General features: G+C 60.9%; 235 protein-coding genes, 1 tRNA gene and 3 pseudogenes (1 of these 239 cut by a window edge). 149 read left to right on the top strand and 90 right to left on the bottom strand.

What is annotated here, in order from left to right; all coding sequences use genetic code 11:
• The 3 genes from FB009_RS01250 to FB009_RS01240 form a co-directional block, all read left to right on the top strand.
• Positions 1-652, top strand: the 3' portion of a protein-coding gene (locus tag FB009_RS01250) for a hypothetical protein (protein WP_012061285.1). 89 nt of this gene lie to the left of the window's left edge; only the last 652 of its 741 coding nucleotides appear in the window; its start codon lies beyond the left edge, outside the window; the stop codon is at positions 650-652.
• 23 nt (positions 653-675) lie between these two features.
• A complete protein-coding gene (locus tag FB009_RS01245; RefSeq protein WP_012061286.1) occupies positions 676-1,476 on the top strand; it encodes an EAL domain-containing protein in 801 nt (266 codons plus the stop codon).
• A 161-nt stretch (positions 1,477-1,637) separates the two neighbouring features.
• Positions 1,638-2,369 carry a L,D-transpeptidase gene (locus tag FB009_RS01240; RefSeq protein ID WP_012061287.1) on the top strand — a complete coding sequence of 244 codons (732 nt, stop codon included), beginning with the start codon at positions 1,638-1,640 and terminating at the stop codon, positions 2,367-2,369.
• Positions 2,370-2,371: 2 nt separating this feature from the next.
• Here the strand turns inward: FB009_RS01240 and FB009_RS01235 are convergent, their stop codons facing one another.
• Both FB009_RS01235 and FB009_RS01230 read right to left on the bottom strand, forming a co-directional pair.
• Entirely contained in the window at positions 2,372-3,487 is a 1,116-nt protein-coding gene (locus FB009_RS01235; protein WP_012061288.1) for a GNAT family protein, read from the bottom strand.
• Positions 3,484-4,212: a N5-glutamine methyltransferase family protein gene (locus FB009_RS01230; protein WP_024311180.1), complete on the bottom strand. Its 729-nt coding sequence runs from the start codon at positions 4,210-4,212 to the stop codon at positions 3,484-3,486. Before FB009_RS01230 ends, FB009_RS01235 begins: the two co-directional genes overlap by 4 nt.
• Before the next feature lie 263 nt (positions 4,213-4,475).
• Here FB009_RS01230 and FB009_RS01225 point away from each other — a divergent pair, with 263 nt between their 5' ends.
• The 10 genes from FB009_RS01225 (at position 4,476) to FB009_RS01180 (ending at position 17,059) form a co-directional block, all read left to right on the top strand.
• Positions 4,476-5,783, top strand: a complete 1,308-nt coding sequence (locus FB009_RS01225; RefSeq protein ID WP_012061290.1) for a lipopolysaccharide biosynthesis protein — start codon at positions 4,476-4,478, stop codon at positions 5,781-5,783.
• Positions 5,780-6,928, top strand: coding sequence for a hypothetical protein (locus FB009_RS01220; RefSeq protein WP_012061291.1), 1,149 nt, complete (start codon positions 5,780-5,782; stop codon positions 6,926-6,928). The genes FB009_RS01225 and FB009_RS01220 overlap by 4 nt, the downstream gene beginning before the upstream one ends.
• 282 nt (positions 6,929-7,210) lie before the next feature.
• Positions 7,211-8,824, top strand: coding sequence for a GumC family protein (locus tag FB009_RS01215; RefSeq protein WP_018209954.1), 1,614 nt, complete (start codon positions 7,211-7,213; stop codon positions 8,822-8,824).
• Between the two features lie 14 nt (positions 8,825-8,838).
• Positions 8,839-10,170 carry an O-antigen ligase family protein gene (locus FB009_RS01210; RefSeq protein WP_018209953.1) on the top strand — a complete coding sequence of 444 codons (1,332 nt, stop codon included), beginning with the start codon at positions 8,839-8,841 and terminating at the stop codon, positions 10,168-10,170.
• Entirely contained in the window at positions 10,163-10,918 is a 756-nt protein-coding gene (locus tag FB009_RS01205) for a polysaccharide deacetylase family protein (RefSeq protein ID WP_012061294.1), read from the top strand. The genes FB009_RS01210 and FB009_RS01205 overlap by 8 nt, the downstream gene beginning before the upstream one ends.
• Positions 10,919-10,928: 10 nt before the next feature.
• Positions 10,929-12,158, top strand: coding sequence for a glycosyltransferase family 4 protein (locus tag FB009_RS01200; protein WP_101804884.1), 1,230 nt, complete (start codon positions 10,929-10,931; stop codon positions 12,156-12,158).
• Positions 12,159-12,387: 229 nt separating this feature from the next.
• Complete coding sequence (locus tag FB009_RS01195; protein WP_225996815.1) at positions 12,388-13,485, top strand: glycosyltransferase family 4 protein; 1,098 nt, start codon at positions 12,388-12,390, stop codon at positions 13,483-13,485.
• Positions 13,482-13,871: a hypothetical protein gene (locus tag FB009_RS01190; RefSeq protein WP_012061297.1), complete on the top strand. Its 390-nt coding sequence runs from the start codon at positions 13,482-13,484 to the stop codon at positions 13,869-13,871. Before FB009_RS01195 ends, FB009_RS01190 begins: the two co-directional genes overlap by 4 nt.
• A 33-nt stretch (positions 13,872-13,904) precedes the next feature.
• Positions 13,905-14,903 (top strand): glycosyltransferase family 2 protein, encoded by a 999-nt coding sequence (locus FB009_RS01185; RefSeq protein WP_012061298.1) that lies wholly within the window; start codon positions 13,905-13,907, stop codon positions 14,901-14,903.
• A complete protein-coding gene (locus tag FB009_RS01180; RefSeq protein ID WP_018209952.1) occupies positions 14,900-17,059 on the top strand; it encodes a hypothetical protein in 2,160 nt (719 codons plus the stop codon). The genes FB009_RS01185 and FB009_RS01180 overlap by 4 nt, the downstream gene beginning before the upstream one ends.
• Positions 17,060-17,061: 2 nt before the next feature.
• Here the strand turns inward: FB009_RS01180 and FB009_RS01175 are convergent, their stop codons facing one another.
• The 4 genes and pseudogenes from FB009_RS01175 to FB009_RS01155 all read right to left on the bottom strand — a co-directional run bounded on the left by FB009_RS01175 (position 17,062) and on the right by FB009_RS01155 (position 23,174).
• A complete protein-coding gene (locus FB009_RS01175; protein ID WP_024311183.1) occupies positions 17,062-20,259 on the bottom strand; it encodes an efflux RND transporter permease subunit in 3,198 nt (1,065 codons plus the stop codon).
• Between the two features lie 2 nt (positions 20,260-20,261).
• Positions 20,262-21,383, bottom strand: coding sequence for an efflux RND transporter periplasmic adaptor subunit (locus FB009_RS01170; protein ID WP_012061301.1), 1,122 nt, complete (start codon positions 21,381-21,383; stop codon positions 20,262-20,264).
• A 264-nt stretch (positions 21,384-21,647) separates the two neighbouring features.
• Positions 21,648-22,082: pseudogene (locus FB009_RS01165) on the bottom strand (M10 family metallopeptidase C-terminal domain-containing protein); the annotation flags it as partial.
• 42 nt (positions 22,083-22,124) lie between these two features.
• Positions 22,125-23,174, bottom strand: coding sequence for an ornithine cyclodeaminase (locus tag FB009_RS01155; protein WP_018011949.1), 1,050 nt, complete (start codon positions 23,172-23,174; stop codon positions 22,125-22,127).
• A gap of 124 nt (positions 23,175-23,298) precedes the next feature.
• On the opposite strand from FB009_RS01155, the gene FB009_RS01150 reads away from it, so the two are divergent.
• From FB009_RS01150 to FB009_RS01140, 3 genes are all read left to right on the top strand, one after another.
• Positions 23,299-23,760 (top strand): Lrp/AsnC family transcriptional regulator, encoded by a 462-nt coding sequence (locus FB009_RS01150; protein ID WP_012061303.1) that lies wholly within the window; start codon positions 23,299-23,301, stop codon positions 23,758-23,760.
• Between the two features lie 69 nt (positions 23,761-23,829).
• The gene (locus tag FB009_RS01145) at positions 23,830-24,447 is read left to right on the top strand and encodes a DUF922 domain-containing Zn-dependent protease (RefSeq protein ID WP_026183621.1); all 618 of its coding nucleotides are present in this window, start codon (positions 23,830-23,832) and stop codon (positions 24,445-24,447) included.
• 235 nt (positions 24,448-24,682) lie between these two features.
• On the top strand, positions 24,683-25,213 hold the full coding sequence (locus FB009_RS01140) for a DUF992 domain-containing protein (protein ID WP_012061305.1): 531 nt from the start codon (positions 24,683-24,685) through the stop codon (positions 25,211-25,213).
• Between the two features lie 19 nt (positions 25,214-25,232).
• On the opposite strand, the gene FB009_RS01135 is transcribed toward FB009_RS01140, so the two are convergent.
• From FB009_RS01135 to cyoA, 5 genes are all read right to left on the bottom strand, one after another.
• Positions 25,233-25,988, bottom strand: a complete 756-nt coding sequence (locus tag FB009_RS01135) for an SURF1 family protein (RefSeq protein WP_012061306.1) — start codon at positions 25,986-25,988, stop codon at positions 25,233-25,235.
• A gap of 101 nt (positions 25,989-26,089) precedes the next feature.
• Positions 26,090-26,491, bottom strand: coding sequence for a cytochrome o ubiquinol oxidase subunit IV (cyoD, locus tag FB009_RS01130; RefSeq protein ID WP_012061307.1), 402 nt, complete (start codon positions 26,489-26,491; stop codon positions 26,090-26,092).
• Positions 26,488-27,120, bottom strand: coding sequence for a cytochrome o ubiquinol oxidase subunit III (cyoC, locus tag FB009_RS01125; RefSeq protein WP_012061308.1), 633 nt, complete (start codon positions 27,118-27,120; stop codon positions 26,488-26,490). Before cyoC ends, cyoD begins: the two co-directional genes overlap by 4 nt.
• Positions 27,117-29,126, bottom strand: coding sequence for a cytochrome o ubiquinol oxidase subunit I (gene cyoB / locus FB009_RS01120; RefSeq protein WP_012061309.1), 2,010 nt, complete (start codon positions 29,124-29,126; stop codon positions 27,117-27,119). Before cyoB ends, cyoC begins: the two co-directional genes overlap by 4 nt.
• 152 nt (positions 29,127-29,278) lie before the next feature.
• A complete protein-coding gene (gene cyoA, locus FB009_RS01115; protein ID WP_024311184.1) occupies positions 29,279-30,457 on the bottom strand; it encodes a ubiquinol oxidase subunit II in 1,179 nt (392 codons plus the stop codon).
• Positions 30,458-30,758: 301 nt separating this feature from the next.
• Here cyoA and FB009_RS01110 point away from each other — a divergent pair, with 301 nt between their 5' ends.
• The 3 genes from FB009_RS01110 (at position 30,759) to FB009_RS32605 (ending at position 32,883) form a co-directional block, all read left to right on the top strand.
• Positions 30,759-32,099, top strand: coding sequence for an MFS transporter (locus FB009_RS01110; RefSeq protein WP_012061311.1), 1,341 nt, complete (start codon positions 30,759-30,761; stop codon positions 32,097-32,099).
• 179 nt (positions 32,100-32,278) lie between these two features.
• On the top strand, positions 32,279-32,467 hold the full coding sequence (locus FB009_RS01105) for a DUF3008 family protein (RefSeq protein WP_012061312.1): 189 nt from the start codon (positions 32,279-32,281) through the stop codon (positions 32,465-32,467).
• A gap of 257 nt (positions 32,468-32,724) precedes the next feature.
• Positions 32,725-32,883, top strand: coding sequence for a hypothetical protein (locus FB009_RS32605; protein ID WP_018011955.1), 159 nt, complete (start codon positions 32,725-32,727; stop codon positions 32,881-32,883).
• Positions 32,884-32,907: 24 nt separating this feature from the next.
• Here FB009_RS32605 and FB009_RS01095 read toward each other — a convergent pair whose 3' ends face one another.
• Positions 32,908-33,429 carry a sigma-70 family RNA polymerase sigma factor gene (locus FB009_RS01095; protein ID WP_012061314.1) on the bottom strand — a complete coding sequence of 174 codons (522 nt, stop codon included), beginning with the start codon at positions 33,427-33,429 and terminating at the stop codon, positions 32,908-32,910.
• A gap of 243 nt (positions 33,430-33,672) precedes the next feature.
• Between FB009_RS01095 and FB009_RS01085 the strand changes: the two genes are divergently transcribed.
• From FB009_RS01085 to FB009_RS01065, 4 genes are all read left to right on the top strand, one after another.
• Positions 33,673-33,957, top strand: coding sequence for a DUF1236 domain-containing protein (locus FB009_RS01085; protein WP_012061315.1), 285 nt, complete (start codon positions 33,673-33,675; stop codon positions 33,955-33,957).
• 124 nt (positions 33,958-34,081) lie between these two features.
• Positions 34,082-34,345, top strand: coding sequence for a hypothetical protein (locus FB009_RS01080; protein ID WP_012061316.1), 264 nt, complete (start codon positions 34,082-34,084; stop codon positions 34,343-34,345).
• A gap of 301 nt (positions 34,346-34,646) precedes the next feature.
• Entirely contained in the window at positions 34,647-35,123 is a 477-nt protein-coding gene (locus FB009_RS01070) for a CBS domain-containing protein (RefSeq protein WP_012061317.1), read from the top strand.
• The gene (locus tag FB009_RS01065) at positions 35,117-35,377 is read left to right on the top strand and encodes a DUF982 domain-containing protein (RefSeq protein ID WP_012061318.1); all 261 of its coding nucleotides are present in this window, start codon (positions 35,117-35,119) and stop codon (positions 35,375-35,377) included. Before FB009_RS01070 ends, FB009_RS01065 begins: the two co-directional genes overlap by 7 nt.
• 48 nt (positions 35,378-35,425) lie before the next feature.
• On the opposite strand, the gene FB009_RS01060 is transcribed toward FB009_RS01065, so the two are convergent.
• The 7 genes from FB009_RS01060 to FB009_RS32600 all read right to left on the bottom strand — a co-directional run bounded on the left by FB009_RS01060 (position 35,426) and on the right by FB009_RS32600 (position 38,650).
• Positions 35,426-35,731 (bottom strand): DUF6074 family protein, encoded by a 306-nt coding sequence (locus tag FB009_RS01060; RefSeq protein ID WP_012061319.1) that lies wholly within the window; start codon positions 35,729-35,731, stop codon positions 35,426-35,428.
• 334 nt (positions 35,732-36,065) lie between these two features.
• A complete protein-coding gene (locus FB009_RS01055; protein ID WP_012061320.1) occupies positions 36,066-36,848 on the bottom strand; it encodes an SDR family oxidoreductase in 783 nt (260 codons plus the stop codon).
• On the bottom strand, positions 36,845-37,216 hold the full coding sequence (locus FB009_RS01050) for a hypothetical protein (protein WP_024311185.1): 372 nt from the start codon (positions 37,214-37,216) through the stop codon (positions 36,845-36,847). Before FB009_RS01050 ends, FB009_RS01055 begins: the two co-directional genes overlap by 4 nt.
• Positions 37,217-37,283: 67 nt before the next feature.
• The gene (locus tag FB009_RS01045) at positions 37,284-37,739 is read right to left on the bottom strand and encodes a low affinity iron permease family protein (RefSeq protein ID WP_012061322.1); all 456 of its coding nucleotides are present in this window, start codon (positions 37,737-37,739) and stop codon (positions 37,284-37,286) included.
• 100 nt (positions 37,740-37,839) lie between these two features.
• Entirely contained in the window at positions 37,840-38,088 is a 249-nt protein-coding gene (locus FB009_RS01040) for a DUF982 domain-containing protein (RefSeq protein ID WP_012061323.1), read from the bottom strand.
• Positions 38,066-38,347 (bottom strand): DUF982 domain-containing protein, encoded by a 282-nt coding sequence (locus FB009_RS01035; RefSeq protein ID WP_012061324.1) that lies wholly within the window; start codon positions 38,345-38,347, stop codon positions 38,066-38,068. The genes FB009_RS01040 and FB009_RS01035 overlap by 23 nt, the downstream gene beginning before the upstream one ends.
• A 51-nt stretch (positions 38,348-38,398) precedes the next feature.
• Positions 38,399-38,650, bottom strand: coding sequence for a DUF982 domain-containing protein (locus tag FB009_RS32600; protein ID WP_024311186.1), 252 nt, complete (start codon positions 38,648-38,650; stop codon positions 38,399-38,401).
• A 354-nt stretch (positions 38,651-39,004) separates the two neighbouring features.
• Between FB009_RS32600 and FB009_RS01025 the strand changes: the two genes are divergently transcribed.
• The 4 genes from FB009_RS01025 to FB009_RS01010 all read left to right on the top strand — a co-directional run bounded on the left by FB009_RS01025 (position 39,005) and on the right by FB009_RS01010 (position 43,956).
• The gene (locus tag FB009_RS01025) at positions 39,005-40,102 is read left to right on the top strand and encodes a DUF475 domain-containing protein (protein ID WP_012061326.1); all 1,098 of its coding nucleotides are present in this window, start codon (positions 39,005-39,007) and stop codon (positions 40,100-40,102) included.
• Positions 40,103-40,308: 206 nt separating this feature from the next.
• A complete protein-coding gene (locus FB009_RS01020; RefSeq protein WP_012061327.1) occupies positions 40,309-40,635 on the top strand; it encodes a hypothetical protein in 327 nt (108 codons plus the stop codon).
• A 259-nt stretch (positions 40,636-40,894) separates the two neighbouring features.
• Entirely contained in the window at positions 40,895-42,643 is a 1,749-nt protein-coding gene (locus FB009_RS01015) for a type I secretion system permease/ATPase (RefSeq protein ID WP_012061328.1), read from the top strand.
• Positions 42,640-43,956 carry an HlyD family type I secretion periplasmic adaptor subunit gene (locus FB009_RS01010; protein WP_018011961.1) on the top strand — a complete coding sequence of 439 codons (1,317 nt, stop codon included), beginning with the start codon at positions 42,640-42,642 and terminating at the stop codon, positions 43,954-43,956. The genes FB009_RS01015 and FB009_RS01010 overlap by 4 nt, the downstream gene beginning before the upstream one ends.
• Before the next feature lie 16 nt (positions 43,957-43,972).
• On the opposite strand, the gene FB009_RS01005 is transcribed toward FB009_RS01010, so the two are convergent.
• Complete coding sequence (locus tag FB009_RS01005; protein WP_012061330.1) at positions 43,973-44,746, bottom strand: GntR family transcriptional regulator; 774 nt, start codon at positions 44,744-44,746, stop codon at positions 43,973-43,975.
• A gap of 202 nt (positions 44,747-44,948) precedes the next feature.
• Between FB009_RS01005 and FB009_RS01000 the strand changes: the two genes are divergently transcribed.
• The 10 genes from FB009_RS01000 (at position 44,949) to FB009_RS00955 (ending at position 54,456) form a co-directional block, all read left to right on the top strand.
• Positions 44,949-46,334: a family 4 glycosyl hydrolase gene (locus FB009_RS01000; protein ID WP_024311187.1), complete on the top strand. Its 1,386-nt coding sequence runs from the start codon at positions 44,949-44,951 to the stop codon at positions 46,332-46,334.
• A complete protein-coding gene (locus tag FB009_RS00995) occupies positions 46,325-47,284 on the top strand; it encodes a carbohydrate kinase family protein (protein WP_024311188.1) in 960 nt (319 codons plus the stop codon). The genes FB009_RS01000 and FB009_RS00995 overlap by 10 nt, the downstream gene beginning before the upstream one ends.
• A gap of 10 nt (positions 47,285-47,294) precedes the next feature.
• The gene (locus FB009_RS00990) at positions 47,295-48,557 is read left to right on the top strand and encodes an ABC transporter substrate-binding protein (protein ID WP_024311189.1); all 1,263 of its coding nucleotides are present in this window, start codon (positions 47,295-47,297) and stop codon (positions 48,555-48,557) included.
• Between the two features lie 188 nt (positions 48,558-48,745).
• Complete coding sequence (locus FB009_RS00985) at positions 48,746-49,858, top strand: ABC transporter ATP-binding protein (protein ID WP_024311190.1); 1,113 nt, start codon at positions 48,746-48,748, stop codon at positions 49,856-49,858.
• A complete protein-coding gene (locus FB009_RS00980; RefSeq protein ID WP_101804886.1) occupies positions 49,855-50,748 on the top strand; it encodes a carbohydrate ABC transporter permease in 894 nt (297 codons plus the stop codon). The genes FB009_RS00985 and FB009_RS00980 overlap by 4 nt, the downstream gene beginning before the upstream one ends.
• 4 nt (positions 50,749-50,752) lie before the next feature.
• Entirely contained in the window at positions 50,753-51,631 is an 879-nt protein-coding gene (locus tag FB009_RS00975; protein ID WP_028053352.1) for a carbohydrate ABC transporter permease, read from the top strand.
• Positions 51,632-51,865: 234 nt separating this feature from the next.
• Positions 51,866-52,303: a hypothetical protein gene (locus FB009_RS00970; protein ID WP_012061337.1), complete on the top strand. Its 438-nt coding sequence runs from the start codon at positions 51,866-51,868 to the stop codon at positions 52,301-52,303.
• 261 nt (positions 52,304-52,564) lie between these two features.
• A complete protein-coding gene (locus FB009_RS00965) occupies positions 52,565-53,842 on the top strand; it encodes a DUF763 domain-containing protein (protein WP_012061338.1) in 1,278 nt (425 codons plus the stop codon).
• A gap of 113 nt (positions 53,843-53,955) precedes the next feature.
• Positions 53,956-54,225, top strand: a complete 270-nt coding sequence (locus FB009_RS00960; protein WP_028053353.1) for a hypothetical protein — start codon at positions 53,956-53,958, stop codon at positions 54,223-54,225.
• Positions 54,226-54,276: 51 nt separating this feature from the next.
• A complete protein-coding gene (locus FB009_RS00955; RefSeq protein ID WP_101804887.1) occupies positions 54,277-54,456 on the top strand; it encodes a hypothetical protein in 180 nt (59 codons plus the stop codon).
• A gap of 11 nt (positions 54,457-54,467) precedes the next feature.
• On the opposite strand, the gene FB009_RS00950 is transcribed toward FB009_RS00955, so the two are convergent.
• A complete protein-coding gene (locus FB009_RS00950; protein ID WP_101804888.1) occupies positions 54,468-54,812 on the bottom strand; it encodes a hypothetical protein in 345 nt (114 codons plus the stop codon).
• 140 nt (positions 54,813-54,952) lie between these two features.
• Between FB009_RS00950 and FB009_RS00945 the strand changes: the two genes are divergently transcribed.
• Positions 54,953-55,168, top strand: coding sequence for a hypothetical protein (locus FB009_RS00945; RefSeq protein WP_012061342.1), 216 nt, complete (start codon positions 54,953-54,955; stop codon positions 55,166-55,168).
• A gap of 38 nt (positions 55,169-55,206) precedes the next feature.
• Here FB009_RS00945 and FB009_RS00940 read toward each other — a convergent pair whose 3' ends face one another.
• Positions 55,207-55,722: a cupin domain-containing protein gene (locus tag FB009_RS00940; RefSeq protein ID WP_102045235.1), complete on the bottom strand. Its 516-nt coding sequence runs from the start codon at positions 55,720-55,722 to the stop codon at positions 55,207-55,209.
• Positions 55,723-55,867: 145 nt separating this feature from the next.
• On the opposite strand from FB009_RS00940, the gene FB009_RS00935 reads away from it, so the two are divergent.
• Positions 55,868-56,590 carry a glutathione S-transferase gene (locus FB009_RS00935; protein WP_101804898.1) on the top strand — a complete coding sequence of 241 codons (723 nt, stop codon included), beginning with the start codon at positions 55,868-55,870 and terminating at the stop codon, positions 56,588-56,590.
• Positions 56,591-56,593: 3 nt separating this feature from the next.
• Here FB009_RS00935 and FB009_RS00930 read toward each other — a convergent pair whose 3' ends face one another.
• Complete coding sequence (locus FB009_RS00930) at positions 56,594-57,268, bottom strand: UdgX family uracil-DNA binding protein (RefSeq protein WP_318898006.1); 675 nt, start codon at positions 57,266-57,268, stop codon at positions 56,594-56,596.
• A gap of 57 nt (positions 57,269-57,325) precedes the next feature.
• Positions 57,326-59,131 carry a malto-oligosyltrehalose trehalohydrolase gene (gene treZ, locus FB009_RS00925; RefSeq protein WP_101804890.1) on the bottom strand — a complete coding sequence of 602 codons (1,806 nt, stop codon included), beginning with the start codon at positions 59,129-59,131 and terminating at the stop codon, positions 57,326-57,328.
• A gap of 142 nt (positions 59,132-59,273) precedes the next feature.
• Between treZ and glgX the strand changes: the two genes are divergently transcribed.
• Positions 59,274-61,370 carry a glycogen debranching protein GlgX gene (gene glgX, locus FB009_RS00920; RefSeq protein ID WP_102029709.1) on the top strand — a complete coding sequence of 699 codons (2,097 nt, stop codon included), beginning with the start codon at positions 59,274-59,276 and terminating at the stop codon, positions 61,368-61,370.
• Positions 61,363-62,511, top strand: a complete 1,149-nt coding sequence (locus FB009_RS00915; protein WP_101795590.1) for a DNA topoisomerase IB — start codon at positions 61,363-61,365, stop codon at positions 62,509-62,511. Before glgX ends, FB009_RS00915 begins: the two co-directional genes overlap by 8 nt.
• Before the next feature lie 98 nt (positions 62,512-62,609).
• Here the strand turns inward: FB009_RS00915 and FB009_RS00910 are convergent, their stop codons facing one another.
• Complete coding sequence (locus tag FB009_RS00910; protein ID WP_101777204.1) at positions 62,610-63,347, bottom strand: BON domain-containing protein; 738 nt, start codon at positions 63,345-63,347, stop codon at positions 62,610-62,612.
• Between the two features lie 156 nt (positions 63,348-63,503).
• Here FB009_RS00910 and FB009_RS00905 point away from each other — a divergent pair, with 156 nt between their 5' ends.
• The 4 genes from FB009_RS00905 (at position 63,504) to FB009_RS00890 (ending at position 65,013) form a co-directional block, all read left to right on the top strand.
• Positions 63,504-63,677 (top strand): hypothetical protein, encoded by a 174-nt coding sequence (locus tag FB009_RS00905; RefSeq protein ID WP_164497640.1) that lies wholly within the window; start codon positions 63,504-63,506, stop codon positions 63,675-63,677.
• A 94-nt stretch (positions 63,678-63,771) separates the two neighbouring features.
• Entirely contained in the window at positions 63,772-64,071 is a 300-nt protein-coding gene (locus tag FB009_RS00900) for a DUF2934 domain-containing protein (RefSeq protein WP_162304035.1), read from the top strand.
• 58 nt (positions 64,072-64,129) lie between these two features.
• Entirely contained in the window at positions 64,130-64,570 is a 441-nt protein-coding gene (locus tag FB009_RS00895) for a CBS domain-containing protein (RefSeq protein WP_101795588.1), read from the top strand.
• Between the two features lie 83 nt (positions 64,571-64,653).
• A complete protein-coding gene (locus FB009_RS00890) occupies positions 64,654-65,013 on the top strand; it encodes a hypothetical protein (protein WP_101795587.1) in 360 nt (119 codons plus the stop codon).
• Between the two features lie 151 nt (positions 65,014-65,164).
• Here FB009_RS00890 and FB009_RS00885 read toward each other — a convergent pair whose 3' ends face one another.
• Together FB009_RS00885 and FB009_RS00880 are read right to left on the bottom strand one after the other, a co-directional pair.
• On the bottom strand, positions 65,165-65,596 hold the full coding sequence (locus FB009_RS00885; RefSeq protein ID WP_145161406.1) for a DUF4168 domain-containing protein: 432 nt from the start codon (positions 65,594-65,596) through the stop codon (positions 65,165-65,167).
• 404 nt (positions 65,597-66,000) lie between these two features.
• Positions 66,001-66,810, bottom strand: a complete 810-nt coding sequence (locus tag FB009_RS00880; protein WP_101795586.1) for a class I SAM-dependent methyltransferase — start codon at positions 66,808-66,810, stop codon at positions 66,001-66,003.
• Positions 66,811-66,915: 105 nt separating this feature from the next.
• Here FB009_RS00880 and FB009_RS00875 point away from each other — a divergent pair, with 105 nt between their 5' ends.
• The 3 genes from FB009_RS00875 to FB009_RS00865 all read left to right on the top strand — a co-directional run bounded on the left by FB009_RS00875 (position 66,916) and on the right by FB009_RS00865 (position 70,001).
• Positions 66,916-68,049, top strand: coding sequence for an ABC transporter substrate-binding protein (locus FB009_RS00875; protein WP_102045237.1), 1,134 nt, complete (start codon positions 66,916-66,918; stop codon positions 68,047-68,049).
• A 129-nt stretch (positions 68,050-68,178) separates the two neighbouring features.
• Positions 68,179-69,246: a FecCD family ABC transporter permease gene (locus tag FB009_RS00870; protein WP_101795584.1), complete on the top strand. Its 1,068-nt coding sequence runs from the start codon at positions 68,179-68,181 to the stop codon at positions 69,244-69,246.
• Positions 69,240-70,001, top strand: a complete 762-nt coding sequence (locus FB009_RS00865; RefSeq protein WP_145161403.1) for an ABC transporter ATP-binding protein — start codon at positions 69,240-69,242, stop codon at positions 69,999-70,001. The genes FB009_RS00870 and FB009_RS00865 overlap by 7 nt, the downstream gene beginning before the upstream one ends.
• 42 nt (positions 70,002-70,043) lie before the next feature.
• Here FB009_RS00865 and FB009_RS00860 read toward each other — a convergent pair.
• Positions 70,044-70,431, bottom strand: a pseudogene (locus FB009_RS00860) (hypothetical protein); the annotation flags it as partial.
• Between the two features lie 338 nt (positions 70,432-70,769).
• Between FB009_RS00860 and FB009_RS00855 the strand changes: the two are divergent.
• The 5 genes from FB009_RS00855 (at position 70,770) to FB009_RS00835 (ending at position 75,359) form a co-directional block, all read left to right on the top strand.
• Positions 70,770-72,209: an FAD-binding oxidoreductase gene (locus FB009_RS00855; RefSeq protein WP_012061359.1), complete on the top strand. Its 1,440-nt coding sequence runs from the start codon at positions 70,770-70,772 to the stop codon at positions 72,207-72,209.
• A 39-nt stretch (positions 72,210-72,248) separates the two neighbouring features.
• Positions 72,249-73,670: a pyridoxal phosphate-dependent decarboxylase family protein gene (locus FB009_RS00850; protein WP_101795582.1), complete on the top strand. Its 1,422-nt coding sequence runs from the start codon at positions 72,249-72,251 to the stop codon at positions 73,668-73,670.
• A 138-nt stretch (positions 73,671-73,808) separates the two neighbouring features.
• Positions 73,809-74,291 (top strand): EF-hand domain-containing protein, encoded by a 483-nt coding sequence (locus tag FB009_RS00845; RefSeq protein WP_012061361.1) that lies wholly within the window; start codon positions 73,809-73,811, stop codon positions 74,289-74,291.
• Positions 74,292-74,369: 78 nt separating this feature from the next.
• Entirely contained in the window at positions 74,370-74,741 is a 372-nt protein-coding gene (locus FB009_RS00840) for a DUF488 domain-containing protein (RefSeq protein ID WP_012061362.1), read from the top strand.
• A 342-nt stretch (positions 74,742-75,083) separates the two neighbouring features.
• Positions 75,084-75,359, top strand: coding sequence for a hypothetical protein (locus tag FB009_RS00835; RefSeq protein ID WP_012061363.1), 276 nt, complete (start codon positions 75,084-75,086; stop codon positions 75,357-75,359).
• Positions 75,360-75,370: 11 nt separating this feature from the next.
• Here the strand turns inward: FB009_RS00835 and FB009_RS00830 are convergent, their stop codons facing one another.
• Positions 75,371-76,192, bottom strand: coding sequence for a class I SAM-dependent methyltransferase (locus tag FB009_RS00830; protein WP_102045238.1), 822 nt, complete (start codon positions 76,190-76,192; stop codon positions 75,371-75,373).
• A gap of 685 nt (positions 76,193-76,877) precedes the next feature.
• Here FB009_RS00830 and FB009_RS33060 point away from each other — a divergent pair.
• From FB009_RS33060 to FB009_RS00805, 5 genes are all read left to right on the top strand, one after another.
• A complete protein-coding gene (locus FB009_RS33060) occupies positions 76,878-77,060 on the top strand; it encodes a hypothetical protein (RefSeq protein ID WP_225996806.1) in 183 nt (60 codons plus the stop codon).
• Between the two features lie 75 nt (positions 77,061-77,135).
• Positions 77,136-77,402, top strand: a complete 267-nt coding sequence (locus FB009_RS00820; RefSeq protein ID WP_101795580.1) for a hypothetical protein — start codon at positions 77,136-77,138, stop codon at positions 77,400-77,402.
• A gap of 71 nt (positions 77,403-77,473) precedes the next feature.
• Positions 77,474-77,656: a hypothetical protein gene (locus FB009_RS00815; protein ID WP_101795579.1), complete on the top strand. Its 183-nt coding sequence runs from the start codon at positions 77,474-77,476 to the stop codon at positions 77,654-77,656.
• Between the two features lie 26 nt (positions 77,657-77,682).
• Complete coding sequence (locus FB009_RS00810; protein ID WP_012061367.1) at positions 77,683-78,168, top strand: VOC family protein; 486 nt, start codon at positions 77,683-77,685, stop codon at positions 78,166-78,168.
• On the top strand, positions 78,165-78,386 hold the full coding sequence (locus FB009_RS00805) for a DUF4287 domain-containing protein (protein WP_018209908.1): 222 nt from the start codon (positions 78,165-78,167) through the stop codon (positions 78,384-78,386). The genes FB009_RS00810 and FB009_RS00805 overlap by 4 nt, the downstream gene beginning before the upstream one ends.
• Positions 78,387-78,555: 169 nt before the next feature.
• Here FB009_RS00805 and FB009_RS00800 read toward each other — a convergent pair whose 3' ends face one another.
• Complete coding sequence (locus FB009_RS00800) at positions 78,556-79,449, bottom strand: LysR family transcriptional regulator (RefSeq protein ID WP_024311199.1); 894 nt, start codon at positions 79,447-79,449, stop codon at positions 78,556-78,558.
• A 91-nt stretch (positions 79,450-79,540) separates the two neighbouring features.
• Between FB009_RS00800 and FB009_RS00795 the strand changes: the two genes are divergently transcribed.
• Complete coding sequence (locus tag FB009_RS00795) at positions 79,541-79,981, top strand: PACE efflux transporter (protein ID WP_012061370.1); 441 nt, start codon at positions 79,541-79,543, stop codon at positions 79,979-79,981.
• Between the two features lie 36 nt (positions 79,982-80,017).
• On the opposite strand, the gene FB009_RS00790 is transcribed toward FB009_RS00795, so the two are convergent.
• The 8 genes from FB009_RS00790 to FB009_RS00755 form a co-directional block, all read right to left on the bottom strand.
• Positions 80,018-80,944 carry a hypothetical protein gene (locus FB009_RS00790; RefSeq protein WP_162304036.1) on the bottom strand — a complete coding sequence of 309 codons (927 nt, stop codon included), beginning with the start codon at positions 80,942-80,944 and terminating at the stop codon, positions 80,018-80,020.
• A gap of 134 nt (positions 80,945-81,078) precedes the next feature.
• Complete coding sequence (locus tag FB009_RS00785; RefSeq protein ID WP_101795575.1) at positions 81,079-82,377, bottom strand: mechanosensitive ion channel family protein; 1,299 nt, start codon at positions 82,375-82,377, stop codon at positions 81,079-81,081.
• A 154-nt stretch (positions 82,378-82,531) separates the two neighbouring features.
• Positions 82,532-82,912 carry an ester cyclase gene (locus FB009_RS00780; RefSeq protein WP_012061373.1) on the bottom strand — a complete coding sequence of 127 codons (381 nt, stop codon included), beginning with the start codon at positions 82,910-82,912 and terminating at the stop codon, positions 82,532-82,534.
• Between the two features lie 499 nt (positions 82,913-83,411).
• A complete protein-coding gene (locus FB009_RS00775; protein ID WP_012061374.1) occupies positions 83,412-83,858 on the bottom strand; it encodes a hypothetical protein in 447 nt (148 codons plus the stop codon).
• Positions 83,859-83,869: 11 nt separating this feature from the next.
• Entirely contained in the window at positions 83,870-84,244 is a 375-nt protein-coding gene (locus FB009_RS32595; protein ID WP_162142231.1) for a hypothetical protein, read from the bottom strand.
• Positions 84,245-84,304: 60 nt separating this feature from the next.
• Positions 84,305-84,844: a hypothetical protein gene (locus FB009_RS00765; protein ID WP_012061376.1), complete on the bottom strand. Its 540-nt coding sequence runs from the start codon at positions 84,842-84,844 to the stop codon at positions 84,305-84,307.
• A 204-nt stretch (positions 84,845-85,048) separates the two neighbouring features.
• A complete protein-coding gene (locus FB009_RS00760; protein ID WP_102045239.1) occupies positions 85,049-85,780 on the bottom strand; it encodes a hypothetical protein in 732 nt (243 codons plus the stop codon).
• Positions 85,777-86,355: a TetR/AcrR family transcriptional regulator gene (locus FB009_RS00755; protein WP_012061378.1), complete on the bottom strand. Its 579-nt coding sequence runs from the start codon at positions 86,353-86,355 to the stop codon at positions 85,777-85,779. The genes FB009_RS00760 and FB009_RS00755 overlap by 4 nt, the downstream gene beginning before the upstream one ends.
• A 98-nt stretch (positions 86,356-86,453) precedes the next feature.
• On the opposite strand from FB009_RS00755, the gene FB009_RS00750 reads away from it, so the two are divergent.
• Entirely contained in the window at positions 86,454-86,852 is a 399-nt protein-coding gene (locus tag FB009_RS00750; protein ID WP_127580444.1) for a nuclear transport factor 2 family protein, read from the top strand.
• An 85-nt stretch (positions 86,853-86,937) separates the two neighbouring features.
• On the opposite strand, the gene FB009_RS00745 is transcribed toward FB009_RS00750, so the two are convergent.
• The 4 genes from FB009_RS00745 to FB009_RS00730 are packed head-to-tail and all read right to left on the bottom strand — an operon-like array spanning position 86,938 to position 88,728.
• The gene (locus FB009_RS00745; protein ID WP_102045240.1) at positions 86,938-87,447 is read right to left on the bottom strand and encodes a hypothetical protein; all 510 of its coding nucleotides are present in this window, start codon (positions 87,445-87,447) and stop codon (positions 86,938-86,940) included.
• Positions 87,444-87,932, bottom strand: coding sequence for a TspO/MBR family protein (locus FB009_RS00740; RefSeq protein WP_012061381.1), 489 nt, complete (start codon positions 87,930-87,932; stop codon positions 87,444-87,446). Before FB009_RS00740 ends, FB009_RS00745 begins: the two co-directional genes overlap by 4 nt.
• A 60-nt stretch (positions 87,933-87,992) precedes the next feature.
• Positions 87,993-88,217, bottom strand: coding sequence for a DUF378 domain-containing protein (locus tag FB009_RS00735; RefSeq protein ID WP_012061382.1), 225 nt, complete (start codon positions 88,215-88,217; stop codon positions 87,993-87,995).
• 28 nt (positions 88,218-88,245) lie between these two features.
• Positions 88,246-88,728 carry a fasciclin domain-containing protein gene (locus tag FB009_RS00730; RefSeq protein ID WP_012061383.1) on the bottom strand — a complete coding sequence of 161 codons (483 nt, stop codon included), beginning with the start codon at positions 88,726-88,728 and terminating at the stop codon, positions 88,246-88,248.
• Positions 88,729-88,889: 161 nt separating this feature from the next.
• Here FB009_RS00730 and FB009_RS00725 point away from each other — a divergent pair, with 161 nt between their 5' ends.
• Positions 88,890-89,471 carry a helix-turn-helix domain-containing protein gene (locus tag FB009_RS00725; protein ID WP_012061384.1) on the top strand — a complete coding sequence of 194 codons (582 nt, stop codon included), beginning with the start codon at positions 88,890-88,892 and terminating at the stop codon, positions 89,469-89,471.
• A gap of 102 nt (positions 89,472-89,573) precedes the next feature.
• Here FB009_RS00725 and FB009_RS00720 read toward each other — a convergent pair whose 3' ends face one another.
• Complete coding sequence (locus FB009_RS00720; RefSeq protein ID WP_018009788.1) at positions 89,574-90,197, bottom strand: hypothetical protein; 624 nt, start codon at positions 90,195-90,197, stop codon at positions 89,574-89,576.
• Between the two features lie 263 nt (positions 90,198-90,460).
• Positions 90,461-91,426, bottom strand: a complete 966-nt coding sequence (locus FB009_RS00715; protein ID WP_145161400.1) for a LysR family transcriptional regulator — start codon at positions 91,424-91,426, stop codon at positions 90,461-90,463.
• Between the two features lie 105 nt (positions 91,427-91,531).
• On the opposite strand from FB009_RS00715, the gene FB009_RS00710 reads away from it, so the two are divergent.
• From FB009_RS00710 to FB009_RS00635, 13 genes and pseudogenes are all read left to right on the top strand, one after another.
• A complete protein-coding gene (locus tag FB009_RS00710) occupies positions 91,532-92,740 on the top strand; it encodes an MFS transporter (RefSeq protein WP_080665757.1) in 1,209 nt (402 codons plus the stop codon).
• A gap of 91 nt (positions 92,741-92,831) precedes the next feature.
• On the top strand, positions 92,832-93,911 hold the full coding sequence (locus FB009_RS00705; RefSeq protein ID WP_101795570.1) for an alpha/beta hydrolase: 1,080 nt from the start codon (positions 92,832-92,834) through the stop codon (positions 93,909-93,911).
• A 196-nt stretch (positions 93,912-94,107) separates the two neighbouring features.
• On the top strand, positions 94,108-95,298 hold the full coding sequence (locus FB009_RS00700) for a (R)-mandelonitrile lyase (protein WP_101795569.1): 1,191 nt from the start codon (positions 94,108-94,110) through the stop codon (positions 95,296-95,298).
• 166 nt (positions 95,299-95,464) lie between these two features.
• Complete coding sequence (locus tag FB009_RS00695) at positions 95,465-95,818, top strand: cyclophilin-like fold protein (RefSeq protein ID WP_018009685.1); 354 nt, start codon at positions 95,465-95,467, stop codon at positions 95,816-95,818.
• A gap of 383 nt (positions 95,819-96,201) precedes the next feature.
• Positions 96,202-96,438, top strand: coding sequence for a hypothetical protein (locus FB009_RS00685; protein ID WP_012061391.1), 237 nt, complete (start codon positions 96,202-96,204; stop codon positions 96,436-96,438).
• A gap of 93 nt (positions 96,439-96,531) precedes the next feature.
• Entirely contained in the window at positions 96,532-96,891 is a 360-nt protein-coding gene (locus FB009_RS00680) for a VOC family protein (protein WP_012061392.1), read from the top strand.
• A 273-nt stretch (positions 96,892-97,164) separates the two neighbouring features.
• Positions 97,165-97,374 (top strand): cold-shock protein, encoded by a 210-nt coding sequence (locus tag FB009_RS00670; RefSeq protein ID WP_003532639.1) that lies wholly within the window; start codon positions 97,165-97,167, stop codon positions 97,372-97,374.
• A 129-nt stretch (positions 97,375-97,503) separates the two neighbouring features.
• Positions 97,504-97,728, top strand: a complete 225-nt coding sequence (locus FB009_RS33055) for a hypothetical protein (protein ID WP_015241478.1) — start codon at positions 97,504-97,506, stop codon at positions 97,726-97,728.
• A gap of 49 nt (positions 97,729-97,777) precedes the next feature.
• Positions 97,778-98,074: pseudogene (locus FB009_RS00660) on the top strand (hypothetical protein).
• Between the two features lie 551 nt (positions 98,075-98,625).
• Positions 98,626-99,066 carry a YybH family protein gene (locus FB009_RS00650; RefSeq protein ID WP_028053372.1) on the top strand — a complete coding sequence of 147 codons (441 nt, stop codon included), beginning with the start codon at positions 98,626-98,628 and terminating at the stop codon, positions 99,064-99,066.
• Between the two features lie 933 nt (positions 99,067-99,999).
• Positions 100,000-100,284 (top strand): helix-turn-helix transcriptional regulator, encoded by a 285-nt coding sequence (locus FB009_RS00645; RefSeq protein ID WP_024325607.1) that lies wholly within the window; start codon positions 100,000-100,002, stop codon positions 100,282-100,284.
• Positions 100,274-101,596 (top strand): type II toxin-antitoxin system HipA family toxin, encoded by a 1,323-nt coding sequence (locus FB009_RS00640; RefSeq protein ID WP_102045241.1) that lies wholly within the window; start codon positions 100,274-100,276, stop codon positions 101,594-101,596. The genes FB009_RS00645 and FB009_RS00640 overlap by 11 nt, the downstream gene beginning before the upstream one ends.
• Before the next feature lie 425 nt (positions 101,597-102,021).
• Positions 102,022-103,287 (top strand): tyrosine-type recombinase/integrase, encoded by a 1,266-nt coding sequence (locus tag FB009_RS00635; RefSeq protein ID WP_127625730.1) that lies wholly within the window; start codon positions 102,022-102,024, stop codon positions 103,285-103,287.
• Here the strand turns inward: FB009_RS00635 and FB009_RS00630 are convergent.
• Positions 103,284-103,763 carry an Arc family DNA-binding protein gene (locus tag FB009_RS00630; protein ID WP_127625731.1) on the bottom strand — a complete coding sequence of 160 codons (480 nt, stop codon included), beginning with the start codon at positions 103,761-103,763 and terminating at the stop codon, positions 103,284-103,286. The genes FB009_RS00635 and FB009_RS00630 overlap by 4 nt on opposite strands.
• A 120-nt stretch (positions 103,764-103,883) precedes the next feature.
• On the opposite strand from FB009_RS00630, the gene FB009_RS00625 reads away from it, so the two are divergent.
• The 6 genes from FB009_RS00625 to FB009_RS32590 all read left to right on the top strand — a co-directional run bounded on the left by FB009_RS00625 (position 103,884) and on the right by FB009_RS32590 (position 106,217).
• Complete coding sequence (locus FB009_RS00625) at positions 103,884-104,117, top strand: hypothetical protein (RefSeq protein WP_234843786.1); 234 nt, start codon at positions 103,884-103,886, stop codon at positions 104,115-104,117.
• 379 nt (positions 104,118-104,496) lie between these two features.
• Complete coding sequence (locus FB009_RS00620) at positions 104,497-104,736, top strand: hypothetical protein (RefSeq protein ID WP_127625732.1); 240 nt, start codon at positions 104,497-104,499, stop codon at positions 104,734-104,736.
• The gene (locus FB009_RS00615; RefSeq protein ID WP_234843787.1) at positions 104,733-105,041 is read left to right on the top strand and encodes a hypothetical protein; all 309 of its coding nucleotides are present in this window, start codon (positions 104,733-104,735) and stop codon (positions 105,039-105,041) included. Before FB009_RS00620 ends, FB009_RS00615 begins: the two co-directional genes overlap by 4 nt.
• Positions 105,038-105,235, top strand: a complete 198-nt coding sequence (locus FB009_RS00610; protein WP_127625733.1) for a hypothetical protein — start codon at positions 105,038-105,040, stop codon at positions 105,233-105,235. Before FB009_RS00615 ends, FB009_RS00610 begins: the two co-directional genes overlap by 4 nt.
• A complete protein-coding gene (locus tag FB009_RS00605; protein ID WP_127625734.1) occupies positions 105,232-106,047 on the top strand; it encodes a hypothetical protein in 816 nt (271 codons plus the stop codon). Before FB009_RS00610 ends, FB009_RS00605 begins: the two co-directional genes overlap by 4 nt.
• A complete protein-coding gene (locus tag FB009_RS32590; protein ID WP_153321061.1) occupies positions 106,044-106,217 on the top strand; it encodes a hypothetical protein in 174 nt (57 codons plus the stop codon). Before FB009_RS00605 ends, FB009_RS32590 begins: the two co-directional genes overlap by 4 nt.
• Before the next feature lie 228 nt (positions 106,218-106,445).
• On the opposite strand, the gene FB009_RS00595 is transcribed toward FB009_RS32590, so the two are convergent.
• Positions 106,446-106,727 carry a hypothetical protein gene (locus tag FB009_RS00595; protein ID WP_127625736.1) on the bottom strand — a complete coding sequence of 94 codons (282 nt, stop codon included), beginning with the start codon at positions 106,725-106,727 and terminating at the stop codon, positions 106,446-106,448.
• On the opposite strand from FB009_RS00595, the gene FB009_RS32585 reads away from it, so the two are divergent.
• The 14 genes from FB009_RS32585 (at position 106,726) to FB009_RS00520 (ending at position 118,160) form a co-directional block, all read left to right on the top strand.
• Positions 106,726-106,983: a hypothetical protein gene (locus FB009_RS32585; RefSeq protein ID WP_164855705.1), complete on the top strand. Its 258-nt coding sequence runs from the start codon at positions 106,726-106,728 to the stop codon at positions 106,981-106,983. The genes FB009_RS00595 and FB009_RS32585 overlap by 2 nt on opposite strands.
• Before the next feature lie 95 nt (positions 106,984-107,078).
• A complete protein-coding gene (gene tnpA / locus FB009_RS00585) occupies positions 107,079-107,453 on the top strand; it encodes an IS66-like element accessory protein TnpA (protein ID WP_164829051.1) in 375 nt (124 codons plus the stop codon).
• Entirely contained in the window at positions 107,450-107,797 is a 348-nt protein-coding gene (tnpB, locus tag FB009_RS00580; protein WP_102903080.1) for an IS66 family insertion sequence element accessory protein TnpB, read from the top strand. The genes tnpA and tnpB overlap by 4 nt, the downstream gene beginning before the upstream one ends.
• A 63-nt stretch (positions 107,798-107,860) precedes the next feature.
• Positions 107,861-109,483, top strand: coding sequence for an IS66 family transposase (tnpC, locus tag FB009_RS00575; protein ID WP_164855704.1), 1,623 nt, complete (start codon positions 107,861-107,863; stop codon positions 109,481-109,483).
• Positions 109,483-109,779: a hypothetical protein gene (locus FB009_RS00570; protein WP_145161397.1), complete on the top strand. Its 297-nt coding sequence runs from the start codon at positions 109,483-109,485 to the stop codon at positions 109,777-109,779. The genes tnpC and FB009_RS00570 overlap by 1 nt, the downstream gene beginning before the upstream one ends.
• A gap of 69 nt (positions 109,780-109,848) precedes the next feature.
• Complete coding sequence (locus FB009_RS00565; RefSeq protein ID WP_127625740.1) at positions 109,849-110,085, top strand: hypothetical protein; 237 nt, start codon at positions 109,849-109,851, stop codon at positions 110,083-110,085.
• A 3-nt stretch (positions 110,086-110,088) separates the two neighbouring features.
• Positions 110,089-110,508 (top strand): transposase, encoded by a 420-nt coding sequence (locus FB009_RS00560; RefSeq protein WP_127625741.1) that lies wholly within the window; start codon positions 110,089-110,091, stop codon positions 110,506-110,508.
• Positions 110,509-110,631: 123 nt separating this feature from the next.
• Positions 110,632-111,654, top strand: a complete 1,023-nt coding sequence (locus FB009_RS00555) for a peptidoglycan-binding domain-containing protein (RefSeq protein ID WP_127625742.1) — start codon at positions 110,632-110,634, stop codon at positions 111,652-111,654.
• A gap of 476 nt (positions 111,655-112,130) precedes the next feature.
• Positions 112,131-112,322, top strand: coding sequence for a hypothetical protein (locus FB009_RS00545; RefSeq protein ID WP_127625743.1), 192 nt, complete (start codon positions 112,131-112,133; stop codon positions 112,320-112,322).
• Positions 112,315-112,680 (top strand): HNH endonuclease, encoded by a 366-nt coding sequence (locus FB009_RS00540; RefSeq protein ID WP_127625744.1) that lies wholly within the window; start codon positions 112,315-112,317, stop codon positions 112,678-112,680. The genes FB009_RS00545 and FB009_RS00540 overlap by 8 nt, the downstream gene beginning before the upstream one ends.
• Complete coding sequence (locus FB009_RS00535; RefSeq protein WP_145161394.1) at positions 112,674-112,964, top strand: hypothetical protein; 291 nt, start codon at positions 112,674-112,676, stop codon at positions 112,962-112,964. Before FB009_RS00540 ends, FB009_RS00535 begins: the two co-directional genes overlap by 7 nt.
• 212 nt (positions 112,965-113,176) lie before the next feature.
• Positions 113,177-113,443 carry a hypothetical protein gene (locus FB009_RS00530; protein WP_145161391.1) on the top strand — a complete coding sequence of 89 codons (267 nt, stop codon included), beginning with the start codon at positions 113,177-113,179 and terminating at the stop codon, positions 113,441-113,443.
• A 66-nt stretch (positions 113,444-113,509) separates the two neighbouring features.
• On the top strand, positions 113,510-115,837 hold the full coding sequence (locus FB009_RS00525) for a hypothetical protein (protein ID WP_127677715.1): 2,328 nt from the start codon (positions 113,510-113,512) through the stop codon (positions 115,835-115,837).
• Between the two features lie 229 nt (positions 115,838-116,066).
• The gene (locus tag FB009_RS00520; RefSeq protein WP_127625751.1) at positions 116,067-118,160 is read left to right on the top strand and encodes a glycosyltransferase family 2 protein; all 2,094 of its coding nucleotides are present in this window, start codon (positions 116,067-116,069) and stop codon (positions 118,158-118,160) included.
• Positions 118,161-118,276: 116 nt separating this feature from the next.
• On the opposite strand, the gene FB009_RS00515 is transcribed toward FB009_RS00520, so the two are convergent.
• The 3 genes from FB009_RS00515 to FB009_RS00505 are packed head-to-tail and all read right to left on the bottom strand — an operon-like array spanning position 118,277 to position 121,533.
• A complete protein-coding gene (locus tag FB009_RS00515) occupies positions 118,277-120,244 on the bottom strand; it encodes a glycosyltransferase (RefSeq protein ID WP_145161388.1) in 1,968 nt (655 codons plus the stop codon).
• Between the two features lie 30 nt (positions 120,245-120,274).
• Positions 120,275-120,820: an FkbM family methyltransferase gene (locus FB009_RS00510; RefSeq protein ID WP_127625753.1), complete on the bottom strand. Its 546-nt coding sequence runs from the start codon at positions 120,818-120,820 to the stop codon at positions 120,275-120,277.
• 14 nt (positions 120,821-120,834) lie between these two features.
• Positions 120,835-121,533 (bottom strand): class I SAM-dependent methyltransferase, encoded by a 699-nt coding sequence (locus FB009_RS00505; RefSeq protein WP_127625754.1) that lies wholly within the window; start codon positions 121,531-121,533, stop codon positions 120,835-120,837.
• A 576-nt stretch (positions 121,534-122,109) separates the two neighbouring features.
• Here FB009_RS00505 and FB009_RS00500 point away from each other — a divergent pair.
• Positions 122,110-122,601, top strand: a complete 492-nt coding sequence (locus FB009_RS00500; protein WP_127625755.1) for a hypothetical protein — start codon at positions 122,110-122,112, stop codon at positions 122,599-122,601.
• A 453-nt stretch (positions 122,602-123,054) separates the two neighbouring features.
• Here FB009_RS00500 and FB009_RS00490 read toward each other — a convergent pair.
• The 4 genes from FB009_RS00490 to xylF all read right to left on the bottom strand — a co-directional run bounded on the left by FB009_RS00490 (position 123,055) and on the right by xylF (position 126,688).
• Positions 123,055-123,131: transfer RNA gene (locus tag FB009_RS00490), tRNA-Arg, on the bottom strand.
• A gap of 181 nt (positions 123,132-123,312) precedes the next feature.
• The gene (locus tag FB009_RS00485; RefSeq protein WP_012061398.1) at positions 123,313-124,098 is read right to left on the bottom strand and encodes an ATP-binding cassette domain-containing protein; all 786 of its coding nucleotides are present in this window, start codon (positions 124,096-124,098) and stop codon (positions 123,313-123,315) included.
• 14 nt (positions 124,099-124,112) lie between these two features.
• Positions 124,113-125,441 carry a sugar ABC transporter permease gene (locus FB009_RS00480; protein ID WP_024312497.1) on the bottom strand — a complete coding sequence of 443 codons (1,329 nt, stop codon included), beginning with the start codon at positions 125,439-125,441 and terminating at the stop codon, positions 124,113-124,115.
• 209 nt (positions 125,442-125,650) lie between these two features.
• Positions 125,651-126,688 carry a D-xylose ABC transporter substrate-binding protein gene (gene xylF, locus FB009_RS00475; RefSeq protein ID WP_018209898.1) on the bottom strand — a complete coding sequence of 346 codons (1,038 nt, stop codon included), beginning with the start codon at positions 126,686-126,688 and terminating at the stop codon, positions 125,651-125,653.
• A gap of 394 nt (positions 126,689-127,082) precedes the next feature.
• On the opposite strand from xylF, the gene FB009_RS00465 reads away from it, so the two are divergent.
• Positions 127,083-128,291, top strand: a complete 1,209-nt coding sequence (locus tag FB009_RS00465; RefSeq protein WP_186447658.1) for an ROK family transcriptional regulator — start codon at positions 127,083-127,085, stop codon at positions 128,289-128,291.
• 134 nt (positions 128,292-128,425) lie between these two features.
• Here FB009_RS00465 and iolG read toward each other — a convergent pair whose 3' ends face one another.
• Positions 128,426-129,418, bottom strand: coding sequence for an inositol 2-dehydrogenase (gene iolG, locus FB009_RS00460; protein ID WP_018209896.1), 993 nt, complete (start codon positions 129,416-129,418; stop codon positions 128,426-128,428).
• 291 nt (positions 129,419-129,709) lie between these two features.
• On the opposite strand from iolG, the gene FB009_RS00455 reads away from it, so the two are divergent.
• On the top strand, positions 129,710-129,964 hold the full coding sequence (locus tag FB009_RS00455) for a hypothetical protein (protein ID WP_012061403.1): 255 nt from the start codon (positions 129,710-129,712) through the stop codon (positions 129,962-129,964).
• 3 nt (positions 129,965-129,967) lie between these two features.
• Here the strand turns inward: FB009_RS00455 and FB009_RS33875 are convergent, their stop codons facing one another.
• Together FB009_RS33875 and FB009_RS00445 are read right to left on the bottom strand one after the other, a co-directional pair.
• A complete protein-coding gene (locus FB009_RS33875) occupies positions 129,968-130,255 on the bottom strand; it encodes a hypothetical protein (RefSeq protein WP_234824697.1) in 288 nt (95 codons plus the stop codon).
• 226 nt (positions 130,256-130,481) lie between these two features.
• Positions 130,482-131,462 carry a LysR family transcriptional regulator gene (locus tag FB009_RS00445; protein ID WP_028053375.1) on the bottom strand — a complete coding sequence of 327 codons (981 nt, stop codon included), beginning with the start codon at positions 131,460-131,462 and terminating at the stop codon, positions 130,482-130,484.
• A 273-nt stretch (positions 131,463-131,735) separates the two neighbouring features.
• On the opposite strand from FB009_RS00445, the gene chvE reads away from it, so the two are divergent.
• From chvE to FB009_RS00410, 7 genes are all read left to right on the top strand, one after another.
• A complete protein-coding gene (chvE, locus tag FB009_RS00440) occupies positions 131,736-132,803 on the top strand; it encodes a multiple monosaccharide ABC transporter substrate-binding protein (protein WP_012061406.1) in 1,068 nt (355 codons plus the stop codon).
• Between the two features lie 193 nt (positions 132,804-132,996).
• The gene (gene mmsA, locus FB009_RS00435; RefSeq protein ID WP_012061407.1) at positions 132,997-134,532 is read left to right on the top strand and encodes a multiple monosaccharide ABC transporter ATP-binding protein; all 1,536 of its coding nucleotides are present in this window, start codon (positions 132,997-132,999) and stop codon (positions 134,530-134,532) included.
• Entirely contained in the window at positions 134,532-135,746 is a 1,215-nt protein-coding gene (mmsB, locus tag FB009_RS00430) for a multiple monosaccharide ABC transporter permease (RefSeq protein ID WP_018010105.1), read from the top strand. Before mmsA ends, mmsB begins: the two co-directional genes overlap by 1 nt.
• Before the next feature lie 146 nt (positions 135,747-135,892).
• On the top strand, positions 135,893-136,888 hold the full coding sequence (gene araD1, locus FB009_RS00425; protein WP_012061409.1) for an AraD1 family protein: 996 nt from the start codon (positions 135,893-135,895) through the stop codon (positions 136,886-136,888).
• A gap of 73 nt (positions 136,889-136,961) precedes the next feature.
• Positions 136,962-138,395, top strand: coding sequence for an aldehyde dehydrogenase family protein (locus FB009_RS00420; protein WP_127580446.1), 1,434 nt, complete (start codon positions 136,962-136,964; stop codon positions 138,393-138,395).
• A 104-nt stretch (positions 138,396-138,499) separates the two neighbouring features.
• Complete coding sequence (gene araD / locus FB009_RS00415) at positions 138,500-140,245, top strand: L-arabinonate dehydratase (protein ID WP_012061411.1); 1,746 nt, start codon at positions 138,500-138,502, stop codon at positions 140,243-140,245.
• Positions 140,246-140,468: 223 nt separating this feature from the next.
• Entirely contained in the window at positions 140,469-141,155 is a 687-nt protein-coding gene (locus FB009_RS00410) for a hypothetical protein (protein WP_101795416.1), read from the top strand.
• Positions 141,156-141,298: 143 nt separating this feature from the next.
• Here FB009_RS00410 and FB009_RS00405 read toward each other — a convergent pair whose 3' ends face one another.
• The 3 genes from FB009_RS00405 to FB009_RS00395 form a co-directional block, all read right to left on the bottom strand.
• Complete coding sequence (locus FB009_RS00405) at positions 141,299-142,117, bottom strand: transglutaminase family protein (protein WP_012061413.1); 819 nt, start codon at positions 142,115-142,117, stop codon at positions 141,299-141,301.
• 64 nt (positions 142,118-142,181) lie between these two features.
• On the bottom strand, positions 142,182-143,123 hold the full coding sequence (locus FB009_RS00400) for an alpha-E domain-containing protein (protein WP_018209890.1): 942 nt from the start codon (positions 143,121-143,123) through the stop codon (positions 142,182-142,184).
• Positions 143,124-143,127: 4 nt separating this feature from the next.
• Positions 143,128-144,522 (bottom strand): circularly permuted type 2 ATP-grasp protein, encoded by a 1,395-nt coding sequence (locus tag FB009_RS00395; protein WP_186447657.1) that lies wholly within the window; start codon positions 144,520-144,522, stop codon positions 143,128-143,130.
• Between the two features lie 495 nt (positions 144,523-145,017).
• On the opposite strand from FB009_RS00395, the gene FB009_RS00390 reads away from it, so the two are divergent.
• Positions 145,018-145,935, top strand: coding sequence for a DMT family transporter (locus FB009_RS00390; protein WP_012061416.1), 918 nt, complete (start codon positions 145,018-145,020; stop codon positions 145,933-145,935).
• Positions 145,936-146,038: 103 nt separating this feature from the next.
• Here the strand turns inward: FB009_RS00390 and FB009_RS00385 are convergent, their stop codons facing one another.
• Positions 146,039-147,535 carry a DEAD/DEAH box helicase gene (locus FB009_RS00385; protein WP_012061417.1) on the bottom strand — a complete coding sequence of 499 codons (1,497 nt, stop codon included), beginning with the start codon at positions 147,533-147,535 and terminating at the stop codon, positions 146,039-146,041.
• A 622-nt stretch (positions 147,536-148,157) separates the two neighbouring features.
• Between FB009_RS00385 and FB009_RS00380 the strand changes: the two genes are divergently transcribed.
• A complete protein-coding gene (locus FB009_RS00380) occupies positions 148,158-148,610 on the top strand; it encodes a host attachment protein (protein ID WP_024312158.1) in 453 nt (150 codons plus the stop codon).
• A gap of 93 nt (positions 148,611-148,703) precedes the next feature.
• Here FB009_RS00380 and mnmD read toward each other — a convergent pair whose 3' ends face one another.
• Positions 148,704-149,429 carry a tRNA (5-methylaminomethyl-2-thiouridine)(34)-methyltransferase MnmD gene (gene mnmD / locus FB009_RS00375; RefSeq protein WP_018209888.1) on the bottom strand — a complete coding sequence of 242 codons (726 nt, stop codon included), beginning with the start codon at positions 149,427-149,429 and terminating at the stop codon, positions 148,704-148,706.
• A gap of 39 nt (positions 149,430-149,468) precedes the next feature.
• On the opposite strand from mnmD, the gene FB009_RS00370 reads away from it, so the two are divergent.
• The 6 genes from FB009_RS00370 (at position 149,469) to uraH (ending at position 154,290) form a co-directional block, all read left to right on the top strand.
• Complete coding sequence (locus tag FB009_RS00370; protein WP_012061420.1) at positions 149,469-150,599, top strand: NAD(P)/FAD-dependent oxidoreductase; 1,131 nt, start codon at positions 149,469-149,471, stop codon at positions 150,597-150,599.
• A 122-nt stretch (positions 150,600-150,721) separates the two neighbouring features.
• Positions 150,722-151,537 carry a DUF1045 domain-containing protein gene (locus tag FB009_RS00365; RefSeq protein WP_012061421.1) on the top strand — a complete coding sequence of 272 codons (816 nt, stop codon included), beginning with the start codon at positions 150,722-150,724 and terminating at the stop codon, positions 151,535-151,537.
• Between the two features lie 131 nt (positions 151,538-151,668).
• Positions 151,669-152,598: an allantoinase PuuE gene (gene puuE, locus FB009_RS00360; RefSeq protein ID WP_101795440.1), complete on the top strand. Its 930-nt coding sequence runs from the start codon at positions 151,669-151,671 to the stop codon at positions 152,596-152,598.
• Positions 152,598-153,101, top strand: a complete 504-nt coding sequence (uraD, locus tag FB009_RS00355; RefSeq protein WP_012061423.1) for a 2-oxo-4-hydroxy-4-carboxy-5-ureidoimidazoline decarboxylase — start codon at positions 152,598-152,600, stop codon at positions 153,099-153,101. The genes puuE and uraD overlap by 1 nt, the downstream gene beginning before the upstream one ends.
• A gap of 87 nt (positions 153,102-153,188) precedes the next feature.
• On the top strand, positions 153,189-153,695 hold the full coding sequence (locus tag FB009_RS00350) for an ureidoglycolate lyase (RefSeq protein ID WP_012061424.1): 507 nt from the start codon (positions 153,189-153,191) through the stop codon (positions 153,693-153,695).
• Between the two features lie 232 nt (positions 153,696-153,927).
• Positions 153,928-154,290, top strand: coding sequence for a hydroxyisourate hydrolase (gene uraH, locus FB009_RS00345; RefSeq protein ID WP_018012090.1), 363 nt, complete (start codon positions 153,928-153,930; stop codon positions 154,288-154,290).
• Positions 154,291-154,332: 42 nt separating this feature from the next.
• Here the strand turns inward: uraH and FB009_RS00340 are convergent, their stop codons facing one another.
• The 4 genes from FB009_RS00340 to FB009_RS00325 all read right to left on the bottom strand — a co-directional run bounded on the left by FB009_RS00340 (position 154,333) and on the right by FB009_RS00325 (position 159,158).
• Positions 154,333-155,469, bottom strand: a complete 1,137-nt coding sequence (locus FB009_RS00340) for an alpha-hydroxy acid oxidase (protein ID WP_012061426.1) — start codon at positions 155,467-155,469, stop codon at positions 154,333-154,335.
• A 121-nt stretch (positions 155,470-155,590) separates the two neighbouring features.
• Positions 155,591-156,898, bottom strand: coding sequence for a guanine deaminase (gene guaD, locus FB009_RS00335; RefSeq protein WP_101795418.1), 1,308 nt, complete (start codon positions 156,896-156,898; stop codon positions 155,591-155,593).
• On the bottom strand, positions 156,895-158,127 hold the full coding sequence (locus FB009_RS00330; protein WP_012061428.1) for a urate hydroxylase PuuD: 1,233 nt from the start codon (positions 158,125-158,127) through the stop codon (positions 156,895-156,897). Before FB009_RS00330 ends, guaD begins: the two co-directional genes overlap by 4 nt.
• 122 nt (positions 158,128-158,249) lie before the next feature.
• Positions 158,250-159,158 carry a LysR substrate-binding domain-containing protein gene (locus FB009_RS00325; protein WP_026161017.1) on the bottom strand — a complete coding sequence of 303 codons (909 nt, stop codon included), beginning with the start codon at positions 159,156-159,158 and terminating at the stop codon, positions 158,250-158,252.
• A 102-nt stretch (positions 159,159-159,260) separates the two neighbouring features.
• Here FB009_RS00325 and FB009_RS00320 point away from each other — a divergent pair, with 102 nt between their 5' ends.
• Complete coding sequence (locus FB009_RS00320; RefSeq protein ID WP_028053387.1) at positions 159,261-159,464, top strand: hypothetical protein; 204 nt, start codon at positions 159,261-159,263, stop codon at positions 159,462-159,464.
• Between the two features lie 7 nt (positions 159,465-159,471).
• Here FB009_RS00320 and xdhB read toward each other — a convergent pair whose 3' ends face one another.
• Genes xdhB through FB009_RS00305 form a run of 3 tightly spaced genes read right to left on the bottom strand, consistent with a single transcriptional unit; the run spans position 159,472 to position 164,119 of the window.
• Positions 159,472-161,811: a xanthine dehydrogenase molybdopterin binding subunit gene (gene xdhB / locus FB009_RS00315; protein ID WP_162304074.1), complete on the bottom strand. Its 2,340-nt coding sequence runs from the start codon at positions 161,809-161,811 to the stop codon at positions 159,472-159,474.
• A gap of 14 nt (positions 161,812-161,825) precedes the next feature.
• Positions 161,826-163,316 (bottom strand): xanthine dehydrogenase small subunit, encoded by a 1,491-nt coding sequence (xdhA, locus tag FB009_RS00310; RefSeq protein ID WP_012061432.1) that lies wholly within the window; start codon positions 163,314-163,316, stop codon positions 161,826-161,828.
• A gap of 26 nt (positions 163,317-163,342) precedes the next feature.
• Positions 163,343-164,119, bottom strand: coding sequence for a 3-hydroxybutyrate dehydrogenase (locus FB009_RS00305; RefSeq protein WP_012061433.1), 777 nt, complete (start codon positions 164,117-164,119; stop codon positions 163,343-163,345).
• A 244-nt stretch (positions 164,120-164,363) separates the two neighbouring features.
• Between FB009_RS00305 and glpK the strand changes: the two genes are divergently transcribed.
• From glpK to bacA, 10 genes are all read left to right on the top strand, one after another.
• Positions 164,364-165,857 (top strand): glycerol kinase GlpK, encoded by a 1,494-nt coding sequence (gene glpK / locus FB009_RS00300; protein WP_101795420.1) that lies wholly within the window; start codon positions 164,364-164,366, stop codon positions 165,855-165,857.
• Positions 165,858-166,028: 171 nt separating this feature from the next.
• The gene (locus tag FB009_RS00295; protein WP_012061435.1) at positions 166,029-166,352 is read left to right on the top strand and encodes an ArsR/SmtB family transcription factor; all 324 of its coding nucleotides are present in this window, start codon (positions 166,029-166,031) and stop codon (positions 166,350-166,352) included.
• Positions 166,349-166,780, top strand: coding sequence for an SRPBCC family protein (locus FB009_RS00290; protein ID WP_012061436.1), 432 nt, complete (start codon positions 166,349-166,351; stop codon positions 166,778-166,780). The genes FB009_RS00295 and FB009_RS00290 overlap by 4 nt, the downstream gene beginning before the upstream one ends.
• 63 nt (positions 166,781-166,843) lie before the next feature.
• Positions 166,844-167,062 (top strand): hypothetical protein, encoded by a 219-nt coding sequence (locus FB009_RS00285; protein ID WP_012061437.1) that lies wholly within the window; start codon positions 166,844-166,846, stop codon positions 167,060-167,062.
• A gap of 13 nt (positions 167,063-167,075) precedes the next feature.
• On the top strand, positions 167,076-167,534 hold the full coding sequence (locus FB009_RS00280; protein ID WP_012061438.1) for a DUF1801 domain-containing protein: 459 nt from the start codon (positions 167,076-167,078) through the stop codon (positions 167,532-167,534).
• Between the two features lie 33 nt (positions 167,535-167,567).
• Positions 167,568-168,005, top strand: coding sequence for a DUF1801 domain-containing protein (locus tag FB009_RS00275; protein ID WP_026183607.1), 438 nt, complete (start codon positions 167,568-167,570; stop codon positions 168,003-168,005).
• A 107-nt stretch (positions 168,006-168,112) separates the two neighbouring features.
• Positions 168,113-169,156, top strand: coding sequence for an LLM class flavin-dependent oxidoreductase (locus FB009_RS00270; RefSeq protein WP_012061440.1), 1,044 nt, complete (start codon positions 168,113-168,115; stop codon positions 169,154-169,156).
• A 72-nt stretch (positions 169,157-169,228) separates the two neighbouring features.
• Positions 169,229-169,978, top strand: a complete 750-nt coding sequence (gene map, locus FB009_RS00265; RefSeq protein ID WP_012061441.1) for a type I methionyl aminopeptidase — start codon at positions 169,229-169,231, stop codon at positions 169,976-169,978.
• Positions 169,979-170,076: 98 nt separating this feature from the next.
• Positions 170,077-171,312, top strand: coding sequence for an MFS transporter (locus tag FB009_RS00255; protein ID WP_186447656.1), 1,236 nt, complete (start codon positions 170,077-170,079; stop codon positions 171,310-171,312).
• Positions 171,313-171,465: 153 nt separating this feature from the next.
• The gene (bacA, locus tag FB009_RS00250) at positions 171,466-172,728 is read left to right on the top strand and encodes a bacteroid development protein BacA (protein WP_101795422.1); all 1,263 of its coding nucleotides are present in this window, start codon (positions 171,466-171,468) and stop codon (positions 172,726-172,728) included.
• Between the two features lie 9 nt (positions 172,729-172,737).
• Here bacA and FB009_RS00245 read toward each other — a convergent pair whose 3' ends face one another.
• Positions 172,738-173,736 (bottom strand): polysaccharide deacetylase family protein, encoded by a 999-nt coding sequence (locus tag FB009_RS00245; protein ID WP_012061444.1) that lies wholly within the window; start codon positions 173,734-173,736, stop codon positions 172,738-172,740.
• A 170-nt stretch (positions 173,737-173,906) separates the two neighbouring features.
• On the opposite strand from FB009_RS00245, the gene FB009_RS00240 reads away from it, so the two are divergent.
• From FB009_RS00240 to FB009_RS00225, 4 genes are all read left to right on the top strand, one after another.
• On the top strand, positions 173,907-174,494 hold the full coding sequence (locus tag FB009_RS00240) for an NnrU family protein (protein WP_028053394.1): 588 nt from the start codon (positions 173,907-173,909) through the stop codon (positions 174,492-174,494).
• 134 nt (positions 174,495-174,628) lie between these two features.
• A complete protein-coding gene (locus tag FB009_RS00235; protein ID WP_028053395.1) occupies positions 174,629-175,297 on the top strand; it encodes a tetratricopeptide repeat protein in 669 nt (222 codons plus the stop codon).
• 167 nt (positions 175,298-175,464) lie between these two features.
• A complete protein-coding gene (gene der / locus FB009_RS00230; protein ID WP_101795424.1) occupies positions 175,465-176,898 on the top strand; it encodes a ribosome biogenesis GTPase Der in 1,434 nt (477 codons plus the stop codon).
• Between the two features lie 314 nt (positions 176,899-177,212).
• Positions 177,213-177,677 carry an RrF2 family transcriptional regulator gene (locus FB009_RS00225; protein WP_033043239.1) on the top strand — a complete coding sequence of 155 codons (465 nt, stop codon included), beginning with the start codon at positions 177,213-177,215 and terminating at the stop codon, positions 177,675-177,677.
• A gap of 54 nt (positions 177,678-177,731) precedes the next feature.
• On the opposite strand, the gene FB009_RS00220 is transcribed toward FB009_RS00225, so the two are convergent.
• Positions 177,732-178,919: an SfnB family sulfur acquisition oxidoreductase gene (locus FB009_RS00220; RefSeq protein ID WP_024312171.1), complete on the bottom strand. Its 1,188-nt coding sequence runs from the start codon at positions 178,917-178,919 to the stop codon at positions 177,732-177,734.
• 556 nt (positions 178,920-179,475) lie between these two features.
• On the opposite strand from FB009_RS00220, the gene FB009_RS00215 reads away from it, so the two are divergent.
• The 5 genes from FB009_RS00215 to FB009_RS00195 all read left to right on the top strand — a co-directional run bounded on the left by FB009_RS00215 (position 179,476) and on the right by FB009_RS00195 (position 185,467).
• A complete protein-coding gene (locus tag FB009_RS00215) occupies positions 179,476-180,876 on the top strand; it encodes an FAD/NAD(P)-binding protein (protein ID WP_018012074.1) in 1,401 nt (466 codons plus the stop codon).
• Positions 180,877-180,995: 119 nt separating this feature from the next.
• Entirely contained in the window at positions 180,996-182,453 is a 1,458-nt protein-coding gene (locus FB009_RS00210; protein ID WP_018012073.1) for an FAD/NAD(P)-binding protein, read from the top strand.
• Positions 182,454-182,660: 207 nt separating this feature from the next.
• Positions 182,661-184,019, top strand: a complete 1,359-nt coding sequence (locus tag FB009_RS00205; protein WP_018012072.1) for an NfeD family protein — start codon at positions 182,661-182,663, stop codon at positions 184,017-184,019.
• A gap of 82 nt (positions 184,020-184,101) precedes the next feature.
• Positions 184,102-184,872, top strand: coding sequence for a slipin family protein (locus FB009_RS00200; protein ID WP_018012071.1), 771 nt, complete (start codon positions 184,102-184,104; stop codon positions 184,870-184,872).
• A 124-nt stretch (positions 184,873-184,996) separates the two neighbouring features.
• Complete coding sequence (locus tag FB009_RS00195; RefSeq protein WP_018012070.1) at positions 184,997-185,467, top strand: NUDIX domain-containing protein; 471 nt, start codon at positions 184,997-184,999, stop codon at positions 185,465-185,467.
• A gap of 38 nt (positions 185,468-185,505) precedes the next feature.
• Here the strand turns inward: FB009_RS00195 and FB009_RS00190 are convergent, their stop codons facing one another.
• The 8 genes from FB009_RS00190 to FB009_RS00150 all read right to left on the bottom strand — a co-directional run bounded on the left by FB009_RS00190 (position 185,506) and on the right by FB009_RS00150 (position 195,926).
• Positions 185,506-186,666: a siroheme synthase family protein gene (locus FB009_RS00190; protein WP_018012069.1), complete on the bottom strand. Its 1,161-nt coding sequence runs from the start codon at positions 186,664-186,666 to the stop codon at positions 185,506-185,508.
• Positions 186,638-189,295 (bottom strand): nitrate reductase, encoded by a 2,658-nt coding sequence (locus FB009_RS00185; RefSeq protein ID WP_101795427.1) that lies wholly within the window; start codon positions 189,293-189,295, stop codon positions 186,638-186,640. The genes FB009_RS00190 and FB009_RS00185 overlap by 29 nt, the downstream gene beginning before the upstream one ends.
• Before the next feature lie 2 nt (positions 189,296-189,297).
• Entirely contained in the window at positions 189,298-189,636 is a 339-nt protein-coding gene (gene nirD, locus FB009_RS00180) for a nitrite reductase small subunit NirD (RefSeq protein WP_024312173.1), read from the bottom strand.
• A 4-nt stretch (positions 189,637-189,640) separates the two neighbouring features.
• Entirely contained in the window at positions 189,641-192,103 is a 2,463-nt protein-coding gene (gene nirB, locus FB009_RS00175; RefSeq protein WP_018209867.1) for a nitrite reductase large subunit NirB, read from the bottom strand.
• A gap of 506 nt (positions 192,104-192,609) precedes the next feature.
• Positions 192,610-193,917 (bottom strand): CmpA/NrtA family ABC transporter substrate-binding protein, encoded by a 1,308-nt coding sequence (locus FB009_RS00165; RefSeq protein WP_024325270.1) that lies wholly within the window; start codon positions 193,915-193,917, stop codon positions 192,610-192,612.
• 27 nt (positions 193,918-193,944) lie between these two features.
• Positions 193,945-194,535, bottom strand: a complete 591-nt coding sequence (locus tag FB009_RS00160; RefSeq protein ID WP_012061461.1) for an ANTAR domain-containing response regulator — start codon at positions 194,533-194,535, stop codon at positions 193,945-193,947.
• Positions 194,536-194,646: 111 nt separating this feature from the next.
• Positions 194,647-195,375, bottom strand: coding sequence for a TfuA-like protein (locus FB009_RS00155; RefSeq protein WP_018012065.1), 729 nt, complete (start codon positions 195,373-195,375; stop codon positions 194,647-194,649).
• Positions 195,376-195,467: 92 nt separating this feature from the next.
• The gene (locus tag FB009_RS00150; protein WP_012061463.1) at positions 195,468-195,926 is read right to left on the bottom strand and encodes a helix-turn-helix domain-containing protein; all 459 of its coding nucleotides are present in this window, start codon (positions 195,924-195,926) and stop codon (positions 195,468-195,470) included.
• A 218-nt stretch (positions 195,927-196,144) separates the two neighbouring features.
• On the opposite strand from FB009_RS00150, the gene FB009_RS00145 reads away from it, so the two are divergent.
• From FB009_RS00145 to FB009_RS00105, 9 genes are all read left to right on the top strand, one after another.
• Positions 196,145-196,681, top strand: a complete 537-nt coding sequence (locus FB009_RS00145; RefSeq protein ID WP_024312175.1) for a gluconokinase — start codon at positions 196,145-196,147, stop codon at positions 196,679-196,681.
• A gap of 151 nt (positions 196,682-196,832) precedes the next feature.
• Positions 196,833-197,996 (top strand): isovaleryl-CoA dehydrogenase, encoded by a 1,164-nt coding sequence (locus FB009_RS00140; protein WP_024312176.1) that lies wholly within the window; start codon positions 196,833-196,835, stop codon positions 197,994-197,996.
• A 63-nt stretch (positions 197,997-198,059) separates the two neighbouring features.
• Positions 198,060-199,667 carry a carboxyl transferase domain-containing protein gene (locus FB009_RS00135; protein ID WP_018012063.1) on the top strand — a complete coding sequence of 536 codons (1,608 nt, stop codon included), beginning with the start codon at positions 198,060-198,062 and terminating at the stop codon, positions 199,665-199,667.
• 14 nt (positions 199,668-199,681) lie between these two features.
• Entirely contained in the window at positions 199,682-200,065 is a 384-nt protein-coding gene (locus tag FB009_RS00130) for a RidA family protein (RefSeq protein ID WP_018012062.1), read from the top strand.
• A gap of 16 nt (positions 200,066-200,081) precedes the next feature.
• Positions 200,082-202,070, top strand: coding sequence for an acetyl/propionyl/methylcrotonyl-CoA carboxylase subunit alpha (locus FB009_RS00125; protein WP_024312177.1), 1,989 nt, complete (start codon positions 200,082-200,084; stop codon positions 202,068-202,070).
• Positions 202,067-202,936 (top strand): hydroxymethylglutaryl-CoA lyase, encoded by an 870-nt coding sequence (locus tag FB009_RS00120; RefSeq protein WP_024312178.1) that lies wholly within the window; start codon positions 202,067-202,069, stop codon positions 202,934-202,936. Before FB009_RS00125 ends, FB009_RS00120 begins: the two co-directional genes overlap by 4 nt.
• Positions 202,933-203,718, top strand: a complete 786-nt coding sequence (locus FB009_RS00115) for a crotonase/enoyl-CoA hydratase family protein (protein ID WP_024312179.1) — start codon at positions 202,933-202,935, stop codon at positions 203,716-203,718. The genes FB009_RS00120 and FB009_RS00115 overlap by 4 nt, the downstream gene beginning before the upstream one ends.
• A gap of 74 nt (positions 203,719-203,792) precedes the next feature.
• Positions 203,793-204,164, top strand: a complete 372-nt coding sequence (locus FB009_RS00110; protein ID WP_018012058.1) for an antitoxin Xre/MbcA/ParS toxin-binding domain-containing protein — start codon at positions 203,793-203,795, stop codon at positions 204,162-204,164.
• Between the two features lie 5 nt (positions 204,165-204,169).
• On the top strand, positions 204,170-204,670 hold the full coding sequence (locus FB009_RS00105) for an RES family NAD+ phosphorylase (protein ID WP_012061472.1): 501 nt from the start codon (positions 204,170-204,172) through the stop codon (positions 204,668-204,670).
• 124 nt (positions 204,671-204,794) lie between these two features.
• On the opposite strand, the gene FB009_RS00100 is transcribed toward FB009_RS00105, so the two are convergent.
• From FB009_RS00100 to FB009_RS00075, 6 genes are all read right to left on the bottom strand, one after another.
• The gene (locus FB009_RS00100) at positions 204,795-206,165 is read right to left on the bottom strand and encodes an FAD-binding oxidoreductase (RefSeq protein ID WP_024325271.1); all 1,371 of its coding nucleotides are present in this window, start codon (positions 206,163-206,165) and stop codon (positions 204,795-204,797) included.
• A gap of 128 nt (positions 206,166-206,293) precedes the next feature.
• Positions 206,294-207,397, bottom strand: coding sequence for a sulfate/molybdate ABC transporter ATP-binding protein (locus FB009_RS00095; protein ID WP_145161379.1), 1,104 nt, complete (start codon positions 207,395-207,397; stop codon positions 206,294-206,296).
• A gap of 15 nt (positions 207,398-207,412) precedes the next feature.
• Positions 207,413-208,279, bottom strand: coding sequence for a sulfate ABC transporter permease subunit CysW (cysW, locus tag FB009_RS00090; RefSeq protein WP_024325272.1), 867 nt, complete (start codon positions 208,277-208,279; stop codon positions 207,413-207,415).
• Positions 208,269-209,135, bottom strand: coding sequence for a sulfate ABC transporter permease subunit CysT (gene cysT / locus FB009_RS00085; protein WP_018209856.1), 867 nt, complete (start codon positions 209,133-209,135; stop codon positions 208,269-208,271). Before cysT ends, cysW begins: the two co-directional genes overlap by 11 nt.
• On the bottom strand, positions 209,132-210,157 hold the full coding sequence (locus FB009_RS00080) for a sulfate ABC transporter substrate-binding protein (protein ID WP_024312182.1): 1,026 nt from the start codon (positions 210,155-210,157) through the stop codon (positions 209,132-209,134). The genes cysT and FB009_RS00080 overlap by 4 nt, the downstream gene beginning before the upstream one ends.
• 261 nt (positions 210,158-210,418) lie before the next feature.
• Positions 210,419-211,477 (bottom strand): D-TA family PLP-dependent enzyme, encoded by a 1,059-nt coding sequence (locus FB009_RS00075; RefSeq protein WP_024312183.1) that lies wholly within the window; start codon positions 211,475-211,477, stop codon positions 210,419-210,421.
• Positions 211,478-211,632: 155 nt separating this feature from the next.
• Between FB009_RS00075 and FB009_RS00070 the strand changes: the two genes are divergently transcribed.
• From FB009_RS00070 to FB009_RS00045, 6 genes are read left to right on the top strand one after another with little or no spacing between them, the layout of a single operon-like run.
• Entirely contained in the window at positions 211,633-212,475 is an 843-nt protein-coding gene (locus FB009_RS00070; protein ID WP_024312184.1) for a transporter substrate-binding domain-containing protein, read from the top strand.
• A gap of 60 nt (positions 212,476-212,535) precedes the next feature.
• Entirely contained in the window at positions 212,536-213,198 is a 663-nt protein-coding gene (locus tag FB009_RS00065; RefSeq protein ID WP_018012049.1) for an amino acid ABC transporter permease, read from the top strand.
• Between the two features lie 5 nt (positions 213,199-213,203).
• Positions 213,204-213,863 (top strand): amino acid ABC transporter permease, encoded by a 660-nt coding sequence (locus FB009_RS00060; protein ID WP_018012048.1) that lies wholly within the window; start codon positions 213,204-213,206, stop codon positions 213,861-213,863.
• A gap of 13 nt (positions 213,864-213,876) precedes the next feature.
• Positions 213,877-214,644 (top strand): amino acid ABC transporter ATP-binding protein, encoded by a 768-nt coding sequence (locus FB009_RS00055; RefSeq protein WP_012061482.1) that lies wholly within the window; start codon positions 213,877-213,879, stop codon positions 214,642-214,644.
• A gap of 34 nt (positions 214,645-214,678) precedes the next feature.
• On the top strand, positions 214,679-215,062 hold the full coding sequence (locus FB009_RS00050) for a RidA family protein (RefSeq protein ID WP_012061483.1): 384 nt from the start codon (positions 214,679-214,681) through the stop codon (positions 215,060-215,062).
• Complete coding sequence (locus FB009_RS00045) at positions 215,059-215,910, top strand: IclR family transcriptional regulator (protein WP_018012046.1); 852 nt, start codon at positions 215,059-215,061, stop codon at positions 215,908-215,910. The genes FB009_RS00050 and FB009_RS00045 overlap by 4 nt, the downstream gene beginning before the upstream one ends.
• Positions 215,911-215,922: 12 nt before the next feature.
• Here FB009_RS00045 and FB009_RS00040 read toward each other — a convergent pair whose 3' ends face one another.
• The 6 genes from FB009_RS00040 to FB009_RS00015 form a co-directional block, all read right to left on the bottom strand.
• A complete protein-coding gene (locus FB009_RS00040) occupies positions 215,923-217,005 on the bottom strand; it encodes an ABC transporter ATP-binding protein (protein WP_145161376.1) in 1,083 nt (360 codons plus the stop codon).
• Complete coding sequence (locus FB009_RS00035; RefSeq protein WP_024312187.1) at positions 217,002-217,937, bottom strand: PfkB family carbohydrate kinase; 936 nt, start codon at positions 217,935-217,937, stop codon at positions 217,002-217,004. The genes FB009_RS00040 and FB009_RS00035 overlap by 4 nt, the downstream gene beginning before the upstream one ends.
• Positions 217,938-217,939: 2 nt before the next feature.
• A complete protein-coding gene (locus FB009_RS00030) occupies positions 217,940-218,965 on the bottom strand; it encodes an SIS domain-containing protein (RefSeq protein ID WP_024312188.1) in 1,026 nt (341 codons plus the stop codon).
• On the bottom strand, positions 218,962-219,807 hold the full coding sequence (locus FB009_RS00025; RefSeq protein ID WP_018012043.1) for a carbohydrate ABC transporter permease: 846 nt from the start codon (positions 219,805-219,807) through the stop codon (positions 218,962-218,964). The genes FB009_RS00030 and FB009_RS00025 overlap by 4 nt, the downstream gene beginning before the upstream one ends.
• Positions 219,807-220,688 carry a carbohydrate ABC transporter permease gene (locus tag FB009_RS00020; protein WP_012061489.1) on the bottom strand — a complete coding sequence of 294 codons (882 nt, stop codon included), beginning with the start codon at positions 220,686-220,688 and terminating at the stop codon, positions 219,807-219,809. Before FB009_RS00020 ends, FB009_RS00025 begins: the two co-directional genes overlap by 1 nt.
• A gap of 128 nt (positions 220,689-220,816) precedes the next feature.
• Positions 220,817-222,055: an extracellular solute-binding protein gene (locus tag FB009_RS00015; protein ID WP_127580450.1), complete on the bottom strand. Its 1,239-nt coding sequence runs from the start codon at positions 222,053-222,055 to the stop codon at positions 220,817-220,819.
• Positions 222,056-222,279: 224 nt separating this feature from the next.
• Here FB009_RS00015 and FB009_RS00010 point away from each other — a divergent pair, with 224 nt between their 5' ends.
• Positions 222,280-223,509, top strand: a complete 1,230-nt coding sequence (locus FB009_RS00010; protein ID WP_024312190.1) for an ROK family transcriptional regulator — start codon at positions 222,280-222,282, stop codon at positions 223,507-223,509.
• A 209-nt stretch (positions 223,510-223,718) separates the two neighbouring features.
• Positions 223,719-223,909 (top strand): phosphoadenosine phosphosulfate reductase domain-containing protein (locus FB009_RS00005; protein ID WP_186447529.1); only part of this gene is annotated, 191 nt, incomplete at its 3' end.

Here is a 223,909-nt window from a genome sequence, read left to right as displayed (position 1 = left end):
CATCGCCTTTGCCAAAGGTGGCAATGGTAATGGTGGCGGCAATGGAGGTGGCGGAGGCAACGGCGGTGGCGGTGGCAATGGTGGCGGCCATGGCAAGAGCGGAAGCCAGGGGAGCCACGGCAAAAGCGGAAGCCACACAAAGGCCCGCGCGGATTCCGGCAAATCAGGCGGCGAACGCGCTGGCACGCCGCGTTTCCTCCAGGGGCTCTTCAAGCAGGGCAAGAAGGCCGAACGTCCGACGACCGGCAAGGCGGTTAAGGCGGCCAAGGCTAACGCTATCGCAAAGGCTGTTCCCACGCCGAAGCCCAAAAACCCTCAGGCCGAAATGGCAAAGCTGAGCTCTCTCGGCAGGAACTATCACGCTTACCTGAATTCGAACGATCCGCGGATGGCGGCGATCTCCGCCTATGCTATCGCCTATGCGGAGTTCGAGGCCGAATTCGGCTCCGATGTCATTCCGACCGATCCGGCGCTCAGCGACGAAGCGCTGCGCGAGGCCATCGCAAGCTTCACGAATGGCGGCGAGGTTACGGACGCCACTCTCGAGGACGTGAAGGAGACGCTCGGCGTTGGCTCATCTGTCGGAAAGATAGATCAGATCCGCGAACATCTCCTCGACACGACAGATGATGAAGTCATCATGACCGAATAACGCGGAACGGGGCACGTCACGGCATGGACCACCTGAGAAGATTCAACCACGTCGTCGGTGCCGTGACCCAGGCGATGCGGGAGGGCCGGCTGGGCTTTTCCCTACAGCAGGTCAATCCGATCGACGAGGCGGGGGCAGTGTTTTATTCGCAATGCCTCGGCCGCCTCGTGGAGCGCGACGGTGAGGTCAGGACAAGCGACGAGTTCACTGCGTTTCTCGAAGCGTCGGGGCGTGTCGCGTCATACGATCGCTACATGGTCGGCCTCGCGTTGGAATGGCTCGAGTGTAATCCGTCGCACGTCCTTGGCTGCAAAATTTCTACCGGAAACATCTTCGACGAGCACGCCTGGTCCGAGTTTCACGATCTGCTTTCGCGCAATCGCGAGATGGCTCCGCGCCTCGTCCTCGAGATATCGGAGAGCCTGCCATTGGCGACCTTGCCCACTGCAGTGGCGTTCTTGGAGGGCGTGCGCGCGCTGGGCTGCAAAATTGCCCTGGACAGTTTCGGAACGGGACACTCGACGCCAGAGTCGCTGCTGTCCTTTTCAGTCGATATCGTGAAACTGGACGCATTCTTCATCGGCCGCGGCGGGAAAGACTTCCTCCATCATCTGGTCGGGCTCGCTTCCTGCGTTGCGCCGATGGTGGTCGTGGAGGGTGTCGAGACCTACGCGCAATTCGAAGTCGCAAAAAGGGCGGGAGCAACGCATGTGCAGGGCTTCCTTCTGTCGGAGCCGACCTTGTATCCCGTCTATTGCGGCCAGCCGGCGCCGCCGCTGGCCGCCCTCCACAGCACCGCGGGATACCGTCAGTTGCATTCCTGACGAAGCGATCTGCGACCATTTCACCTTTGCATCTCCCACGATCCTCCGCTCGATGCCGCAGGTATCGAACATGTGATCGACGGTGAGTTTGGGAATCCGCGAGACTCAGCTAAACCGTCGGCAGGCGATTTTCGCTTTCTCATTCCACCTACCTGGCTGAGATGTTTAGCAAAATGCAATTACAAAGGCGCACGTTCCTTCTCGGAGCGATGTCCGCAACCGCAGCCCTTGCGGGATGTACCACGTCGATGCCCGCGACTGAGCGCGCTCCCGTGCCGCGTCTGGTGAGCCGCCCGCTGGGGTTGCCGGGCGATGCCGAACTGGAAGCCCGGTATGCAGCCGTGGAAGATGGCGGGCACCTGATCCCGGCCGTTCCCTACAGACAAATGGATCCGAAATATCTTCGCCAGCGTGTACCGGATCCGACCGGCGAACCGGCGGGAACCGTCGTGGTCGATACGCCCGGGCGCTATCTTTATCTTGTCGAGCCCGGCGGGACGGCGATGCGCTACGGAGTGGGAATTGGCCGGGAGGGATTTGCCTGGGAGGGCGATGGAATCATCCATTGGCGCCAAGCCTGGCCGCGCTGGAAGCCGCCGGCCGAGATGATCGCCCGCAGGCCGGAGCTTGCGGAATATTCGGTCGAGAACGGCGGCATGGCGCCGGGCATCAAGAACCCCTTGGGAGCGCGCGCGCTTTACATCTTTCAGAACGGGCGGGACACGCTCTATCGCCTGCACGGTACGCCTGAGTGGAACTCGATCGGCAAGGCGACATCGTCGGGATGCGTCCGCCTCGTCAATCAGGACGTCATCGATCTTTACAAGCGCGTGCCCTATCACGCGCGGATAGTTGTCTATCAGACGCCGCTGATTGCGCAGGGCCAGGCCTGAGTTCACTCGAACCGGCTGCCGATCAACCGGCTCCAGTGTTCCCCGGCCAGCCCGTTGATGAAGCCCTGTGCGTGGCGGAAGGCGTCGACGAGTTCTTCCTCGCGGGAGTGGACGACGGTCGAGGCGGCATGGACGAAGCCAATGCGGCGACCCATCATGGCCTCCAGCAGGGCCGGCTGGGTTCGGCCGCGAACTGCCGCAGCACCGCGGCCGGCCGCGTGCTCTATCAGGCAATCGAGCACCGGCCCCGCCTGTCCCGACAGAGCGAGGACCTGGAGCACGCGGGCTGTTCCGCCGGGCTGGAGATGGTAGAAAAACGCGCCGACGGGCGCACCGCTCCGGGTCTTCAGGGCCGCGAATACCGGCTCGCCGAATAACGGCTTCTTCTCAGCATCTTCGAGGATATGCTCGAGCTGGCTCTCGGCCCAGGCCGGCTGTATGGCAAACTGTCTGGTGAGCGGTGCAAAGAGCTCGGCAAAGCCATGTCGGTCAATCTCGGCGACCTGGAGCGATCCCTGGGTGGTTGCGGCCGCGGGCACGCCAGACCAGCGCAATTCGCCGCGCCCCATCTTGCCGCGATAGCGACGGTCGAATGCATGCGCCAAGGGCACGAGCGCGCGGACCGGGCGCAGCCTGCTCGCGACGAGGTCGAGGGCGAAGGATGCCGGGCGGATGACGCGCACCCAGTCCAGACTGTATTGTGGAAGCACGATACCCCGCAGCTTCGTCCACATCTGCGTCGAAACCTCGCTGGCGGTTTCGCTGAAGGAGAGGTCCTGCGGTCCGGCAAGGAAAGCTTTCAGCAGCCGCGCGCCGGCCATCGGGTCGCCTTCGCGGCCTTCGACCATCAGTGAGCCGCAGATAGCGGCGCGCAGCCGCCGGCCACGATAGGTCATCGGAAGAGTGTTCGCCCCGACGAATCCCGATACGCGGCCGTCGTCATTGACGTGCACGAGCGGGCGGATGTCCGGGTCGGTGCCGGGCGCATCGACATAGAGCCGCCGCAGGTAGGCGACGAACGCAGCCGGGGGCTCCTCTTCCCTGTTGCGAAAGACCTTCTGGAAGAGCCGCGCGACAGCCGGGATGTCCTCGGCTGCAAGCGAACGGATCTGGCTCATCTGATTTCCCAGTCCGCTGCGGCAGTCGGGCCGGCCAGCCTGCGTACCCGTGCCACGCGCGGCTTGCCGGCCGCATCCGTCGCGAAAGAAACCGCGTCATAGGCTTTCGTCCGCGCAAGCAGGGCGGCGGTCTGACGATCCTGTCCCTCTCCGAATTCGAAGAGGAGCCAACCGCCGGGCTTGAGAAAGGCGACGGCTTCGCGGATCAGCCGCTGATGGATGGATATGCCGTAGGGGCCGCCGTCGAAGGCCTCCCGCGGCTCGCTCGCGAGAAGATGCGCGCTGTCGCTCTCGAGGCGGGATGTCGAGATATAGGGCGGATTGCAGACGATCATGTCCACGGCTTCCTCGAGGCCCTCTCCTGCCAGGGCGGCGAAGAGGTCGCCCTGCCGGACGAAGACCCGATCGCCGAGCGCGAGGCGCTCGACATTGCGCCGTGCAAGCGCGACCGTGCTGTCCGTCAGATCGGCGCCCCAGACGCGTGCGAGCGGCACCTCCGCGGCAATGCCCAAAGCGAGATTCCCGGAACCGCAGCACATGTCGACCACGGTCGCCGGCCGGGCCGCCTCGCGCAGGATTGCTGCGGCGGTCCTCCCCAGCAGTTCCGTCTCCTCCCGTGGCACGAGCACGCCCGGTGCGAGTTCGAGGTCGATGTCCATGAAATGCACGAGCCGCGGTGCGCGACCCTCGGTCCGGCCGTCAAGATGATTGTCGCCCTGCAGCACGAAGGCTCCTTCGGTTGTCGGAGTGGGTGATCGTTCCGGGGCACAGTAGCGCGTCGAGGTAAACGGAAGCTGAAATGAAGGCGGCTCCCGGCGGCGGATCGAGGGGAGCAGCACTCCCGGCTGACGTTAACCGGCCAATCATTTCTGTGTGCTAGAGCGGTGCAATCGGCGAGGGCGCCTTCCAACAAGTTGAGACGCGGGACGGGGGCGGAAGACCGCGCGGACTTTTCCTCATCCCGCTCCAGGACAGTCAGGCAGATCGGATGGCCACGGACGGTGTAACGGAACAGCGCGGATACAAACCATTCCTGCCGATGCTCATGTCCTATGTCGCCTCCGGCGGCAGTCTGGTACTAGGCTCTGCGGCGCAGCTCCTCACCTTCGCTATCCTCGCACGTTGGCTCGGTGTCCACGAGTTCAGCGTCTTCGTCGCCATCACTGCCGTCGCCAACATTGCCGTCCATCTCTGCGGGCTGGGAGCAATGGAGTGCCTCGTGCGGCGCGTCGCACGCGACCGTGCGATCTATCCGCAAATGCTCGGACACAATATCATCCTGACGTCGGGGAGCGGGGCGGCTCTGGTGCTTCTGGGAGCGGTGGTCCTGCCGTTCTTCTTTACGCTTTCGCCAGATCGTATGACGAACGTCGCCGTGATCACGCTCATGCTGGTCACCAATATCCTTCTGGTCCGGGTTATTGTCCTTACGGAGCAGATATTTATCGCTCATACGGACTTTGCCTCTGCAAACAAGGTCGTCGTCGGTTTTGCGGCGGCCCGAACGGTCGCGGCGGCACTCGCCTGCATCGCCTTCGGTGCGACCACCGTCGCATCCTGGGCGGTCTGGCAGTTTCTCTGCCACGTCCTCGTGGCGGTCTGTTGCATGTGGTCCGTCCGGCTGCTCGGCGCGCCCAGCTACCGTCTCGTGCGGGAGGAACTCCCGCAGGGCCTCTATTTCAGCATTCCGTTTATCCTGCGTGCGTTGCGCCAGAATGCCGATCTGCTCGTGCTGAGTCTCGTCACCACGGCTGAGATCGTTGCGAGCTACAGTGTCGCCCGGCGCATATTGGAGAGCAGCTATCTTTCCGTGGAGGCGTTGAACCGGCTCATTTATCCGGGCTCTGCGCGGGCCACGGCGGCGGGACTTCACCACGCACTGCAGCGAGTGCGCAGGGTGCTCGCTGCAGCCACCGTGATCAGTCTCGCTGCGGCCGTCACGGTATTCGTTCTGGCGCCGATCCTGCCTTATCTCTTCGGCAAGGAGTATCTTTCGCTGGTGGGCTTTGCCAGAACACTCTGCTGGGTCGTGGTGCCGCTCGCCATGTGGTCGGTCGCGGTCGAGGCACTCGGCGCCTCCGGCGATCACGCCGCTCGCGCCGCCGTTATGGGCTTCGGCAGCATCGCAGGTACCGGCCTCGCCGCATGGGCGAGTTGGTACGCGCCGCCCGCCGGGACTTTCATATCCTTTTATGTCATCGAAATCGCGATGGTCGTCGCGTCATGGAGCGTGTTCCTGCATTTTGTGCGGCGCGACCGCCAGGCGGCAATCACCTTCGGGAGCGGCAGCGCATGACGATCGAGGTGGAGGAAATCCGCGCGTCGGAGAATATTCCGGCCGGTGCAGGGCCGCGCCGCAACATCCGCCCCATGACACCCGGCGATGTCCCTGCAGTTGGACGGCTGTTCAACAGAATTTTTCGAGGGCATGATCGCGCGCCCGGGGACGATCTTGGCCGGTATATAGAGACGGTCTTCTTCGGCAGCCCCCAATATCATCCCGACCTCGGCAGCGTCGTGCACGAGAATGCTGCCGGCGGCATAGACAGCGCCATTCTATCGGTGCCGATGGCCTTTATGGTCAATGGTCACCCGATCACGGCGCGTCTTCTCTGCGCCTTCATGGCGGAGAGCAAGGCGGGAGCCGTCGGAGCGGCTCGTCTTGCGCGCAGCATGCGGGCGGCTCGCCAGGACATGTGCTTCTCCGACAACGCGTCACCGGTAAGTGCCGACCATTGGGCGGCGGGAGGCGGTCTCGTTCTGCCGATCCAGAGCCTGGAATGGCAGCGTTCGTTTTTGCCCCTGACGGCCGCGGCGATACTTGCCAGCCGCCATCTCCCTGTCGTGGGCTCGCCTATTCTCCTCGGCATCCTTGGCCTGGTCGACCGCGCTCTGCGGCGGCTGCGGCCCTCGATGCGGCCGAAGGCCGAGGGCGCTTGCAGGATAGAGCCCGCCGGCGTCGAGGAGTTCCTGGAATGTGCGATGCCCATGCTGGAACGCTTCGCGATCCGGCCGGCCTGGTCGAAATCCGAATTCGATTGGCTCGTGCACATTGCATCGATGAACCGAAGCCTCGGGGCGCTAGAGTGCCGAAAGGTCGTTCTGGCGGACGGCCGCACGATCGGTGCATTTCTTTTTTTCCGCAAGCCGACGGGCATCGCCACGGTGCTCAATCTGGTCACGGAGGAGGGGCGTGAACGCGATGTCGCCGCGGCGATGTTCGCGCGGCTTGACGCGGAAGGCTATGCATTGGCTGTCGGCATGGCTCAGCCTTTCCTGATGAACGCGATATCGCGCCAGCGATGGTTGTCTTTCCGGCACCGGGGTTATTTCTGTTTGGTGACCCGTCATGCGGAACTCCGGCAGGCGGCAGAACGCAACGACATCTATATCGGCGGCCTCGCATCGGAGACCTGGAGCCGGCTGCTGACCGATTTTTAAGGCCGGTGGTCCCAGGATTGATGATGGTAACTCCGGTGTCGCCGAAATCAGCGACATCGCAACTTAATCGTTGATTGCAGCATCCGAACGCCGTTGCCGGCGAAGCCTGTCCGTTTTTTCAAGGGCCTTAAAACAGCGTGGCAGGAAGCCCTGCCCCAGAGGTTACCACCCGAAAACGCCGCTTAACCGAATATTCACCCTGCAAGCACTAAATCTGCGTGGGGCATTCTGCTTATGAAGCAATAAGCAGATGGGTGGCGACAAGGGTGTGGGGAAAAGCGGATGTATCGGCGCAGCGAGCCCGAGGGACAGGGATTACGCCATGGAAGGCCTTCTCAGCGCCTTCGCCCGGCTGGGGGTTCGTTGCTTGACTTCGTGCCGGCCTCGGCGGAAGAGACTGCTCCTCCCGAAGAGGCGCGCACTCTAGAGAAGGTTGGCGCCTCCGTCCGTGTCGTGGATCTGCCGGCTCCGAGCCATAACGCACGCGCTCCTGAGGAGCCGGCGTCCGCCGCCGATTTCTTCCCGCAACTCCACCTTTTAGGCAGCATCGGGATCAACGACATCATCGTCTGGCTTCGCGACGGGATCCGCTGGATCGTCATCGCGCTCCTCCTCTCCGGTGCCGCGGCTTTCGCTTATGCCGTGACGGCGACGCCGCGATACACCGTTTACACCGACCTCGTCGTGGACCCTTCCAATCTCAACGTCGTAAGCGACGACGTTTTCACGACCAATCCGCAGCGAGACGCGCAATTGCTGGAGGTCGAAAGCAAACTCCGGATCCTGACATCGCGCAATGTGCTCCAGCGCGTGATCGACGAGCTGCGGCTTTCCGAAGACCCGGAATTCGTCAAGCCGACCTTGCTGGACTGGCTGAAGGCGCTGCTTGCCCCGCGGGACGGTAAGACAGACAAGGAACTGGCGGCCATGCGCGTCCTGTCGGAGAGGGTCGAAGCGCGCCGGGAGGAGCGCTCTTTCGTCGTGGTCCTGAAGGTCTGGAGCGAGGAGCCTGCCAAAGCCATCGCCCTTTCGGACGCGATCGTCGAGGCGTTCGAGGCGGAACTGTTCCAGTCGTCCGCCGAGAGTGCCGGCCGGGTGGCGCAGAACCTGAACGCACGCCTCGATGAACTGCGCCGCAACGTCACCGAGGCGGAAAGGAGGGTTGAGGACTTCCGCCGCCAGAACGGTCTGCAATCCACCAATGGCGAGCTCGTCAGCAATCAGCTTTCGAGCGAGCTCAACACGCAGGTTCTGGACGGTCAGCAGCGCTTCATTCAGGCGGAAACGCGCTACAGGCAGATGAGCTCCGCCGTTGCCGGGGGCCGGACCGCCAGCGCTTCGGTGTTCGAGTCGGCCAACATGACCGATCTGCGCCAGCAGTATAATGCCTTGCAGCAGCAGATAGGATCAATGCAGCTTACCTATGGAGAGCGGCATCCGCGGCTCGTCGCCGCCCGCTCCGAGCGTGCGACGCTGGAAACCGCGATGAAGGATGAAGCCCGCCGCATTCTGGAGCGCGCAAAGGCCGATTTCGATCGGGAGCGAAAGGCGCTCGCTACGCTGCGCGGCAAGGCGGACAACGAAAAATCGAACGTCTTCACCGATAATCAAGCCCAGGTGCAGCTTCGCGACCTCGAGCGCGACGCGCGCAGCAAGGCGGCGATCTACGAAACGCACCTGGCACGCGCACAGCAGATCACCGAGCGCCAGCAGATCGACACAACCAATGTCCGCGTCATCTCGCGCGCCCTGCCGCCGAATGCGCGAAGCTGGCCGCCTCGTACCCTGGTTCTCCTGATCGGCGGCGCCTTTCTGGGTCTCGCCCTCGGAATTGCTACGGCCCTCGCCCTCGGCCTTTGGCGGTTCCTTCGCGGCAAAACGCGCGCGGCTGCCTGAGGGGCCCTGTCAGGATGGATCGCGGGAGCTACGCAAAGGCCGAGCGGACGAGTGGATCGACGGCACGTGTCGGGACCGCCCTCTTCATCGCGATTTTCCTGTTCTTCTGGATTTCCATCAACCCCTTCGTGGACTTGACCGGCGAGGCGGTGCTGGATCCTTCCGCCGGAAATTCCAACCGGCTGAACCAGATCATCTCGCTCCTGCTTTTCGCCGGCATGCTCTGTTACGGACTGATCCATCCCTTGCGGGAAACTATTCTGCGGCCCCGGTTGCTGCTGGCGATCCTCTATTGTTGGTTCATCGTCGTTTCGCTGATCTCGGCTCATCCGATGCTCGGCATCAAGGGCGTGATCCTTTCCGTAATGGTCACCGTCAATGCCAGCATCTACCTCTTGCTGCCCACTTCGGAACGCCACTTCGCCAGGATGCTCGGTATCGCCATCCTCGTCATGCTGAGCGTCGCCTATTACGGCATCGTCTTCAACCCGTCGCTCGCCATCCACCAAGCCACGGAACTGCGCGAACCGATGAATGCAGGTTTGTGGCGAGGTCACTTCCCTCACAAGAACAGCGCCGCGGCTGCGATGGTGATCGCAGCCTTCATCGGCCTCTTCGTCATGAACGCCTGGTCGCGCGTCGCCGGCATCGCCATCGTCGCGCTTTCCTTCGTCTTCCTCGTCAATACCGGGGGGAAAACGTCTACGGCAATGCTGCCGGCGATTCTGCTGGTCGCCTTCCTTTTCGAAAAGGTGCGCTTCCTTCGCATCCCGATTGCCGTTGGCGGCGTCGGCCTGTTCAATCTGTTCGCCGTCGGCTCGGCCGTCATTGTTCCCTTGGGTGAATTCATCAACGGTCTCGGCGTTGACGCAACCTTTACCAATCGCGCCGATATCTGGCGTTTCGCCTTCGGCGCGCTCGCCGAACAGCCCCTCACAGGATATGGCTTCAAGGCTTTCTGGCAGACGGAAGAACTCGTCTATAGCGGCGGCACGGTCGAGACCTGGGCCGTCGCGGCCGCCAACGGACATAACTCCTACCTCGATATCGCCCTGATGACGGGATTTCCCGGACTCGCCCTGACCCTGATCTGGATACTCTTCCTACCGCTCCGCAACATTGCGCGAATCGCTCCGGAGCGCGAACACACGCATCTGACGAGGCTCTTCGTTCGCATATGGCTCTACACGATCTTCAATGCCGGCCTCGAGAGCCTCTTCTTCGAGGGAGGAAGCCTTCTGTGGTTCACGTTCATGGTCGCGCTCTACGGACTTTCCCTGCAATCCAGCGCGGAACTCGCGGCCGTTCCGGCGCGCGCTCGTGAGGGGAGGCTCGTGCATGCTTGAGAGGCAAAGCAGGATCGGACCACTTGTCGACAGGCTTGCGAACCGGGCGATCTGGAAACTGGCGCGGTCGCGCCGGCTCTTGGAAACGGACGTTCCGCTCGTCTCCTTTACTTTCGACGATGTGCCCGACAGCGCGCTTGGCGCAGGCGCCGCCGTCCTGGAGAAATACGAAGCCCGAGGCACCTTCTATATTGCAGGGGGGCTTGCCGGGCAGGTGGAACCTGACCGACGGCTGATCACGCCCGAAGGATGCGGCGAGCTGCTCGCCCGCGGACACGAAATCGGCTGTCACACCTTTTCGCACCGCAGATTGCGCGATATTGCCGGCCTCGGTGCCGATCTCGACCGCAATGACGCCTACCTGAAGCGCGTCGGCGTCTCGCCCGGTGCCTCGAATTTTGCTTTCCCCTACAATGCCGCCTGGCCGTCCGCACGGGCCGAGCTCCGCCGCCGCTACCGGACCTGCCGGGCAGCGGGCGAGGCTATCAACCGTGGCGCCGTAGACCCGATGATGCTGAAGGGTGTCGAGATCCGCCAGCCGGAGCACGAGGCGCGCGCTTTGACAAGCTGGATAGACGATGTCGTCGAGCGTCCCGGCTGGCTGATCTTCTTCACCCACGACATCGCCATGCAGCCGACCAGTTACGGCTGCACTCCGGAAACCTTCGACCATCTGGTCCGTTACGCCGTCGAAAAAGGATGCTGCATCCTGAGAGTCGATAGCGCCGCTGACCGGATCGGCTGGTGAGGAGGTCCAGGTGACCCGAAAACGCCTCCTTGCGATCAACAACTATTTCTATCGCCGCGGCGGCGCGGAGGCAGTCTTCTTCGACCATATGAGCATGTTCGGCGAGATCGGCTGGGACATCGTCCCTTTCGCCATGCAGCACGATCTCAACGAGCCCTCGCCCTGGTCGGACTACTTTGTCTCGGAGATAGAATATGGCCGCCGGACCGGTCTCCTGCGGAAAGCCGTGCAGGCGGCGAGCGTCATCTATTCGCTGGAGGCGCAACGAAATCTCGGCCGGCTGATCGAGCGCGCTCGTCCTGCGGTAGCGCACGCACACAACGTCTACCACCATCTGTCGCCCGCCATCTTCTCCACTTTGAAGGCAGCCGGCATTCCCGTGGTAATGACGGTCCATGACCTGAAGCTTGCCTGCCCCTCCTATAAGATGCTTCGCGACGGCAAGGTGTGCGAGGACTGTCGCGGCGGCAGGGTCTACAACGTGCTGCGCCATCGCTGCGTGAAGGGATCGGCCCCGCTGAGCGCCGTCGTGCTCGCCGAAACGCTGCTGCACCGCTTGCTTGGACTCTATCGGGACAAAGTGGACCGGTTGGTCGTACCCAGCCGGTTTTATCTGGAGAAGCTCGCCGAATGGGGCTGGCCGCGCGAAAAGATGGTCCACATCGCTAATTTCGTCGACGTCACAAATCTTTCCGTTCATCGGCAGGAGAGTGATTATTTCGCCTTTGCCGGGCGCCTGGCACCGGAAAAGGGCCTCACGACCCTGATCAGGGCGGTTGCCCTGTCGAAACAGCGGCTCGTCATTGCCGGCAATGGACCGGAGGAGCAGGCCCTTCGCGGGCTAGCAGCCGAACTTGGGGCGGATGTGAGCTTTGCCGGCTATCTCTCGGGGGAGAGGCTGCACAGGCTGATCGGCGAGTCGCGCGCACTCGTCCTCCCGTCGGAATGGTACGAAAACGCTCCCATAAGCGTGCTCGAAACCTACGCGCTCGAGCGACCGGTGATAGGCGCAGCGATCGGTGGAATTCCCGAAATGGTGAAGGAGGGCGAAACCGGCCTGTTGGCCGCTCCGGGGAACGTCGAAGACCTTGCCAGAGCGCTACGCGAAATGGCGGCACTCTCGCCCGCGGCACGCGCGCGCATGGGGACCGCTGGCCGATCGTGGGTCGCGACCGAATTCTCCGCCGCCGCCTACCGGGAGAGGACACTCGATCTCTACGCGGGAATCGGTGTTGCCTGAGGGTGGAGCCGCCTTCCGTCTGATTATCGGTCAATTCGCTACGAATTTAACGACGATCTTACAGAGGTGGTAAGTCGCCCACTCGTAAAAGTGCGAAATGGGTCATCCCTGGGGCGGAACAACCATGAGCAGAAAATCGGAGACCTCCGGAGATCGTCGTCCGGCACAGGCGGATGCGTTGACTTTGACGGGTCGCCAGGCGGCGAGAGTCGCCAAGCGCCGGCGCGTGATGATGCTTGGGCTTCGCGGCATCCCGAATGTCCAGGGCGGCGTCGAAAAGCACGTGGAGATGCTTTCCTCCCGGCTGACAGGGCATGGCTGGGAGGTCGAGGTCGTCGGCCGACGGCGCTATCTGCCGGTCTCCGGGCCGCATCTCTGGAATGGCGTTCGCGTCTCGCCTCTCTGGGCTCCGCGCATGATGGCGCTCGAAGCCATTATTCATACCTTTCTCGGCATATGCTTCGCCGCCATGCGGCGTCCCGATGTCCTGCACATCCACGCCGTCGGTCCGGCACTCCTCGTGCCGCTTGCCCGGCTCATGCGGCTGAATGTCGTCGTGACCCACCACGGTTACGATTACGATCGGCAGAAATGGGGCGCCTTTGCCAAGAAGATGCTGCGGACAGGCGAACGGATGGGCATGCGCCTCGCCCATGGGCGCATTGCGATCTCAAGGGAAATCGCGGAGACGATGGGCGAACGCTATCGCGTGCCGGTTGCCTTCGTGCCGAATGGCGTTGCCGTTTCGCATTGCGACGTTGAAACCGGGGTTCTCGGCGAATTCGGGCTTACACGCCGTCGCTACATCCTGCTTGCAGCGCGGCTCGTGCCGGAGAAGCGGCAGATCGATCTCATCAAGGCCTATGCAAAACTGGGAAATACCGGATTCAATCTCGTGCTCGCGGGCGGTGCCGAATTCGAGAGCGCTTACGAAGACGAGGTAAGGGCGCTGGCCAGCCGCGTACCGGGCGTCGTTCTGACGGGGTTCCAAACCGGCGATCGTCTGGCGGAGCTCTTCGCCAACGCGGCGCTCTTCGTTCTGCCGTCCAGTCACGAAGGCATGCCGATCGCGCTTCTGGAGGCCATGGCTCACGGCCTCCCGGTTCTGGCAAGCGACATCGTCGCCAATCGCCAGCTCGACCTGCCCGCGGGCGACTACTTTCCGCTTGGCGATATCGATGCTCTTGCGTCCGCCATTTCTGAAAAGACTGCCACGTCCCTGGATGAACAAGAGGTGCTCGCGCAGACTGAACGCGTCGAGTCAGCCTATAGCTGGTCGAGCGTGGCCTTGAAGACGCTCGATGTCTACCGGGCGGTGACGAAATGAATCTCAGGCGGATTGCATCCCTTCTTGCGTGGTCTCTTCTTTGCGTCATCGCCTATTCGACCCTTTCGCCCCTCGACCTGCGCCCGCATATGGGCAGTTCGGTGCAGATCGAACGGTTCGGCGCATTCGGCCTGACGGGTCTCATGTTCGCGGTCGCCTATCCCAGGCGTTTGCCTTCCGTTCTGGCGATCGTACTGGCGGCTGCGGTCGGGCTTGAATTCATGCAGATGCTTGCTGCCGACCGTCATGCGCGGCTGATCGACCTTGCGGTCAAAGTGGCTGGTGGTGGCTGCGGCGTCGCTGCCGGCTGGCTGCTCGTTCGACAGTGGCAACGCTCTCGGCCTGAGATCACCGGAATAAACCGACACGCGAAATTGCGCGGATAGAACGTCGCCGCGACGCGCGATTTGGGGGCTCTCTTGAACGTATCCGTTATCATCAAGACATTGAATGAAGAAAAGCGAATTGCCGCGACTATCGAAAGCGCGCTTGCGGCGCTTGAAAGGACCAGCGGCGAGGTCGTCATCGCCGATAGCGGCTCCTCGGACCGCACGATCGAGATCGCCTCGCAATACCCGGTCGTGATCGCCCAGATCGTGCCTCCCGCGCGGCCGAGCTGCGGTATCGGCCCGCAGCTCGGTTTTCAGCACTCCCGCAAGGACTACATCTGTCTCATAGACGGCGATATGCTGCTGGACGAGACGTTCCTCGAAGACGCCATCCGATTCCTGGCCGAACACCCTGCAATTGCCGGCGTTACCGGACGTGTCGAGGAAATGCACATCTCGAATCTCGAATTCGCGCGCCGCGTCAGCCGCAATGCGCCTGAGAACCGGACGGGTGCGGTCGATCGCATGAACGGAGGCGGGCTCTACAGGCGGAGTGCCATCGAGAGCGTCGGCTACCTTTCGGATCGCAACCTTCACGGCTACGAGGAGTTCGATTTGGGCATCCGCCTCAGGAGCGCGGGTTGGGGGCTCTATCGCCTCGATCGCCGGTTCGTCAGGCACTTCGGCCATACGGTCAACTCTTACCGGCTGCTCGTGCGCCGCTGGAAAAGCAAGTACCTCTTCGGTATCGGCGAACTTCTGCGGGCATCGCTCGGCAAGCCCTATTTTTTTCAGCTCCTGCACGAGTTGCCGGAGTTGAAGCTCTGGGGGGGCGTTTATCTCTGGTGGCTAGCCTGCCTTGGCCTGATCCTGTTTCTGCCCGACACGCTCCTGGCAATGGCCGCCGTCTGCCTGAGTTTCGCGGGTGCGGTCCTGCTCGTTAGTTTCCGAAAGGGCGGTCTCAGCATGGGGCTGTATACGGTCGTCGCCTGGTTTTTCCATGCCGCCGCGCTTCCTATCGGTCTGCTGCGAAGGCGGCGGCAGCCGGCAGAGCCGATCGAAAGCAGAATTTTCGGAACGGCGACATGAGAAGATGTTTCCTGGTGGCGGCCCTGCTTTGCACGTGGTTCCCGGACGCGGGCGCCTCAGACCAGTGGGTGCCCGTCCGCGATGTCTCACTCGAACTTCGCACCGGCAGCCCCCTCGATTTTTCATCCTTGCTGCCGAATGCCGCGATCGTTGCGGATCGGCGAATCGTTGCTGGTCCGGGCGGCCGGCTGGCCTTTGCCGAGGCTCCGGAAAAGCCGGTCAGAATGCTGTGCGCTTCGCTCGCCTGGAGCCCCGCTTCCGGCGGTTTCCCGGATCACGAGGCCGCCGACCGCTACGCCCGCCAATTGGCGATGCACGGCTACAACATCGCCCGGCTGCATTTCGTCGATGCGAGCCTGATGTTCGGCCGGCAGAGGGACTTCGATTTCGATCCCGAGACGCTCGACCGCGTCCACTACCTGCTGGCGGCGTTGAAGCGCCACGGAATCTACTGGATTATCGACGGGCTGTCGTCGTCCCGCGGCGCCTATGGCGGCTATGACGACCGCTGGGACGCCCACGGAGATCTCAAGCTCGGGCTGCACCTGGACCGTGATGCAATTGCGCATTGGCGCGTTCTGCAAGAGAAGTTCCTGTCGCGCGTCAATCCCTATACCGGGACGGCAACCATCCGGGACGACGCGCTCGCGCTCGTGATCCTTGCCAATGAAAACGGCATCGAGTTCGACAGCGTCGTGCATGAGCGGCCCGAAAGGCCCGGCTATGATGAGGCACTGTCCGGACCTTTCAACCGTTGGCTTTTGTCGCGCTACGGGTCGACGGAGGCGCTCGCGCGCGTCTGGGGCGTTCTCGACGCCGGCGAGCGGCTCGAAACCGCATCGGTGAGGCTCCCCGCCAACCGCTATGCGGACGAACCACGGATGCGCGATCTGCAAGCCTTCTTTGTAGAGACGGAACGCGCCTCCACCCTGCGCATGAGCAAAGTCCTGCGCGATCTCGGCTATCGCGGCCTGATCAGCACCTACAACAACTGGCCGACGGTGCAGACGGCCCTCAGCCGCCGCGATCTCGATGCCGTCACGATGAACACCTATCACGACTGGGTCGGCGGCTATTCTCCCGGAAGCGCACAGACGCAGGACAGCTCGCTTGCCGGCGGCGCCAACTACATGCGCATGATCGCCGCGGCGCGATGGCTCGGCAAACCCTTTATCGTCAGCGAATACGACCATCTTTTCTGGAACCGCTATCGTTACGAGGCAGGACTGGCAATGCCGGCCTACGCTGCGCTCCAGGGGTGGGACGTGCTCTGCCGGCACGGCCACGGGCCGATCGCGCTCGCCTATGGCGAACCCTTTGCGCACAAGAGGGCGATGCTGCCCTATGCGATTGCTCTGGACCCGGTGGCGCGTGCCGGCGAGACGCTCAGCGCACTTTTGTTTCGCCGCGGAGACGTCGCGACCTCGGCGCTCACCATTCCCTTCGCCGTTCGGGGGGAGGAGGATCTCAGCGACGACATGCAGGCGCGTGAGCCGGAAAACCTGACGGATCTTGCGCTCGTCGGGCGCATCGGCCTGCTTCCGGTAAACGGTTTTGACCGCGAAACAGGCGTCTCGCAACCACGTGAGCAGGACGCCGGAACAATTCTCGCAGCGCTTCGCGACCATGCTGCGCTCGCGGCTGAAAACCGGACCGATGTCGCGAGCGGACTTTACGAAAGCGAAACGGGGCAGATCCTGCTCGACCGCCGGATCGGACAGCTCCGTGTCTCGGCTCCCGCAACGGAAGCTGCAGCCTTCTCCTCTTTGCGCGAGCCGATCGAGCTCGGTTTCATGCGCATCGCACAGGCGGACGGAAACGGGCTTGTGGCGATCTCGGCCATCGACGCCGAGCGCACTCTTTCGCAAAGCCGGCGTCTGCTGCTGATCTTTGCGACCGATGCCCAGAACAGCAACATGGTCTTTCGCGACAGTGATGAGAAGGTGATCGAGGACTTCGGCGAGTTGCCGGTAAGAATTCGAAAAAACTATGTCGACCTCGAATTGTCGCGGACCGCCGGCAAATGGAGCGTGTCACCGGTCGGCCTCGACGGCACCGTCTACCCGCCCGTGGACAGGGGCAGCGGGCGCGTCGCTTTCCGTCTCTCGAACGATACGCCCTACGGGCCGACCACCTATTTTCTCGTGGAGATGTAGGTTCAGTCTGCAACGTTCCGGTCGCGCTCGATGGATTCCTCCAGTTCGCCCTTGCGTGGAGCCTCGACCGCCGCGTGTGACGACAGGCCGGCAAGCTTATGCCCCCTTTCCCGCAGCCATTGGAACACGACATAGAGCGCCGGAATGATGAAAATCCCGAGGAGTGAAGCGGCGAGCATGCCGCCGGCGACGCCCGTGCCGACCGCACGGCGGCTGAGCATGCCGGCGCCTTCGGCCGTGACGAGCGGCACCAGTCCGACGATGAAGGCGAAGCTGGTCATCATCACGGCACGAAAACGGGTGCGCGCGCCTTCGACTGCGGCATCGACGATAGGCACGCCTTTCTCTCTTTGGAACTTTGCGAATTCGACTATCAGGATCGCGTTCTTGGAGGCGAGAGCGATCAACACGACGAGACCGATCTGTGCATAGATATCGAAGGAGAGCCCGGCGAGGAGCACTGCGACAAGAGCGCCGGCCACACCGACGGAAACCGAAAGCAGAACCGGAATTGGGATCGTCCAGCTTTCGTAAAGTGCCACAAGGAACAGATAGGCGAAGAAGACGGCGAGCGCCAGGATCACAGTTGTCTGGCCGGCGGCCTCCAGTTCCTGCAGCGCCGTCCCCGTCCACTCGAAACTGTAGCCCGGCGGCAGTGTGGCGGCGGAGATTTGTTCCATTGCCGCAAGAGCCTGCCCGGAGGACACGCCGGGTGCCGGTTGACCGTTGAGGGTGATCGAGCGGTAATTGTTGTACCGGACGATCGACTGCGGTCCGACGATATAGTTTACCCGGGCGACCGAGGCTACCGGCACCATGTCGCCTGCAGCGTTGCGCACATGCAGCCGGGAGATGTCTTCGACCGCATCGCGATCGGTCTCGGCCGCCTGCATCGTGACCTTCCAGCTCCGGCCGAAGAGGTTGAAGTCGTTGACGTAATAGGATCCGAGCGTCCCCTGTAGCGTAGCGAAGAGGTCACTTACGGAGACCCCGAGCGCCTGCAGGCGATCGCGGTCGAGATCGAGATAAAGCTGCGGCGAGCTCGCCGAATAGGTGCTGAAGGTCGGCCCGAGTTGCGGGTTCTGGTTGGCGGCCACCATCAATCCGCCGGCCGTCGCCGCAAGCTCGGCCGGTGATCGGCCCTGCAGGTCCAGCAATTGGTATTCGAAGCCGGAGCCGGTGCCGAGACCGATGATGGGTGGCAGGTTGAAGGCGAAGACCTGGGCGTTTCGGATTGCCGCGCCTTGCGCCATGACGGTGGCGATCGCCGCGTTGACCGAGGCGGTTTCGCTCTCTCGTTCCGCGAATGGCTTCATCGTCACGATCGCGAAAGCGCTGCTCGACTTGGCAATGCCGTCGAGGAAGCTATAGCCGGTGACGGTGGTAACGTTCGCCACCCCTTCGATGCTGCCGAGCAGGCTTTCGACCTGGCGCACGACGGCGTCCGTCCTGTTGAAGGATGCCCCCTCAGGGAGGCGGATTTCCGCGAAGAAAGCGCCCTGGTCCTCGCTCGGAAGAAAGCCGGTCGGAACGACCCGGAACAGCCAGCCGCTGGCGCCGATCGCGACCGCCAGCAGAACCAGGCCGAGGATGGCTCTGCGGGCAATGCCTCCGGCAAGATGGGCGTAGCCGTTACGAGTGCGGTCGATGCCGCGCGATATCCAGCCGAGAACGCCGCGTTTCGGTCCGTGATGCGGTTTCAGGAGAATTGCGCACAGCGCCGGACTCAGGGTCAATGCGTTGATGGCGGAGATGACCATCGAGACCGACACGGCGACGGCGAATTGCTGGAAAAGCTGGCCGCTCAGGCCCGGAATGAACGCGACCGGCACGAAGACCGAAAGCAGGACGAGCGTGATGGCAACGATCGCGCCGGTGATTTCGCCCATCGCAAGACGCGAGGCCTCCGCCGCACTCATGCCGGGGTTCTCTTCCATCACACGTTCGACGTTTTCCACGACCACGATCGCGTCATCGACGACGATGCCGATCGCGAGCACCAGAGCGAGAAGCGAGACCGTATTCAGCGAGAAGCCCATCGCCAGGATCACCGCAAAGGTACCGACGAGAGCCACCGGAACAGCGATGAGCGGGATCAATGTGGCGCGCCAATTGCCGAGAAAGAGGAAGACGACGATGATGACGAGGGCAAAAGCCTCGAGGAGTGTGTGCTCGACATTCTCGACGCTGGCCTGGACGAAGTCCGAGGTGTCGTAGGAGACGGTATAGGTGAGGCCCTCCGGGAATGCTGCGGAAAGGCGCTCCAGAGCCTGTTGCACGCCCTCCGTGGCGGCGAGCGCATTGGCGCCCGGTGCCTGATAGGTGCCGATCATCGCCACCGGTTTGCCGTTGATGCGGGCAGTGGAGTCTGAGCTCACCGACCCCAGCTCGACGTGTGCGACGTCGCGAATGCGGACGAAGGAACCATCCGCTCCGGCCCTCAGCACGACGTCTCCGAACTGGGCTGGATCGGTCAGCCGGCCCTGCGTCTGGATGTTCAGCTGGAACAGCGGGTCATCCGTCATCGGTTGGGCGCCGATGCGGCCGATCGCAGCCTGGACGTTCTGGGCCTTCAAGGCGTTGATGACGTCGGTCGGCGTCAATCCCAGATTAGTCAGCCGGTCGATGTCGAGGACGATCCGCATCGAATAGTCCTGAGCGCCGAAAAGCGTTGCGTCGCCGACGCCCGGTACGCGCTTGATCGTGTCGAGCACGTTGATCGTCGCGTAGTTCGAGAGAAACAGATTGTCGAATTCGTCATTCTCGCCGTGAATGGCGATCACCTGCATCAGCGAGGAGGATCTCTTCTGGACGCTGACGCCGCTCTGCTTGACTTCGGCCGGAAGCACCGGCTCGGCAAGTGCCACGCGGTTCTGCACATTGACCGTGGCGATGTCCGGATCGGTGCCGACGGCGAAGGTGACCGTCAACGAGTAGGTCCCGTCGGCGCCGCTCGTCGATTTCATGTAGAGCATGTCGTCGACGCCGACCACCTTGCTCTCGATAGGCTGAGCGACTGTGGCCTCGACCACGTCTGCGCCGGCGCCGGGATAGCTTGCCGTTATGCTGACCTGCGGCGGAACGATATCCGGAAACTGCGCGACAGGCAGTCTCGTCAGAGCAATCAGTCCGGCGAGGGTGAGCACGATGGAAATGACCGCGGCAAAGCGCGGGCGATCGATGAAGATTTCGGAAATCATGTTCAGCCGCCCGTCGTCGTGGCCGTGACGGCATCTACGGTAATCCCCGGTCGCACCTTGCCGACACCTTCCGTGATGACGTTCTCGCCCTCCTTCAACCCCTTGGCGACGACGGCCTGACCGCGGCTGGATCGACTGACCTCTACCCGGCGAAGCTCCACCTTGGAGTTGGCGTCGACCACCATGACGAATGCACCCTGCTGATCGCGCTGCACCGCCTGCTGCGGGACCGCGAGCACGTCCTGCCGGTCGGACTGCTCGAGAACGACCCTGACGAGTGTGCCGTCGAGGAGGACCCCGCCCGGATTGGGAAACTGGGCGCGCACGGTGACGGTGTCGGTGCCCTGGGAGACGGTGCTGGCGACGAAATCGATGGTGCCTTTTTGTGGGTACTCGGTGCCGTTAGGAAGGACGATGCTGACATTGGCGCCGCCGGAGATCTCACCTTTTTCCACGCGTTCCCGGTAGGAGAAGTAAAGCGAGGTCGCGACTGGAAATTCCGCATGGATCGGATCGAGGCGCGTCAACGTGACGAGAGTTCCGCTTTCGGGGGTAACGAGGGCGCCGACATCGACGGCGGTGAGGCCGACGACACCATCGAAAGGCGCGAGGATTTTGGTATAGGAAAGGTTGAGTTCGGCCGTCTGCTTGCTGCCCTTGAGACGCAATATATCGGCCTCGGCCTTTTTCAGCTGCGCGTTCGCCGTGTCGAGTGTCGCCTGAGCGACCGTGTTGGTTGCGATCAGCCGCTGTGCGCGGTCACGCTCGAGAATCGCAAGGTCCCTTTGGGCCTCCGCCGCCGCTATCGAACCCTCGATCTCCTGCAGGGCGGCGCGATAGGCGCCGTCCTCCACCTGGTAAAGCGCGGTTCCGGCGGAGACCTTCTGCCCATCCTCGAAGTTAACCTTTTCGATGAAGCCGGACACGCGGGCGCGCATGTCCACCTTCTGGATCGCCACGACCGTGCCGGTCAGATCGACGCTTTCGCGCAGGTCCATGACCGCGGCCGGCGCCACCGTGACGGCTGGAGGGGGCTGTTGCGCATCAGCGGTTCCCACGACGAAGTCGGCGGCCGCCAGTAGCCCGCATGAAAGGACTGCAGCCAATACCCTCGAAACGCGCATGCAACGCTCCCTGAAAAGCTGAAGTACGATCCCGTGAGTGGGTTACCGCCGATCACACCACTTCCGTTAATACAAGTCACGCAACTTGAACTTGCCGCTGTCCTGCATGCTAACCGTACGGTGGCGAATAGGAAAGGACTTAGATCACGATGATTTCAGGTTCGGATCGCAGCCGCGACGCGAAGATCAGTCCCCCCGCGCCCCCGTGGCTACAGCGGGCCGCCCGCAACAGCCGAGTGCCCGTAGGCTCCCGCTGCTGCAGCTTCATAACACGAAGTAGCCCTTCTGCAGGCTGACGGCGTCGTCCAGATGTATCGCGAAATCCGCTTTCCTGTCGCCGTTCACATCGCCGTAAATGTAGGTATCAGAGGCTTCCCTGATATAGCGGAGTTCGCCGTTCTTGCCGCCAAAGGCGGCAGTTCCAACGAAGTGAAATGCCTTGTTGCCGACGGCCGATATATCGGCGTCGATCACAGAAAGATCGAACCGGTCTGATTGTGCGGTGTAATCGTAAATCGTATCGCGGCCGGACCTGGAGACGGTCGAATCCGAGAGCGCCTTGAAAACGAAGCTATCGGCTCCGCTGCCGCCGTTCAAACGGTCCGCGCCCGCGCCGGCATAGAGCAGGTCGCTGCCGCTTTCGCCGAAGAGCTTGTCATGGCCTCTCCCGCCGTAAAGCTTGTCGGAACCGGGAGGCCCGCAAGGCGATACTGCGTCTGCAGGAGCGGTGAGTGAGCGGCGTTATTTCGCCCGCAGCAGCATCCCGAACAGGTCGCGGGGGTCGTCCGGATCGGCGATCATGTCGAGGTTCTGGTAAAAGTCGGTGCCGGGAAGGCGCTCGCGCACATAGCGGAGCGCGGAGAAGTCCTCGATGGCGAAGCCGACGCTGTCGAAGAGAGTTATCTGACGGGCGTCCCGCCGGCCCTGCATCTCGCCGGTAACGACCCTCCAGAGTTCGGTGACGGGAAAATCCGGTTCCATCTGCTGGATCTCACCTTCGATCCGGGTTTGGGGCGGATATTCGACGAACACGTCCGAGCGCTTCAGGATGTCCCGATGCAGTTCCGTCTTGCCGGGGCAATCGCCGCCAATTGCATTGATGTGGACGCCGGTGCCGACCATGTTGTCGGTCAGAATCGTGGCAAATTGCTTATCGGCCGTGCAGGTGGTGATGATCCCGGCGCCCTCGATCGCCTCCTGGGCGGACCTGCATGAAACGATCGTGAGACCGGCACCGTCCAGGTTGCGGGCGGCCTTCTGCGTTGCCCGTGGGTCGAGATCGTAAAGGCGGACGGTGTCGATGCCGCAGACGGACTTCATGGCCAGCGCCTGGAACTCGGCCTGAGCGCCATTGCCGATCATCGCCATTATGCGCGCGCCCTTCGGAGCCAGATGGCGGGCGGCCATTGCCGAGGTCGCGGCGGTTCGGAGCGCCGTCAGTATGGTCATTTCGGTGAGAAGTGCCGGGTAGCCGGTCGAAACCTCGGCAAGCAGCCCGAAGGCAGTTACCGTCTGGAGCCCCTCGGCGGTGTTCTTCGGGTGGCCATTGACATATTTGAAACTGTACACCCTGCCATCGGAGGTCGGCATCAGCTCGATGACCCCGTCGCGCGAATGGCTGGCGACGCGCGGGGTCTTGTCGAAGCTCTCCCAGCGGCGAAAGTCCGCTTCTATCGCATCCGTGAGCTCCGCCAGGACCGTCTCAATGCCAAGGTGATGCACGAGGCGCATCATGTTGTCGACGCTGACGAAGGGTACCATGGCCTTGGCAGACGGAAGCGGTGAGAGCATCGAGGTTTCCTCTTCACGGTGCTGGATTCCAGATAGGTTACCGATTGAGCCCGCTGTTCGAAAGCGCAAACATGTGCTATTTTAGGCACCCGTTTAAGCGATTTGTTCAATTGGATTGTGCAAGATGAGCAGAAGAGCAGTCAGGGACTCGGCCGTTGCGAAATACACGCCTGATGACCTGGATCGCCAGATAATTGCACATCTGCGCTCCGACGGGCGGGCCTCGCTTTCCAAGCTCTCCGATGCGTTGGGCGTGGCGCGGGGCACAGTCCAAAATCGGCTGGAACGCCTGCTCGAGACCGGAACCCTCCTCGGATTCACCGTCCGGGTCAGGGAAGACTACGACGTCAGCACGGTTCATGCGGTGATGATGATCGAAGTGGTGGGGAAATCCACGACGCAGGTCATCCGCAGGCTGCGCGGCTTGCCCGAGATCTATACGCTGCACACCACCAACGGCAACTGGGATCTGGTTGCCAACATCCGTGCGGCCAACCTCTCGGAGTTTGATCGCATATTGCGCGAGGTGCGGATGATCGATGGCGTCGCCAACAGTGAAACCAGTCTCTTGTTGAGCAGCGTATGATCTGCGGGCGCGCGAGCAGACCGGATGATTGAAAGCCGGACCTTTCCCCGTTAGGTTCCGCGCGCATTCATGATTTCCAAGGGGGCGGGCTTGGCGAGCCGTAAGATTTGTTTTCTGTTGGCCTGCCTAACCGTCATGCCGGCGACAGCACTGGCGGAGTGGCAGGCAGTCGAGAAGATCGAGACTTATTCCATCACCGGACAATCCGGGCCGGAACTCTACGCCGCGATCGGCGAACGGGGACCGCGGGTGGGGGGCCTCGGGCGCGCGATCGCTCATACGAGCTTCAAGCTCACCTGGAGGCGGAAATACGAGGAGCGAGACGGCGCCTGTGTCCTCGCCTCCGCGCTGCCGAAGCTGACCATCACCTACACGCTGCCGAAGCTTTCCGGCAAGCTGTCGGGCAATACCGAAGCGAACTGGGAAACTTTCATCGACGGCGTGAAAAGGCATGAACGGGTGCACGGCGATTTCATCAAGGAGATGGTGAGTGCGATCGAGGTCGCGACCGTGGGCCTCACTGTCGCCGACGATCCCAAGTGCCGCAAGATCAAATCCGAAATGACCAAGCGGCTCGGGGAACTCTCGCGCGCGCAACGGCAGAAAAGCCGCGACTTCGACAAGGCCGAACTCAGCGACGGTGGCAACATTCACCAACTGATCCTCAATCTCGTCAACGGCGGCTGATGCATCTGGCTCGATTGCCGACGGCTCGATCTTGGCCAAATGGCAACACCCCGCAGCAAAAAATAAGTCGTTGGCGGCCCTGCCTCTGAATTGTCTCAATGCAACGAAAGCGTGAGCCCGCCTGACAGGGCAGGCACGGGCGCACGAAATCTTACGCGCGCGCTGCCATTACTGAATTTGTTTCGGACCGCCGGCTGCAATTGCTGCCGGTGACGAGCCGACGAGGAGAAGATGCATGAAAAAGACTCTCGCCATGGCGTTCTCCGCGGTCACGATCGCGTTTACCGCTGCGGGCGCCAATGCCGCTGATCTGACCTATCAGGAACCGGCTCCGCCGCCCGCGGTTCAGGACGCGCGCGGCGGTGTGAAGATCGGATACTTGGAATGCGACATCGGAGGCGGTGCCGGTTATGTGCTCGGATCCTCCAAGGAGGTCGAGTGCTTTTTCCGGTCGTTGGGCGGCGATGTGATCGAGGATCGCTACACGGGTGAAATTCGCAAACTCGGCGTTGACGTCGGTTTCACCATGCGCAGCCGATTGATCTGGGCCGTATTCGCGCCTACGGCGGGTTACCACCATGGTTCCCTGAGCGGCATCTACAAGGGCGCGACGGCCGAAGCGACGCTCGGGGCGGGCGTGGGAGCGAATGTGCTCGTCGGCGGCACCTCAGGCTCAGTCCATCTCCAGACGGTCAGCGTCACGGGCCAGCTCGGCCTCAACGTCGCGGCCGCCGGCACGTCCATGACGCTCAACTCGGCGAACTGACCTTCCTCCGGCGCGGCCATCACGCCGCGCCGGAGTTCGATTTCCGCGCCGAGCGCCAGAAAATCACCAGCATTCCCGCCGTCATGGCTGCGAGACAATACCAGGTCAACGCGTAGACCAGGTGATTGTTGGGAAAGACGACGCGCGTCAGCCCGCCGACGGGAAGCGTCCCAGGAATGGAAGACGCGTCGGCATCGACGAAGTAGGGCGCAACGGGGGAAAGGCCCCGCGCTGCGGCTATGGCGCCGACGTCGCGCGAGTACCAACGGTCTTCGCGGGGTCTGTTCGACTGGAGCAGAGAACCTTTCGGCTCGTCCATGCGCATCAGCCCGGTGACCTTGACCTCGTCTTCGATCCGGCCCTGCTGACGCGCCTTAGGGTCGCGCCGCTCCATTGGCACGAAACCGCGGTTCACGAGTACGATCGTGCCATCGTGAAGCGCAAGCGGCGTCATGACCCAGTAGCCGGCACCGAGTTCGGTCGCGGCATAGACCAGCGTTTCCTCGTCGTTGAGAAAGCGGCCATGCAGCGCTACGTGCCGGTATTCGTCGCGTGCCGGGCTGACATTCGGCCAATCGCTTCTGGGCGGTGCAGGGACGGGGGGAGCACCGATGCGTTGTTCGACCCGCGCGATAAGATCGAGCTTCCAGAAGAGACGCTTGACCTGCCAGGTGCCGAGCGCGAGCAGGCCGGCGATCAACAGGAGACCGAGAATACTGACCACTGCCAGCCGCGAGCGCGGGCGAAAGGCGGTTTCGTTTTGCAAGTCGGTCATGATGCGGTTCAAACGCGAAGCGCGCTGTCTCAACAATTAAGCCTTAATCCGGCTGCCGCACGCCTTCACCCGATGGAGGGGAGGGTTGGCCAGTCCCACGGTCAGGGCATGTTCTTCATCATTTCCGGGCTCATCGGCATCATGTTGGTGTTCAGATGATGCATGACCCAGAGCGAGCCGGAAAGTGCAATGGCGACGAGGACGATGGTGAAGATCAGCGCCATCATCGTCCATCCGCCTTCCGAGCGTGTGTTCATATGCAGGAAGAAGATCATGTGGACGACGATCTGTATGGCGCCGAGCGCCATGATGATCGCGGCGGTGAGAATGGCGCTTTCGAGCACGTCGGCCATGACCAGCCAGAAGGGGATGGCAGTCAGGAGGACTGAGAGAATGAAGCCGGTCACGTAGCTCTTCAGCGTGCCGTGACCCGCGCCGTGACCATGGCTGTGACCGTGATGCGCCTCGAAAGCGTCCTCGTGCGAAGATGCATGTGTGCTCATCGAAGAACTCCCATCAGATAGACGAAGGAAAAGACGCCGATCCAGACGACGTCGAGGAAGTGCCAGAACATCGAAAGGCACATGAGGCGGCGCTTGTTCTCCGCGATCAGGCCGTGTTTTGCGACCTGCGCCATGAGCACGAACATCCAGATAATGCCGGAGCTCACATGCAGCCCGTGCGTGCCGACGAGCGTGAAGAACGACGAGAGAAAGGCGCTGCGCTGCGGCCCGGCACCCTCGTGAATAAGGTGCGCGAACTCATAGAGCTCGAGGCCGACGAAGACGATGCCGAAGAGGGCGGTGACCGCCATCCAGGCGAGCGTCGCCCGCAACCTTCCCTTTTCCATTTCCAGCATGGCAAAGCCGTAGGTGATCGAGGAGAAGAGCAGCATCGACGTGTTCAGTGCGATAAGCGGCAGGTCGAAGAGATCGGCGGGCGAGGGGCCCGCCGCGTAATTGCGGCCGAGAACCGCGTGGGTCGCAAAGAGTACGGCGAAGATCAGGCAGTCGCTCATCAGATAGAGCCAGAAACCGAGCATCGTGCTCCCTTCCGGATGATGCTCTTCCTTCAGATAGAATGCAGGCGCCTTGCCCTCGTGGAGGGCGTCAGAGGAGTGAAACTCGTTCATGCTTGCACCTCAGCGGCAAGCTCTTCGGCGCGCTTGCCCTCCGTGTCGGCGACGACATTTGCGGGAATGTAGAAGTCGCGGTCGTAGTTGAAGGTGTGACCGATGGCGATCACCACCATCGCGACAAAAGACAGGATCGCCAGCCACCACATGTACCAGACCATGGCAAAGGCGAAGACGACGCTGATTGCCCCGAGGATGACGCCGGTGCCGGTGTTTTTCGGCATATGGATCGGCTTGAAACCGGTAAGCGGACGCTCATAGCCGCGCTTCTTCATGTCCCACCAGGAGTCCTGATCGTGAACGAGCGGCGTGAAGGCGAAGTTGTAGTCCGGCGGCGGCGAGGCAATCGACCATTCGAGCGTGCGGCCGTCCCAGGGGTCACCGGTCATGTCGCGCAGCTTCTCGCGATTCATGAAACTGACGACCAGCTGGATCAGCATCGACAGGATACCAAGCGCGATCAGGAAGGCGCCGAATGCCGCGATGACGAACCAGATCTGCAGCGAAGGGTCCTCGAACTGGCTGACGCGGCGCGTAACCCCCATGAGGCCCAGCACGTAGAGCGGTATGAAGGCGAAGTAGAAGCCTATCAGCCAGAACCAGAAGGACATCTTGCCCCAGAACGGATCGAGCCTGAAGCCGAAGGCCTTTGGGAACCAGTAGACGACGCCGGCCATCAGCCCGAAGACCACGCCGCCGATGATGACGTTATGGAAATGGGCGATCAGGAACAGCGAATTGTGGAGCACGAAATCGGCTGGCGGCACCGCAAGGAGAACGCCGGTCATGCCGCCGAGTACGAAGGTCACCATGAAGCCGATCGTCCACAGCATCGGCACCTCGTAGCGGATGCGGCCGCGATACATGGTGAAGAGCCAGTTGAACATCTTCGCGCCGGTCGGGATCGAGATGATCATCGTGGTGATGCCGAAGAAGGCGTTCACGCTGGCGCCCGAGCCCATGGTGAAGAAGTGATGCAGCCAGACGATGTAGGAGAGAATGGTGATCACCACCGTCGCATAGACCATCGATGCGTAACCGAAGAGCCGCTTGCCACAGAAGGTCGCGACAACCTCCGAGAAGATGCCGAAGGCCGGGAGGATGAGAATGTAGACCTCCGGATGTCCCCAGATCCAGATGAGGTTGACATACATCATCGGATTGCCGCCGAGGTCGTTGGTGAAGAAGTTGGTGCCGGCGTAGCGGTCGAGCGTGAGCAGCGCCAGTGTTGCGGTCAGCACAGGGAAGGTCGCGACGATCAGCACATTGGTGCAGAGCGACGTCCAGGTGAAGACCGGCATCTTCATCATCGTCATGCCGGGGGCGCGCATCTTCACGATCGTGGCGATCAGGTTAATCCCCGACAGCGTCGTGCCGATGCCGGCTATCTGCAGGCCCCAGATGTAATAGTCGACGCCGACCCCCGGGCTGTAGTCCGCGCCCGAGAGCGGCGGATAGGCAAGCCAGCCGGTGCGCGCGAACTCGCCGACGAAGAGCGACAGCATGATGATGGCCGCGCCGGCCGCCGTCATCCAGAAGCTGAAATTGTTGAGAAAGGGGAAGGAAACGTCGCGGGCGCCGATCTGCAGCGGCACGACGAAGTTCATCAGCCCCGTCACGAAAGGCATCGCCATGAAGAAGATCATGATGACGCCGTGTGCGGTGAAGATCTGGTCATAGTGATGCGGCGGCAGGTAGCCTTCCGAACCGCCGAAGGCCATCGCCTGCTGCAGGCGCATCATGATCGCGTCTGAAAATCCGCGCAGCAGCATCACCAGCGCCAGGATGATGTACATGATGCCGATCTTCTTGTGGTCGACGCTCGTCAGCCAGTCGTGCCAGAGCGTGCCCCAGAAGCGGTAATAGGTGATGAGCCCCGTCAGCGCGATGCCGCCGAGCACGACTGCGGCAAAAGTCGCGACGAGGATCGGCTCGTGATAGGGGATGGCGTCGAGGGTCAGCCGGCCGAAGATGAGCTTCAGAAGATCTGGATCGGAGAACATGGGAAACCTGTTCATTTGCTTAGATCACGATGTTTTCGGGTTGGATCGACCTAAAAACATAAACGTGATTGATTCCAATAAGGTAGAGCGGGATGCGGGCGGAAAACCGCACCCGCTTTTCCTCATCCCGCTTCAGCGCGCAGCGCCCGTATTCAATGATTGAGCTGAGCCGGTGCCGGATCGTTTTCATGATCGCTCTCATGATTCATGCCTGGCATTGAGTGTCCCTGGTGTGCTCCCATGCCTGGCATAGGGTGCTGCATCGGCTGTTCGCCGCCGCCCGTGCCCTGCGGTTCCTGCTGGCTGCGCGCCGGCGTGCCCGTCGCGGGTTGCGTCGCGGCCGGCGCGCCTTCCGCTAGGGAATGCCTGTTGTCGTATTCCAGCTTCTCCCGGTTTCCGGCGCTCTCCTTGCCGGCACCGCCCATCATGTCGATGTGCATCATCTGCTGCATGCACATCTTGCCGGGTGTGACGCATAGATTGAGAATAGCCGTATACAACCCGTCCTCGACCCTGGCGAAATAGCGGACCGGCTCCCGCTGGCTCGGCTTTTCAAGCTTCAGATAGGTGTCGCGGTTCAGCGCGGTGCCTTGCGTCTTCACCCGCGACACCCATTCCTCAAAGCCCTGCCGGTCAAGCCCATGGAACTTGAAGCGCATATGCGAAAAGCCGTCGCCGCTGTAGTTGGCCGAGAAGCCCTCGTATTCGCCCTGCTTGTTGATCACCGCGTGCAGCTTCGTTTCCATGCCCGGCATCGCATAGATCTGACCGGCAAGCGCCGGGATATAGAAGGAGTTCATGACCGACGAGGCGGTTATTTTGAAGTGAATCGGGACGTCGACGGGAGCGGCGAGCTCGTTGACCGTCGCGACCCCGAGCTCGGGGTAGAAGAACAGCCACTTCCAGTCGAGTGCGACCACCTCCACGGTGAGCGGCTTGGCGTCCGCAGGTATCGCCCTTTCGGCATCCAGCCGGTCGAGCGGCCGATAGGGATCGAGTTTATGCGTGCTGATCCAGGTGATGGCGCCGAGCGCGATGATGATCGCGAGCGGCGCCGACCAGATCACCACTTCGAGCGCGGTCGAGTGATGCCATTCCGGATCGTAGGTGGCGCTGGTGTTCGAACGCCGGTACCGCCAGGCGAAGAAAAGCGTCAGGAAGACCACCGGAACGATGATCAGCAGCATGAGGATCGTCGAGATGACGATCAGGTCGCGTTGCTGCGCAGCGATATCGCCCGATGGCGACATCACCACCATGTCGCATCCCGCCATCAGAAGAAACAGCGGCAAAACGGCGAGGCGGCGGGAAAACTTCAACGGTTCTGGCACGGCTCGAAGCTCTATTTGTTTCGACGGCCCTGCGACTAAAGTAGAGTGGACCGGAAAGGTATGAGGTCGATAGTCGCACTGCAGCAATCCGCCGCAGCCGGTGATGCATCGCAGCATGTGAGGGCCGGGTCGCGATTGGCGTCCTGAAACGCGTTTTTTCCCGTATCGCCCCTTGATATGAGCCGTTGATTGGTCAAGATCCCCATTGAGAGAGCTTCGCGCTTTCTTCTGGAGAGTTCGAGCGAGATGCGGCGGAACATCGCATGTTCCAAGTCCCGGTCGACCGCGGGAGGCGTTTTCGATGAATGGTGCAATTCAACAATCCCTGGGACCGTCGTCCTCCTCGATGGAGCGCGATGCGCGGCGCATTCACGACGACAGGCCGGTATCTGCAGGCAACATAGCCATTGGCGTCGTGATCGGCCGCGCAGCGGAGTTCTTCGATTTCTTCGTTTTTGGCATCGCCTCCGTCGTCGTTTTTCCGCAGCTCTTCTTTCCCTTCGCGCCCGACCGGCTGACCGCTACGCTCTATTCCTTCGCCATCTTTGCACTCGCCTTCATGGCAAGGCCGGTGGGTTCGCTGGTCTTCATGGCCATCGACCGGACCTATGGCCGAGGCGTGAAACTAACGATTGCCCTTTTCCTCCTCGGCGGATCGACCGCCTCCATCGCCTTTCTGCCCGGCTACGCAACGCTCGGCGGCTGGTCCATCCTGCTGCTTGCCGTCTTCCGTCTCGGTCAGGGATTTGCGCTCGGCGGGGCCTGGGATGGGCTCGCCTCGCTTCTCGCCCTCAACGCGCCGCAGCATCACCGCGGCTGGTATGCGATGATCCCACAGCTAGGGGCGCCGCTCGGCTTCATGCTGGCGAGTGCGCTGTTTGCCTACTTCCTCGCTTCGCTCTCGCAAGCGGACTTTCTTGCCTGGGGCTGGCGCTATCCGTTCTTCGTCGCCTTTGCCATCAACGTCGTTGCATTATTCACGCGCCTGCGGCTCGTCATGACGAAGGAATTCGGAACCCTGCTCGATCTGCACGAGCTTCAGGCAAGCCGGGTCACGGAGGTGCTCAGAGTAAATGGTGGGCACGTTCTGGTCGGTGCGTTCGTGCCGCTTGCAAGCTTCGCTCTCTTCCATCTGGTGACAGTGTTCCCGCTGAGCTGGGTGGAAATATACACGGATCACGGCGCAAGCTCCTTCCTGATGGTACAGTTCCTTGGCGCGGTGTGCGGGATCGTCGCGATCGTTGCTTCCGGGCTCATTGCCGATCGCATCGGCCGGCGCAATCATCTTGGTATGTGCGCGGTGCTGATCGCGATTTTCAGCTTTGTAGCCCCAATGCTGCTTCAGTCGGGCGCGACCGGTCGCGAAATGTTCGTGATTGTCGGCTTCACAATCCTCGGCCTCTCCTTCGGGCAGGCCGCCGGGGCGGTCGCGTCGCGCTTCGGCAGGGCCTACCGCTATACGGGGGCGGCGCTGACCTCGGATCTGTCGTGGCTGATAGGGGCCGGGTTTGCACCGCTGGTGGCACTTGGGCTCACCAGTCGCTTCGGCCTCGCTTTCGCGGGATATTACCTTCTCTCGGGCGCGCTTTGCACGATACTGGCGCTTATCTTCAGCAAGACGCTCGAGATCAACAACGAATAGCCATGAATTCAATCATGGAGCCGCCGCTGCGTTCCCCCTCGATTGCGATCCCTTGTATGCGCCCAGCGGCTTATGCGTCTTAGGCAAAACCCAGCCCAGTAGCGCGGAACATAATCGGGTCTCGCCGGTTCCGGCAGCGACGCACATTCCGGTGCAGTCAAGCACGAAAGGAGGAAGCAGTGCCTGCGAAATCGAAGGCGCAGCAGATGGCCGCCGGCGCGGCGCTTGCTGCCAAGCGAGGCGAGAAGAAGAAGAGCGAACTCAAGGGCGCCTCTCGCAGCATGGAAGATTCCATGACCGAGAAGGAGCTTGAGGAAATGGCGTCGACCAAGCGCAAGGGAAAGAAGGAACACGTCTCGAAAAAGTGATGGCGCATCAATAGCGCCTCCGAAAAGGCCAGCGCGAACCTGCTGACCTTTGAGCCGGAAGGGATCTGCCGCTTGCAGAACTCGCCGGCACAAGGTATTCGGGCGGGCATAAAGTTCCCGGTTTCCCACTAGGGTCGGAAGAATGTTTCAGGTTGAGATGGCTGCAGCCCTTTCACACCCGCCGTTTTGATGATGTAAAGCGCGAAACAGGAACAATATTCTGTAGCGAGATCCGGGTCGTGACTAAGGACGGGCGAATGAACGATAGCAAGGTTTCCGCGGATGAGAACGCGGAAAAAACCGTTGACGAGCGGATTGCATCGCTCGTCGAGAAGATGCGCAAGGAAGCGGTGCCAGAGCGTCTTCTCGAACTGGCCCGGGAACTGCAAAAGGCCCTTGACGAGCGGAAGCGCTGATCAGATCTGCTCGCCCCTATACCGTCAGTTCAGCGGATTTCCGTGCATTTGCGCAGTCAGTTCATCACGGGCCCTGCTGAGCCGGCTTTTGATCGTGCCGATCGCGCAGTCGCATATGTCGGCGGCTTCCTTATAGCTCAGGCCGAATCCGGCAACGAGCACGAGAACTTCCCGGTGCTCCGGTGAAAGGGCGCCAAGCGCGTTGCGCAACTCGCCATTGAGGACCGACCACTCCTGCGAGGGCGCCGTCGGTATCGGCAATTCAGCGCAATTGGTGCTCCCAGGACTTTCGCGCGTGCGGATTTTGTATTGCGTGCGAAAGGCATTGCGCATGATCGTGAACAGCCAGGACTTGAGGCTCGTCCCGGGCTGAAACTGCTCGATGCTTCTCAGCGCCCGGAGCAACGTCTCCTGCACGAGGTCATCGGCCTCGAAGGACGCTGTCGTAAACGTACGAGCGAACGCCCGCAGAGCGGGGATCAGATCGACGACTTGCTCCTCAAGCAGCGGTGATTGTTGCGATGCGTGACCGCCGATAGCAGGCATGTCGAATATTGCCCTTCTGCTTATGAGATTTCTCTTGGTGACGTTACAAAATGCCTGTCCGGCTCTTTGGTTCCTGAAGGCGCGGGGATATTTCCTGCCCGCTTCATTCGGGCATCCCCCCGCAGGGCTGTGCCAGCGCGCAGATGCGGCCAGCTCCGCGCGTGCCGCGACGGGAACCAAAAAGGACATCACCAGTTTGAGTGGTCTAGGGACATCATCATGTTTGAGTGGAAGGAGAACGCCATGAATAGATTTGCCACTTTGACTGCTGCCCTGTTTCTGGGATTCGGCTCGGCGGCGATTGCGCAGACGACAGTGGTGCTGCCGGGCGAAGTAAGGACCTATGTGCTGGAGCAGAACACGCCTTCTGTCACCTACGAGGGTGAGATTGTCGTCGGCCAGCCGATTCCTGAAACGGTGGAGATCCACACCATTCCAGAGCAGCCCGATTTCGCCTATGCCGTCGTGAATGATCGGCGCGTTGTCGTGAATCCGAAGACACACACGGTCGTGGAAGTTCTGGAATAATGCCGGCATAGGGGCGCAGCACGCACGCGCGAGTCTGCTTTCTGCGCTTCATGTCCCCAGTATCACGAGCGTGGCGGCTCCGCCGCCACGCGACGGTCGGGAGCTGTCACGCCAGGGGCTGGACATGGAAAACAATAGCAGCGAGTTTCGACTGGCGGCACAGAGAGAAATTCTCGTGGCCGTCCTTTCCGCGCTTTACCGGCACAAGGATCTCTGGCGGGAGATCAAACGGGCCCTCGAAGAGGTCCCGATCGTTCAGGATCATGAAGAAGATCCCGGCATCGTACCGTCGGAGGCTTTTGCCAGGCAGAATGCGATGACCTCGGAAATTGCTTCCATCCTTGATGATGCACAGGCGCGATCGGATCTGGGTCCGGAGACGCGTTGAGACGTCAAGGTGAGTTGCGCGCCAGATCAAGATTCCGGAACCCCTTTCAGCTTCATGCGTTAACGGAAAGGCTGCGTTTTCAGCCCCGCATGTCCACGCAAGAGAAGGGAGCGTATCGTGCGCGTTCGACTGAGACAGAAGCGTCCGACATTTGCCCGGCCTCCGGAAAATCCGAACAAGCCCGGCCGCAACACGTGGCACCCACAGGTAATCGCCCCTCAGAGGGTCGACCTCATCCTGAGGAAGCCGAGAAGAGATGAGGTGGCGGTACCGGCCTCGATCAACGGGAGGAGCCTCATCGATGGCCGGCCATGACGATAGGATGGTCCGCGTCCGGGACGTGATGTCCCGGCAGGTTTTCACCGTGTCACCCACTGACAGCGCGCAATCCGTCGCCCGGCTGATGGCTGAGACGGGTGTTGGCGCGGTGCCCGTGGAGACGCCGGGTGTAGGAACGATCCTGGGAATCGTCACGGATCGGGACATAGTCACGTCCGTCGTCGCGAAAGGCCTTTCCAGTTCAACGGCCGTTTTCGAATTCATGACGGTGTCGGCAGAATCTTGCGAGGAGCACGACAGCCTCCTCCTTGCTGCTCAGAAGATGCACGATCTGCGTATTCGTCGTCTCGTCGTTGTCAATGAGAAGCGGCAGGCCGCCGGCATAGTGGCTCTCGCCGACATCAGCCGAGTCAACCCGGAACTCGGCGGCCTCGTTCTCGAGGGAATCAATCGGCCTGTGCCCGTTGAGTCACGTCTTGAAGGAATGTCAACATGCTGACGCAGGATCGTCTTTGGAGCGAAGCGGTGATCTTGGAGGGCGGGAAGAACCGAGTGCTCAGAGTACAAAGCACCCGCGACGCGTTTCTCTGCCTCAAGAATCATTGGCCGATCGCCGACGGAGACGCAAAGCGTGACGCCTTTGCAGCCTGTGAGCGGGTTATCGAGGGAAACGACGAGCCCGATATTGCACGCAGCGCCTTCATCAAGGCTGCCGAGGAAGCGAAGTTCAGCGTACATTCCTGGACCGGTTGACCGAGCCGTCTCAGCTCTGAACGGTTGGGCGGCTGCCAGACCGTAATTTCACCGCTGTCGAGGGCCGGAGCGGTTCCGGCTCGCCGGCTCGTTGTAACGCTCCGCCATTGCAGCCTGGACTTCCGCCTGAAAAGCGAGGACTTCCTCGCGAACGCCGGCCTCATCGACGCCGAGAATGGCAAGCTGTTCGGCGAGCCTGCGGCATTCGCCCTTCCAGTAATGGACGGCAGCGGCGCCATGTATCCTGTCGAGTTCGCGTGCGCAGCGTGCGACGTCGCCTGCACGGGCCGCCAAGGGAAATGCGATCACTTCGCCGCCCTGGACCATGGTTCCTTCGCCAAACTCAGCTGCCATCGAATCACCTTACATTCATCACCAGCCACGTCTATCGGCTAGATGGTTAATGATTCATTGGTCGCAACGGCTCGCAGTTCCGACGGATATCGCTCCGGGTGGCGAAATTCTCGCCGCGACGAACTTTACAGGGTGTCGGCGGGAACAAACGCTTCCCTGCACAGTTTGACTATCGGATCGCGTGGAACAAGTTCCCTCTCCGCAAAGCCCTACGGATCCGCGCGTTCTTAAAAACAACGAACAAAATAACGGGCTCCGCCGTCCCAGGCGGGGCCTTCCTTTTCGAAGGGCGACCGATTCACTGTATCAATCGGACGGCATCACTGTCGGGAGTTTATCGCAGGAGACCCTGGCCGCCGTCGATCCAGACTGGGCTTCCGGTCACGTGGCGAGCGCGGTCTGAGACCAGGAAACGGATGACCTCCGCCACGTCTTCGCTGCGCCCCGGCTGCCCGTCGGAGATAGGCACCTGTCCGTCCGGCCATTCAACGGGAATGGCCGTCTCTTCTTCGTGGCGCAGTTTCGTATTGTCGTCGATGTTCGTTTCGATCTCACCGGGACAGACAGCGTTGACGCGGATGTGGTGTTTGCCGAGCTCGAGCGCCAATTGCTGGACCATCGCAACCTGTGCTGCTTTGGTGGCGGTATAGGCTGTAGCGCCGGGCGTCGTAAAGGTCCTCGTGCCGTTGATCGAGGAAACAACCACGATGGACCCGCCGCCGCGCTGTTTCAGATGGGGGACGGTCAAGTGCAGGGTGAGAAAGGTGCCGCGCAGATTGACGGCGATCGTCTCGTCCCATTCGAACGGCTTCAGGTCGTCGATCGGAGCCCAGACTCCGTTAATACCGGCATTCGCGACAACGATGTCGAGATGACCGAACTTGCCGACGAGGCCGTTGACCGCATTGCGCATCTGCAGTTCGTCGGAAATGTCCGCCTCAAGCGCCATCGCCTCGCCGCCGGCCTTGGCGATTTCGCCGGCGACTGTCTCAACCTCCGATCCTGTGCGCCCCAGCGCTCCGATTTTCACGCCGTCCAAGGCGAGTGCCAGAGCAGTGGCTCGGCCGATGCCGGACCCGGCGCCGGTGACCAAGGCAACGGTGGATGTTCGGTTCATGGCTTACCGTTCTTAGCGCGGTCGGTCGGGATGGTGGAAACGGTGACCGAGACCGGATCACTGGCCGGGAATGTGTCCTCGAGGCCCTCGTCGAGCTGCCTTTCCATTTCGTCCGTGTCCTTGGCACCGCGGGCGCTGCGATGGAATTCCGGGCCGTTCTGGGACTCCTCGATCGCGTCGCAATCGGCGTCTGCGAGCTCGCGCATGACGGCTTGCGCCCTTTCGATGGCATTGAGCCGGTTGATGTTCGTGGCCGCATCATTGCGCATGGATACGGAGACGATCTCTCCTCCTTCGCCGACGAATTCCACCGTAAAGCCGGCTTTCCCGCCCTGTTCCGGGATGACCTGTGTACCAACGAGATGCATAAGGCGTCTCCTCTCACGATGCGCTGCAGCATTGCGCCGAATTGGCTCTGTGGTTGCCGTGGTTTCGTCAGGCAAACGGCTGCCGCGTGTTTTGGTTCCGATTAGCTCTTCCCAGACCCCGGCGTTCAGCGGCGCTGGATACCTTCTCCCGAAGTTCGTCGTCGTCCTGGTCGTGGGCGTGTTTCCGGAGGATCTCGGCCAGTCGTTTAAGCTCTTTTTCATCCAGCTTTTCGATTCCGACATAGCGGTTCTCCGCCGAGCTGGTGAGGATGAGTTCGTCGAGCTTTGCCTGAAGGGCCCGGCCGTCCCGGTTCTGCGTGTTCTGAAGGACGAAAACCATGAGAAAGGTGACGATCGTCGTGCCGGTATTGACGACGAGCTGCCACGTCTGGGAGAAACCGAAGATCGGACCTGTGACTGCCCAGGCGCCTATCAATGCAAGGGCAAGGACGAAAACGGCGGGGCGCCCGGCATATTCCGCCACCGCGCTGGCAAACCTGCTGAAACCATTGGCCTTTGGCATCGGGTACCCACGTTTGTTGATCCGCTGTTCAACACGCAAACCCTGCCAAGAGTTCCAATTCCTGCATCTTGAGTGAGTGCGGCCGCATGCGGTGCGGGGTTCAGGTCACGACATTGACCTGGGCCTCTTTCGCCGCCGCGACAAAGGCCGCCCTCGCCACATAGGCGGGGGAGTCGCGGTCGAGCACCGCCCGGCATATGTCGATTGCCGCCAGATAGGCCTGGCCATGGCTGGTCGGCCAGTGCTGCGTCAGTAGCTCGAATGCCTGACGGGTGTTGGATACCATGTGAATCTTTGAATTATCCGGCATCCGCACGGGTACACATTCATTCCAGGGGCCGGGGTCCATGACCACCCTCCTGCAGTGGCGCGACCGTCAGGAAGGCTTCACGTAAAGCGGCGATGAAGGCGGCGCGCGCGTCTTCAGGCCTCTTTCTACGCTTGAGTGCTGCGTTGCAGGCGCGTATTGCGCAACCGTAATAGGCACCGTCCCGCACCGGCCATTCGCTTTGAAGACAATGCATAGCGTCGAGCGGGCCGACAACGGTGCGGCATCTGCCGTCGAGCATGGTGATTTTGACGGGCCTGCTCCATGGAATCTCGTACATTTTTCTTCCTCGCCAGCCCGGAGCCGCCCAGCGCGCCTCCTCCATCCCGCTCTAATGGCTGCGGATCGATATATGTGCCTCTTCCGCTGCCTTTATGAAGGCCCTGCGGGCCTTCTCCGCTCCAACCTTGCCTTCGAGAGCCTGGAGACACACCCGCTTCGCCGCGGCCAGCGCGCGGCCGTCCCGCTGCGGCCAGCGCTGCGACAGGCATTCTACGGCCTCCCGCGTGCTTTTCACGTCGCGATATTTGCCTTCGGCTCCGAGTTCCAGTTCAACGCTCTTATCCCACCAGAAACAATGCATGACGCCAAGCCTCGCGGTTGTTGCCGGTCGGAAATAAAACTTGGGACATAGGCTTTTGGTTCCGCCGCAAGCGCGCGGCTGCCCCCTTGACGCACAGCGCGGCATCGCTAAGTAAGAAGCGTCCCGCTCTTGGACATCGGAATGCGGGATGAACATTGGTGCCGGGCCCCTCTGGCGAGAGTTTACGGCGCTCTCGTGATGTCGGTACCGCCAGCAAGTCACGCCGGCGGGTATAGCTACCATGAAAACTGATCTCATGCCTCACGCATGTGCCAATAGGCTTGTGCGCTTTTCCGCTTCCGGAAATTTCTCTTATGCGAACGCTTCCATGATGCGTGGCGGGGAGGTTCGCTCATGACCGGAGGCAGCACACAGACAAGCTCTCTCGGATACTTCAAATGGGCGTTCATCGTTACGGGTGCAGGGCTTCTGCTTGGCGCCTGGCTCGGCTGGCAGTCGACCGGGACCCTGGGCGGTATGATGACGGTGTTCTTCATCTGCACCGTGCTCGCGGTCCTCGAAATCTCGCTGTCCTTCGATAATGCCATCGTTAATGCCAACAAGCTCAAGGACATGACCCCGGTCTGGCAGCAGCGCTTCCTGACGTGGGGCATCCTCATCGCCGTTTTCGGCATGCGTATCGTGTTCCCTTTGTTGATCGTGGTCATCGCCGCGAGCATTGGTCCGATCGAGGCGGTCATTCTCGCTGCAACGCAGCCCGAGGAATATTCGCGCATCATGCACGAAGCGCATCTCCCGATCGCTGCCTTCGGCGGTACGTTCTTGATGATGGTCGGACTCACATACTTTTTCGACCATGAAAAGGACGTGCACTGGATTGCATGGCTGGAGAGCCGGATGGCGCGCTTTGCGACCATCAAGGGAGTCGAGATCGCCTTCGTTCTGGCGCTCATACTCGGCTTTTCGAAGCTGCTCGAAGCGGATGAAGCCGTCGTGTTCGTTCATGCCTGCGTCTACGGCCTCCTTACCTTCCTGGCCGTCGAAGTGGTCGGCGGCCTACTTGACGCTTCGCAGCAGACGATGAGCGCAGCGGCGAAGGGGGGATTTGGCGCTTTCCTCTATCTGGAAGTGCTCGACGCCAGCTTTTCCTTCGATGGGGTCATAGGCGCCTTCGCTTTGACCCAGAACCTTTTCATCATTGCCATCGGGCTCGGTATCGGCGCGATGTATGTCCGCTCCATGACGATCATGCTGGTCGAGAAGAAAACGCTCAGCGAATATCGTTATCTGGAACACGGCGCATTCTACGCCATCCTGATCCTTTCCGTGGTCATGTATTTCCAGACGCTGGTCCATATTCCAGAGGTCATTACTGGGCTCGGTGGGGCCGGCCTCATCGGCCTTTCCCTCTGGTCCTCGGTCCGACATAACCGGCGGGAAATGGAGCAGGTCGAGGACGACACGCGCGGACGGAGGCGCGTCGAGGCCTGAGCCACCGCGACCGCCTCGGCCTCGCAACGAGAGCAAAGACCCGGCGGGTTACGCCGGGTCTTTTTTTGCGAGCCCGCCGAGCATGCTGTCAGGCACATTTCTCCCGCCATGCCGGAAATGTGCCAAAATCTTCCGCAATTGGGGCGGTTCCCTGCAGCCGCGAGACGCTCGACGGCGGCGCTCAAGAAATGCCCGGAGGATTACCTTTGAACACCAGCCCCAACGATCTTGCGCTGATTGCGGTCATGCGCCGGTATTTCTCGCTGAAGGAGGAGGCGAGCGCATTGAAGGGGCGGCTTGAGGATGCGCGCAAGGCCGCCGGCGACGAGATCGACCCGTTCTATGATCCGCGTCGCAATGCGCCCCATGCCGAGGACATTCTGGTCTGGCACCGGCTCCGAAGGGAAATGGACGAACTGATGAGCCTCGCTGCGACCTGGGGACGGGGCGGCAGCATCGACGCATTTGCGCCGGCACCGGCGGCCGAGCCCGCATTTCCACCTGAGACCGGAGCGTCGATGGAGGAGTCATAGGACCCGGGGCGGGCGCCCTTGAGTCCTTAAACAGCCCGCTATGCAGCAGGCCACGCAGGGAACGATGGCCAAGGAGGCAAGTTTGGCGTACATCATTGTATCAGGAGGAACAACTCCTCATTGCGGAGCTCCGGAGTGTAGCGGACCCGATCAGGGACTGACAGGGGTCGTAGGATTGCCACTGCCTGGCAACCGGCGGCCGAGTGACGGAAAATGCGTTTGAAACCCGATTGCGAGATATCAGCCGGTGTCTGAGTTTATGGCTACATCCAACGGCAGGAATGCCGACCCAGCCTCTGCCTTGCGGGATTGCCGAACGGCTTTCATCGGTGTTGCCATCGCAAGCGCGCTCGTCAACGTTCTATACCTCACCGGGTCGTTCTTCATGCTCGAAGTCTACGATCGAATTCTGCCGAGCCGCAGCATTCCGTCCCTGGTTGCTCTCTCTCTTCTCGCGCTGCTGCTTTATGCCTTTCAGGGAGCCTTTGAGCTCGTTCGCGGGCGGATGCTGGTGCGCATCGCCGGTGCCCTCGACGAGAGCCTGAACGGTCGCATTTACCGCGCCATCGTGAAGGCGCCGCTGAAGCTCAGAATGCAGGGGGACGGTCTCCAGGCGCTGCGCGATTTCGATCAGGTTCGGTCGTTCCTGTCGGGTGCCGGCCCGGCCGCGCTCTTCGACCTGCCCTGGCTGCCCTTCTACATCGCGATCTGCTTTCTTTTCCACCCGGTCATCGGTTTGGTCGCGATCATCGGCGGCCTGGTCCTGATGTTGCTCACCTATCTCACCAACCGCGGCACCCAGGCGCCTGCCAGGAAAGCCTCGGAGGCCGGAGGGCTTCGCAACGCCTTCGCGCAGGCCTCCCAGCGCAATGCCGAGGTGGTTCATGCCATGGGAATGTCAGCGCGGCTGACGGCGATGTGGGAGAGGCGCAATACGGAGTTCCGCGATGAGAACCGCCGCACCTCCGATATCGGCAATGGCTACGGCGCGTTGTCGAAGGTCTTTCGCATGGCGCTGCAGTCCTGCGTTCTGGCGGCCGGCGCCGTTCTGGTGATACGAGGCGAAGCTTCGCCCGGGATCATCATTGCGGGCTCGATCCTGACAGCCCGGGCTCTTGCGCCCGTGGAACTTGCCATCGGCAACTGGCGCGGCCTCGTCGCAGCGCGCCAGAGCTGGCAACGCCTCAAGGAATTGCTCAAAGCCCTGCCGGAAGCCGATGCACCACTCCAGCTTCCGACCCCGCGCGATCGCCTCACCGTCGAAGGGCTGGCAAGCGGTCCGCCGGCGGCGCAGCGCCTCATCTTGTCGGATGTGAATTTCACGGTCGGTGCGGGCGGTGCCGTGGGAGTCATAGGACCGAGCGCTTCGGGAAAATCGTCTCTGGCGCGCGCGATCCTCGGTATATGGCCGGCCTATCGCGGCTCGGTTCGGCTGGACGGTGCAGCCCTCGATCAATGGGACAGCGATGAACTCGGGAAACACATCGGCTACCTGCCGCAGGACGTGGAACTGTTCGCCGGGACGATCGCGCAGAACATCTGCCGTTTTGCCGAAGACGCGACACCGGACGCGATCGTCGCCGCCGCAAAGGCGGCGCGCGTCAACGATCTGATCCTCCGGCTTCCGAACGGCTATGACACCGAGATCGGCGATGGCGGCATGACGCTCTCGGCCGGCCAGCGCCAACGGGTGGCTCTCGCGAGGGCCCTTTACGGCAATCCCTTTCTCGTCGTTCTCGACGAGCCCAATTCCAACCTCGACGCCGAGGGCGAGCAGGCGCTCAGCGAAGCGATCATGAGCGTGCGCAGCCGTGGCGGCATCGTCATCGTGGTCGCCCACCGGCCGAGCGCACTCGCAAGCGTCGATCTCGTGCTGATGATGAATGAAGGACGCATGCAGGCTTTCGGGCCCAAGGAGCAAGTCCTCGGTCAGGTACTTCGTCCGCAACAGGTGGAGCGACAGAATTCGCTGAAAATCGTTGCAGAAGGGCAGGAGGCGAAGCAATGAGGGGATGGCCCCAGGCGAAACCGACTGCACATCGGTCGCTCTCCCGGCATCTGATCGGCGTCTCGGTTCTTGCGCTCGCCCTCGTGGCGGGCGTCGGCGGCTGGGCCGCGACAACGGAACTGTCCAGCGCGATCGTCGCCGGCGGCGTCGTGGTCGTCGACGATAATGTCAAGAAAGTGCAGCATCTGACCGGCGGCATCGTCGGAGAGCTCCTGGTCAAGGAGGGCGATCGGGTTGAGGCCGGCCAGGTGCTGATCCGCCTCGACGGCACGACGGTACGCGCCAATCTCGCGATCATCGAAGGCACGCTGGCACAATTCTATGCCCGCCGTGCCCGGCTGCTGGCCGAACGGATCGGTGCCGCATCCTTCGAGATAGAAGAAGATCTCGCCGAGTTCATCTCCGGCACGGCGGCGGCGAAGCTCATCGACGGCGAACAGAGGCTCTTCGCGAACCGTCGCTCGGCCCTGTTGGGCATGAAGGGTCAGCTCGATTCGAGAAAGGCGCAGCTTGCCGACGAGACCGAGGGTCTGACGGTACAGTTGAACGCGATCGAGGACGCGCTGAAGCTGATCGCGGAGGAACTGACCGGGGTCGACTCGCTTTTCGGTCAGGGGCTCGTGCCGATGCAACGCGTTACGACGCTGAAGCGCCAGCGCGCGGAACTCGAGGGTGGGCGTGGCCGACATATCGCGGCCCGCGCCCAGGCGCGCGGCAAGTCGAGCGAGATCGACCTGCAGATCCTGCAGCTCGATGAGGACCGGCGCACCGAAATTTCCAAGGAACTGACCGACGTCGAAGCCAAGATCGCAGAATATGAGGAACGCCGCACGGCGGCCGCCGACCAGTTGCGCCGCCTCGACATCACCGCCCCGCTTTCCGGGCGCATCTACCAGCTGGCAATTCACACGGTCAATGGCGTCATCAATCCGGGTGAAACGCTGATGCTCGTCGTACCGGAGGTCGACGACCTGACCGTCGAGGCGAAGGTAGCGACCCATGACATCGACCAGATCCGTGTCGGCCAATCGGTTGAAATCCGCTTCAGTGCCTTCAATCAGCGCACCACCCCTGAAGTGGAGGCCGAAGTGGTGACGGTCGCGCCGGATCTCGTCACCGACGAGCGCACCGGAGCCAGCTACTATCCCCTGCGCATTCGCCCGAAGACGGAGAGCCTCGCCAAGCTGAAGGGGCTTTCGCTCTATCCGGGCATGCCGGCGGAAGTGTTCATCAAGATCGCCGACCGTACGGTGATCTCCTATTTGACTAAGCCGCTCACGGATCAGATGCGGCATGCCTTCCGGGAAGATTGAGTCGGCAGGTGCGATATCAGAAGCGTCGGTGCGACTGCGTCAGCGAGAGCGGATAGCGGGTCGGATGATAGGCCGCGGCGCTGATGTTTACGGTACGGTTGTGGCTGTCATAGGCAATCTGATCCAGCGTCAGCACGGCGGCCGGCCGATCGAGCTGGAGGAGGGAGGCCTCGAGGTCGGATGCAAGCCTCGCGCTCAGCGTCGATTGTCCGCGTGACGGAAGGATGCCGTAGCGATTCTCGAACTCATCGTAAAGCGACCTGTTTTCGACCGTCCAGTCGATGTCGAGGATGCCAGGAGTCAGCGAGGCGGAGAACCAATCCCTCTGCACGACCACCGGCACGCCATCGAGGAGGCGGAGTCTTTCCAGAAACACTACCTCTGCCCCGGTCGGGAGTGAAAGCGGTCTCGCAACTTCCGGGTCGGCCCGTGCGATCTCCGCCCTGAGAAGCCGCATGCCCGGCTTTCGGTTGTTGGCATGGGCCGTCTGGGTGAAGCTGCGAACCACCTCCAGTTCGTAGACCGGAGCGGGCTCGGTTACGTAGATACCCTTTCCGGGCCGCGTTTGCAGATAACCGAGGTTTTCGAGTTCCTTGATCGCCTGGCGCACGGTGATGCGGCTGACGCCGTAAACTGCCACGAGTTCCCGCTCCGACGGGAGCTTGTCGTTTACCGCCAATTCGCGACGCTCGATCATGCCTCTCAGAAGATTTCGCAGTTGCGCGTAAAGCGCATCCGGATGATTGCGGTCGATCGGCCTTTCGTCCGGGAGGTTTTCCTGTCGTGCCATGCTCTCTGGTTTCAGCGCGGGTTTCGGGATGATGAATTGCATTGCACCTGCCCGGGCCGAAGACAAGTGGTGAACAGCGTTCGCCAGCATGCCGATGCTCCGGCAACGGGCATGGCAAACGAAAGAAAACCAGCGCCGCCATGAATTGACATAACTGGTTATATCCAGTAGCGATACCACGAGCGGAACGGCGGAGTAAAGAATGAAACTGACCTTGATCGGCGGCGGCGGCGTCCGGGCGCCCCTTTTTGTCGGCTCGGCCCTCAGGCGCGCGGAAAGAAGCGACCTGACCGAGATCTGTCTGCAGGACATCAATGAACGGAAACTCGAACTCTTCGGGCGCATAAGTCAGGAACTGGCGCGTCGCATGCAGTCTCCCGTCCGGATCACAATGGCCGCCGACGCCGAGCGCGCGCTCGAAGGGGCGAGTTACGTCGTTACGACGGTTCGCCCGGGCGACGAGGATGGGCGCATCAAGGATGAGCGCATTGCGTTGGCCCATGGGGTGCTCGGCCAGGAAACGACCGGCCCCGGCGGCTTCGCCATGGCGCTACGCAGCATTCCGGTCATCCTGAAATATGCCGAGATCCTGAAGAACGTCAGTCCGGATGCGTGGCTGTTCAACTTCACCAATCCGGCGGGACTCGTGACCCAGGCGCTACAAGACGAAGGTTATCATCGCACCGTCGGCATTTGTGACGGGGCGAACGGGGCGCAGGAAGCGCTGGCGCGCTGGTACAAGGTGCCGCAGAACGACGTGCACTGCGAGGTTTATGGCCTGAACCATCTTTCCTTTACGCGACGCGCGACGATCGACGGCAGGGAAGTTCTTCAGCCGCTGCTCGATGACGACGGATTCATTCGCTCCACATCGCAGCGAATGTTCGATGCGGGCCTGATCAGAAGCCAGCGCAACTGGATCAACGAATATCTCTACTATTATTATTATGCGGAGAAGGCGGTCGAGGCGCTCAAGGCTGATGCGCGCACGCGCGGCGAGGAGGTCAAGGACCTGAACGCGGCACTGATCACCCGGCTCAGCGCCATGGATATGGATGCCGATGCCGAGGCGGCTCTTGCTGCTTACTACGCCTACGAGCGGCGGCGCAACGCCACCTACATGCATTACGCGCTGGCAGACGCCCCCAGCATGGAAGAGGCCGACAGGCTTGTCGAGGGCCTCGCCGCCGGGGAGACGGGTGAGGAGGGAGAGGGCTATGCCGGTGTCGCGCTCAACCTCGTCGATGCGCTGCAGACCGGAAAAGCGTGCTATAGCGGCCTGAACGTGCGCAACGAAGGTGCCATCGAAGGCTTGCGGGACGACGATGTCGTCGAGGTGAGCTGCGTGGTGGGCCAGGACGGCATTCGGCCGATGAAGATCGGTGCCATGCCGGAAGCGCAGGCGCAGCTCGTCCATAGTGTGAAGCGCTACGAGCGGCTGGCCGTGCGGGCGATCAGGCAACGCAGCCGCGATCTCGCCGTACAGGCGCTCATGGCTCATCCCCTGGTGCTTTCCTACTCGCGCGCGGTGCCTCTCGTCGATGAATATCTCGCGGCACATGCTGAATTCGCAGGGGAATGGTCGTGAACGACAACGGCGTCCGTTCCCGCTACGACGTTATGGTGGTCGGAGAGTACTACTTCGACCTTATCTTCCGCGGGCTCCCGGAAGTACCGAAGATCAGCGCCGATCTCTGGGCGGAGGAGTTCGAGTGGGTTCCCGGTGCCGCCTATTCGACGGCGCTGGGCTTTGCGCGGCTCGGAACGAGCGCCGGTTGGTGGTGTCAATTCGGCACCGATATCTTCAGCCGCATGATCGTCGATCAAGCCCGCAGCGAGAATATAGATGATCGCCTCTTCATCCATCTCGACAGGCCGCTGCGCCGCGTCAGTGCAGCTTTTTCCTTCGCGCACGACCGCGGATTCATCAGCTACGCCGAAGAGCCCGATCCCCTGCCGACGCCTGAGGATCTGGCGCGGATCAGGCCGCGCATATTGCTTCTTCAGGGCTTCTCGCTCGACGATGAACGGGGGCGGCTTATCGAGGCGGCGCGCAGCCTCGGTATCACCGTCTGCTCCGACTGTCAGCATGTCGACTATCGGCTGTCGACCCCCGGAATGGAGGAGATGCTGGGGCTGATCGACGTCTTTCTGCCGAACGCATCGGAAGCAAAGGCGCTGACGGGCGAAGACGACGTGGAGCGCGCGCTTTCATCGATCGCCCGCTTCTGTCCGACTGTCGTCATCAAGTGCGGAGCGGATGGAGCGATTGCCGCCTCCAAAGGGCGGACGACCCGAATGCCGGCGCTCGCCGTCGCCGTATTCGATACCACGGGCGCAGGCGACAGTTTCAACGCCGGCTTCGTTCACGGGCTATTGACCGAGCCTGATATCGAGGGCGCCATCGAGCTCGGTGTGATCTGCGGCTCGCTGGCAGTGACGGGATACGGCGGCCGCAACCTGCCTTTCAAAGAGGATCTGACGCAATATCGGCGGCGGGAGCCGCGATATAGCTTGCGTTCACAAGAGAACAAATGAGGGAACGAACATGAAGCATCTTTTGAAAACACTGGCAGGTATGACCGTCATTGCCGTCGTATCCGCCTTTCCCGCAAAGGCGGATACCGTTTCGATGTTTTGCTCGGCGACCGACTACGAGCTTTGCGAGAAGGCTGTCCAGAAATGGACGAAAGAAACCGGCCATGACGTGAAACTCAACCGGATGCCGCAGAACCTCGACGACGCCATTCCGATCTATCAGCAATTGTTCGCGGCCCAGTCGTCCGACATGGATGTCCTCTACATCGACGTCATCTGGCTGGGTATGTTCAAGGATCATCTCCTCGACCTGACGTCTCTCGTACCTGAGGAGGAGGTGAAGGCGCATTTCGCCTCTGCCGCGGATGCGGCGCGCCTCGACGGCAAGCTCCTGTCGATGCCTTTCTACATCGACACCGGCCTGATGTTCTATCGTAAGGACCTGCTGGAGAAGTACGGCAAGCAGCCTCCGAAGACCTGGGACGAACTGACGGCGACCGCCAAGGAGATTCAGGATGCGGAACGCAAGGTCGGCAGTCCGGATATATGGGGCTATGCCTGGCAGGGCCGGAGCTATGAGGGCCTGACCTGCGATGCGCTGGAGTGGATCGCTTCGGCCGGCGGCGGCACGATCCTTTCCGACGACGGAGAGGTGACAATCAACAATCCCAAGACGGAGGCGGCTTTGAGCCGTGCGCGCGGCTGGATCGGGACGATTTCGCCTGAGGGGGTTCTGAACTACGATGAGGAAAACTCGCGTGCCCTCTTCGAGAGCGGCAATGCCGTCTTTCACCGGAACTGGCCTTATGTGTGGGGAACGTCGCAGGCCGAAGGCGGCAAGCTCGTCGGCAAGGTCGGGGTGAGCGCGCTTCCGGTGGGTGCGGAAGGCCAGAAGTCGAGCGGTGCGCTCGGTACCGCCTATCTCGGCGTTTCCAAATATTCCAAGAATCCGGAGCTTGCAGCGGAGCTGCTGCGCTACATGGTAGGTGCGGAAGACCAGAAGATGCGTGCAATCGAAGGCGGCTACAATCCGACCGTGGAGGCGCTCTACGAAGACGCCGATGTGCTGGCGAAGATTCCGTTCCTCGGCATGGCGAAGACCGCGTTCGAAGAATCGGTCGCGCGTCCCTCGGCAGCCACGGGCAAGAACTATAATCGTGTTTCCCGTACCTTCTACCGGGCGGTTCACGACATCATCTCCGGCAAGGACGATGTCGCGAAGGAACTCGCCGATCTCGAGCGACGCCTCGAACGCGACGTTAAAGCGAAATGACGAGAGCGGCGCCCTCGGCCGGTCGGGGGCGCCGCATCGACACGGTGGCGCGGGCCGCGCTGCCGTGAAAGGCCTGAAGAACTGGCGGGACAATCGGAAACCGTCCCCGTCAGCAAGTGCGCAGTCGTAAAGCCTTGGATGGTTCGATGTTCGAATGGAACAGAAAACCGTTCTGGAAGGAAAATGGAATGGCTTCGGTCACCCTGAGGAATGTCAGCAAGACCTTCGGTACCTATGACGTGATCCGGTCCATCGACCTCGAGATCGAGGACGGCGAATTCGTCGTCTTCGTCGGTCCGTCCGGTTGCGGGAAGTCGACGCTTTTGCGATTGATTGCCGGTCTCGTCCCGGTTTCCGGCGGCGACGTATTTATCGGTGGCGACCAGGTGACGGATGTGCCCGCTTCGAAGCGAGGACTTGCCTTCGTCTTCCAGTCCTATGCGCTCTACCCCCATATGAACGTCGCGCGGAACATCGGCTTCGCGCTCGAAACGGCGCGGCTCGGCAAAGACGAGATGCGGCGCCGTGTCGCGAGGGTCGCCGACATGCTGAAGATCGGCCATCTGCTCGAGCGGCGGCCGCGCCAGCTTTCCGGCGGTCAGCGGCAGCGCGTCGCGATCGGTCGAGCGCTGGTCGGCCAGCCGGAGGTTTTCCTCTTCGATGAGCCGCTTTCCAATCTCGACGCGGACCTGCGCATGGAAATGCGCTTCGAGATCGCCAAGCTGCATGCCGACGTCAGGACGACGATGATCTATGTCACCCACGATCAGACGGAAGCGATGACGCTCGCCGACCGGATCGTGATCCTCAATCACGGGAAGATCGAGCAGGTGGGGCGGCCTCGCGCGCTGTACGACCGGCCGGCAAATCGCTTCGTTGCCGGGTTCCTCGGCAGTCCGAGGATGAATTTCGCCCCTTTGGAGACGGCCGGTGCGGCCGTTTCGATGCTCAGGGGTGCAGGCGGCTTCACCTATGCGGCCGATCTCGCTGCGGCAGAAGGAACGCCCGTCGAGCTCGGATTGCGGCCGGAAAGTCTGCAGCTCGTCGGTGCGGATGTGAAGGGCGCCATACGCGGAACCTTCGAGCGGATGGAGGATCTCGGCTACGAATATCTCTGCTATGTGCGTCTCACCGAAACGCTGGTCTGGACGATCCGTGCGACGGGGAGCCCGCCGCAAATCACGCCCGGCGAGCCCGTCGGCCTGACCTGGCAGCCGGAAAGCCTCTACCTCTTCGGAGAGGATGGCAGGCGCATCGACCACCGCACGAGCATTCCGCTGTCCCTTGGAGCGTCGTCGTGAACGCCGCCCGCCGGATGGAGCGCCAGCAGCACCGCACCGCATGGCTCTTCCTGCTTCCCTTGCTGCTGACGCTGGCCGCGGTAGCGATATGGCCGCTCGGCCGCAGCATTTTCTTCTCCTTCACCGACGCCTACCTCGATGCGCCCTCGGACTACGGATTTGTAGGTTTTGACAACTTCGTGGAGGTAGCCGACGATCCGGTGTTCTGGGGCGCCGTTACGAACACATTGGTTTTCACGCTCGTATCCGTCGCTCTGGAGACACTCCTTGGGCTTGCCATCGCCTTGCTCCTTCACCGTGCCTTTCTCGGCCGCGGCATCGTCAGGGCTGCGATCCTCATCCCCTGGGCGATGCCGATGGTCGTCTCGGCGCGCATTTGGGAATGGATGCTCAACGACCAGTTCGGCCTGATCAACAAGCTTCTCGTCGCACTGGGACTCGTTGAAAAGGGTATCGCCTGGACAGCCGACCCGTCCTTGATTCTTGGAACGGTGATCTTCATCGATGTCTGGGTGACGACGCCGTTCATGGTGCTTCTCATTCTGGCCGGCCTGCAACTGATCCCCGAGGAAATATACGAGGCGGCGGAGGTTTCCGGCGTGCCCCACTGGAAGCGCTTCTGGTCCATAACCCTGCCGCTCGCCATGCCGGCGATCGGCGTTGCCATCCTTTTCCGCTCGCTCGACGCGCTTCGCATGTTCGACTTGAGCTATGTGCTCGCGGCAAACAACGAAAACACCATGACGATGTCGATCTATGCGCGCGATCAACTTATCAGTTTTCAGGACCTCGGCCTTGGAGCCGCTGCATCCACATGGGTGTTCATGATCATCGGGATGATCGCTATCGTTATCGTCGGCCTCTTGCGCCTCGATCGGGCGGCGGGTTGAGAAGATGGCGATGACGGCGAGCACTGCTGGGAGACGCTATTCCAACGCAACCTATCGGGCCATGCGCCGCGTAAAGGCGGTCGGGCTTTATGCCGGCGTTGCGGCCGTCCTCGCCTACATGCTCTTTCCCTACTATTGGGCGATCGTCTCCTCGACAAAGACGGGGCAGGCGCTTTACCAGTTCACTCTGCTGCCCGCGTTGGATTTCAGCAACTACCGGCAATTGTTCAACAACCCCGTATTCATGGGCGCGCTCGTAAATTCCGGCGTGGTCGCCCTGGTCAGTACGGCGATTTCTCTCGTCATAGGCATTCTTGCCGCCTATGCGCTCGGGCGCCTGCGTTTCCCGCCCGGCCGTATGGTTCTGATCGCCGTACTCATGATCTCGGTCTTCCCGCAAGTGGTGGTGCTTTCGGGAATGTTTGAAGTGATCGGATGGCTCGGCCTCTATAACCGCCCGTCGGGGCTGATCGTCTCCTATCTCATCCTCACACTGCCGTTTACGACATGGATCCTCACGAGCTTCATCCGTGATCTGCCGAAAGAGCTCGAGGAGGCGGCACTCGTCGATGGCTGTTCACGCCTGCGTATCCTCACGCACGTATTGCTGCCTCTGATGGGGCCGGCGATTGCCAGTACCGGTCTGCTGTCGTTCATCCTTGCGTGGAACGAATTTCTCTTCGCTCTCACCTTCATACTGACGGACGAGAACAGGACGGTTCCCGTCGCGATCGGCCTCCTGACAGGAAGCAGCCGCTATGAATATCCGTTCGGGCAGATCATGGCCGCTTCCGTAACGGTCACGCTGCCGCTGCTCGCACTCGTGCTGGTCTTCCAGCGCAAGATCGTGGCCGGGTTGACGTCCGGCGCCGTGAAGGGGTGACACCGACCGCCGCCGCGCGGAACTCTATGTGCCAAAATTGGCATCATCTATTTTCGTGATTGGACTTCGGGATCAGTTGGAGTCACGCTTAATCGGCTGCAGCGCGGCGCGTCGTTGGACGCGCAGAGGTCGGTGCAGCGCTTCGATTTGTTGCGTGTCCCTGAACCTGATCGGCAGGCGGGTGCGCGGCAAGTGGAACTGGGGGACCAACTATCGTTAGAGTAGGAGGTCGCAATGAAGCACCAAGCAATCGAGCAGTTACAGGGCGTCGCCGAGGTCAAGCAGGACTTTCCGCGACGGACATTATCGCGCAAGGAGCGCCTTGAGCGTTGGGCGGAGCTCCTTGAGCGTGACCCTCACAGACGCCTCTCGACACTGCACGAGACAGAGTATCAGCCAGCGAGAGTCCGCGCGGCCATGCGCGGTGATGGTTCGCCGATCTCCGTTGCCTTCGAGGACCCGGTCTTCCGGGCCGCCGGAATGGAGAATGACAGCTACGGTGAAGCCAGGCGTTTCTTCGAGCTGAGCGACGAGCAATTGCATAAGGTCATCTGCTACTGCCATTTCGGTGCAACCGTCAGCGCATCGACGGCCTCGCGCCACATCCGCGCAATGCTTATCGAGAAACAGCCAGGTCTGTTCGCTCGGTTGCGCCAGATGTTCGCCGGCTGAAGCACGCGACCTGGTCAGAGGGCCGTTATCGAGCGGCCGCCGGACGAGGCGGGCCGCAGTGCGTGCGCTTGAAACGTGCACGCTCTGCGGTGCTCCCATCGCCTTGGCTGGCGGCTGCCTCCGAAGCGGTGTATGTTCCGTCACCATCAGGCCCGCACGGTCTTTTGGCCGAAATTCCATGCGATTTTCTCGAACCGCGTCGTTCAAGGATAAGCATTAGGAAGTAAGGGCTCGAGCGGTCGAGGAGCTGGCGGAAACACTATGGCTCAAAGGGCAGGTAATGCGGATCTCCCGCTGCATGGCGGCCGGGTGCCGCGGTGGCTCGGCGATCGCATGACGCGCTTGGGCGCGCTGGTCACCGAAGCGATCGTACATCACTATGGACGCGACGAGTTTTTGAGGCGCCTGGCGCATCCGTTCTGGTTCCAGTCCTTCGGTGCCGTAATGGGAATGGACTGGCATTCGTCCGGGATCACCACGAGCGTCATCGGGGCGCTGAAACGCGGCCTCACGCCCCTTGCCGGCGAGCTCGGCATCCATGTTTGCGGCGGCCGCGGCCAGCACTCCCGCAAGACGCCCGGCGAACTCGTCTCGATCGGCGATCGCATCGGTTTCGACGGCGGCGCAATGGCGGAGGCGAGCCGACTCGTAGCAAAAGTGGACAGTGCCGCCGTTCAGGACGGCTTCGACCTCTACCTGCATGGCTTCATCATCACGGACGATGCCAAATGGGTGGTCGTCCAACAGGGCATGAACGGCGACCGGCGCCAGGCGAGGCGCTATCACTGGCTTTCCGAAGGGTTGACGAGCTTCGTCGATGCGCCGCACAGCGCGATAGAGGGCAGAGGACAGGGCGAAATCTTCAATCTCGCAGACCGCCGGGCTGCCGCGTCGCGGAGTGCGCAGCTCGATCTCCTCCACTCACTCGGGCCCGACGGACTCTTGCGTGAGGTCGCCTCGATCGAGGCTCGCGCTGCTCCTCAGGCAGAGCCGGCACAGCCGCTGCTGCCGCATCTCTTCATGCCCGCCCATCACGAGGTTCGTGAATCCGACGTCAATCTCCGGCGCCTTCACGGCAGCTTCGCCGCGGCCGCCGAGCGCGGACCTGAAGACTTCAAGGACCTGCTCCTCGTGCCGGGGGTCGGGGCCCGGACGGTCAAAGCACTGGCGATGGTCGCGGAGGTCGTTCACGGAACGCCGTGCAGGTTCTCCGATCCCGCCCGCTTTTCGCTCGCCCATGGCGGCAAGGACCGTCATCCGTTTCCGGTTCCGTTGAAAGTTTATGACGAGACTATCGGCGTCATGAAGTCCGCGGTGAGTAAGGCCCGGCTCGGGCGCGAGGAGGAGCTTGCGGCGCTGAAGCGACTTGACGAGCAGTCGCGACGGCTGGAACGCTACGTCACCGGCCCTGACCTCAAGGAGATCGTCGCGGGCGAATTCAGGGACTCCGCGCGTTTCGGCGGGCGCAGCATCTTCGGCTGGGAACCGCCCGAGGAAGAAACGATCATTTCCGAGCCGGGCGACCGCGCGCGGCGTTGAAGCGGGAACAATCGGCGCAGCGATCGATTTAAGCAGCATGAGCGGGATTGCGCGGACGCGGTTTTACGCCGGTATCCCGCTCCCTGTTCAGCCGACCGTTCATGGAGTTTTCGATGACCGCTGCGATGACCACAACCAATCACGATACAATCCGCAAATGGATAGATGCCCGCGAGGGACAGCCGGCGCGCGTTAAGAATGCAACCGAGGGCGGCGGTGGCCTTCTTCGCGTTGATTTCGGCAAACCCGAAGATACGCTGGAGAAAATTTCCTGGGATGAGTTCTTCAAGATTTTCGATGAGGAGAAACTTGCGTTTCTGCACCAGGATATGACCGAAGACGGACAGACGAGCCGCTTCTGTAAATTCGTCAACCGAGACTGACCCCGGAAGGACATCGGAAAGAGACGGAAAGAGCATTTTGAGGCGACCCACGTGGGAAAGGATCTCGTGATGCTTGCCACCAGAAAGCCGGAGCCCGCCGCAGAACGCGAGGAGCGCCCCGTTCGACCCGCAGTGGACGACGAGCCGGCACCCGCGGCGATCAGGAGGGCCGCGACGGACGCTCGCGAAAGCCTTCATGAGCCGAACGCCCTTTTCTGGCGCGGCATCTAGATGACCCTGTTTTAGAGCCTTTCCTGTCCGGCGTCCCCGACGTTGCGCTCTATCTCTCCGAGCCGCGCCGTCAGGCGTTTGATCTCGTCGCGCTTCTCGGCAACAACATCTCTCGCCGCCTCGAGCCTGTCGCCTCCCGGCACCGTGCCGATGGCCGTGTGTGTCTCGGTCGCGATGGTGTCGATTTCGGCCTGCAGCCGGGCGATCCGCTCGCGCAGCCCGTCGAGTTCCCTGTCGATATCAGGTGCGCCCATCCGATCTCTTTCCCATGCATCGATCGGTTCGTCGACGCTCGGCGGATCCAGCGGACGAGCGTCACCACCCGGGCGCGGTTCTCCAGGCTTGTTTGTGCTCATGACTGATCTCCTGTAAGCGTCATCAACGCCGAACTGCCGCCTATGTTCCCTCGACGCCCTTTTCGCTGCAACATTCGATCGGGCCCTTGGAACTTCCCAATGCCGTCGCCGTTTTCCCTTCGCCACCTGGGAGGGACCCCATGCATTCAGAGGAATATCTAGAGCTTCACTATGATCTGTTGAGCCACCGGGCACTTTTGTCATGCGGCCGCAACGCTTATGTGTTGCCGGACATCTATGAGACCAAGGAAATGGCGCAGGTCGCCGCCCAGAAGTTCGCCTGGGAGACGCTCGGCCTGAAAGAGCGGGCGGCCGGGTGCCGCACTGCCGCCGACCTGCCGGTCTGGCTGCGCTGAAAATTGCGCCGATTGCGATCCGGAGACCTTGTCACCCGTCAGCTCCGTGCATGCATTGCGGAGTGCCAGACGATGACGGCTGGCCCCTCTGCGCCGAGAACCGGGTCGAAGCGAGGCAACGGCACCGCGTCGATCGCGATACGGTCATCCGCCGTCGCGGCGCCGCTTTTGATATCGGCGTGTTGCTCCGGCGGATAACCGCCGATAACGAGGAAGTCGGCGCTCGCCTCGTCGCGGCGGTGGCCGGTTCCCGCGGGAAGGAGAATGACGTCGCCGGCTGCGACCTCGACTTCCCGGCCACCCGGCCCGCCGATGAGGAGGCGCGCCCGGCCTTCAGCAATCCCGAGAACCTCGTGAGCACCGCAATGGTAGTGGTGACGGGCAAAGACGCCGTTGCGCCAGAGACCGAGCCAACCATTGGCCCGGAAGCGTTCTTCGATCCGTGTGGCTGCATTTTCGGTAACGTCGATCGCCTGGCGGTAGACCAGCACGGGCAAGCGCGGATTGTTGGGTACGCCGCCGCTTTCGGCGAATATGAACTCTTCGACCTTCATCAATTTCTCCTGCGCAGAGGGTATTCTGTTTCTCCGGAACGTTTTTTGCGGCTGCATGTTTCCTCAAATCGTACCCGTTCAAAAAGCAGGCTGGTGCATTGCAGCGGCAAACACGGCGGCGGAATCCGCGTATGAGGGATCTTCCATGTCATACAAACTCTATTACTGGGACGGTATTCCAGGCCGCGGTGAATTCGTGCGCCTTGCGCTGGAAGAGGGAGGAGCGGATTACGTCGATGCTGCCCGCGAGCCGGGGGGCACGGATGAAATGCTGAAGCTGATGAAGGCGCCTGGCGGGGCCGCTCCTCCCTTTGCTCCGCCGTTCCTCGTCGATGGCGATCTGCTTATCGCCCACGTCGCCAACATTCTATTCTATCTTGGGCCGAGGCTCGGCCTTGCACCCGAGGGCGAAGGGCTTCGCACTATTGCTAACGGTCTGCAGCTGACGATCACCGATTTTGTTGCGGAAATCCACGACACCCACCACCCGATCGGCGTATCGCACTATTACGAGAGCCAGAAGCCCGAAGCGCTGCGGCGCGCGGCCGATTTCCTATCCGAGCGCCTGCCGAAATTCCTCGGCTATTTCGAACGAGTCCTTTCGCAGAATCCGAGCGGGCCGAACCAGATGGTCGGCGACCGGCTGAGCTACGTCGATCTTTCGCTCTTCCAGGTGATCGAGGGACTTCGCTATGCCTTTCCAAGGGCGATGGACGCCTATGAGGCGAACATTCCCTGCTTGGTTGACGTGCATGATGCCGTGCGGGTCCGGCCGCGAATTTACAGCTATCTCGCCTCGGAGCGGCGGCTGGCCTTCAACGAGTCCTGTATCTTCCGCCACTATCCCGAACTCGACAGGCAGTCCTGACCGTCAACCAATTCGAACCGCTACTTTGGCGAGATCGTCGACGAAACGGGCGCGTTCCGCCTCGGGGTTGCCTCTGCCGCGGATTCTCAGCAGATAGGAGGGATGAATCGTGACGAGCACGGAGAACCCGCCGGGTGCTGGCACAAACTGTCCTCGGTTTTTTGTGACGCCGACGCCTCGACCGAGCAGCGACATCAGCGCCGTGGCCCCGAGCGCAACGACGATTTCGGGGCGGAGCTCATCGATTTCGGCCCCGAGCCACCAGGCACAGGCCTGGACCTCGCCCGCATTTGGCCGCGAATGCAGCCGGCGCTTGCCACGCGGTTCGAACTTGAAGTGTTTGACGGCATTGGTCAGATAGCATTCCGACCTATCGATGCCGGCTTCGTGCATGCACTCGTCCAGAAGCCGCCCGGCGGGCCCGACGAACGGGCGCCCCGCGAGATCCTCCCGGTCGCCGGGCTGTTCGCCGACAAGCACAACGCGGGCGTCGGTCGGGCCTTCGCCGAAGACCAGCTGCGTGGCATTCTTGTAGAGGTCACACCGCTCGCAGCCCTCGGCCTCCCGCCGTAAGGAGGCAATCGTCGGTGCCTCTGCATGTTCGCCCGCGAGCGCTGGGCCAAGTTTGGCGGATTCTCTTGGCATATCCGTGGAGGATCTCCTCGTGTTCCTTGTTATTGCTGCGGCCGATCTTCGGGCCTAACGGTGATGCAAGAGGCATGTTCCCTCGCGATCTCATCGTGCAATGGCGACCACGATGCCGAGGCCGGCCAGTTCGGTGACGTCGGGCGTCCTCTCGCCGGCCGCTTCGCTGGCGAAGATCGGCTGACCCCGGAACGGGGGGATGGCGCGCGTCTCCTGCGAAAGATTGACGCGCATTTCCAGGCAGGACTCCCCGAACTGCCAGTCGACGGCGATGACACCGTCCTCTGTCTCGAATACCCGGTGTTCCGGCATTGCGGTGCCGGCTATCATCGGCACGATATGCCTCTGCCGGATCGAAGCAAGGTCGCGCATATAGGCAAGACGCCGCTCGCCGGCCGGACTTGCCGCGCGGCTCCAGCGCAGCTTCGAGCCGGAAAAAACCTCCGGATCCAGCGGGTCGGGCAGATCCTCCACGGTCTTGCCATTTGGAAGCCCGCCGAAATTCTCGGCTTCGTCCCGGCGTCCCAGCCGGATCGCGTCGGCGATTTCTCCCTGATAGTCGGAGAAGAAGTAGAAGGGCTGTGTCTCGCCGTATTCCTCACCCATGAACAGAAGGGGAATTTGCGGCGCGAGCATGTGCATGGCCGTCAACACCCGCAGGCTATCCTCTCGAACCAGCGAGGCAAGGCGCTCGCCGAAAGCGCGGTTGCCGATTTGGTCGTGGTTCTGCAGGAAATTCACACGGCCCTGCGGCGGCACCCGGGCGCGGCTTCCTTCAGCGGAGAAGTTGTCCTCCTTTGCGGGCACGGCGAAACCTTCGGCCAGCGCGCTGCGGATCTTGCTCCACGGGGCCTCCGCGAAGGGGCGATAGTGGCCCCTGGTTTCGCCGGTCGCTACGACATGGAGCGCGTTGTGAAGGTCGTCGTTCCATGCCGCGTCGAAGAGCATGGGCGCGCCGTTGGCGTCACGCTCGAGCAGGCTTCTGCGGCGATTAGCGTCCTCCACCACCAGGTGGATTTGGCGGTCGGCGAAGCATTTGCGCACTTCGTGCTCCAGCGCGACGAGGAAATGCGGATTGCTCGTGTCACGAATCTGTTCAGTCGCATCGAGGCGCAAACCGTCGAAACGGAAATCGCCGAGCCAGTAAAGCGCATTCTCGATAAAATATCGCCGGACTGCTTCTTCCTCGAAGGCAATGGACGCACCCCAGGGTGTGGGGCGATCCTTGTTGAAGAAGCGGCTTGCGTACAGGGAAAGGTAATTCTGCTCGGGCCCAAAATGGTTGTAAACCACGTCGAGCAGGACCACGAGGCCGAGCGAATGCGCTGCATCCACGAGCCCCTTCAGGTCATCCGGCGTCCCATAGGCATTGTGCGGGGCATAATGCAGCACACCATCGTAGCCCCAGCCCCGCGCGCCGGGGAACTGTGCGACGGGCATGATTTCAATCGCGGTAATTCCGGCCGATGCCAGATACGGCAGGCGGTCGATCGCGGCGCGGAATGTGCCCTCGGGCGTGAAGCAGCCGATATGCAGCTCCGAGATGACCGCCTCCTCCCAGGGCCTGCCACGCCAGGAGGCGGCCCGCCATTCATAGGCCGCCTGGTCGATGACGAGCGACGCACCTTCCGCACCCCGCTCCTGTGCCGACGAAGCCGGATCCGCAACCTCGGTTCCGTCGGCCAATCGGAAGCAATAACGGTCTCCCGGCTTCGCCTCGACCGTGATTTCGAACCAGCCGCCATCGCTCTGCCGCATCTCGTGCGGGGTACCGTCGAGGACGAGATCGACACCCCGCTCGTCGGGAGCCCACAGCCGAAACCGGCAAGTGTCTTCGCCGACGAAATTGGGCCCCCAAGTTTTTCTGAAACGCGGAGGCGTTGAGCTTTCTCGCATCGGATATGTCCCTTGAGATGAAAGGCAAGGAACTGGCCTGGGGCGGGAAAGTTCCCCGACGGCCCATCGCGAAAGAGGAACAAATACCTGCCTGCTGCGTTGCATCAAAGCTGCTGGGCAAGGCGGTAGAGGGCGCGACTGAATGAATCTGGCTTTTTCCGAACTCGATTTCATGAAGCCCGAACTCGGTGCAGAATACACCGGGCAGGGGACGCATTTCGCCGTCTTCTCGGCGCATGCGGAGAAGATCGAGCTTTGTTTGTTTTCCGAAGACGGGCGCGAGGAAACGGCGCGCATGCCGCTGCCGAAGCGCGAGGGCGACGTCTGGTCCGGTTACATAGAGGGTATCGCTCCCGGCGCCCTCTACGGTTACCGCGCACACGGGCCGTATGATCCACATAAGGGCCATCGCTTCAATCCCAACAAGCTGTTGCTCGACCCCTATGCCAAACAGGTTGCGGGGGAACTCATCTGGGACGACGCGCTTTTCGGATACACGATCGGTAGCCCTGAAGGCGATCTTTCATTCGACGAGCGCGACAGCGCTCCCTTCATGGTGAAGGGCGTCGTTCAGGACCCGGCCTTCGATTGGGCAGGCGAGGAAGCGATCCGCCGCCCCTGGACGGAAACGGTCATCTATGAAGCGCATGTCCGCGGCATGACCATGACGCACCCCGCCGTACCGGACGAGCTGCGCGGCACATTCCTCGGCATGGCAAGCGATCCGATCATCGAGCACCTGGTGAAGCTCGGCGTTTCCGCCATCGAATTGATGCCGGTCCAGTATTTCCTCGACGACCGCTATTTGATCGAGCGTAATCTCAGCAACTACTGGGGCTATCAGACGCTCGGCTTCTTTGCTCCCCACAAGCGTTATCTGAAGGGCGACCGCATCACGGAATTCAAGACGATGGTGAAGCGGTTTCATGCCGTTGGCATCGAAGTCCTGATGGATGTCGTCTACAACCATACGGCCGAGGGCTCGGAACGGGGACCGACATTAAGCTTCCGTGGGCTAGACAATTTCAGCTACTACCGCCAGTCGCCCGACAAACCGCGTCATACCTACGACACGACCGGAACCGGCAACACCCTCAACGTTGCCCATCCGCTGGTGCTGCGTATGGTCCTCGACAGCCTGCGTTACTGGGTGGGAGTGATGCATATCGACGGCTTTCGCTTCGACCTCGCAAGCACGCTCGGCCGCGAATACATGGAGTTCGATCGCGAGGGCGGTTTCTTCGACGCGATCCGACAGGACCCGATCCTTGCGGGCGTGAAGCTCATCGCCGAACCGTGGGACGTGGGCCAGGGCGGTTACCAGCTTGGTGGTTTTCCGCCGCCGTTTCGCGAGTGGAACGACCAGTTCCGCGACGATGTCCGGCGGTTCTGGAGGGGAGACGCCGGCATGGTTCCGGTGCTTGCGGAGCGCATCGTCGGTTCGCCGGTACAGTTCAGGCATTCGGATCGTGCCGCAACGTCGTCTATCAATCTGGTGAGCGCCCATGATGGCTTCACACTGATGGACACGGTCTCCTATGGTGAAAAGCACAACGAGGCGAACGGTGAGGAGAACCGTGACGGCCATTCGGACAATCATTCCGACAATATGGGCGCTGAAGGTCCAACCGATAACGCAGAGGTTAACGAGGCACGCAGGCGGCGGCGCGCCGCCATGGTCGCTACGTTGATGGTCAGCCAGGGCGTGCCAATGGTGCTCGGCGGCGACGAGTTGGGCAACAGCCAGAGAGGCAACAACAATGCCTATTGCCAGGATAACGACGTCGGATGGCTCGACTGGCCCGGCGCGGACGAGGGCTTTCTGGACTTCTGCCGCAAGCTCGTCGCCTTTCGAAAACAGTCTCCTGTCCTGCGCCAGGAGCGGTTTCTCGACGGGGAGCCTGACGAGAATGGACGCGTCGAGATCGCCTGGTACAAGGCCGACGGCACCCCCATGGACGAAGATGCCTGGCACAATGGCGAACTCCGCCTGATCTGCGCCTATATCTGCAGGACCGGCCAGGATGAAGCGTCGCCGGTCGGCGAGATCGTCGTCGTGCTCAATGCTGGCGGGGGGTGCGAGATAGTCCTTCCGCACACAAATGGAACGAAGCACTGGCTGCGAGTACTCGACACGGCAGCCGAAGAGCCGTTCGGCATTCGCGCGAGTGCCGCCAGGGAGAGCATTCCGGCACAATGCCTCGTCGCCTACGTTCCGCAGGAGGGCTGGAATGGCTAGAGCAATGTCGGTCGACGTGCTGGAATGTCGACCTGCCGGGCTCGCCGATCTCCCGCAGCGGTTCGCGGCGATCGGGTCTGTGTCCGAGGAAACTGGGCTCGTCTACGTCAGCGACAGCGAGCCGGGGATTCGGCGCCAAAGACGTGGCAAAGGGTTTGCGTATCGCATGCCGGACGGATCGATCGTTACCGATCCGTCTATTAAAAGCCGCATAGCGGCACTGGGATTACCGCCTGCCTATGAGAACGTCTGGATCTGCCTTGACGAACGGGGCCACCTGCAGGCCACCGGGTATGATGCGCGCGGCCGAAAGCAGTATCGTTATCACAGCGAATGGCAGGCCCTCAGGAGCGCCGACAAATTTGCGCAACTGACGGAATTCGGCAAAGCCTTGCCTAAGATACGCCGCACCACACGGCGCCACATGCAGGGCGGCGTGGAAAACATGCAGACCGTGCTTGCGGCGCTCGTCGCCCTGCTGGACGAAGCGCATCTGCGCACCGGCAACCAGGCTTATGTGCAGGCCAACGGAAGTTATGGCGCAACCACTTTGCTGAAGCGGCATCTCAGACTTGGCGACGGTTTTATAGAATTAAAATTCACCGGAAAGGGTGGCAAGCGCGTTCAGCGGGTGCTCCGTCGCCCGAAGTTGCAGCGACTGCTCGAAGAAATAGCCGATCTCCCGGGCAGGCAGCTTTTCGTCTGGAAGGATGAAAACGACGCGCTTCGACCGGTGGATTCCGGCCGGCTCAACCGGTATCTTACGGACATGGCCGGCACAGCGATTTCGGCAAAGACATTCCGGACATGGGGCGGCACGCTCGCCGCTTTCACGGTCGCGCGGACCTCGATCGAGCGGGGTGAGTGGCCGACGATCAAACAGATGAGCGAGGCGGCTGCATCCGTGCTTCACAACACGCCAGCAATCAGCCGGAGCAGTTACATTCATCCGGATGTGCTCGCCCTTGCCGACAAGTCGGCCCCGGTCTCCGCGCGGCAGCTTCAGGCGCGTGGGCGTTCAGGAAGTGAATTGCGTGTGGAGGAACAGCGTTTGCTAGGCTTTCTTCAGCGCAGCGCGCGGAGGAAAAAGCGCCTGCCCGCCCGGGTGACAGAGTCACGGCCGGAGAGCGTTGTATTCTAACGTCCTGCGCTCCCCATAAGCGCGGGATGCGCGCCGTTCAAGGCATCGCATCCCCACGCTCAGTCGGTATTTAGCCCAGCTGGCCGCTCGGAGCGTTTTCAACTGAGATCGGTCAGATTGGGGTTCTGCTGCACGGTGCTCGTATCTGCCGGTTCTATGCGCAAGTTGTTTTGCACATTGGTGACCCCCGACACGTTTTCGGCGCAGTCCTCGGCGCGGCGTTTCGCCCATTTCGAACTGACCGTGCCGTTGAGTTGTACTTCGCCATTTGTCACGCTCACCTCGATGTTCGAGGCATCGAGAGCGCCGTCGTCGCTTAGACGATCGCTGACGTCTTCCTGGATGCGGCCGTCAGTCCGCCTGTAGCCTTTGGGGCCCTTGCCACGATGCCGGTCCATCTCGCGCCGGCGTTCGGCATCTTCGTCGCCGAACCATGAGGCCACCTCATCGCTCGCGCGGTCTAGGAAATCGCGGTCGCCACGGCGATAATCGCGCGTCTCGCCATAGCCTCCATAACCGCGGTAGCGGCCTTCGCTACGGTAGCCGTAGCCGGGGCCGTGATAGTCTCTGAAATACCGCTCGCGGCCCCGTCGATCGTCGTCGTCATCGCTCCAGCGTTCGCTTTCACCACGATAGCTTCCGGTGGGCCATGACATCGAGTTCTCGTAGTCTGCGCCGCGAGGCTCGACTTCTTCACCGAAACGGCCGCGTCCCCGGCCACGATTGCGCTCGGATCCATGGTAAGGGTCGCGTGAACGTTCATTCTCCCAATCGCGGCGGGCCCAATCGCGTCGGGTGTAGGGATCGTATCTGCCATAGTCCGGTTGTCTGGGCATGGGCTCTCTCCTGGCTTTTGCTGATGTGGGTCAAACCTGCGATCGGCCCAAAGGGTTCCCCACTGCGGACTTGTCCCGGCCAGTCAGCGGAACAATCGCGGTCGGTCGGGATTGTCCGATAGAGGGGTCCCGCCCCGCATGTCATGGGAGACGAAAATGCCGAACCCGAATCAGCCGGACCCAGTACCGGAGCCGCCGCCGAAGCAGGCGCCGGATTTACCGCCATGGTTTCCCGACGTGCCGATCGAGGAGCCCGAGCCGGACGTTCTTCCGGATGAAGTTCCGGTCCCTAATCCAGACGAAAATCCGGAGCCGCCACGGCATTTGTGAGGGTGTGTCCGCCATAAAGACCGGGCGGAACAAATAGTCGTCCGCGCCGTTTGAACCTCGCCATCAAATGGAGTCCAGCGGCGAGGTAAGGGACATGGACGATATGGACAATGTGGACAACCAAAGGGAAGAGCTCATCAGGCGCCGAGCCTACGTGATCTGGGAGCAGGAAGGCCGGCCGGACGGGCAGCACGAACGTCACTGGGAGCAGGCTGCCCGGGAAATGCAAGGATCAGAACCGCAAGGCTCGGAAGCGAATGGAAAAGCTGCGTCCGATAACGGGATACGAACCAACGGGAGCAGGCGGCGCGAAAAGCAAACCGTGGCCGAAACCGAGGCTCCTGCTCCGCCCGCTGAAGGAAGCGCGGCTCCTCGCTTGGACGCCGAGCGCTGAGCGCCGGCCCGGCAGCGATGCCGGTGAGGACCGCTCCACTAAAGTGAAGGAGAAGACAATGCGTGTATCAGAAATCATGACCCGGGACGTACATCTCGCAAGCCCCAATGATACCATCGCCGCTATTGCACGGGAAATGGCGGAAAACGACATTGGCTTCATGCCGGTCGGGGACAATGACCGCCTGATCGGCATGATAACGGACAGAGACATCGTCGTGCGCGGCGTTGCAGATGGGATGGACCCTCAGGCAAGGGTCGCCGAAATCATGACCACGGACGTGAAGTATTGCTTCGATGACGATGACGTGGACGATGTGGCAAGGAACATGGGCGACATCCAGGTTCGGCGGCTGCCTGTCGTGAACCATGACAAGCAACTCGTCGGTGTGGTTTCTCTTGCCGACGCAGCGCGTGAACAGCCACAGATGGCGGGCACTGGCCTAAAAGGTGTGACGGAGCCCGGTGGATCCCACAATCAGACCCATGGGAACGGTTGACCGTCACTTCGGCGAGAGAAGGGCAGTTCGAGAGAGGGGCGCAGTGGCGCCCCTTTCTCGTTCGGAACAAGGGAGGAAATACCATGGTGGTCAACCAGAATAGCCTACCGGACCGCGTCGGGCCGATCCCCGGCGATGCGGAGCCCGATGAACATGTTGCCGATGCCGGTGACGCTGGAGGAGTTACGCGGTATCTTGACCAGCCGGAGCACCCGGACCCGCCACAGCCAAAACCGCGCAATTTCAGCGCATTCAGTGAACGGCCCGCGCCGAGGCCCGCGTCCGAGTCGGCGGAGGAAGCCGTCGCAGCGAACGATGCCACCGGTGGCGAATATTGGAACCGGGTACTCGGCGACAATACCAACGCCGGCACGCTTCGGTTCCTTGCCGCCGTGGGGCTGTTCGTTTTGATCGCTGCCGCGCTGTTCTGGCTTGCCGGATGACGGTCGGCGAAGATTCAGGTCTGATCGAGCAAATCCTAAATGTGATCGACAGTTAGGGAGGGGTGCGGGCTGCCTCTAGACTATAGACTAAAACAATTCCGGGAAAAGCGTCACACGCTTTTCCCGGAAGGCCGTGAGTTCCGGGGGTTGGCTACTGTTGCTGCGGCTGCTGCGGCGCGGACGTCTGAAGCTTTTCCTGAACCTTCTGCGCAAGTGCCGGGTCGCTTTGGGCCGCTTTCAGGATCGTCGTATATTCCTCCACCGACATGTTCGGCGACGTTTCGACGGCCTTGACCATTTCCTGGCTGGCTTCGTTCTGGAGCTTTGTCTTCGCTGCCTCGTCAGTAGTAGCGCCAATTTTCGTGGAATATTCCTGCCTTACCTTGTCGACCTGAAGATAGGCGACGGCGAAGGCCTCGATCTTCTGTTCGCTGATTGGTGCGCTCGTGCCGCCGGCGTCGGGCTGCGCCTGAGCGGGCGCTTGTTGCGCCTGCGCGAGTTCGAGTGCCGAAGCGGGGTTGAGAAGCATTAAGCTGGAGGCTGCAACGGTCAGCGATGCAACGAGTGTGTAGCGGGTAATCATGTTCTGTCCTCCATGACGTGCATGACTTGATCGGCAGCAAAACCGCCTTGCTCTTTCGCTTCGCCGTAGAGAACGACGCAGCGACTCGGGAAACATGGACCCGTCGAAAGGGCTCTGTGCGGCGATGAGGGGGCAATTTGCTGACCATTAGGCGGCAGCTTTGTGGCTCGCAGCGGGTGTGGCGGCGAGGCATTGTACAACTGAAAAGGGCGCTCGACCCTTTCGGGGAGCGCCCTTTGACCCGGAGAACGCAATCGCCAGCGGACTGGCATCCGCGCGTCTGGCTCTCGATAACGGGTAGTGGCGAAGAAATGGAAACAGCAGCAGCCAATTTCAAGAGGGCGCGAGAATATTTGACGAACGGCGTCGAGCAGACGCTGCGTCCACGGCACATGCAGTGACCGTCACGCTGCTGGTTTGCTCGCGTGGATCGCAAAACGGTGCTGGCTTCTCCGCGCAAGGCCCTTGAACAGATTCCAGTTCTTCGCCTGCATCCTGTGTATTTCTCCGAGATCGGTGTCCACCCTTATGTCGGTGAAGCCGGATGCATGCAGCAGATCGACAACGGCTTCGGCGCGCGCGCCTTGCGAGAAGTGGACGCGAGCCAGAATGCTGCGGTGCGTTTCCAGCATCTCACGGGGCTGGGACGGCGCGTCGGGTCTGAGAAGCCCGACACGCTGGCCCCAGGCGTTGAGCGAGGAAAAGAACCGTTCGAGCCGGGTCGCATTGACGAAATCGCCATCGACGATCAGCAGGCTTCCGCCTGGCTTGAGCACACGCAGCCATTCGCTGAAGGCCGCGGACGGGTCCACCAGAGTCCATACGAGATGCCGGTTGACGACGACATGGTAGTGATCGTCCGGCTCCATTGTATTTTCCGCGTCTCCCATGCGGAAGGAAATATTGCGCCCCCTGGTCTTTGCCTTCTGCCGTGCGCGGTCGAGCATCGGTTCAGCCCAGTCGATGCCGGTCACCCGGAAGCCGAGATCGTCGAGGAGGTGCGAGACCACCCCTGTCCCGCTCGCAAGGTCGAGCGCCGCGCGGCCGGCTCCTTCGCCGAGATGCCGCAGGATGAGCCGATGCCAGGCAGCGCGTTCCTCTTCCGAAAAAATCTCATGGCCGGGAGAAAGGTCGAAAGTGGCCGCGCGTTCCGACCAGTAGGCTTTAATTTCGTCGCGAAGATCATAATTCGCCCGCGTTGCCACGTCGCTCATTTTGGGTCCCGGTTTGTCCTGTTTGGAAGCGTTCTAAAAGATATATGTTGACCGGTAAAGTCATGAAATATTAGAAGGCACCGAATTTCGAAGGAGCAGGGAACGATGAAGCTTATCAATATGCTGGCCGCTGCCGCTGCGGGTTTCTGCGTGCTGATTTCAAGTGCAGCCTTCGCCGACACGATCAAGGTGACGGATGTGGCCGGCCGCGAGGTCGAAGTCGATGTGCCCGTCAAGCATGTGATTCTCGGAGAGGGCCGCCAGATCTATTTCGTCGGGGCGCTCGACAAGGACGAACCGTTCAAGCGCATCGTCGGCTGGCGCGACGATCTTGCCAAGGCGGACCCGGAAAGCTACGCGGCCTATCTCGCCAAATATCCTGACATCGCCAAGCTGCCGACTTTCGGAGGCATGAAGGAAGGAACCTTCGACATCGAACAGGCAGTGGCGCTGAAGCCTGACGTCATGCTTCTGAACATCGACGCCAAAACGGCGACGGAGGAGGCTGGCTATATCGAGAAGCTCGAAAAGGTTGGTATCCCGCTCGTCTATGTAGATTTCCGTGAAAAGCCGATGGAGAATACCGAACCGAGCATGCGGATCATCGGCAAGCTCTTCGGCAAGGAAGAAAAGGCCGAGGAATTCATTCAGTTCCGCGCCGATAGTATCGTCAAGGTGACCGTTACCCTCGCCAAAGCCGATCCGAAGAAGCCGCTCGTCTTCGTCGAACGGGCCGGCGGCTATTCCGAAGATTGCTGCATGTCCTTCGGCAACGAGAATTTCGGCAGGATGGTCGAGTTTGCCGGTGGGGTGAACATGGCGAAGGACATCATTCCCGGCACCTTCGGCACCGTCAACCCGGAGCAGGTCATCGCTTCCAACCCCGACCAGATCATCATCACGGGCGGCAATTGGGAAGGTTATGTACCCGGCGGCGCCTGGGTCGGCGTCGGCTATGGCGCCGACGAGAAAGAGGCCCAGCTCAAGCTTGAAGCTCTCACCAAACGTCCGGCTTTTACGGGTGTGAAGGCGGTCAAGGACGGCAACGTGCACGCTATCTGGCACCAGTTCTACAACAACCCCTATCAGTTCGTGGCCATTCAGCAGATGGCCAAGTGGCTGCACCCGGACCTCTTCAAGGACCTCGATCCCGAGGCGACGTTTAAGGAATTGCACGAGCGTTTCCTGCCATTGCCCTATAAGAGCGGCTACTTCGTCTCCCTGAACGTCAGCCAGTAAGACACAAGGATCGGAGGGCTGAGCCCTCCGATTTCCTGTTCGCGAGGTTCGAATGCGGATGCTGAGAGAAGTCTTATCGATCGTCCACCGGCCCGATCCTTTCCTCTCGCTTTCAGAAGGCGCAGCAAGATGACCGCCATTGCCGAGGAAATCGCAGGCATCGAAGGGCGCGGTCGCTACCGCGCTCTCGTCGTTCGCCGGCTCGTCATGCTGTCCGGTCTGCTTGCAGCGCTTTTCGTCTCCGTGGCCGTCGACATGGCGCTCGGCCCGGCGAACTACCCGCTTTCAGACGTCCTGACCGCGCTGTTTTGGGCCGAGACTGTGGGCGACCAGCTCCGCGTGGTGATCTGGGACATACGCATGCCGATTGCACTGATGGCGGTGACGGTCGGCGCCTCGCTGTCACTTGCCGGCGCGCAGATGCAGACTATTCTGGCCAATCCCTTGGCGAGCCCGTTCACGCTCGGCATTTCGGCAGCTGCCGGCTTCGGAGCAGCACTCGGGCTCGTTGCCGGCGTTGCTGTTTTCCCGGTCGCCGTTCAGTACATGGTGCCAATCAACGCCTTCCTGATGGCGATGGTGGCGGCGCTTTTCATTCATTTTGCCTCAACCATGCGCGGCGTCACCGTCGAAACGATCGTTCTTCTCGGTATCGCGCTCGTCTTCACATTCAATGCGGCCCTGTCGCTGCTCGAATATCTCGCCTCCGAACAGGCGCTCGCGGCGGTCGTGTTCTGGACCATGGGGAGCCTCACCAAGGCAACCTGGCCGAAGGTCTGGGTTACCGCCGCGGTGCTGCTCGTCGCGGTGCCGGTCTTCGCGCGCCGCGCCTGGGCGCTGACGGCGCTGAGGCTCGGTGAAGACAAGGCGGCGAGCTTCGGCATCGATGTCCGGCGGCTCAGGCTCGAAACGATGCTCACGGTAAGCCTGCTTGCCGCGATACCGGTCTCCTTCGTCGGCACGATCGGCTTCGTCGGCCTCGTAGGGCCGCATATTGCCCGCATGCTTGTCGGTGAAGACCAGCGCTTCTTCCTGCCGGCCTCCGTCCTCTGCGGCTCGCTGCTGCTTTCCGTCACATCCGTCGTCAGCAAGACGCTCATTCCCGGTGCCGTGCTGCCGATCGGCATCATCACGGCGCTCGTCGGCGTTCCCTTCTTCTTCGTGCTGATATTCACCAACAGGAAGCGCGCATGGTAAGCCTCGCCCTCAAGGATGTAGGCGCGACGTATGGTCGGCGCGTGGTTCTATCCGACATCAATACAGGGGTATTGAAAGGCGGACAGCTCACCGCCGTAATCGGCCCGAACGCGGCCGGGAAATCGACGGTGTTCAAGCGGATCGCCGGCCTGGCCGCCGGTCCCGGCCTCGTCCATCTCTCCGACACGGCCAAGGGTTCAGAGGCTATCTGCTACATGCCGCAGGACACCGGCGCCAATGCCGTCCTGACCGTCTACGAGTCGGTCCTGCTTTCCGCCAAACAGGGCTCGGGTTGGAAGGTGAAGGACGGCGAACTGCAAGAGATCGATCGCGTTCTCGCGGCGCTCAAGATCAACGAACTTGCTTTCCGCGGCCTCGGCGAGCTTTCCGGCGGACAGCGCCAGCTCGTCTCGATCGCGCAGGCGCTCGTGCGCAAGCCGGAGGTCCTCCTGATGGATGAGCCGACCTCCGCGCTCGACCTCTTCCGTCAGATCGAAGTGCTCGGCTTCATGAAGCGCCTGGCGACACAATCAGGCATGGCGGTTCTGATCGCGCTGCACGACCTGAACCATGCGCTGCGCTATTGCGAAGACACGATCGTGATCAGCGACGGCTCGGTGGTTGCAAGCGGCCCGACGCACGCGGTCGTTACTGCCGACATGTTGAAATCCGTCTACCGTGTCGAAGCGCGCGTCGAAGCCTGCTCGCGAGGCCGGCCCGTCATCATCGTCGACGATTCCATCGCTCTCGGTTAGAGCCTTCCAACTAGACTGGAAAGGCTCCAAGGCAAGGCGGCTTCAGCCAGGAATGAAGGCGAAGGCTCGGTCGCGCTCGGACATCTGGGCCATTTCGAGCGGCTAGGAAATGGCAAGACGCGGGTCGAGCGGATTGAGCCCGCCTTCAGACTCGGTTCGATCTGGCGTTCTCGGCGCTCAGTATCTCGCCGTAGCATTGCAGATAAGTGGGCGAATCCGGCCTTATGTCGATGGCGACATCGAAAATGACGCCCTCCAGGCACGAAACGAACTTGGCTTCGTCATGGGGCGGCCGCTGGTAGTGCATGCCGCGGATCGTCCCCTTCTCTCGCGTCAGGGTGTAGTTGATCTGCGCGATCGATCCGCCGGTGCCGAAGTCGCTCAACTCGTTCCGGCAGAAGAAACGCGAGAAGACGCCGCGTTCGGGTCCCGTATCCGCCGGCGAGAATGACGACCTTCATGCCACGACTTTCCCCTTCAAGCTGCCTTCGACCGCGGTCTGGCGGATTGTCCGCGCCGGCGGTTCATTGGAGCATTTTAGCCGGGATTGCAAGAAATCGCGGTGAAGGCCGGATGTTTGCGCCCCCATGTAACCCCAAATGACTATGGCCGGCCACAGCGGGTTTGCTTGCCGGGTGCAGGGCAAAGGCGCAGAATGCCGGCCGCAGCTCCATGTGTCCGTTAATCATTGCCGACTGACGGACCTCGCGCGTCCGACAAGACGCGCTGCACTGCGCTGCAGGGGCGTTCACCGCGGGAGAGCGAATCATGAATGACATGAGCCTCACCAATCTGCAAAACGGAATAACAATGGTCAGCGCCGCGGCGATCGAGGCTTTTGCCGGGCGGCTGCGAGGACGCGTGCTGATGGCGACCGATGCCGCCTATGACGAGGCACGCACGGTCTGGAATGGCATGATCGATCGCAGGCCCGGCCTGATCGTGCAATGCGCCGGAGCCGCCGATGTCGTCAATGCGGTTCGTTTCGCGGCGGAGAACCAGTTGCTACTCGCAGTGCGTGGTGGCGGCCACAACATCGCCGGCAACGCGGTTTGCGACGGCGGTCTGGTGATCGACCTCACGCCGATGAAGTCGATCCGGGTTGACCAGACGACGAAGACGGCCTGGGTCGAGCCTGGAGCAACGCTTGCCGAAGTCGACATGGAGACGCAGGCCTTCCGCCTGGGTCTGCCGACCGGCATCAATTCGACCACCGGTATTGCCGGCCTGACGCTCGGCGGAGGCTTCGGCTGGATCACGCGCAAATTCGGACTGACGATCGACAACCTGCTTTCGGCAGATGTGGTCACCGCGAATGGCGAACTGGTGCGCGCCAGCCCGACCGAGCACCGGGACCTCTTCTGGGCTATCAGGGGCGGCGGCGGGAACTTCGGGGTTGTGACCGCCTTCGAATTCCGCCTGCACGAACTCGGCCCGGAGGTGCTCTCCGGGCTCGTCGTCCATCCCTTTGCCGATGCCGAGAGCGTTCTGCAGCAATACAGGCAGGCGCTCGAAAATGCTCCGGACGAGCTCACCTGCTGGGTGGTGATGCGGCAGGCGCCGCCGCTGCCCTTCCTTCCGGCCGATTGGCACGGCAAGGAGGTTGTCGTGCTCGCCATGTGCCATTGCGGCGATCTCGAAGCAGGAGAGAAGGCAATGGCGGGACTGCGGGCGATCGGCAATCCCATCGCAGACGTGGTATCGCCGCATCCATTCGCCGGTTGGCAGCAGGCCTTCGATCCCCTGCTCGCGCCCGGCGCCCGCAATTATTGGAAGAGCCACGACTTCATGGAGCTGTCCGACCAGGCGATCGGCGTCCTCACCGAAGCCATCAGAAAATTGCCCGGTCCCGAATGCGAGATATTCATCGGCCATGTCGGCGGCGCCGCCGGCCGCGTCGCCGCCGAGGAGACCGCTTTCCCGCAGCGCAGCTCGCATTTCGTCATGAACGTGCACGGCCGCTGGCGTGATCCTGATCAGGATCAGGTCTGTATCGACTGGGCACGCCATCTTTTCGAAGCAGCCAAGCCCTATGCCGCGGGCACCGCCTATGTCAATTTCATGCCGGAGGACGAGATAGACCGGGTCGAGGCGGCCTATGGCGCCAATTATGGCCGGCTCGTAGAAATCAAGCGGCGCTATGATCCGCTCAATCTCTTCAGGATGAACCAGAACGTGCGGCCGATCCAGGAACGCGGAGCGGCCTGAATTGGCCGCTTCGTTCGTAGCACAACGGCTGGAGGCGTGATGGAAGAGGTATCGGCCCGCGAAATTTTTCAATGCGCGGCGGGACACGCCGCGCGGTTCCGCGAGAAGATAACGGAGCTTCCGCAACGGCCGGAGCTATCCTATCCGGCAGCGCTGGCGACCTTTCGCGAGGCGCTGCCGGAACAGGGAAGCGCCGGTGCCGAAGTAATCGGCGACCTTGCCGCGAAGGCTGAACCCGGGCTCCACGCTATGGTCGGGCCGCGTTTCTTCGGGTGGGTCATCGGCGGTTCGCATCCGGTCGGGGTTGCGGCGGACTGGATGACCAGCGCCTGGGGCCAGAACGCCGGCAACCACCATGCTGCGCCGGCCGCCGCCGCTGCGGAAGCGGTCGCGGCGAACTGGCTGCTCGACCTTCTCGACCTGCCGCGGGAAAGTTCCGTCGGGTTTGCGACCGGGGCGACTCTCGCCAATTTCATCTGCCTTGCCGCCGCGCGCGGAGAGGTGCTGCGGCAGTGCGGATGGGACGTCGAGGCGCAGGGCCTCTTTGGCGCGCCGCCGGTCTCGGTACTCATCGGCGACGATGCGCATGCGACGGTTTTTTCGGCGCTGCAGTTTCTGGGTTTCGGGCACGACCGCGTCGTTCGCGTGGAGACCGATCACACGGGCCGCATTGCCGCACCGGCATTCGCGGGCGCAGCCACGAAGATGACCGGTCCCTGCATTGCAATATTCCAGGCAGGGCAGATCAATACGGGTGCCTTCGACGATTTCAGCGGGATCATGCCGATTGCCCGAGATATAGGCGCCTGGGTTCATGTCGACGGCGCATTCGGCCTCTGGGCGCGCGCCGCGCCCAGCAAACGGGCGCTGACGAAGAGCGCCGAGCAGGCCCACTCCTGGGCGACCGACGGCCACAAATGGCTGCAGACGCCCTACGACTGCGGATATGCCATCATTCGCGATCAGGAGGCGCATCGTCGGGCGATGACGATCGCCGCGAGCTACCTGCCGCCAAGTGACGAAGGCGAACGGGACCCAAGCCATTTCGTGCCCGAACTGTCGCGCCGAGCTCGCGGCTTTGCCACCTGGGCGATGATCAAACATCTTGGCCGCGAGGGCATCGCCGCCATGGTCGACCGCCATTGCCGTGTCGCCCGTGCCATCGCCGAACGGTTGACCGTAGAAGACGGGATAAATGTTCTAAACGAAGTCGTCCTCAATCAGGTCCTCGTGCGCTTCGGAGCGGCATTGCCCGGCGAAGAATCCGACCGGCTGACCCAGGCGGCGATCGCCCGGTTGCAGGCCGACGGTACCTGTTTCGCCGGCGGCGCCGTCTGGCGCGGACGCAAGGTGATGCGACTTTCGGTCATCTCATGGCTGACGGACGATCAAGCGGGCGAGATGACTGCCGAGGCGATCATTGCCACCTGGCGTGCGGTTCGCGGTGGAACGTTGGTTTGAGGCCTCCGGTATCGGAACCACTCTACGGCCACTTCGTTAGCACATAATGGAGCGCGACGATGATGCGGAGGGCCGCCGAGCCGATTGGGGGTCTCGCGCCGCAGCACTCCTGACGCGCAATCCAGGGAGGAGATTCAAATGTCACGAATGAAATTTCCCGCCGCGGCCGCTCTTGCCGCTCTCATGGCCATCGGCACCACAAGCGCGGCAGTCGCGCAGGCACCCGCTCCGGTACCGCCGACGGGGGAAATGCCGGCCACGGACCAGGTCATCGAGCCGGATATGCCAACCGGCGATGAGGAGGGGACCGGAGGGGCTGCCCTACAGGAACAGCCAGACAGGATGCGCGAGGACATGATCCGAGGCGACGGAAAGCGCGGCGACCGCATGCACGGCGATCGGATGCGGCACCGCGACCGAATGGGAGGCGCGATGATGCACCGGCAGATGATGCATCGGCAGATGATGAAGGTCATGTTCGCCATCACCGATGCGGACAATGACGGCGCCCTTTCCTTCGAAGAGATCAGCACCATCCATAAACGGATATTCGACAAGGTGGACATCAACCGCGACGGCAAGGTCACGCCGGACGAGATACAGGGCTTCTTCCGTAATTAGGAAGGCTCAGTTACGCTCGATGAAGCGGTTCTCTTCTCCGGAGTGGTTCGCCCGACCGGGGTTTCTCGCGGAGTTCGAATGGCATCACTCCTGTTGAAGCGGGTCTACGAGGCGCCGGAGGCGTCCGACGGCATGCGCGTTCTCGTCGACCGCCTTTGGCCGCGGGGCATCGCCAGGGAGAAGGCTGAGATCGACCTCTGGCTGAAGGACATTGCCCCCAGTGACGCGCTACGGAAGCGCTTCCATGGGAAGCCCGAGGATTGGGCCGCGTTTTGCGCGAACTATGCGGAGGAGCTCGAGGGCGCGGCGGCGCAGGCGGCCGTCGTGGAGCTAGGCGGCCTGATGGCGCGCGGACCGGTAACGCTGCTTTACGCAGCGCGCGACGAGGCGCGCAACAATGCGGTTGCGCTGAAGGCATGGCTGGTGCGGCGAGGGGTCGAAGCTTCTTAAATCACTATGATTTCAGGCCGGATCGGCCTAAAATCATTGAGCAATCGATTCTGAAAGGCAGAGCGGGATGCGGCGGTAATAAGCGCGCACCGTCTTCTCATCCTGCTCTGAATGCGTTGACAGCGACCGCCCTTGTTCACGTATCAAACAGGCCCTTGTTGCCAGCATCAGCAAGGGCATGCGGTAGCCGCATAGGTGCCATTCCTTGCATTCGCAGTGCCTGATACCGATCTATGCAGTGAAAGCTTCGACCCCGTACTCCAACAATGACCGTGGCACATATCCGTCCGGCCGACCCGCCGCGCGTGACGAATGCCGCCTTGATGATAAAAGGAGCCAGCAATGCGGGACACTGCCAAGACCCTGAACGACATGACGCCGCGCGAGCGCGCCAACTTGATGACCCTCGTCGCGGACGCGCTTGAAGCGACCGCGGATGAGGCGCAGGAAATCGGCGATGAGCGGTTTGCAGCAAACTCGATCAGTCTCGCCAGAATCATAAGTGGTTGTGCCGAAGACGTCGCGACAATGGATCTCCCGGCTGCAGAACTACTCTTACAGCACGGTATTTCGCTGATTGCGCTGTTCCGGGATGGAGCGCGGCCGGTTCTGCATTAGTTCACAACGATTCAGGTCGGATCGACCTTGGTGGGCGGAACTGTACCGCGGCACGCCCAGGCTACGTTCGCAAAGGAGCGGGGGCCGTCGGGGCCGCCGGCCTCATAGGCGTCGCGTACGGCGGCTTCCGTGCGCGATCGCTCCTCTGCGTCGAGCACCGCCACATACTTGCCGAGCGGCCCTTCGCCGGCGGCAATTGGCGCCCAGTAATCATCGAAGTTCCGATAGTCCATGCGGATCATCAGTTGGGTTTCCGCAACGTCCATGAGCCCCTGCGCAGCAAAAGCCCGTTTCATCTCTTCCGGTTGCACCATCGGCTGAAAGCAATAGCGGGCGCGCAACTGCCGCCCGCCCTCACTGAGTGCCGCCACCGTATCGACCATCATGCGCATGCCGGGCATTCCGCCGAGATGGTCCCAGACCGCCGCCGCGACAACTCCGCCGCTCCGCACGACACGGCGCATTTCGGCGACAGCTTTGCCGGATTCGGGCACGAAGTGAAGGACGAGCAGGGCGAAAGCACGGTCGAAACTTCCATCGTCGAAGGGCAAAGCGCAGGCATCAGCCTCCTCGAACTTTATGCGCGGATCGGTGTTGCGCCGGGCTGCCTCCGCCACAAAGACGGGCGAATAGTCGATCGCGGCGATTTCTCGGAGATTGGCTGCCTTGGCGAGCGCGAAGGTGAGGCTGCCGGTCCCACACCCGACATCCAGAACCCTCTCGCCATCGCCAATGCCTGCAAAGTCGATGAATATCGGCGCGAGCTTACGGCTCCAGCGCCCCATCAACTGTTCGTATCCGGCCGCATCATGCACGTTGAAGCTGGATGTCATCGGGGCCTCCCTTGCCGCGCCTTCAATCTAAAGCCTTTCTTGTCTAAATGGAAACATTCCGCCGGAGCAGATTGTCGACGGTCGTACCCGAAAGCCGAGCGGCGAAAAGCGGAAGCCAGCTTTCCTCATTCTGCAGTTACTCTCTATGGTTGCAATAAGCTTACCGATCGCGTAATCCTCACCAATGGGGCGTAGATATCGGGGGGCATTGTGAGGGGGGTTATCTGCGTAAGGGGTGTCATCTTTGGTATTCTCCTGTCCATGTATGTTGGAGAATACTTATGCGGAGGCGCGCTCGCTGCAGATGTCGGGGTCGTCACCTGGCGTGAACATCGGGTCGTCAAGCTCACCGGTCCGATCGACCGGGGCAAGGAACGGAAACTGGCAGCGCACCTGGCTCAGGCTGAGGCCTTGCCCTACGGATTACCTGTTCTGCTTCTCGACAGCCCCGACGGGTCGGTTGGCGAGGCACTTCGGATTTCATCGCTCCTGGATAGAAGGCCGGTTCACACCGTCGCCGGACGGTGCGAGATGCGCCTCTGCCTGTGCCTCGATCGTTTTCATTGCCGGTAAGACGCGCACGGTCGAAGATCGCGGCTCGCTGGGGCAGCATTCCTGTTCCCGCGGGGGCGTCCCGGACGAAGCCTGTAACGAGGCTATCAGTCGACATGCGGTGAAGCATGGCGTGTCTCACGGCAGCATCGCTGCATTCGTCACCTATGTCGCACCGGAAAGCATCCTCTGGTCCTCCCGAGAGGACGCCGAGGGCTGGGGCCTGACGAACTATCCGACCGAAGACCTGAGCGGCTTTGTGAGAAGCGAACCGCGGGTGCTGAAAGTGTTGACCGGCGAAATGCCCCTGGCGTAGTCCGCGTGGCGGATCAATTTCCGTGATGATGGTTTCGAGGCATTCGTCAGAACCGTCTCCGATGTCGAACGTGAGATGCAACTCAACGTCTTCTGCTCCGAGAAACAGCCCGGCCGTCTCTTCCTGGGCATGGAAGTCAACGGGCCCGTCGGTGTGGTCCGGGAGGTCGCCCTCAGGGTCGCCGTCGAGACTGAGAGGACCTTCTGGGCCGACGCCCCCATCATTCATCAGAAGGACAGTCAAATTTCCGAGATCGTTACGGAAGTTCCCACGGAACAGTTAAGGGCATTTCTGACAAAAACGAAAAGGTTGGCATTCGGGGTCGCTAAAAAGCAGCCCTAACCAGCCGATGATCGCTGAGGCCTGGCTGGAAAACAGCCGCAAGGTTTTGCTGTTTGCAGCGAACAACTGCGTTGACGCCGCTGGACGATGAAGCCGAGCCAAACTGCGGTGCCTTGGCGCAAGTGAATTCCCTCGGCGAAGTCTCTCTCCAGGCATCGACCTGTCTTGAAAAAAAGCGCAGCGAATTCGATCATGCTGTCGGATCGCTGGCGGCTGGTGCGTCATTGTATGATCAGGTCGGGCTCTCGATCTGAAGGACAACCATCAGGAGGACGACACGATGTCTAAGAACACCATTTGTCTGTGGTTCGACAAGGACGCTGAGGAAGCCGCCCGCTTCTATGCCGGCACCTTCCCGGACAGCAAGGTCGAAGCCATCATCCGCGCGCCCGGCAAATACCCGGACGGAGAAGAGGGAGATGTGTTGGTTGTCGAGTTCACGGTGGCAGGTGTTGCCTGCGTCGGATTGAACGGCGGCCCGACATTCAAGCACAATGAAGCTTTTTCATTCCAGATCAGCACCGAGGATCAGGACGAAACAGACCGCTATTGGAACGCCATCGTCGGCAATGGCGGCCAGGAAAGCGAATGCGGCTGGTGCAAGGACAAGTGGGGCATCTCCTGGCAGATCACACCTCGCACTCTAATGGAGGCGCTTCAAGCTGGTGGCGAACAAGCCAAGCGCGCATTCGACGCGATGATGACGATGCGGAAAATCGACGTGGCTGTGATCGATGCGGCACGAAGAGGGGATGACGCGCGATGACCACCGAGACGATCAAAGGACCTGCTTCCTATTTTCCATCGATCGAGAGGAAATACGGCCGTCCAATCGATGACTGGCAAGAGCTCGTACGGAAGCGCTATCCTGCCAGGCACATGGAACTTGTAGGCATGCTGAAGAGCGAGCACGGCATTGGCCACGGCCATGCCAATGCGATCGTGGCGTACACTCTCGCGGAAGACAAGCAGCCAGCCTCTTGACGGCGTGTGGTGCAAGACGAACCGTAATGCTGCTTCCGACCCGAAGCCCATTCGACCTTGTTTGATGGAGGTTCAGCAGTCCTCACTCGATCAGAAGTGCCTCACCGGTAAACCACCTCATGCCGATTACCATGACGGGAAGCGCCGCCAGCTGCTGCTCGCGGCCCCGTCACTCCGCGACTATATCGATCTTCGTGGTTGCGAAGCGCTTCCGCAACCAGGTCGCGGCCGGACCCGTGGGGCGTTGTTTGTGCCAGACCAGCTCCAGCGCCACCGGATGCGCGCCGTCGTCGAATTGAAGCGCCGGGATCGCGAGATCCTGCGCAACCGGCGACCTCGCAATAATATGAGCAGGAATGAGGGCCCAGCCGATACCCTGCTTTAGAATCTGCAGGATCACCCAATGGCTCTCGACCCACCAGACTTCGGCTGCCACGCGAAGGCGGTGCCGCTCCATACCTTCTGTGCGCACCGTGACCATGATCTGCCGATGCCGCTTGAGATCTTCCCAGTCGACCACCGAATTGGCGAGCGGATGGCTCTTGCCGCAGACCAGATTCAACTGCACCCAGCCGATCGTATGGAAGCCCAGCTCCGCGGGCAGATCCTCTTGCCGCCACATAACGCCGATATCCGCTTTCCCGTCAAGCACGAGGCGGCTGACGTCTTCCATCATCGGGAACAGCAGTTCGAGCTCGACATGAGGGAATTGCACGGCAAACTCGGCAAACAGCTCGCCCAACGCATGCTCAGGATACAGTTCGTCGATAGCGACCACGAGGCGCTTTTCCACATGCGCTTCAAAGCTGGCTGCCACGCCGATCAGATGCTCACGCCTGTCGAGGATCAGCTTCGCTTCCGACAACAGCCGCTCGCCGGCCGAGGTGAGGGTCGGGTTGCGGCCCCGCCTGCTGAACAGCTCCAGCCCGAGATCCTCCTCAAGGTTCGATATCTGCGTGCTGACGGCGGATTGCGCCTTGCGCAATGCCCGGCCAGCCGCCGAGAAGGATCCGTGCTCGGCCGCCGCGACAAAGGCTTCCAGCTGTTCCATTGAAACGGTCATCTATCTCAGTTCCAGATAGGATCTAACTTTGTGGCGCCAGGAATAGAGATATAAAGCGCGCAGATCAACACAGCTCAAAAGGAGATGCATCGTGAAGATGCGCACGTTCCCGGACCGGATCCGGCACACTTTGTTGTTTGAGGTCATCGGCTTGATGATCGTCACGCCGCTCGCGGCCTATCTGTTCCATAAGCCGATCATGCATATGGGTGTCGTCGGCATCGGCTCCGCCACGATTGCGACGATCTGGAACTTCCTGTTCAACCTCGGCTTCGATCACGGCATGCGCCGTATGTTCGGGTCCACTACGAAGACCTTCAGAATACGTCTCGTGCACACCGTGTTGTTCGAGATCGGCCTGTTGGCGATCCTGCTGCCACCAATCGCCTGGTACCTGAACATGGGCCTGCTCGAAACATTGCAGCTCGACCTCGCCATTGTAGCCTTCTATCTGGTTTATAATTTCGTCTTCAACCTCGCCTATGACCGGGTCTTCCCGATCCCGGGCGCGCCGCGAGCCGAATACGCATGAAAGCCTGGGGAGGGGGAATAGGTACGCCCGCGAGGATCAGTGCAGCCGCAAAGCCTCCAGCAGGCGCTGGTAAGTCGGCGCCAGACGCCTGAGCAGGTCTGCCGCTTCCGCGTCGTTGCCGGCGACCAGGGGATATTGCAATGCCCCAGTCAGGGCGGCCTGCTCCGAGGCAATATGAGCAGCGTCCGTATAGTCGATCCGGGAAAGGCAAGTGGCGGCATCGGCGAGCCGTCTTGCGCCAACGCGGATTGCGAAATGGATCAGGTGTGCACGCAAGTCTTCGTCGCACCCCGCGTCGATCATGCTCGCCAATGCCTCGGCCGCCTCGCCATTGCCGATGGTGCCTTCGGGCATGTGTCGCGGCTCTTGCATCGACAACCATCTGATCGCGGCAGGCAGCGACGCTCTGATTTCGTCATCTTCGTCGACCACGCGCATCTGTCGGAAACCGAAACGCATGGTGAAGGGCGTTCCATAGTCGATGGTTTCCGCCTGCCATGCGGTCAGGAAATCGCCGATCGGCAATGTCGCGAATGGGTATCCCTGGGGATCGTGCAACTGCACCCAATCGTTCGCGAGGCCGATGACGACGACATAGTGATCTGCGCCGATCGGGCCGTCCTTGCCCGGTTGGTGCCGCAGCCAGCCCATCTCTACCGGACCGACCCAGACTGGGCTATGGACGAGCTCGGATCGGAGTCGCTCGACTGCGTCCGCGGCATTGCCGCCGCTCGTGACAGATGACGTCCAGCCCATGGCATCGAGAGCAGCATCGAAGCCACCCTCAGGCGTCCAGCCGAAGGGATCGAAAAAGGGCAGGCACCCGCCGACGAGCTGCATCCCGAAAGGGCTGCCGGTGGCGAACTCGATAACAGCGGTGGATGGAGCGTGTTGGCCAAACATCATCGCGAACGCATTGGCGTAGCAATAGGGACCGGAGCCTATATACGGAAAATGCTGCATGAACCTGCGCCTCTCAAATCTGGTTGCGAGGCAATGCAAGAGGGGCATTTTCATCAAAATTGTCAACCGCTGGATTTGCCGGCACGTGACAGGGCGCCTGTGAACCGAGCGGCGATGGCAAGGCACGACCAAGCCTATGCTCGTGGCGGCCGCTGAATCTCCACCGGCGTCTTCATGATGATCTCTCGATGCGGGAAGGGGATTGATACCTTCGCCGCTTTGAACGCATCCCATAATGCCAGCAGAACCTGGCCGCGTACATTCGTCAAACCGTTGGCCGGATCCGAGATCCAGAAGCGCAGGCGGAAATCCAGCGAGGAGGCACCGAACGCCGTCATCCAGCAGACAGGCGCCTTGTAGTTGTTGGCGACGCGGGGAACGGCAGATGCGGTTTCGATGGCAATCCGCACCACCTCATGCGGATCGCTGTCGTAGGACGTGCCGAAATCGACGTCTATACGGACGTAATCGCTGGAGAAGGACCAGTTCACCACCTGCTGCGAGATGAAGTCCTCATTGGGGATGAGGAATTCCTTCCCCTCGCGGGTGATGACCGACACAAAACGCGCACGCAGGTCGCGAATGGATCCGAACGTGTCTCCAAGCGTGATCGTGTCGCCGGGCTTGATCGACTTGTCGAGCAGGATGATGATCCCGGAAATGAAATTGGATACGACCTTCTGCAGTCCGAAGCCTACTCCGACACCGACAGCACCCGAAAAGACCGTTAGCGCCGTGAGATCGATACCCGTCGCGGACAATGCGATTGCGCCGGCGACCATGATCAGAACGATCTTGATGAGCTTGCTGATCAGCACTTTGAACGACGGCGAAAGGTCGCCCGAACGTTGAACCCAGTGGGAAAGCACGTTGCCGGCGAGCACTGCGACCCAGATGAGAGCGACCGTCAGAACGACTGCCTTGAGGACGATCAGCAGCGAAAGGCGCATCGCGCCCAGATTGACGGCGGCCGCGTCCAGCGTCGACAGGACGGGGCCTTCGAGGCCGGTGGCATAAACCGCAAGGTAGCCCCAGCTCAGGACGGCGACCACGCGCGACAGTGTCTGGTTGCGGATGATCTTGGTCAGCACGGAAATGACGAACCAGGCGGCCGCCAGAGTCAGCGCGGTCGAGACAAGCCATCGCTGCGATGGCCACGTACTCTGTGTGAGAACGACGTTGGCAAGCCACAGCCAGATGGTCAGAAAAAGCCATTTCAGGCGGCGCATGAAGGCGATGATCACACGCAGCAGATCCGGGTTGCCCTTGATGCGGCGAGCCCTGGTCTCCAATGCCGGCTCGGTTATGGAGGCGACGAGGGAGGCGAAAATATAACCGGCCGCGATTATCCCAAGCTGGTAGAATGTCCATTCGCTGAGCACGAATGTCCGGAACCAGGCCTCAAGCGGGCGAAAAATCTGCACGAAATCCACGACTGAGCCTCTCGAGATAGCTTCGCAATCCAACCTTCCGGTTTAGTAATGTTAGACCGAAGCAGCCGTGTGCAAAAGCATAGTCGTCTATATCTATGGCGGCGGGACGATTTTCATCACCCGGACGCCCTCGCATGATCTCTCCCGACGTGGTTCACTTTCCGATCTGATCTTCGATCGCTGTTTTATCGATGACGGAAAATACATCGGCAATCTTGCCGTTTGTCACTTCATAAAACACGTTTTCTGCGAAGGAGATGCGCCGACCATTGATTGCCAGTCCAAGGAAACTGCCTTTCGGAGAGCAGTCGAACTTCAATCTTGCAGCGATGAGGGGCGGTTCGCAGGCCAAACGATCGATCTTGAAAAGCAGGTCGGGAATATCCTCGAAATCCTTTACGAGCATCGACCGATAGCCAGACAGTCCCAAGAGACGGCCATTGTGTCTGACATCGCCGGCAACATACCGTCCAAGTTGATCCCAGTCCTGTCGATTCAGGCAATCAATGTAGTCACGATAAAACGCGTGCAGCATTATATCCCTTCCTTTGCGGGCGGCGGGGCGGAAGCTTGGGAGTTTCGCCATCTGACGACTGGCGGTCCAGTCATCGCGGCCGGCCTGGTCAGCGAGGTCGATTACGCCGATTGGCCAAGCCGCTTGAGACCGACCGGAAGGGGAAACAGCGCGGTCGAGCGCGGCGCAGCCCGACCAAACAGCCGCTCGCTTCAGTCAACCCGTAGGCCGACGGCACGATGTTTCCTTGCGATAGGAGAAGCCCCACATCGGGGTTGCCGTTTCGATCGATGCCGGAGACATTCTGGTGTTCGCGAACATATGCGATGGCTGCTGCCTCTAAGCCTGCGAGTGCCCGCGCGGGGGACTGGCGCGGGCACCGCCAACAGGTTGGGGGACCTGAATGCCGAATTGTTCGGCAGCACATTAATTCTCAAGGCCTGCCTTTGTTCCCGCACGCGAAGGAGCGTAACGCATTAATTCCGAAGTGCTCCCAACGGCAACGCGACGGCTGCCGCAGTTACTGTTGCTGCGGCAACGGGAGTATGGTTTTCGTCTTGCTCTGGGTCGGCTTCTCTCCCGGCACATGGGACATGGTCTTTGTCCGGCTCTGCAGTCCATCCTCTGTGACCTTGGTCTTGGTCTGCGACTTGCTGAATGTGCCCTTGTCCATGGCCTGAGCCTTTGATTGTCCCTGCAACTGCGAGGGATTCTCATTTATCTTTGTCCGACTCTTTGCCTTTTCGTCCGATGTTGCGGCGCTTCCGCCTGCGCCAATCGACGAGGTCGTTCCGCTATCGGTTCTGCATGTGCCCGCGGTTCCGACCGTGCTGGCCGAGGTGCCCCCGGCCGCTGCGCTGCCGCCGGAGCCGATAGTTCCGGCGGCGTCGCATTCCTGAGCGGCCGCCGGCGTCGCGGCGACCGTTGCTGACGCGACAAAAATTGCAAGCAACGATTTTCGAAGCATGACAGCTCCTTTCATTTTGGCTTGATAATTGCGCAGGTCCCATCCGAACGGCGCGTGATCGTTGTGCCGTCGGGGCGGGTCACGCTCGCGGTCGCGAAGCTCTCTCCATCGGAGGATCCGCTCGTCGCCGAGGATCCGGCGCTGCTGGTGGCGGACCCGCCGCTCGCAGCCGCACCGCCGCCGACCGTGGTGGACGAGGATACGCTGCCGGAGCCGACAGTGACGGACGACGAAACACCGCCTCCTTCCGACGATTCTTGTTCGATGATCATGCAAGTAGAGCCGTCATCAAGCTTGATTTCTTTCGCTCCTGCATGGTCAGGGACGGCGATCATGGCCGCAGATAGAGCCGTGACGACTGGGATCATGAATGAACTGGAGGTCATCGGGTCTCCTCCCATCTGGAAAACGCTGGCTTCGGGCGCTCCGAAGCCAGCTGATTGACGTTAGCAGGACGGGCGATCGCCCGTGGAGCCGTCCTTCTTGGCCAGGCCAGGAGGACAATTCTTGTTGCTCTCATCGTCCTGGGCGGCGTCTCGGGCACTGTTTTCATCGCCTTGGACGCTGCCTGTCGTCTCATCCGAAGGTCCGTCAGCTGATCCAGCAGCCGAACCACCGGTTCCGACGGAACTGCTCGAGCTTCCGCCGCCTGCAGAGGAGCCACCAGTACCAATGGTCGAAGCGGAGCCGCCGCTACCGGATCCGGCCGCAGAGCCTCCCGTGCCGACGGAGCTGCTGGACGTGCCGCCGCCGGCCGAGGATCCGCCTGTTCCAAGCGTAGATGCGGAGCCGGATTGGCAATCGCTGGTGCCAGGATCGCAATTACCGCCAGCCGAGCTTCCGCCTGTCCCGACGGTGCTGCTGGACGTACCGCCGCCGGCGCTGGTGCCGCCGGTCCCGATCGTCGTGCTCGATTGCGCGAAAGCGCCGAGCGTGGTGCCCGCAAGCAAGCCTGCCGCAAGGGCCGTCTTAATGAAAAACCGCATTGGGGGTTCCTTTCCTCAATTTAAGGTCTTGTGGTTGCAACCTTGCATACCAACCCGGACCAGCATGGCGTGTTCCGGCCTTGGACCTCGGACCGAAGGTGCGCTGGAAAAAAGTCTGAAGGCTCCATCGGACCTTAGCCCGTCAGATGCGCGAATAGGTCCGAGCGTCAATTTCGGATGCAACGCCCTGGCGACCCGTTCGTTTTATTCCCTTGGACTCTTCTTCATTCTGGAGCCGCCGCGGGCTGCGTGTGTTTGCCGTTCTTCAGCGTTCCCATCACTCAGCATGTGATCTGCCAGACTGTAGCAGTGGCTCGCCTGAAAGGCGTTCCGTCCCCGGTTCATGTGCGTCAGGTTGAACGTCCGGATCGCCCGCAACGCTCTGCTCTGCGCGATGAATTTGCAGATCGACGAGAAGCCGCGGGCCTTGATGCCGAATATGTCCTCGCCGGGAGGAAAGAAATAGCTGACGTCTTCCGGTGTTACGACACAGCGCTCAATAAAAGCATCGTCTACTTGCCCGTGATCGAGTGAATGATCGGTGGTGAAATCGGAAAGATGCACCAGGAAAAGCGCGCGAATGCCCTCGCCGTCGGCATAAAGCGAGAAAAGCTCCATCCAGCTCGCATTGATGCGAACGAGCGCCTTGCCCGGCGTCGACGGTAGACAGGAGACCGACCAGTAGTGGCGCTCCGTTCGGTGCGGGATCGGGATGCAGTCGCGGCCGTAGCGCCTGAGAACCGCCAGAACCTCGGGCGCCTGCTGCCGGCGCAGCAGTTTCTCGAACCGCGCGGCATATTTGAAACGCAGTTCCATGGATTGCGAACGCTCCTCGGCGTCGGGCAGGATCGTCTTGCCGTCTATCCAATCGCGCTGCTGCTGGAGATCCAGGAATTGCCGCAGACCGGTGCCCCCTTGGCTGCGAGCGGCGCTCATCGGCGGTCCAGCAGTCGAGCGACTGCCTCGCGGACAAGGGCGGGGACGCTTTCAGCGCCATCCAGATAGGCACTTTCCAGGAGACCGTCCGAGAGCGCGACGAGGAGGGAAGCGGTGACGGAAGGAGCTGGATCGCCGTCCTCTGCCAGAAGGTTCTCGAGGCTGTCGTGATACCAAGCGCGACGCGCATCGATCGCCTGCCGCACGGGGCTGGCCGGATCGGGATACTCCGCCGCCGCATTGAGGAACGGACACCCCCGCCAGCCTCCCGCGGTCACGGCCTCGCTGATACGTCCCATGATCGCAGAAATCGCTTTCCGAGGAGGTTGCTTCGGAAGCGCGGCCACTGCCGCCCGGCCGAGCCGATCTATCTCTTCGAGATAGGCGACGACGAGGTCATCCTTCGAGGGAAAGTGATTGTAGAAGGTCGCCTTGGCGACACCGGCTTCGGCGATGATGCGGTCGATACCGACAGCATGGATTCCGCCCTCGTAGAAAAGCCGTGTCGCGGCGTCGAGCAAACGACGACGCGCGGAACTTGCTTCAGGCTGGTTCTCGGATTTTTTTTGTCTCATCGCTTGATGCTAACAGACAGGTCTGTATATTTCAATAGTAGACAGACCGATCTGTCTATATAGCGCTGGCGTTGGACCGGTCAGGCGTTTCCCCAGTGATGACGGCGGCTACTTCGTTAAAGGAGGTGCTTAAAATGAGTGAAAGCAATGTTACCCGCGAAATCGTGGAACGCTTCAACAACGCATTTGAGAAGCATCGCCCCGAGGACCTTGACGATCTTATCGGCGAGAACTGTGTTCTCGAAAATACGGCCCCGGCCCCGGATGGAGCGCGCTACGAAGGGCGCGAGGCTTGCCTCGCTTTCTGGAAGGGCATTGCATCGTCTGCCGACCTCGTCTTCAAAGCCGAGGATATCTCCGTGATGGGCGATCGCGGGATCATCCGCTGGCAGCTTCGCTGGAGCGAGCGCGAAGCGGATCGGATTCGAGGCGTCAACCTCATGCGCGTCCGGGACGGAAAGATCATCGAGGGTCTGGGATACGTGAAGGGGGGCTGACGTTCTGCTCGCGCACCGGCGATCCTCTCGGGTGGCTGCCACGTGGATGTAACTCGGTGTATCAATTCCGTCAGCGGCATGATGGTTAAATCGAACGGCTGTCATATGCCCAATGCAGCAGAGCCTGGCGCTGCCGCGGCCGGCACCAGCAATCCCCAGGCTCGCAGGCTCGGCGAAGCTGAGCGATATGGCGGCGAAGAGCTTTCCAACGGGCGATCTGTCGCTCGTCCTCGCCGGGCATGCGACGACCTTGGTGGTAGCGGCAGTACCACTGGAACCAGCCACGCGGATCTTCGGGATGTATCCATCCCTTCGCTCGCCAAACGCTGAGCGGTTGGCTGGCGTCGACACCGAAACAGTTAATTGACGGATCTTTTCGCAGCGACGACAGCCGGGCCCCTACAAACCAGCTGTTGGGGAATTCGTCGCGACAATCGGTCATGTACTTGCCGCCGAACACGCCTAGCGCAAGCATCTCGGCGGGTGTTAAGTCTGGCCGGAAATCGGGATGAAAGTCGCGGCCGATTGGCGCAACGAGAGCGTACCGGTAGCCTTGCTGCATCCGATCATTCACGACGACCCACCGGGCTCTCATCGGGCACTCTGCGACAGTGTTTTCGAAGGGTTACGCCGCCAGATGGATAAGTTAAGTGCCGCTGCAAAGCTCACCCACGCCAGGTAAGGAACAAGCAGCAAGGCAGCAGCCGCATTCACGGGGTGAAACATTACGGTCGTCGCCAGGATCGCAGCCCAAAGCACCATGATCTCCACCGCGGCCAGCCCGGGTCGGTGAAGTCCAAAAAAGATCGGCGTCCACGCAGCATTGAGCAGAAGTTGGACTGCATAGACACCGAGAGGCAGTGCTGCGCCAGCAATGCCTGCCTCTTGCCATACGAGCCAGCCCGACAGTCCAATCGATGCATAGAGAACCGCCCAGACCGGGGCGAATAGCCAATTGGGCGGGCGCCATCGTGGCTTGTTGAGCTGCTTGTACCAGTCGCCTGGCCTAAAGATCACGCCGGTAGCCGCCGCAGCGAAGCTCGCGACCTCGAAGGCGACCAGCACGAGAAGGGAATGCATGTCCATTCTGCAAAAGATGGAGGGGCCCGCCGGCGAGGCAAGCGAGGCCCTCCATTGTCCCTATCGGTTCTGGTTGGCAGCGAACGCGCCGGAGCCCATGACAGAAAACAGGGGAATGATCTGCCAGGCCGCCGATAGCCCTACCAGGATGTAAACGATCCGGGCGAGCCCCGAGCCAGCCCCGAAGATGGCGGCCACGAGGTCAAAGCCAAGTAGTCCGACCAGACCCCAGTTCAGTCCGCCTACGATTACGAGAATGAGCGTGAAAATATTGATAAAATTCATGGTTCTTCTCCAATTCGAGGATGAGAGGTCAGCCTTCCGGCGGCATGATCACCTTGTCGATGACATGGATGACCCCGTTCGAGGCAGCAATGTCGGCAGCAGTTACGGCGGCGTCGTTGACCTTGACGTTGGAGCCCTCGACCTCGATGTCGATCATTTTGCCATTTACCGACTTCGCTTCATCGATACCCGCCACGTCCGAAGCCATGACCTTTCCGGCGACCACATGGTAGGTGAGGATCTCAGCGAGCTTTTGCTTGTTCTCCGGCTTCAGCAGGTTTTCGACGGTACCGGCAGGCAACTTGGCGAAAGCTTCATCGGTCGGAGCAAAGACCGTGAACGGACCCGTCTCTTTGAGAGTGGCGACCAGGCCTGCCGCTTCGAGCGCGGCACCCAGCGTCTTGAATTGACCCGCCTCCATGGCGGTGTCGACGACATCCTTGTCCGCCGCGAACGCGCTGACACTGCCTAGCGTGATCGCTGCAGCGAACAAAAGGCTATTCAACTTCATGGCATTTCTCCTCTCGATACCGGGTGCGAATTGCACCGTGTTCTTTCATGTGGTGAAAACATGTTTTCTTACCAGTAAAATTGTCGTGAGCAGAAAGGCAATTCTCTTGTGAGGACAAATGTCGCTGTGATAGTTTCCCGAAACGAAAAGGAGTTTGCGACGTGCTCTCTGATACGCTGTCTAACGAGCTCCAGCGCTACGCAATCGGCCCTCGTATTAAGGCCCTGCGCCTGAGAAAGAAGCTGGGACTGGTGCAGTTGGCTGGCCATACAGGGCTCTCGCCTGCGATGCTCTCGAAGATCGAGCGCGGGCAGATGTTTCCAACACTGCCCACGCTGCTTCGGATCGCCATGGTTTTCGGCGTCGGCCTCGATCATTTCTTCAATGTGGATAAGGAGGAGCCGCTCATCGCGATTGTCCGGAAGGAGCAGCGTCTCAAACTTCCTAGCCCGCCAGGCGAGAAGCACCCAGCCTTTCTATTCGAAAGCCTGGACTATCCCGCTTCTGACCGCCGCATGGATGCGTTCTACGCCGAATTCCCGGTCGATTCGCCGCCCTCAGAGCCGCATCAACATGGCAGCGCTGAGTTCATCTACGTGCTCAGCGGTCGGCTTATAGTCAATGTGAATGGCAAGGAGTGCGCGCTGGATACGGGGGACGCTGTGTATTTCGACTCGAGCGTTCCGCACAGTTACCGCCATGAAGGCAAAGAAATCTCAACCGCGATTGTTGTGACTTCATAGGCCGCCGTTAACTGAGTATCCCTGAAACTCATCCCAATCAGCAGCGAAGCAAACGGCTGCTGCTGCCTCGTAGTTCGTCGGGACTCCCCGGTCTTCGGTCGACTATTTCAAGAAACCGTCGGCATCGAACTCGTCCCATCCGCGCAACGGAGACGAGGTCGATCCATCCTTCGGCGCGGGCTTGTCCTTCTTTTTCCTGAGTGATCTCGTCAGCTTCGCCTTCATGGCCGACTGACGACGTTTCTCGGCTACTGCGACAATATCGTCTTCGCGCCATTCATCGACGGCCCCGCGATCGAGAATGTCCATGACCACGGCCGGATCGAATACGTGGAAGGTTATCTGACGCGCACGCCCGCGCAGCTTGACCGTACGCGTTCCGGCCGACGGTAGACGGCCATCTTGCAGCCAGCGGCGGCGTTCCGATGTCGAGATCGCCAGAATATCCTCGATCTCCCGGGGGATGACCGGGAGGCTTTCCATGTCGGAGAGCATTCCAGTGACGGATGCTGAGGTCGCGCGGAAAATCGCTCTCGATGTGTCCGGCATCGACATGGTCAGGACCGCGCTTTCAAGAACCAGTGCCTTCCGAACTGCGAGAGGAAGCCGGGCGCGGATTTCCTGCAAGATACCTTTGGCGCGAACCGCCGACCCGAGCGTCACCGACGTCGGGAGTGACCATGTCTTGATAAGCTCGGAGTCGACGTTCTGTTTATGCTTTGCCATGGATGTAGAGATGGATCCGGCGGGAGCCCTCTTCAACCGCTTTGCTGGTACCGCTACTCAATTCTTCAGGGGGCGCGGCTCTTCAGGGCGCGCGGCCAGTTCATGAGCGAGTACCGCCCTGTTGAATGCTCGACATCCTGCTTGGGGCCGCCCCGCGCGAGATGCGATGCACGTAGCCGACACCTTTCTCATGGACGTAGTCGTCGTCGGTGAGACCTTTCTTCGGCAGCTGCCGGAGTGATGACCCAGGGTCTCTCCACCTCCTAGCTCCGATGACGGAGTGCTTCGACGATGACGGTCATTGCCGGAGACATTTGGCGTCTGCTCGGATAGTACAGATGGTAGCCGGTGAAAGGCTGGCTCCAGTCGTCCAAGACGGCCCGGAGTCTCCCCACCGCGAGGTGTTCTTCGACAAGATTTTCAGGGACGTAAGCAATTCCGTACCCCTCCAAGGCTGCCTCGACCTGAGTGATCGAAGAGTTGAAGCTGAGTTGCCCGTCTACCCTGACCCGCAGTTCACGACCGTCCTTCTCGAACTCCCATGAATAGAACCCGCCCCATGTTGCTTGGCGCATGTTGATGCATACATGCCCAACCAGATCCTGCGGCGTGGTTGGAATGCCATGCTTGGTGAAGTATTCCGGTGACGCCACCGCTCGAAGACGCCAGTCCGGACTGATCCGCACTGCAATCATGTCCTTGGTGAAGTATTCCGGTGACGCCACCGCTCGAAGACGCCAGTCCGGACTGATCCGCACTGCAATCATGTCCTTGTCGACGCTCTCCCCGAGCCGGACACCAGCATCGAAGCGCTCCTCCACGATGTTGCGCATGCCGTTGTCACTGTAGAGCTCGAGCCGAATGTCGGGATAGTCTGAGAGGACGCGGCTCAGCTTCGGCCATACCGTCGTCTGAAGGGCATGATCTGACAACGTAAGTCGAACCGTGCCGGATGGCTTTTCCCGGAAGGCGACGAGTGCCACCAGATCCGCCTCGATCTGCTGGAATCGGGGAGCAAGCGACTGAAACAGGCGTTCTCCTGCTTCCGTCGTCGCCACACTGCGCGTGGTCCTCGTCAGGAGCCGGACGCCGAGGCGCGCTTCCAACTGCTTGATCGTGTAACTGAGTGTCGACTGCGACGTTCCAAGCGCTGCCGCAGCCTTGGTGAAGCTCTGCTCCCTTGCCACCTCCAGGAACCAAAGCAGATCCTTCATATCCTCGCGCTGCATCACTCGCCCCTCGATTAATATTGAGTTTCGATAGGTCCATCCGGATTAGCACGGATAGTTCGCAAAGTCCGTCGGCATTATCTTGTTCTCGGAGGCAGAACCGGAATGCCAATCGGGACCGACACCATGACGCTGACCTACAACGAGAACATCCATAGCAGGCCCAGGGCCTGGGGCGCCGTGTTCTCCATGACATTGTGCGTATTCGTGCTGATCGCTTCGGAGTTCATGCCCGTGAGCCTGCTGACGCCGATCGCCGCTGATCTCGGTGTTTCAGAAGGGAGTGCGGGCCAGGCAATCTCCATCTCAGGCATCTTCGCGGTTTTCACCAGCCTCTTCATTGCCGCGCTGACCCGGCGGCTCGATCGGCGCGTGGTCGTGCTGGCCTTGACGTTTCTGCTGATGCTGTCTGGGGTCGCGGTTACCTTTGCGCCTTCCTATCCCATGCTGATGCTGGGTCGCGCGCTGCTTGGAATTTCCATCGGCGGCTTCTGGTCGATGTCCACGTCGATCGTGATGCGTCTCGTCTCCCGCGACCAGGTGCCGAAGGCACTTGCACTGCTCAATGCGGGCAATGCGATCGCGGCCACCATCTCCGCACCCCTGGGAAGTCTCCTCGGGTCCTATATCGGGTGGCGCGGCGCCTTCTTTCTCGTGGTTCCCGTGGGCTTGCTTGCGCTTATCTGGCAATGGATCAGCCTGCCGACGCTTTCGCCCCGGCGCGATGGCGCATCCCGGAACGTCCTCCGGCTGCTGGCGCGTCCACCCGTCGCATTGGGCATGGCAGCAATCCTGCTGCTGTTCATGGGGCAGTTTGCTTTCTTCACTTATCTGCGGCCGTTCCTGGAGCAGGTGACCCACCTTGGCATCGAGACGCTCTCGCTCATGCTTCTCGTGATGGGATTGTCGGGAGTGGCCGGAACATCGCTCGTCGGCCGGCTGCTGACTCATCGCCTGTTCAGCATTCTCATCGTCATTCCGTTCCTCATGGCCTGTATCGCTTTGGCAATGATTGGCATCGGTGAGATGAGGACCCCTGTCGTCATGTCCCTCATCGGTTGGGGTTTGCTCGGGACCGCAGCGCCGGTGGCCTGGGGCACCTGGCTGAGCCGTGTTCTTGCCGATGATGCTGAGGCAGGCGGTGGACTCCAGGTCGCTGTGATCCAGCTCGCCATCACCGCCGGAGCGTCTCTCGGCGGACTTCTCTTCGACGCTCTCGGCTGGTGGTCGACCTTCTCGCTCAGCGCCCTGCTTCTGTTCGGCTCTTCCCTGGCGTCCTTCGCCGCATGGCTTTCGGCCAGGAGAGCATCATGAGCAGGAAAACACTCTCTTCACATCGAATTCCGGCGGCGCCGTAGCTGTCCCGTCCCTGCACCACTACCCCAATGGCAAAGGAGATTCTACCATGAGCGAGCACGTTGACACGGACGACGTTTGCAACACCAGCAGGCGCAACCTGATGAAGGGAACAGGCCTCGCCGTCGCGGCGATAAGCATGATCCCGGCTGTGACGGCAACAGGGGCGTTCGCCCAGAGCCCTGCCTGGGACAAGGTGTTTCCGAAAAGCGAGAACGTCGATCACCAGAAGGTTTCGTTCAAGAACCGCTACGGCATCACGATCGCCGGCGACCTCTACCTGCCGAAGAACCGCGGCAGTCAACCCTTAGCAGCTCTTGCGGTCGCCGGCCCCTTTGGTGCCGTGAAGGAACAATCTTCGGGATTGTACGCTCAGACCATGGCCGAACGCGGCTTCGCGGCGCTGGCCTTCGACCCTTCCTTTACCGGTGAAAGTGGTGGCGAGCCACGCAACGTCGCTTCGCCGGACATCAACACGGAAGACTTCAGTGCCGCGGTCGATTACCTGGGACTGCAGCCCACCATCGACCGCGAGCGGATCGGCGTGATCGGCATTTGCGGCTGGGGTGGCATGGCCCTGAACGCCGTCGCCGCTGACAAGCGCGTCAAGGCGGTCGTGGCCAGCACCATGTACGACATGACCCGTCTGATGTCCAAAGGCTACAACGACAGTGTCACGCAGGAGCAGCGGACGCAGACGCTGGAGCAGTTGAGCCGCCAGCGCTGGGCGGACGCGGAGAAGAACGGGCCAGCCTATCAGCCGCCCTACAATGTACTCAAGGGAGGCGAGGCTCAGTTCCTGGTCGACTATCACGATTACTACATGACGCCCCGCGGCTACCATCCGCGCGCTGTCAACTCCGGCAATGCCTGGACGCAGACCACGCCCCTGTCGTTCATGAACATGCCGATCCTGACCAACATCGCCGAGATTTCCCCGCGCCCGCTTCTGCTCATCCACGGCGAGAACGCCCATTCGCGATACTTCAGCGAAACAGCCTTTGCCGCCGCAGCGGAGCCAAAGGAGCTGATGATCATCCCGAGCGCCAACCATACCGATCTCTACGACCGCATGGACAAGATCCCGTTCGACCGGATCGCCAAGTTCTTCGGGCAGCATCTGGCCTAGGTGAAGCCGCGCCATTGGACCGGCGGTCAGCGGTCAGCTCTCCGCTGTCGCCATCACGCTGCCTGACCCTCTGAATCAGGAGACGCCGGCCCGGTCTGAGGGACTTCGCCTTCCTGACCACCGGCCTCGGCATCATTCGGCAGAACCGCGTTTTACGTGGTCCCGCCAACCCTGGAACAGGCTTGAGGAAAAGAAGATGAAGTACATTGCCGCAAGCATTGCTATCTCGGCTCTCGCCGCCACCGCTGTGGAGGCGCAGGAAGAGCGGCGAAAGATCGCTCCACCGGCCGTCTATGACGTCGCGCCGGGTCTCGGCCACTTCACCGACGATGTTCTGTTCGGCGAAGTCTGGGAACGAACAGAGCTCCCGTCTCGCGACCGGAGCCTCGTAACCCTTTCGGCGATCGTCTCGACGGGCAAGACGGCGCAGATTGGCGCCCATGTGAGCCGGGCCCTGGACAACGGTGTGAAGCCTGGAGAGATCGGCGAACTCATCACTCATCTTGCATTCTACTCCGGTTGGCCAAACGCGATCTCCGCCGTGACGGAGACGAAGAAGGTTTTCGATGAGCGCCAGATTGCACCCGTCAAGAACAGCGAGGCGGCGCGCATAGAATTGGAAGCCGCAGCCGAGGCGGCTCGGAGCGAGACGGTCAGCACCACGGTTGCACCAACGGCGGCAGCACTGGCCGACCTTACCAACCGCGTGCTCTTCGGCGATCTGTGGCAGCGCCCGGATCTGTCGGCGCGCGACCGTAGCTTGGTGACGATCGCCGCTCTGATCGCGGTTGGTCAGCCGGAACAACTGCCGTTTCATGCCAAACGCGCGATGGACAGCGGCTTGACGCCGTCAGAAGCTTCAGAAGTACTGGCGCATGTCGCTTTCTACGCCGGTTGGCCGAGAGCCATGTCCGCCGTGCCCGTTCTCAAGCAGGTTCTCAATAACAGGCAAGGAACTCAGGTGAGCGCTTCCCAGGCAGATCTGAAGATTACTCCGGCCGGAATTGGTTCTGCGTCAGCTCCGGAGGAGTACTTCACAGGTACCGTCCAGATCTCGGGCCGTTATCAAGCCGACGCTCCCGCGCGCATTGGCGGGGCAACCGTCTCCTTCTCCGCCGGCGCTCGCACGGCCTGGCACACACATCCTCTCGGCCAGACCTTGTTCATCGTGAGCGGGCGCGGCCTGGTTCAGAAGGAAGGTGAGGCAGTTCAGGAAGTAGGTTCGGGAGACGTGGTATGGATCCCACCGCTGATCCGGCACTGGCATGGCGCCTCCAGCACCGGGCCGATGACGCATTTCGCAGTGGCCGAGGCGCTCGATGGAAGCTCAGTCACGTGGATGGAAAAGGTGTCCGACGAGGACTACGGCAAGGGCGTTCGAGAGTAGAACCGGCACCGCTAGTGGCGCGAACTGGCTGCGCTTCAGGCGGCGGCGGAGACCTTACGAACGGTCTGGATGGAAGTCTGTCCCGCAGACGAAACGGAGCGACGAACGAATGCTGAAAACAATGTTGGGCTCTGCTGTTATCGCACTGGGAGTGGTTGGACCCGTCATGCCTCAAGAACGCATCCGAATTTCTTCTGCATGGGGCGAGGTTACCGCGGACCTCGCCGACAACGAAGCTGCCAAGTCCCTAGCGCAGATGCTGCCACTGACGATCGACATGTCCGACCATTTCCGCCAGGAAAAGACGGGAAATCTGCCCTCCAGCCTGCCTGAGCTGCCACGGCAGCGCGACTTTTCCGTCGGCACGCTCGGCCTGTGGAGTTCCGATCACTTTGTGATCTATTATCGGACCGGCCGCGTCCCTTCACCCGGCATCATTGTTCTCGGCAAGGTTGCAGGCGACGTCTCGATCTTCGATCGCCCGGGATCTGTTACCGTAACGCTGGAGGCGGTCGACTGAGACAGTCGTTCATCACGCGATCTCTCCTGACGGTACAGACGACGACGGGGCTACATAGCATCGCGTGGGCGCCGCGACCGAGCCCTTCAGCGTAGTCGGCAGAGCCACCGACCGCCGATAACCTCTGGCCGCTGGCGTTCGATCCCGACGGACCAACCGACCGGCCGAAGAAGACATCGTCGTCAGTGCAACCGGGAAGCCCGGGCAACCTCCCCAAGCTGCATTCAGGATGCTGATTGATGAACAGGAGGGCTTGGACGTCGAGGGGTCGCTTCCTTTAGATCGTCAATGACGTCATGCTGTTGGAAACAGAGCGTCCTCTAGGGTCAAGCCAAAAAATGTGGTAAGCGCCAGCGCCAAACAACAACAACAACAGGAGTGCAATGGTGAGCGAACCGACCGTCGCAGATGCAATAAACCGCATTTATGAATCGCTCCAAGCGGACAATGCCGACATCGACACGCATATCGCGACTCTCAAGGCAGCGTTGACGCGCGAGGGGTTGAAAGAGGCCGTCTTTGACCCGGCGAGGCTCGTGCAGAACAACCGTTCTGGCAGGAAGCTCATGCAGGCCTACTTTCGGCAGCGCGGCGTAACGGTCAAATACTCGGCTTCGTGAAGCCGTCGCATGTCGTCAGACGGGCCGTAGTAGACGATTGACCTGATCACCCAGTATTCGCCTTCGAACGCGAATCAAGATGAGGAGAGCTCTATGCCGAAAGCCGTTGGAATCGGCGGTCTGTTTTTCAGGGCGGCGAACCCGGCTGGCCTGGCCGAATGGTATCAAAAGCATCTCGGTATTGACGACCTGCACAAGTCGGTATGGCGGCAGGAGGCCGGGATGACGATATTTGGTCCTTTCTCGAAGGACACCGACTATTTCGGTCGAGCGGAACAACAATGGATGGTCAATTTCCGCGTTGATGATCTCGATGGGCTGGTGGCCAGCCTGACGGCAAGTGGAATCGCGGTGGAAACGCGGAATGAATGGAACTCGGAGGTAGGTCGCTTTGCCCGGATTCATGATCCCGAAGGCAATCCAGTCGAGCTGTGGGAGCCGGCGCAGGATTGATGGCGAACGGGTCCTGCATGTGAGCGAATGAAAGTTTGCGCTTAACTTCGCCGCACCGGTGACCGCCTTAAGCGCTACGTCATCAAAACTACTGGTTGACATTTTGACTGCAAGCCACTATCTGACGTTTATCGATCTTTTTCTTGCTGAGCTTTGGTTACCGCGCGACTGGCACCGCGCCTGAACGAACCTTTCCTTTAAAAAAAATCGCTATCACCATCCACGATGTCACCAACATCGCGGTCGATCACCAATGCTACGAAAGGGTTCATCATGACCACTGGCACAGTTAAATGGTTTAATTCTACCAAGGGCTTCGGCTTCATCGAGCCGGATAACGGCGGCGCTGACGCGTTTGTCCACATCTCGGCTGTCGAACGTGCAGGCATGCGCGAAATTGTCGAAGGCCAGAAGCTCAGCTACGAGCTGGAGCGCGACAATAAGTCGGGCAAGATGTCGGCCTGCAATCTCCAGGCTGCCTAATATCGGTACCTGCTCTCCTTGACCACGGATGTACTGGCACTGTCGAGGGCATGATTCAACTAAGGCCGGGCGTGATGCCCGGCTTTTTTTTTGGCCGATGGAACGGCCGACCCCGAGAAAGGGAAACCTATGGCACAGACGTTCAGTAAGACTCGTCAACGGGCGGAAAGCGCTTTCAACAAGGTACAAAGCCAGTTCTTTGCCAGAGGCCAGGCAGTGGAAGAGCAAGATTTCGTAGCGCAGGCCCGCGACGCGAAGACGGCTCGGTTGCGGGAGGCCCGGCTGGCAAAAGAGTCGGATGACCGTGCGAGAGCAACCTCGGCTCTCATCACGAGGCGGGCAAAACCGGCGTGATCGCCGGCTTCACCACGCACTCAGGTAATCCCCCAATGCAGGAAATCCCGTGGCAGACGATAGGCTCGAACTTCAGGCAAGCACGACGGCATGGCAGATCGCAATGCAGGAAATCCTCCGCATGGTCGTCCGTGACCTCTAGCAATCTCATGGTGAAGTCGCCTTCACGGCACATATAAAGCGTCTCGAAGAGGGTGCGGTAGACAGCATCTACAGCGACCTCAGGCTGAGAGGAACGAATGAATGGACCGAAACGCTGGTGAAGGAGAAGGCGACCAATATTGTCACAAATCTCCTGACCTCCTTCACCTTCGAGCAATCTGACCCTCGACCCCGGACGGCATAAATCTCTGCCGATGTGCCACGACCACCTTCAACAGGACGGACTCACCCTCACGCGCAACATGACGGGTGACGGCCCACAAGGAGGGTCATCCGAGCTGCTGCGTGCAGTCTCCATCTCCTTCTCCGCTGGCGCTCGCGCGGCGTGGCGCACACATCCTCTCAGCCAGACCTTGTTCATCGTGGGCGGGCGAGACCATCTCCGCCAGGAAAAAAAGGGAAAACTGACCTCTGGCCTGCCTGAGCTGCCACGGCAGCGCGGTCTTTCCGCCGGCACGCTCGGCCTGCGGCGTTCCGATTCCATTGTGATCTATCATCGGACGAGCCGCGCCCCGTCGCCCGGTAATCCTTGTTCTCGGCAACACTTCGTACCTGACAAGAGTCCAGTCGCGCCCGGTTTGATCTGCCACCTCGTGGCGACCCCCTGATTAGAGATCGTCCGCGCTATCGGAATAGTGCTACCCAAATGGGTGGGTTAACACTTCGGCAAGCGGCGCGTATTCTGTGCAAGACGGCATCTACATTCCATGCCGCCATCCTTTTTGGGAGGATGCCATGGCTAGACTACTCACTGCCATTTTCGTCGCGTTCGGTATTTGCCTCTTTTCGCTCGCCTCTGCCAAGGCTGACCCGGGCGACGAAGTGAAGGCCGCCTATTCGGCGTGGGACGCAGCATTCAACAATGCGGACGCAAAAGCCATCGCGGCGTTCTACACGGACGACGCTATTTTCTTGCCTGCCACCCATGACGTGATCAGGGGGCCTTCCGGAGTTGAGAAATTCTTTGGCGGCATTTTCGGTATGGGCGTGACAGGTCACAAGCTTGAACTGATCGAGGCACAAGGCGAGGGCAACCTGCTGATCGGCACGGCGAAATGGTCGGCCAAGGGCAAAGACGCGAAAGGCGCTGACCAGCCATGGGCTGGGGTCGCAACCCATGTGTTCGAGAAACAGGCAGACGGCGGCCTGAAACTGAGAGTGCACACCTTCAATTGAGAGAGCCACGCCTCGCGGTAAAGCCAAGAGGGTAGAGTTGACCTATCTTGCAAATGGCCTTCGGCTTTTTTGGGGGGCCGACGGCAGCCAGACGCGTCGTGACGGTCGGAGCGATGATCGAGCCGGCGGGTGGAGGGACGACAACGGGGCACTAGCAGTAATCACCGCTGCCCCAGCTTCGAACCGGTCGATCCCGGACAAAGTGTTACCTATGTCTCAGGAATAAACCGTAACCTATGTGTCCAGAATGGACCTGAGAAATATGGCGCGCCGGACAGGATGAAACTTGTCTTCCTCAAATAACTCGGCAACCCGAGCTCTTAAGTTGTCGGAATGGGTAAAAGCATAGGCGTGAGTTTCGAAATATGCTCCCCGATCCAGGGTATTTTGACTCGCACTTTGTAGCTTTTATTTATGTTCAGGCTCATTGATTCCCCCCGTAGCGGCCAATAGTGGTGATTCCTCCTGGCGAGAGCAAGCAAAGGCTTGCGCTATTCTCGTTTTCATATTCTGACGATTTGCCTGCTTCGTCTGGAGCCGTCCGTCACCCTCACCAACGGAAGGGGTGGCGGCGGAAACAGCGAAGCACAGGCCTGCTTTGGTGCTAGGCTCCCGAGCCCTCCTTAAACCTTGCGCGAAGGATCGTGACCCGCACGGGCGGAGACTCGCGACCGAGGCTTCGGGCAAAGCCTAGAGCCCGACCGCCCCGCGGTCGCGCCCTGCCGCCTAAGAACTATAATGTTCAAAATTATGAACACGAAGCGCCTTTATGACCAAGCAAATGAACAAAACTTGACTTTGCCCCCAGCGCCATGGCACAGTTGTACAAAATTATGGACATGAGACTGCCTTACGTCCATCTGAATGAACAAAAAGGTAACAAAATTGCCCCGCACGAGAAGCTATTCAAGAGTGACCCGCCAGGCACTCACCATGCTCGGAAAGCTGATCCGCATCGGCCGGGCCGAACGCGGCCTGACGGCGCAGGAACTGGCCGACCGTGCCGGCATCAGCCGCACGACCCTTTCCAGCATCGAAAAAGGCGCGCCGGGGCCCGAGATCGGCATCGTCTTCGAAGTCGCCTCACTCGTCGGCGTGCGTCTGTTCGACTATGACGAGCGCACGCTCCAGATGCAAAATGCCCGCCTCGACGAAAAACTGACCCTGCTGCCCAAAAGCGTCCGGCACGCGGTGAAGGAGGTTGATGATGACTTCTAAGGCGGACGCCACCGAAGCCTTTGTCTGGATTTGGCTACCCGGCGCAACAGAACCGGTTGTGGCAGGCCGCCTCTTCCAAGAGGGCGAGCGCCTGCTCTTTAACTACGGCGCCAGCTACCGCGGCCGAAAGTCCGCCATTCCTATCTATGAGCCCGAACTTCCCCTTCAGGAAGGCGCGATTGCGCCCATCAACGGCTTGCAGATGGCGAGCTGCATTCGTGACGGATCGCCCGATGCGTGGGGCCGCCGCGTGATCATCAACAGGCTGACGGGCAAGAAGCCCGACGCTGACGGCGTGCCGGAGATCAGCGAGCTTACCTACCTGCTCCATTCAGGCTCCGACCGGACGGGCGCCCTCGATTTTCAGGCATCGGCGACAGAATATGTCCCCCGCCGTGCCGCGCAGGCATCGCTCGACGAACTCATGGAAGCGGCCGCCCTCGTCGAAAAGGGCGTCCCTTTGACCCCGGCGCTCGCCCAGGCCCTCAACCACGGCACCTCGATCGGCGGCGCGCGCCCCAAGGCGCTGATCAACGACGACACAAAGAAGTTCATCGCTAAATTCTCGGCGAGCAACGACACCTACAGCGTCGTGAAGGCTGAATTCATCGCGATGAGGCTGGCGAGCGCCAGCGGGCTCGACGTGGCATCCGTATCGATAACCCGTGCCGCGCATAAGGACGTGCTGCTGATAGAGCGGTTTGACCGCAGGCACACCAAGGAGGGCTGGACGCGGCAGGCGATGGTCTCGGCGCTGACGATACTGGGCCTTGATGAGATGATGGCCCGCTATGCTTCTTATGAGGATTTGGCGGAGCTGATCCGCCATCGCTTCACTGCCCCCAAGGATACGCTCAAGGAGCTCTACGGGCGTATCTGCTTCAACGTGCTGTGCGGCAACACCGACGACCATGCCCGTAACCACGCGGCATTTTGGGACGGCAAGATGATGACACTGACGCCCGCCTATGACATCTGCCCGCAAAGCCGCACGGGCACCGAAGCCACACAGGCCATGCTGATCAAGGGCGAGGGTCGCGCCAGCACGCTGGCGAATTGCCTTGCGGCCGCGCCGGATTACCACCTGAAAGAGGCGGACGCAACCGCGCTGATCGAACACCAGATCACAACCATCGCCGAACAATGGCAGGCGGTCTGCGCGGAAGCCGAACTGACCCCGGTCGACCGCCAGTTTTTCGCCGGACGCCAGTTTCTCAATAACTACGCCATAGAGGGGCTCGAAGGCCACAAGGCGCTGCACGATGCGTTTGGTGCCGCCCGGAAGGCGCTGATCGCAAGCGGAGACGCCTGAAGATGAGATCACCGCTTCGCCGCCCTGATGCGCGAGAACATCGCGAACGGCCCTGTGCCGTTTCGCCGTGCATATTTACGCGCCGTGATCGATTAGGTTGAAGTTGATGACGGGGAGATCAGAATTCACGGTCGCAAGAGCGAGCTTGAGCGCCTTGTGATGACGAAGAACAGCGTCATCATGGCAGCAGTGCCCAGTTTTGTACGGAAGTGGCGCACCCGACAGGATTCGAACCTGTGACCTTTGGAATCGGAATGCGGCCCTTATACCTTTTCGCCTGCTTCCTCTTGTTTACCTCACTTTGATTTTGATATGCAGATCAAGAGGTAAGCGTTTCCGCAAATTACAACGGTCTTTCCCCAATTTCCGCGAATTTGCTTCCTGCTGCTTCCTATGTGCTTCCTGTAGCGTGTGAGGTGTCCGGAATGGCGAAGCTGACAAAGAAGGTGGTCGACGGCCTTGAGGCCCGCGAGAAGGACTATTTCGAATGGGATGATGAGCTTCCCGGCTTCGGTGTTCGTGTCTGGCCTACCGGGCGCAAAACCTACGTTGCCCAATATCGTGCAGGAAAGCAAACCAGACGCTTCAAGATCGGCGTGCACGGGCCGCTGACAGTCGAAGAGGCCCGCAAGGAAGCGAAAGCCGTCTTGGGTGACGTGGCACGCGGTGAAGATCCTCAGCTCGATCGCGCCACGCGCCGGAAGTCCCTGACGGTCAAAGACCTATGCGAGACCTATTTCGAAGCAGCCGAGAAGGGGCTTATCTTCGGGAAGCGTGGCAAGCCGAAGAAGGCATCGACGCTGTACGTCGACAAGGGGAGGGCAAACCGGCACATCATTCCGCTTCTCGGCAACAAGCTCGTGCAGGACCTTACAGCCGCCGACGCGGTGAAAATGATGCGGGATATCACCACGGGCAAAACCGCGGCGGATGAGAAGACTGGTAAGGTGCGAGGGCGAGCGATCGTAACCGGCGGCGCCGGCACGGCTTCCCAATCAGTGACGCTCCTGAGCGCGATTCTGACTTATGCCGCCTCGGAGGGCATCGTTCCTCACAACGTTGCTCGAGGCATCAAAAAACCCGCCGTGGGCAAGCGTACGAGGCGTTTAGACGCGAAAGAGTACCGGGAGCTAGGCAAGGCCCTAGACGCTGCAGATGACGAGTTATGGCAAGGTATCGTCGGGACAAAGCTGTTCCTGCTTACCGGCTTCAGGCTCAGTGAAATCGCTGGCTTGAAATGGTCAGAGGTCGACGAGCGGGGTAGCTGCTTCCGCCTCGACGATTCAAAAGAGGACGCCTCAATTCGGCCGGTAGGACGGCCAGTTTTCGAGGTTCTCTCGACGGTGCCGAGGCAGGCAGGAAATCCATACGTTCTCCCCGGGCCACGTAGCGAGGAGGGGCATTACACGTCCTTAGATGAGGCTATAGGCCGCCTCACGAAGAAAGCAGGCCTCGCGGGGGTCACTTCTCACACTCTCAGGCACAGCTATGCGTCTGTTGCCGGTGATCTAGGCTTCACCGAAATAACGATCGCCGCCCTCCTGGGCCATTCAGCCGGCAACGTCACGCAACGCTATGTACATCATCTCGACAGCGTGTTGATTGCCGCAGCAAACAAGGTTTCTGGCGAGGTCCACCGAATGATGACCGGGAAAGCCGCCAAGGTCGTTGAGCTGCCGCGGCGGGCTTAGTCTTTCTTCATCTCGTCATCCGGCAAATTTGGGAATGGATCGCCCTCCGGCGGTTCCTCGACTGAAGTCCAGTTAGCGTCATCGAACGGGCTTTCATTCCTGTCGCGCCAGCTATCGAGTTCTATTTCGCGCCAGTAATCTAGGCGCTCCCTGACCATGTCGCTGAATTTAGTGTCAGCTGGGATGCCGCCTTTTGTCCCGATGGCGTCCAATGTCTCTTCGATCTCCGCTATCAGATGCACAACCCCCGAATAGGTGTCTTTCGAGTCCGTAAGCATCGACACCATGGTCGCCAGCTCCTCGAGTCGGTCCTCTAGAGTTACCGGCGCTGGGAACTCTCTTTCGAGGCACCATACGATCGCTTCGTTCATCGACATCCCAGCCCGTTCGGCCTTGTCTTTGATGCGATCGCGCATACCAGGTGGCAGTCGTACTATGAACTGATCGTAGTCGCGGACACGCGCCTTCTTAGCCATCTGACGGTTTTCCCCAAATAATATCACGTGTGCGATATGGCGCTTGACTTAACCATATGTTTACGACTTAATCCAGTTATCGCACAGGTGCGATACAAATATCTGGAAAGGAATTAAAGAATGATGAACGATGAGAAGCCGCGGCTCCGGCGGTCCGAGGTGCCCGAATACATGCTGCGCAAGCACGGCATCCCGGTAGCCCTCGCCACACTCGCAAAGATGGCGACAGTCGGAGGAGGCCCGGCTATGCAGCACGCCGGCCGCATCCCGCTCTATCACGTCAATGATCTCGATGCCTGGGCGGCGGAGCGTCTGTCAAAGCCCGTCCGCTCGACCTCAGAGAGGGCCGCATGAATAAGCCGCTCGACCGTCGGATTTTCCTTGAAGTTTCGCCCTATGAGGCAGATGCGGGCCAACTGATCGGGAAAGACCCTCGTCAAATTCCACTGGCGGAAATTCGCCAGCTGGAAACGCCTGAAAGCCCGATAAAGGCGATACGCGCAAAGTGCTTGGACTGCTGCGGAGGAAACGCCGCGGAAGCTCGCAAGTGCGTGTCGGTAAAATGCGCCCTCTGGCCTTATCGGATGGGAGGCAGCCCCTTCCATGGATCAAGTGCCTCCGCCAGACGTGACGCGGCGATAATCGCAATCCCCAACCAAAAGAACGGCCCGGCGGAAGCGCCAACTTCCCCGAGCCGCGGTTCAATCCCATCCCCATCCAAAGGAACTGAAAAATGAACGATACCAGCAATACCACCACGGCCGGCGCTACACCATCCCAATTCTCCCGGAGGATCGGTGAGGCTCAGGACGTCCTCTGCACTGTCGCATACCTCAACGAAGCTGTGTTTTTGGCCGCCCACGGTCTGATGATGAACGAAACGAATGCTTTTCAGGCGCTGTCCAGCGAGATCGAGGAGAAGCTCAACTTCGTCCGTGAACGCCTCGATGAAATTCGGGAGGAGATGCAATGAGCGCCTCTCAGAACGTGGTCGACATGGACCTGTTTCGGGTTCGTCGAGGTCTCGAAGCAAAGATCGCGGAGTTGATCGATTTGCTCGACCCCATCGATACCGATTGCGACATCGAGGACGGCTTCGACGAAGAGCCAAGCCTTGGATGGACGGCGCCAGAGGCCTCCTACGGTCAATATGGGACTCCGCTCGACGGGGAGCAGGAGGAAGACGATCCGATCGAGCCTAACGGCGATGAGCAGGATCACAACGGAGACGAGGGCGATAACAGCATCGGCCGTCTCGATGGAGGGTCCGGCCTATGAGCCCCCTTACACCTCCCGAGCATGAACATTCCGCCCAGGTCGAGCAGGCTGCCATGTGGCTTGCCGACCAGAATCCCCCACCGCGGCCGATCGTGCCGGCGTTGAAGCAACGGTTCGGACTGACGTGTCTGCAGGCCTGTGAAGCCGCAGCCATGGCCGAGAAGTTCCGGCTGTGCAGAAAGGTCTTCGGATGATCATCGAGGACGATCACTATTCGATACCGCTGCTTCCGCGTGAAATAGCGGAACGGATCAAGGATAAGGCAGAGTGGCCGGGAGATATCCGCGCCAGGTACGAAGCCGCCAGGAAGCAGTGCACGGCTTCAAAAGCTGAATTCGCGACCTGGATCCGCCGCGACCGCGATAGCAGGATGAACCGGACAGCAAAGCAGATCCTCTTGCTGATCCTGGACTGCCTCAACTTTGAAACCGGTCGGTGCGATCCCGGCCACCAGTTCATTGCGGATGAACTCGGGCTGAGTGTCCGTACGGTGGAGCGGACCATCCCTCGCATCGCTGCCTCGGGCTGGCTTGCTATAACCCGTCGCGGAAGAACCACAACCAACTTCTACCGGCTCCGAGTTTCTACATCGAAGGTAGCTGAAATCTTGGATTACGTAGACGGACTGCGGGAGCAGAGGGCGGAAGAGCGAGAGCGAAGACGGCAGTACGGCCAGAGAAGTGACCCGACAAAATTGGCGGATCACTCAGCAAGTGACCCGACATCCGTGCGTAGTCACGACCCGACAAAATTGGCGGATCATGACCCGACAAAAATGGCGGGTAAATCTATGAATAGAACCTTTGAAGACGAACCTCTGAAAGAAGGTTCTTGCTCTGAGAGTAGAGAGGTTACGTATCCGCGAGAAGACATCCCTTCTCAGGAATGTGACTTCGGTATCTGGATCAAAATCCACATCCCCGACCCGACCAAACACCGTGAGGCACTTCGCTTGCTTCGCGAACGGAAGATGACGCCCGAGATCCTTCGGAGGATGGCAGCATGAAGACGCATCAACTCGACCTCTTTGCCTGGGCAGAGACTCGTCCTACAGCGCAGATCATCGACCTGACGCCTATCATCGTTCGGACCATGCCCGACATCGACCCTCGCTATCCCGAGCCGGCCAAGGTCATAGCGCCGGCGGCCTTCCAGCGTGAAAGGAACGTCGCATGATCGACAGCGCACTGGCATGGGCCATCAGCCATGAACCGACACGAGAAGCCTACCGGCGGTCGACCGGCGAGAGCATCGGCCCGGCTCTCGATCGATATGTCGCTTGGCTTCGTGAAAACATCATCGGATGCCCGCCGGGGGGAGTGTCTGAGCCCCTCACAAGCCCGCAAGGGGCCGGCGCTGACAGTCTCTCGCAGAATTAGTTTCTGGATGAGACACGGCATGGTTTCACCTCGACCAGCGAAAACACCCGCGGAACGACAGCGTGACCTTCGCGCCCGACGCCGCGATGACCTGGCGATCTTCCGCTTGAGATTGCCTCGTGAGTTGGTTCGTGACGCGCTGCTCGAAGAAGGCGAAATCGGAGAGTGGGACGACGGCGACGACTCCGCTCTGCAGGAGGCCCTCCATCGGCTGATCCTGCGCACGTTCCGCGATGTCACCCCGTGACGGGTCGAAAGTTGGGGCGGTGGTAAATTGCTTCGAAATCAACGAGAGCAATTTGACCATGGCAACGGCATCCGATCATCCCGTCGATCTTCAGAGCAGCGACTTTGAGACGTTCTTCCGGATCCTCCGCCTGCCGCAACGGCCGGCGGAGATCGCGGCTGCGGCGGAGAAGCTAAAGGCCTCCAAGGTCGAAAGAGATAAGGTGCAAAGCCAGCATCAGGAAGCCGGGAAGCTCTTGGCCAATCAAAGGCTTGGTGAAGCCCCATCCGTCACGCACAGCGACGTGGATGCGCTTGGAGCTCAGATCGCGCCGTAAGCACCCGATTGGCACCGCCTGCCGGATAGCGCCTTGATGACCTAAGACACGTCATTAACGACGTCGTTAGCGACGTGTCTTAGGCGAGGTATGGGATGCGTGTCGAAATTCTTGGTCAGGAACGGCGGCGGCGTTGGGGTGACGCGCAGAAGCTCGACATTGTCATGTCGGTTGGGCTCGACGGTGCGACGGTCACTGAGGTTGCCCATCGGCACGATGTGAGCCGGCAGCAGATTTACGCCTGGCGGCATGAGCTGAAGAAGAAGGGTTTGTTGCCGTCCACGGCAGATACGGTCTTCGTTCCCGTAGACACGGCCGCCCTGCATGGCGCCCCGCTGGTGCGTGAGGAGGTTGCGCGCGGGCCTGCAATGATCGAGTTGCGGTTGAACGATGGGCGCAGTCTTCGCTTCGACAGTGGCGTCGATGCCGCCGTCCTCACTCGGCTCATCCGGGCGGTTGAAGCAGCATGATTGGACCAGGAACCGGTGTTCGAGTGTATCTCGCCTGCGGAGCCACGGACATGCGCAAAGGGGTGGAAGGTTTGGCTGCGCTTGCGCAGGATGTGCTGCGCCAGAAGCCGACGGGAGGTGCAGTCTTCGCGTTTCGAGGACGACGGGGCGATCGTTTGAAACTCCTGTATTTTGATGGCCAGGGCTTCTGCCTGTACTATAAAATTTTGCAGAGGGGGCGTTTTCCATGGCCTTCAGCAGCCGATGGAACGGCCCGGCTGACAACGGCGCAACTGGCCATGCTTTGGGAAGGGATTGATTGGCGACGGCCCAACTGGGGCGCTCCGCCGGCGCGTGTCGGTTGATTTTATCTCACTGAATCTGCTTGTTTTTATGGATACTCGTCCTGACCTATGGTAGTCAGGATCATGTCGAACGCGAGCCAAAATCTTCCCGACGATCCGGCCTTCCTGAAGGCGATGATCGCCGCCTTGCAGGCGGACAACGCGAAGATGTCGGCGACGTTGCAGGCGCACGACCAATTGATCGGGGAACTGCGACTGCGCATCGCCAAGCTGAAGAAACAGGTCTTCGGCAAGTCCTCGGAAAAGATCGAGCGGGAAATCCAGCAGCTGGAACTGGCGCTGGAGGATCTTTTAATCGCCGCAGCGGAAAACAGCACCAAGCCGCTCGATGAGGTCGATGCGGCAGTGCCTGCCGCGCCTGTGGCAAGCACGCCCGAGAAGACCATGCGCCGCCGTCCGCGGGTATCGGAAAAGGCAGCTCGCGAGCGCAAAGAACTCGATCCGGGTACCTGCTGCCCCGATTGCGGCGGTGAATTGCGCCTTGTCGGCGAGGACGCCAGCGAAATCCTCGACATGATCGCTGCGCAGATGAAGGTCATCGAGGTCGCCCGATTGAAGAAGTCCTGCCGTTGCTGCGAGAAGATGGTGCAGTTGCCGGCGCCGAGCCGTCCGATACCGGGCAGCATGGCAGGTGCTGGGCTTCTGGCTTACATTCTGGTCTCGAAGTTCGACGATCACCTGCCTTTGTATCGCCTGAACGAGATCTTCGCCCGCATGGGCGCCGACATTCCGGACAGCACGCTGGTCGATTGGTGCGGCCGCGCCATGCAGGTGCTCCAGCCCCTGATCGAGCGGATCGAGACCGCGATCATGGGCAGTGACCTCCTCCATGCCGACGACACCCCAATCCGGGTGCTGGATCGCTCTCGGCGAGACAAAGGGCTTGGGAAAGGCGTGAAGAAAGGCAGGATCTGGACGTATGTCCGCGATCAGCGTCCCTGGGCGGGCGCGGCTCCACCGGGATCGGTCTACTACTTTGCTCCCGACTGGAAGGAAGAGCACGTCCACCATCACCTCAGGCAGACAAGCGGCATCCTTCAAGCTGACGGCTACAAAGGCTACGGGAAGCTTTATGAGCCAGGAGCGGACGGCATAGGCCGCTTCCGGGAAGCGGCCTGCTGGGCGCATTGGCGACGTGACTTTCATGATATCTGGACCTCGAACAAATCCGAGATCGCGCGCGAGGCTCTCGACCGTATCGGCGCGCTTTACGACATCGAGCGCGACATTGCAGGCCAGCCTGCCGATATCCGCCTTGCTGCTCGTCAGAAGCACAGCAAAGCAAAGGTCGAAGCCTTGCGCGTCTGGGCTGAAGCGCAACTGACCCGTATTCCGGGCAAGGGCGATCTGGCGAGCGCCTTCCGTTACGGCCTGAGCCGCTGGCACTCGTTCTGCCTATTCCTCGAAGACGGTCGCGTCGCCATGGATAACAACGCCGCCGAACGGGCCCTGCGTCCAATTGGAATCGGAAGAAAAAATTGGCTCTTCGCTGGCGCTGACACCGGCGCGGAGACCCTGGCGCGTGCCATGACGATCATCGAGACGGCCAAGATGAACGGCATCGATCCGCAGGCCTATCTGGCCGACGTGCTCGACCGCATTCACGATCACAAGATCAATAGGCTCGACGAACTGCTCCCGTGGAACTGGGCACCTGGGGCAATCATCTGCGCCGAGGCCGCCTGATGGCCACCGTCACCCATGTCTTCACCATCAACCATGTCGCCGAAATGCTCGGCGAAGACCGGGAACTCCTCGAGACGATCGTCAGCAATTCTGACAATTTGACCTATGGAAGTATCATCAGCGTCGTACACGGTGACGATGAGACAATCACCGCACTGAACGACGATGGCATCGATGAGCTGAGGCAAATGCTTGCCGATGCGCGCCGTTCGCCTGAAGCCTGGAACGACTTCCTCGACTGCTTCGTCGACGACGAAGAAGTCATCGCTCGCGTCAAGACGAAATCTCCGCGGTAACAATCGGCCGGTTACATCGCGCCCGCAATCGCAGCAGAGGAAACAGCGCAGGCCGAATTCGACCGCCTGTTGTCGGAATACAGCTCCAACATCGTCACCGGCCTTCAGGACCCGTTGCAGCGCTACCAAGAAGCTATTCAGGCAAAGATCGAGGAACTGACCATGGTTCTCTCGCTCGGCGCCGTGCTTCACACCGAGAGCGTTGCTGCAAAAGTAAGGCTTCCGAGCAAAGTGCCGGCGCTGTGTTCTCACGTGATGGGCCAGCTTGCGGCCGCGCGCACGATCCTCAACTCGGCGAATAGGTGAGAAATGGCGAAGCGAACGCCGGCCTCAGAAACCGCCTTCCTCCAAGCCGTTGATCGGCGTGCCGAGGCAACCATCAGGGCGGCGGGCTTTACCGAGATGCGTCTCAAATCGGCGCCATCCATGGAGTTTATGATCCGTCACTGCTCGGGAATTCTGGAAGCGACAATTCAGGCGCTCGCTGCTCGGGACGCTCAGATCGCCGATCTCACAAAAAGGCTCGATGCCCTGGAGGCCGGTGGCATCAAATATTGCGGCGTTTGGCAGCGCGCGGCATCTTACGCCAAAGGCTCGATTGTGACCGATGGCGGGAGTGCCTGGGTTGCACTGAAAAACACGGAAGATGGCGACAAACCAGGTGATGCGAGTTCATGGCAGCTGATGGTCAAAGCCGGTCGCAATGGGCGGGATGTGCCTGCGCCCTGAAAGTAAGCCACACCCCAGTTATTGGCGACAAATGACCCCGCTTGGATTACTGTCGATGATTGAAACTCAGACGAAGTTTTGAGATATTTCCAAATTGTGTTCCCAATTTGCGGGTCGAAGCAGATGATCAGGGGGCTCTGCTGCATATACTTTCTCGCGGGGACTATTGTAGCCGCCGCAGGACATTCGTACGCTCAAAACTCATCTCACTCTCCGGCCGCTGGAGCTTTTGTTGGCGGAGCAGCAAAGCAGCTGCTCGAGCACGGTTCCAAGCTGGATCCTGGCAAATATCCTTCCCGATCTATCCAGCACGCATTGCGAACCCTTGGTCTTTACAGGGGCGAAATTGATGGCGTTTTAGGCGCTGAAAGTGCTGCGGCAATCCGACGATTTCAGAGATCCATAGGAAAGCCAGTCACCGGAATACTGACACACGAGGAGGCGGAGGCACTCATCCTCAGGGCTAGTACCGATGTAAAAATGACCTCGCATCCCAGTACGACGGGCGCGACGGGCGGGACTGCGACAGCGTCGTATACCGGCAGCGAGATTTATGCGTCGCGTCTGTTTGCCGGCCCAGACGACTATCCTCCGACGAACTTCGCGGCATATGGAATCTTAGCCTTCAAATCACGTGCCTCCCATTTTGACCGCGACCGGCAGGTGATGATTTGTGAAGCGTACGTGAATTCAATCAGGCCATTTGATCAGATTGGTAAGCCAGTTGCCGAGCAGATGGCGACGGTTTGGCCTGTAGCATCCAGGGAAACGGCGCTCCTGCTGTCAAAGACACCTGAGCGTCAAACTTGCGGAATTGCCGTCGATCAATATGGCAGTCTGGCAGCAGACAAAGCCCTGCGGGATGCCGTCGCCGCGGGGGTGGATTTGGATGGTTTGGGGCCTTACCTCCTCGCGTGGTCCCCACCGAGAAAGAAGGGGCAACCGGATGCAATCGTCCTCGTTGCAGATCTCTCTGATGTTAAAGACTACGAGACCGCCCTTTCTGTAATGTTCTCGTGGGTGGAAGACATCGAACGGGATCCGAAGCTTTGGAGTAATGGTTGGTCCGTAGAAGCCCTTCGCCTAAAGGCACAGAAGTGGTTCGACCGGCGAGGAGCTCAGCTCCTGTTGGTAATTGGCGATTAGGTTCAAGAGAAAGCCAACGATTTTGACTGAGATTTTTCTACGGTGGGGTGTGCCGATATTATCCGGGTTCCTGCTGGGTCTCCTCGCCATTGCTTGGATCGACCCACAGACCTCCGGCGGATCGATTCTGATCCTCGTCACCTTCATATCCATCTCTGTTGTTACCTCTGCATTTGGCACGGCCCTGCGGGTCCTCTTCCGGGGCTATCCTCGGCCAAAAACCAAGTCTGCTCCTCCGCCGGTCCAACCTGCGCAACCGCTTGCATCGACACTCCCGGTGATATCCGCTCCTGCAGCAGCGCCAACTTCAGCAACACCTGCGGTGAACGAAACCTCTGGCGACGCGAAGCCTGGTAACGGCGCCTGATTTGCAATTCCCCTTGTATTCGCTCGTCGTCGTAGTCCCTTCGTACGCGTCACGTCGTGACGATTGGCAACGTCCTCGCGTGATAGTTTCCGATGATCAGACAACGCAGATGACGGTAACGCCGATGATCGATGTCGAGGCCTATCTCTGTGAGGACAGCCAGACGGTTATGCTTTCCGCTTATAGAGGAGAGGAGCTGATCAGCACCGAATACCAGTCTTTGCCGCTGCCTATCACCGAGGAAACCTTCGAGTCCTTACGATCGGAATGGGAGCGTGCCTGGGAGGAAACGAGTGCCTAAGATCAAGATGATCAAGCCGCTGGTCGGCACGCTCAAGCCTTTGATCGGCAGATCACCTAGCGACGAGAAAGCTCGGCACAGCGAGCGCGACCAGAACCAGCCCTGGCGCGCCTGGTATTATAGCCGGCGCTGGAAGGCGCTTCGAAAGGCTGTGTGGGTGCGCGATTTATATACCTGCCAGAAGACGGGCACGCTGTGCATTGCTCGATACCCGGCAGGCAACAGCCCAGTAGCTGACCACATCATCCCACATCGTGGTGATCCGGATCTTTTCTGGGACATCAACAACGTCCAGACGGTCAGCAAGGAATACCACGACAGCGAGAAGCAGCGGCAGGAGCGCGCAGGTAGATGGTGATGAGCTACGAAGAGCAGACCCGATACATCGACGCGGAGATTGACGCAGTCTGCCAACGTCTGATCGGGGAAGGCATGGAGGAGGATCTGATCTTCGCTACCCTTCTGACCCTCGCCGCTTATGGCTTTGCCAACATGCCCGATGCGCCTCCAATGGCTCAGGTGTTCCGAGACACAGCGGACGAACTCGAGGCGGGAGAGTACACCTACCCATCTGACGCCCTTCAATCCCGCCGCGCGCCGCGCTTCACCGTCATCAAGGGAGGGGGGGAGGTCGAGACTTAAAAACCGCCCTCGTCTGTCCACCCGCGCCCAAGGCATGCGCATAATTTTTTTGCCGAAACGAAATTCCCGGCTGAAGCAAAGAAAAGCCGAAAAACCTCGACCCGGCGCATTTTGTTTCCGCCGCTCCTCGCGTCACGGCGTGACGGGCCCCCTGCTTCGCCCATGCTAGTTTGATCCTCAACAGGCTTCGAAAACCCGGCGAAGGATCAGTTATGAAGCAGATGCCCGGCGTTGATTTCCTCGCTGCTGCGGAAGCTGTCCGCTGCGCCAGATCCACAATGTTCCTCGGAATGGAGATCGCTTCGCGCCTTACAGACGTTCTGATCGCCAAGGGTGTCCTGACACGGGGCGAAGCCAGGGCGACCCTCTACGCCATCGCCGAAAGCATCCGCGATGATGCTGGCGGTACAGGCTCTGAGGAAACGACAGAGGCAATAGCGCGATACCTCGAGGAGGTGGGCGACAGCTTCAAAGCCTGATTCGCGCCTTAGGCAAGCGCGCCCGGCCCGTCGTGATGACGCGCCAGTCCCTCAGATGGAGCCTTTATGGTCACCGCAAATGAAGTCTTCCGCGATTATGAAACCGATGGCATTCCGTCTTCGGGAGCGCACGAAGTCAAAAAGTCAGATGTTCGCCGGCTCCTGACCGGCTACGAAGGAATCATCAACGCCTTTCTGTCCGACGGTGGGCTGATCTACACGAGCAAAGCGTCCCTCGATGCTGATCTCGCGCACGATGCCCATTCCTCGGCGTGGGTGATCGGCGATCCCGTCTCTGCCAATAACGGCGTGTACATGAAGATCGGCGCCTCGGGTGCCGGCTCTTGGACTCGCGTTGCGGACCTGCCTTTCTCCTTCATCGTCGCATCCGACGCCGGCGCCGGTACGCCCAACGCCATTCAGGCGACGACCAGCATTCCGGTTTCGTCCAGCGCGCTTGTGTGGGCAAACATTTTCGAGAACAACACCGCCTCTCCGGTAACGATCAGCTTCAACGGCGGGTCTGCGCTCACGATCAAGACGAACCCAGGGAATGACGTGGCCGTTGGCGGCCTGACTGCCGGCATGATTGTCATGGGTATCGTGACGGGCAGCACGTTCCGGCTGGTCAGCGATCAGGCGAGCGCGGCTGTTCTGGCGGCGGCCGAGGCTGCGCAGGCGGCGGCAGAAGACGCGGCCGACCGGGCCGAAGCTGCTGCGGCCACCGCCTTGGCTACAGTCGCCACGTACGGCGGGTCTTCCTCTTCGGACAGTTCAGCAGCCATTGCCGCAATGGCGTCGGCGCTTGGTTTCGTCAGGTTTGGTGCAGGTAGCACTCTCGTCGATGCCAGCATCACGATTGACGTTCCGATCGAATTTCAAATGGGCGCATACATCACCGCTGCGGCAACCAGAACGGTCACGATCACCGAAGTCATTGACAGCCCGAAGCAGCACATCTTCAGGGGGGACGGAAGTTTCATCCTCGCGAACGACAGCGACAGCGGCGAACCCGCACGGCAGGTTCATGCGTCGTGGTTTGGTGCTTTCCCTGGAAGTAATACCGTTGACCAAGCGCCGGCCATCCAGAAGGCCTTCACGGCGATGGGTAACTCCCGCGAAAGCAAAGTGGAGTTCGATATCGGCAACTACACCATGATGACTGGTGTCACGCTAACGCGTGGCGGATGGGTTATGGGCAGCGGCAATCGCAGAACTGTCTTCCTCGTGAAAGGTGACGGTTTCGATGTGTTCGCGACCGGACACACAGCCTGCCGTTTCTCCGATATCCAGTTCGAGAACCACCCCGACAACGTTTCCGCCAGGACAAGCCCCTTCATCCGCATAGACCACGACTTCTGCGTGATTGAGAACGTTTTTGCGCAGGAGGCGTTCAACCAGATCATCGTGGGCGAGAGTGGGAATAACTGCGCCATCCGCGAACTTAACATGGTGTGGCGGACGTACCCGTTCACTGCTGGCTCGGCCGGTATTCTCGTGCGCGGCTCTGGCTGCAACATTAGCGGAGTGTATTCCAACTACTCGTCTGGAGGCGGCCCAGAGTCACTGATCGCTGTAGGGAAGGGCGCCAGCGGGAACGTATCCGCCCCACGCATCAATAATGTGAGCTACATCTGCGCCTCGACAGGAGTTTTGGTGCATGGCGACAGCATCATTGTTTCGCGCGGGCAGATCAATGATATCAATTATCGCGGTGCGACAGGCAATGCACCGCAGGCAGTCAAGTTCCTAACCACCGGCTCTGGTGGAATTTTTGGCTTTTCGGTTGACGATGTCACCATCAACGGCACCGCCACTGCAGACATTACGTTCCAATGCAATGGCAGCGGCGACCTGAAGCAGATCACCGTTGATAATGTGTTCAGTTCTGGCACGACCGGAAACGGTATCGAGTTCATTCGGACGGCTGGCGCGCTGTCGGATATCGTCATCGGGGCAACCGTCAATGTGCGGCTGCGCGCGACTCCGGTGTTCTTCTCTGGGAGCAATTCCGGCATCCGAATTGATCCCCGGGCGATGGTCGGAGGGGACAACAGGGGTGATGTTGCTGGCGTATTTTTCCGTGGCAGCGTTGCCGATGATACGGCTTTCTCAGTTACGCTCGGACGGCAAATCTTTTCGGGCACCGCCATCATCACGGCTGGCATCACGGAAAAGGGCATCTTCGGTATTCGTGCCGCACCAACGCCTTCGGTATCAGCAAACTGGTTCACAGGCGCCACAGAGACAAATGTCGTAGCCGTGGCAACGTCTCTTTCGGGGACAACCGGAACAGATGGCAATCTGACGTTAGGTGTTCAGGACGGTGGTCTCTACGTCGAGAACCGGACCGGCGGCGTGCAGAACATCAGCGTGTGCGTGATGGGAGCTTAGCGGAATTAACGCCTGCTGTTTGAAACATTCGGCGGGCGCTACCACGCACTTTACGCTAGTGCCGACAACGGCGCAGGCGATAAACAAGGCTGCATCAGGACCGCCGGACCGGGTTGTGATTTGAAGAAGTCGCTCGGCCGCCTCGCTCCTCTCGAAAGCCGACTATAGTTGACTCACGATCAGAGTTGTATCAAAAGGCGCGTATTTTCATCACGTGCACGGCCCGAGAATGACTCCAAAAATATCTGTGATTGTGCCTCTCTATAAAACAGAGCGGTTTGTGGAGAAGTGCGTCCGCTCGATCATGGAGCAGACCTTTCGTGATATTGAGATTCTCTGCATTGACGACTGCTCGCCAGACAACAGTGCACAGATTGTGAGGCGCCTCGCCTCCGATGACAAGCGCATCAAACTCATTCAACACGTTGAGAATCGTGGTTTAGGCGGTGCGCGAAATACCGGGATTCTGCACGCCAGAGCGCCGTACATCGCAAGCGTCGACAGTGACGACTACATCGAGCCAACGATGCTCGAGGCGCTCTACGAAGGGACGATGGGCGAACATTACGATGTCGTTGTGTGCGGATACGACAGAGTTGACGAAACTGGAAAGGTACTTTCAAAGCACCTCAGAAGTCAAAAATCGATGGATCCAATCCCGGATGGTCAAGATCCCTACAAAATTGCCAACCCAGCATTCTGGAACAAGCTTTGGCGAACGTCTCTCTACACTGAGAACGAAATATACTTTCCAAATCATATATACTATCAGGACGCAGCAACGACGCCGCGTATTTTCGCGTATGCGAAGAATGTTAATTTTATTGGAGGTGAATACTACAAATATCTAGTCAGATCTGACTCTATTACAAATAAAATAAGCGACAAACATAAGCTGGATAAATACAGAGAGTTAGATTTGGTAAAAGAGTTTTTTATCGAGCGTGGTTTATACGGGAAATATCACAACGCGTTCAGGAAGCGCGTTCTTGATACGTATCGGGTTCACTACACGACCATCGTGGACAACGATAAGAGTCCTGACGATCAATCGGTTAGATATCTTCGATATCTTCTTTTGATGAGAGAAAGCTACCTTCATCTGGACGACGCAATCCGTGGAATGACCATCGAAGAGTTACACACGGCGTTCCAAGACGGCGGTATCGATATTCGGAGGCTTGGACTTAAAAGGCAAACTATATCTTTGGAAGGCATTCCTCCAAGAATAGAGCGCCCGTGGTCGCGAGCGCCGGAAGTTCTGGTGTTGACACTGCATTCCGGTGAGAACGAGTTCGCTGCATCGAAACGGTCGCTTGACCACCAGACATACAAGCGTTGGACACACAAGGTGTTCAGCGACTTGGGAAGTGTCGAGTCCCATCGGGCTCTATACGGCGAGATCATGGCCAACAGCGGAAGGTACCACATCTTTGTCAAGTTCGACGCCGATATGGTTTTTGCTGATGAGAACGTGCTGGCTGACATCGTCAAGCAATTCAATGCGGATCCTCAGTTGGACCACTTCATCGTTGCCTGCAACGACTGGATGACTGGCAAACAGATCATCGGGGTACATGCGTTCAGTAATCGCGTCACGTGGGAGCAATCAGCCGAGGGCCTTTTCGTCGACCCAAGTCCCAAGCGACCGGGCAAACGCGTCATCATGGAGAATCCAGACAGGATCTTCTTCCATCACTCCCCTGATCCTTCTCCCTTCCAGGCGTTCCATTTTGGTGCGCACAGAGGATTGAAGCTTACTCAACGATTCCGCTCGTATGAGGACAAGCGTTCTGATGCGATGATTAGTCAGTGGGATGTATTTTTCAGTGTTTGGAGCCGCTTCGTTGAAACGGGCGATCAGCGACTCGGTTTAGCGCTCGTCGCCTGCCATTTAGTCATTTCCGACGAATTGGGTGACGGTGCCCAAGACTACAAGGACGCGGAGCTGCATGAGTCGTTTCAAAAGTATGCAAGCGTCAGCTCTGCGGAGATGCTCTCGCTTCTTCAGCCATTATGGGGGACACGTCCTAGTCGCCGAAAATACTTTGCCCGTGCTGTCGGATCTGATGGACTAAGGAAAATTGAAGAGGATCGGAGGAAGCGGGAAAAGGCGAAAACACCTGTAAAGAGATCAACTCTTCTGGCTTCTGATGAGCGCATTCGATCACGTCGTCGGTATCGGATATATAGCGCCGTGTTGTCTCCGTTCATTGACGAAAAACTGAAGCGGAAGCTTCACAACGCGCCAACTGCCTTCTTTCTAGATGCTAGGCACCCGGCATTAAAACTGGGCAAATGGTTGCTCCGTGGTGATTTGTAGTAGTTCGTGGAAGCCCTACTGCAACGTCTCCGCAGGCGTGGTTCCAATGTTGGTCGCCAGCTGATATGGCCGGCAATGAGGCGATTCTGGGCCTCATTGCCGCGGCAGTTGGAATCTTAGATTTTTACTTTCCCGAAGACCTTCTCCGGATAAATGAGGGCTATTCCGAGTCTCATAAGCAGCCCGATCACGGGGGAAGACAGCAGCTTATCCATTCGGTCCTTCTTCTCTGCGTGTCTCTTGTATTCCTCGAGCTGTTCCTTGGAGATACGCAGGTATGATCGCAGGGGGAATGCTTCGAACCGCGCAATTCCAGCGCTCCCCTCTTTATGGAAGTCCTTAAAATCACTCTTGTAGGGAGCAAGCAGTTCTTGTTCCAAGGCGCCTTGGTCGAAAAGACCATGCTGCTTGTTGGCCCAGAGCACAGACTTGACGTGCTTAGCAATGTCGCGATAGCGCTTGGCGAGTTGCTGCTGATTGAATTTTTTGGCCGCCCATCGCGCATGGAGATCGATCGCCGCCTGGTCGGTGAACCCAAGATATCGAGCATTCCGAGAAATGACCCGATAGGCAAAATTTTCTTGCTGCGAGCGAATCTCGCGGGGGTCTGCCATCTTCGCGCGATATTTGAGCAGAGGCTTCTGAAGATTGTGAAAGCGCGCGCTTTGCTCAAAGGCCAGCCGCGTCCAGAGCTCATAGTCTTGAGCCTTAAGGAATTCAGGATTGTATCGTACCTGCTTTGCGCGAACATAATCGCCGCGCAGCATTACCGTCGGATGAATCATACCCGGCCTGTGAAGCATTGCGACTTTGATCTTTCGGTCGCTCTCTGGAGGTGCCGGGGTGTACTCCGGCGGCTCATGCCAGAAGGGTCTGATAACCGTAACATTGGTGCCGCAGACGTGAATGTCTGGGTTGGAGTTCATGAAGGAGACTTGCTCCTCCAGACGGGTAGGCTCTGATATGTCGTCGTCATCCATCCGAGCAATGTACTTACCAACGGCGAGATTGAAACCGACGTTGAGTGCTGACGGGAGACCGCGGGATGTCTCGTTCCTTAGAATCCGCACGCGGCTGTCATTTTTTGCGTAAGTTGCCAACATGGCTGGCGTGCTATCCGTTGACCCGTCATCAATGATGATGAACTCCAGATCGCTCAGAGTCTGATCGAGTATAGATTGGACCGCCTCACCGATCGTCTTCTCGCCATTTCTGGTCGCCATGACAACGGATACCAGAGGGCGAATAGGCACGGCTTTGCCATACTCCTCTTCCGGGAGAGCCCACGGCGTTCTTTGGCGAACTGCATTGTACATATAACCGAGGGGATGACGGCAGCCGGAGTGCCACGGCTTTAACTTTCCTGAGAACTGCACGATGGCGGGTGAAGCCTTCGCCTCAGCAACCTCAGCTTTTCCATAGGTCAGTGTGCCTTTTCCGTTGTAATCATATGTCGCTCGCACGATGCTCCATTTCGGGTGGAGAGGCAGAATTCTGCCGCGCAGAACGATGTTGATCACGTCCTGATCGGGAAATTCTATGGATTCGCGCTTATCGAGAAAGCAGTCAATGAGAGCTTTTTCGATGTTTTGAGCGCGCATGCCTTTCAGATCAACGACCATCGTGCCGGAGTTGAAATAGGGGTCAGATGCCGAGAGGCCAATCTCGCGCTTGTAAGTCTCGTATTTGCGCCAAGGGCTTTCGACCAGGGCTATTAGTTTGCCCGTGAGGTCGGTATCCCAGAGAGGCTGGAGAGAACTTATGGTAACAGCGTCAACATCGATGTAAATTGCTTTGTCGACGCTCGGCAGCAAGTTCGGCATGAGGAGCCGGTACATGGCCACTTCGTTTATGTATTCCGGGGTTCTCTTCCCGATCTCGTGCTCGAATTCGATCTTAATGAATTCAACGGAAATATCGAAGCTTTGGACGGATGCCTTAATTTTTTCCTTGGAAGCGGCGGTAATGTTCTTCTCAAGAACATGTACTGCTATCGGCCCAGGGGTAGTTTCGGCAATTGATCTAATATGGACGCCAAGATGTGGCGCGTAATTTTCGTCGGATGCAAAAATAACGTGTATCACTCAAAATAAAGCGCCGTGCGCCCTCCTAGTTCAATTCCAATGGACAAGTTTCGTGCGTTTTGAGACCGCATCTCGGATCCGCTGGTCTCGCTGTTTTGATATGGGAAAACGGTCCTGATGGAATTCGCAGCGCAGTTCGTCTATCAGATCGATGGCGCCGGTTTCAAGTAAATGTTGTAGAACCTGATATTCTGCACCTTCTATGTCCATCTTTACGGTAACGGTGTCACCAGGCCCAACTAGGTTGCGCAACCACTCAGAAAAATCGACCGTTCGGACAATGACACTCTTTTGGTAGTCAATTTCAAAATGCGGGGCCTGGGGCACTTTTTTCTTGCCTTTGACCAGAGTGCTCGAAAGCGGATGGCCGAGAAACATGGGCCGATTGCCATTGCTCGTCCAGACAGCAGCTTCAATAATGGCGACATGTGTTCCAGAAAATCGTTTGTTCAGTCGTTCAACCATCAAGGGGTTTGCCTCAAATCCCCACGCCTCATGGTCGGGGTTATCAGCCAGGAATGAAGCGATCGTATCACCCTTGTTAGCCCCCAGATCGATGTAGATTTTCTTCGGCATTCACAAGCGTTCCTCTATGCGGCATCATGCGATGGGCGAGTGGTTGACGGGCGCTGAAAAGCAAGGTCGTGGTAACCCATGTGGTTCAGCGCGAGATAGCGTACCGGCCACTTGCGCTCGTTCACACATTCATTTACCGCTGCCACAACTCCATAGGCTACACCCTCTGACCAACTCCAGGTGGTGTAGTCGTTGCAGATGACATAGCCGCCAGGCTTTACGACGCGACAGGCTTGCTCCAGGTCCTTTTTGACTGCGGCGTAGTCGTGGGCAGCATCGATGTAGATCCAGTCGAATTTGTCATTCGGGAAAGTCGCCAGCACATCCCATGACATGCCCTCGTGCTTAAACACGCGAGAACCAAGCAGGACATCCTCGTAAGCCACTGTCATTTTATCCAAGCGACTATCGACCAAGTGTAGCTCGGCGAGGTCGTACTTTTCGAAGAGCTCCTTAGAAAATTGTCCCGTTTGGACGCCGACTTCGCAGGCAACCGCATGCGAGGGGATGTGTTCGAACGCGACACGCCTGTCGGCGATCAACCGTGCGCCATCGAGAAGGCTGGGTTCAATAGGTACTGGCGTTCCGTCCAATAAACCCTTTGGCTGCCCGGGATTGCCTTGTCGGTACTTAGTAATCGCCGCTCGGAACTGCTTCGCGGCGGCCTTAAGCTCAAGGAAATCCGCGGCTTCTGCGGTAGTCGTGTTCGGCATGTCGTTATCTTGCTCCCGCTTTGGCACGTAAGGTGACCATCTATCGGCTCATATTTGCAGGGCCCCACGCCGTCAACCATAGCAGTTCTGAGTTCGCGGGGAATTGCCCTTTAATCGTAATGTCACGCCAGACCGACGTTCGGAAACGAGACAAATAATCCGGTGATTATTCCCCCCGAATCGAGGGTGGGCCGCAGCTAAGTTAACGAGGCGGGCTGCCGGCGGCCTGAGGTTTGGCGAAGGCAACTTGCGCGTCGGGCTTGTCACACTACCGGTCCGGTAATCGAGGGGCCTGGCGTCGTCCGCCAACGAAAGTTGGAACCACGGATGGGACTGTGACTGCTGACATGGCGACCCTGCCCACCTAACTACTAAACCACCCGCGCACAGGAATTCTCGTGATCATCACCACCGCGTCACCACGTGGGCGCCAAGTGCCCACGACGGAAACCTGCTGCGCTGTCGCTCTGCAGTCACAAGCGACCCAGATCATTGCTCCGGTGGCTGACGCAAGATCTGGCAAAATTGTTCCGAATACGTTAACAATTTATCCTCATCGTTTCATCGGAGTGCACAATGATGCTGGCCAAGGTTCGTGCAATATGCAGCGAGTTTGATATCGCGATCGTGGCGGCCAATGTCCAGCCCATGCCCGGGCAGACTCGAGCGCTAGGGACTCTGGAGCGCATCATGGCACGGCACGGCGAAGGCCATCTTCGTCTCGTCGTTGCGACCATGGCCGAGACCACCGGCAATCAGGGCTTCATCAACGAGTATTCGGCCTGGGCCGCGTCCGATCTGATCCGAGCGAACTCGGACTGGATCGAAGATCACGCAGAGGAGTGGTTCCAAGCATGGGATAAAATCCCGCTCGGCTTCCTGATGTGGCAATGCCAGCAGCTCTACGGCTTCGTCACGCAGCGCCAGGCGCTGGCCGGCATGCTTTACCTGCTTCTCTCGGGCATGAACCCCACCAGAAAGCCCGAGGAGACGATGGGATACGCTTGGATGAACCGGCTTCGCGCCAGTCAGGAAGAGCGCTTGAACGCTGCCCTAGAGGCTGCATGACGTTCACTGCGGCTTTTTACGACGGTGCGGTTGCTTCCTTGCTGAGAAACTCTCCACAGCAAGCCTCTCCCTGATACGATCAGCTTCGGACATTTCAGCTCTGGCCGAGTCGGCTGTCCGCGCACGCACGGCCCTCTGCGTTCTGACGTCCGCGGCCGCTTTAGCTTCTCTCTGCTTCCTCGCTTCATTGTTCGCCATCCATCGCGCGAGTTCCGCTTCCCCAGATTCCTCCGTCGATACTTGCGGTGGCTGAAATGGCATTACTCGGACAATGGCGCCTTCAAGCTCTAGCTCAACCGTAACACCTTCGGAGTTTGCGACCGCAGCCATCCGCTTCAGATCCGCCTGACGGATCAACGCTGGTCTGGTCATAGGTAACCCTCCGGTGCTTCCTATATGCTTCCTGTGGATATCGGAGGAGGGGAGGGAAGGACCGAAATCCCCTGAGAAATATGGCGCACCCGACAGGATTCGAACCTGTGACCTTTGGAATCGGAATCCAACACTCTATCCAGCTGAGCTACGGGTGCATCCGTTGGCGGCAGGGCCGCCGAAGCAGTCTGTGAAGCGGTTCTTAGCCTAGCTTGCGCGCCGCTTCAATGGTGATTGACGGTTTGCCGCGGAAATTTGCGTTCGACTATGGCGCAGAGAGCTTGCGCCGAGAGAAATGCCGCGTCCTTCGACGCGGCATCGGTGGCGTTTGGCTTGCCTTCACGCCATCTGCATGGCGCCGGGACCGGGGATCGCCTTGGGGGGCACCTTGCCCATGATGATCATGCCGAGCACCTCGTCCTTCGTCACGTCCTCGGTGCGGGCGTGGCCGACGACCTGGCCGTTTTTCATCACGGAGACACGGTCGGCAAGGTCGAAGACATCGTGGATGTCGTGGCTGATCAGGAAGATGCCGATGCCCTCGCGCTTCAATTGTTTGATGAGTTCGCCGACCTGTGCTGTCTCCTGGGGTCCGAGTGCCGCGGTCGGTTCGTCCATGATCAGGATGCGGGCGTCGAAGAGGATGGCGCGGGCGATCGCAACCGATTGCCGCTGGCCGCCGGAAAGCGCTTTCACCGGCTCCTTGAAGCGCTGGAAGTTGGGATTGAGCCGTCCCATCACCTCGCGTGCCTTGGCTTCCATTGCCACATCGTCCAGCGTGCCCCAGGGGGTGCGCAGTTCGCGGCCGAGATAGAGGTTGGCTGCGGCGTCGACATTGTCGGCGACCGCGAGTGTCTGGTAGATCGTCTCGATGCCGTATTTCTTGGCGTCTCGCGGATTGCCGATCTCGGCAGGTTCGCCGTTGATCAGGATCTCGCCGGCATCGCGCCTGTAGGCGCCGGAGAGAATCTTGATCAGCGTCGATTTTCCGGCGCCGTTATGGCCGAGGAGGGCGACGACCTCGCCGGGGTAGAGATCGACGGAAGCATTGTCCACCGCATGGATGCCGCCGAAGGAGATGGAAATATTCTTCATTTCCACCAGCGGAGTGCGTTGTTCAGTCATGTTCGAACTCCTAATTATTTTGCGCGGGCGCGGTAGACGGTGTCGAGCCAGACGGCGGTGACGAGCACGACACCGACGACGATCCGCTGGAAGGGCGTGTCGATCCCGAGAAGCACCATGCCTGACTGCAGCGATTGCATGACGAGGGCGCCGATCATCGCCCCGGCGATGGTGCCGACGCCGCCGGCGAGCGAAGTGCCGCCGATGACTGCGGCAGCGATCGTGTAGAGCTCGTCGAGTTCGCCCTGTGCATTGGTCGCTGCGTTGAGGCGCGCGGTCGAGATGGCGGCAGCGATCGCGCAGAGCACGCCCATCAGCATGAAGATCTTGACGGTGACCCAGCGCGTCTTGATTCCGGCGAGCTCGGCCGCTTCGGGATTGCCGCCAAGTGCGAAGACGTAGCGACCGAAGCGGAGGCGGGTCGCTATGAAGGTCATGACGATGCCCACGACGATCGCGACCAGTACGGGAACGGCGATGCCGTGCGGGATCTGCAGGCCGCCGTCCGGCCAGGCAATGCTGTTCGCATCGGCATATCTGCGGGCGATATTGATGGGCCAGTAATAATGATTTGCGACGGAGACCGCGCCAAGCACCAGGGCACAGCCAAGGATTGTCAGGAAGTATTCGGCCCAGACCGGGCGCAAGGGAAACCCGAAGCGTTTGCGTTGCCTGCGCGAATTGAGGACGGCGCCGATGATGGCGATACAGGCGAGAACGCCAACGACCCAGCTCGCCGTGGCGCCGATCGAACCTTGGGTGCCGCCGCCCATGAGACGGAAGGTGGTGTCCATCGGCGCGACCGTCTGTCCGCTCGTCACGAACCAGGTGGCGCCGCGCCAGACGAGCAGGCCGCCGAGCGTCACAATGAAGGAGGGAACGTTGAGGAAGGCGATGATCGATCCGTGAAGCGCGCCGATGGCGGCGCCCACCGCGATGCCGCAGGCAAGCGTAATTGCCCAGATGGCGGGATGACCGAGCCCGAGATATTGCGGCAGGACCTGCGCCTGCAGCACGCCCATGATCATGCCGCAAAAGCCGAGCACGGAGCCGACGGAAAGGTCGATGTTGCGGGTCACGATGACGAGCACCATACCGGTGGCCATAACGGCGACGGATGAGGTCTGGACGGTCAGGTTCCAAAGGTTGCGCGGCGTGAGGAACAATCCTCCCGTCATCACCTGGAAACCGAGCCAGATGATGATCAGCGCGCCGACCATGCCGAGAAGCCGGGTGTCGATTTCAGTGGCGCGGAAGAATCGCTTCACCAGGTTTTCGTTCGCCTTTCGGGCGCGGCTCGTTTGCGTACCCTGTGTCTGGTTGGCTTGTGTGATGTCGGCCATGGACATGCCTTCCCCCACCTATGAGTTGATGTCGTCGCGCCGAGCGGCAGCGAGAGCGGTCAGCACGTCCGGTCATGGGCCGGACTTCCGTCGACTCTCGGATTGCTTAGGATGCGATCTTGCCGGTCGGCCTCGCATCTTGCGAGAGCGCCGCAACGATTTGCGTTGCGGCGCTCTCGAAGACTATTGATCGGTCCCGTGCTTGCGGCTTACTTGCACGCAGCCACGTCGTCCTTGGCGCCCTGGCAGGTCTCTTCCTTGGCAATCCAGCCGGCATCGATGACGACATTGAGATTGTCCCTGGTGATCGCCAGCGGTGCCAGGAAAACGGATTTCATGGCCACGCCCTTGGGGCCGCCGTCAAAGGTCTGGACGCCTTCGATTTCATCCATGGTCTTGCCGGCGGCAAGCGCCGCGGCAATCTCTGCCGCTTTCTTACCGAGTTCGCGGGAGTCCTTCCACACCGAAACCGTCTGCGTGCCGCGAGCGACGCGGTTCAGCGCTGCCTTGTCGGCATCTTGGCCGGACACAGGAACCGAACCGGCAAGGCCCTGGGCGTCGAGTGCCGCGATCGCGCCGCCGGCGGTCCCGTCGTTCGAGGCCACGATCGCATCGACCTTGTTGTCGTTAGCCGTCAGGAACTGTTCCATGTTCTTCTGGGCGTTTTCCGGCTTCCAGCCATCGGTATAGGCCTCGCCGACATTCTTGATCTTGCCCGCATCGATGGCATCCTTCAGGACTTCCATCTGTCCTGAGAAAAGGAAGTCGGCGTTCGGATCGGCGGAGGAGCCCTTGATGAAGACGTAGTTGCCTTCCGGCTTCTGCTTGAACACCTCGCTCGCTTGCAGGCGGCCGACTTCCTTGTTGTCAAAGGTGATGTAGAAGGCGGCCGGGTTTTCGATCAGGCGGTCATAGCCGACGACCGGGATCCCCTCGGCAGCGGCCTTCTCGATAGCCGGACCGATCGCATCGGAGTCCTGCGCAAGCACGATCAGTGCGTTGGCGCCCTGGGCGATTAGCGATTCGATGTCGGTGAGCTGCTTTGCTGCTGAAGACTGTGCATCGGCTGAAATGTATTTGTCGCCCGAGGCTTCCAGCGCGGCCTTGATGGCGGCCTCATCGGTCTTCCAGCGCTCCTCCTGGAAGTTTGACCAGGAAACGCCGATGACGAGATCCTTGGCGATCGCCGCGGAATGCATGGACGCTATGATGGCAGCCCCGGCCATCAGTTTCAAAATGGATTTCATCTTACCCTCCCGTTTTGCCCGGCCGCGCGTAGGAACCTCCCATACGCATCCCCGACGAGCCTTGATCCGCTGCCGTAAACCTCTCCGGTGCTGCGCCCGGCGTTTTTTCTCGACAGTCGAGAAAATAGATGTCAGAGTTTTCCCAGGCTGTCAACAAGGGCTTACCATCGCAGGGGTGATGGCCGCACCGCCTTGAAAATCCTGCGGCAAAGATGGGTGTGCCTTGTCTTGCCGGCCCGCAGATGCTTGGGAGGAGCATGTCTTCGGAAAAGTCGCACCGTCACTGCATGTCGTCTTTCAACCAACCCGGTCACAGGAAAAACATGCAGCAGCCTAAGAAGTTTCGGCGACCGGAGCGCGTCTTGTCAGATGCGCGGCGCTGGGTGAGCCGATGATGCTGACCAAGTCCAGCACCGAACTCGTGCGTCAGCAGAACAGCGCGCTGGTGCTCGCGGCGCTTCGGCGGAAGAGCTCGCTTTCCCACACGGAGATTGCGGCACAGACCGGGCTTGCCTCGGCCACGATCTCCGTTATCACGGCCGAGCTGGAGCGCGCCGGGATCATCGCCAAAATCGAGAGGCATGTGCAGGGCGGTCGCGGCCGGCCGCGGGTTCTCTTCGAGCCGAGACGCGATTGCGGTCACGTGATCGTCGTGCGGATCTCTTCCGACGTGGTGCAATACTCGCTTGCTGATTATGGCGGCATTCTGCTCGATCGTTTCGAGGAGGTGCGCGGTGACCTCGGCGGGACAGCTGCCTTCGGGGAGGTCCTTGCAGCGGCACTTGAACGGTTGCTCCTCCGCTCGAATATATCGAAGGACGAGGTGCTTGCCATCTCGATCAGCAGCAAGGGGCTCGTGGCCGCCGATGGCGCGCGACTTATCTGGTCCCCCGTCTTCGGCGGCGAGCAACTCGATTTCGTGAAGCTGCTGCGTCCTGATTGGCGCGCCAGGATCATGCTCAGCAATGAGTCGCTCCTCGTGGCGCACGCGCTTGCCGTAAAGGAAGAGGAAAAACAGGTCGGTTTCCGCGCGCTCGCCGCCGTGTCGCTCGGACACAGCATCGGCCTCGGCCTTGCCCGAAGGGGCAGCTCCGGTGAGCTCGATGTCTCGGCTCCGAACTTCGGCCATATGCTGCATCAGGATGCCGCCGGGCTCTGCCGCTGCGGCAGTTTTGGCTGCGTCGAGGCCGCCGCCGGTTTCTACGGGATTCTGCGCACGGCCTTCGAGGTGCCCTCCAATACCATCCCAGCCAAGTTCGTGCCGCTTTCGGAGATGGACAAGATCGCCGCGCGTGCACGGCAAGGACATCGGATGGCCGCCTATGCCTTCCGACAGGCCGGCGTTGCGCTCGGCAACGGAATTTCCCGGATGCTCAGTCTCTACGAGCCGATGCCGATCTTCGTGACTGGACCGGGCACGCGCTATTTCGATCTCCTGCAGAAGGGACTGGAGGAGGGCATGGCACATTCGCTGCAGGTGCGCCTTGAGGGCATGCCGCAGATATCGGTGGTCATTGACGAACAACGGCTCGTTCTGGATGGTCATCTCGACCGGGCGCTAGGGGCAATCGACGGCGACATTGCAGCCTCGGGCCACCCATGAGCCCACGCCCGCCCCCATGGTCATCGTGACCATGCGGCCTGGCAAGAAGATTTGCTGCGCCTTAAAGAGGCATAGTGGCTACGCCGAAAAAGGCCGGGAGGTCCCCGGCCATCTCTTTTAGAACAATCGGACCGTCAAGCGACGCTGACCTGACGCTTTTCCGCGACCGAACGGACGGCCGCATCGGCGAGCGCGAGCGCTGCAAGTCCGTCCTCTCCGGACGGTGCGATCTCGGCGCCCTTTTCTATTGCGGCGACGAAGCTTTCGATCTCGTTCGCATAGGCTTCCGTGTAGCGCGTCATGAAGAAATCGTGCAGCGGCGGGCGCGTGTAGCCGTCGACGGTCGCGATCTCGATCGACACGGGACGCTGATTTTCCGCGGCGACTGCGCCCTTGGAGCCGTGGACCTCGATACGCTGGTCGTAACCGTAGGTGGCACGGCGTGAATTCGAGATGATCGCCTGCTTGCCGGAAGCCGTCTGAAGGATGACGGAGACGCTGTCATAGTCGCCGGCTTCGCCGATTGCCTTGTCGACGAGTACGGCCGCAGTCGCGGTGACGGAAACCGGCTCCTCGCCAAGGAGGAAACGTGCCATGTCGAAATCATGGATCGTCATGTCGCGGAAAATTCCGCCCGAGCGCTTGATATAGTCGACGGGCGGCGCCCCTGGATCGCGCGAGGTGATCGTCACCATCTCGACTTCACCGATCCGTCCGTCGTCGATCGCCTTGCGTACGGCCATGAAATGCGGATCGAAGCGACGGTTGAAGCCGACCATCAGCTTGGCCTTGGTCTCGGACACGACCTTGAGGCAGGCCCTGACGCGTTCGACATCGAGATCAACAGGCTTTTCGCAGAAAATAGCCTTTCCGGCGCGCGCGAAGCGCTCGATCAGGTCGGCATGGGTGTCGGTCGGCGTGCAGATCACCACGGCGTCGATGTCGCTTCCCGCCTGGATAGCATCGATCGTACGGACTTCGCAGCCATAGGCGCCGGCGATCGCTTCAGCGGCGGCGGGAAAGGCGTCAGCAACGGCGACAAGGCGCGCATCGGCATTGGCGCTGACAGCCTTCGCATGAACCTTGCCGATGCGTCCGGCGCCGAGAAGACCAAATCTCACTGTCATCTGTATTGTCCTTGAATTCCGGTGTGCGACCGGGTTGGCGCACGATGATCGACGCTCATCGCGCAAAGGCGTCGCGGGGCATCCGCGCAGGAACTGGAATGAAACGGCCAATTACTGCGTGTGCGGAATATTTATTCCAACAAGCTTGGCGCCGTCAAGCCTCCACCGCGAACGGTTCCACCGGTCGGGCCCACGTCCTCGCCTTGGTCTGTTCTCTGGGCAGTTGGATTTGCTCTCGTTGTGGAAATATGCAGTAGATGAATCGGAATTAAGTCTCCCAAAGGAACCAGGATGATCAAATTTATCGATCCGGATCACCCCTTCTATCGTCCCTTGTGGATCCGGCTGCTGATCATCGTGTTCTGCGCGGTATGGACGGCGGTGGAATTCTACGGCGGACAGACGATGTGGGGAACGATCTTTCTCGTGGTAACCGCCTATGCCGGCGCGACCCTTCTTGTTTTTTACCGACCGAAGGAGGAGGAGCAGGGCAAGAGCGGCGCTACCGGCAAGACGAATGAGGGCACGAGTGACGGCACGAACTGACGTCTATTTCGGCATGCTCGGCTTTTTGATCCGCCTGAAAGCCTCGTCGATCAGCATGTTGGCGAGCTTCATGCGCAAAGTCGCATTGAGTCGCGCTTCCGCTGGCAACCTGTCGGGATGGTTCGCTGCGGCGAAACGCCTGCGCCTGGCCGCAAGCGTCAGCGCGGTCTCCGCTTCGCCGAGCGCCAGCTCGGAGGCGACTTCAGCAAGGCTGATGCGCTTTAGAAAATCGGGTATTGCAAAGGGCGCGGGGCTCTCGGTCGGCGTCAGCTCACAATAGGCCTGCTGCACCGTGGTATATAAGTGGCCGCGGTGCCCGACGAGGTCTCCGGGACGAATCCCGAAGTGGTACCGATGACGGTACCAGGCCCGCCAGTTGCCTCTCCCAGCATCTCCGCGTCCTGCTCGTCCCTGAGCCGCTGCAGAACCGACTGGAAAAACGAGATTCCGAACATCATGTCTCCTGAAACAGGCGCTGAATGTCCGAGCATGGCGTCAGAATATTACGCGAAACTGATCATGCCCTGCTTTGCTTCAGAATGAGGTCGTAAAGCAGCTTCGCGCTGGGCGGGAGCGCCCGTCCCTCGGCGGTTATCAGCCCGTAGGGCTTGATGCGGATCGGAAACCCGGTCCGCAATATCTTGATTTCACCGGCTTCGGTGCCGTTTCCGGCCACCAGCCTGGCGACATCCAGCGCAACGGGAGCGATTGCGTTGGTGTTTCGCACGATCGACAGCGTCAGGATGGTCGACGAGGTGTTGATGACCGTTGCCGGAAGTCGCACGCCGGCGGAACCGAAACTGTCCTCTACGGCGCGGCGAAGTAGCGTGCCGGGCGGCTGGAAGACCCAGTCATAGCCCGGGAGATCGTCGGCACTGACCGACGCCTTCTCCAGAAGAGGGTGACCCTCCCGAACGATCAGGCAGACTTCCTCGAAGCCCATCTCGATCAGGTTGAACAGTCGCGGATTGAGGTCGTCCGGAATTCGTCCGATGATGAAATCGTGACGAGCCGCGAGAAGCTCGCGCGTCAGCACATTGCTGTTGTCGATCTGTACGTTGATCTCGATGCCTGGATAGGCCGTCGACACCTGCCGGATCGCCGGGACTGCAAGATTGAGGGCCGGGCCGGTGACGGAGCCCAGTGAAACCGATCCGCCGCTGCCGGTTTTCAATTCATTGATCTCGCGCGCGGCCTCGCGCAACTCAAGGAAAATGGTGCGGGCGCGGCGTGCCAGCGCTTCGCCGTAGCGGGTCAGCTCGACGCCGCGCGCCACCCGCTCGCAGATCGGCGCCTTGGCGATCGCCTCGATCTCGGCGAGCATGCGCGAGGCTGCCGGTTGCGAGATCCCAAGCGAATCGGCTGCGGCGCTGATGCGCCGGTGGTCGTCGATCGCCAGGACGAGCCGCAGATGGTTGATCTTCAACCCCGATCGGAAAAGTCCTGTTTCGAGGAGTTCTCCCGCGGGCCCGGACGCATTCGGCCTGCCTTCGAGCATTCCAATCGGTTCCGTTTTCAAGAATTTCAAAAATCACACTCTTTCAAGGTGGTATATCAATTTTGGTATGCATGCAAAGCGATATTGTATTTGACAGTTATGGCAATTGATTCCAGTTTCGAACCATATGCGCCGGCGCATGCGGGAGTATGTGAGACGGGGAGGGCTTCCTTCATCTTGAACCACCGCCGGGGATGATCCTCCGCGACGGTGGTCGCAGCGCATAGACGGGGGGCCCTGCGCCTGCCGGTTCAACACTCAGGGAGAGATCTGATGAAATTCTTTACTTCGCTTCTCGCAGCTGCGGCGATGACGGTCGCCGGCTTCGCTGCGCCGGCAGTCGCCCAGGACAAGGGCATGGTCGGCATCTCCATGCCGACAAAGACGTCGACGCGCTGGATTTCCGACGGCGAAACCATGGAGAAGCTGTTCAAGGATGCAGGCTATACGCCGGACCTGCAATTCGCCGACGACGATATTCCGAACCAGCTCGCGCAGATCGAGAACATGGTGACCAAGGGCGCGAAGGTCCTCGTCATCGGCGCCATCGACGGCACGACGCTCTCCGACATTCTGCAGAAGGCCGCCGACGCCGGCGTCAAGGTCATCGCCTATGATCGCCTGATCCGCGATTCCGGCAATGTCGACTACTATGCCACCTTCGACAACTTCCAGGTTGGCGTCCTGCAGGCGACCTCGCTCGTCGAGGGTCTGAAGCTCGACAGCGCGACCGAGCCGAAGAACATCGAACTTTTCGGCGGCTCGCCGGACGACAACAACGCCTTCTTCTTTTACGACGGTGCAATGTCCGTTCTGCAGCCTCTGATTGACAGCGGCAAGCTTGTCGTCAAGTCCGGCCAGATGGGCATGGACCAGGTCGGTACGCTGCGCTGGGACGGTGCTGTGGCTCAGGCCCGCATGGAAAACCTGCTGTCGTCGGCCTATACCGATGCGAAGGTCGACGGCGTTCTGTCGCCCTATGACGGTCTGTCGATCGGCATCATCTCTGCTCTCAAGGGCGTCGGTTACGGCTCCGGCGACATGCCGATGCCGATCGTCACCGGTCAGGACGCCGAGCTGCCTTCGGTCAAGTCCATCCTTGCGGGCGAACAACATTCCACGGTCTTCAAGGACACCCGTGAACTCGCCAAGGTCACGGTCAACATGGTCAACGCGATCATGGACGGCAAGGAGCCGGAAGTTAACGACACCAAGACGTATGAAAACGGAGTCAAGGTCGTTCCGTCCTATCTGCTGAAGCCCGTTTCCGTAGACAAGTCGAACGCCAAGGACGTTCTTGTCGGCTCCGGCTACTACACGGAAGATCAGCTCAACAACTGATGCGGCGAACCGAGAGGGTGCGCGACAGGCTCGCGCGCCCTCTTAATCCACGCGGCATGCGTCTCTTTGCAATGTCGCTGTAGCACTTTGACCCGCCGCGTGGTTTTATTTCGTATCGGAGCCGGTCGAAAGAACCGCGCAGCACGGGAGAGCGCCTGCATTCTCTCTGAGACTGCAGCTGGAATGGCTGAGTATGGACAATATCATTCTTGAAATGCGGGGCATTACGAAGACGTTTCCGGGCGTCAAGGCCCTGGACAACGTCTCGTTCAAGGTCCGCGAAGGCGAAATCCACGCGCTTGTCGGAGAAAATGGCGCCGGCAAGTCGACCTTGATGAAGGTGTTGAGCGGCGTCTATCCGGCCGGGACCTACGAGGGCGAAATCCATTATGACGGAAAACTTCGCCAGTTCAGCACGATTTCGGACAGCGAAGATCTCGGCATCATCATCATCCACCAGGAGCTGGCGCTCGTTCCCCTGCTTTCGATCGCCGAGAACATCTTTCTCGGCAACGAGGTGGCCGAAAAGGGCATAATCCATTGGCCGCAGACTTTCGCACGCACGCAGGAGCTCCTGAAGAAAGTTGGACTGAACGAGTCGCCGGCGACGCTGATCACCGACATCGGCGTCGGCAAGCAGCAGCTGGTGGAAATTGCCAAGGCGCTTTCCAAAAAAGTGCGCCTGCTTATCCTCGACGAACCTACCGCATCCCTCAACGAAAACGATTCCGACGCGCTTTTGAAGCTGCTCATGGAATTCCGCAGCCAGGGCATGACGTCGATCATCATTTCTCATAAGCTCAACGAGATTAAGAAGGTTGCCGACCAGATCACCATCCTGCGCGATGGCGGAACGGTGGAGACGCTCGACTGTCACAAGGAGGAGGTCGGCGAGGACCGGATCATCAACGGCATGGTCGGCCGCGCCATGGAAGACCGCTACCCGCCGCGCGAGCCGAAGATCGGCGACACGCTGCTCGAGGTGAAGAACTGGAACGTCTACCATCAGCATCACCGCGACCGGCAGTTTCTGCACGATGTCAGCTTCAAGGTTCGCGCCGGTGAGGTCGTAGGCATCGCCGGACTGATGGGCGCCGGCCGAACCGAGACGGCGATGAGCATCTTCGGCCGGTCCTGGGGACACAAGATCACCGGTGACGTGACGATGCGCGGCAAGCCCGTGGACGTGAGCACGATCCCGAAGGCGATCAAGGCGGGCCTTGCCTATGTGACGGAAGACCGCAAACAGCTTGGCCTCGTGCTGATCAACAACATCATGCACAACACCACGCTTTCCAATCTCGGTGCGGTTTCCTCGAACGGCGTCATCGACGAGCGAAAGGAGGCTCGGGTCGCCTCGGACTATCGCTCCAAGCTGCGCATCCGTTCGCACTCTATCTATCAGGAGGCGGTCAACCTGTCGGGCGGCAACCAGCAAAAGGTCGTCCTGTCCAAGTGGCTGTTCACCAATCCCGAAGTGCTCATACTCGACGAGCCGACCCGCGGTATCGATATCGGCGCGAAATATGAGATCTACACCATCATCAACCAACTCGCAGCCGAGGGCAAAGGCATCCTCATGATTTCGTCGGAGATGCCGGAACTGCTCGGAACCTGCGATCGCATCTATGTCATGAACGAGGGCCGCATCGTGGCGGAGCTTTCCAAGGAGGAAGCAAGCCAGGAATCGATCATGCGCGCCATCATGCGTTCAGGGGAGAAACACTAATGGTCGCCGATACGAGCACCCAAACCACCAAACCGTCTATCGGTGACTACCTCAGGAACAATATTCGCGAATACGGCCTGCTGGTCGCGCTCGTGATCATCATGCTGTTCTTCCAGTTCGTCACCAACGGCGTCTTGTTCAGGCCGGTCAACATCACCAATCTGGTGCTGCAGAATTCATTCATCGTGATCATGGCCCTGGGGATGCTTCTGATCATCGTCGCAGGGCATATCGATCTTTCGGTCGGCTCCATCGTCGCTTTCATCGGCGCGATCTCGGCCATTATGCTGGTCAAATGGGGGCTGCCGGCCTTTGTCGTCGTACCTGCCTGTCTCGTCGTTGGCGGCATTATGGGAGCTGCGCAGGGATATTGGGTTGCCTACCAGAAGATCCCGGCCTTTATCGTGACGCTGGCGGGCATGCTGGTCTTCCGGGGTATGACCTATGTGGTCCTCGGCGGGCGCCCCATCGGCCCCTTCCCGAAGGAGTTCCAGATACTCTCCACGGGTTTCGTTCCGGATTTTCTCTACTTCCTCAATCCGAGCCCCGACCTGATCAAGAACATGGTAGCGCTCGTGGCCGTGCTGCTGCTGGTCGGCTATGCGATTTATGCGGGCCTGCGCAATCGCCGGATCAACGAACAGCATGGTAGCGAGAACGAGCCCTTCATCTTCTTCGCCATCCAGATGGCCGTGATCGGCGTCGTTGCGCTCTTCATCGGCTTTCAGCTTTCGACATATCGCGGCCTGCCCAACGTTCTCATCGTCATGGGCGTGCTGATCGCCCTTTATACCTTCGTCACGTCCCGCTCGACGGTTGGCCGACGGATCTACGCAATGGGCGGAAACGAGAAGGCTGCCAAGCTCTCCGGCATCAATACCGAGCGGTTGACCTTCTACGCCTTCGTGAACATGGGCGCGCTTGCTGCGCTTGCCGGCATGATCATTACGGCGCGCCTGAATTCGGCAACCCCGAAGGCCGGCGTCGGCTTCGAACTCGACGTGATCGCCGCCTGTTTCATCGGCGGCGCTTCCGCCTCGGGCGGCGTGGGCAAGATCACCGGCGCGGTGATCGGCGCTCTCATCATGGGCGTCATGAACAACGGCATGTCGATCATGGGCATCGGCATCGATTACCAGCAGTTGATCAAGGGCCTTGTGCTGCTCGCAGCCGTGTTCTTTGACGTCTACAACAAGAACAAGGGCAAGGGCTGATCGGTTCCGGTCAGCGCTCGATGATCGCAACAGAGAGAGGCGGCACTGCCGCAGCAACTGGGTGGCGTGAGCCAATCCCGAGGCGGAGCGTTGCCCTTTCCGGGAGGAAAGGCGTCGCGAGGCCAAGTCATCAGGAAGGATAGAAGGTGCTGATTTCTCAGGTCAGGAAAGAAGACGGTTCGATTATCGTCGCGGTGCGGGTCCCGGGCGAGACGGCGCATGCCGTCAGGGGAGCCGAAAGCGTCTATGCTCTTGCGATGGAGGCTGCCAACACCGGCAGGAGTCTTAAGGATATCATCGACGCCAGGGGACTTGACGAAACGATCGACCTCCAGGAGGCATATTCTCAGGGGCGGCTGCTTTCGCCGATCACCCATCCCGATCCCGCCCATCTCCATATGACGGGTACCGGGCTGACGCATCTCGGCTCCGCCGCAACGCGCGATGCGATGCACAAGAAGGCCACGGAAGCCGCCGAGGAAACGCTGACCGACTCGATGAAGATGTTCCGCATGGGGCTCGAGGGCGGCAAGCCGATTCCGGGCGAGCGCGGCGTGCAGCCTGAATGGTTCTACAAGGGCAATGGCACATCGGCTGTAGCGCCGGGGGAGCCGCTGGTTTCACCATCCTTTGCGGAAGATGGGGGCGAGGAGCCTGAAATGGCCGGCATCTATGTGATCTCCGACAAAGGTGTCCCTTACCGCCTCGGCTTCGCCGTTGCCAACGAGTTCTCCGACCACAAGACCGAACGGGTCAACTATCTGTGGCTGGCGCATTCCAAGCTCCGGCAGGCGAGTTTCGGCCCGGAAATCCGTATAGGCGCGGCTCCAGAGGATATTCGCGGCGTTTCGCGTATCCATCGCGGCGGCGAGGTCCTGTGGGAAAAGCCGTTCCTTTCCGGTGAGGCGAACATGTCGCACAGCTTTGCCAATCTTGAATATCATCACTTCAAGTACGGCATATTCCGTGCACCGGGCGATGTGCATGTTCACATGTTCGGCACGGCAACGCTCTCCTTCGGCGACGGCATCCGCACGGAAGAGGGGGACGTATTCGAGATCGAAGCCAAGGAATTCGGCCTGCCCCTGCGCAATCCCCTGGCAATCGCGGCAGAGGAAGAGGTCGCTGTCCATCAGCTCTGACCTATCTCCCATGGCAGGCGCGTGCCGTAACCCGGCCGTCGCGCTTGCGGAAGAAGACAAGGAAGCGGAAGCCATGACACTTCACCAGAACCTGATCGCCGGCGAATGGGTCGGCGAAGACGGCGTTGCGAACGTCAACCCGTCGAACACCAATGACGTCGTCGGAGATTATGCCCGCGCCAGCGCCGAAGACGCGAAAGCCGCGATTGCGGCGGCCAAGGCTGCCTTTCCCACCTGGTCGCGCTCCGGCATCCTCGAGCGCCATGCGATCCTGAAGAAAACCGCCGACGAAATCCTCGCCCGCAAGGACGAGCTGGGACGGCTGCTGTCGCGTGAGGAGGGCAAGACCCTCGCCGAGGGGATCGGCGAAACGGTCCGGGCCGGTCAGATCTTCGAATTCTTCGCCGGCGAAACTTTGCGCCTCGCTGGCGAGGTCGTCCCATCGGTCAGGCCGGGCATCGGCGTCGAGATCACCCGCGAGCCGGTCGGCGTCGTTGGCATCATCACGCCCTGGAACTTTCCCATCGCCATTCCCGCCTGGAAGGTCGCTCCGGCGCTCTGCTACGGCAATACCGTCGTCTTCAAGCCGGCGGAACTGGTACCGGGCTGTTCATGGGCGATCGTCGATATCCTCCATCGTGCGGGCCTGCCAAAGGGCGTACTGAACTTCGTCATGGGCAAGGGTTCGGTCGTAGGCCAGGCAATGCTCGACAGCCCGGACGTTCAGGCGATAACCTTCACTGGCTCGACCGCAACCGGAAAACGGGTCGCAGTCGCCTCGGTCGAACATAACCGCAAATACCAGTTGGAGATGGGAGGCAAGAACCCGTTCGTCGTTCTCGACGACGCCGATCTTTCCGTTGCCGTCGAAGCGGCAGTCAATTCCGCCTTTTTCTCGACCGGTCAGCGTTGCACCGCCTCCTCGCGGATCATCGTCACCGAGGGCATCCATGACCGGTTCGTCGCCGCCATGGGCGAGCGGATCAAGGGTCTCGTCGTCGACGACGCGCTGAAGGCCGGCACCCATATCGGACCGGTGGTCGATCAGAGCCAGCTCAATCAGGACACCGACTACATCGCCATCGGCAAGAAGGAGGGCGCGAAGCTCGCCTTCGGCGGTGAACTGGTCTCGCGTGACACGCCCGGCTTCTATCTGCAGCCGGCGCTGTTCACCGAGGCGACGAACGATATGCGTATCTCCCGCGAGGAAATCTTCGGACCTGTCGCAGCCGTCATCCGCGTCAGGGATTACGATGAAGCGCTGGCCGTCGCCAATGACACGCCCTTCGGTCTGTCTTCGGGTATCGCCACCACCAGCTTGAAACACGCGACGCACTTCAAGCGCAATGCCGAGGCCGGCATGGTGATGGTCAACCTGCCCACGGCGGGTGTCGACTTCCACGTGCCGTTCGGCGGCCGCAAGGCTTCCTCCTACGGTCCTCGCGAGCAGGGCAAATACGCCGCTGAATTCTACACCAATGTCAAAACCGCCTACACGCTGGCTTGAACAGATAAGAGCGGGATGCAGGCGGAAAGCCGCGAAAGACATCCTCATCCCGCTCGCAAGCCGACGTTATTTCCGCCCGCGCCTGGGCCATAAGGAAGGAAGAAATGAAGAAGAAAGCTGAGTGGCCGCGCAAGCTCCGTTCGCAGGATTGGTTCGGCGGTACTGGCAAGAATGCCATCATGCATCGCTCCTGGATGAAAAATCAGGGGCTTCCCGCTGACACTTTTGACGGGCGGCCGATCATCGGCATCTGCAATACCTGGTCCGAGCTCACGCCGTGCAACGCGCATCTTCGCGACCTTGCAGAGCGCGTGAAGCGCGGGGTCTACGAGGCGGGGGGCTTCCCGGTGGAATTCCCCGTCTTTTCGACCGGGGAAAGCACACTTCGCCCGACGGCGATGATGTTCCGCAACCTCGCGGCCATGGATGTCGAGGAATCGATTCGCGGCAATCCGATCGACGGCGTCGTGCTGCTCGGCGGCTGCGACAAGACGACCCCCAGCCTCCTGATGGGAGCGGCCAGCGTCGACATTCCGGCGATCGTCGTTTCCGGCGGTCCCATGCTCAACGGAAAGTGGCGCGGCAAGGATGTCGGTTCGGGCACCGCGATCTGGCAATTCTCGGAAATGGTCAAATCCGGTGAGATGACGCTGGAGGAGTTCATGGACGCCGAGCAGGGCATGGCCCGTTCCGCGGGAAGCTGTATGACCATGGGTACGGCCTCGACCATGGCGTCGATGGCCGAAGCGCTCGGCATGACCCTTTCGGGCAACGCCGCCATTCCGGCGGTGGATGCGCGCCGTCGGGTTATTTCGCAGCTTACCGGACGCCGCATCGTCGAGATGGTCAAGGAGGATCTGAAGCCCTCCGACATACTGACCAAGGAGGCATTCGAGAACGCTATCCGCGTCAACGGCGCCGTCGGCGGCTCCACCAATGCGGTGCTGCATCTTCTCGCGCTGGCAGGTCGCGTCGGCGTTGATCTATCGCTCGACGACTGGGACAGGCTCGGCCGCGACGTGCCCACCATCGTCAACCTCCAGCCCTCCGGCAAGTATCTGATGGAGGAATTCTATTATGCCGGCGGCCTGCCGGTCGTGATCAAGGCGGTCGCGGAGATGGGCCTGCTGCACAATGATGCCATCACCGTCAGCGGCGACACGATCTGGAACGACGTCAAGGGCGTGGTCAACTACAACGACGACGTGATCCTGCCGCGGGAAAGGGCGCTCACGAAATCGGGTGGTATCGCAGTGCTGCGCGGCAATCTCGCGCCGCGCGGCGCCGTCCTGAAGCCATCAGCTGCCTCGCCGAACCTGATGCAGCACAAGGGCCGCGCGGTCGTTTTCGAGAGCATCGAGGATTATCACGCACGCATCAACCGTGAGGACCTCGACATCGACGAGACCTGCATCATGGTGCTGAAATATTGCGGTCCCAAAGGCTATCCCGGCATGGCCGAGGTCGGCAATATGGGTCTGCCGCCCAAGGTTCTGAAAAAGGGAGTGACGGACATGATCCGCATTTCGGATGCGCGTATGTCGGGCACGGCCTACGGTACGGTCATACTCCATACCGCGCCGGAAGCGGCGGAAGGCGGTCCCTTGGCGCTCGTGGAGAACGGCGATCTGATCGAGGTCGACATCCCGAACCGCACGCTGCATCTCCATGTTTCCGACGAGGAACTTGCGCGTCGCCGCGCGGCCTGGGTGTCGCCGGTCAAGCCGCTGAGCGGCGGCTATGGCAGCCTCTATATGAAGACGGTCATGCAGGCCGACGCCGGCGCCGATCTGGACTTCCTTGTCGGCCCACGTGGCGATCGCATTCCGATGGATCGAGACAGCCATTGATACCGTAGGGCGCAGCGCGTCCTGGCAGACGCGGGAAGGGCGCCTTGCCACTCTGATTTGCTGCGCGGCGGTGTGAAAACCACCGCGCAGTTTCCTGCATAGGGCGATTTTCCGGCCGGCTTGCCGGTAGGTAAGTTGTTACTGATTTATTCGCGAAACTTATTCGCGTGTTCGGACTTATCCTCGATCGGGCAATCGCATCGGACCCAAGGAGGAAATGTGCATGCCGAATAAAGCCCTTGTTCTGTCTGTCGGTCTGTTGACCAGCCTGGCCTTTTCCCCGTCTTTTGCCCAGAACGTCGGCGGGAACGGAGGATTGAATGTTGGAGTCTCGTTGGGAGGCTCGAACGGCGTAAACGCCAATGTCGGCGCTTCCCTTGGCGGCTCCAGAGGTGTCAATGCCGACGCCGACGCTTCCGTCGGAGGATCGCGCGGGGTGAACACCTCGGCGACTGCATCCGTTGGCGGTAGCCGCGGTGTAAACGCCGATGTCGATGCAAGCGTCGGAGGCAGCCGCGGGCTCAACAGCAATGTCAGTGCAAATGTCGGCGGCGGTAACGGCATCGACGCCGATGCGAACGTCTCGCTCGGAGGCCGTCGCGGTCTCAACACCAACTTTTCTGCTAATGCCGGCGGCGGCAGCGGTGCGGGGCTGGGCGTCGGGCTCGGGCTCGGGCTCGGCGGCAGCTCTGCCGGGGGGGTCGGACCCGGCAATGGCGGTAGTGCACCAGGTGTCGGTGGCGGGGCCGGAATCGGGGCTCCCGGCCAAAGCGCGGTCGCAGCTTTCAATGCCATGTCCCCCAGCGAGCGCCGCACGGTGCTGAAGCGTTGCCGTGATGTCGTCAACGGTGGCTATGACAGGGGTTTGGTCGCGCTGTGTCGACTGCTGCAGTCGACTGCATCGCGCTAAGGTCCGCGCCAGATTTTGCCCTCTCATCCGCTTTAACCCGAGAACCAACCCTCTTCCCGTTCTAGCGGGGAGAGGGGTCTCCGGCAGGCCGATGAGGGCGCGTCATCGGCACGGCAGATGAGCGACCGGCTCCGATGCTAATCCTAACATTGAACCTGGCGCTGCGCCTGCTTTTCGACGGTAAGGGCCACCTTCAGTGTCTCCGCGCCGAAACCGTGCACCAGCCCCGAGACCGGCGCTGCGTCGCGATAGCAGAGGCCCGAGGCGATGCGGACATAGCGGTCGTCCGGGCAGACCTTGTTGGCGGCATCGAAGCCGACCCATCCGAGGCCGGCAATGTGTATGTCGGCCCAGGCGTGACTTGCCGTCTGCTCCGTACGGTCCTCCATCATTAGATAGCCGGAGACGTAACGAGCCGGCAGCCCCAGCGTGCGGGCGGCTGAGATCAGAACATGGGCATGGTCCTGACATACGCCCTTGCCACGCTCCAGGGCTTCTTCCGCCGTGGTCCCGACCTGCGTCTCGCCCGGCTCATATCTGACCGCAGCATGGACAAGTGCCATCAGGGAATGCATGCGTTCGAGCTCGCTGCTGCCAACCGCCGCCTTCGCAAGCTCGCGGACGCGCTTGCCGGGCTTGCTGAGCGGGGTTTCGCGCACGTAAAGCCACAGAGGCGCGAACGAATGGTGCAGGCCGAAAACGCCGGCCCGGTCTTCCGTCTCGACTTCGCCCTGCGCTTCTATGCGAAGGACAGTTCGATCGGCGTCGACGCTGACAAGATGCGTGCGGTTGCCAAACTGGTCGTCGTAGCTCACTTCGATCGCGGCGCCGTCCACCAGCGTCTTCCAGTTGAGGACGGTTTGACCAGGCAGATTTACCGGCGTGAGACGCAGGCGCTGCAGCGCGTATTGTACCGGTGCGTCGTAGCGATACTCGGTCGTATGGCTGATTTTCAGGTGCATTTCCGTTCCTTCGATCACTTCAGGAAAACCGTGTCACGGTTTTTCCGGAAGCGCGTAATTCCGCTCAGTGGTAGAACCGGTAGCCATCGGAAATTTCCTGACCCAAGCGATTGTTCTGGCTGATGAAATCCTCGAGATACTCGTGCAGGCCACGATCCATGATGTTGGCGATCGATTGGCTGCGCAGAAAACCAAGGGTCCGCTCAGCCGTCTCGTGCGCGGCGTGCCGTTCGCCGTATTCGCGCGCGAGATAGGCGAGGTTGGAGACGATCTTCTCGTAGCAATAGGCGAGTGAGCGCGGCATGCGGCCGTTCGCGATCAGGAAGTCGGCGATGTTGGCGGGCCTGAGTTCGGCATCATAGACCCAGCCATAGGACCGGTGCGCGGAAACCGAGCGAAGAATCGATTCCCATTGGACGTTGTCGATAGACGAGCCGACCGCGGAGATCGCCGGCAGGAGCACGTAATATTTGACGTCGAGAATACGGGCTGTGTTGTCCGCCCTCTCGATAAAGGTGCCGATACGCGAGAAGTTGAAGATCTCGTTCCTGAGCATCGTGCCGTGAAACGCGCCCCGGATCAGCCCCGTTCGCCGCTTGATCGTGTCGATTATTTCCGGCATGTCGGTGGTCCTTGCCCTTCTTGCGAGGATTCCCTTCATCTCGATCCAGCATTCGTTGATCGCTTCCCAGGTCTCCCGCGTCAGGGCCGTGCGGACCATGCGGGCATTGTTGCGGCCCTCCTCGATGCAGGAAATGACGCTTGAAGGGTTGGCGCGGTCGCGCAGAAGGAAATCGATGGCGTCGCCACTCGTCAGCCCTTCATGAACCTGATCATAGAGTCCGCGCACGCCGGCACTTTGAAGCACTCCGTCCCAGTCGTCCTCGGCCGACTCGCTGCGGGTCAGCGACATGCGCAATCCTGCATCGATAAGGCGGGCACTGTTTTCCGTCCGCTCGATATAGCGGAACATCCAGTAGAGGCCGTTTGCAGTTCTTCCCAGCATCGCCTCAGTCCTCCAGCACCCAGGTATCCTTGGTCCCGCCGCCCTGGCTGGAATTCACCACCAGAGAGCCCTCCTTCAAGGCGACGCGAGTCAGGCCGCCCGGAATGATCTGAACCTTGTCGGAGACGAGCACGTAAGGACGCAGGTCGACGTGGCGGGGCGCAATGCCCTTCTTTACCATGATCGGTACCGTCGACAGCGACAAAGTCGGTTGCGCTATGTAGTTGCCGGGGCGGGATTTGAGCTTTTCGGCAAAAACTACGCGTTCCTTCTTGGTGGCCGTCGGGCCGACCAGCATGCCGTATCCGCCGGAGCCGTGAACCTCCTTGACGACGAGCTCAGCCAGATGCTCGAGCACGTATTTGAGGCTGTCGGGCTCCGAGCAGCGCCACGTCGGCACGTTTTCCAGCAGCGGCTTGCGCCCCGTGTAGAACTCGATGATTTCCGGCATGTAGGAGTAGATGGCCTTGTCGTCGGAAATGCCGGTGCCGGGCGCATTGGCTATCGTGACGTTTCCGGCACGGTAGACATCCATGATGCCCGGTATACCGAGGGCGGAATCCGATCGGAAGGTGAGCGGATCCAGGAAATTGTCGTCGACACGCCGGTAAAGAACATCGATCGCCTCGTAGCCGCGGGTCGTGCGCATCTTCACCTTGCCGTCGATGACGCGCAGATCCGAACCCTGGACCAGTTCGACACCCATCATGTCCGCGAGGAAAGCATGCTCGTAGAAGGCGGAATTGTAGATGCCGGGGGTCAGCACGGCCACGCGGGGCTTGCCGTTGCAGCCCGCAGGGGCGAGCGACGAAAGGCTCTGGCGAAGCAGATAGGGATAATTCTCGACCGGACGCACCCGGTTCTGGTGGAAGAGCTCCGGAAACATCTGCATCATGGTTTCGCGGTTCTCCAGCATATAGCTGACACCCGAAGGCGTACGCGCATTGTCCTCCAGAACATAGAACTGATTTTCGCCGGTGCGCACGATATCGGTGCCCACGACGTGGGTGTAAACGCCACCCGGCGGGCGAAAGCCGATCATCTGCGGCAGGAAAGTGTCGTTCTTCTCGATCAGTCCGCGTGGGATGCGACCGGCGCGAATGATCTCCTGTTTGTGGTAGATGTCGTCGAGAAAAGCGTTGAGCGCCAGCACCCTTTGTTCAATGCCTTGCGCGAGCCGTCTCCATTCACGGCCGGAGATGATGCGGGGAATGAGATCGAAGGGAATGAGCTTCTCGGAGGAATCGGCGTGTCCGTAGACTGCGAAGGTGATGCCCGTCTTACGGAAGATCTTCTCGGCTTCCTTCGATTTTGCGATGAGCCGGTTTCTGTCCTGATTTGAATACCATTGGTGGTAGGTCGAATATGGTTGGCGCGGGCTGCCGTCCGCATCGATCATTTCGTCAAATGCCAAATTCGCGTCCCCTTATTTTCGACCATTTGAATACAACGCAAAGTGCAATGCAAGAAGCGTGCGCGTTTTCGGTCCAGGAATTTTCGGGAGCGTGGTGCCGAGAAAAGGCTTGGCGCAGCGCCGTTTCGTCATGAATCCGTGACCGGAGCGCTGCCGAACGACCCTGCCGACGCCTTGGGAATAGGCGATTGCCCAAATTTAGGGCGCCCGGTCTGGTTGAGCATTTCGAGGAGCGGGTCGCGCCAACCGGAGGGCGTTTTCTTCATTCATCTTTCTGTGACAAAAACCGGGACGGCGCAGAATCGAGAGGCGGCAGACCCGACTGTGCTGCTGCCGTGTAGAATCAACCGCACGCACTTTCTCTCACCCGCACTGAAGCTAACCATCAGAAAAATTCTTTTGACCGAAAGCGACACCCGCTCTATCGCGGCAGCGCGATCCCGTGCGGATCGTCGTGGATCCTTCGCTCAGGAAAACATCATGCTTGCTCGCCTGGCTCCGGCCATTTTCGTGCTGCTCTGGTCGACAGGCTGGGTCGTTGCAAAATATGCCGCTTTCTTCGCGGATCCCCTGACCTTTCTCGCGCTGCGCTACAGCTTCGCCATTCTACTCTTCGTTTGCTTCTGTCTTCTGAGCGGAGCGCGCTGGCCGCGTTCACCGACGGCGATCGGCCATGCAATCGTGTCAGGTATCTTTCTTCATGGCCTCTATCTCGGCGCGGTATGGTGGGCGATCGGGCAGGGTGTGCCCGCGGCGATCTCAGGGATTATTGCCGGCTTGCAGCCGCTGATGACGGCTGCGGTCGCGCCATGGCTGATCGGCGAAAAACTGAACGGTCAGCAGAAGCTTGGCCTTGTCCTCGGTTTCTGCGGCATCGCGCTTGCAGTTGCGCCGAAAATGCTGGCGATCGATGCTTCCGCAACGCCAATCCACCTGTTGCCCCTGGCGGTTAACGTCGCCGGCATGGCGGCCGTCACCTACGGCACGCTTTATCAGAAGCGGTATCTTCAAAATGGCGATCTACGGTCGATTGCGGCTTTGCAATATGTCGGAGCGCTCATCGTCACCATCCCGCTCGCGCTGATGCTCGAGAACCTGCATGTCACCTGGAACCTCGAGCTCGTCGCGGCGCTCGCCTGGTCGGTTCTGGGTCTTTCGATGGGAGCGATCGCACTCCTGCTCTATCTTATTCGCCGCGGACAGGTGTCGCGCGCTGCATCGCTCATCTATCTGGTGCCGCCGCTTGCGGCCGGCGAAGCTGCGCTGTTTTTCGGGGAGGCCCTGACCGTGCCAATGATCCTTGGCACGATCATCGCGGTAGCGGGGGTATACCTCACCAATCGTAATGCCGCCGAGCCGGCGCCGAGCGCCGTGCTGGACACGCAAAGACCGCTCTGAGGTTCTCGCACCTGCTGACGGAAGCCGCTGCACTTCTCCAAACGGAAAAGCGGCGGGCTTCCGCCCGCCGCTTTCAAGTATTCCGATGCTTCACGAGCGTGCCTTACCCTCGCGGCGCGCGATTTTCCGCGCGGCGCATGCCCCGGGCGCCTTCATTGCGGTTGCTGGGCTGGCCTTCATTGCCGCGCCGGCCGTCACGCTTCGGGCCCGGACGGCCATGGTGCTTCTTGGCTTCGTGGTTGCGGTTGCCTTCCGGACGACCGTCCTGGCCCGGAGCACGATGATCGCGGCGCTCGTGCTGTTGCGAACGGTCGTCGCGCAACAGTTCGTCGCCGGCGAAGCCGCCGGCTGCCGACTGGCGTTGTGGCCGATCCCGGCGAGGTCCGCCCTGGCGCTGTCCTGCGCCATTGCCGCGGGACTGGGCGTTGCCGCGACCGCCGCGTCCCTTGGACGGGCGGGCCTGGTCGGCCGGAACTTCTCCGCTGGCGACGGCAATCTCGATGCCCATCAGCTTTTCAATATCGCGCAGCAGCCGGATTTCGTCCGGGGCGCAAAAGGCGATCGCAATACCGTCGCGGCCGTTTCGGGCCGTGCGGCCGATACGGTGGACATAAGCGTCGGCCACCTCCGGCAGGTCGTAGTTGTAGACATGCGTCACGCCGGGAATGTCAATGCCGCGTGCGGCGACATCGGTCGCCACGAGTACACGGATTTCACCATCGCGGAAGGCTTTCAGAGCGCGCTCTCGCTGGCCCTGGCTCTTGTTGCCGTGGATCGAGGCGGCCTTGAAACCGACCTGGTCCAGATGCTTCATCAGCTTTTCGGCGCCATGCTTGGTGCGGCTGAAGACCAGCGACAATCCGTCCGGATTTGCGGTCAGCGTCTGTTTGAGGATTGTCGTCTTCAGGTCCTTGCCCGGAACGAAGTGGACATATTGCTCGACCTTGTCGGCCGCCTTGCCGGGCCGCGTGACCTCGACCTTGACCGGATCGGTGAGATATTCGCCGGCAAGCTCGGCGATCAGCTTCGGCATGGTCGCGGAGAAGAGCAGCGTCTGACGATTCTTCGGAACGAGCTTCGCGATCTTGCGCAGGTCGTGAATAAAGCCGAGGTCGAGCATCTGGTCGGCCTCGTCCAGGACGAGGTAGCGTCCCTGGGTGAGGGTCACAGCCTTGCGGGAGATGAGATCCAGCAGACGGCCGGGCGTTGCGACGAGAATATCGACGCCGCGCGCCAGCTGTTCGGTCTGCTTGTTGATCGACACGCCGCCGACCACGACTCCGACTTTAATCGGTGTCTTCTTCACGAAGAGTTTAAGATTGGTGGCGATCTGGTTGACGAGCTCTCGGGTCGGCGCAAGGATGAGGGCACGGATGTTGCGCGGATCGGGGCGTTTGCCGTCGGCCTGAAGCTTTTCGATCATCGGCAGGCCAAAGGCGGCCGTTTTGCCCGTGCCCGTCTGGGCGAGGCCGATGAGATCGCGGCCTTGGAGGACAAGCGGAATGGCCTGGGTCTGGATGGGCGTCGGCTTCTCGAAACCGTTGGCGGTCAGTGTCGCCAGGATCTCCTGCGAGAGGCCGAGCTCTTTAAATGTGGACAAAGGGATATACCTTTCGGGGACGCCAAAAGCATCCGCCGGAATCGCCCTTTGCAATTCCGGTGTGATCTGGCGTCAAGAACCCCGCGTGAATTGGGAACTTGTGGGTTAATAGAAAATCGTCAGGCGCCTGTGCTGCCGCGGAGTGCGGACATGTTTCGCGCTTTTCCTTCTTCACGGCTTCAAAGTTTTGCCGAGGGCGCGCTCACGCGGCGGCCGGAAGGTGACGCAGGCCTTAGATCGTTGTTTTAAGCCGGAAAGTCAAGCGGCATCTTTTGCAAGTGCGAACACGCCTTTCATCCTTGGCGTGTGGGCGCGTTCGAAGCCGCCCGGTGATGCGGCACAATGCGCAGCGATCACAATGCTTTCAGGTCGATCCAACCCCAAAGCACCGTGATCCGGAGGCCGCGCATGAGCTATGTCCCTTGCGGAAGAAGGAACTGGGCGTACAATCCGGCCGTTAGGCTCGCGATGGGACATAGCTGGCTGGTGACGAGCCGATGATGCGCGCAGGGCGCGTGACACCGATTGCGACAGATCTCCGGCGGCAAGGAACCGGATGCGGTCTCAGCCGTTCTGTCCGCGGGCCCCGCTGACCTACCTGCCATCTACACGGGAGACAATAGTGCGAAACCGGATCTGGATACTGGCAGCCGATGGAAACACGGCGCGCATCGTAAAAGACGTCAACCTGCTGAAAGACGGTAGGCAGCAGCCAGAGGTGGAAACATTCCAAATCGAAACCAAACGCCGCCAGGACATCATGGCCGATAAGCCCGGACGCAGTCATTCGTCGGCCGGTCATGGTCGCTCTGCAATGGAATACAGCAGCGATCCCGTGCGCGAGGAGCAGCATCGTTTCGCCATGGAAATCGCCGGGAAGCTCGAACACTATGCCGATGAGCGTGCGTTCGAGAACCTGGTGATCTGCGCTGCGCCGAGAACACTCGGCGACCTCCGAAAGCTGCTTTCTCACCAGGTCAAGGAAAAGACTCTCGCGGAGATCGACCGCAATTGCGTCTCCGTTCCGACCGATCAGTTGATCGCGACGGTCAAGTCGGTGGTCTTCCCGGGATAGGCGCAGCCGGATTTTCGCGCGCCTGGATCATGAACGTGATCGCTTCCAAAGAGTTAGAGCGCGGTGCGGGCGGAGATCCGCGCTCGCTTTTCCTCATATTGCTGGCTTTACGCCGCGTAGCATCTCTCGCTTTCCGGCAAAACCGGGGCGACGCTCGACGGCGAACCCTGCTGCGGCCAGATTGCGCCGTACGAAGCCGGCCGCGGCATAGGTCGCGAAGCTGCCGCCGCCGACGGTTCTGTCGAATACCAGCTGCATCAGCTCTTTCGACCACATGTCCGGATTGCGCGAGGGCGCGAATCCATCGAGATACCAGGCGTCGAAATTGGGAGGGGACGTCGAGACGCCGCCGAACGCCGCGCCGATAACGACGGTCAGGCGGACTTCTGCGGTGAAGTCAATGTCCACGCGGGCGACCGGGTCCGTCGGCCAATTGGCGACAAGCGCTTGCCGCTCCTCGTCGATTTCCGGCCAATGTGCCAGCGCACGGTCGATCTCGCCGGCGTGCATCGGGAAGCGCTCGAAGGAGACGAAATGGAGACACTTCCGGGGCGCAGGCACCCGCTTCCATTGTCGCCACGTCTCGCAGAAATTAAGCCCGGTGCCGAAGCCGAGTTCGCCGATGGTCATTGCGCCGCCGGACCCCCAGCGTTCGGGCAGTCCGTTGCCGGCAAGGAAGACATGGCCGCATTCCAGCCGTCCGTCGGTACGGCAATAAAAATGGTCGCCAAATTCCGTCGAATAGGGCATATCGCCCTCGTGCCATTCGAGGTTTTGCCGCGAGGGTGAAGGGCTCTTGCCGGGATCGGTTCCTGTCATGGTGAACCCGATAATTCTACCGTCCGGGAAGGTCAATCTATGTGCGAAGTTTTGATCGTGGGCGGCGGCATCATGGGCCTGTGGGCCGCTGTGATGGCTGGGCGCGCCGGCTTTACGACGCGGCTTCTCGAGCGATGGCGGATCGGTTCCGGCGCGAGCGGCGGTTTCCTCGGCGCGCTCATGCCGCATATGCCTGACCGTTGGAACGAGAAGAAGCAGTTTCAGTTCGATGCCCTGGTGTCGCTCGAAGGCGAGATCGCCGAGCTTGAAGCCGCAACCGGCCTCTCGGCAGGCTACCGCCGCTCCGGTCGGGTCATGCCCATTGGGAGAGCACATCTGCGCGAGATCGCCCACGGCCGTGAGCGGGATGCGGCACAGAATTGGCGAGGGCCGGCACACCAATACCTTTGGCAGGTCGGCCACGCCGATGAAGGCGGTTGGCCGGCCGCCGATGCGGCGCCCTTCGGTATCGTCCAGGACACGCTGGCCGCGCGGGTGGCGCCACGCAACCTTCTTGCGGTGCTGCGTGCCGCACTGGACCAATTTCCGCATGTTCAATGCGAGGAAGGTGCGGAAGTCGTCTCGATCGAGCCGGCACGCGGCCGGCTTTTGCTCGCGGACGGGCGCGCTTTGACCTTCGATCGCCTGATCCTCGCCGCCGGCGTCGCAAGCTTCGGCTTCATCGATGGTCTGACACAGCCCAGGCGGTCTGCAAGCGGCGGTGCCGTCAAGGGCCAGGCAGCGCTGTTTCGCGCCGATGTCGACAAAGCCTTGCCGATCATCTTTACCGAAGGGCTTTATATCGTTCCGCACGAAAACGGACAGGTGGCGGTCGGCAGCACGAGCGAAAGCCGGTTCGACGACCCCAATTTTACCGATCGTCAGCTTGATGCCCTGCTTGCGCGCGCAATCGATATCGCGCCCGTTTTGCGTAGCGCCACGGTAATCGAACGCTGGGCGGGCCTGCGTCCCAGGGCGACAGGGCTCGAGCCCATGGTTGGTCGTCACCCGGATCACGAAAGGCTTTTCGTCTTGACCGGGGGCTTCAAGGTGAGCTTCGGGCTGGCGCATGCATTGGCACGATCCGTGGTGGAAGAGATCGCCGGCGGCGGCATGAACGCCTTGCCTGAGAGCTTTCAATGTGCGCATCACGTCGCCGCCCTGCGCTAGTCTGGGCGACGCGCGCTTCACGACGGCGTTACGGGCCGCGAAATTCGTCAATCTGTCACGCAAATCACTTAACACGCGGGCCATTGGATTATTCGCTTCCACGGACTTCCGGAGCATGCCTCATGCGCTACGCGATCTGTTTCACCCCGCCGATGGGAGACCCGCTTTCTGTCACGGCTGCCAGTTGGCTCGGCCGCAGCGTGTACACCGGGGAGCCGGTGGAACTGCCGTCGATTGCCGGTCTGGCCGTGTCAGATATAGCATTTCACACCGCCGTTGCGCGCCGCTTCGGATTTCATGCGATGATCATGGCGCCCTTCTGCCTGAGGCCCTGCATGGACGAAGCGCAGTTGCTCAAGGCCATGATGCTCTTCACGAGTGACGAAACGCCTTTTGAAATCGAACGGTTGGAGGTCGCGCGTCTCAGCCAGTGCTGGGGGCTGATGCCGCAGATGCCGAGCCAGCCGATGCATCTGCTCGCCGCGCGCGTCATCCAGGCGTTCGATCGGTTCCGCTCTCCACTCAGTGAGGAAGACATCGAGCGAGCGGACCCCGACAGGCTCACGGCTCCACAGTTCACCAATCTGCATCGGTGGGGCGACCCCCATGTGATGGACGAGTATCGTTTCCACATGGCTTTGACCGGGCCCTTGAATGCCGACGCCGGACGCCGGGTGGAGGCACCCTTGCGCCAACTTTTCGAGTCGTTGCTGATCGAACCCCTTTTGATTGGCAGCCTGGCTCTGTTCATCGAGCACGAACCCGGAGCTCCAATGCGCGTGCATTCGCAGCATCCGCTTGGCAAGGTTTCCGCGCGCCCGCGCGGCGACAAGGCCAGACATCTTGTTGCGGCGCGGTCAGTTCAGGATGATGCCGCAACACCGCCAGCCCCGGTGACGGCCGGAATTTCCAGCGGCCTGGCGTTTAGAGCGGGATGAACAAGGTGCGTGCGGTTTTCCGCCCGCGTGCCGCGCTGAGTAATCGAGGATTCTATTCCCGATGCCGCCATTTTTCACCTCGACAATCCCATGCGCGGTGCTACCGTTCCGGGAAATTCGAAGGGTGAATGATGAACGAGAATTCCTATCCGCGTGACTTCGTCGGCTACGGGCGCAGGCCGCCCGAGGCGCGTTGGCCTGGGGACGCCAACATCGCTGTCCAATTCGTGCTCAACTATGAGGAAGGCGGCGAAAGCTGCATACTCGACGGCGATCCGGCGTCCGAATGTCTGCTGTCGGAGATCGTCGGCGCTCAGCCCTGGGCCGGACAGCGCAACCTCAATATGGAGTCGATCTACGAGTATGGCGCCCGCGCCGGTTTCTGGCGCCTGTGGCGGATGTTCACAAGCCGCGGCGTGACGCTGACGGTCTACGGTGTGACGCTCGCCATGGCACGCAATCCGGAGGCCGTCGCCGCCATGAAGGAAGCGGGATGGGAGATCGCCAGTCACGGTCTGCGCTGGCTCGAATACAAGGATGTTCCCGAAGAGGTCGAGCGCCAGCATATCCGCGAGGTCGTGCGGCTTCACACCGAGCTGACCGGCGAGCGCCCCCTTGGAATCTACCAGGGCAAGCCCTCGGCAAACACGCTCAAGCTCGTGCTGGAGGAGGGCGGTTTCCTCTATTCCTGCGATTCTTACGCGGATGAGCTTCCCTACTGGGTGCCGGGGCGGACGCCCGACAACCCGCATCTCATCATACCCTATACGCTCGACGCCAACGACATGCGTTTTGCGACCAGTCAGGGCTTCAACTCGGGCGACCAGTTCTTCACCTATCTCAAGGATACGTTCGACGTGCTCTATGCGGAGGGCAAGGAAGGCAGCCCGAAAATGATGAATGTCGGCCTGCATTGCCGGCTGGTCGGACGGCCCGGCCGGGCCGCGGCGCTCGCGCGGTTCATCGATTACGTGACCTCCCACGACAAGGTCTGGGTGCCGCGCCGCATCGACATAACGCGCCACTGGTACGAACATCACAAGCCGACGGAGGCGCGCTGATGCTGACTCGTGACGATTTCATCCGGCGCTTTGGTGGCATCTTCGAGCACTCGCCATGGGTGGCGGAGCGCGCTTACGACCGTGCCGCTTCCGCCGGATTGACCGCAGGCAATGTGCATTCGGCGCTCTGCAACGCCTTCCGCGAGGCTTCGCCCGCGGACCGGCTTCGGGTGCTGCGCGCTCATCCCGATCTCGCAGGCAAGCTGGCGGTCGCCGGCGAACTCACGGCGGATTCAAAGGCCGAGCAGGCGTCCGCCGGGCTCGACAGGCTCTCCCCCGAAGAACATGCACGCTTCACAGAACTGAATTCGGCCTATATCAAGAAATTCGGCTTTCCCTTCATCATTGCGGTTAAGGGGCTGGTGAAGGAAGACATCCTCGCCGCCTTCGAGCAGCGCATTGACAATTCCGCGGAAGAGGAATTTGAAGCGGCCTGTGCCGAAGTCGAGCGGATTGCCCGCCTGCGGCTGCGATCCATGCTTCCGGGAGACGACTATGCCTGACACCAATCCTGATCGTTCCGAGGGAACACCTCGTCCTGCGTCCGAGCACCCGGGCGTCTGCGGGCAGAGAACCGGAACGGCAGGTTGATGTCGCATTTGCTTTCGATCGAGCCCCTCACGAGGGAGGCTTTCGCACCGTTCGGCAGTATCATGGAGGCGGACCCCGCCTCCATGCGCTTTATCAATGGCGGCAATACCGAGCGATTTCACGCACTGGCGCGCGTCGATGCGGCGGGTGAGGGCGCCGGTGCAATCATCAACATCTTTCGCGGGCAACCCCGTGTTTTTCCCTATTCCGTGACGATGATGGAGCGCCACCCGCTCGGTAGCCAGAGCTTTTCGCCGCTCCAGGACCGGCCATGGCTGGTCGTGGTCGCCGAAGATGAAGGCGGGCGGCCCGGCCGGCCAAGGGTCTTCCTCGCAAACGGCAGACAGGGCGTGAACTACGCCCGCAATATCTGGCACCATCCGCTTATGTCGGTGGGCGTTGCAAGCGACTTCATCGTCGTCGACCGAGAGGGGCCGGGCAGCAATCTGGAAGAGTTCTATTACGACGAGGCTTTCGTCATTCGCGATCCGTTTGAAGGCGGATGACGGAGACCCAGCAGATTTTCGTCGAGGACTGACGTGGCGCACCCTTCCTCCGTCAGCTCCGAAATGGTTTGTTTTGTTGAGGTGCGCATCCAGTTGAAAGTCGAGTTCGCATCTCGAGACATCAGATGTCTGGCTTGTTAGAACCGATGAAGCTTATATTCTCGGATGGACCGAAAGCGCGCGATTTTTCCTGAAGTGCTCATGGCTATCGTGATTTTGATGAGGAAATAAGATGAGCAAGACGGGGCGCCTGACGACCCATGTTCTGGACACAGCCCTCGGCAGACCCGCTCAGGCAATGAGGATCGATCTCTATCGTCTGGAAGGCGAGGTGCGGCAGCTGATCCGTACGGTCCGAACCAATAGCGACGGCCGTATCGACGGGCCGCTTGTCGAGGGTGTCGATTTCACCAACGGCACCTACGAACTGGTCTTCCATGCGGGCGAATATCTCAGGGCCATCGACGTAGCGCTTCCGGATCCCGCGTTCCTGGACCTGGTTCCGCTGCGATTCGGTGTCGCGGACAGTCGAAACCATTATCACGTGCCGCTGCTGCTCTCACCCTACGGCTATTCCACCTATCGCGGCAGCTGAGTAAGCGCGGGGCAGCAGCAGGCTGTTGCCCGTCAAACGGCCTTAATCGGCGATCACGTCGAGGCCGACATCTGTGATGCGGCGCTTGCCGCAGAGTGCCATGGTCGTATCCATCTCCTTGCGGATAATGTCGAGCGCGATCCGCACGCCTTCCTTGCCGAGCGCGCCAAGGCCGTACAGGAAAGGGCGGCCGATATAGGTGCCTTTAGCACCGAGCGCGACCGCCTTCAGCACGTCCTGGCCGGAACGAATGCCGCCGTCGAGATGCACCTCGATCTGGTCGCCAACGGCGTCGACGATACGCGGCAGCATGCTGATCGAGGAATGCGCGCCATCGAGCTGGCGGCCGCCATGGTTGGAGACGATGATGGCATCGGCGCCGGACTTGGCTGCCATTTTCGCATCTTCCGGATCGAGAATGCCCTTGAGGATCAGCGGACCGCCCCAGCGCTCCTTGATCCACTCGACGTCCTTCCAGGAAAGCTGCGGGTCGAACTGCTCGTTCGTCCAGACCTGCAGGGAGGAGAGATCGCTGACGCTCTTGGCGTGACCAACAATATTGCCGAAGGTGCGCCTGTTGGTGCCGAGCATTTTCATGCACCAGCCGGGCCGCGTCGCCATCATCCAGAGATGTTTCGGCGTCAGTCGCGGGGGCGCGGAGAGGCCGTTGCGAAGGTCTTTATGACGCTGGCCGAGGATCTGCAGGTCGAGGGTCAGGACGAGAGCCGAGCATTTCGCAGCCTTGGCCCTGTCGATCAGGTTGAGAACGAATTCGCGCTCGCGCATGACATAGAGCTGGAACCAGAACGGCTTCGTGGTCGCAGAGGCGACGTCCTCGATCGAGCAGATGCTCATGGTCGAGAGGGTGAAGGGGATGCCAAACGCTTCGGCCGCCTGAGCTGCCAGCATCTCGCCGTCCGCGTGCTGCATGCCCGTCAGGCCGGTGGGGGCGAGCGCGACGGGCATGGAGACCTTCTGCCCGATCATGGTCGTCTCGAGCGACCGATCGGACATATCGACCAGAACCCGCTGGCGCAGCTTGATCCTGGCGAAATCCTCCTCATTGGCGCGGTAGGTTCCCTCCGTCCAGGCGCCGCTATCCGCATAATCGAAGAAAAGCTTCGGCACGCGCCTCCTGGCAAGGGCCTTGAGGTCCCGGATTTCGAGAATCTGCGTCATGGATCAGCCTCATCAAGTGAACGACTGCCGAGCCCTTATCATGTTTTCGAAGACCTTGTAATAGTTGTGGAAGTGAGAGGTCAAAATATATTACCTCTCACTTCCACTCGTGCTCCGGCAGCTAAAGCATTGATTTGCATGGCTTTCCTGCGACGTAGGTCTCGACGACAGCGCGGTCGTCACCCATCGTCTGCAGGAGGAAAAGCTCGTCGGCCAGAGAATTGACAACTTCGGCCCTGAGTGCCATTGCCGGTGTTGCCGCCATGTCGAGGACCGCGAGGTCGGCATCCGTGCCGGGCTCCAGCGTGCCGATGCGGCCGGCGAGCGACAGCGCCTCGGCATTGCCGCGAGTCATCATGTAGAAGCTGTCGAAGGGGTTCAGCCTTTCGCCTTGCAACTGCAGAATCTTGTAGGCTTCATCGAGCGTCTTCATCATCGAATAGCTGGTGCCGCCGCCGATGTCCGATGCGACCGAGACGCGCACCGGCCGCTGTCGCCGCGTCAGTGCCCGCAAAGGGAACAGGCCGGAACCAAGGAAAAGATTGGAGGTCGGGCAGAAGACGGCGATCGAGCCGGTGTCGCTCATGGCATCGGCTTCACGCTCGGACAGGTGAATGCAATGACCGAAGAGGCTTTTCGGTCCGAGCAGACCATACCGGGCGTAGACGTCAGTATAGTCCGCCGCTTCCGGATAGAGTTCCAGCGTGTAGGCGATCTCGTCGCGATTTTCCGAAAGGTGCGTCTGCACATGCAGGTCGGGAAACTCGTCGACGAGCGATCTCACGGCCTCCATCTGCTCCGGGGTCGAAGTGATCGCGAAGCGCGGCGTGATGGCCACATGGTTGCGCCCCTTGCCATGCCAGTCCGCAATGACCGCCCGCGTTTCATCATAGCTCGTCTCGGGCGTGTCGAGCAGTCCCTGGGGCGCATTGCGATCCATCATCACCTTGCCGGCCACCATGCACATGCCGCGCTTCACGCTCTCGGCGAAGAAGGCGTCGGCGGACGTTTTGTGTACGGAACAATAGGCTGCGGCGGTCGTGGTGCCATGGCGGACCATCTCGTCGAAGAAATGCCGGGCGATCCTCTCCGCATGCGCAGTCTCGACGAACCGGCATTCCTCGGGAAAAGTGTAGCTGTTCAGCCATTCAAGCAGGTTCGCCGCATAGGAGGCCATAACCTGCATCTGCGGAAAATGCAGATGTGTGTCGATGAAGCCCGGTACGATAAGATCTGGCCGGTGATCGACCTCCGCCACGTTCTCAGGTGCACCCGCCTGGACCACCGCGTAGGCGCCGGATGCGGTGATCACGCCGTTCTCGACGAGAAGGGCGCCGTCGCTCTCATAGGCATAGGAGGCTTTGTCGTCGATGCCCTGCGGTTCGCGATGGAAGCTTAAAGTGCGGCCGCGAATGAGGATGGCTGTCATCGTGTCTCCCCGACGGCGCTTTCGAACCAGGCCGTTACCAGCCGGCGCTCTTCATCCGTCATTTCGGTTATGTTGCCGGGCGGCATGGCATGGCTGCGCCCGGCCTGGATGTAGATTTCCCGCGCGCGGGCAGCAATCTCTGCCTCGCTTTCGAGCTTGACGCCGTTCGGCGGCCGCACGATCCCTTCATAGGCCGGCTCGGCCGCGTGGCACATGCTGCAGCGCGTCGAAATCGTTTCACTGACTGCGGGGAAATGTGCGTTATCGGCGAAGCGCTGGAACTCAGGGGCTGTCTCGGCACGCTCTTCGACCGTCAGTATTTCAGGCACCGTCGAGAGCCACATGACCAGGATGAACAGGAGTGCCGTGACAGCCCAGGTCCAGGTAGGCTTGCCCTTGCGCGCATGCGTTGTGTTGAACCAATGGCGGATCGTCACGCCCATCAGGAAGACGAGTCCCGCGATGACCCAGTTGAAGGCCGTCGCGAAAGCAAGCGGGTAGTGGTTCGAGAGCATGAAGAAGATGACGGGCAGCGTCAGGTAGTTGTTGTGCAGAGAGCGCTGTTTCGCCTGCGCGCCGAGCTTCGGGTCGGGCGTGCGGCCGGCAATAAGGTCGCCGACGACGATCTTCTGGTTGGGGATGATGATGAAGAAGACATTGGCCGACATGATAGTAGCGGTGAAGGCGCCGAGATGGAGGAATGCGGCGCGACCGGTGAAAACCTGTGTATAGCCCCAGGCCATTGCGACCAATACCAGGTAGAGCAGCGCCATCAGTCCCCAGGTGCTCTTACCGACCGGCGACTTGCAAAGCAGATCGTAGAGGATCCAGCCGAGACCGAGTGAGGCAAGCGAGATAAGGATCGCGGTCATGGCCGAGATGTCGAGGACATGCCGGTCTATGAGGAAGAGGTCGGCGCCGCCGTAATAGACGATACAGAGCATGGCGAAGCCCGACAGCCATGTCGCATAGGATTCCCATTTGAACCAGGTGAGGTGCTCCGGCATGGCGGCCGGCGCCACCAGATATTTCTGTATGTGATAGAAGCCACCGCCGTGGACCTGCCATTCCTCACCATAGGCGCCAGGGGGCAGATGGTCGCGTCTGACGAGACCAAGATCCAGAGCGATGAAATAGAAGGACGAGCCGATCCAGGCGATTGCGGTCACGACGTGCAGCCATCGAGCGGCGAAGGCCAGCCATTCCCAGGCGATGGCGAATTCATACATTCGGGAATCCTTTTTTCACCTTCGCACAACCTTGCGAGAAAAAGGGTGAACGGGGAAGGGGCATTTGACCGCTTGTCCCATTTCGCGAGTTTCGGTCCTGGCCGAAAAGTCGAACTAAGCAGTCAATGCGCGTCTCGATGGGTGTCGGGGTCGAGCTTGCCGAGGATCCAGTCCCGGAAGGCTCGGATCTTCGGGGCGTTGCGGCGGGCGTGCGGATAGACGAGCCAGTAATCGTGGCCGTCGCTGCATCGCAGTTCGAACGGCTGGTAAAGCCGGCCGAGCGCCACATCGTCGCTATAGAATTCAGGCATCAGGATCGCGACGCCCTGGCCAGCGACCGCCGCCCGAGCTTCGAAGGCCTGGGCGCCGAGCCGGCTTCCTGGACGCCCGTCCAGATCCGGATCGTCCACGCCCGCAGCGCGAAACCACAAGGACCACCAGGGATCTCGAGGGTCGATGATGCGGAGCTTCAGGAGGTCCCGCGGAGTGCGCACGCCACCGACCGTCTCCGCAAGGGCGGGGCTGAGCATCGGTGTAAACTCCACCCTCATCAGCCTATGGCTGGCGAGGCCCGGCCAGTCGCCCATGCCGGAGCGGATTGCTACGTCCACCGCCTCCTTGTTGAAATCGATAATCGCGTCGTTTGCCACCAGACGCACCGCAATATTCGGATGCTCCAGTTGGAAGGTCCCGATTTCCCGGGCGAGCCATTGCGAGGCAAAGGTTGCCGTCGAGTTGATGAGCAAGGCTGCTTCTGCATTCCCGCGGGCCGAGGCGACTGCGTCGTGCAGCATCTCGAAGGCTTCCGTCACTTTCGGAGCCAGGTGCTGCCCGACTTCCGTGAGTGCGATCTGCCGCGGGCGTCTCAGGAACAGCGGCTCGCCGATATTCTCCTCGATCAGCCTGATCTGGTAGCTGACCGCCGTCTGGGTCATGCCGAGCTCGTCGCCCGCCTTGGTGAAACTCCCGAGGCGGGCGGCTGCTTCGAAGACCCTCAATGCATTCAGCGGGAACTGCTTCGACATCTTCATGGGTAAGTTCTCTTGATGCATACAGACGGATGTTCGATTGGATTTCGAACATCCCTCCAGGCATCCTGCAAGTCAACTTCACCACTTTGAAAAGGTGCCAAGATGTCTTGCGATGTATCGGAATTTGCTGAAAGAAGGCCGCTCGTCCCTCTGGGCGGGGTCGTCCGGCTTGCCGCCTCGGCGCTACGCCGCATGAGAGGCCACAGCATCAGTCTCGACCTCGATTCAACATCGGACTACATGAAAAAGGACTTGGGACTTCTCGACGGCCGCATGGCCCGGCAGGACGACGACATTCTGCGGTAGAGGCTACTCATCCGGGAAAGGCTCTAAGCCGCTCCACCGCCATCAGGACGCGCTCCGGCGTTGCGGGCGTATCGAGGCGGGGGCACTCGCGATAGTCGATGATGCTGGCGACGGCCATCGACAGGGCCTCGACGACGGAAATCGGCAGCATGAGGGGTGGTTCCCCCACGGCCTTCGATTTGCCGATCGTCTCTTCCAGATTTTCCGACCATTCGGCGAGGCGCACGTTGAAGATCTTCGGCCGATCCGAAGCGAGCGGTATCTTGTAGGTCGAAGGCGCGTGCGTCCTCAGCCGCCCTTTCTCGTCCCACCAGAGCTCTTCCGTCGTAAGCCAGCCCATGCCCTGAACGAAGCCGCCCTCGATCTGGCCGAGGTCGATGGCCGGATTGAGTGAGCGGCCGACGTCATGCAGCACGTCGACCCGATCGACCATGTATTCGCCCGTCAGCGTATCGACCGAAACCTCGGATATAGCGGCGCCATAAGCAAAGTAGTAAAACGGCGTGCCGCGGCCGGCGGCCCGATCCCAGTGGATGTGCGGCGTCGCATAGAAACCGGCGGCGGAAAGCTGGACCCGTGCCCCGTATGCCTCCTGCACCAATTGCGCAAAGGGGATCAGCTCCTGGCCGATCCTGACATGATTGGCCTCGAAGGTCACGTTCTCGGCTGTCGTCTGCCACCGCTCGGCTGCAAAGGCGACCAGTCGCTCTTTTATCTGATGTGCGGCATCGAAGGCGGCCATGCCGTTGAGGTCCGAGCCTGAGGAGGCAGCGGTCGCGGACGTGTTCGGCACCTTGCCGGTCGTCGTTGCGGTGATTTTCACCCGTTCGATGTCGATCTGGAAACTGTCTGCGAGGACCTGCGCCACTTTCGTGTAGACCCCCTGGCCCATCTCCGTGCCGCCGTGGTTCAGATGGACCGAGCCGTCCGTGTACACGTGCACGAGGGCACCCGCCTGATTGAGATGGGTGAGGGTGAAGGAGATGCCGAATTTCACTGGCGTCAACGCGATACCCTTACGGATCACGCGGCTCGATCTGTTGAATTCGACGATCGCCGCCCGCCGCGCTCGATAATCGGCGCTCGCCTCCAGCTCGTCGACGATCCGGACGATGATGTTGTCCTCGATCGTCTGGTGGTAGGGCGTGACGTTGCGGCCGGAAGCCGCATCCCCGTAGAAGTTCAGCTTGCGGATGTCGAGCGGGTCCTTGCCGAGCGCATAGGCTATCTCTTCGATGATCCGCTCACCGCCGAGCATGCCCTGCGGTCCGCCGAAGCCGCGAAATGCGGTATTGGAAACCGTATTGGTTTTAAGCGGTTGCGAGGTGAGTTTCACATGTGGATAGAAGTAGGCATTATCCGCATGGAAAAGGGCGCGGTCGGTGACCGGCCCGGAGAGATCGGCCGAATAACCGCACCGAGCGGCATAATTTGCCTGGACCGCACGGATGCGGCCATCGTCATTGAAGCCGACGTCGTAGTCGACGAGGAAGTCGTGGCGCTTGCCGGTGGCCACCATGTCGTCGTCGCGGTCCGGGCGAAACTTGACGGAACGGCGAAGCTTGCGCGCGGCGACCGCGGCGAGTGCCGCGAACTGGTTGCCCTGGGTTTCCTTGCCGCCAAAGGCGCCGCCCATCCGGCGGACATTCACTGTGACGGCGTTGGATGGAACGCCAAGCACCTGCGCGACCATACGCTGCACTTCGCTTGGGTGCTGCGTGGAGACCCAGACCGTTATTTCGTCGTCCTCGCCGGGGATAGCCAGCGCGATATGCCCTTCGAGATAGAAATGCTCCTGGCCGCCGATCCGCATGCGCCCCTGGAGCCGGCGAGGGGCCCGCTCCAGCTCGCCAAGGGCGTCGCCCCGCTCGAGCGTCAGCGGCGGGGTTATCAGAGTGCCACCAGTCGCCATAGCATCGATCACATCAATCGCCGGAGGCAAGTCGCGATAGGTGATCTTCGCAAGCCGTGCAGCGCGGCGGGCGATATCCCGTGTCTCGGCAATGACCGCAAAGGCCGGCTGACCATGAAACTGGATGAGACCGTCGGCGAGCACCGGCTCGTCATGCAAGTGGGTGGGGCTGATGTCGTTGGAATGTGGCATGTCCCTGGCGGTGAGGACGGAAACGACGCCCGGCAGTGCGGCGACGGCGGAGAGGTCCATTGCGAGGATTTCCGCATGCGCCCGGTCCGTCAGGCCGAGGGCGCCATGCAACGTGCCGTTCGGTTCCGGCATGTCATCGATATAGTCGGCGGTACCCGCCACATGCTTGTGGGCGCTGTCGTGACGGAGCGGCGCATGCATGGGGCCGGTGATGTTGCTGACTTCGAGGTTGGGTTTATCCATGTGGATGTCAGCACTCATGCCACCTCCTCGAACCGCCGGAGCTGCGCCGTCTCCCCGGTGCTCTCGAGGAAGAAGCGCATCAGCAGATTCTTCGCCGCAAGCAGGCGATAGGCGCCGGTGGCGCGCCAGTCGGTGATCGGCTGGTAATCGGTATCGAAGGCGCTCTGGGCGTCGCGTATCGTCCCCTCATTCCATAATTCGCCGAGCAGGGCCGCTTCGACGACCTTTGCCCGTTTCGGTGTTGCCGCCATGCCGCCGAAAGCGATTCTCGCCGCCTTCACCCGATCTCCGTCGAGCGAGATGCGGAAGGCGCCAAGCAGCGCGGAAATGTCCTCGTCGCGGCGCTTCGAGATCTTATAGGCGGCGAAGCGCTCCCCCGCGGGCAGCGCCGGGACGAAGATGCTTTCGACGAATTCCCCCGGCCTGCGATCCTGCTTGCCATAGGCGATGAAGAAATCCTCGAGCGGGAGCGTGCGCGAACCGCCATGGGAGCGCAGGGTAAGCGTCGCACCGAGCACGATCAGCGGCGGCGGGCTGTCCCCGATCGGCGAGCCGTTGGCGATGTTGCCTCCTATCGTGCCCATGTTGCGCACCTGATCGCCACCGACGCGATCGAGAAGCCGGCCGAACGACGGGTAGGCGGAGGAAAGGGCCTCGTATGCCGCCGAGTAGCTGACGCCTGCTCCGATCGTCAGACCCGCTTTTGAGCTCTCGATCCGCTGCAGCTCGGCGATGCCGTTAACGAAGACGACCGTATTCAGCGGTCGCATCTGCTTCGTCACCCAAAGTCCGACATCGGTGCAGCCGGCGACGATCGTGGCCGCGGGACGATCGGCGAGGACACGTGCGAGGTCGGCAGCGTCGGCGGGTACAATCAGACAGTCCACGCCGCTGCGGATTTCGATCCTTTCGGCTTGTCTCAGCTCCTGCAGGCGTGCCCTTACCGCCTCCCGCACGCGGGTGATCGGGTCGAAGAGAACGTCCGGGCGATCCGCCGCCGCGGCCTCCGCCGCGCGCACGATCGGTTCGTAGCCGGTGCATCGACAGAGATTGCCCTGCAGTGCCTTTTCGATTGCCGCGCGGCCCGGTCTGTCGTTGGTCAGCCACAGCCCGTACAGCGACATGACGATTCCAGGCGTGCAGAAGCCGCATTGGGAGCCGTGAAAATCCACGAGTGCCTGCTGCACGGGATGGAGCTTCCCGTCCTTGCCGGCCAGGTGCTCGACCGTGACGATATGTGTGGCGTTGAGTGAGCCCATGAAACGAATACAGGCGTTTACGCTCTCATAGACGAGGGTAGTCTCGCCTCCTTCGCCATCATGGGCAAGCCGGCCGACGAGCACCGTACAGGCGCCGCAGTCGCCCTCGGCACAGCCTTCCTTGGTGCCGGTGAGGCGGCGCTCCAGCCTCAGATAATCCAGCAGTGTCGCTGTCGGGGCAACATCGGAAAGGGCGATCTCTGTGTCGTTCAGGATGAAGCGGATGCTGTCGGGTGCCTGTTCCATGCCATTCCTCTGCCCTCAGTCGTGGACTACTGCGCCGTCCACCCGCCATCCATTGAGACATGCGTGCCGGTGATCTGGGAAGCGTCGTCGCTTGCAAGATAAAGCGCCAGAGAAGCCACCTGTTCGACGGTGATGAACTTTTTTGTCGGCTGCCCCTTGAGCATCACCTCATTGATCACCTGCTCCTCGGTTATGCCGCGCGTTCTCGCCTGGTCCGGTATCTGCTTTTCGACGAGCGGCGTTAGAACGTAGCCGGGGCAGATCGAATTCACGGTAATGCCGTTCTCCGCCACTTCCAGCGCCACGGTCTTCGTCAACCCCATGATACCATGCTTGGCGGCGACGTAGGCGGACTTGAAGGGGGATGCCACGAGGCCATGCGCAGAGGCAATATTGATGATCCGGCCCCAGCCGTTTTTCTTCATCGGTGGAATGGCGGCACGGATGGTGTGAAAGGAGGAGGAGAGGTTGATGGCAACGATCCGGTCCCACTGCTCGGCGGGGAAGTCTTCGATCTTTTCGACGAACTGCACGCCGGCATTGTTGACGAGGATGTCGGCGCCGCCGAAGCGGGATGCAGCGGTCGCCATCATCTCGGCGATCTCGGATGGCTTGGTCATGTCGGCCGGGTGGTGAAGCACGCTGCCGGACGTTAAGCCGGCGACTTCGTCCGTGACAGTCCTGATTTCGTCCGCCGTGCCGAAACCGTTCAGCACGATGTTGGCCCCGGTCTTCGCCAGAGCCCGGGCGATCGCCAGGCCGATACCGCTCGTAGAACCCGTTATGACCGCAGTCTTGACCATTCCAGCTCACTCCCTCCTGACGCTATCCCTGTTTTTCGCAACGCAGCACTCTCAGCCTACGCGCAAAGGCGCAGCGGTGACAATTGTGTTTTTCCGCGGTGTTCTACCGGGTGCACAGCAGTGCAGGCATTCGCATAATCATTCAGAGAAAGTTGCGTTTTGTTTTCGTTTGACATTCGTTTTTCTCTCGTATTGAAGTCGTGCGAATGTCGCTCTTGAGGAAGGGCGTGCTGAGGAGGGGCATATGGGCGGATATATTCTCGCGATCGATCAGGGCACGACCTCGACCCGCGCGATCGTTTTCGACGGCAACCAGAAAATTGCCGGCATCGGCCAGAAAGAGTTCAAGCAGCATTTTCCGAAATCCGGCTGGGTCGAACACGATCCCGAGGAAATCTGGCAGACCGTCCTCAGCACAGTCAGGGAAGCAATCGAGAAGGCCGGCATCGGCGCGAGCGACGTTGCCGCGATCGGCATCACCAACCAGCGGGAGACGGTCGTTGTCTGGGAGCGCGATACCGGCAAGCCGATCCACAACGCCATCGTCTGGCAGGACCGCCGCACCGCCGCCTTCTGCGACAAGCTCAAGAAGAAGGGATTGGAAAAGACCTTCGTCAAGAAGACAGGCTTGCTGCTAGACCCCTATTTTTCAGGAACGAAGCTCAATTGGCTGCTTTCCAACGTGAAGGGAGCGCAGGCGAGGGCGGCGGGCGGCGAACTCTGCTTCGGCACGATTGATACGTTCCTGATCTGGAGATTGACACAAGGCAAGTGCTTTTGCACCGACGCAACGAATGCCTCGCGCACGCTCATCTACAACATTGCTGAGAACGCCTGGGATGATGAGTTGCTGCGCATTTTGCGCGTGCCGAAGCAGATGCTGCCGGAGGTCAAGGACTGTGCGGCCGATTTCGGCATTACCGATCCGTCCCTTTTCGGCGCGGCGATCCCGATCCTCGGCGTCGCCGGCGACCAGCAGGCGGCAACGATCGGCCAGGCCTGTTTCAAGCCCGGCATGCTGAAATCGACCTATGGAACCGGCTGCTTTGCCCTGCTCAATACCGGAAAGGATATGGTTCGTTCGAAGAACCGTCTCCTCACCACCATCGCCTACCGTCTCGACGGCGAAACGACCTATGCGCTCGAAGGCTCGATCTTCGTGGCCGGTGCTGCCGTGCAATGGCTGCGCGACGGGCTCAAGGTCATCAAGGCGGCACCCGATACGGGCTCGCTTGCCGAGAGTGCCGATCCCTCGCAGGAAGTCTATCTCGTACCGGCCTTTACCGGCCTTGGCGCGCCCCATTGGGACCCGGACGCGCGGGGCGCGATTTTCGGCATGACGCGCAACACCGGTCCGGCGGAGTTCGCGCGGGCTGCACTCGAAGCCGTCTGCTACCAGACCCGCGACCTGCTGGAGGCCATGCACAAGGACTGGCGCCGCAACGGCAATGATACCGTGCTGCGTGTCGATGGCGGCATGGTCGCCTCGGACTGGACGATGCAGCGCCTGTCGGACCTCCTCGATGCTCCGGTCGACCGGCCGATGATTCTCGAAACGACGGCACTCGGCGTCGCTTGGCTCGCCGGGAGTCGCGCCGGCGTCTGGCCGAACCAGGAAGCGTTCGCCAAATCCTGGGCTCGCGACCGGCGCTTCGAGCCACAAATGGACGAGACCACGCGCAAAGTGAAGCTCAAGGGTTGGCGCAGCGCCATCAAGCGGACTTTGGCGGCGGCCTGAACGCGTCGCGCGTCAGAGTCCTCTGCGCCGCAGACGCGGCGCTGCTCAATCTCTGTGGACGAGCACAGAGATGAAAAGGCGAGATTGCAATCAAGCGACCCCGGTTACACTTGACTGACTTATAGCTCTATGGCTATATGATAACTGATAGCCAGCCGGGTATGGGTCCTGATGTCCGACGCGTACGACATGCTCTTCAGAACGCTTTCCGATCCCACTCGGCGGGCTCTTTTCGAGCGGCTGTGTCGCGAAGGGGAAAGGACGGTTGGAGCTCTCACGGACAAAGCGGGCGTCTCGCAGCCGGTCGTCTCCAAGCATCTGGGGCTGCTGAAGCAGGCAGGGCTCGTGCGCGACCGCCACGAAGGCCGCCACACATATTACAGCGCGCAGCTCGGCGCGCTCGCTCCCCTGGTCGACTGGACGCGTGAGATGGCCGGATTCTGGCAGAGCCGCTTCGACGATCTCGAAGATCTACTGAAAAGGATGGACCAATGAACGAAACCTCGACCGAAACACGCTCCGTAGTCGTCGAGCGGGAGATCGCGCATCCGCCGGAGAAGATCTGGCGCGCGCTCACCCAACCGCACCTGATGGAGGAGTGGCTGATGAAGAACGATTTCAGTGCCGTCGTGGGGCACCGTTTCAATCTGCGCGGCGAGTGGGGTGGGGTATTGGACTGCGAAGTTCTCGTCGTGGAGCCGAACAAGAAACTGTCCTACGCTTGGAATTTCGCCCATGAGGATCCGGCCTATGACTTGAAGAGCGTGGTGACATTCACGCTCGTCCCAACGCGTTCAGGGACCCAGTTGCGCATGGAGCAGGTTGGCTTTCGGCCTGATCAGCGGCAGGCATTTGGAGGCGCCAAGGCTGGCTGGCAGCAGTTCTTCGAAAATCTGGAGCGCGTGCTGGCGGGGATGAATTGACCAGCAGCACCATTGGGGCCGCTTCATGCCCTGCTTGCTCTATCTTAAGGGGAGATCGTACAAATGAATCGGAGCGCCTGGATACGTCAAATCCACCGCTGGTTGTCCATCGTCTTCACGGTAACGGTCATGGCCAACTTCAGTGCCATGGCACTGGGAGAACCTCCCGTCTGGGTGGTCTATTCTCCACTGCTTCCGCTCTTCCTCTTGCTGTTCACAGGGCTCTACATGTTTGCGTTGCCTTATTCCGCAAAGTGGCGCGGCGGACGGCCCACAGCCTGATGAGGTGGAGACAATGGCCAGCAAGACACCCGGCAAAACCGAGAGGGCCGCAAAGAGGGATTCTTCCGACGGAAAGCCGGTCCTTCTTTCCGGCGGCAATCCTCAGATAGCAAAGGGCTATGGCGACGCCCCCGTAAAGGCCTATATCGCAGCCATGCCCGATTGGAAAAAAGACCTTGGACGTCGCCTCGATGCGCTCATCGTGGACGCCGTTCCCAACGTATGTAAGGCCATCAAATGGAACTCGCCCTTTTACGGCATGGAGAACGACGTCTGGTTCCTCAGCTTTCACTGTTTCACGAAATACGTCAAAGTGACTTTCTTTCGCGGCGCATCGCTCAATCCTGTCCCGCCCGGCAAGTCAAAATACCCGGAAGTACGCTACCTCGATATCCATGAGGGTCAACTCGATGAAGGGCAATTCTCCGCCTGGGTCAGGCAAGCAAGCCGATTGCCCGGCGAGCGGATGTGAGGGGTAACAACCATGAAGAAGGCCACGGCCAACATGGAGAATACGATGAGCGGCCCGAACGAAGGAGACGTTTCTCCCTCTCAACTGATCGATGCGCGGATCAGTGAGTTCAGCGACTGGCGGGGCGAGACGCTCGCCCGAATTCGGAAACTCATCCGGCGGGCCGACCCGGAAGTGATCGAGGAAGTGAAGTGGAGAGGCGTTCCCGTGTGGTCGCATGCGGGAATAATCTGCACCGGCGAGGTCTACAAGAATGCGGTGAAGACCACTTTCGCCAAGGGCGCCTCGTTGGACGACCCTTCGGGTCTTTTCAATTCCAGCCTCGAGGGCAATACGCGGCGTGCCATCGATTTTCACGAGGGCGAGGAGATCGATGAAGAGGCGTTCATCGCGCTTGTGCGTGCCGCCGTGGCGCTGAACATGTCGGCACGCACGAGCGCTCGTTCGCAAAAGAAACCGAAGAGCACCTGACTCCGATGGACGTCGGCTCGAAACAGTGCGTTTCCCAAATGCGCATTTGCGACCCAATCCTGCGCCGATTATCTCTAAGGCAGAGCTAGACTCGCAGGAAAGCAGCTATGGAACTCGGACTCTATACATTCGCCGACGTTGACCCGAATGCAGCCGACAAGGGAGCGGAGGCGCGCCGTCGCCTCACGAATCTTCTGGAGGAAATCGAGCTTGCCGATCAGGTCGGGCTCGACGTTTTCGGCCTCGGCGAGCATCACCGGCCCGACTATGCGGCGTCCGCACCGGCGGTGATCCTCGCCGCCGCCGCCGCCCGCACCAGCCGTATACGGCTGACGAGTGCGGTCACTGTGCTGAGCTCCGACGAGCCCGTGCGCGTCTTCCAGCAATTTGCCACGCTCGACGTGCTTTCGAACGGGCGCGCCGAGATCATGGCAGGGCGCGGCTCCTTCATCGAATCATTCCCGCTCTTCGGCCAGTCGCTCGACGACTACGACCAGCTTTTCGCCGAAAAACTGGATCTCCTCCTGGCGTTGCGCGACAATGAAAGGGTCACCTGGTCTGGCGCCCTCAGAGCGCCGATCGACGACCGCGGCGTTTATCCGCGCCCACTGCAGGACCCGCTGCCGCTGTGGATTGCGGTCGGCGGAACGCCGCAGTCGGTCGCGCGTGCCGGTGCGCTCGGCCTGCCCATGGCGCTTGCGATCATCGGAGGCGAACCGGAACGCTTCGCCCCGCTCTTCCAGCTCTACCGTGAGGCTGCGCGCAGGTCGGGGCAGGACCCGTCGAAGCTGAAGAGCAGCATCAACGTCCATGGTTTCATCGCCGACACCACGCAGGAGGCTGCAGATCAGTTTTACGGCCCGCAGGCCGAAGTGATGAACCGCATCGGGCGCGAACGCGGCTGGGGTCCAACCAACCGCACCCATTTCGATCGGGCCATCAGCCCGACCGGCAATCTCTTCCTCGGGGACCCCGAGACAGTCGCAAGGAAAATCGTCGCGCATCAGAAGCTCTTCGACATCGATCGCTTTCTGCTGCAGATGGCGATTGGCCCGATGCCGCATGACCGGATTTTGCGCGGCATCGAACTCTACGGCACAAAGGTCGCGCCGCTGGTCCGCGAAATGCTGGCCGAGCAGCACAGCTCTTGAGTTGTACACGGCCGCTCCGGTACTGGAATATCCGGCTCCCGCACGCTAAATGTGCCGCGAAAGCGAGACATCATGACCCTCAACAACGACGACGACCTGGAAAGGCTGAAGGAAATCGGCCGGATTTGCGCCAATGCGCTCCAGACGATGGGCGAGGCGCTGGAGCCGGGGATCACCACGGCCGAGCTCGACGCGATCGGCCGCAAGGTTATGGAGGAGGCGGGCGCTCGCTCCGCACCTGAGCTTTGCTATGCCTTTCCAGGGGCGACCTGCATCAGCGTCAATGAGGAGATCGCGCACGGCATACCCGGTAGCCGCGTGATCCAGGCAGGCGATCTCGTCAACATCGACGTTTCGGCCGAGAAGGGCGGCCTCTTTGCCGATACGGGCGCATCCTTTCCCGTGCCGCCGGTCACTGCGGCCATCGATCGTCTTTGCCGTGACGGGAAGCGCGCTATGTGGGTGGGGTTGAAGCAGGTCAAGCCGGGCCAGCCGCTGGCCGCGATCGGCAATTCGATCGGTGCCTTTGCGCGCAAGAACCGTTACTCTCTGGTCGCCAATCTGGCCAGCCACGGTATCGGCCGGTCGCTGCATGAGGAGCCGAGCGAAATCGCAACCTGGCCCGACCCGTCTGAGCGGCGGCGGATGGCCGAGGGCATGGTCTTCACTGTCGAGCCCTTCCTGTCGATGGGGGCGCAGTGGGCGGAAGGCGGAGACGACGATTGGACGCTCTATAGCGAACCGCGCGCGCCGACCGTGCAATACGAGCATACGGTCGTCGTCACCCGCAGCGGGCCATTGGTTGTGACGCTGCCAGGTTAGGGAAAATACCGGGTAAGCGGCTTGGCCGTTCGATTCCATTGATGGATCGTTGAATTTTGATGATTTGCCGCGCTCTTGCTGCGATGCAATAAATGGACATGAGCACTCTCCAGAATCGGCAGGACCGCAGCGGATCAGGGTCGAGGCACTCGACAATGCCGAGCGGTCTGGCGGCCACCGCGATCGCCGGCGCGATAGCCATGGCGGTCGCCATGGGCTTCGGCCGGTTCTCCTACACCCCTATCCTGCCGGCGATGATGGCCGACACCGGGATTTCTCCGGGGGATGCCGGGCTGATCGCCGCCGCGAATTTCATTGGCTATCTCGCGGGCGCGGTGCTCGCCGGCTATGGTTGGGCGCACGGCCGCGAACGCGGGCTCGGCCTTGCGGCTCTGGTCTCGACCACCCTGCTGCTCGCCGCGATGGGGCTTACATCGTCCGTTATCGCCTTTTGCATCATCCGCTTTCTGGCAGGCCTGGCGAGCGCCTTTGCGATGATCTTCATCTCGGGAATAGTGCTGGGGCAGGGGCTCGCCGCACGATCCGAACACGTGCCTTCAGTGCATTTCGGCGGCGTCGGTTTCGGCATCGCACTCTCATCGATCGTGGTCTGGGTCGCGCCCCTCGCAGGCGCCGCGGGTATTTCTGCGTCGCAAGCCGACTGGTTCGCGGGCGGACTTGTCGCGTTGGTGGGCGCTGTCGCGGTGGCCGCGCTGCTGCCAGCGAGCCGCCATGCCAAAAGCGGCGGCCGACCGGAGGCGCGCCTTGTCGCGAGGCGGCCTCTCATAGCCGTGACGCTCACCTATGGCTTTTTCGGTTTCGGCTACGTGATCACGGCGACCTTTCTCGTCGCCATGGCCCGGGATGCAAGCGGTGGCCACAGCGTCGAGTTCCTCGCCTGGCTGATCACCGGTATCAGCGCGGCGCTTTCGATTTATCTCTGGCGTTTCGCCGTTCCGCATTTCGGGCTCGCCGGTGTCTATGCGGCCGGCCTGCTGGTCGAGGCGGCCGGTCTCGTGCTGACGGTTTCCCTCCCTTCGCCCTACGCGCCGCTTGTCGGCGGGCTGATGCTCGGTGCTACCTTCATGATGATCACGGCCTACGGCCTGCAGATGGGCCGGCAGCTCGCCCCCGAAAGCCCGCGCCGCGCGCTCGCCTTCATGACAGCCGCCTTCGGACTCGGCCAGATCGTCGGGCCGCTCGTCGCGGGATGGCTTGCGGACCGGACCGGAAGCTACGCTTTGCCGACCTTGGTCGCAGCTGTCGTTCTGTTGATCTGTGGAATCGTCGTTCTCGCCGAACTGCGCAGGATAAATGCCGCTCTGGCGCAATGACAGGCACGCATCACGGCTGGCAGGTGATGTCGGCAGCCGCATGAAATAACAGTAACATTCGCATTCCGTAATTGTTGCGCAAGGTGAATTGCCCTAGTTTCGGCGCATCAGGAGGCAAGTCCTTGTCCTCCCCAGAACCGAGAGTGCCGTCCCTTGTTCCAGTCCTTTTTTCCGAAGCCGAAACTGTTTTTCATATCATCCGCCGTCTGGAGCCTTCTTGCCGTCCTTGCATGGTATGGCGGAGGAAGGGATATCGGCGCTTACCTCGGCTTGCCGCCGCTCCCGCCTGGACAGGAACCGATCATCGGGGTGTCCGTCTTCTGGTCGACACCCTTTCTCTGGTTTTACGTCTATTACGCTGTGGTCGTCGCCCTGTTTTCTGCGTTCTGGTTCGCCTACAGTCCGCATCGGTGGCAATACTGGTCAGTCCTCGGCACGGCGCTCATCATATTCAACACCTATTTCTCGGTTCAGGTCAGCGTCGCCATCAATGCGTGGTACGGCCCGTTCTATGATCTGATCCAGCAGGCGCTTGCGCGCACAGCGCCCGTGACGGCAGGTCAGCTCTATTCGGGGATGCTCGGCTTCGCCGGCATCGCTTTCGTGGCGGTGACGGTCGGCGTTCTCAATCTCTTTTTCGTCAGTCACTACATTTTTCGCTGGCGTACGGCGATGAACGAATACTACGTCACCCACTGGCCGAGGCTGCGCCACGTCGAAGGTGCATCGCAGCGTGTGCAGGAAGACACGATGCGTTTTTCCAGCACGGTGGAAAGGCTGGGTGTCGGTCTCGTCAGTTCGATCATGACGCTGATCGCGTTTTTGCCGGTGCTCTTCAAGTTTTCCGAGCAGGTAAACGTTCTGCCGATCGTCGGCGAAATACCGCACGCCCTCGTCTGGGCGGCCGTATTCTGGTCCGTTTTCGGCACGGTTTTTCTGGCTGCAGTCGGTATCAAGCTCCCGGGACTGGAATTTCGCAATCAGCGGGTCGAGGCGGCTTATCGGAAGGAACTGGTCTATGGTGAGGATCACGAGGACCGCGCGGATCCGGTGACACTCGGGCAGCTGTTCGATAACGTCAGGCGTAACTATTTCCGCCTGTATTTCCATTACATGTACTTCAACATCGCCCGCATCTTCTACCTTCAGGCAGACAACCTGTTTGGTACCTTCGTTCTGGTGCCGGCGATCGTGGCGGGAAAGCTGACGCTTGGCGTCATGAACCAGGTCCTGAACGTCTTCGAGCAGGTGCGCACGTCGTTCCAGTATCTCGTCAATTCCTGGACCACGATCGTCGAGCTTCTTTCGATCTACAAACGTCTCAAAGCCTTTGAATCGGTGTTGGACGACGAACCGCTGCCGGAAATCGACCGCCAGTTCATCGACGCTGGCGGTAAAGAAGAGTTGGCCTTGTAACGGCAGGCATCAGAAGGCGGAGCGATCCGCCTTCTTTCTCGCATTCTCGATCAGCGGCAGGGCCTCGGCGTAGCTGACGCAGGCGACGTCAGGCTTGCTGCAGGTTTCCGACAGAAAGCCGTCGAGGGCTCGCCAATAGGCGCCGCCGTTCATCTCGACGAAGTGGAAGCCAAGCTGGAGGGGTATGCGCTCGCCTTCGTATTCTTTGCGAAAGGCATTGCGAAACGCGGCAAGCGTTCGTTCCTCGAAGCGGGCGCTGTCTCTGCTGTTCTCGACTCCCATCGAATGACGGACGAAGAGGTTGTAGTCCATCCCGATGACCGGGCGGTGGGAAGGGCCTTCCGGGATGAGCGGCAGCCCGAAACGTATAAGTCCGTCTGCGAAGCTGGGCCAGCCGGGCCCCTTGGTGACGAGGCTCGCATCATAGCTGAAACCGAATGTCTTCAGTGCAGGCACGAGGCCGTCGCTGAGAGACAGGTAGGGGGCGCGAAAACCCTTGATGCCGCCTTGCGCGAAATCGGCCCAGCCCTCCGGCTCGGCTTCCGGTTTGCCGGCCCTCTTCCAGGCGTTCGCCAGCGCTGCGCGGAACGCGGAAAACTCGCTTGCCCAGTCCGCCTTGCTCCAGTCCTTTCCGTCGAAATGGCCGCAGGCATGGCTCCCGATCTCGTGGCCAGCGAGATGCGCCTGCCAGACATGGCCGGCGCGCATCGCGATGTCTTCACGGCTTTGCGCGAACCCGACGTTTGAGCGGCCCGGCTTCTGACCCGGCGCGCGATAGGTCTGCTTTCCGTCAGCTCTCGTCATCAGGAAGGTGCAGGAGAGGAAATAGGTGAAACGCGCGCCCGTGCGCTTGCCCATTGTGAGGCTTTTCTGCCAAAGCGCATTGTCGTGCGCGCCATCGAACGAGATGACGACGAGCTGCTTTGGCAACTGGCGAGCCGACGGCGGATCGGCGAGGGCGAGAGCGGGAAAAAGAGCAACGGATAAAGCCAAAGAAATACGAATCATGTTTCAACTGTGACGATTGGTTTCGTCGCAGTTCGTCCGAAATTGCGGCATTCCTTTGATTGGGTGGAAAAAAGGCGCTATCGCAGATACTGCATAGCTAGCTGGATCGCCGAAACAGACGCCGTCATACGGCACTTCAGCGGTCCGACATCTCGAACAAGCGGTGACTCATGGCCATACTCCTTCTGGGCATCATCATATTTCTCGGCATGCACCTCATCCGCGTGGTTGCGCCCGGCTTTCGGGCCGGCATCATCGAAAGCCGCGGCAAGGGCACATGGATGGGGCTCTATACGATCGTCAGCCTCGTCGGTGTCTGTCTGATCATCTACGGTTTCGGTCAGGCGCGTGGCGAAACCGGGATGCTATACAATCCGCCGGAGTTTCTGCGCCATATCGCCCTTCTCCTGATGCTCATCGCCTTCATCGTGCTTGCTGCAGGCTTTCTGCCGGCGGGCCGCATCGCCGTGGCGCTCAAGCATCCGCAGGTCCTCTCGATCAAGATCTGGGCGCTCGCGCACCTGCTTGCCAATGGCGAGACGTCCTCGGTGCTGCTCTTCGGGTCCTTTCTTGCATGGGCGGTGATCCTGCGCATCTCGCTGAAAAGACGCGAGCGCGCGGGCGAGAAGGTGCTTCCGGTCTTCAAATCCGGGCGTAACGATGTTCTGGCGGTCCTCACAGGTCTCGCCGCATATGTGCTCTTTGTCTGGAAGCTGCATGAGCTCGTGATCGGCGTTCCGCCGGTCGTCATCGGTTAGAGCGGGATGTACGCGGCTTGCCCGCCCGCACCCGCTTCAGCGTATTAGATTCGTTCTCCCCCTTACAAGCGGCGCAAAATCGGGTAGAACGCGCCAACTTCTTTTAGATCAGGGCCGGGCGGCCGGGACGGGACATGGTAAACCAGGACGACAGCTTTATCCGCGAGGTCAACGACGAACTCCGCTCGGACCAGATGAAGGCGGTCTGGACGCGCTTCGGCAGCATCATCATCGGAATTGCCGTGCTGATCGTGCTCGGCACCGTCGGCAAGGTGGGATACGACTATTGGCAGGAGTCGTCCTCGTCACAATCGGGCGACACCTTTCTTGCCGCGCTAAATCTTGCACGGGAGAACAAGTCGGACGAGGCACTCGCCGCGTTGACCGGGCTGGAGAAGGAAGGTTACGGATCCTATCCGGTTCTGGCGCAACTGCGCTTGGCGACGTTGCAGGCGCAAAAAGGTGAAACGGACGCTGCGGTCAAGGCATTCTCGGGGATCGGCAGGGATACGCGTATCCCAACGGCGCTTCGCGACGCGGCGCGGCTTCGTGCCGCTTACCTCCTTATCGATGCGGGAACTTACGAGCAGGTCTCCTCGGAGGTCGAGCAACTGGCCGTCCCGCAGAACGCCATGCGTCATTCCGCGCGTGAGGCGCTCGGTCTTTCAGCCTACAGGGCCGGCGACTATGCCAAGGCAAAGAGCTGGTTTCAGCAGATCGTCGACGATACCGAAAGCCCGCGCGGGGTCATGAACCGGGCGCAGATGCTGCTGGACGTCATCGCCTCGAGCGGTAAAGCCTGATGCATGTCGCCCAAAAGTGCGCAGCGGTTTTTGGATAACGACTTGCATGGAATGAACTGCATGTCGTCCAAAAGGGCGCAGCGGTTTTGGGATGACCATAAAATAGAAACTTAAGGCGAGGCCCGTGAGTTGTATCGAACGCGAGGCGCTTTAATACGGATTTCGAGATGAGCTTTACAGTCGCCATTATCGGGCGCCCCAATGTCGGCAAATCCACCTTGTTCAACCGCCTGGTTGGCAAGAAGCTGGCGCTTGTCGATGACACGCCGGGGGTTACGCGCGACCGGCGTCCGGGAGACGCCAAGCTCGTCGACCTGAAGTTCCGCATCATCGATACCGCCGGTCTCGAGCAATCCTCGCCCGACAGCCTTCAGGGCCGGATGTGGGCGCAGACCGAGGCAGCCATTGACGAGGCGGATCTGTCGCTCTTCGTCGTCGATGCCAAGGCCGGTCTGACACCCGCCGACAAGACGCTCGGCGAGATGTTACGCCGCCGTGGCAAGCCCGTCGTCGTCGTCGCCAACAAGTCCGAGGCGCGTGGCTCGGAGGGCGGCTTCTACGACGCCTTCACGCTCGGCCTTGGCGAACCCTGCCCAATTTCGGCCGAACACGGCCAGGGGATGCTCGACCTGCGCGATGCCATAGTCGCTGCTCTCGGGGAGGAGAGGGCGTTTCCGCCGGCGGAGGACGTGGCCGAGACGAATGTCGATATCCGCGCCGACATTGGCAGTGAGGGCCCCGGCGAAGAAGAAATCGAGCCGGTCTATGACGAGACCAAGCCGCTCCGCGTGGCGATCGTCGGACGACCGAACGCTGGAAAGTCGACGCTGATCAATCGATTTCTCGGCGAAGACCGACTGCTGACGGGCCCCGAAGCCGGCATTACCCGCGATTCCATCTCCGTCGAATGGGATTGGCGCGGCCGCACGATAAAAATGTTCGACACGGCCGGAATGCGCCGAAAGGCGAAGGTCCAGGAGAAGCTTGAAAAGCTCTCGGTCGCGGATGCGCTGCGTGCCATCCGCTTCGCCGAGACCGTCGTCATTGTCTTCGACGCCACCATCCCCTTCGAGAAGCAGGATCTCCAGATCGTCGACCTGGTGATCCGCGAGGGGCGCGCGGCGGTGCTCGCCTTCAACAAATGGGATCTCGTGGAAAACTGGCAGGAGCTGCTTGCCGACCTGCGCGAAAAGACTGAGCGGCTGTTGCCGCAGGCGCGGGGTATCCGCGCAGTGCCGATCTCCGGCCACACCGGCTACGGTCTCGATCGGCTCATGCAGGCGATCATCGAAACGGATAAGGTCTGGAACCGGCGCATCTCTACGGCGCGTCTCAATCGATGGCTGGAATCGCAGCAGGTGCAGCATCCGCCACCGGCGGTTTCGGGCCGCCGCCTCAAGCTCAAATACATGACGCAGGTGAAGGCCCGACCACCCGGTTTCATGATTTCGTGCACGCGCCCGGAAGCGGTCCCGGACTCCTACACACGCTATCTCATCAATGGGCTGCGAAACGACTTCGATCTGGCGGGCGTGCCGATCCGGATCCATTTCCGCGCATCGGAGAATCCCTACGAGTCGAAAGCGCGCAAGAAACGCTGAACGGTTTCCAGCACCGGAAGAACTCACAGTTCGTTTCGAGCCGCGGCTATTTTTGATGCGATATCGGCGCTAATAAAAGTAAATCTATGTAGGAAGTCGGTTGATTTCCTTGCCGCCACTTTGGGCTTGATCTATAACTGAAGCCACGATGCCGAACGTAATCGAGCCGTGGCAGGATTGGCTTGGCAGGCGGGGAAACGGCGCGTGGCCTTGCGAGAATCGCAATATGCACGACATTGATGTGTCCGGGGCACAGGGACGCAGATCGCGTGCACGTCTCGTTTGCCGCGATCCTTCTCGAAAGCGGTGTTCTTATGCTGACAAAAAAAGGGAAGTACGGGCTGAAGGCGATGGTCGACCTTGCCCAGCTTCAACCGGGCGAAACGGCATTCATCACGGAAATCGCTCTTCGCAACAATTTGCCGAAGAAATTTCTCGACACGATTATGCTCGAACTGAGAAACGCTGGCTTTCTTCGCTCGAAGAAAGGCCCTGGCGGCGGCTATGCTCTGGCGCGGCCCGCATCCGAGATCCGCGTCGGTCAGGTGATCCGCACGCTCGACGGTCCGCTGGCGCCGATCCGCTGCGCGAGCCGCACGGCCTATGAAATGTGCGACGACTGTTCGGATCCCGAGAACTGTCACGTGCGCCGTTCGATGATCGTGGTGCGCGATGCTGTTGCAAACATTCTCGACAACATGACGCTCGCGCAATTTGCGGCGAGCGAGAAAGATGCAGCCGATGTTGTCCTGGCTCCGCTCCGCAGCGAAGCTGGCTGACGGCTGCGAGACCATGCAGTCTGTGAGAGATGGGATCGCCGACCCAAAAACGCCTCACAATGAGCCGTCGCGCGGTCGGACGCCGTTAAGGTGATAGTTGCCCACGAGGTGATGCTTCCGGCGGAGCGGGTCCTGTGACGTGTGGGCGCGGGCATTGCGCCAATAGCGATCCAGATTGTGGGAGACCTTTGTGGAGGCGGCGCCGGCGAGGTCGAAAAGTGTGTTGGATGCCTCCAGTGCGGCCTCGGCGGCAAGAACTTTGGCGGCGGTGACCGTGATGCTCGCCTCGGCTGCGTGCGCTTCTGTCGGGTCTACCTGAGCAGTATCGACCTTACGTCCGGCATGTTCGATGAGCGCGGTGGCCGCCTCGAGGCGTATTGCGACTTCGCCGATCTTGGCGATCGCCAAAGCATCCTCCGATGAATCGGCGCCGTTTCGTACGTATTCGAGGGTTTCGCGGAATGCGGCGCGCGCTATGCCGAGATCGACGCCGGCATTGATGATCTGGCCGACGGAACCGATCGTTGTCTGTCTCCCGAAAGCGCGGTGATACGGCACGACCGAGCTGCGATCCACATGGATGTTCTCGAGAATGGCCGTGCCGCTGCCATTGACGCGCTGACCGAAGCCGTCCCAATCATCGATGATCCGGACGCCTTCCGTTGTGCGCGGGACAAAGGATAGGGTCATGAGCTCGGTCGCGTCCAGAGCCGAGATCGCGATCCAATCGGCGAAGAGGATGCCGGTCAGATATTCTTTCCGTCCGTTGATGCGGTAGCCGGCGCCGTCCCCGATTATCCGGGTTATCGAGCTACCGATTGTTTTTTCGCTGCTTTCCGAAATTGCGCTGCTGAAGCGGTCGCCGGCCCGGGCACGCCCGAAGAAGAATTGCTTTTGCTCTTCTGTGGCATACTGGCGCAGTGCTTCCAGGGCATGAAAATGGCCTTGCGGGATCTGGCCGATGGAGCTGTCGGCCTCGGACAGGATCGCCGTCACCTCGGCCAGGACGACGTTAGAGACGTCGATTCCCTCGTATTCCGAGGGAATGCTGATCGCCAGCAGTCCTGACTGTGCCAGCTGGTCGAGTTCGTCATGGGGGAGGATGCGTTCAAGATCGCGCTCGCTGGCGCGCTCGGCAAATCGGAATGCCAAGTCTTTTGCTACCGTCAGAGCCTCTTCCTCGCTCTCTATGTGGCGGGGCGCAGGTCTGGTCTTTCCGGCGAATTGCGAGATGCTGCCCATCTTTGTCCCTCCAAGGACCATTGGCGGTTCGCTCACTTCGAGGCTGCGGCGGATTGCCTGTTCGCGTTCACGGGTTCCATGGATTCGCGCTCTGCCGTGTTGCAGTCCTCTTAGTATGGAGCAGGCGCAGATTTCTTCCAGCCCCAGAGGCAGGTCGATTTCATGGCTTTATGCCGGCTGGACGCAACGCCCGTACCCACGAAACAGGGTGGAATATCAGGGCCTTAGCCGCAGTGGCTATAACCTGTTCCAGGCGGCTCCCACAAAAGCGCTTGCCGTCGGCGAACTTTGCAATAGAATACCAAACTTGTAGATTATTCCGCAAACAGGATGACCGTTAGCCGAAAGGCTGTTGCATGCGGCCGGAGAAGCGGAAGTATCTCGCCCGATGCGGGAAGGAGGCGATGGGCTATAGCTGGCGCGTCGTTCCGAATGGTCCCGAGCGGCGAGTGGCATACGACCCGGCAAATTCGACATAGCTTTCTGTGTGTCTCGAAGCCCTGCTCAAGAGTTGCCCCGGTCACGGAGCGACAGCCAGCTCGCGAAAGGAGCTCACATGACCGTTCGTGGATTGTTTGCCGGCAGGTCAGCAATGGCCGCCTTGTCGAAGCCGGAAATCGCGATCGTCGGCCGCGGTTTTTCGGGCATCATGATGGCGATCGCGTTGATGAAATCGATGCGGGTATCTTTCCACCTCACCATGTATGATCCGCATCCATCGATCAGCGGGGGCCAGGTATTTTCCGCCGCTCAGCGCTGCGAGATACTCAACAGCCGCGTCCGCGATCTTTCGGTCGCGGCCGGCCAGCCGGATGATTTCAACGATTGGCTTTGCGCCAATGATGAGTTCCGAACGGCGGTTCCGGCGGCCATTCCCGGCTTCCGGCAGATTTTCGTGCCGAAAGGCATCTTCAGCGATTACGTGCACCAGCGCTTCTCCGAGGCGCTTGCCCGGCGCTCCGACATCACGGTGAGGTTCTCACACGAGCCGGTCACAGGCCTGCGAAAGCTCGCAAGTGGTCGCTTCAGCCTTGTGCGGCACGGTGGCAACGACGAGAGCGACATTGTCATCCTCGCTACGGGCTTCGGCATGCGCCCGCGGGACCTCGAGGTTTCCGAGGAGGAGCGGCCGCTTGTGCGCACTCGGCGCCTCGTCGATCCACGCCACGCGGTGCTGCTCGGTAGCGGGATACGTGTGGTCGACCAGTTGTTCCAGATGCGCGACAACGGCTATGCGGGAAAGGTCACGCTCATTTCACGGCACGGTTTCCTGCCGCAGGCGCACACGCAGCGCGCGGCATCGCCGAGCTTTCCCATCGATCCGCTGCCGCAAGGCCTGGGCCGTATCGTGCGCTTCGTGCGTCAGGCCTGCGCCGAGGCCGAAGCGAACGGGCAGGGATGGCAATCTGCGATGAACGGCCTCCGCCGCCGCGCTCGCTCTCTCTGGCAATCGCTCTCCGCACAGGAGAAGCGGCAGTTCAACCGTCACCTGCGTGCAATTTACGACAGCCACAGGAACCGCCTGCCAGCGGCCGTTCACGCGCGGCTGCAGCAGGAACTTGGCGAGGGTCGGACCGTGCTTCGCCGCGGTCGGGCGGGTCGACGCCTGCCCGAAGGTATCCTCGTGCGATGGGCCGGCCAGGATACCGAGGAACTGCTGAGGGCTGATCAGGTGATCGAATGTCGCTGTTCAGCTCCGGACCTCGGAACGCCGTTGCTTCGGAGCCTTTTTGCGGGCGGGCTTGCCCAACCAGACGAACTCGAGCTCGGCATTGCTGTCGCCCCGACGGGCGAAGTCTTGAGCTCGAGCGGACACACGCCGAACCTCTTCGCCATCGGTCCGTTGGGATTGGGAAGTCTTCCCGACATCGACCTCGTACCGGAAATCGTCACGCAGACCTATGCGGCATCACGGCTGATAGCGACAGGAAAGCGCATGGCGCTGAAAGCTGGATAGACGAGACACGGGCCAACTGTTCGTTCCCACCTTTTATTGCGGGTTCGCCTTGAAACGGCGGGCAGGAGAATTCAGAGGTCAACGACGACACGATCGCCGCTGCGCAGCAGGTCTTCGATATGATGGATTCCTTCGGCCAGAACGCCCCCCGCCCTACCGTCGCGATCATCGGCGGTGGCTTCACCGGAGCCATGGTTGCGATGCACCTTGCGCGCGATCGCGCCATGGGCGGTTGGCAGATTGCCGTCTTCGAGCCGCGCGTGCGGCTGGGATGCGGCCTTGCCTATGATACCGCGGAGCCCGCGCATCGCGTCAATGTCCCGGCTGCGCGTATGAGCATCGATCCGGATGACCCCGACGACTTCGCACGCTGGCTCGCACTTCAGAGTGAGCTGCGCGACGATCCCGAGGTGCTTGCCGGTGATGGACATCTCTATCCTCGCCGGCAGCTTTTCGGGCGCTACGTTGCCGAGGCGGTCGTACCATTCGTCCGGAGCGGGCGCATCGTGCATCACCGGGAAAGGGTGATCGCCGTAGAGCGTGAGGGAGCAGCCTGGGCGGTCCGCGGCGAGGGCGGCACGCTAAACCGCGCCGACGCGCTGGTGGTGGCGACGACGCATCCGGCTCCGGAGGCGCCCGCAGGCATCGGCGCTGTACTGACCGGTCACCCTCGCTACGTGCCGGATTCGACCGAGCCGGGCGCGCTCGACAAAATCCGGACGGATGACCGCGTACTGATCATCGGTACGGGTCTGACCTCGGCCGACGTGATCGCTACGCTGCGCACGCGCGGGCATAAGGGGCCGATCACCGCCTTTTCCCGGCGGGGCCTACGCTCGCGCGGACATGCCGACAGGGCGCAGGACCCCTTTGGCGACTTCGTCGCGCAGCCTTGGAGATCAGCAGCGGAGCTCCTTGCTCAGGTGCGCCGGACGATATCAGATGCGGAGGCGGAAGGCTTCACATGGCATGCGGTTCTCGATGCGCTCAGGGCACAGGGCGGTGAGATATGGCGCAATTTGCCGGTAGACGAGCGGCGCCGGCTTGTCCGGCACGCGCGGCCTTTCTGGGATGTGCACCGTTTTCGCGTGGCGCCGCAAATCGATGCGATCGTGAGCACAGGTCTAAAGGATGGCGATATCCGCGTCCGCGCCGGTTCTATCGCCCATTTGGCGCGCGCTGGCGAGAATGTCGCGGTCACTTTCCGGGGCCGGCGGGCTGGAGGAACGGAAGAGTGGGAATTCGACGCCGTCGTGATCACCACGGGTCCGGCCCACCGGTCGATCCTGCAAAGTCAGCCCTGGCTGGAGTCGCTCGGAGCCGCCGGTTATCTGCGCCCCGACACGGTCGGACTGGGGCTCGCCTGCAGCGAAGCCAGCAGGGCGCTCGACGGCGAGGGCGGGGAAGTGGACGATCTCTTCGTCGCCGGTCCTCTCGCCCGCGGCACCTTTGGCGAACTCATGGGCCTGCCGCAGGTCAACGACCACGCCATTTTCGTGGCGGCGCAAATTGCGGCGCTGGCGCAGGCGCGCCGAGCAGAAAGCGTTCGCTCCAGGCGCGAGGAAGCCGCAACATAGGTGCCCCCAGGCGCGGAGCTCCTGCGCGACGAGGCTCCCTGGCAAAGCCGCTACAACTTCTGCGGCAGCTTTGGCGGGCCATCGCTTACGTTTTTTGCCGTTCTGCCTTATATTGGGATGCGTCGATTTTTCGACGAGAGGTAGAGCTGGCTAAGTGGTCTGCGGCTTTCGCCTCTGCTTCAGATGAGAAGCCACGAGGTACGGCGAATGGCTCGCATCCTCTTCCTGTTGTTTAGCCTCCTGTCGGCCTTCATGCTTCCTGTCTCGCCGGCTCCGGCAGCCGAGCGGAAAGCAATCGTCCTGCACGTAAACGGCGCCATCAGTCCGGCCACGGCGGAATATGTAACGCGCGGCCTGCGGCGGGCCAGGGACCGCGGTGTCGCGCTGGTGGTCCTGCAGATGGATACGCCCGGCGGACTGGATACGTCGATGCGCGAAATCATACGCGCCATCCTCGATTCACCCGTGCCGGTCGCGAGTTTCGTCGCGCCCAGCGGAGCGCGGGCGGCAAGCGCCGGCACCTATATTCTTTATGCGAGCCACATCGCGGCCATGGCGCCCGGAACCAATCTGGGCGCCGCCACGCCGATCGCCATCGGCGGTGGACTTTTTGGCGATGACGAGCGGGACGGTGAGGAAACGCCGGGCGAACCGGACAAGCAGGAACCCCGCAAGCCGGCCGATGCCGGCGAGGCGAAACTTATCAACGATGCAATCGCTTATATCCGCGGCCTTGCGGAGTTGCGCGGTCGCAATATCGACTGGGCGGAGCGCGCCGTGCGCGAGGCTGCCAGCCTTTCCTCGGCCGCAGCCGCGCGCGAACAGGTCATCGACTTCACCGCGATCAACCTCAATGACCTCCTCAAGCAGGCACACGGTCGCTCCGTTCGCATCGGTCAATCCGACGTCCGGCTCGATACTGCAGGGCTCTTCATCGAGGACTTGCCGCCCGATTGGCGCACGCAGCTCTTATCGGTGATCACCAATCCCAATGTCGCTCTCCTTCTGATGATGGTCGGCATCTATGGGCTCATCTTCGAGTTTCTCTCACCCGGCACCGTTGTGCCCGGGACCATTGGCGGCATAAGTCTCCTGCTCGGTCTCTACGCCCTGGCGGTGCTGCCTGTGAGCTATGCCGGCGTTGCCCTCATCCTGCTCGGAGCCGGGCTGCTGGTCGCGGAAGCGCATGCGCCGTCTTTCGGCGTTCTCGGCCTTGGCAGCGCCGTCGCGCTGGTGCTCGGTGCCGCAATTCTTTTCGACACGGACGTACCGGGACTGCAGGTGTCCTGGCCGGTTCTGAGCGGCATCGGGTTCGCAAGCCTGGCTTTCGGCCTGCTGGTCGCCCGTCTCGCTCTTCTCTCGAGCCGACACAAGATCCTCACCGGAGCGGAGGAGATGATCGGCATCTCCGGAAAGGTCGACAGCTGGGAGGGAGCGGGCGGCTACGTGATTGCCCACGGCGAGCGGTGGAGCGCAGTCAGCAATGAACCGCTCGGTCCGGGAGAGGACGTCATGGTCGTCGGCCGTCAGGGTTTGACGCTGGAGGTGGCGCGCAAGCCAACTTGAGTCGGATGAGCAAAACTTCGCGGTTTTCCGCCCGCATACCGCGTAAACGTCTTATTCGACCTCGGATGCAAGGAGATCGCACATGACCTGGCTTGGAAATCTTGCGCCCTTCGCCGCCGCGCTCCTGTTCCTGTTGATCATCGTCGCCTATGCGATCAGGATACTCAGGGAATATGAGCGCGGCGTCATCTTCACGCTCGGCCGCTTCACGGGCGTCAAGGGGCCGGGGCTCATCCTGATCCTGCCCTATGTACAGCAGATGGTACGCGTCGACCTCAGGACCCGCGTTCTCGACGTGCCGAGCCAGGATGTCATCTCGCGCGACAATGTTTCGGTGCGGGTCAGCGCGGTGATCTATTTCCGGGTCATAGACGCGGAGAAGTCGACGATTCAAGTCGAGGATTTCATGACGGCGACAAGCCAGCTTGCGCAGACGACGCTCAGGTCAGTGCTGGGCAAGCACGATCTGGACGAGATGCTGGCGGAACGTGACCGGTTGAACGAGGACATTCAGAAGATCCTGGACGTGCAGACCGACGCATGGGGCATCAAGGTCGCGACGGTCGAGATCAAACATGTGGACATCAACGAATCGATGATCCGTGCGATCGCCCGGCAGGCCGAGGCCGAGCGCGAAAGACGCGCCAAGGTCATCAACGCGGAGGGCGAACAGCAGGCGGCCGCAAAACTGCTGGAAGCGGCCGAGATACTGGCCCGGAAACCTCAGGCCATGCAATTGCGCTATCTCAGCACCTTGAATGTCATCGCTGCCGAAAAGAACTCGACGATCATCTTCCCGTTCCCGATGGAGATCGCCGACATGCTGGCGACAAAGAAGGAGGGTTCCTCCTAAAGCGCTTCCAGGAAAAGTGTGCAGCGGTTTTCCGCCCGGAAGGGCGTGATTTAAAAAGCGCTTGCAGGAAAAGTGTGCAGCGGTTTTCCCTCCGGATGTGGGAATTGTAAGCGACAGGTCACAAATGCCGAAGAGAAGCGCGGGTATTCTGCTCTACAGATATGAGGCGGGCAACCTCCTGGTTCTGCTCGTCCACCCAGGGGGACCCTTCTGGAGCAACAGGGATGTCGGCGCCTGGTCGATCCCGAAAGGCGAGTATGATGCCGCCGAAGAACCCGAGGCGGCCGCGCGGCGGGAATTCCTCGAGGAGACCGGGATCGCAATCGGCGGTCCTCTGGAGTTCCTTGGTGAAGAGCGCCAGAAGAGTGGCAAGCTCGTTACGGCTTACGCGCATGAGAGTGAATTCGACGTAGACAGCCTGCGCAGCAACGTGTTCGAGGCAGAGTGGCCGCCGCGAAGCGGGCAAATGCACTCCTTCCCCGAAGTCGACCGCGCTGCATGGTTCACGCCTGCAGAGGCGCGCAGAAGGATAAACGCCTCGCAGCGGCCATTCATCGATCGTCTGGAGGCGTTGCGAAGCCGCCGGGCGCCCTGACACGCAGCGTTCGGGCGATTGCGCTCCGCCGAGCTGCATCAGTGGTTGGTGGTGTGCAGTCCCGGCTGGACCGGTCTCCCGCTGAATGCTAGCTTGCCCATATCGGAGCCCATGTCGGGGCGGTAAGCCTCGGCTTCGACGCCAGGTACGATCTGCACAGGCAGTCCGAGGCGTTCAAATGCCGCGAATTCCTCGTCGACTGCCATCGGATTCCCGGACCGGAGGCGCACCACGTTCTTTCCCTTCCGGACCAGCGCCGCAATGTCTCCCTGGACGAGAATCGCGTTGCTGCTGCTGCGATCCTTGTCGCTGCCTGCGACAGGGACGCGCCTCGCCTCCCGGCGCGCCAGTTCAAGGACCTCGTCCTGAATGCATTCGTCAAAGAGTATCACGTCGGCAGCCTGCAGCGCGCGGACCGCCTTCAAGGTGAGGAGTTCCGCGTCGCCGGGTCCTGCCCCCACGATGGTGACGCGGCCGATGGCGGAGGGGCGCGTGACCTGACGATCCGCCTCCGCCATCAGCCGCATCTCCACACCCTGCTCCGGTTTGCCGAGAAAGGCCCGGTCGACGAAACGTTCCCAGAAGATGCGGCGGGCAGCCCCAGGGCTCAGACGGGCATTCACGCGATCGCGGATAGCCTGGGCAATCGACGCCCAATGCTTGAGCGCTGGCGGCAGCAGGGCCTCGATCCGTCTGCGGATCGCCTGCGCCAGTATCGGCGCCGCGCCATCGGTCGAGATCGCGACGATCACGGGCGAGCGGTTCACGATCGATCCGAACTGAAATTCGCAGAAGGCCGGCTTGTCGATGACGTTGACGGGCACGCCTGCGGTTCGTGCGGCATGGAAGAACGCTTCCGCCTCGGATTGCTCGTCACAATCGGCAATGGCGATTGCCGCGTCTCGAAATGCGTCTGCATGCCAGGCCTTATCGTGGTGAACGAAACGGCCGAGCTCATGCGCGGCTCCACGGGCGAGGACGTCGAGGAAGAGATCGCTCAGTATCGCGCGCGGCGCATAGACGTGAACTTCCGCACCGCAGGCCGACAGCAGTTCGGCTTTCCAGGCGGCTGCATCGCTGCCGCCGGCGACGAGCACCCGTTTGCTCTTCAGAGGCCAGAAAAGCGGCAGCGTCGCGAGCGCGGCCACGCGCTCTCGCTTTGCGGGCCGCTCACTCTGCTGCGACGGTGAGGCAAGCATTTATGATTCCCCTGATTTCGGCACGGCAGGAGCCGCAATTGGTGCCGGCGCTGAGCTTTTCGCCCACCGCTTCGACGCTATGGCATCCGACGCGCACGGCGGCGGTGATCTGGTTGACGCCGACACTGAAACACGAGCAGACGGTCGCGCCTGGGTCGGGGGTGTCGGCACCCGGGCGGCCGGCGACCACTGCGAAACGTTTGCCAAGATTGTGATGCGACGCACGGAGCTGCGATACCGCCCAGTTGCGCGCGACGGCGACAGGCTGCGGGGAAAGAAACAAGGTGGCCAGCAGCCGGTCCTCTTCGAAAAAGGCGAGGCGAAGCTCGCCTGAGGTGCGGTCCGTATAGCCGATCGGCTCTATCTCGGAAGCGATCCCGAACGTCTTCCGGCACCAGTCGGTCCAGTCAATTTCCTTTTCGGCGAAAGCGAGTTCCATCCGCCATCCGCCTTCGGCCCTGGCGATCGCCCAATAGGCGGCGTCGAGCTCCGCAGGCCTGTGCGCCGAGACCGCGAAGCCATAGACCGCTGCTGCAAGGCGACCCGCACGAACCGTCATATGCTTCGATGCCGGCTGGCCGGAAACAGGGTCGGTGATGGGCGCAACCAGTGCATCGATCCGCGCCCTGGAAGCGAATTGATCGTTCCAATGCATCGGCACGAACAGATTGCCTTCCGCCTGTCGGTCGGTGACGAGTGCCCGGACAATTGCCGCCCCATGCGGACTTTCCAAGGTCACGAGGTCGGCGCCGCTGACGCCGATCGCCTGTGCGTCGCGCGGGTGAATCTCGACGAAGGGCTCGGCCAGATGGCCGGAGAGCCGCGCGCTCCTGCCGGTGCGCGTCATCGTGTGCCAATGGTCGCGCACGCGGCCGGTATTGAGCGTGAACGGGAAGGCCGCGTCGCGGCGTCTCGGCCCGGGCACCTCGATGGCAACGAAGCGGGCGCGGCCATCCGGATGGAAGTACCGGCCGTCCGCGAAAAAGCGCCTTTGCTGTGGCGTGCTGCCCCTGGTCTGCGGCCACTGAAAAGGTTTCAGCCCGTCATAGGCGGCGCCGCCGATCTCCGCATGGGCGCTGATGTCGAAATCGCGGCGCCCGTTGTTCTCGAAACCCGAAAGCGCCGCATGCTCAGCGAAGATCTCGGCCTGTGAATTGTAGGCGAATGCCGGGGCGAAGCCCATGCGTTTACCGACTTCGGCGAGTTGCCACCAATCGGGCCGCGCCTCCCCGGGGCCTCGCAGAAAGGCACGCTGGCGCGAGATGCACCGCTCGGAATTGGTGACGGTGCCATCCTTCTCGCCCCAACCCAGCGAGGGCAGAAGCACGTGGGCGTGGCGGGCCGTGTCGGTATCTCTCACGATGTCGGAGACGACGACGAAGGGGCAGGCCTTGATCGCCGCTTCGACGGCATCGGCATCCGGCATCGAGACGACGGGATTGGTTGCCATGATCCACAAGGCCTTGATCCGCCCGTCCGCAACGGCGCGGAACATGTCCACCGCCTTGAGGCCGGGCTTGTTCGCCACTGCCGGCGCGCCCCAGAAACGGCGCACCTGATCACGGTGGAGCGATTTCTCGATATCCATATGGGCCGCAAGCATGTTTGCCAGCCCTCCGACCTCCCGCCCGCCCATGGCATTTGGCTGTCCGGTCAGGGAAAACGGCCCCATGCCCGGCCGGCCGATGCGTCCGGTCGCAAGATGGCAATTGATGATGGCATTTACCTTGTCGGTACCGGCGGCAGACTGGTTGACGCCCTGGCTGTAGCAGGTCACGACGTTTTCAGTCGTCTCGAAGAGCCGGTAGAACGCGCGAAGCTGCGCCTGCGTCAGGCCGGTCGCGTTGGAAACTGCCGGAAGATCGAGCCTGGATGCCACCGCCACGGCCTCGTCGAAACCGCTCGTGCACTTCGAGACATAGTTCCGGTCGATCACGCCGCTGGCGGCGAGATGGGCAAGCAGGCCGTTGAAGAGGGCGACGTCGCCGTCCGGCGAGATCGCCAGGTGCATGTCGGCGATGTCGGCAGTCATGGTGCGGCGTGGATCGATGACGACGATCTTCATCTCAGGTCGGTTCGCCTTGGCAGCTGAAAGGCGCTGATAAAGCACCGGATGGCACCAGGCCAGATTGGAACCCGTCAGGACTACGAGTTCGGCGAGTTCCAGGTCCTCGTAAACGCCCGGCACCGTATCCGAGCCGAAGGCGCGGCGGTGGCCCGCTACGGAGGAGGACATGCAAAGCCGAGAATTGGTGTCGATGTTTGCTGAGCCGATGAAACCCTTCATCAACTTGTTGGCGATGTAATAGTCCTCCGTCAGCAACTGTCCCGAGACGTAGAAGGCAACCGAATCGGGACCGTGCTCGGCGATAGCATGCGAAAAGCGTTCGGCAACGAGGTCGAGCGCCTCGCTCCAGCCTGCGCGACGGCCGCCGATTTCCGGATGAAGGAGGCGGCCGTCGAGATCGAGCGTTTCTGCGAGCGCCGATCCTTTCGAACAGAGCCTGCCGAAATTGGCAGGATGCTCCGGGTCTCCCTTTACGCTCACGGCGCCGTCATCACCCAGACGGGCAATGACGCCGCAGCCGACTCCGCAATAGGGGCAGGTGGTCTTGACCTCGTGCGCCATGCCTATTCCGCCGCCGCCAGTGCAAGGCTCTCAAGCGCAACATAGAGGGCGCCGTTGTCGTTTTTCACGGGAATCGTGCGCACCTCGCCCTCGTCCGGGCCCAGTGCCTTGCCGGTTTCGAGCGAGATCACCCAGTTGTGCAACGGACAAGTGACGGCCGTTCCGTGAACGATACCCTGGGAGAGCGGTCCTCCCTTGTGCGGGCAATGGTCTTCGATTGCGAATACCTCGTTCTCGGCCGTGCGGAAGACGGCGATCTTGCCGGTGGGCGTCCTGATGCAGCGGGCGCCGCGCAACGGGATGTCGTTGATATCGCCAATTGCTGTCCAGTTCGTCGTCATCGCATCACTCCGCTGCCTGATTGAAGCCGACCGTCGCCATCGGCCGGAACTCGTGCTTGTCCTTGCCGGAGACGCGCTCTGACCAAGGGTCGACCTGAGCGAATTTCTGGCTGAAGACGAAGCGGTCGAAATAGGCCTTGCGCTTTTCCGCATCGCCCATGATCTGCCGGCGGATCTCGTCGAGGCCGACGCGCTTTGCCCATTTGTAGATGCGCTCGAGATAGCGGGCCTGCTCCCGATACATCTGCGTCAGCGCGACGATATGTTCGAGCGCCTCGTCCTCGGTTTTGACCAGCCCCAGGACTTCGGTTCCCTTTATGTCGAGACCGGCGGCACCTGCGAAGTGAATCTCGTAGCCGGAGTCGACGCAGATGACGCCGATATCCTTGCAGGTCGCCTCCGCGCAATTGCGGGGGCAGCCGGAGACCGCCATCTTCAGCTTCGCCGGGGTCCAGGAGCCCCACATGAATTTCTCGATGCGGATGCCAAGCCCGGTCGAATTCTGAGTGCCGAAGCGGCACCAATCGGAGCCGACACAGGTCTTCACGGTTCTGAGCCCCTTGGCGTAAGCCTGCCCGGAGACGAAGCCCGCTTTGTTGAGGTCTGCCCAAACGGCGGGCAGGTCCTCCTTCTCGATGCCAAGCAGATCTATGCGCTGGCCGCCGGTCACCTTTACAAGCGGCACGTTGAACTTGTCTGCGACGTCGGCGATCGCCCGAAGCTCCCTGGAATTGGTGACGCCGCCCCACATGCGGGGTACAACGGAATAGGTGCCGTCCTTCTGGATATTGGCGTGAACGCGTTCATTGATGAAGCGCGACTGGTAGTCGTCGGCATATTCATCCGGCCAATCGCAGACGAGGTAGTAATTGAGGGCCGGACGACACTTTGCGCAGCCGCAGGAGGTCTTCCATTCGAGTTCCTGCATGACGGCGGGGATCGTCTTCAGCTTCTTCGCCTTGATCAGGCGCCGCACGTCGTCATGGCCAAGATCGGTGCAGTTGCACATCGGCTGTACAGCGGCCGGGTTGTAGCTGTCACCAAGCGTCAGCGACATGATCTGTTCGACGAGGCCCGTACAGGAGCCGCAGGAGGCGGACGCCTTGGTGTGGGCACGTACGTCGTCGAGCGAGGTCAGCCCCTTGGAGGTGATAGCCCCGACGATCCTGCCCTTGCACACGCCGTTGCAGCCGCAGATTTCCGCATCATCCGGCAAGGCTGCAACGGCCGCCATAGGGTCCAGCGGAGATCCTCCCTGGTAGGCCTGGCCGAAAATCAGTGTGTCACGCATCTCGCAAATATCGGTGCCGCGATTCAAGAGGTCATTGAACCAGGCACCGTCACCGGTATCGCCATAAAGCACTGCGCCGACGATCCGGTTCTCCTTGAGAACCAGCCGCTTGTAGATGCCGGCGGTGGCATCGCGCAGCACGATTTCTTCACGTCCGTCGCCATCGGCGAAGTCGCCCACGGAATAGAGGTTGATCCCCGTGACCTTCAGTTTCGTCGGGGTGTCGGAGTGAGCGAAGGCAGCGCGACGGTCGCCTGCGAGGTGAGACGCGGCGATGCGTGCCATCTCGTAGAGTGGCGCGACGAGACCGTAGACCATGCCGCCGACTTCGGCACATTCGCCCAGCGCCATGATGTTCCCGTCGGACGTCTGCATTCCGGCATCGACGACGATGCCGCGGTTGACGGCGAGCCCGGCCTCCTTGGCAAGGCCTGCATTCGGACGGATACCGACGGCCATCACGACCAGCGTCGCCGGAATGATCCGGCCGTCCTCGAGTTCGATGCCCTCGACTTTCTCCTCGCCCACAATGCGTTTGGTGTTGGCCTTGGTCAGGACCTTGATACCGCGCTCCTCGACCGCCTTCTGCAGGAGATAACCCGCGGCGGGGTCGAGCTGGCGCTCCATCAGCGTCGGCATGACGTGCAGAACGGTGACGTCCATGCCGCGCGCCTGAAGGCCGGCGGCCGCCTCAAGTCCAAGCAGGCCGCCGCCGATGACCACGGCTTTTTCGCGCGATTGCGCCGCGAGCAGCATCGCTTGGACATCGTCGAGATCGCGATAGGTGATGACGCCGCGCAGGTCCTTGCCCGGCACGGGGATGATGAAGGGCACGGAACCGGTGGCGATCACCAGCTTGTCGTAGCTTTCGGTGACGCCGTGGTCGGAGGTTACGGTTTTCGCCTCCCGATCGATCGCAACGATCTTGTGCCCCTTGTATAGGGTGATCCCGTGCTTGATGTACCATCCATCGCCATGGATGATGATCTCTTCGTAATCCTTTTCACCGGATAGTACCGGCGAGAGCATGATGCGGTCGTAATTGACGCGCGGCTCGGCGTTGAAGATGGTCACGGCGTAGCGCCCGGGCGCCTTTTCGAAGAGCTCTTCAAGCATCCGGCCCGGAGCCATGCCGTTGCCGACGACGACGAGTTTTTCGAGTGCAGTTTCAGTCATGTGGTCACTCCGCAGCTTCGACGAAGCAGGCGCTCGTCGAGGATTGAGCAGGCTTCGCAGCATCAGGTAGGTTCGGTTTCGTTGCCGGCGGAAACCGGCATAAAAAAACGCCGCTCGGAAATCGCGCTCCGCGGGGAAACCCTTACGGAGGCAAAGACCTTGCGACGTCGGTGTCTTCGGCAGGCGTATGCGGCGCCTGGGCTCGCTTCGATCGCCGTTGATGGAAGCAATTTACGAAAAGCAAATGCCGTGCCAAGCGTTTGTCGTTTGCCTATGGCGTTGAAAAATCTGGCAAAGCGTGGAGAGTGGCCCTTGGCTAAAAGCAAACCGTCTGGTTTAAAAGTAGGCCGTTTGCACTTAGTGATGAATTTTTGTGCCGCTGCGCATGGATCCTCGGGTCAAGCCACGAGCGTCGTTTCTGCAGGTGGCTACGTCGAAAAGACGAATCCACACTGGCGGGATTTGTATTTCGAGCTTTGGAGCCTTGCTGGTGGAGGGCCCCGCGCTCAGACGTCATCGACCGGGGTCTGGACCCCGTCCTTTCCAAAGACGGTAAAGGACTTGATGTAATCTTCGATCCTGTCGGGATCGAAGACATGGCCGTCAATGAAGCGGTCGCCGTCCGTTGCTCCTTCGAGGCTGCTGCTGTCCGCGTCAGCCGGTAACGCGTCCTTGCCGAGCGCTCCCCGGTAGAGGTCCGGCCGATAGGCCGAGACGCTCGCTTCGAAGCCCTCTCTGGACAAGGTTGTCTGCCCCCAGCGCACCATTTGACTGTAGATCCAGAGCGCCTGGCTGGGGCGCGGGAAATTGGCAAAGCCGGCGTGGAAGACGAAATAGTTCTCGACGACGCGGCGATTTCCCTCGGGGTCGATCGTGAATTCGCCCGCAAGTACCCGTCGGATTATATCGACCGGCGCGCCCAGGTGGCGATCCTCGGCCAAGACCTCGGCGAGGCGGGCGCGGTTCTCTGGAACGTCCGACCAGCGGGCCGCTCGGTCGAGCGCAACGATCAGGCGCGAAACTGTGTCCGGCTTCGCCTCGGCCCATTCGGGGCGCATGCCGATGACCTTTTCCGGTGCCGATGGCCAGATGTCCTGCTTCGTCGCGACGATGCGGCCGACGCCGCGTTCCGATGCGATCATGTTCCAGGGTGCGCCGACGCAGAAGCCGTCGATCGCGCCCGCGGACAGGGCGTCGGAGGTCATCGGTGGGGGGACAACGACCAGCTTGACATCGCGATCGGGATCGATGCCGCCTGCCGCAAGCCAGTAGCGGAGTTCGTAATTGTGCGACGAGAACGGGTAGGTGACGCCGAGCGTCAGCGGCGGCTTGCCGGCTGCCGCTGCGCTGCGGACGACTGCCGCGAGGGCCCGGGCGTTCCTCAACGGATCCGCGGCTCCTCCGAGCCTTCCTTCCTCTTCCATAAGGCCGTAGATGCGCGTCGACAGAGTGATGGCATTGCCGCCGCGCCCCAGCGAAAAAGGGGCAATCGTCGGCGACGGATTTGAGCCGAGGCCGAGCCTGGCGGCAACCGGCATTGGCGAGAGCATGTGGGCAATGTCGAACTGACGGAAGGCAAGCCTGTCGCGAACATTCGCCCAAGAGACGTCCTTGACAAGCTCAAGGGTAATACCCTCGCGCTGCGCAAACCCGAATTCGGCGGCCGCGATCAGCACGGCTGCATCGACGAGCGGAATGAAACCGGCGCGGATGGTCCGCTGTCCCTCATTGCATATTCTTCCAGGGGCAGGAAGGGCGCTGCCGGTGGAGAGCTTACCGCCTCTGAATTCACTTTTCTTCGTCAACACATTCACTCCGCTGTCTCCTCAAGGTGCCGCGGCTCACCGGATCAGCAATCCGGCGGCGGTTACGACGCTTTGCGCGATCTCCGCAATCTTCTTCTTTTCGTTCATTGCGGTCTGACGCAGCAGTGTGAAAGCTTCCTCTTCCGAAAAGCCACGCATTTTCATGAGAATGCCCTTGGCGCGCTCTACGAGTTTGCGCTCCTCGAGCGCGGATTTGGCGTCCGCCAATTCGCGCTGAAGCCGGCTGAAGGCCTTGAAGCGGCTGACGGCCATATCGAGGATCGGTTTGACGCGTTCTTTTCTCAGGCCGTCGACGATATAGGCGGAGACGCCTGCCTCGACCGCCGCCTCTATGGCGGCCGAATCCGAGCGATCCACGAACATCGCAATCGGCCGGCCGACTGTGCGGGTCAACTGGAACAGATGCTCCATCATGTCCCGGTTGGGGTTCTCGATGTCGATGACGATCACGTCGGGCTGGAGCGTCTCGATGATCCGGGCTACACCATGCACCTCATGAATGACGGTGACTTTTCCGTGCCCGGCTTCGCGCAAGCCTTCCTCAATGATCGAAGCACGGATGGCGTTCTCGTCAATCACAAGAATGGTGAGGTCGAAGTGGGTCATGCCGCATCATGATGCGGCGCAGCAATTTTCGCAATATAGGAATGCCTAAATATTTTGCTTTATAGTACAATGCCTAATAGACGTGCAATTTTATTTAGGTCTGGCGCAAATTCAGGCAGGCGTGTTTGTTGGCGACGCATAGCCGAACGCTCTCTCCCAGAGGCTCGTTGAACGGAACTCCCAATCGCGTGCAGTGAGCTGGCGCACATCCGGCTGGCCAGCCAGCACCTTTAGAAGTTCCAGGCCGTCGGCCCGTTTTTGGTCCATATAGCCCGTTCGGAGCCGGCCTATCGCGAGATCGGCGTTCGCCATGATGGTGGCGCGCGCGGCGATAGCAGCAAAGGTTCGCTCCTTGTAGAATATCGAGGCAGCAGCCTCAGCAATCCGCGCGCAGTCCTCGACGGACAAGGATTGCGCTTCCAGAAGCCGGCGAAGAGTGCTTCTGATATTGACGAGCGGAAGGGTCAGCGGCGCATAGCCGAGTTCCTCGGGAGCATGGAGCAATGCAACGTCAGAATCGTCTTCGAGTTCGCCCGTCGCGTACTGGCGATAGATCTCGCCGATTCCGACCATTCCGAAGGCAGCGCACTCGGCGGCGCGCAGAGCGCCCATGCTTGCCGAGCCGAAAACCGCCACGCCTTCGGAAAGGGCAAAGAGAATTTCCTTGTGCCAGACGGGAGCGACATATTCGAAATTGCCGTCGATGAGACCGATGGCCGCCGCCCCGTCGCGCACAGCCCGGAGAATGTCGCCCTGGCCGGCCGGCGCGCGGATCGTCAGTTTGTCGCCCGTCAATCGTGCGGCATCGGGAACCGTCGGGCCGACGAAAACGACCTTCATCTGTTCTCAGAAACCTCAGGAGGGGGCGAATAGCGGAGACAGCCGGTCAGCCGCCATTCTGTCGTCATGGACAGCGATGCACGTCACAGCCGTCAGCCATGGAGAGGTTCCGTGTGCCGGGTGCCGGATTGAGCCGGCGTCTGGTCCGATTCAGGTGATTGAGCCATCGCCGCGACGAGGGAGATGATCTTCTTCCGGAGCACCGGGTCGGCGATTTTAAGGAAGGCCCGATTGAGTGCGATGCCCTCTTTCGAGGCTACGAAGGATGAGATCTCCTGCGATTCGTGAATGTCGCCAGAGGGCCTGCCCGACTGAGTGCTTCCTTCTTCCTGCTGAAAGAAAAAGCTCGGATGCACACCGAGTATGTCGGCAATAGCCTGCAACCGGCTGGCGCCGATGCGGTTTGTGCCTTTCTCGTATTTCTGGACTTGCTGGAAGGTGATGCCCAGCCCGTCGGCAAGCTTTTCCTGGCTCAAGCCGATCATCAACCGGCGCATGCGAACACGCGAGCCCACAAAGGCGTCGATCGGGTTAGGATCCTTTTTGTTCATCTGCTAATCTCCTTCGAGCTCGATTCAACTTATCTCATATAAGTTTGCTTGAATGGACGCCGCGATGCAATCAGCACGCGCCGCTTTCTGGGGCAAAACGCAACTTTCCGTTCGAGTGCCGACTTGGGGCAGCACGCAGCCTGACGGGAGACTTCAGAATTTCAAGACGTTATCGTCAATAGGGACAGGATGAATCGAATCAGTGAGAGCCCGGGACTATGAGTGTTGAGTACAAATCAGAACCAAATGCCCTGCGGCGTTTTCCCGGCTCGATCGTCGTCATGGGGGTCTCCGGCAGCGGCAAATCGTCGGTAGGGGAGGCGATCGCCAAGGCCTGCGGCTATCCCTTCCTCGAAGGCGACGCGCTCCATCCTGCAGAAAACATCAGGAAAATGTCCGAGGGAGTTCCGCTCACCGACGATGATCGCTGGCCCTGGCTCGATGCGATAGGCGAGAGGCTGGCAAGCCGGGAGCCGGTCGTCGTTTCTTGCTCCGCCCTTAGGCGCATCTACAGGGATAAGCTTCGCGAAAGCGCTCCAAGGGGCTTGGCCTTCGTCTTCCTCTACGGCAGCGAGGCTGTGCTCTCCGAACGGATGCAGCACCGCACGGGGCATTTCATGCCGTCCTCATTGCTTCAGACGCAGCTTGCGACTCTCGAAGATCCAAGAGGAGAAGCGAAAACGATCGCGGTGGATGTTGCCCACCCCCTCGCGGAGATTGTCAGCGAGGCGCTGGAAGGTCTCGCCCGTCTGTAAGTTCGCGTTGCGCAATGGCCATGCCGGTCTTTGCAGATCGTGCTTGGCACGCCGGCTCTTTGGAAGGAAATTAGCCGAAGGCGATGCTATCGTTCGCGGGCGCGCTTTGCTCGACAATCGGGAGGTCGTGGAGCGCCGGGAGGAGACGGAAATGTTCGAAGCTGGCTTGAACTTCGCCTTCAGCGAGGAGATCGATGCGCTGCGCGAGAGCGTGCGCCGGTTCGCGAGCGAGCGAATCGCGCCGCTTGCCGACGAGGTCGACCGCAACAATGCCTTTCCGATGCCGCTGTGGCGGAAGATGGGGGAACTCGGCCTGCTCGGCATCACCGCCGACGAGGCCCATGGGGGGGCGGGGCTCGGCTATCTTGCCCATTGTGTAGCGATGGAAGAAATCAGCCGGGCATCCGCCTCGGTGGGCTTGAGTTACGGCGCCCATTCCAACCTCTGCGTCAATCAGATCAACCGCAACGGCAGCCCGGCACAAAAAAGCACCTATCTGCCGAAGCTGATCTCCGGCGAGCATGTCGGGGCGCTGGCCATGTCGGAGCCCGGCTCCGGCTCCGATGTCGTCTCGATGAAGCTCAGGGCCGACAAGCGCGGCGACCGTTATGTCCTGAACGGCACCAAGATGTGGATCACCAATGGCCCGGATGCCGATGTCCTGGTCGTTTACGCCAAGACTGATCCTGCCGCCGGACCGCGCGGCATCACCGCTTTCCTTGTCGAAAACACGTTTCCGGGCTTCTCGACGGGCCGGAAGCTGGACAAGCTCGGCATGCGCGGCTCGAATACGTCGGAACTCATCTTTACCGATTGCGAGGTGCCGCAGGAAAACGTGCTTGGAGCCCTTGGCGAAGGCGTCAAGGTGCTGATGTCCGGCCTGGATTATGAGCGCGTCGTGCTTTCGGCCGGGCCACTCGGCATCATGGCCGCTTGCCTCGATGTCGTCGTCCCCTATTTCCATGAGCGAAAGCAGTTCGGACAACCGATCGGCGAGTTCCAGTTGATGCAGGGAAAGCTTGCCGACATGTATGTGAGGATGAATGCCGCGCGGGCCTATGTCTATGCTGTGGCTGCCGCTTGTGACCGCGGGGAAACGGCCCGCAAGGATGCGGCCGGCTGTATTCTCTATGCGGCGGAAGCGGCCACCGCCCTGGCTCTCGAAGCGATTCAGGCGCTCGGCGGCAATGGTTACACCAATGATTTTCCGGCAGGCCGCTTGTTGCGCGACGCCAAACTCTACGAGATAGGCGCGGGCACGAGCGAAATACGTCGTATGCTGATCGGCCGGGAGCTATTCGCCGAGACGAAATAGGCATGCGGCGGCGGTTCTGCCGGCCGGTAAGCACAACGCCGACGAAGAAGAGGGCGGGGGGAAATGACGGTATTGCGTTCGCATATTTCGCCTTCCTCGGAGGGTTTCAAAGCGAACCGGTCGGCCATGGCGGAGGCCATCGCGGCGATCGAGGACGCAGTCCGGCTGGCTGCATCCGGCGGTGGCGACAAAGCCCGCGAGCGACACGTCAGCCGTGGAAAGCTTCTGCCGCGGGATCGGGTTGCCGCTCTCATTGACCCGGGCACGCCATTTCTGGAGCTCGGAGCGACCGCGGCGCACGAGATGTATAATGGTGACGCGCCGGCCGCGGGGTTGATCACCGGCATCGGCCGGATCTCAGGCCGCGAATGCATGATCGTTTGTAATGATCCGACGGTCAAAGGCGGCACCTATTATCCGATGACGGTCAAGAAGCATTTGCGGGCCCAGGAGATCGCGGCCGAGAACCGGCTCCCCTGCGTCTATCTCGTCGATTCCGGCGGGGCCAACCTGCCGAGCCAGGACGAGGTCTTCCCGGATCGTGATCATTTCGGCCGCATATTCTACAACCAGGCCAATATGTCGGCGGCCGGCATTCCCCAGATCGCGGTGGTGATGGGCTCCTGCACGGCAGGCGGCGCCTATGTGCCGGCCATGTCTGATGAAGCCATTATCGTCGAAAAACAGGGCACCATCTTTCTGGCAGGCCCCCCGCTGGTCCGCGCAGCGACCGGCGAGGTCGTCTCTGCCGAAGAGCTTGGCGGCGCCGATGTCCACACGCGCCTCTCGGGCGTTGCCGATCACCTTGCGCGCGACGATGCCCACGCGCTTGCGCTGGCGCGCCGCGCCGTTTCGGCCTTGAACCACGAGAAGCCCTGGCCGGTTCAGCGAATAGATCCGGAGCCGCCGCTCTACGATCCGGAAGAAATCGCCGGCATCGTTCCCGCCGACCTGAAGACGCCCTACGACATCCGTGAGGTGATCGCCCGACTTGTGGACGGCTCCCGATTCGACGAATTCAAGGCGCGCTTCGGCACAACGCTCGTTTGTGGCTTCGCCCATGTCCACGGCATTCCCGTCGGCATCGTCGCCAATAATGGCGTTCTTTTCTCGGAGTCTGCAGTCAAGGGGGCGCATTTTGTCGAACTTTGCGCGCAGCGCAGGATTCCGCTCGTTTTTCTGCAGAACATCACCGGCTTCATGGTGGGCCGCAAGTATGAGACGGAGGGAATTGCCAAGCATGGCGCCAAGCTCGTCACCGCAGTCGCTACGGTGAAGGTGCCTAAGATCACGATGCTGGTCGGCGGTTCGTTCGGGGCTGGCAATTACGGGATGTGTGGGCGTGCTTTCTCCCCACGCTTTCTCTGGACCTGGCCCAACAGCCGTATTTCGGTGATGGGCGGCGAGCAGGCGGCAGGCGTTCTCTCCTCCGTGCGCGGTGAAGCCCTGAAGCGCTCGGGATTGCCTTGGAGCGAAGAGGAAGAAGCCCGTTTTCGCCAACCGGTTCTCGATCTTTTCGAGCGCCAAAGCCATCCGCTCTATGCGTCGGCAAGGCTGTGGGACGACGGCGTGATCGATCCGCGCAAGAGCCGCGACGTGCTGGCGCTTTCTCTCTCGGCCGCTTTGAACGCGCCCATCGAGGACACGCACTTCGGACTGTTCAGGATGTAACGGGAGGCCCCGAGTTGAAACGCGACAACATCAATGCCCTGAACGCCCCGCAGCCGCGCGGCGGTTACTCGCAGGCAGTGAGCATTGAGGATTTCCGGCGCGTGCTTTTCATCAGCGGCCAGATTCCGGTGAACTCGGACGAGGTCGTGCCGGAAGGTTTCGAAGCGCAGGCGCGCCAGGTCTGGCGGAACGTCGATGCACAGCTCAAGGCCGCCGGCATGTCGAAGACCGATATCGTCAAGGTCACCACGTATCTGGCCGACCGGCAGCATGCCATCGCAAACCGTGAAATCCGCAACGATTATCTCGGTTCTCTTGCGCCGGCGATGACGGTCGTGGTTGCCGGCATCTTCGATTCCGCCTGGCTCATTGAAGTCGAAGTGACCGCAGCGCAATAGATCGGAAGAGACGCGCATGTTTTCGAAGCTCCTGATTGCCAACCGCGGTGAGATCGCCTGCCGCATTATCCGCACCGCGCGCCGCCTCGGGATTCGTACTGCCGCCGTCTACTCCGACGCGGACGGAGACGCCCTGCATGTGGCGCTCGCCGATGAGGCGATCCGGATCGGGGCGGCGCCCGCCGCCCAGAGCTATCTGGCGATCGGGTCGATCGTCCAGGCGGCAAGAAGCGTGGGCGCCGAGGCCATTCACCCGGGATACGGATTCCTTTCGGAGAACGCCGATTTCGCCGAAGCGGTCGGAGAAGCAGGCATGGTATTCGTCGGGCCGCCGCCTGCCGCGATCCGTGCCATGGGGCTGAAGGACGCCGCCAAGGCGCTGATGGAACGGGCCGGAGTGCCGGTCGTACCCGGCTATCACGGCGATGAACAGGACGCATCCTTCCTCGCCGAGAGGGCGCGGGAAATCGGTTATCCGGTGCTGATCAAGGCGCGGGCGGGCGGCGGCGGTAAAGGCATGCGGCGCGTGGAGCGGCAGGACGATTTCGGCTCGGCGCTGGAGGCGGCACGCAGGGAGGCCGCATCCGCCTTCGGCGATGGTTCGGTGCTTCTCGAGCGTTATTTGACGAAGCCGCGCCACATCGAAATGCAGATCTTCGGCGACCGCCAAGGCAACATCGTCCACCTTTTCGAGCGCGATTGTTCGCTGCAACGCAGGCACCAGAAAGTGATAGAGGAGGCACCTGCACCGGGTATGACCGCGGAAGTCCGCCGCGCCATGGGCGATGCGGCGGTCAGGGCCGCCCAGGCAATCGGCTATGTTGGCGCCGGTACGGTGGAATTCATTGCCGACGTGACGAACGGGCTCGAGCCGGACCATTTCTATTTCATGGAGATGAACACCCGCCTGCAGGTGGAGCATCCGGTGACGGAGGCGATTACAGGCACCGACCTCGTGGAATGGCAGCTGCGGGTTGCCGCGGGCGAGCCGTTGCCAAAAAAGCAGGCCGACATTTCCATCAACGGCTGGGCTTTCGAGGCGCGCCTTTATGCGGAGGATCCAGTCCGCGGCTTTCTGCCGGCAACCGGGCGACTGACGCATTTGAGCTTTCCCGGGGACACCGCGCGGGTCGATGCCGGTGTCCGGCTAGGGGATACGATAACGCCTTACTATGATCCGCTGATCGCCAAGCTGATCGTGCATGGACAGAACCGTTCGGCGGCGCTCGGAAAATTGCAGGATGCTCTTAAGGAGTGCCGCATCGGCGGCACGGTCACTAATCTCGACTTTCTCATCCGTCTGACAGAAGAGCATGAGTTCCGCTCCGGCCATCCGGATACGGGACTGATCGATCGAGAGACCGAGCGGCTGACCGCACCGGTTGTGCCCGGCGACGAAGCGTTGGCTTTGGCTGCAATCATTTCGACGGGAGCGCTCGAACCGGAAACGTCGACCGATCCATGGTCCTCACTCGGTTCCTGGCAGATCTGGGGCGATGCGCACCGCACGGTGGCGATCGACCACGCGGACGTTCGCGCAACGGTTACCCTGGCCTCGCGCGGCCGTGACCAGTTCGCGGTGCGCGCCGGCGGGAGTACACTGCCCGTCCTTGTGCTCGACCGCATCGAGGGTGGTGCCCGGGTCGAGGTAGCCGGAAAGCAGCGCCTGATCCGGTTTGCGCGAGATCGCGAGTCCATGACGCTCTTTCACCACGGGCGGAATCTGGTGTTCCACCTGCCGGACGGATTGGCTGGCGAGCAGAGCAGCGAGGTTGCCGAAGACGAGCTGCTTGCGCCGATGCCCGGGCTGGTGAAGCTGGTCAGGGTCGAGGCCGGCGATACCGTCAGCAAGGGACAACCGCTCATCGTGTTGGAGGCGATGAAGATGGAGTTGACGCTCTCCGCTTCGCGCGAGGGCACGATCGCGAATGTTCATGTCACGGAAGGCGCTCAGGTTAGCGAGGGTATGGTGCTTGTCACTCTTATGGAGGAGGCAGCGCAATGACGCCGCCGGCAAGGGAGAGCGCCACGATCGTCGAGGTGGCGCCGCGCGACGGCCTGCAGAACGAGCCGCGGCTCGTGGCTACGGAGGACAAGATCAGGCTCGTCGATCTGCTCTCCGACTGCGGCTACGGGCGCATCGAAGTGACGAGTTTCGTCAGCCCGCGTTGGGTCCCGCAAATGGCCGACGCACCCGCCGTCATGACCGGCATTCGTCGGCGCGCCGGCACGCGCTACGCGGCTTTGACGCCGAACATGCGCGGCTTCGAGGCGGCGCTTGCGGCGCGCGCGGACGAAGTAGCGGTCTTCGCTTCCGCGTCGGAGAGCTTCTCCGAAAAGAATATAAACTGCTCGATCGCTGAGAGCATCGAGCGCTTTCGCCCGGTCGCCGAAGCCAGCCGGCGTCATGGCGTTCCCCTGCGAGGCTATGTGAGCTGCGTGGTCGAATGCCCCTATGAGGGCGCGATCGCGCCGGCAGCGGTCGCCCGCGTCACACGGTTGTTGGCCGAACTCGGCTGCTACGAGATCAGTCTCGGAGATACGATCGGAAGCGGCACGCCCGAATCTGTCGATCGTATGCTGACCACGGTACGCCGCGAGGTCGATGCCAAGGCACTTGCCGGTCATTTTCACGATACATCCGGCCGGGCGCTGGAGAATATCGGGATAGCACTGGAACACGGCCTCAGGGTTTTCGATGCCTCCGCCGGCGGGCTCGGCGGCTGTCCCTTTGCACCGGGCGCGGCCGGGAATGTCGATTCACGCGAGGTCCGGGCGTTTCTCGAAACGCGGGGTTTTAACACCGGGCTCGACCTTGAAAAGCTCGATCGCGCGGGTGCATTTGCACGATCCTTGAGGAGCACAGCATGACTTTCGCAACAATTCGCTTCGCCGTCGATCAGCGGGGCGTCGCCCGGGTGACGCTTGCCCGCCCGAATAAGCACAACGCGCTTTCCGCCGCCATGATCGCCGAAATGACCGATGTCGCGGGCCGGCTCGCAACGGATGTATCGGTCAGGGCCGTCATTCTCGACGCGGAAGGGAAGAGCTTCTGCGCCGGTGCCGATCTCGAGTGGATGCGTGAGCAGTTTTCAGCCGATCGGGCAACGCGGATCAGCGAAGCGACTCGGCTTGCGATGATGCTCAAGGCTCTGAACGGCCTGCCGAAGCCGCTGATCGCGCGCGTGCATGGCAACGCCTTCGGCGGCGGCGTCGGGCTGATCAGCGTCTGCGATACGGTGATCTGCGCGTCGGGCGCGCAATTCGGTTTGACAGAGACGCGCCTCGGGCTGATCCCGGCGACGATCAGCCCCTATGTTATTGCACGAACAGGCGAGGTAAAGGCTCGCCCTCTGTTCATGTCGGCGAGGGTATTCGGCGCGGAGGAAGCGAAGGTCGCCGGCTTCGTAACGACGATCGTCGACGACAGCATGCTGGATGGTGCAGTCGAGGCCGCGGTGACGGCATATCTCGTTGCGGCGCCAGGTGCTGCCGGGCGGGCAAAGCGGCTTGCGCGGTCACTGGGTCTACCCATCACCGACGCCGTCATCTCCGATACCATAGAGCAGCTTGCCGACGTCTGGGAAACGGACGAAGCGCGGGAGGGCGTGTCCGCCTTCTTCGAGCGGAGGAATCCTTCCTGGAGGCGATGAACCGTCTGCGCTTGATTTGAAGGGGAATTGAGCGTATTTTAAAAGGAAGCCGATCAATATAGGGTCGCATTCTCATGATGGCCGTTGAGTTTCAGATAGCCGCTGCGCGTTTCGGGGACGAGCACTCCCCATTTCTTTCGGCTCGCCTTGTCGCCGATCGGCTGGGCGTCACGCTTGCCGAACTCTCAAAGCTGATCGGCGTTGCCCGGAACACGCTGACGGCGAAATCCGGCGCCCGAAAGGTCGATAGTGCTTTAAGCAGGGTGGTTCGCATTCTGGCGATGGCTTCCGAAATGGCGGGCGACGAGACCCGCGCCGTCATTTGGTTCAAGCATCAGCCTATCCCCGGCTGGGCCGGCAAGACGGCGTTCGATCTCGTCGGGGAGGGCAAGGCCGACAAGGTGCTCGCCTATCTCGAATCCGTTCGCGCCGGCGTCTACGCCTGACGCCGGTGGAAGCGCTAACGCTCTGGCGTGCCTTCGTACCGCGCTGGGCGCATATGCCGCTTTCCGGTGCAGGTGCCGCCCGTTTCGGTGGCCGCTGGAATCCGGTCGGGGTACCTGCTCTTTATGCCGCGCGTGAACTTTCGACCGCCTGGGCGGAATACAATCAGGGTTTCGTGCAGCATCCCGCGCTCATCGTTCAGCTTGAATTGCGCGATGCAGTTCTCGCAGACCTGACGGATTTCAAGGTTCTCGCGGACCTGGACGTGGATGAGACGATCCATAGCTGCGAATGGCGCGACATGTTGGACAAAGGCGCGGTACCGCAAACGCACCAGTTGCGCACCGCGCTTCTGGCGCGTGATTATCACGGGGTGATTTACCCCTCCTTTATGTCTCCCGGCGGCACCTGCGTCGCGCTCTGGCGTTGGAACGGTGCGAAAGAGCCGCGCTTGGATGTCATTGATCCCGAGGGCCGGCTGCCGAAATCACCGGCCTCGTGGGTTTGACTCTGGTCGCGGCAGCCCCTCATCTCTTTGCCGGGACCTTCTCCCCGCAGGCGGGGCGAAGGGACTCGCGGCAGCCTCGTACTCCTCTCTCGCCCGCTCGCGGGGGCAGCTCTCGGCTTCCACACTAAACCGAGCCCAGAACTTTGCCGGGGTTGAGGATTCCGTTCGGATCGAGAGCGTTCTTTATCCGCCGCATGAGTTCGAGCTCCGCCGGGCTGCGGGAATAGTGGAGAAAGTCGCGCTTCAGCAAGCCGATCCCGTGTTCGGCAGACACCGATCCGCGATAGGTCCCAACCAGCGCGTAAACGATATCGTCCACTACGTGGATCGTTTCTTCGGTAGCGCCCGGATCGGAAAAGGCGATATGGAGGTTGCTGTCGCCGACATGGCCGAAGAAGGACACATGTGCTTCGGGGAACTTTGCCCGAAGCGCCTGGCCGCATTCATCGGCGAAGCGGCCGATATCGCCGATCGCCAGGCTGACATCGAAGTTCAGGAGCAGGGGCAGCCGGTCGAGCGCATGACCCTCTCGAATTCGCCAGAAGGCTTGTGCTTCCTTCTGCGATTGAGCGACGAGCGCGTCTCCGATCACACCGTTCTCCAAGGCTCTCCCGAGAAACGCTTCGAACCGCTCGCTCTCCGCATCATGGCCTTGCAAATCCTGCTCCACAATGACTGCGAAAGCCGGGCAGGATTCGAAGAGCCTGAGCCCGTCGGCCTCGGAATTGAAACGGAAGTAGCTCTCCCACATCGCCTCATAGGCGCCGAGGCCGGGGAGCTCCTGCTGTGCCCGCTTGAGCAGGGTAACGACTTCCGAATAGCTGTCGAGCGCGCAAAGTGCCGTCAGCCGGCCGGTTGGCAAAGGACGAAGGCGCAGCACCGCGCGCGTGATGATGCCGAGCGTGCCTTCCGAACCGATGAACAACTGCCGGAGATCGTAGCCGGTGTTGTTCTTGATCATCTTGTTCATTGACGAGACGACGGTGCCGTCGGCAAGCACGGCTTCGAGCCCCAGCACGTTGTCCCGTGCCACGCCATTGCGGATGACCCGAATGCCGCCGGCATTCGTGGCCAGGTTGCCGCCGATCTGGCAGCTACCCCGCGCACCAAGATCGATCGGCAGCAGAAAGCCCGCGTCTTCGGCCGCGCGCTGGGCGACTTCGAGCGGCGTTCCCGCGAGCACCGTCATGCTCGAAGCGGTCGCGTCGACCTCTTCAATGCCGGAAAGTCTCTCCAGCGAAACGGCGATGTCGCCGGCGCGCGGATTGGCGCCGCCGGCAAGCCCCGTCAACCCGCCCTGCGGCACCACGCACTGGCCGTGCGCGTTGCAGATCTTGAGAGCCACGGCGACCTCGTCGACGCTTCCCGGGCGAACGACCGCCAGGGGAAGGGTCCGCCCCGACAGGCTCGCATCGCTGCGGTAACGCTCCGTGATCCGGTCGCCGGTGAGCACGGCATTGCCGAGTGCGGCCATGAGTTCTTCGATAACAGACATAGGACGGTTCTATCTCAGGATTTCTTCGACCGGAATTGAAATCCTGCACAATCCAGTTGTCTGTAACAGAGAACGAACGCGCCACGGGTGAGGGCAAAAGCGCCACGCCCGTGACGAATGGCACATCGTCAGGTGCCGGTAGCTTCAAGCTCGGGCACCACCACTTCTTCCCGTGCCGTTATCCGGCGTTCCCCCTTTTGGAACAGCTTCCATCGCGTTGGCCGGAAGGCAATTCGCGTGTGGTCGGCAAAGGCGGCGCGTTCCGGCGGCAGTTCGATCTCCACCCGCGGATGCGTGCGTCCGAGTTCGAGTTCGAGATGCCGCGTGCCTGCCACGCGTCGGCTGGCCGTGACCAGCCCGGCGAGGCAGCCGCCGCAGCCGTCAATAAGTTCGACGTCGTGCGGCCGGAAATAGAGGGTTGCTGGACCGTCCGGTTCGTTCGCGGCGCGCAGGCCGATCGGCCGGTCCTCGAGCCAGATCTCGCCATTGGCAAGCGTGACATCGAGGCAATTGGACTGTCCGATGAAACCATAGACGAAAGGCGAGACAGGATGGTCATAGATCTCGTCGGGCGAGCCGACCTGCTCGATCGTCCCCTTGCTCATCACCACGACGCGGTCGGCAAGCTCGAGTGCTTCCTCCTGGTCGTGGGTGACGAAGATCGTGGTGTGACCGGTGCGGTCGTGGATTTCCCGCAACCAGCGCCGCAATTCCTTGCGCACCTGCGCATCGAGAGCGCCGAAGGGCTCGTCGAGAAGCAGAACATTGGGTTCGACAGCCATGGCCCGGGCGAGTGCCACGCGCTGACGCTGACCGCCGGAGAGCTGGGCCGGATAGCGTTTCTCCAAGCCGGAAAGCTGCACGAGATCGAGCAGATCGAGCGCCCTGCGGCGGATTTCAGCGGCCGGGGGACGCCGTTTGGCCGTGCGGACCTTCAGCCCGAAAGCGACGTTGTCGAGCACTGTCATGTGCCGGAAAAGCGCGTAATGCTGGAAGACGAAGCCGATGTTCCGCTCCTGCACGGTCTTTTTCGAAGCATCGTCATCACCGAAGAATATCGTGCCTCCCGTCGGGCTTTCGAGCCCGGCGACCAGCCTGAGCAGTGTGGTCTTTCCGGAGCCTGAGGGACCGAGCAGGGCTATCAATTCGCCGGAAGGGATGTCGAGGGACACGTTATCGAGCGCGGGAAAGCGGGCGAATTCCTTGCGAATGTTTTGGACGCGGACTTCCATGGAGGTCTGGACCTTTCAATGCCTGCGGCTTGCAGCGATCTCGTCGCTGTAGCGGAGTTCAAGAGCCGTTTTCAAAACGAGCGTCACCAGCGCAAGGAGCGCAAGCAGCGCCGCCACCGCAAAGGCGGCTACGAAATTGTATTCATTATAGAGGATTTCGACCTGCAACGGCATCGTGTTGGTCTGCCCGCGTATATGACCGGAGACGACCGAAACCGCGCCGAACTCGCCCATGGCGCGGGCATTGCAAAGAAGCACGCCATAGAGCAGTCCCCATTTTATGTTGGGAAGCGTGACATGCCAGAAGGTCTGCCAGCCGGTGGCTCCGAGCGAGAGCGCCGCCTCCTCATCCGCCGTCCCCTGTTCCTGCATCAGCGGGATCAATTCTCGGGCGACGAAGGGGAAAGTCACGAAGACGGTGGCGAGCACAAGGCCCGGCACGGCGAAGAGAATCTGGATGTCGTAGCTTTGCAGGAGGGGGCCGAGCATGCTCTGTGAGCTGAAGAGCAGCACGAAGACGAGGCCGGAAATCACGGGCGAAACCGAGAAGGGCAGGTCGATCAACGTCGTCAGGAACGCCTTGCCCTTGAATTCGAATTTCGCGATCGCCCAGGCGGCTGCCACCCCGAAGACGAGATTGAGCGGCACGGCGATGCCCGCAACCAGGAGCGTCAGGCGGATTGCCGAAAAGGTTTCCGGATCGCGAAGCGCGGCAAAGAACTCCGCCGGTCCCTTGCGGAAGGCCTCGATGAACACCGTGGCGAGCGGCAGGAGCAGGAAGAGCAGGACGAATCCGAGCGCGACTGCGGTCAGGATCCCACGCGAAAGCCGTGTCTCCGAGGTGGCCGTCGTCACCAGCGTACTGGAAGCGTCATGCGCCATAACCGTATCTCCGTCTGCTCCACGCCTGGATCACGTTGATGACCAACAGCATGAGGAAGGACAGCAGGAGCATCACCCCTGCAATCGCGGTTGCCGCCGGATAGTTGAATTCTTCAAGCCGGATGACGATCAGAAGCGGTGCGATTTCGGAAACGTAGGGGAGATTGCCGGCGATGAAGATTACCGATCCGTATTCGCCGACGCCGCGGGCAAAGGCGAGCGCGAAGCCTGTCAGGCCGGCGGGCAGCAGACCGGGCAGCAAGACCCGGCTGATCGTCTGGAAGCGCGTGGCGCCCAGGGTAGCAGCCGCTTCTTCGACTTCCTTGTCTATCTCTTCCATGATGGGCTGCACCGTGCGCACGACGAAGGGCAAGCCGACGAAGATCAGTGCCACCACTATGCCGGCAGGCGTGAAGGCGACCTTGATACCAAGTGGGGCGAGTAGCGAACCGATCCAGCCGTTCGGCGCGTAAAGAGTTGTCAGGGCGATGCCGGCGACAGCCGTCGGCAGCGCAAAGGGCAGATCGACCATGGCGTCGATCACGCGTTTTCCGGGGAAACGGTAGCGCACGAGAACCCAGGCGAGGAGCACGCCGAAAACGAGATTGACGACCGCCGCTATGAAGGCGGTGCCGAAGCTGATCGTCAATGCATTGACCGTGCGCTCGTCAAGCGCCAGTTCCGCGAATTTCGACCAGCCAAGGCTGCTGGACCGCCAAAGCAGTCCGGAGAGGGGGACGAGAACGATGATGGTGAGCCATGCCAGCGTGACGCCGAGCGCCAATCCGAATCCCGGAATGACGCTCGGCTGCCGAAATCGCCACCGCGTGCTAGTGCGAGCGGCCATGGCTATCATTGCCCCGGTCTGTAAATCTGGTCGAAAATTCCGCCATCGCCGAAGAATTTCGGTTGAGCTTCCTTCCAGCCGCCGAAGTCGTTGATCGTGACCAGCTTCAATTCCTTGAAGCGGGCGGTGTCCTCAGGGTCTGCCGCTTCCGGCTTGAACGGCCGGTAATAATGCTTGGCCGCGATCTTCTGGCCGGCATCACTGTAGAGATAGTCGAGATAGGCTTCCGCCACCTTACGCGTGCCCTTGCGTTCGACATTGCCATCGACGAGCGCCACGGGTGGTTCCGCCTTGATCGAAATAGACGGGGTTACTATGTCAAAATTGTCAGGGCCGAGCTCTTCCAGCGACAGATAGGCTTCGTTTTCCCAGGCGAGCAACACGTCTCCCAACCCGCGCTGAACGAAGGTGGTCGTCGCACCGCGCGCGCCGGTGTCGAGAACCGGAACGTGCTTGAAGAGTTGCGTCACATATTCCTGCGCCTTTGTGTCGTCGCCGTTATTGGCAGCGCGGGCCCAGGCCCAGGCAGCGAGGAAGTTCCAGCGAGCGCCGCCCGAGGTCTTCGGATTGGGCGTGATCACCTGCACGTCCTCCCGGACAAGGTCGCCCCAATCCTTGATCCCCTTCGGGTTTCCCTTGCGGACGAGGAAGACGATCGTCGAAGTGTAGGGAGAACTGTTGTTATCCAAGCGGGTCTTCCAATCGGCGGGAATTTTGCCGCTCTCCCTGGCGATCGCATCGATGTCGGCTTCTAGTGCCAGGGTCACCACGTCCGCCTCCAGCCCGTCGATAACCGAACGCGCCTGCTTGCCGGAGCCGCCATGCGATGTTTGGATCGTCACGGTTTCGCCGGTATCAGCCCGCCACTTCTCGGCAAAGGCTGCATTGAACTCCTTATAAAGCTCCCGAGTCGGGTCGTAGGACACGTTCAGGATCGTCGTGTCCGCATGCGCGAGGCCAACCAAGCCAAGCTGCAGGCTTCCGACGACAAGCGCTAATTTCGCTATTCCGGCAAGTCTATTAGAGCTCATTTCGGCCTCCATCCTTTTGCCAGATAAAGCTACCGATTTAATAGATTACTTCAACGCAAACTTATGATGCTCTGAAAGGGTTTCTTGAAAAGTTCTATCGTTCTGCAGGCCATTAAAGGAATGCCGTGCCCGATTGTTCCGGGTCTATGACGCCACACGATAGCACGACATTTTTAAATTGCACTAGGATAGTGGACTACCGTCCTTCGTCGGATTCGAGGTTTCGTTCTGTCACTCCGGCTTCGTATGCGCCGTTCGCAATCAGAGGACGCGGCCGCGTGCGAGAACCGGCCATGTCCCTTTGGGCGTGCCATCTTCGATGACGTGGACCGCATCGACCATGTTGGTCACGACGCAGGCGTGGTTCGGAACGATGTGGAGCTGTTGGCCGACCGTGAGACGGATAGGGCCGTCCGAGACGAGGCGGCCATGCTCTTCGGAGAGCTGGTCGATACGGATGTCGTCGCGATCAAGTACGTGCCCGTAACCGGTGAGACCAAGCAGGTCGGAGGTCAGGACCTTGCTGCCGGCGTCGATGATGGCCCGATTTTCGCTTGGAACTGAGACGACGGTCGCGAGCACTGTGAGGGCGCAGTCATCCCATGAGGCCACGCCACGGGCAACCAGCGACCGGTCGTTATAGATATATGTCCCCGGCCTGTGCTCGCTTGCTATCGGGGCCTTGGCCGCTTGCATCATGCCGGGCGTGCCGCCTGACGTAACACAGGGAACTTCGATCCCCCTGGCCTCGATGAGCTGCTTCGCCCCACTCATGAAGGTTTGAACGCGTGCGGCGCCATCGGCTGGCGGATAGGTCATCAAGCCGCCGAAGCGCAGTCCCGGCGCCGCGGCAATGCGCATGGCGAGGCGCGCCGCCTCGGCCGGCGTTGCGACGCCGCAACGATCCGCACCGGTGTTGCATTCCACGAGCACGGTCATGGGCTTGCCTGCATCGGCGAAAAAGGCTCCGAGCCCGTCGACGACAGTCGCATTGTCCGCGACGACGCTCACCGTCACCTTTTCACTGAGTCGTGCGAGCCGCGCGAGCTTCTCCTCCCCGAGGAGGTTGTAGGTGATCAGGACGTCTTTGATCCGGGCGCTGCCCTCGACCATCGCTTCCGCCTCCGTGACCTTCTGGCAGGTGATGCCTATCGCGCCTGCGTCGAGCTGCAGCTCGGCCAGCTGTGGAAGCTTATGGGTCTTTATATGGGGGCGCACGCGGATACCGTGGCGGTCGGCATAGGCCTGAAACGCGAGAATATTGCGCCGGGCGATATCGAGATCGACCAGCACGGCGGGTGTTTCGATCGGCAGGGTCATGCAGGCATCGCTCCTCGTTCCGAATAGATCGGCGGCGAATGTAGCCGATCCTGCTTGACAAGTAATGGCTCAGGGCCTTTGATTGGTCAATCCGGTATTTAGGACTTATGTCCACTATATCGGATAGAAAAGGGAACGATAGGGGAGATCTTTCAATGATCAGCAAATTCACGGCCGCCGCGGGCTTCGTCGCGGCTGTACTGGCGGGCATGCCTGCGCACGCACAACAGGCTTCGAGCAAGCTTGACGAGGTGCTGAGTCGCGGCCATCTGATACTCGGCACCGGCAGCACCAACGCGCCGTGGCACTTCAAGAGCGCCGAAGACAAGCTCCAAGGTTTCGACGTCGATATGGGCCGCATCATCGCGAAGGCACTGTTCGGCGATCCGGAGAAAATCGAGTTCGTCAACCAATCGTCGGATGCCCGAATTCCGAACATCACCACCGGCAAGGTGGACATCACCTGCCAATTCATGACCGTCACCGGGGAACGTGCTCAGCAGGTCGCCTTCACTATTCCCTATTATCGCGAGGGTGTCGGCCTGATGCTGAAGGCGGACGGCAAGTACGGCGATTATGAAGCGCTGAAGGCCGCGGGTTCGTCGGTCACAATCTCGGTCCTGCAGAACGTGTATGCGGAGGACATGGTCCACGCAGCCTTGCCGGAAGCAGCCGTGGATCAGTATGAGTCCGTCGACCTGATCTATCAGGCGCTTGAATCCGGCCGCGCTGATGCCGCCGCCACCGACCAGTCCTCGCTCGCCTGGTACATGACGCAGAATTCCGGACGCTATAAGGATGCCGGCTACGGCTGGAACCCGCAGACCTATGCCTGCGGTGTCAGGCGCGGTGATCAGGATTGGCTGAACTTCGTCAACACGGCGCTTCACGAAGCCATGACCGGCGTCGAGTTCGATTTCTATGCCAAATCCTTCAAAACGTGGTTCGGCAAGGACCTAACGCCGCCTGAGATCGGCTTTCCCGTCGAGTACAAGTGATCCTGACATGGCGGCTCCGCCGGCTGGCGGAGCTGCCTTGTCCGATAGAATGGCTGCCCCATGACTTACTCCTTGAACTTCGCGGCTGTCTGGCGCTCGTTCGACCTTCTTCTGCAGGGATTGTCCCTCAGTCTCGGCCTGGCGGTCGTGGCGATCGTCGTCGGTTGCATGATCGGGCTGATCACGGCTTTCGGGCTCGTTTCCAAGAGCGTGGCTCTGCGAAGGCCAGCCGGCTTCTATGTCACGGCGATCCGCAACACGCCGATTCTCGTGCTCGTCCTCTTCAGCTATTTCGCGCTTCCACAACTCGGAGTTCGGCTCGGCAAAATCGAAAGCTTCGTGCTGACGCTTGCAATCTATTCGGGCGCATATCTTGCCGAGGTGTTTCGCGGCGGGCTCATCGCCATACCGCCGGGCCAGCGGGAGGCGGGGCTCGCGATAGGGCTCACGGAGATGCAGATCCGCACCTCGATCACCATTCCGCTGATGCTCCGCAGCGTCCTGCCGTCGCTCGGCAGCACGATGATCTCGCTTTTCAAAGACACTTCGCTTGCCGCTGCGATCGCCGTTCCCGAGCTCACTTTCGAGGCGCGCAAGATCAATGTCGAGAGCTTCCGCGTTATCGAGACCTGGATTGTCGCGAGCTGCCTCTATGTCGCAACCTGCTCGCTGCTCGCCGCGCTTATGCGCCGTGTGGAGCGGCGTCTCGCTGTGCCGAGGTGACCCCCATGGACGTCTCTTTCATCGATCAGCTTTGGCTCGCCCGCATTCCGCTTTTCAAAGGGCTCGGGATTTCCGTCTCGATCTCATTTCTCTCTATCGTCGCCGGCACGGTGTTGGGCGTTTTCGTCGGTCTGGCGCTTGTCTATGGATACAGACCCGTCAGATGGATCGTGCGCGGTTATACCGATTTCATCCGCGGCACGCCGGTACTCGTCCTTGTGCTCGCGAGCTATTACGTCCTGAGCGCCATCGGCATCGATCTCGGGCCGTTCCAGGCCGGCGTTCTGGCGCTGGCCGTCTTCTGCAGTTCGCATGTCGGCGAACTGGTGCGTGGCGCCCTGCAATCGATCCCCAAAGGTCAGACCGAGGCCGCCAAGGCGATCGGTCTGACCTTCGCCCAAACCTTCGCCTATGTGCTCGGCCCGCAGGCGTTGCGGCAGGCGCTTCCTGCCTGGGTCAACACGGCGGCCGAGATGGTCAAGGCATCGACCCTGCTTTCCATCATTGGGGTCGGCGAATTGCTCCTGCGGACGCAGGAGGTGATCTCCCGCACTTTCATGAGCCTCGAATTCTATTTCTTCGCGGGCTTTCTCTACTTCGTCATCAACTACGGCATTGAGCGCTTCGGCCGTTACGTCGAGCGCAAGACCGCCGTTCCATCGTGAGGCTTCGCATCCGATGACCAATCTTCTTGAAATACGTGATCTTCACAAACGTTACGGCGCGGTAGAGGTGCTGAAGGGCGTCGACTGCTCGATGCGCCAAGGCGAGGTGATCAGCATCATCGGCTCCAGTGGCTCGGGCAAGACGACGATGCTTCGCTGTATCAACATGTTGGAGGAGTTTCAGGGCGGCACGATCGCGATCGATGGCCAGGAAATCGGTTACGAAACCGCAGGAGACGCTCGCCGGCGCAAGCCGGAGCGGGAGATCGCCCGCCAGCGCGCCCTGACCGGCATGGCTTTCCAGCAGTTCAATCTGTTTCCGCATATGACAGCCGCCGCCAATGTCATGCTCGGGCTCGTCAAAGTGAAGAAGATGAGCCGCGACGAGGCGAGGGGACTTGCCGAAAAATGGCTCGACCGCGTCGGTCTGCTCTCGCGAAAGGATCATTATCCCGGACAACTTTCAGGTGGACAGCAGCAACGCGTGGCGATCGCCCGTGCCATTGCGATGAATCCGAAGCTGATGCTCTTCGACGAGGTGACCTCGGCGCTCGATCCCGAGCTCGTCAACGAGGTGCTGCAGGTTATCAAGGGGCTCGCCGATGATGGCATGAGCATGCTGATCGTCACCCATGAGATGCGCTTCGCCTACGAGGTTTCGTCCCGGGTGATCTTCATGAATCAGGGGCGCATCGCCGAGGAGGGGGATCCGCGCGAAATGTTCCTGAAGCCGAGGACCGAACGCCTCGCGGAGTTTCTGAAGACGTCGACATTCAACTGACCGAGTATGAATCTGATAAGAAGTGGAGTGAAGCGTGACAATCAAGCGTTATGGAACTGGGGAAACCGGTGCGGGCAAGCAGCCCCTGCCATTTGCGCGCGCCGTGGAGGCGAACGGGTGGCTCTATGTGTCTGGTCAGGTCGCCATGCAAAAGGGCGAGATCGCGGGTGGCGGCATCATCGCGGAAAGCCGCAAGGCCATCGAGAACATGATCGCAATCCTGCACGAAGCCGGCTATGGGCTCGAAGATGTGGTGCGGGTCGGCGTCTGGCTCGACGATCCGCGCGACTTCTGGACCTTCAACGGCATCTATGCGGAATATTTCGGCGAGCATCCGCCGGCGCGAGCCTGCGTCCAGTCGCGCATGATGGTCGACTGCAAGGTGGAAGTTGACTGCGTGGCCTACAAGGCTAAATGAGGTCCAGAGCGGATTTGAGCGGCAAGGAGGACGCGGTGGCATATGCGGATGACACGATTAATCGCAGGGCACGTGGCCTCGATCGAGCCTTCGAGATCCTCGACTTCCTACGCGTGCAGCGTCAGCCCTTGCGCCCGAACGAGATCGCTCAAGGGATAGGAGCGCCGCGCTCGTCTGTCTATGAACTGGTCAACCTGCTCCTGCGCCAGAACATTCTCGAATATCGCGGCGATGACGGCCGGGTGTTTCTCGGGCGCAAGCTCTATTTCCTCGGCGCGGCCTATGCGGAGCAGTTCGATCTGATGCGTGAATGCGAGCATCTCCTGGCAAGGATTGCCGGAGAGACGCGCGAGACGGCGCAGATGTGCCAGCTCGAAGGCAGTAAATATGCCGTCGTGCTGATGAACGAGGGCAGCCGCCCTTTCCGCATTTCCACCAGTATAGGCGAGCCCGTCGCTATCCCGTGGACTGCGTCCGGCCGCCTCCTCGTCGATCACATGAGCGACGAGGAGATTATCGCATTCATTCCGCCGGAGGATTTCGTTCTGCCGGATGGCACGCGGCTCGAGCCCGCCGAATTCATCGCTCAGGTCCGCAATGCCAAGAAGGAGGGCTATTTCACCTTCAACAGCATCGTCGACAGCTTCACCCATTGCTTCGCCGTACCGGTCTATGACGCGGAAGCGATTTGTATTGCGACGCTCTGCCTCGTTGCGCCGAAGGAGGACGGTCTGCGCAATCGGGACGCCTATCTTCGCGTGCTGATCGACGGGGCGGGCGAACTCTCGGAGAAGCTTGGCTACCGAAACGACCTTGCGGCTTCGGTTAGGGCGGCAAGCGCTCGTTGACTGAGCCTCGCCTCATCCCACTTTAAGCGATCGGCCGCTTTCCGGATCGAAAAGATGCATGGCCGTTTCATCGAAGGTGAAGGCATGTACCGAACCCGTGCCGAGTGCTGTGCGCGGCGGCAGGCAGGCGGTGATGCGCTGCCTGCCGACTGTGGCCGTGGTCACGAGTTCCGGTCCTGTGAGTTCCACCACCTCGATGTCAGCGGTCAATTGCGGATCCTCTGACTCGGCTGCGAGCCGCATTGCCTCCGGCCGGATGCCGACCTTCACGCGCCGACCCGCCAAGGCGGTCCCGTCGAATGCTGCCGGCAAGGGAAGCACCTCCTCGCAGCCGTCGAGCTTCAGGCCGCTTGCGGTCACTTCGGCATCGAGAATGTTCATCGGCGGCGAGCCGACGAAGCCGGCGACATAGAGCGTTGCGGGGCGGTCGTAAATCTCTTCCGGCGTGGCGAGCTGCTCAATGCGGCCGTCGCGCATCACGGCGATGCGGGTTGCGAGCGTCATCGCCTCGATCTGGTCGTGGGTCACGTAGACGACTGTCGTTTTCAGCATCTGGTGCAGGCGTTTGAGTTCGGTCCGCATCTCCATCCGGAGCTTGGCATCGAGGTTCGACAGCGGCTCGTCGAAAAGGAACACCTGGGGGTCGCGCACCAGAGCCCGGCCGATCGCGACGCGCTGGCGCTGACCGCCGGAGAGCTGGCTCGGCTTTCGCTCGAGAAGATCCTCGATCTGCAAGAGCCTGGCAGTGTCGCAAACAGCCCTGTCGCGCTCGGCCCGCGGCACCCGGCGCATTTCCAGGCCGAAGCTGATGTTGCGGGCGACGGTCAGGTTCGGATAGAGCGCATAGGACTGGAAGACCATTGCTATGTCGCGGTCTTTGGGGTGAACGCCCAGCACCGAGCGTTCGCCGATCAGGATGTCGCCTCCGCTCGGTTCGGAAAGTCCGGCGATGATATTGAGGAGCGTGGACTTGCCGCATCCGGAGGAGCCGAGCAGCACGAGGAATTCTCCGCTTTCGAGCGCGATATCGATGCCCTTCAGCGTTTCGACCTCGCCGTAGCGCTTACGGACGTTGCGGATTTCGAGGGCGCTCATCGCCTGGATTCCTCGATAAAGGCGGAAAGGGGCTCGCCGTAGCGGCGCGGAAGAGTGGAGATCGCTCGCGAAGCGATCGTAACGCCGGTTTTGAGACAGTCTATGAGCGGCATGTCGGCGGCGAGAGCTGCCAGGAAGCCGGCATTGAAGACATCGCCGGCACCGATCGTGTCGACGACCTGAACGCTGGGTGCCGGAAACGAGAACGCTGCACCGTTTCGATCGATGGCGAGCGCTCCGTTGGGGCCGCGTTTAACAACGACGATCGCATCGGCCGGCATTTCGCTTTTCAGGCTGCGGGCGGCTTCGGCCGGATCGGACTGACCGGTCAGCGTCGTCGTCTCCACCTCGTTGAAAAGGGCGCAGTGACAGCGCTTCAGCCAGGCGAGCGTCTTGAGCCTGTTGGCCTCTGTCCAGCCCTCGAGCGGCCAGCCGGTATCGAGCGCTACGGCTATTTCGTGCGCGTCCGCCCAGTCGAAAAGCGCATCATAGGCGAGCGAGAGGGCGTCGGTCAGGAAGGAGCCGGAGAGCAGTGCATAGCCGCCGCGGAGGCGATTTCCATCCAGCATTGTCCGCACTTCCTGGAAGCTGAGCAATGGCAGGTGGCCGCGGGTCGTGAAGAAGGTCCGTTCTCCATCCGGATGGGTGATGCCCACCGAAAGCGTCGTGCCCGCGGCTTCCACCGGCCAATCGCGGGACCTGTCGCCCAACGCCTCCTTCAACCAGGCCCCGAACTGGTCGTTGCCGACATTGGCGGCGATCACATAGTCCACGCCAAGGGACTCCCAGGCCAGCGCATTGTTGCCGGCGCAACCGCCGACGCGAAGCTCGTCGTGATCGACGATGATCTCGGTGCCAGGTTTAGGCCACGGTTCGGCGGGACCAAGTATGAGATCGACATTGACGTTGCCGATGGCTGCAAGCGGACGCATCTTCACTCGCTCCGGGTGACCTTGGTGGATCGTACCGGCGTGCCGGCATTTTCGACGCGAGCGTCGGCGAAGGCGATCATCAGGGACTGTGCGACGGGCAGCATCGCGAAGATCGCAGCCATGCCCGCCGCCGGTTCGAAGCGGATCGTCGTGGCGCCGGCGGCCGGCGGCTCGCCCGATGCATCGAAGACGACGACCGGCGACCCGGCTTCGGCTGCCGAAACCGCCATGGCGCCGACGAGGCCAGCGGTCGGATCGGCTGCGCGGAAGAGAATGACGGCCATTGAAGGACCCAGCATTTCCATAGGTCCGTGGCGCAATTGACCGCCTTCCAGCGAAAAGCACGGGAGGCGAGAGAGCTCGGTGAGGCCGAGGGCGATGGCTTCGGCGATGCCCTGCAGTCTGCGTCCGGAGGTGACGATTGCGCTGACACCGGTAAGCATCGCCAGAGCGCCGTCGATCGCCGGTGCTTCTGGAGTCTTGAGGGCGCGAAGGGCCTCGGCCGGATCCGCGCCGAGGGCGGCGAGTATCGCCAGGTGCAGCGCGAAAGTAACCGTCAGGCTGCGGGTGGCCGCAAATGCCTGCTCCGTCCCGCCTGCCCCGACGAGCGAAGGGATAGCCTTGGCCAGGAATGCATCCTCTTCGAGTGTCAGCCCGAATGTCTCGCTCGTGCCGCCGTCCGTTTCCCTAAACCAGCGCAGCACTTCGGCACTTTCGCCCGATTGCGATGTCACGAGAATGGTCTTGCCTTCGATTGGAAGCGGTTGGCCGAGCTGCTCGGAAAGCGGCAGCGCGACGGCATCGATGCCGAGAGCGCGATAGAGCGGCTCGACTGCGCGGGCGACGGCGTGCGAGCCGCCCATGCCGAGGAGCAGCAGCCGGCCCGTCGACTTCAGCGACGCGGCGATGCGTTGAGCCGTGGCTGCCGCTTCCTGATAGGAAGCGACAGCGTCGCCGTGCTGACGCGCCATCTCACGATCGATTGCAACAAGCCCGGCGGGGCGGTCCTTCGATATGCTCATGTTCATCCCTTGACGCCCCCACTGGTGAGCCCGGAGATCAGGGCTCTTTGCATGACAAGGCCGACCAGCACCGGGGGCAGGGCGGCAAGTACCCCGGCGGTGGCGATCAGCCCATAGTCCGAAACCCGTCCGCCGGCGAGGTCCGCAATGGCAACCGTCAGGGTTTTGGCGCGCTGGTCCGAGGTGAAGAGCAGCGCATAGAAGAACTCGTCCCAGGCGAGCAGGAAGGCGAAGAGCGCCGAGGTCGCCATGACCGGTGCAGCCAGCGGCAGCGTCAGAAGCCGCAGGATCTGGTCCAGTCGCGCGCCGTCGATCATGGCAGCGCTTTCGATCTCCCGCGGTATCGCGTCGAAGCCCGATTTCAGGAGCCATGTCGTAAAGGGAGCGAGAATGGTGAGATAGACGAGCGCCAATCCAAAGACTGAATTGAGCAGGCCGAAATGGGCAAGGCCCATGTAGAGCGGCACGGCAAGAGCGACGGGCGGCAGCATGTAGGTCGCGATCACCACGTAAAACGACCAGGAGACGGAGGGGGTGCGAGACACGGCCCAGGCGGCCGGAACGGCGACGACGACAGCGGCGAGCGTTGCCATGCCTGCCACCTTCAGGCTGTTCAGGAGCGATGCAATGAAGGCTGCGCCGGCGCTGTTTTCGACAGCCGACAAAAGTGTGCGATAGCGCGAGAGGTCGATTTCGCTCGGCCACCAGGCGAGGGGCTTGGCGCTGAGATCCGCGGCGGGCGAGATACTCATGATGAAAAGCCAGGCGACCGGTGCCAGGACCACGATAGCGAGAACCAGGGCGCTGGCATGGATGAAGACGGAGAAAAGCGGGCTTTGACGTTCCATCACGAAGCTCCGGCGGCCTTGCGCAGCAGCGCGGCATAGGCGACGGCAAGAATGGTCACCAGCAGCGTGACAATGAGGGCAAGCGACGCGCCGGAGCCCGCTCGCTGGAAGGAAAACGCTTCCTGGTAGACGAGGATCGAGAGCGTGCGCGTGCTGTTGGCCGGTCCGCCGCGCGTCATGACCCAGATGATGTCGAACACCTTGAAGGCCTCGATGGTGCGCAGCACCAGCGCCACCAGCAAGGGACCGGCGAGGTAGGGCAGGATTACGAAGCGAAATCGATTGAACGGACCGGCACCATCGACGATCGATGCCGCATTGATGTCGCGCGGCACCGCCTGAAGCGCGGCGAGTGCGATCAGCGCCACCAGCGGGAAGTTCTTCCAGCAATCCGCGACGATCAGCGCTGCAAGCGCCGTTCCGGGTTCACCGAGCCAGGAGCGATAGCTGTCGAGGATGCCGATCTGGGTCAGCCCCGCATTGAGCGCGCCATATTCCGGATTGTAGATGAGGCGCCAGAGCGTCGCATTGACTACCGTCGGAAGCGCCCACGGCAGGATCATCAGTGCGCGGAGCGCCGTCCGTCCACGAAATTTCTGGTTAAGGAGGAGTGCCGCAAGGACACCGAGCACCATTTCTGCCGCAACCGAAATGACTGCGAACCAGGTGGTGGTAATCAGCGCCCGCTGAAAGTTCGAGCCAGTGAGCATTCTTGCATAATTGTCCACTCCGACGAAGCCGCCTTCGGTTCCGATGAGCTTGGCGTCGGTGAAGGAAAGCCGCACGGTGTCGATGAGCGGCCAGCCGATGACGGCGGTCATCACCACGAGGAGCGGAAGCATCAGAAGCCACGCGCGCGTTGAGATCCAGGTGCCTGTCATCGCTCAAGGACCCTCATTCCCGTAACAAGAAGCACAGGCATCAGGCGGGAAATGCGTCCGCAACGCCGCGTGTACCTTGCGCGCCGTACATTCCCCGCCCGACCACGACCGTTCACACGCACATCGGCTCACAAGCCACTGTTCTCAGCGGCGCTCTTCAGCGCGTCTTCCGCAGAGGCTTGGCCGAGCAGCGCCTCCTGGATGGCCTGCTGCAGGGCAGCCGAAAGCTCCTGGTATTTCGGCGTCGTTGGGCGTGGATACATGGCGGCCAGCCCGCGCTTCGCCGCAGCGATGAGTTCCTCCTGGCCCTTGGTCACATCGGGGTCTTCATAGGAAGATGCCCAGATCGGGAGGCTCAGCTTGGCATAGGCGTTCTGCGTCTCCTGCGAGGTCATGTGGACGATATATTTCCATGCTTCTTCGGGGTGCTTGCTGGTCGTCGTGATGCCGAGGCCCATGGAGCCGTTGACGGCCGAAACCTCGCTTTTGCCTTCAACGCCGGGAGCCGGAACGACGCCGACCTTGCCGGCTACCTTGCTCTCCTTGGGATCGTTGGCGAGGTTGTACATGTACGTCCAGTTGAGCGCGAAGGCGGCCTCGCCGTTCTGGAAGACCTTGCGGACATCCTCCTCGAGGAACTCCTTGGAATTCGGGTTGGTGAGCCCGGAGGTGTAGCTCGTCACCATGTAGTTCAGCGCATCGAGCCCGCCGCCGCTGGCGAAGGCCGGCTTGCCGCTATCGAGGAATTTTCCGCCATAGGCACTAACCAGAGTGGTGTAGTCGCAGATGGCCGCTTCCGCTTGAGACCAGCTCCAGGCGATCGGGTTTTCGAGCAGTCCCTTATCCTTGATGGCTTTGGCTTGTTCCGCAAGCTCGTCCCAGGTTTTCGGCGGTTCCTTGATGCCGGCTTTCTCAAGGATTTCCTTGTTGTAGGACAGGTACTTCGTGTCGAGGATCCACGGCACGCCGTAACGTTTGCCGTCATATTCCACCGTCGTCCAGGCGCCGGGCAGGACGCCTTGATTGATCTCGTCCGTGATGCGGTCCGTCACGTCGAGGAGAACATTGTTGGCTGCATATTCCGCCGGCCAGATGACGTCGAAAAGGACGACGTCATAGCCGCCACCGGAACCCTGCGCGAGCACCGTCTTGTCGTGCAGTCCCTCATAGGGAACGAATTCGAGATTGACCTTGATGTCGGGATTGGCCTTGGCGAAGGCATCCGTCATGGCGCGGACGTCTGCCTCGCTATAGGCGGCCTGCGCCATGAAAAGCGCGTTCAGAGTCGTTTCGGCCTGGGCATGGCCGGTGAAGCCGGCGCCGACAAGGGTCGCGCCGATCAAAGCGTTGCGGATGGATTTCGACATCGTCGCCTCCAGTAAATGACCGTTGCAGTCTTCGCAGCGCGCGTGGGCGCGCTCCAGTGGAATTCGGCTCGCTTTGAGCGGCCGGCTTCGACAAATCAAACCGGAGCGTTCGCGGCCGATTGCTGGCCGCCGTCGTTCCCCCGAGGTTCTCCGACCTCTTAATAAGTCAATTGTCTTGACTTAACTCTTGTTCGATAGTCCAGTCGTGTCAAGAGGGTTTGTGAATGAACGAAATTCGACCGGTCCGGGCCAAAAGCGGCACCAATCAGGAAGGCGCGAGCGCCCACAATCGCCGCGTGATGATCGATGCTTTGCGACTGAACGGGCACCTGTCACGGGCTGATCTTGCGCGGGCGACAGCACTCACCAAGCAGGCGGTCTCCAACATCATAGAGGAGCTCGAGAACGACGGGCTCGTGGCATCGCTCGCCGCAGTGCGCAAAGGCCGCGGGCAACCATCGACACCCTATCGGCTCGTGCCGGAAGGCGCTTTTGCGATCGGACTTCAGATCGACCGTCACGTAACACGCACGATCGCCGTCGACCTGATCGGCGCCGTGCTGATCCGTAAAGAGGTGAACCTGCCCGGCGGCGGCCCTGAAGAGGGTGTCGATGCAATCCTCGCTCTGATAGACGAAACACGGCGGGAACTGGTGACGACCGCTCCGGAATTCAACGACCGCCTGGTGGGGCTGGGCGTTGCAATGCCGGGACCGTTCGGCATCGACTCCGCTACCGACGACCCCTGGATGATGGCGGCGTGGCAGAGCTTTCCCCTGCTTGAACGACTTTCCGAGGGGACGGGGCTCGACGTGCGCCTTCAGAACGACGCGGCTGCGGCGGCGACGGCGGAAAAGATGGTCGGTGCCGCCCATGGGATCGACCATGCCGTCTGCGTTTATCTGGGCTACGGGCTCGGTGCGGGACTGATCCTGAACGGTGAACTCTACCGTGGCGGGCACGGTAATGCGGGCGAGATCGGCATGATCCTGAGCAGGGCGCGCGTCGGTGCCGACGACGCGAGGGCACCGATCGAGCACCGCATATCGATCGCTTCGCTGTGCAAGGGCCTCGACATTGACCCCGCCGATCCCGATCTTTACCGGCGCATCGATGCTGCCGCCGGCTCAAAGGACAGGCGCGTGACGGACTGGATTGCGGGCGCTGCCCACGAGCTTCGGGCGACGATACAGTTGCTCGAGACGATTTTCGATCCGCAAACGATCATTCTCTGCGGCGGCATGCCCCCCGTTCTCGCCAACCTCCTGATCGACGCCCTTCACCCCCTGCTGCCTTCGATTGCCGAGCGGCGGCAGCGCAGCACGCCACGACTGCAACTGGGCTTCACGGACCCATGGGCGGTTGCTGTCGGTGCTGCGGCCGAGCCGATCAGCCGGACGTTCGACCCCCGGTTTTCGGCGATCCTGAAGAGCCGGGTCGGTGGAACGCTTTGATCGAATACTCGGCTTCCGGATACGCCTTAAAAAAAGACTTCCGATTATTACTTGAAATATAAGCGAGATGGCGCTTAAATGCGCGCTCGTCGGTGGGACATCATTTAACTGCTGTACGATTATTTGATCACGTTCGCAGCTTTTAGCGCGCGGCGGCATTTTTATTCGCATGCAATATTTTTATTATTTAAAATCAGAGGGATTGCGATATGTCTCTTCCCCATCTTCGGCGGCTTGAAGCCGAAGCGATCCATGTTATTCGCGAAGTCGTTGCAACATTCTCCAACCCCGTCGCGCTCTACTCGATCGGTAAGGACTCCTCCGTATTGCTGCATCTGGCAATGAAGGCGTTCTATCCCGGAAAACCGCCCTTTCCATTCCTGCACGTCGATACGAAATG

The sequence above is a fragment of the Sinorhizobium medicae genome (assembly GCF_007827695.1).
Classification (GTDB): domain Bacteria; phylum Pseudomonadota; class Alphaproteobacteria; order Rhizobiales; family Rhizobiaceae; genus Sinorhizobium; species Sinorhizobium medicae.
Note: the sequence above shows the minus strand (reverse complement) of the source record. Positions and strands in the feature narration are given on the sequence as shown.

Coding starts and splice junctions, on each gene's coding strand:
- FB009_RS00235 (WP_028053395.1), top strand. CDS start 174,629: ATGGTAAACCAGGACGACAGCTTTATCCGCGAGGTCAACGACGAACTC.
- FB009_RS00635 (WP_127625730.1), top strand. CDS start 102,022: ATGGCGAAGCTGACAAAGAAGGTGGTCGACGGCCTTGAGGCCCGCGAG.
- FB009_RS00285 (WP_012061437.1), top strand. CDS start 166,844: ATGAATCGGAGCGCCTGGATACGTCAAATCCACCGCTGGTTGTCCATC.
- FB009_RS00700 (WP_101795569.1), top strand. CDS start 94,108: ATGAAGTACATTGCCGCAAGCATTGCTATCTCGGCTCTCGCCGCCACC.
- araD (WP_012061411.1), top strand. CDS start 138,500: ATGAAGAAGAAAGCTGAGTGGCCGCGCAAGCTCCGTTCGCAGGATTGG.
- FB009_RS00420 (WP_127580446.1), top strand. CDS start 136,962: ATGACACTTCACCAGAACCTGATCGCCGGCGAATGGGTCGGCGAAGAC.
- FB009_RS00730 (WP_012061383.1), bottom strand. CDS start 88,728: ATGAAGTTGAATAGCCTTTTGTTCGCTGCAGCGATCACGCTAGGCAGT.
- FB009_RS00650 (WP_028053372.1), top strand. CDS start 98,626: ATGGCTAGACTACTCACTGCCATTTTCGTCGCGTTCGGTATTTGCCTC.
- FB009_RS00395 (WP_186447657.1), bottom strand. CDS start 144,522: ATGATCGATGCGGACGGCAGCCCGCGCCAACCATATTCGACCTACCAC.
- FB009_RS00290 (WP_012061436.1), top strand. CDS start 166,349: ATGAACGAAACCTCGACCGAAACACGCTCCGTAGTCGTCGAGCGGGAG.
- FB009_RS00520 (WP_127625751.1), top strand. CDS start 116,067: ATGACTCCAAAAATATCTGTGATTGTGCCTCTCTATAAAACAGAGCGG.
- FB009_RS00150 (WP_012061463.1), bottom strand. CDS start 195,926: ATGAACAAAAAGGATCCTAACCCGATCGACGCCTTTGTGGGCTCGCGT.
- nirB (WP_018209867.1), bottom strand. CDS start 192,103: ATGACTGAAACTGCACTCGAAAAACTCGTCGTCGTCGGCAACGGCATG.
- FB009_RS00065 (WP_018012049.1), top strand. CDS start 212,536: ATGACTTACTCCTTGAACTTCGCGGCTGTCTGGCGCTCGTTCGACCTT.
- FB009_RS01145 (WP_026183621.1), top strand. CDS start 23,830: ATGATTTCCAAGGGGGCGGGCTTGGCGAGCCGTAAGATTTGTTTTCTG.
- FB009_RS00740 (WP_012061381.1), bottom strand. CDS start 87,932: ATGCATTCCCTTCTCGTGCTGGTCGCCTTCGAGGTCGCGAGCTTCGCT.
- FB009_RS00455 (WP_012061403.1), top strand. CDS start 129,710: ATGATCAAATTTATCGATCCGGATCACCCCTTCTATCGTCCCTTGTGG.
- FB009_RS00985 (WP_024311190.1), top strand. CDS start 48,746: ATGGCTTCGGTCACCCTGAGGAATGTCAGCAAGACCTTCGGTACCTAT.
- FB009_RS00945 (WP_012061342.1), top strand. CDS start 54,953: ATGCATTCAGAGGAATATCTAGAGCTTCACTATGATCTGTTGAGCCAC.
- FB009_RS01195 (WP_225996815.1), top strand. CDS start 12,388: ATGATGCTTGGGCTTCGCGGCATCCCGAATGTCCAGGGCGGCGTCGAA.
- FB009_RS00900 (WP_162304035.1), top strand. CDS start 63,772: ATGGACGATATGGACAATGTGGACAACCAAAGGGAAGAGCTCATCAGG.
- FB009_RS32590 (WP_153321061.1), top strand. CDS start 106,044: ATGAAGACGCATCAACTCGACCTCTTTGCCTGGGCAGAGACTCGTCCT.
- FB009_RS01245 (WP_012061286.1), top strand. CDS start 676: ATGGACCACCTGAGAAGATTCAACCACGTCGTCGGTGCCGTGACCCAG.
- FB009_RS00630 (WP_127625731.1), bottom strand. CDS start 103,763: ATGGCTAAGAAGGCGCGTGTCCGCGACTACGATCAGTTCATAGTACGA.
- FB009_RS01060 (WP_012061319.1), bottom strand. CDS start 35,731: ATGGCAGCTGAGTTTGGCGAAGGAACCATGGTCCAGGGCGGCGAAGTG.
- tnpB (WP_102903080.1), top strand. CDS start 107,450: ATGATTGGACCAGGAACCGGTGTTCGAGTGTATCTCGCCTGCGGAGCC.
- FB009_RS00615 (WP_234843787.1), top strand. CDS start 104,733: ATGAGCGCCTCTCAGAACGTGGTCGACATGGACCTGTTTCGGGTTCGT.
- FB009_RS00950 (WP_101804888.1), bottom strand. CDS start 54,812: ATGAGCACAAACAAGCCTGGAGAACCGCGCCCGGGTGGTGACGCTCGT.
- FB009_RS00880 (WP_101795586.1), bottom strand. CDS start 66,810: ATGAGCGACGTGGCAACGCGGGCGAATTATGATCTTCGCGACGAAATT.
- FB009_RS00910 (WP_101777204.1), bottom strand. CDS start 63,347: ATGCCCAGACAACCGGACTATGGCAGATACGATCCCTACACCCGACGC.
- FB009_RS00390 (WP_012061416.1), top strand. CDS start 145,018: ATGCTTGCTCGCCTGGCTCCGGCCATTTTCGTGCTGCTCTGGTCGACA.
- FB009_RS00120 (WP_024312178.1), top strand. CDS start 202,067: ATGACGCCGCCGGCAAGGGAGAGCGCCACGATCGTCGAGGTGGCGCCG.
- treZ (WP_101804890.1), bottom strand. CDS start 59,131: ATGCGAGAAAGCTCAACGCCTCCGCGTTTCAGAAAAACTTGGGGGCCC.
- FB009_RS00330 (WP_012061428.1), bottom strand. CDS start 158,127: ATGTATGAATTCGCCATCGCCTGGGAATGGCTGGCCTTCGCCGCTCGA.
- FB009_RS00245 (WP_012061444.1), bottom strand. CDS start 173,736: ATGATTCGTATTTCTTTGGCTTTATCCGTTGCTCTTTTTCCCGCTCTC.
- FB009_RS01050 (WP_024311185.1), bottom strand. CDS start 37,216: ATGCATCTCGTTGGTACACAGGTCATCCCGGAACAGGGCGGGAAAGCC.
- FB009_RS00810 (WP_012061367.1), top strand. CDS start 77,683: ATGTCTAAGAACACCATTTGTCTGTGGTTCGACAAGGACGCTGAGGAA.
- FB009_RS00695 (WP_018009685.1), top strand. CDS start 95,465: ATGCCTCAAGAACGCATCCGAATTTCTTCTGCATGGGGCGAGGTTACC.
- guaD (WP_101795418.1), bottom strand. CDS start 156,898: ATGACAGCCATCCTCATTCGCGGCCGCACTTTAAGCTTCCATCGCGAA.
- FB009_RS00745 (WP_102045240.1), bottom strand. CDS start 87,447: ATGAGAGCCCGGTGGGTCGTCGTGAATGATCGGATGCAGCAAGGCTAC.
- FB009_RS01015 (WP_012061328.1), top strand. CDS start 40,895: ATGGCTACATCCAACGGCAGGAATGCCGACCCAGCCTCTGCCTTGCGG.
- FB009_RS00215 (WP_018012074.1), top strand. CDS start 179,476: ATGACCGTTCGTGGATTGTTTGCCGGCAGGTCAGCAATGGCCGCCTTG.
- FB009_RS00155 (WP_018012065.1), bottom strand. CDS start 195,375: ATGAAGGTCGTTTTCGTCGGCCCGACGGTTCCCGATGCCGCACGATTG.
- uraH (WP_018012090.1), top strand. CDS start 153,928: ATGAGCAAGACGGGGCGCCTGACGACCCATGTTCTGGACACAGCCCTC.
- FB009_RS00225 (WP_033043239.1), top strand. CDS start 177,213: ATGCTGACAAAAAAAGGGAAGTACGGGCTGAAGGCGATGGTCGACCTT.
- FB009_RS00935 (WP_101804898.1), top strand. CDS start 55,868: ATGTCATACAAACTCTATTACTGGGACGGTATTCCAGGCCGCGGTGAA.
- FB009_RS00840 (WP_012061362.1), top strand. CDS start 74,370: ATGGCATCACTCCTGTTGAAGCGGGTCTACGAGGCGCCGGAGGCGTCC.
- FB009_RS00775 (WP_012061374.1), bottom strand. CDS start 83,858: ATGCTTCGAAAATCGTTGCTTGCAATTTTTGTCGCGTCAGCAACGGTC.
- FB009_RS00325 (WP_026161017.1), bottom strand. CDS start 159,158: ATGAAGATGTCGAAGCAGTTCCCGCTGAATGCATTGAGGGTCTTCGAA.
- xdhB (WP_162304074.1), bottom strand. CDS start 161,811: ATGGATAAACCCAACCTCGAAGTCAGCAACATCACCGGCCCCATGCAT.
- FB009_RS00965 (WP_012061338.1), top strand. CDS start 52,565: ATGGCTCAAAGGGCAGGTAATGCGGATCTCCCGCTGCATGGCGGCCGG.
- FB009_RS00885 (WP_145161406.1), bottom strand. CDS start 65,596: ATGATTACCCGCTACACACTCGTTGCATCGCTGACCGTTGCAGCCTCC.
- FB009_RS00240 (WP_028053394.1), top strand. CDS start 173,907: ATGGCCATACTCCTTCTGGGCATCATCATATTTCTCGGCATGCACCTC.
- FB009_RS00445 (WP_028053375.1), bottom strand. CDS start 131,462: ATGCTCGAAGGCAGGCCGAATGCGTCCGGGCCCGCGGGAGAACTCCTC.
- FB009_RS01095 (WP_012061314.1), bottom strand. CDS start 33,429: ATGCCTGCTATCGGCGGTCACGCATCGCAACAATCACCGCTGCTTGAG.
- FB009_RS00750 (WP_127580444.1), top strand. CDS start 86,454: ATGACGGCGGCTACTTCGTTAAAGGAGGTGCTTAAAATGAGTGAAAGC.
- nirD (WP_024312173.1), bottom strand. CDS start 189,636: ATGACGACGAACTGGACAGCAATTGGCGATATCAACGACATCCCGTTG.
- FB009_RS00805 (WP_018209908.1), top strand. CDS start 78,165: ATGACCACCGAGACGATCAAAGGACCTGCTTCCTATTTTCCATCGATC.
- FB009_RS00410 (WP_101795416.1), top strand. CDS start 140,469: ATGCCGAATAAAGCCCTTGTTCTGTCTGTCGGTCTGTTGACCAGCCTG.
- FB009_RS01215 (WP_018209954.1), top strand. CDS start 7,211: ATGTATCGGCGCAGCGAGCCCGAGGGACAGGGATTACGCCATGGAAGG.
- FB009_RS00350 (WP_012061424.1), top strand. CDS start 153,189: ATGTCGCATTTGCTTTCGATCGAGCCCCTCACGAGGGAGGCTTTCGCA.
- FB009_RS00055 (WP_012061482.1), top strand. CDS start 213,877: ATGACCAATCTTCTTGAAATACGTGATCTTCACAAACGTTACGGCGCG.
- FB009_RS00270 (WP_012061440.1), top strand. CDS start 168,113: ATGGAACTCGGACTCTATACATTCGCCGACGTTGACCCGAATGCAGCC.
- glgX (WP_102029709.1), top strand. CDS start 59,274: ATGAATCTGGCTTTTTCCGAACTCGATTTCATGAAGCCCGAACTCGGT.
- FB009_RS00915 (WP_101795590.1), top strand. CDS start 61,363: ATGGCTAGAGCAATGTCGGTCGACGTGCTGGAATGTCGACCTGCCGGG.
- FB009_RS01155 (WP_018011949.1), bottom strand. CDS start 23,174: ATGCTCTCACCGCTTCCGTCTGCCAAGGCCATGGTACCCTTCGTCAGC.
- FB009_RS00530 (WP_145161391.1), top strand. CDS start 113,177: ATGAAGCAGATGCCCGGCGTTGATTTCCTCGCTGCTGCGGAAGCTGTC.
- FB009_RS00140 (WP_024312176.1), top strand. CDS start 196,833: ATGTTCGAAGCTGGCTTGAACTTCGCCTTCAGCGAGGAGATCGATGCG.
- FB009_RS00570 (WP_145161397.1), top strand. CDS start 109,483: ATGGCCACCGTCACCCATGTCTTCACCATCAACCATGTCGCCGAAATG.
- FB009_RS00340 (WP_012061426.1), bottom strand. CDS start 155,469: ATGACGCAGATTCTCGAAATCCGGGACCTCAAGGCCCTTGCCAGGAGG.
- FB009_RS01225 (WP_012061290.1), top strand. CDS start 4,476: ATGGCCACGGACGGTGTAACGGAACAGCGCGGATACAAACCATTCCTG.
- FB009_RS01040 (WP_012061323.1), bottom strand. CDS start 38,088: ATGGACCCCGGCCCCTGGAATGAATGTGTACCCGTGCGGATGCCGGAT.
- FB009_RS00960 (WP_028053353.1), top strand. CDS start 53,956: ATGACCGCTGCGATGACCACAACCAATCACGATACAATCCGCAAATGG.
- cyoB (WP_012061309.1), bottom strand. CDS start 29,126: ATGTTCTCCGATCCAGATCTTCTGAAGCTCATCTTCGGCCGGCTGACC.
- FB009_RS00760 (WP_102045239.1), bottom strand. CDS start 85,780: ATGAGCGCCGCTCGCAGCCAAGGGGGCACCGGTCTGCGGCAATTCCTG.
- FB009_RS00365 (WP_012061421.1), top strand. CDS start 150,722: ATGCGCTACGCGATCTGTTTCACCCCGCCGATGGGAGACCCGCTTTCT.
- FB009_RS00865 (WP_145161403.1), top strand. CDS start 69,240: ATGGTAAGCCTCGCCCTCAAGGATGTAGGCGCGACGTATGGTCGGCGC.
- mnmD (WP_018209888.1), bottom strand. CDS start 149,429: ATGACAGGAACCGATCCCGGCAAGAGCCCTTCACCCTCGCGGCAAAAC.
- FB009_RS33055 (WP_015241478.1), top strand. CDS start 97,504: ATGGCACAGACGTTCAGTAAGACTCGTCAACGGGCGGAAAGCGCTTTC.
- FB009_RS00710 (WP_080665757.1), top strand. CDS start 91,532: ATGCCAATCGGGACCGACACCATGACGCTGACCTACAACGAGAACATC.
- FB009_RS01210 (WP_018209953.1), top strand. CDS start 8,839: ATGGATCGCGGGAGCTACGCAAAGGCCGAGCGGACGAGTGGATCGACG.
- FB009_RS00015 (WP_127580450.1), bottom strand. CDS start 222,055: ATGTCGAAATCCATCCGCAACGCTTTGATCGGCGCGACCCTTGTCGGC.
- FB009_RS00125 (WP_024312177.1), top strand. CDS start 200,082: ATGTTTTCGAAGCTCCTGATTGCCAACCGCGGTGAGATCGCCTGCCGC.
- FB009_RS00995 (WP_024311188.1), top strand. CDS start 46,325: ATGGTCGTGAACGACAACGGCGTCCGTTCCCGCTACGACGTTATGGTG.
- FB009_RS01135 (WP_012061306.1), bottom strand. CDS start 25,988: ATGACCGACTTGCAAAACGAAACCGCCTTTCGCCCGCGCTCGCGGCTG.
- FB009_RS01025 (WP_012061326.1), top strand. CDS start 39,005: ATGACCGGAGGCAGCACACAGACAAGCTCTCTCGGATACTTCAAATGG.
- FB009_RS00190 (WP_018012069.1), bottom strand. CDS start 186,666: ATGCTTGCCTCACCGTCGCAGCAGAGTGAGCGGCCCGCAAAGCGAGAG.
- FB009_RS01175 (WP_024311183.1), bottom strand. CDS start 20,259: ATGATTTCCGAAATCTTCATCGATCGCCCGCGCTTTGCCGCGGTCATT.
- FB009_RS32600 (WP_024311186.1), bottom strand. CDS start 38,650: ATGCATTGTTTCTGGTGGGATAAGAGCGTTGAACTGGAACTCGGAGCC.
- xylF (WP_018209898.1), bottom strand. CDS start 126,688: ATGAAATCCATTTTGAAACTGATGGCCGGGGCTGCCATCATAGCGTCC.
- FB009_RS00595 (WP_127625736.1), bottom strand. CDS start 106,727: ATGGTCAAATTGCTCTCGTTGATTTCGAAGCAATTTACCACCGCCCCA.
- FB009_RS00905 (WP_164497640.1), top strand. CDS start 63,504: ATGCCGAACCCGAATCAGCCGGACCCAGTACCGGAGCCGCCGCCGAAG.
- FB009_RS00890 (WP_101795587.1), top strand. CDS start 64,654: ATGGTGGTCAACCAGAATAGCCTACCGGACCGCGTCGGGCCGATCCCC.
- FB009_RS00735 (WP_012061382.1), bottom strand. CDS start 88,217: ATGAATTTTATCAATATTTTCACGCTCATTCTCGTAATCGTAGGCGGA.
- FB009_RS00535 (WP_145161394.1), top strand. CDS start 112,674: ATGGTGATGAGCTACGAAGAGCAGACCCGATACATCGACGCGGAGATT.
- FB009_RS00715 (WP_145161400.1), bottom strand. CDS start 91,426: ATGCAGCGCGAGGATATGAAGGATCTGCTTTGGTTCCTGGAGGTGGCA.
- FB009_RS00400 (WP_018209890.1), bottom strand. CDS start 143,123: ATGCTGGGAAGAACTGCAAACGGCCTCTACTGGATGTTCCGCTATATC.
- FB009_RS01045 (WP_012061322.1), bottom strand. CDS start 37,739: ATGCCAAAGGCCAATGGTTTCAGCAGGTTTGCCAGCGCGGTGGCGGAA.
- FB009_RS00135 (WP_018012063.1), top strand. CDS start 198,060: ATGACGGTATTGCGTTCGCATATTTCGCCTTCCTCGGAGGGTTTCAAA.
- FB009_RS00705 (WP_101795570.1), top strand. CDS start 92,832: ATGAGCGAGCACGTTGACACGGACGACGTTTGCAACACCAGCAGGCGC.
- glpK (WP_101795420.1), top strand. CDS start 164,364: ATGGGCGGATATATTCTCGCGATCGATCAGGGCACGACCTCGACCCGC.
- FB009_RS00220 (WP_024312171.1), bottom strand. CDS start 178,919: ATGGGCAGCATCTCGCAATTCGCCGGAAAGACCAGACCTGCGCCCCGC.
- FB009_RS00555 (WP_127625742.1), top strand. CDS start 110,632: ATGATCAGGGGGCTCTGCTGCATATACTTTCTCGCGGGGACTATTGTA.
- FB009_RS00720 (WP_018009788.1), bottom strand. CDS start 90,197: ATGGCAAAGCATAAACAGAACGTCGACTCCGAGCTTATCAAGACATGG.
- FB009_RS00640 (WP_102045241.1), top strand. CDS start 100,274: ATGACTTCTAAGGCGGACGCCACCGAAGCCTTTGTCTGGATTTGGCTA.
- FB009_RS00010 (WP_024312190.1), top strand. CDS start 222,280: ATGAACGAAATTCGACCGGTCCGGGCCAAAAGCGGCACCAATCAGGAA.
- cysW (WP_024325272.1), bottom strand. CDS start 208,279: ATGGCGCATGACGCTTCCAGTACGCTGGTGACGACGGCCACCTCGGAG.
- FB009_RS00205 (WP_018012072.1), top strand. CDS start 182,661: ATGGCTCGCATCCTCTTCCTGTTGTTTAGCCTCCTGTCGGCCTTCATG.
- FB009_RS01055 (WP_012061320.1), bottom strand. CDS start 36,848: ATGAACCGAACATCCACCGTTGCCTTGGTCACCGGCGCCGGGTCCGGC.
- map (WP_012061441.1), top strand. CDS start 169,229: ATGACCCTCAACAACGACGACGACCTGGAAAGGCTGAAGGAAATCGGC.
- FB009_RS00780 (WP_012061373.1), bottom strand. CDS start 82,912: ATGCTGCACGCGTTTTATCGTGACTACATTGATTGCCTGAATCGACAG.
- FB009_RS00685 (WP_012061391.1), top strand. CDS start 96,202: ATGGTGAGCGAACCGACCGTCGCAGATGCAATAAACCGCATTTATGAA.
- FB009_RS01240 (WP_012061287.1), top strand. CDS start 1,638: ATGTTTAGCAAAATGCAATTACAAAGGCGCACGTTCCTTCTCGGAGCG.
- FB009_RS00255 (WP_186447656.1), top strand. CDS start 170,077: ATGAGCACTCTCCAGAATCGGCAGGACCGCAGCGGATCAGGGTCGAGG.
- FB009_RS00295 (WP_012061435.1), top strand. CDS start 166,029: ATGTCCGACGCGTACGACATGCTCTTCAGAACGCTTTCCGATCCCACT.
- FB009_RS00855 (WP_012061359.1), top strand. CDS start 70,770: ATGAATGACATGAGCCTCACCAATCTGCAAAACGGAATAACAATGGTC.
- FB009_RS00185 (WP_101795427.1), bottom strand. CDS start 189,295: ATGGCGCACGAGGTCAAGACCACCTGCCCCTATTGCGGAGTCGGCTGC.
- cyoD (WP_012061307.1), bottom strand. CDS start 26,491: ATGAGCACACATGCATCTTCGCACGAGGACGCTTTCGAGGCGCATCAC.
- FB009_RS01085 (WP_012061315.1), top strand. CDS start 33,673: ATGAATAGATTTGCCACTTTGACTGCTGCCCTGTTTCTGGGATTCGGC.
- FB009_RS00020 (WP_012061489.1), bottom strand. CDS start 220,688: ATGACAGGCACCTGGATCTCAACGCGCGCGTGGCTTCTGATGCTTCCG.
- FB009_RS00280 (WP_012061438.1), top strand. CDS start 167,076: ATGGCCAGCAAGACACCCGGCAAAACCGAGAGGGCCGCAAAGAGGGAT.
- mmsB (WP_018010105.1), top strand. CDS start 134,532: ATGGTCGCCGATACGAGCACCCAAACCACCAAACCGTCTATCGGTGAC.
- FB009_RS00115 (WP_024312179.1), top strand. CDS start 202,933: ATGACTTTCGCAACAATTCGCTTCGCCGTCGATCAGCGGGGCGTCGCC.
- FB009_RS00510 (WP_127625753.1), bottom strand. CDS start 120,820: ATGCCGAAGAAAATCTACATCGATCTGGGGGCTAACAAGGGTGATACG.
- FB009_RS00610 (WP_127625733.1), top strand. CDS start 105,038: ATGAGCCCCCTTACACCTCCCGAGCATGAACATTCCGCCCAGGTCGAG.
- FB009_RS00970 (WP_012061337.1), top strand. CDS start 51,866: ATGAAGCACCAAGCAATCGAGCAGTTACAGGGCGTCGCCGAGGTCAAG.
- FB009_RS00670 (WP_003532639.1), top strand. CDS start 97,165: ATGACCACTGGCACAGTTAAATGGTTTAATTCTACCAAGGGCTTCGGC.
- tnpA (WP_164829051.1), top strand. CDS start 107,079: ATGCGTGTCGAAATTCTTGGTCAGGAACGGCGGCGGCGTTGGGGTGAC.
- FB009_RS01010 (WP_018011961.1), top strand. CDS start 42,640: ATGAGGGGATGGCCCCAGGCGAAACCGACTGCACATCGGTCGCTCTCC.
- FB009_RS00845 (WP_012061361.1), top strand. CDS start 73,809: ATGTCACGAATGAAATTTCCCGCCGCGGCCGCTCTTGCCGCTCTCATG.
- FB009_RS01235 (WP_012061288.1), bottom strand. CDS start 3,487: ATGAGCCAGATCCGTTCGCTTGCAGCCGAGGACATCCCGGCTGTCGCG.
- FB009_RS00485 (WP_012061398.1), bottom strand. CDS start 124,098: ATGACTGAACAACGCACTCCGCTGGTGGAAATGAAGAATATTTCCATC.
- FB009_RS01140 (WP_012061305.1), top strand. CDS start 24,683: ATGAAAAAGACTCTCGCCATGGCGTTCTCCGCGGTCACGATCGCGTTT.
- FB009_RS01110 (WP_012061311.1), top strand. CDS start 30,759: ATGAATGGTGCAATTCAACAATCCCTGGGACCGTCGTCCTCCTCGATG.
- FB009_RS01205 (WP_012061294.1), top strand. CDS start 10,163: ATGCTTGAGAGGCAAAGCAGGATCGGACCACTTGTCGACAGGCTTGCG.
- FB009_RS00035 (WP_024312187.1), bottom strand. CDS start 217,937: ATGCGTCCGCTTGCAGCCATCGGCAACGTCAATGTCGATCTCATACTT.
- FB009_RS00895 (WP_101795588.1), top strand. CDS start 64,130: ATGCGTGTATCAGAAATCATGACCCGGGACGTACATCTCGCAAGCCCC.
- FB009_RS00975 (WP_028053352.1), top strand. CDS start 50,753: ATGGCGATGACGGCGAGCACTGCTGGGAGACGCTATTCCAACGCAACC.
- FB009_RS00560 (WP_127625741.1), top strand. CDS start 110,089: ATGGCGAAGCGAACGCCGGCCTCAGAAACCGCCTTCCTCCAAGCCGTT.
- FB009_RS01080 (WP_012061316.1), top strand. CDS start 34,082: ATGGAAAACAATAGCAGCGAGTTTCGACTGGCGGCACAGAGAGAAATT.
- cysT (WP_018209856.1), bottom strand. CDS start 209,135: ATGATAGCCATGGCCGCTCGCACTAGCACGCGGTGGCGATTTCGGCAG.
- der (WP_101795424.1), top strand. CDS start 175,465: ATGAGCTTTACAGTCGCCATTATCGGGCGCCCCAATGTCGGCAAATCC.
- FB009_RS00680 (WP_012061392.1), top strand. CDS start 96,532: ATGCCGAAAGCCGTTGGAATCGGCGGTCTGTTTTTCAGGGCGGCGAAC.
- FB009_RS00025 (WP_018012043.1), bottom strand. CDS start 219,807: ATGGAACGTCAAAGCCCGCTTTTCTCCGTCTTCATCCATGCCAGCGCC.
- FB009_RS00145 (WP_024312175.1), top strand. CDS start 196,145: ATGAGTGTTGAGTACAAATCAGAACCAAATGCCCTGCGGCGTTTTCCC.
- cyoC (WP_012061308.1), bottom strand. CDS start 27,120: ATGAACGAGTTTCACTCCTCTGACGCCCTCCACGAGGGCAAGGCGCCT.
- FB009_RS01150 (WP_012061303.1), top strand. CDS start 23,299: ATGAGCAGAAGAGCAGTCAGGGACTCGGCCGTTGCGAAATACACGCCT.
- FB009_RS00820 (WP_101795580.1), top strand. CDS start 77,136: ATGCAACTCAACGTCTTCTGCTCCGAGAAACAGCCCGGCCGTCTCTTC.
- FB009_RS00500 (WP_127625755.1), top strand. CDS start 122,110: ATGATGCTGGCCAAGGTTCGTGCAATATGCAGCGAGTTTGATATCGCG.
- FB009_RS00075 (WP_024312183.1), bottom strand. CDS start 211,477: ATGACCCTGCCGATCGAAACACCCGCCGTGCTGGTCGATCTCGATATC.
- chvE (WP_012061406.1), top strand. CDS start 131,736: ATGAAATTCTTTACTTCGCTTCTCGCAGCTGCGGCGATGACGGTCGCC.
- FB009_RS01035 (WP_012061324.1), bottom strand. CDS start 38,347: ATGTACGAGATTCCATGGAGCAGGCCCGTCAAAATCACCATGCTCGAC.
- FB009_RS00850 (WP_101795582.1), top strand. CDS start 72,249: ATGGAAGAGGTATCGGCCCGCGAAATTTTTCAATGCGCGGCGGGACAC.
- tnpC (WP_164855704.1), top strand. CDS start 107,861: ATGTCGAACGCGAGCCAAAATCTTCCCGACGATCCGGCCTTCCTGAAG.
- mmsA (WP_012061407.1), top strand. CDS start 132,997: ATGGACAATATCATTCTTGAAATGCGGGGCATTACGAAGACGTTTCCG.
- FB009_RS01000 (WP_024311187.1), top strand. CDS start 44,949: ATGAAACTGACCTTGATCGGCGGCGGCGGCGTCCGGGCGCCCCTTTTT.
- FB009_RS00620 (WP_127625732.1), top strand. CDS start 104,497: ATGAACGATACCAGCAATACCACCACGGCCGGCGCTACACCATCCCAA.
- FB009_RS00320 (WP_028053387.1), top strand. CDS start 159,261: ATGTCTTGCGATGTATCGGAATTTGCTGAAAGAAGGCCGCTCGTCCCT.
- FB009_RS00480 (WP_024312497.1), bottom strand. CDS start 125,441: ATGGCCGACATCACACAAGCCAACCAGACACAGGGTACGCAAACGAGC.
- FB009_RS00210 (WP_018012073.1), top strand. CDS start 180,996: ATGATGGATTCCTTCGGCCAGAACGCCCCCCGCCCTACCGTCGCGATC.
- FB009_RS00195 (WP_018012070.1), top strand. CDS start 184,997: ATGCCGAAGAGAAGCGCGGGTATTCTGCTCTACAGATATGAGGCGGGC.
- iolG (WP_018209896.1), bottom strand. CDS start 129,418: ATGACAGTGAGATTTGGTCTTCTCGGCGCCGGACGCATCGGCAAGGTT.
- FB009_RS00765 (WP_012061376.1), bottom strand. CDS start 84,844: ATGCGGTTTTTCATTAAGACGGCCCTTGCGGCAGGCTTGCTTGCGGGC.
- FB009_RS01170 (WP_012061301.1), bottom strand. CDS start 21,383: ATGCGCGTTTCGAGGGTATTGGCTGCAGTCCTTTCATGCGGGCTACTG.
- FB009_RS00790 (WP_162304036.1), bottom strand. CDS start 80,944: ATGCAGCATTTTCCGTATATAGGCTCCGGTCCCTATTGCTACGCCAAT.
- FB009_RS00070 (WP_024312184.1), top strand. CDS start 211,633: ATGATCAGCAAATTCACGGCCGCCGCGGGCTTCGTCGCGGCTGTACTG.
- FB009_RS32605 (WP_018011955.1), top strand. CDS start 32,725: ATGAACGATAGCAAGGTTTCCGCGGATGAGAACGCGGAAAAAACCGTT.
- FB009_RS01220 (WP_012061291.1), top strand. CDS start 5,780: ATGACGATCGAGGTGGAGGAAATCCGCGCGTCGGAGAATATTCCGGCC.
- xdhA (WP_012061432.1), bottom strand. CDS start 163,316: ATGGAACAGGCACCCGACAGCATCCGCTTCATCCTGAACGACACAGAG.
- FB009_RS00095 (WP_145161379.1), bottom strand. CDS start 207,397: ATGGAAGTCCGCGTCCAAAACATTCGCAAGGAATTCGCCCGCTTTCCC.
- FB009_RS00625 (WP_234843786.1), top strand. CDS start 103,884: ATGATGAACGATGAGAAGCCGCGGCTCCGGCGGTCCGAGGTGCCCGAA.
- FB009_RS01005 (WP_012061330.1), bottom strand. CDS start 44,746: ATGGCACGACAGGAAAACCTCCCGGACGAAAGGCCGATCGACCGCAAT.
- FB009_RS00305 (WP_012061433.1), bottom strand. CDS start 164,119: ATGGTCAAGACTGCGGTCATAACGGGTTCTACGAGCGGTATCGGCCTG.
- FB009_RS00800 (WP_024311199.1), bottom strand. CDS start 79,449: ATGACCGTTTCAATGGAACAGCTGGAAGCCTTTGTCGCGGCGGCCGAG.
- FB009_RS32585 (WP_164855705.1), top strand. CDS start 106,726: ATGGCAACGGCATCCGATCATCCCGTCGATCTTCAGAGCAGCGACTTT.
- FB009_RS00100 (WP_024325271.1), bottom strand. CDS start 206,165: ATGTCTGTTATCGAAGAACTCATGGCCGCACTCGGCAATGCCGTGCTC.
- FB009_RS00875 (WP_102045237.1), top strand. CDS start 66,916: ATGAAGCTTATCAATATGCTGGCCGCTGCCGCTGCGGGTTTCTGCGTG.
- FB009_RS00990 (WP_024311189.1), top strand. CDS start 47,295: ATGAAGCATCTTTTGAAAACACTGGCAGGTATGACCGTCATTGCCGTC.
- puuE (WP_101795440.1), top strand. CDS start 151,669: ATGAACGAGAATTCCTATCCGCGTGACTTCGTCGGCTACGGGCGCAGG.
- FB009_RS01180 (WP_018209952.1), top strand. CDS start 14,900: ATGAGAAGATGTTTCCTGGTGGCGGCCCTGCTTTGCACGTGGTTCCCG.
- FB009_RS00160 (WP_012061461.1), bottom strand. CDS start 194,535: ATGACCCACTTCGACCTCACCATTCTTGTGATTGACGAGAACGCCATC.
- FB009_RS00110 (WP_018012058.1), top strand. CDS start 203,793: ATGATGGCCGTTGAGTTTCAGATAGCCGCTGCGCGTTTCGGGGACGAG.
- FB009_RS00200 (WP_018012071.1), top strand. CDS start 184,102: ATGACCTGGCTTGGAAATCTTGCGCCCTTCGCCGCCGCGCTCCTGTTC.
- FB009_RS01065 (WP_012061318.1), top strand. CDS start 35,117: ATGCTGACGCAGGATCGTCTTTGGAGCGAAGCGGTGATCTTGGAGGGC.
- FB009_RS00545 (WP_127625743.1), top strand. CDS start 112,131: ATGACGGTAACGCCGATGATCGATGTCGAGGCCTATCTCTGTGAGGAC.
- FB009_RS00940 (WP_102045235.1), bottom strand. CDS start 55,722: ATGAAGGTCGAAGAGTTCATATTCGCCGAAAGCGGCGGCGTACCCAAC.
- FB009_RS00755 (WP_012061378.1), bottom strand. CDS start 86,355: ATGAGACAAAAAAAATCCGAGAACCAGCCTGAAGCAAGTTCCGCGCGT.
- FB009_RS00465 (WP_186447658.1), top strand. CDS start 127,083: ATGCTGACCAAGTCCAGCACCGAACTCGTGCGTCAGCAGAACAGCGCG.
- FB009_RS00080 (WP_024312182.1), bottom strand. CDS start 210,157: ATGAGCTCTAATAGACTTGCCGGAATAGCGAAATTAGCGCTTGTCGTC.
- FB009_RS00605 (WP_127625734.1), top strand. CDS start 105,232: ATGATCATCGAGGACGATCACTATTCGATACCGCTGCTTCCGCGTGAA.
- FB009_RS00525 (WP_127677715.1), top strand. CDS start 113,510: ATGGTCACCGCAAATGAAGTCTTCCGCGATTATGAAACCGATGGCATT.
- FB009_RS32595 (WP_162142231.1), bottom strand. CDS start 84,244: ATGACCTCCAGTTCATTCATGATCCCAGTCGTCACGGCTCTATCTGCG.
- FB009_RS00645 (WP_024325607.1), top strand. CDS start 100,000: ATGCTCGGAAAGCTGATCCGCATCGGCCGGGCCGAACGCGGCCTGACG.
- FB009_RS00505 (WP_127625754.1), bottom strand. CDS start 121,533: ATGCCGAACACGACTACCGCAGAAGCCGCGGATTTCCTTGAGCTTAAG.
- FB009_RS00060 (WP_018012048.1), top strand. CDS start 213,204: ATGGACGTCTCTTTCATCGATCAGCTTTGGCTCGCCCGCATTCCGCTT.
- FB009_RS00030 (WP_024312188.1), bottom strand. CDS start 218,965: ATGAACATGAGCATATCGAAGGACCGCCCCGCCGGGCTTGTTGCAATC.
- FB009_RS00405 (WP_012061413.1), bottom strand. CDS start 142,117: ATGCACCTGAAAATCAGCCATACGACCGAGTATCGCTACGACGCACCG.
- FB009_RS00040 (WP_145161376.1), bottom strand. CDS start 217,005: ATGAGCGCCCTCGAAATCCGCAACGTCCGTAAGCGCTACGGCGAGGTC.
- FB009_RS01070 (WP_012061317.1), top strand. CDS start 34,647: ATGGCCGGCCATGACGATAGGATGGTCCGCGTCCGGGACGTGATGTCC.
- FB009_RS00370 (WP_012061420.1), top strand. CDS start 149,469: ATGTGCGAAGTTTTGATCGTGGGCGGCGGCATCATGGGCCTGTGGGCC.
- FB009_RS00870 (WP_101795584.1), top strand. CDS start 68,179: ATGACCGCCATTGCCGAGGAAATCGCAGGCATCGAAGGGCGCGGTCGC.
- FB009_RS00835 (WP_012061363.1), top strand. CDS start 75,084: ATGCGGGACACTGCCAAGACCCTGAACGACATGACGCCGCGCGAGCGC.
- FB009_RS00830 (WP_102045238.1), bottom strand. CDS start 76,192: ATGACATCCAGCTTCAACGTGCATGATGCGGCCGGATACGAACAGTTG.
- FB009_RS00045 (WP_018012046.1), top strand. CDS start 215,059: ATGAGGTCCAGAGCGGATTTGAGCGGCAAGGAGGACGCGGTGGCATAT.
- FB009_RS01190 (WP_012061297.1), top strand. CDS start 13,482: ATGAATCTCAGGCGGATTGCATCCCTTCTTGCGTGGTCTCTTCTTTGC.
- FB009_RS00275 (WP_026183607.1), top strand. CDS start 167,568: ATGGAGAATACGATGAGCGGCCCGAACGAAGGAGACGTTTCTCCCTCT.
- uraD (WP_012061423.1), top strand. CDS start 152,598: ATGCTGACTCGTGACGATTTCATCCGGCGCTTTGGTGGCATCTTCGAG.